The following is a 230,686-nucleotide window of genomic DNA, read 5'->3' as shown; positions in this document are numbered from 1 at the left end:
GGCGGTGCCGTGGGTCTCGTCGGCATCCACGTTGCCCCACAGATTCTCGATGCCGGGAATGCCAGCGCGCGGGTGATTCAGTGGCGTAAGCCCCGGCGGCGGTTCCTGAGCGGCGATGCTGATACCCTGCAGGTCGCCCTTGAAGCGATAGCGTTCGATCGGCTCGGCGCCGCTCGGGCGGCGGTCGCTGCCTGCTTCGCCGGACTCGGGTTTGCCGCGCTCGACTTCGATCACATAATTGGCCACCAGACCGCGCGGATTGAAGCGCACCAGACTGTTCAGGAGGCGCCGCGGCAGCGGCAACGCGCGGCTGAATTCGGCGAGGATGCCGAGGTCGACACGATCGCCGCTCACGCCGACGAGCTGCCCGTGTTGCTGCGAGGCGGTCCGGTAGCGGCCATTGAGCGTGGTGAACGCGAGTGTGCGGGTGAGCGGCGTGCCGTCGTCGAGCGGCGGCTGGCCGAGCTCGGCGTGCAGATTGGTCAGTTGCAGTCTGTAGTCGCCCTGGTCGGCTTCGAGGCGCCACGAGAAATTGGCGACCGGCACCAGCAGCTTCGGCTGGGTCGGACGCACCCGCATGGCGACGTCGGTGCCGGCGAGCTGCCCGCCCGCCGACTTCATGCGCCCGTCGGCGAAGTCGATCCAGATGGCGTTGTCGATTCGGCCGGCAAACGTCTCGATCGGGAAATTGACGTAGCGCGCGAGCGTCGGCAGATCGACCGGGCCGGTCGAGACGTACACCTGGCCGGTCCAGTTGATCGGCTTGCCGATCGCGGAGAGCCGCGCGTGTTTGAAGTGCGTGCGGAAATCGATCGGGCCGTGCAGGACCTGGCCGTCGGCGGGCGCCTGCAGTGCAAGGCGGTGATCGTAGCCGTCGTTCAGAATCGCGATGCGGATGTCGCGCAGCGCCAACTCCGGCGCGTCATGCTGCGCATCGCGCCAGCGCAGCGCGCCGCCGCGCACCACGATCGCCTGCTGACGCAGTAGCCAGGTGGACAAGGTGTCGTTGCCGCTGTGGCGAGTCGGCACCGGCACGCCCGCCACCGAAAGCACGCCGTCGCTGCTGCGCGACACCAGCACGTCCGGTTGATCGACGATCAGGCTGGACAGCGCGGGATGAAACTGCCAGAGCGATTTCCACGAGAGCGCGGCGGTGGCGTGCGGGATGGTCAGCGCGGCTTTGCCGTCGTGGTCGCGGATCACGAGATCGGTGACGTCGAGGCCCGGCTGGAAGCCGCTCCAATGCGGCGCGAGCTTGCCGATGGTGAACTGCGTGTGCAGCTTTTCGGAGATGGCGGCTTCGATGCGCGGCCGGAACGAATCGATCCGCGGCAGGACCACGTAGCGCAAGCCGAGAAACAGACCCGTCGCAATGAAGTACAGGACGAGCGCGAGCGCGAGGACCACGTGCAAGGTCCGACGCAGCACGATGTGGTCGCGTCCGCTCACAGGCCGGACCTGCGCAGTTTCGTGCGGGGCGGCGGATTCGTTTCGCTCGGACATGCTGCGGCGGGTGGGCGTATGGTAGTTTTGCGAATTAACGACGAAATGTAACACACGGGAAAGCGTAGGCGGACCTCCTGCAAACCCTGTCTGCATGCCGTCTCGCGACTTGCGCGAGGCTGCCGCGACCACCGCTACCGTGTACTACGACGAACTGAACCACGCTGATCAAGCAACGAGCGAGCCAGACCCTTGATGACTGACGCCACTCTCCTGAGTTCCAACTATTCACACTACGCGGCGCGCGCTGCGGCGGCCCGTCCGCAACTCGTGGCGCACGTGGCGGCGCTGGCGTCCGGGCCGCTCACGCGCGAGCGTATCGACGCGCGTTTCGACGCCTTGTGCGCCGAGTCGGCCGGCGCGGCCGATGCGCCATTGAGTGAAGATGCACTTAAACGGGCCTTGCGCCAACTGCGCACCGAGGTTTTTTGCGCCGTGATGGAGCGTGATCTGGCGGGTGAGGCGGATGTTGCCGAAGTCACCGGCGCGATGACGGACCTGGCGGAGACGACGATCCAGCGCGCGCTTGCGGTCCTGTCCGCCGAACTCGAAGCGCTATACGGCGAGCCGCGCAATCCGCAAGGCGAACGGCTCTCGCTTGGCGTGGTGGGGATGGGCAAGCTTGGCGGGCGCGAGCTGAACGTGTCGTCCGATATCGACTTGATCTTCATTTATGAAGAGGACGGTGAGACCGCCGGCGGCCAGCGGTCGCCGATTGCCACGCAGGACTTTTTCACGCGCCTCGGCAAGCGCCTGATCGGCGCCCTCGCCGAAGTGACCGGCGACGGCTACGTGTTCCGCGTCGATATGCGGCTGCGGCCGAACGGCGACTCGGGGCCGCTCGTGTGCAGTCTCGGCATGCTCGAAGAGTATTTCTACGTGCAAGGCCGCGAGTGGGAACGCTATGCGTGGATCAAGGGGCGTCTCGTGTCCGAAGCCGCGAGCGATGCCGCGCAACGGCTGCAGAAGCAGCTCGATGCGATCGTCACGCCGTTCGTCTATCGCCGCTATCTCGACTTCGGCGTGATCAGCGCGATTCGCGCACTGCATCTGCAGATTCGCCAGGAGGCGCAGCGGCGCGCGTCGATGCGTCCCGACAAGGCGGACGACATCAAGCTCGGGCGGGGCGGCATCCGCGAAATCGAATTCAGCGCGCAGGTGTTCCAGTTGATCCGTGGCGGCCAGGATGCGGGCTTCCGTGTGCGGCCGACGCTTGCCGTGCTGCGTCACGCGGCCACGCATGGGCTGATCGACACGTCGGTTTGCGTGAAGCTGTCGCAGGCGTATCGCTTCCTGCGCGAACTCGAGCATCGGCTGCAATACCGCAACGATGCGCAGACCCATGCGATGCCGGTCGATCGCGAGGAACGCGCGGCGCTCGCTCATGCGATGGGTTGCGACGACTACGCCGCGCTGATGGCCAAGCTCGACGCGCATCGCGAATTCGTCGAACAGCAGTTCGATCAGATTTTCGCCGACAAGGTGAGCGGCCGCGACGGCTGTGGCGCCCCCGAAGACGGCGCCGGCGTGTGGGTGTGGAGCAGCGCGCTCGCCGACGACAGCGCCGACGAAGCCCTGCAGGCGCGCCTGATCGAACTCGGCGTGGCCGAAGCGGGCGAACTGCTCGCGCGGCTGCGCGCGGTGTGGCAGTCGTCGCGTTATGCGGGGCTGGCCGAGCGCAGCCGGCAACGTTTCGACATCGTCGCGCAACGGGCGCTCGAAGCCGCGCGCACGCTGGAGCCCGCCGAGCGGCGCGGCGATACGGTGGCGCGCTTCTTCGACCTGCTTGAAGCAGTGAGCCGGCGCGGCGCGTATCTCGCGCTGCTGACCGAATACCCGCAGGCGCTGCATCGCGTGCTGTCGGTGCTCGGCGGTTCGCGCTGGGCGGCCGGCTATCTGATCCGCCATCCGCAATTGCTCGACGAATTGCTGGACGACGAAGCGATCAACAGTCCGTTCGACTGGCCCGAATTCAAGCGCACGCTGCGCCTGCGCCTTGCCGCGGCAGACGGCGTCGAGCAGCAGATGGATCTGTTGCGCCATGCCCACCAGGCCGAGGTGTTTCGCATTCTGCTAATCGATCTGGCCGGCAAGCTGAGCGTCGAACATGTGAGCGACCGGCTGTCCGAACTCGCCGATGCCGTGCTCGACGTCACGCTCGAGGCCGTCTGGAACCAGTTGCCGAAACGCCACCGCGACGTGCCGCGTTTCGCGGTGATCGCGTACGGCAAGCTGGGCGGCAAGGAACTGGGCTACGCGTCCGATCTCGACGTGATCTTCCTCTACGACGACCCCGACGACGCCGCAGCCGACGTCTACTCCACCTACACCCGCCGCCTGATCACCTGGCTCACGACGGCAACCGGCGCCGGCACCCTGTTCGACGTCGACTTGCGTCTGCGGCCGAACGGCGAATCGGGCCTGCTCGTCACCGATCTGGACGCGTTCCGCCGTTACCAGTTGCGCGAGGGCGACGCAGCGAATACGGCGTGGGTGTGGGAACACCAGGCATTGAGCCGCGCGCGTTACTGCGCGGGCGACGCTGAGATCGGCGCGAAGTTCGAAGCCATCCGCGAACAGGTGCTGACCACGCCGCGCGAAGCGGCGCCGCTGATGAAGGAAATTGTGGAGATGCGTGCGCGCGTCGAAGCGGGGCATCCGAACCATACGGCGCTGTTCGACCTGAAGCACGATAGCGGCGGGATGGTGGATATCGAATTCACCGTGCAGTACTGGGTGTTGTTGCACGCGGCGAGCGATCCCGAGTTGATCCGCAATACCGGCAACATCGCGTTGCTGCGGGAAGTGTCGCGCTTCGGCCTGATGAGCGAGGCGGAAGCGGAGACGGTCGGCGCGGCGTATCGCACGTACCGCAAGTTGCAGCACCAGTTGCGGTTGGATGGGATGGAGAAGGCGCGGGTCGAGCCGGCGCTGGTGGCTAGGGAGCGTGAAGCGGTGCTGGGGCTGTGGAAGCGTGTGTTTGGTTGAACGCGCGCGAGGGTTTCTCAAGCGGGATCTGCCTGGCGGCGCTTCGAGCGGCGGCGTGAGCGACGTCGCGGCCATCACTCTGCCAAGCGGGCGACGCGCCCAGCGATTCACCCTTAGCCGCCGTTCGTCGCCGCCAGTGCTCCGATCGCGAGTCGCGGATGGCGAGGGCATCCCCAGCCGACGAACAACTACGCCGCCAGCATTTCCTTCGCGTGCTTGCGCGTGGTCGGCGTGATCTCCAAACCGCCGAGCATGCGCGCGACTTCCTCGACGCGGCTCGCCTTGTCGAGCGAGGTCACGCTGCTGACCGTGCCGCCTTTGCCATTGCCCGCTTTCGCCACCTGGAAATGATGGTCGCCGCGCGCGGCAACTTGCGGCAAGTGCGTCACGCACAGCACCTGGCGCTGTTGGCCAAGCTGATGCAATAGCCGCCCGACCACTTCGGCGACGCCGCCGCCGATGCCCGTGTCCACTTCGTCGAAGATCAGCGTGGGTGTCGGGCTGGCGGCGCTGGCGATCACGGCGAGCGCGAGGCTGATCCGCGCCAGTTCGCCGCCTGAGGCGACCTTGGCAAGCGGCCGCAGCGGCACGCCGGCATGACCGGCGACGCGGAACTCGACCTGTTCGAGCCCATGCGCGCCGCCTTCGGGCAGCGGCACCAGCGCGACTTCGAAGTTGCCGCCTTTCATCGACAGTTCCTGCATGCCCGTGGTCACCGCCGCGCCCAGCGCCTTGCCGGCCTTGGCGCGCGCCTTCGAAAGTTTCTTCGCCTCGGTCAGGAAGTCTTCCCTGGCTTTGGCTTCGGCGGCGTGCAGGCTGGCGAGGTCGGCGGCCGCGTCGAGCGCGGCCAGTTGCGCGCGACGCGCCTCGTGTTCCTCCGGCAGCGTTTCCGGCTGCAGACGGAACTTGCGCGCGGCCGAATGCAACGCGTCGAGACGCTTCTCGACCTGCGCCAGCCGGTCCGGATCGAGTTCGAGCTTTTGCGCGTAATGACTCAGCGAATAAGCCGCTTCCTGCAGCTGGATTTCGGCCGGCTCGAGCGCGGCCAGCACGTCGTTCAAGGCCGGATCGATCTCCGCCAGATCGCGCACCTTCGAGACGATCGAGGAAAGATGCGTGATCATGGCCTCGTCCGATTCGGACAGCGCGCCGAGCGCGCCTTGCACGCCGTCGATCAGATTGGCGGAGTGCGACAGCCGCCGATGCTCGGCGTTCACTTCTTCCCACTCACCGGGTTGCGGCGCGAGCTTGTCCAGTTCGGTGAGCTGCCAGGCGAGGCGCTCGCGTTCCAGTTGCAGTTCACGGTCACGCGTTTGCGCGTGCTCGACCGCCTGAACCTTCTCGCGCCACATGCGCCATGCTCGCGTAACGGTTGCGGCAGTGTCGGACAGGCCGGCGTGTGTGTCGAACAGTTCGCGTTGCGCGTCGGGGCGCATCAGCAACTGGTGCGCATGCTGGCCATGAATATCCACCAGCATTTCGCCGACCTCGCGCAACTGCGCGAGCGTCGCCGCGGTGCCGTTGATGAAGGCCCGCGAGCGGCCGTTGGCATCCACCACGCGCCGCAGCATCACCGTGCCGTCGTGATGGCCGTCGTCGCCGGTCGTGCCGAGCGCCTGCTCGTCGAGCCATTGCTCGACCTGCGCATGCGTCTCGAACTCCGCAGTGATGTCGGCGCGGCCTTCGCCGGTGCGCACGACGTTCGCATCGGCGCGGGCGCCGAGCGCTAGCGCCAGCGCGTCGATCAGGATCGACTTGCCGGCGCCGGTTTCGCCGGAGAAAACAGTAAAGCCGCTGTCGAATTCGAGATCGAGCGCGGCGACGATGACGAAGTCGCGTATCGAGAGGTGGCGAAGCATGGAGATGGTCTGGTGAGCGTGATAGTCGGGTTTCGGCAGCGGCGGCGTTCGCGTTCCGGTGTCCTTGCCGCTCAGGGCTTGGAGTCTTCTTCGTGCGACGGGTATTCGTTCCAGTGCAGCTTCTTGCGCAGCGTGGCGAAGTAGCTGTAGCCGACGGGATGCAGCATCGGCACCGTATGACGCGAGCGGCGCACTTCGATCGTGTCGCTCAGTTCGAGCGAGGTGAACGACTGCATGTCGAAATTGACGTTCACCTCACGCCCCGAGACGATCTGGATGCTCACCTTGGAGTCGTCCGGCAGCACGATCGGCCGGTTCGAGAGCGCGTGCGGCGCGATCGGCACCAGCACGATGCCCTGCAATTGCGGATGCAGAATCGGCCCTTGCGACGACAGCGCGTAAGCGGTCGAGCCGGTGGGCGTGGCCACGATCAGGCCGTCCGAGCGCTGGTTGTACATGAAGCGGCCGTCCACCGAGACATGCAGTTCCGCCATGCCCGAGAAGCCGCTGCGGTTGACCACCACGTCGTTGAAGGCCAGCGCGTGATAGATCGGATTGCCGCCGCGCATGATGCGCGCTTCGAGCAGCACACGTTCTTCGCGCTCGAAGTTGCCCGAGAGCATTTGCGGCACGATCTCGCGCATGTCGGAGATCGGAATGTCGGTAATGAAGCCGAGCCGCCCGTGGTTGATGCCGATCAGCGGCGTGCGGTACGGCGCAAGCTGGCGGCCGATGCCGAGCATGGTGCCGTCGCCGCCTAGCACCACCGCAACGTCGGCGCGCGCGCCGATCTCGGCGGGACGCAGCGCCGGATAGTCGGTGACGCCGATCTCGGCGGCGGTGTCGGCTTCGAACACGACCTCGAAGCCGCGCTTCGCGATGCACGAGGCGAGCGTGGTCAAGGGCTCGGCGATGCCCGGCGTATTGTTGCGCCCGACGAGCGCGACGGTCTTGAACTGGCTGGTCACTTGCATGCCGGCATTACACCATAGGTAGGGCCTGAAAAGAACCGCAGACAGACCCGGTAGCCGGCCGGCACGCGCGGGCCGTCAGCGCATCTCGCGATTATCGTTAGAATGGTGAAGCCTTGATGACATGTGCGCCGGTTAAAGTGCGGCGGGTGCCGGCAGCGGGGCCGCCCAGAAGGTGGCCCGCAAGGTGGTCCGCAAAGCGTCGGGCGGAACGCCGGCTAGCAGGCCGGACCGAAGGCAATGCGCTGCGCTGGCAACAGGCGGCGCGTTCGTCAGGGATGGGCGCCCCTAGCGCTCGCGGTTGTCGTGCCATTGAGCTAAAATTTTCCGTCATGCTAGATCCTCGCGCACAAACCCTCCTCAAAACGCTGATCGAGCGCTACATCGCCGAAGGTCAGCCGGTCGGCTCGCGCACATTGTCGCGCTATTCGGGCCTCGAACTGAGTCCCGCAACGATCCGCAACGTGATGTCCGACCTCGAGGACCTGGGGCTCGTGATCAGTCCGCATACTTCGGCGGGCCGCATTCCTACGCCTCGCGGCTACCGCCTGTTTGTGGACACCATGCTGACGGTGGAGTCCGCCGCGGACGAAGAGGCCGTGACGCGTACCGTCAAGACTACGCTGCAGGCGGGCGAACCGCAGAAAATCGTTGCGGCGGCGGCCAGCGTGCTCTCCAATTTGTCGCAGTTCGCCGGCGTGGTGCTCACGCCGCGGCGCAGCCATGTGTTCAAGCAGATCGAGTTCATGCGTTTGTCCGACAAGCGCATTCTGCTGATCATCGTCACGCCGGAAGGGGACGTGCAGAACCGCATCATGGCGACCCAGCGCGATTTCTCGCCGTCGCAACTGGTCGAGGCTTCCAACTACATCAACGCGCACTTCGCGGGCCTTTCGTTCGACGACGTGCGCCGCCGCCTGCGCGAAGAAATCGACGAACTGCGCGGTGACATGACTACGCTGATGCACGCCGCCGTCACCGCCAGCACGGACGAATCCGACACGGGCGAGACCGTGCTGATTTCCGGCGAGCGCAACCTGCTCGAAGTAGCCGACCTTTCGTCGGACATGGCGCGCTTGCGCAAGCTGTTCGATGTGTTCGACCAAAAGACCAGTCTCCTTCAATTGCTCGACGTGTCGAGTCACGCGGCGGGTGTGCAGATTTTCATCGGCGGTGAGTCGAATCTCGTACCGATCGAGGAAATGAGCGTGGTCACCGCGCCGTACGAGGTGAACGGCAAGATCGTCGGCACGCTCGGCGTGATCGGGCCGACCCGCATGGCCTACAACCGCGTGATTCCGATTGTGGACATCACCGCACGCCTGCTTTCCCTGACTCTCAGCCAGCAATAAATAGCTTCGACTCCTGGCCGCGGCGGCACCTGCTGCAAATAATGCGTGACCGCGCGCGGCTTGCCAATTGGCCGAATGGCCAGGGGTGTCCGGCGGACCGGTGCATGAACCGCGCCGCTATAATGAATCCCACCTGAACCGACTCTCCGCCAAAACCGGTTACTTCTGCTGCCTATGCGCTTCGACCTCGAGCGGCCCTCACAGAACGCCACGTCACACCGTGTCGCCGTGCTGCTGATCAATCTCGGCACGCCCGACGCGCCGACGCCGCGTGCGGTCCGCCGCTATCTCGCGCAGTTTCTGTCCGATCCGCGCGTGGTCGAAATTCCGGCGCTGCTCTGGCAGATCATTCTGCGGCTGCTGATTTTGCCGGTCCGGGGCCGCGCGTCCGCCAAGAAGTACGCCGCGGTGTGGATGCCCGAAGGCTCGCCACTGCGCGTTCACACAGAGAAGCAGGTGGAGGGCTTGCGCCATCTGTTGCAATTGAACGACTACACTGTGCTGGTCGATTACGCGATGCGCTACGGCACGCCGGGCATTCCGGCCATGCTGAACCAGCTCAAGCTGGCGGGCGCCGAGCGCGTGCTGCTGATGCCCATGTATCCGCAGTATTCGTCGTCGACCACCGCCACCGCTTTCGACGACGCCTTTTCGGCGCTCAAGCGTATGCGCAATCAGCCGGAGATCCGCACGGTGCGGCAGTACGCCGACCATCCGGCGTACATTGCGGCGCTTGCCGCGCAGGTGCATCACTATTGGCATCAGCACGGCCGGCCGGACTTTGCCGCGGGCGACAAGCTGGTACTGAGTTTCCACGGCGTGCCCAAGCGCACGCTGGATCTCGGCGACCCATACCACGAGCAATGCCAGCAAACCGGCGCACTGTTGATGCAGGCGCTCGAACTGACACAGGTGGAATGCCGCATCACGTTCCAGTCGCGGTTTGGCAAGGCCGAATGGCTGCAGCCGTACACGGCGCCCACGCTGAAGGAACTGGGTGCGGCGGGTGTGCGTCGCGCCGACGTGTTCTGTCCGGGCTTTACAGCCGATTGCCTTGAAACGATCGAGGAAATCGGCATGGAAGTGCGCGACGAATTCCTCCACGCGGGCGGCAAGGATTTCCATCGGATTCCCTGCTTGAACGCCTCGCAGGCATGGATTGCCGCGCTGGGCGAGATCGTCGCGCAGAACCTCCAGGGATGGCCGGTGCAGGCGTTGCCGGTGCCGCATACGACAGGAGCTTGAACAGGCTCATGAATTACACGATTTCAACTGAAGCGGGCGCGAAGCTGCGCATCGACAAATGGCTTTGGGCGGCGCGCTTCTTCAAGACGCGTTCGCTCGCGGCCGACGCCGTCGAAAAAGGCCACGTGCGGATTGGCGGCGCCAGCGTTAAGCCGGCCAAAGACGTGCGGGTCGGCGACCTGGTGGAGATCGAGATCGAACGGATTGTGTGGCAGGTGGAAGTGCTGGGCGTGTGCGACGTGCGCGGCCCGGCGAGCGTCGCGCAAACGCTTTATGCGGAAACCGAAGCGAGCAAGGTGAAGCGGCAGGTCGAACAGGAGCGGCGCAAGACGTATCGCGAGCCGGCGGCCGCGTTGCACGGCCGGCCGACCAAACGCGACAGGCGCACTATCGACAAACTTTCAGGTGGGGGTTGAACAGTTGTTCCATGGTCGCATGCACACCGCCGTATTCGGTAGTGTGGTCGTTGACAGCCCCGGACATGCAGATGGTCGTGGTGCCCGCAATCAGAACCAATGCGACCACCGAGATTGCAAAGGTCAGTTTCACGGTACTCCCCTCGGGAAGGTTCAGGATAAAGACGGGCGAATCGGGTGGAAATTGCAATATGTCGGAAAGGTTGACGTCAGATTAGGGTTAACGCGTCTTTTCCGATGCTTAAGTGGAGCATAGGCCACTTGTCGATAGCACTCAATCTCAATCTGATTGCGCAGCAATAATCGTTGTAACCGGGCATTTCCGCCGCGCGTTCGTGGTGCGAAAAGATCCGGGAGAACCGCTTGAAATGGTTGTTCCCGGCCTCATCTGCCGTTTTGATTTGCGGTGACTCGCGCAGTTGTCTGTCGCGATTTTGCAACGCACAAACCGCGCCAGGTTTGATGCGTTGCCTGCCACCGTTGGCTTTTACCTCGCTTTCACATTTAACGACTTTCAGCGACATGGAAAACACGCAAGAGAACCCGACGAGCCAGAATCCCACGCCCGCCGACGAAACCGCGCGCCAGGCCGCCGAGGCCGCGGCACCTCAGCAGGAAGCGGCTGCCAACGCCGCGACCGACTCGCCGGTCAACGCCGAGCAAGCGGCCTTGGCCGAAGCTGAAGCGAAGATCGCCGAGTTGCAGGAAAGCTTCCTGCGGGCCAAGGCTGAGACCGAAAACGTCCGCCGCCGCGCTCAGGAAGACGTCGCCAAGGCACACAAGTTTGCAATCGAGAGCTTCGCCGAGCATCTGCTGCCGGTAATCGACAGCCTCGAGGCAGCCGTCGCCCACTCATCCGACGATCTGCAGAAGGTGCGCGAAGGCGTCGAACTCACGCTGCGCCAGCTCACCGGCGCGTTGGAGAAGGGCCGCGTCGTCGCCCTGAATCCGATTGGCGAGAAGTTCGACCCGCACCGCCATCAGGCCATTTCCATGGTGCCGGCCGAGCAGGAGCCGAACACCGTGGTGGCCGTGCTGCAAAAGGGCTTCGTGATCGCCGATCGCGTGCTGCGTCCAGCACTCGTGACCGTCGCGGCACCGAAGTAAGCGCCGGAAGGCTCGGTAAGCCGTTTCGGCCGGCAGCAGGCAGCGCCGCGGCCAGTGTTCTCGTCGGCGCCTCGGTGCTTCGCGTCTTCGCGATGCGCGAGCTCGGCGCCGAGTCATTCGGAGCAGACGATGAATTGGCGTGGTGTTTGCCAGAATCTCGACCGCTTCAACTGTGAGATCTTCAGGAAAGCCGTGCCCGTGAGCCGGGCGCGATTCACGCGCTCGGTCTCGAATGGTTTCACAGCAACGTTGGCGAGCATAGCGAACTGGGCCGGCGCTTCATGCTGCACGGCGTGGCCACGTGGTTTCACTTCCACGTCGGCAGGCAGGCGGCTCGGTTAATGGAACAAATTTGGGCAAAAGTTCGCCCGATTGAAAAAAATTAAAGACCGCATCGCAAAAGAGGTCTTGAAAACGATGCGGACGCACTTATGTTGAGTGCAGGTAGGAATTGAGAGCGGATCGCCTTACCGCCAGCTGGGCAAACAAGGCGCTTCCCGCAGCGATCAAAGTTAGGAGATTAGTAAAAATGGGCAAAATCATCGGCATCGACCTCGGCACGACCAACTCGTGCGTGGCGATCATGGAAGGCAATTCGGTCAAGGTGATCGAGAACTCGGAAGGTGCGCGCACCACGCCGTCGATCATCGCTTACATGGAAGACGGCGAGATCCTCGTCGGCGCGCCTGCGAAGCGTCAGTCGGTCACCAACCCGAAGAACACGCTGTACGCAGTCAAGCGCCTGATCGGCCGCCGCTTCGAAGAAAAAGAAGTGCAGAAAGACATCGGCCTGATGCCGTACAAGATCATGAAAGCCGATAACGGCGACGCATGGGTCGAAGTGCGCGATCAGAAGCTCGCTCCGCCGCAAATCTCCGCGGAAGTGCTGCGCAAGATGAAGAAGACCGCTGAAGACTATCTCGGCGAGCCGGTCACGGAAGCTGTGATCACGGTTCCCGCGTACTTCAACGACAGCCAGCGCCAGGCAACCAAAGATGCAGGCCGCATCGCCGGTCTGGAAGTGAAGCGGATTATCAACGAGCCGACGGCAGCCGCTCTGGCGTTCGGTCTGGACAAGGCCGAAAAGGGCGACCGCAAGATCGCGGTGTATGACCTGGGCGGCGGTACGTTCGACGTGTCGATCATCGAAATCGCGGACGTCGACGGTGAAATGCAGTTTGAAGTGCTCTCCACGAACGGCGATACGTTCCTGGGCGGTGAAGACTTCGACCAGCGCATCATCGATTACATCATTGCCGAGTTCAAGAAAGAACAGGGCGTGGATCTGTCGAAAGATGTGCTCGCGCTGCAACGCCTGAAGGAATCGGCTGAAAAGGCGAAGATCGAACTGTCGTCGAGCCAGCAAACCGAAATCAACCTGCCGTACATCACGGCCGACGCGTCGGGTCCGAAGCACTTGAACCTGAAAATTACGCGTGCGAAGCTGGAAGCGCTGGTTGAAGAGCTGATCGAACGCACCATCGAACCGTGCCGCGTGGCGATCAAGGACGCAGGCGTGAAGGTCGGCGAAATCGACGACGTGATTCTCGTCGGCGGTATGACCCGCATGCCGAAGGTGCAGGAAAAGGTCAAGGAGTTCTTCGGCAAGGATCCGCGCCGTGACGTGAACCCGGACGAAGCCGTCGCCGTGGGCGCCGCGATTCAAGGCCAGGTTCTGTCGGGCGACCGCAAGGACGTTCTGCTGCTCGACGTGACCCCGCTGTCGCTCGGCATCGAAACGCTCGGCGGCGTGATGACGAAGATGATCAACAAGAACACCACGATCCCGACCAAGCACGCCCAGGTCTATTCGACGGCCGACGACAATCAGGGCGCCGTGACGATCAAGGTGTTCCAGGGCGAACGCGAAATGGCAGCGGGCAACAAGCTGCTGGGCGAGTTCAATCTGGAAGGCATTCCGCCGGCACCGCGCGGCACGCCGCAGATCGAGGTGAGCTTCGACATCGACGCGAACGGCATTCTGCACGTCGGCGCGAAAGACAAGGCGACCGGCAAGGAAAACCGCATCACGATCAAGGCAAACTCGGGTCTGTCCGAAGCCGAAATCGAGAAGATGGTGAAGGACGCCGAAGCGAACGCGGAAGAAGATCACAAGCTGCGTGAACTGGCCGATGCGCGCAACCAGGGCGACGCGCTGGTCCACAGCACGAAGAAGGCGCTCACCGAATACGGCGACAAGCTGGAAGCTTCTGAGAAGGAAAAGATCGAAGCCGCGCTGAAGGACCTCGAAGAAACGCTGAAGAGCGGTTCGAGCGACAAGGCCGCGATCGAAGCCAAGATCGAAGTGGTGGCCACCGCCTCGCAGAAGATGGGCGAGAAGATGTACGCCGACATGCAGGCTGCGCAAGGTGCCGAAGCAGCGGCAGCGGGCGCGGCAAGCCCGGGTGCAACGGCCGGTGGCGCGAGCCACCAGCAGGACGACGTGGTCGACGCCGAGTTCAAGGAAGTCAAGAAAGACTAAAGCCAGGTCGCCTTTCGACCGTAAAGCCGCACACAGCCTTGTGTGCGGCCCGGCTGCACCGGAGACTGCGCCAGCTTTGTCGAACAGCAGGACAGCAGAAACGTGCAAGAGCGGTTATCACGCCTGGCGAGCCTTTTAGGCTCTCCGGGCACATTTGTTTTATGGAGGGCGTTGTTTTGAGCCGCATTCAGGCGGCATGAAACGACGGCCGGACGAGTCGTGAGACTCCAGCATTCAAGAGGAGCCACCGTGCGCATTGCGCGAGTGGCGTTGAACCGATATGGCGAAACGGGATTACTACGAGGTTCTGGGCGTCGCAAAGAACGCGAGCGACGACGAAATCAAGAAGGCTTATCGCAAGCTGGCGATGAAGCACCACCCCGACCGCAATCCGGGCAACAAGGATGCGGAAGAGCATTTCAAAGAGGTGAAGGAAGCCTATGAAATGCTCTCGGACTCGCAAAAGCGTGCCGCGTACGATCAGTACGGCCACGCGGGCGTCGATCCGAACATGGGCGGTGCCGGGGCGCAAGGCTTCGGCGGGTTTGCCGACGCATTCGGCGATATCTTCGGCGACATCTTCGGCCAGGCGGCCGGTGGTGCCGCACGCGGCGGCGGCCGCGCCGGCCCGCAGGTGTATCGCGGCGCCGATCTGCGCTACAGCATGGAAATCACGCTGGAACAGGCCGCACACGGCTATGACACGCAGATTCGCGTGCCGAGCTGGGTCTCGTGCGAAGTCTGTCACGGTTCGGGCGCCAAGCCCGGCACCAAGCCGGAAACCTGCCCGACCTGTAGCGGTTCGGGTTCGGTGCGTATGTCGCAAGGCTTTTTCAGCATTCAGCAAACCTGCCCGAAGTGCCACGGCACCGGCACCTACATTCCTGAACCGTGCGGCCACTGCCACGGCGCGGGCAAGGTGAAGGAAACCAAGACGCTGGAAGTGAAGATCCCGGCAGGTATCGACGACGGCATGCGTATCCGTTCCGCCGGCAATGGCGAGCCGGGTATCAACGGCGGCCCGTCGGGCGATCTGTACGTCGAGATTCACATCAAGCAGCACTCGGTTTTCGAGCGCGACGGCGACGATCTGCATTGCCAGATGCCGATTCCGTTCACCACCGCAGCGCTCGGCGGCGAAATCGAAGTGCCGACCCTCGCGGGCCGCGCCAGCTTCACCGTGCCGGAAGGCACGCAGTCGGGCAAGACGTTCCGTCTGCGTGGCAAGGGCATCAAGGGGCTGCGTTCGAGCATTGCCGGCGATCTGTACGTGCACGTGCAAGTCGAAACGCCGGTCAAGCTCACCGAGCCGCAACGCGATCTGCTCAAGCAGTTCGAGAAGGCATTGGTCGAGGGTGGCTCGCGGCATAGTCCGCAAAGCAAGAGCTGGTTCGATCGGGTGAAGAGTTTCTTCGATTAATGGCAGTTTGAAGTTGGCGGTAGGTATGACGGCAGATGAGCGCGACGCGGTGTTCGCGTTGCTCGACGATTGCGACGCGACGGCGGCGCGCCGTTCGAGTCGTCTGTACACGGGTTTTGTGCATGAACGGGTGTGTGCGGATGCCGCGCAGCTCGAAGCCGTGTGCGAGACCGTGGTCGCTGAGACGCAGCGAGGTTTGCATGCTGTCGTGCTCGCCGACTATGAGTTCGGCCGGAATCTACTCGACGGAGAAGTACACCAGTCTCTGAAAACGCAGCGTGGCGATGCCACGCTGCGTTTTTTATTGTTCGAACATTGCGAGAAGCTTGCTCGCGAAGAGGTCGACACATGGCTCATGGCGCGCGACGAAGGCACGGCCGAGCCATCAGTGGCGGGTACGGCCAACGTGCGCGCGAGCGTCGACACGGCGCAATTCAATGCGTCGATCGATGCCATTCACTCGGCCCTGCGCGCGGGGGATTCGTATCAGGTCAACTACACGTATCGGCTCGGTTTCGACGTATTCGGCTCGCCGACCGCGCTGTATCGGCGGTTGAGGGCGCGTCAGCCGGTGCCGTATGGCGCGCTGATCGCGTTGCCGGGCGGACAGTGGGTGCTGTCCTGCTCACCGGAGCTCTTCATCGAGAAGCAGGGCGCGATGTTGCGTGCGCGGCCGATGAAAGGCACGGCGCCGCGCTCGGACGACCCGGCGGCGGACCGGCGCGCTGCCGAATTCCTCGGCAACGATCCGAAAAACCGCGCCGAAAACGTGATGATCGTCGACCTGTTGCGCAATGATCTGTCGCGGGTCGCGCAAACAGGCTCGGTCAAAGTGCCGGCGTTGTTTTCGGTCGAGCCGTATGCGTCGGTGTGGCAGATGACCTCGACGGTGCATGCGACGTTGCGGCCCGGCACGTCGTTCGCCGGAATATTGCGCGCGTTGTTTCCTTGCGGCTCGATCACCGGCGCGCCGAAGCATCGCACGATGCAGTTGATCGATGAACTCGAGAGCACGCCACGCGGGCTCTATACCGGCGCGATTGGTTGGCTGGATGCGCCTTCATCGGCTGCTGATCCCACAGACACAACCACGCTCGAAGCAAACCAGACCGCCTGTGGCGACTTCTGCTTATCCGTCGCGATCCGCACGCTGACGTTGAGCCGGTCGACACAAACTGGCCAACTAGAAGGCAAGATGGGCGTCGGCGCGGGCATCGTGCTCGACAGCATCGCCACAGACGAATATGCGGAGTGCCAATTGAAGGCCAGCTTTCTGACCGGCGCCGAGCCGGGTTTCGAGCTATTCGAAACGATGTATGCGACACGCGAAGAGGGCGTGCGGCATCTATCACGCCATCTCGCACGGCTCTCGTCGAGCGCCGCGACGCTCGGCTTCAAACTTGACGACGCAAACGCCATTAGCGCAGAGATCGCGGCGAAGTGTGCGTCGCTGCCTGCGCACACGCCGCATCGCATGCGGCTTGCGTTGAGCAAAAACGGCACGATACAGATCACTGCCGCGGTATTGACGCCGCTAGCCGAATCGACAGTCGGCGTGCTGCTTGGACCCGATCACGCTTTCCCGGCAACCGACGCCGCCGACCCGCTGCTACGCCACAAAACGACGCGCCGCGCCGAATACGATCGCGGCTGGCGCGAAGCCGAAGCGAAGGGCGCATTCGATACGTTGTTCTTCAACGCGCAAGGCGAGTTGACCGAAGGCGGCCGTTCGAATGTGTTGGTGAAGTTGGGTGGGCGCTGGTGGACACCGCCGCTTGTGTCGGGCGTACTACCCGGCGTGATGCGCGGCGTTCTACTCGAGGACGTGTCGGATTTGCAGGTGGCCGAACGTGTGCTGAGCCGGACGGATTTGCAAAACGCCGAAGCGCTAATGGTGTGCAATGCGCTGCGAGGCGCGGTACCGGCGCGGATTGTGGACTGAGAGAGGCGAGAGAGCAAGCCGCTGACCGCAGTAGGCAACGCGGTGCAGGCCGGCCGCTGGAGCTTCAGCCGTGAAGAACATGCCGTAGCCGAGCCATCCAGCCGGTCAGGCGCGCATGCCAGGCGGATTCCCGCACGTCATGAGGTACGGTGGCGTGGTCGCGGATTCCCGCTACATCGATCAGGCAAAATGGGCTCATGGTGGTCTCTCCCCGGCTCGCGGCCAAGCCGCATTAACAGGAAGACGAAGACAGACAACCAGCTTTGCATACGATATCGGATCGGTCTCAAAACGGGCGCGAAGACGCCCGTTCCGCCGCATTCTCTATCGCTTGAAACTCAGAACGTGTGCTCCGGCCCAGGAAACGAACCGTCCTTCACCGCAGACACGTACGCTTCCACGGCCGCCAGAATACTCGGCTGCCCTTGCATGAAATCCTTCACAAAGCGCGGCCGTTTGCCGGGGAAAATGCCCAGCATGTCGTGCAGCACCAGCACCTGACCCGAACAATCCACGCCCGCGCCGATGCCGATCGTCGGAATGCGCAACTGTTTCGTCACGTCGCTTGCGAGCAGCGTCGGAATCGCTTCCATCACGATCAACTGCGCGCCGGCCTGCTGGACGGCGAGCGAGTCGCGCATCAACTGCGTCGCGCCCGCCTCGGTTTTGCCTTGCACCTTGAAGCCGCCGAACGCATGCACGGATTGCGGCGTCAGACCGACGTGCGCGCATACGGGAATCGAACGTTCCACCAGGAAGCGCACCGTGTCCGCGAGCCATTCGCCGCCTTCGAGCTTCACCATCTGCGCGCCGGCGCGCATCAACTCCACCGAGCTTCTGAAGGCGTCTTCCGGCGTGCCGTAGGTGCCGAACGGCAAGTCGGCCACGATTAGCGCCGCGGGCCGCGCACGCGCCACGCTAGCCGTGTGATACGCGATGTCGGCGAGCGCCACGGGCAGGGTGGTCGTCTGGCCTTGCAGCACGTTGCCGAGCGAGTCGCCGATCAACAGCACGTCGACGCCCGCGCGATCCAGCAGCGCGGCAAAGCTCGCGTCGTAGCAGGTGAGCATGGCGATTTTTTCGCCGGCATCGCGCATTGCCTGCAGTTTCGGCACGGTGATGGCGTTCCGGCTCGCTTCCTGCAAATAGGTCATGGGTCAATCCGTTGAGAAAAGAGAGGTGGCGGCGCCGCTTACAGCGACGTGCCTTTGACAAAGAACTCCTTGCGGCCGCGCATGGTTTCGATGCGTTCGGCGAGCAGCGCAAGGTCCGCGTCCGAGTCGAGCGGATTGAGGTGTTCGGCGTTGACCGTCAGCACGGGCGTGCGGTCGTAGTGATAGAAAAACTCGTTGTACGCGTCGCACAGCGCGTGCAAATACGCGTCGGAAATCTGCAGTTCCATTGGCACCGCGCGCTTCTGGATGCGCGCGAACAGCACCTCGGGACTCGCCTGCAGATAGACCACGAAGTCGGGCGCCGGCGCGTTGACGTCGATCCGCGCGGCAAGCGCGCGATACAACTGCCACTCGTCTTCCTGTAGCGTCAGACGCGCGAAGATGTCGTTCTTCTGCGTCATGAAATCGGCGATCAGCGGCGTGCCCGACAAGTGCGCCGTGCTCACGTCCTGCGCCTGCTGCGCGCGCTGCAAGGCAAAGTGCAGTTGCGTGGGCAACGCGTAACGCGCGGTGTCGCGATAAAAGCGTTCGAGGAAAGGATTGTCCTGCGGCCGTTCGAACAGTTCGTGCATCGACCAGCGCTGCGCGAGGCGGCGTGCGAGCGACGTCTTGCCGACGCCGATCGGCCCTTCGATCGCGAGATAGCCGAACGGAGGCCGCAGTTGCGGCGCCGTGACGGTGAGCGGCGTTGAATTCATTCGCAGCGGCCTTTGGGTGGCGTGCTCTCGGCGGCCAATGCATTGAGCATAGGACACTGGCAAGGCCCCTTCACCTTCTCGATGCGCTGATCGCTCACGCCGCTGAGCAGCGCTTCGGCGCGGCCATGTTGCGGGATGACCAGCGTGGGGTCGATCTCGATGAGCGGCACCAGCGCGAAAGCGCGTTCGATCAAACGTGGATGCGGCACGATCAGATCGGCTTCGTCGATCGATTGATCGCCGAACAGCAGAATGTCCAGATCGAGCGTGCGCGGGGCATTGCGAAACGGCCGCTCGCGGCCGAACTGATGCTCGATCTTGTGGCACAGCGCAAGCAGATGCCGCACGGGGAGCGTCGTATCGATCTTCACGACGCAGTTGAAATAATCGTCACCGCCCGCGTCGATCGGGGCAGTGCGATACAGGCTCGACTTGGCGAGCACGGTGATGGTGTGCTGTTGTGCGAGGCACACCACCGCGTCTTTCAGGGTCTGGCGCGCGTCCCCGAGATTCGCGCCGAGGCCGAGATAAGCAACCGTCATGGCATAACTTCCTGCAACTTTCGTTCGACGGCAACAGCGAACGCTAGGTCAGTCTTCGTGCGGGCCGTCATGGCTCGCGTCGTCGGCTGTGCGTTCGGCTGGCGTACCGCCCTCCAATCCGTCACCCGGCTTGCGGTTTCTGGCGCCACTGCTGCGCCGCCGTCGTTTTCTGGGGCTTCGGTCCTTCCCGCCTTGCGTGAGCAATGCCTCACGTGCGGCGATGTCTCCTTCAATGAACTCCGTCCACCACGCACCGACCGACTCATCGAGTTCGCCCGATTCGCAGCGCAACAGGAGGAAATCATACCCCGCTCTAAATCTTTGGTGTTCCAGCAGCTTCAGCGCACTTCTTCCGGAGCGTTTTTCGAGGCGCAACTGCAGGCCCCAGATCTCGCGCATATCCGACGAGAAGCGCTTGTGGATCGCGAGTTTCTCCGTTTGCATGTCGAGGACGTCGTCCATCGCGCGATGCAGTGCGGGTACCGGATATTCGCCGTTCGCTTCAAATTTTTGCCAGCGCTGCTGCACGTCGTGCCACAACAACGTGGCGAACAGGAAGCCCGGCGACACCGGCTTGCCGGCGCGCACGCGGGCATCTGTGTTGTTCAGGGCCAACGTGATGAACTTCTCGCCGATAGGTTGCTCGAGCACCACGTCGAGCAAGGGCAGCAGGCCATGATGCAGGCCTTCCTGGCGCAGGCGTTTCAAACACGCGAGCGCATGGCCCGACAGCATCAGCTTGAGCATCTCGTCGAAGAGACGCGCGGCGGGCACGTTGTTGATCAGATCGGCCATGTTGGCGATCGGCTCACGCGTGCTGTCCTCGATCTCGAAGTCGAGCTTCGCCGCGAAACGCACCACGCGCAGCATGCGCACCGGATCTTCGCGATACCGCGTGGCCGGATCGCCGATCATGCGCAACAGACGCGCGCGCATGTCGGCCATGCCGTTGTGATAGTCCAGCACGGTTTGCGTGGCCGGATCGTAGTACATCGCGTTGATCGTGAAGTCGCGGCGCGTGGCGTCTTCGTGCTGCTCGCCCCACACGTTGTCGCGCAACACGCGGCCGCTTGCATCCACCGCGTGCGTGCGGCGGTCGAGCTCGTCGCGTTTCAGGCGACGGGCCGGAGGCGCGTCTGCCGCGGGCGGATCGACCAGTGCGCGAAACGTCGAGGTCTCGATGATTTCCTGGCCGAACTGCACATGCACGATCTGAAACCGGCGGCCGATGATGCGCGCGCGGCGGAACAGCTTCTGCACTTGTTCGGGCGTGGCGTCGGTGGCGACGTCGAAGTCTTTCGGCTTGATGCCGAGCAGCAGATCGCGCACCGCGCCGCCGACGATGAACGCGCGGTGCCCCGCCTGTTGCAGACCTTCGGTGACGCGAATCGCGTTCCTCGAGATCAGCGCCTGGTCGATGCCGTGCACGTCGTGAGGAATGATGACCGGCACGTCCGGGTCACGCACGGTCTTGACGGGTGCGCGGGCGGGTTTGCGGCGCGCCTTGCTGGCACTTGACGATGCGCGCGCCGGTGCGTTGCCGGTTTCGTCTGCTTCGGCTTCGGCGGGCAGGCTGTCGTCAGCGGGCGCCGAGTCCTGGCCGAATAGCTTGCGGATAAGTTTTTTGATCACGAGGGTTGAAAGAGTTCGAGGATGCGCCAGCCTTTGGCCTGCGCATGGGCGCGCAATGTGTCGTCCGGATTGGTCGCGATCGGGTCCGTGACTTTTTCGAGCAGCGGAATGTCGTTGTGCGAATCGCTATAGAAATAGCTGCGCTCGAAGTCGCTCCACGTCTTGCCGAGCGAGGCGAGCCATGCTTCGGTGCGCACGATCTTGCCTTCCTTGTAGCTCGGCGTGCCGGTGGGGCGGCCGGTGTACGGCGAATGCGGCTCGCCGTCGACGGTTTCCGCTTCGCAGGCGATCAGCGTGTCGACGCCGAATGCCTGAGCGATCGGGCGGGTGATGAATTCGTTGGTGGCGGTGACCACGCAACACAGGTCGCCCGCTTCGCGGTGCTGCTTCACCAGTTCGAGAGCGACGGGGAAAATCGCCGGCTTGATGACTTCGTGCATGTACTGCGCGTGGAAGTCGGCCAGCTGCGCGCGCGTGTACTTCGAAAGCGGCGTGAGCATGGCGATCAGATAGGCGTGAATGTCGAGCCTGCCGGCTTTGTAGTCGGCGAAAAAGCGGTCGTTTTCACGGGCGAAATTTTCGGCGTCGACCATGCCGTGTTTCACCATGAAGCGGCCCCATTCGTGGTCGCTGTCGGTGGGGATGAGCGTGTGGTCGAGGTCGAAGAGTGCGAGGTTAGCCATGGGGGCCTATTTTACTTGAAGCGGCGGATGACGCGGATGAGGCCGCTGAGGTCGGCACAGCGCGCCGCTCTTCGGCGTCCGGCGAAGCCAGCATGGTACGCAACAGCGGCAGCGTGACCGCGCGTTTCTGTTCGAGCGAGAAGCGGTCGAGCGCGTCGAGCAGCGCCATCAGACTCGGCATGTCGCGGCGAAAATGCGTGAGCAGGTAGGCCGGCACGTCGTCGGCGAGCATGATGCCGCGCTCGCGCGCCGCGTGTTTCAGCACTGCGGCCTTGCCTTCGTCCGGCAGCGGCGCGAGATGGAACACGAGTCCCCAGCCGAGGCGCGTGCGCAGATCCTCGCGCACCGTCATGCCGATGGGCGGCGCGTTGCCCGCGGCGACCAGCGCGCTGGTGGGATGCGCGCGCACTTCGTTGAACAGGTTGAAGACGGCGATCTGCTGCGCGGCCGACAGGCCGTCGCAATCGTCGATTGCATAGAGCGCGACGCGCGGGTCGAAGCTGAAGGCGGCGAGACTGCTCTGCGGGCCGGCGAAACGCGCGTGCCCCGGCGACGCTTCGTGCACGAGCGCCTGCAACAGGTGCGTGCGGCCGCTGCCGGACTCACCCCAGATGTAGAACGTGCGATCGGCGACCGGCCCGGCGGCGAGCGCGTTCTCGAGCTCGCGCAAGCGCGTGACCAGCTCCGCGTTGGCACCGGCGAAGAAATTGTCGAATGTCGATGGCGGCGGGGTGCCGAGATCGAGCGTCAGTTGACGAAGCACAGTAGGTGAATGCCGAAAATGAGGCTTGGGCCGCAAATGGCCCGCAGAACGGGCCGAAATAGTCAAAGAGCAATCAGTTGTTATAAAGCGTGCTCGTCAGATAGCTTTGCCGCAACTCGCGCAGGGCGACCGACAGAATCGCGCTGACCGGCAACGCCAGCAATACGCCGAAAAAGCCGAACAACTGCCCGAACGCGAGCAACGCGAAAATCACCGCGAGCGGGTGCAGGCCGATCCGTTCACCGACCAGGCGCGGCGTGAGAAAAAAGCTTTCCAGGATCTGGCCGACACCGTAAATCACTGCCACCGCGCCGAAGCCGTACCAGTCGCCGAATTGCAGCAGCGCCGCGAGCAGCGCCAGCGCGAGGCCGGTGGCAAAACCAATGTACGGGATGAACACCGCGAGTCCCGTGAAAATACCGACCGGCAACGCGATCTCGAAGCGCGCGAGGCTCAGCGCAATCGCATAGTACGCGGCGAGCACGCCCATCACGAGCAACTGGCCGCGCAGGTATTGCGACAGCATCTGGTCCATGTCGTGCGCGAGCTGCAGCGTCTTGTCGAGCCAGCGGCGCGGCACCACGATCTGCACGCGGGCGAGCATGCGGTTCCAGTCGTACAGCAGGTAGAACAGCACGAGCGGCACCATCACCACGTTGCCGACCAGCGTCATCATTACATTGCCGCTCGTGCGGATGGAGGTCCACGCATACATCGCCACGGTCTGCGCGCTGCCTTCCAGTTGCCCCATCATGAGATCGCGGATGCTGGCGAAATCGAGTGAATCGGCGAGTCCCAGCATGGCGAGCTTGGGTTGCAGCCAGGCGTTCACGTGCGTGAATAGCACGGGGACCTGCTGCCGCAACTGCGGCCCTTCTTTCTGGATGACGGCGAGCACCAGCAGCACCAGCAGCGTCATCAGCAGCGTGAAGAGCAGCATCATCAGCAAGGCGGCGAGACCGCGCGGCACGCGCCGGCGCACCATCCACGCGACGCCCGGTTGCAGAATGTACGCGAGAATCGCGCCGAGCAGAAACGGCGTGAGGACCGGACTCAGCAGCCAGAGCAGAATGCCGACGCCCAGCGCGATAGCCAGCCAGATGAAGGCGCGCCGCTGAACCGGCGTCAGATTCGAGGAGTTCTCGTGCAAGGTTGTTTCCCAGGTGTCGTCGCGACCGGATCATTAAGGATGATGCAAATTCCAGCCAGTCGGCCGGCATCGGGTAAAATCGCATTTTACCGACCTTCGAGCTCTTCCCCATGAATCAACCGAAATCCGCCCCGAATTCAACTGATTCGGCCCAAGGTCTGTCGTATCGCGACGCCGGCGTGGACATCGACGCGGGCGACGCCCTTGTCGACGCGATCAAGCCCTTTGCCAAAAAGACGATGCGCGACGGCGTGCTGGGTGGCATCGGCGGGTTCGGCGCGCTGTTCGAAGTGCCGAAGAAGTACAAGGAGCCGGTGCTGGTGTCCGGCACGGACGGCGTCGGCACCAAGCTGCGTCTCGCTTTTCAGCTGAACAAACACGACACCGTCGGCCAGGATCTGGTCGCGATGAGCGTGAACGACATTCTCGTGCAGGGCGCCGAGCCTCTGTTCTTCCTCGACTATTTCGCCTGCGGCAAGCTGGATGTGGGCACGGCGGCAACGGTTGTCAAGGGTATTGCGCATGGCTGCGAACTGTCGGGCTGCGCGCTGATCGGCGGCGAGACGGCGGAAATGCCGGGCATGTACCCGGACGGCGAGTACGATCTGGCCGGTTTCGCGGTCGGTGCGGTGGAAAAGAGCAAGATTATCGACGGCAGCACCATCGCCCCGGGCGACATCGTGCTGGGTCTGGCTTCGAGCGGCATCCATTCGAACGGGTTTTCGCTGGTGCGCAAAATCATCGAGCGCGCGCAGCCTGATCTGAACGCGGATTTCGACGGCCGGTCGCTCGCCGACGCGCTGATGGCGCCCACGCACATTTACGTGAAGCCGCTGCTGGCGCTGATGCAGCAGATCGCTGTCAAGGGCATGGCGCACATCACCGGTGGCGGCCTCGTCGAGAATATTCCGCGCGTGCTGCGTGAAGGCCTGACGGCTGAGTTGGATCATCGCGGCTGGCCGTTGCCGCCGCTGTTCTCGTGGCTGCAAAAGCACGGCGGCGTGGCGGATGCGGAAATGCATCGGGTGTTCAACTGCGGTATCGGCATGGCCGTGATCGTGTCCGCTGCGGATGCTGAGGCGGCGATCGGTCTGCTGTCGGCTGCCGGTGAGCAAGTCTGGAAGATCGGCGTGATTCGCGAAAGCGCGGCCGGTGAAGCTCAGACGGTAGTGGTCTAAAGGCTGTTGGGACCCGCGCGGTGTGCGATAGTTGGCGCCGCGCGAGTTCAAAGCTTCACAATTTCAAAGCAACGCTTCAATCGCTTCAAGCACCCGCGCCGTCGCGTGCGGATCGCAGCAATCCACCACCAAGCGCTCTGTCATGCTGCGCAGCCATGTGAGCTGCCGCTTGCATAACTGCCGCGTTGCGAAGACGCCTTTGTCGCGCATGGTCGAATAATCGACGGCGCCATCCAGATACTCCCAGACCTGCCGGTAGCCCACGCAACGCATGGACGGCATCTCGGGCGATAAATCGCCGCGTTCGCGCAATTTCACCACTTCATCGACGAAACCGCCGGCCAGCATCGCATCGAAGCGCTTCTCGATGCGCGCATGGAGCACGCCGCGCTCGGACGGCTCCAGCGTAATCGGCACGAAGCGCCACGCGGCCGCAGCGTCGTCCTGTCGGGCGGGCTCGGCCAGCAAAGCGGACATGGCCCGTCCGGTCAGCATGAAAACTTCGAGCGCCCGCTGAATCCGCTGCGAATCGTTCGGCGCGAGGCGCGCGGCCGTCACGGGATCGACCGAGGCAAGCCGCGCGTGCAGGGCAGGCCAGCCTTCGCGTGCGGCGTCGGCATCTAGCGTGGCGCGCACGTCTGCGTCGGCGGCGGGCAAATCGTTGAGCCCTTGCGTGAGCGCCTTGTAGTACAGCATGGTGCCGCCGACCAGCAGCGGCAGACGCCCGCGCGCATGGATCTCGCCGGTCAGCCGCAAGGTGTCGGCGCGAAATTGCGCGGCGGAATAGGCGTCGGTCGGATCGACGATATCGATCAGATGATGCGGCGCCACCGCGCGTTCTTCAGCGGTCGGTTTGGCCGTGCCGATATCCATCTCGCGATAGACCAGCGCCGAATCGACACTGATGATTTCCACCGGGCGCCGCGCGGCGAGCGCCAGTGCGGCAGCGGTTTTGCCGGATGCGGTCGGGCCGAGCAGGCACGGAATAACCGTGGTTATGCGTGAAGTCATGGGCAAGCGGGCGCCCGTCGAAACAGCGTCACGTCACTGACCACGCATGAACAACCGATCGAGATCGGACAGCGTCAACTGGTACCACGTGGGACGCCCGTGATTGCATTGATCGGCGCGCTCGGTGGCTTCCATCTGACGCAGCAGCGCGTTCATTTCATCGAGCGTCAGACGCCGGTTCGCGCGCACCGCGTGATGGCAGGCGAGCGTGCCGAGCAGTTCGTGCTGACGTTCGGTCAACACGCGCGAGCCGCCGAACGCATGCAGGTCGGAGAGGACCGCGCGCGCCAGCACCTGCAGATCGGCGTCTTTCAGCAGCGCCGGCACCGCGCGGATCGCAAGCGTGGTCGGCGACAGTACGGCGAGGTCGAAGCCGAGCGCATCGAGCGTGTCGCGCTCTTCTTCCACCGTGCCGATTTCGACCGGGTCGGCCTGCATCGATTGCGGGATCAGCAGCGGTTGCACGGCAATCGTGCGATCGGCCAACGCGTTTTTGAACTGCTCGTACAGAATGCGCTCGTGTGCCGCGTGCATGTCGACGATCACCAGACCGTGCGCGTTCTGCGCCAGCACATAGATGCCGTGGATCTGGCCGAGTGCGAAGCCGAGAGGCTGTTCGTCGGCGGCATGAAAAGCGGGGGCCGGGTAGGGCGCGGACGTGTTGTACGGCGATGGCGATTCGGCGGCCGAATCGCGCGCCTCGAAGAGCGTGGCGCCTTCCGCTGTGCCGGCGTTGGTGTCTTTGCGGCCGAAGAGCGCGTCGTAAAACGCGAGCGGTTGCGCGACCGGCAGCGTACCTTGAGTCATGCGCGCCTGGCGCATCCAGGTATTGCCGGGCTGTGACGACGCTCCGAAGCTGCCGCCTGATGCACCACCAAAACCGCCGCCGATGCGGCTTGCACCGCTGCCCGCACCAAAGCTGGTACCGCCGACGCCCGCTCCACCCAGCGCACCCAGCGGCGTTGCGCCAAACGAAGCGGGCCCACCAACGGACGGCTCCAGATGCGCCGCATGCCCGCCCGCCGTCGTTTCCGGCGATGCGCCCGCATGCCGCGCCAGCGCGCGCTGCACGGCGTGGAACACGAACTGGTGGATCGAGCGCGAATCGCGGAACCGCACTTCGATCTTCGATGGATGCACGTTCACATCGACCGCTTCAGGCGGCAGATCGAGGAACAGCACGTAGGACGGATAGCGCTCGCCATGCAAGACATCTTCATACGCGGCGCGCACGGCGTGCGTGAGCAGCTTGTCGCGCACAAAGCGGCCGTTGACGAAAAAATACTGCTGATCGGCACGTCCGCGGCTCGCGGTCGGCAGGCCCGCGCAACCGTAGACGGCAAGCGGTCCGGCGGATTCGTCGAGCGGCAGATGGGCCATTGCGAACGTCTCGCCGAGAATCTTCGCAACCCGCACCGGCGGCTCGCTGGCGTTCCAGTGTTCGACCGCCTTGCCGTTATGCAGCACCGAAATCGCGACATCCGGCCGCGCCAGCGCCGCGCGGCGAATCTGTTCGAGACAATGGCCGAGTTCGGTCTGCTCGCTCTTCAGAAACTTGCGGCGCGCCGGCGTGTTGAAGTACAACTCGCGGACTTCGATCGTGGTGCCCTGAGTGCCGGCCGCGGGACTGAGCACGCCGGTTTCCGCGTCCACGCGCACCGCGTGCGCCGCGTCGGACGTGCGGCTCGTGATGGTCATCTGCGCGACCGAGGCGATCGAGGCCAGCGCCTCGCCGCGGAAACCCAGCGTAGCAACCGCTTCCAGTTCGGCAAGCGAGCGGATTTTGCTGGTGGCATGGCGCATCAGCGCCAGCACGAGTTCGTTCTCGGGGATGCCGCAGCCGTCGTCGGTGATCGAGATGCGCTTGACGCCGCCTTCGTCGAGCAGGATGCGCAGCGACTGCGCGCCCGCATCGAGTGCATTTTCCAGCAGTTCCTTGACGACCGAGGCCGGCCGCTCGACCACTTCGCCGGCGGCGATCTGGCTGATCAACTGATCGGGAAGGGGCTGGATCGCGCGTAACGGGCGTGGGGCGGGCGCGGCGGCGGAAATCGCGGCCGCGGCGTCGAGGCCGGCAGGCGTTTCGGAGAATTCGGACATGGCGAAATTATAGCGATTCGGCGCGCCAAGCCTGCAGCGCGGGCAAGCGCACCCCAACGCGGGAGTTTTTTAATTGTAGCGGGGCACTTTCTGTATCATGACGCGGTCAATTTCCGGCGGCGAGGGAGCGCTTGCCGCCATCGCTGACAGGCCTGTTGATACGGCCGTTTCCGCCACCGTCACATTCGCTTAATAAAGGATTCTCTTTGGACACGTTGCTACATTTCGTCAACCTTGTCTTGCACATCGACAAGTTCCTCGGAGATTTTATTCACGTGTACGGCGCCTGGGTCTACGCGGTGCTGTTTCTGATCGTGTTCTGCGAAACCGGGCTCGTCATTCTGCCGTTTCTGCCAGGCGATTCGCTTCTGTTCATCGGCGGTGCTTTTTGCGCGACCGGCGAGATGAATATTGGTTTGCTGATCGTGCTGCTGCTCGTGGCGGCCATCGGCGGCAATACCGTGAACTATATGATCGGGCGAGCCATCGGGCCGCGGGTGTTCAATTCGCACATTCCTTTCCTCGAACGCTTTCTCGATCGCAGCGCGCTGCAGAAGACGCACAACTTCTATGAGAAGCATGGCGGCAAAACCATCGTGCTCGCGCGTTTCATTCCGGTGGTGCGGACCTTCGCCCCGTTCGTTGCGGGTGCATCGGAAATGACGGTGAGCCGGTTTCAGTTGTTCAACTTTGCCGGCGCGTTTTTCTGGGTGTTGCTGCTGACGCTGCTCGGCTACTTCTTCGGCAACATTCCGTTTATCCGTCAGTATCTGAATGTGATCGTGCTGGTGGGTATCGGCGCGGCGATCGTGCCCGTCGTGCTTGGCGCGGTGTGGAAGATGATGCGTAAGAACGCGTCAAATCCGGGTAGCCACTGACGTTTTTATCGCACTGCTAGCCAGATGAAAAAAACGGCGTCGCGAATCTCGCGACGCCGTTTTCGTTTGGTACTTCTGAATCTCGTGGATTTAACAATCGACGACGCGAGCAATCCGCGTCGCACGACGATGCTCAGGTCACCGCACGCGGCGCCAGCGGCGTTTCCGGCGTCGGGTAGCCGGCTTCCTTGAACGTCTGGATGATCGCGCGATTGGTGTCGAAATAGACCTGCCAGTAGTGCTCATTGTGCGCGTAAGGCCGCACGCAAAGCAGGGGGCCTTCCGGCGTGAAGCTCAGCACTTCGATGTCCGGCGCGGGACTCTCTGCCACATTCGGAATCTGCGTGACGGCGGCCTTCAACCGGTTCATCGCATCCGTTGGATCGACGCCGTTGGCGATTTTCGCAGTCAGCTCGACACGCCGCACCGGGAGGATGCTGTAGTTCGAGATCGTGTCGGAAAAGATCTTGTTGTTGCCGACGATGGTCGTCACGTTGTCCGGCGTCACGATGGTCGTGCCAAACAGACCCAACTCCGAAACCGTGCCGGTGACGCCGCCCGCGGTGACGAAATCGCCGACCTTGAACGGTCGCAACACCTGCATGAATACGCCCGCCGCGAAGTGGCCAAGCAGGCCGCCCCAAGCGGTGCCGATGGCGAGGCCGAAGCCGGCGAGCAGTGCGGCGAACGACGTCGTCTGGACACCGAACACCTGCAGGATCGCGAGTATCAGCAGCAGGTTCAGCAGTGCGCCGAGAATCGAGCCGAGATAATGCGCTAGCGTGGGATCGACCCGGCCGTTACGCGCCAGCACCTTGCGCAGTAAGCCGGTGATCAGGCCGATGAGCCAACGGCCGACGATCCACAGAACGATCGCCCCGACGACCTTGGTGCCGAGGTCGATGCCTCGGGTCATGATGAAGACGCGTACGGTTTCGAGATCCAAGATGTTCCTCGTTGGGTGAGTTGCCTTCGACTGATTGAACAGCGGTGGTGCAATACAGCGGCAAGTGCCCGGCGACGGGCGCAAGCGGTAACTCGGGGTAACACTCGGTCTTCGGAAGTTATAGGCGACGGCGCGGGCATTCGCAAGGACCGTTCCCGTTGCTCATGTGGCTTGTCTGGCGGGAAAAGCAGGCGATTCGGCGGACGCGTTCGACGCGATGGCGCTTGCCGTGCCTTACATCGGCAGGTTCGATTTCGAATACGGAGACGTGTGGACGACGAGCGCCTTGCCGGCCCCGACTTTCGCGCCCCGCGCGACACGGCGCCACGTGAAAGCGGCGATGATTGCAAGCAGGTACGCGCAGCCGCGCTCGAAGAACGCAGTTGATGTGCTGAACTGGCCGTAGCGGTTTTGCGAGTCGGCGAACACCAGAAAGGTGAGCGCGGCATCGAGCAGGAGTGCAACCGATGCCAATGCGGCGAATATGTGCGAGCCGTTGAGCGAAGCGCCGGGGATGAGGCGGTTGCACAGGTGACATGCGGCCAGCACCATGGCAAGCAAAGCCAGGTTCGAGAACAGGTCGAACAGAAAATTGGTCATATCGGTGGAATGAAAGCGCAGGGGGCTGCGGCGTTGCCAAAGCGTCTGCTCACGCAGAGTCGCAGCGGGTTTCGCTGAATCGGCGGCGATCATTGCACGTCTTTATGTCTCAATAAATGTTCTGTTCGGTGTCCGTTGTTTCCTGTTTGTGCCGGTCAGATTGGACGCTGGAAAATGCTGATCGCGTTGTGTGAAATGGTGGCGAGTGTTGTGGGAAAAGTCTGCGGTCATCAAAAAAGATGTCGGCGTACGCGAAGATTTCCGCAGGAAAGCGGGCAGCCGCTGATCGGCAATTATATGCGGCTGTGATATAAATTTTCGCGGGCGTTCTTGCGCGAGTTTGGGTGCAAATGCGCGCGAGAAGGGGAAGTGCAGAAGGGAGCCGGCGTGAAAAGCCACCTCATTTGCCGGTGACGGCGGCGGCGTCACGCGCGGACGCGTCAGGCAACCCGAACCGCAAAAAGAAAAGGGCTCGCACGCAAACGCGTGCAAGCCCTTGAATCTTTTGGTAGGCCGTACGGGATTCGAACCTGTGACCAACGGATTAAAAGTCCGCTGCTCTACCAGCTGAGCTAACGACCCAAAAGAGAAGCGAAATTATAGCGATAGCCGCGGCGCGCTGTCAACCCATGACGGCCATCCGAGCTATCAGCACTTCAGATAGTGAAAAGCCCAGGCATCACTACCCGGGCTTTCCAGCGAGAGGCGCGCGTGGCTATGACGTCGGACACTGCGCGTTACTGCCAGCTACTCAACCAGTATGAACTACTTGATCTGCGACAGCTTGCTCTGGGCCGACTGCGCGACGTCCGAGCCGCCGTATTGCGCGACGATCTGCTCCAGCGTCTTCTTGGCCGCAGCCTTCTGACCTTGCTCGAGCTGATTGTTCGCAATTGCCAGCAGCGCTTCCGGCGCCCGCGGATGCTGCGGATATTTCTGCACCACACCCTGCCAGGTCGCCGTCGAACCCTTGTAGTCGCGCAGTGCATACAGCGCGTTGCCGAGCCAGTACTGCGCGGTCGGCTGGTAAGGGCTGTTCGGGAACTTGGAGATGAAGGTGCGGAACGACGCCGCCGCATTCTTGAAGTCGCCGTTGCGGAACTGCTGCGAAGCCGCGTTGAACGAATCGGTCTCACCCGGCTGCACCTCGCCCTGGACGCCGTCCACCGTCTGCTGCTGCGGCTCGAATTTCTTCAGACGCGTGTCCAGATCGGTGTAGTAGTCCTTTTGCTGCTTTTGCACCGTGGCGAGCTGGTTGGCCATGTCCTCATTCTGCCCACGCAGCGTAGCGACCTGCTGGTTCAACTGGTCGAGACGGTTGGACTGATCGAGGATCGTGCGCTGCGCGGCCGACAACTGACTCGACAGGCTATCGGTCTTCGAACGCAGATCGAGAATGGCCTGACGGGCCTGATCGTCGTCGAAGATGCCCGCATGTGCGGGCACAGCCGCGAAGGCCGTGCCTGCGACGCAGGCCGCTGCGGCAAACCGCAGCCAGGAGAAACGATGCGTCATTCGGCTCATCACCCGTTACTTACTGTTGGTACACGAGGTCGGCGCGGCGGTTCTGTGCCCACGACGATTCGTCATGACCGGTAGCTTGCGGCTTTTCCTTGCCGAGGCTCACGGCTTCCATTTGCGAGTCCGTCACGCCCATCAGCGACAGCGAACGGCGCACAGCTTCGGCACGCTTCTGGCCGAGTGCCAGGTTGTACTCGCTGGTGCCGCGTTCGTCGGTGTTGCCCTGGATCAGGACGTGGCGTTGCGGATGGCTCTTCAGGTACTGCGCGTGTTGTTGCAGCAGCGACTGATAGTCGTCCTTGACCGAGTAGCTGTCGAAGTCGAAGTAAATGCTGCGCTTGGCGAGCGGGCTGTTCGGATCGTTCAGCGGGTCGACGTTGACCTGTGCGACATCGGTCGGGTTCGGCTGCGTCGAGACTGCGCCACCCTTGTTTGCGTTTTCGTCGAGCTTGACGCCCGAGTGACATGCGGCCAGCGCACCAACCATCAATACGGCGAAAGCGAAGCGAAGTTTTGACATCATTTGAGTACTCTCCTTGTGTTATTGCATCAACGTTATTGCATAAACGGGCCCCAGGACGGCTCGCGTACGCTGCCACCCTGAACGGACAGGACCTGCCGAGTGCGACCGTCGGTCGATACTGCGGCCAACACGCCACGGCCGTTCACCTGTGTGGCGTAAAGAATGTACTGACCGTTCGCCGCGAAGCTCGGCGATTCGTCATGTGTCGTGTCCGTCAGGCCTGTGGCGGTGTTGCCCTGCAGGTCCTGGATATAAAGCTTGAACCCGCCGCCGACGCGCGAGATGTAAGCGAGCTGTTTGCCGTCCGGGCTCACGCGCGGACTGGTGTTGTAGCTGCCCGTGAACGTGACGCGCTGAGCGGCGCCGGCGCTTTCGCCCTGCGCTGACATCTTGTAAATCTGCGGCTGGCCGCCACGGTCGCTGGTGAAATAGATCGACTGGCCGTCAGGCGAGAAGCACGGTTCGGTGTCGATCGAGCTGCCTTGCGTGAGACGGCGCAGGCCGCTGCCGTCCGCATTGACGGCGAAAATCTGAGTGTTGCCGGTGCGCGAAAGCGCGACGGCCAGCGTGCGTCCATCCGGCGACCACGCCGGCGCACTGTTATTGCCCTTCTGGTCCGAAACGACCACGCGACGGCCCGTAGGCAGATCGTGGATGTAGACGATCGGCTTCTTCTTTTCGAACGAAACGTAAGCGACCTTGGTGCCGTCAGGCGACCATGCCGGCGAGATGATCGGCTCGGGGCTCGACAGCGCGATATGCGCGTCCTGGCCGTCCGAATCGGAGATCTGCAATTGATAACGGCCGCCCGTCTTGATGACGTACGACAGCCGCGTGGCGAACACGCCGCGGCCGCCCATCAGCTTCGCGTAGATGTAGTCCGCGACCTTGTGCGCGCTCATGCGCAAGCCGCTTTCCGGGCTCACCAGCACGAGGCCGCCGAGGCTTTCGCCCTTGACGGTGTCGTACAGCTTGAAGCGCACTTCGTACTGGCCGTTCGGCAGGCGGTTCACGCTGCCCGACACGAATGCGTTGGCGCCCTTGGCCTTCCAGCTGCCGAGGTCGACGGAATCGGTTTCGGAAATCGGCGTGGAGCCCGCGTCGATGTTAGTGAATTTGCCGCTGCGTTGCAGGTCCTGGCGCACGATCGTGCTGACCTGTTGCGGCGAGTTCGCTTCATTGGCGAAATTCGCCGTTGCGATCGGAAACTGGGTGGACCCGACGCCTGTCACGAGGACGTTGAGTTGTGCGTGGGCGGCGCCGCCGACGGCGATCAGGCACGACGCTACAAGTGTCCGCAGGCCTAGCTTGGTCATCAAACTCATGCTGTATGGATTCCCCAAAAACGGTTTTACTAACGCTTCAAGACAGCAGACAGACCCGAAAAGAACTGATTCGTTCCCGAGCACGCCCCGGTGGGCGGGGCGCGGCGTCTGCTGTCAACTGACTGTCAAACTACTGGACTCAACCGGCCGGGCGCAACGTAATCAGGAAGTTGGTCGGTGTCTTGCCATTGATGTCCTGTGGCATCGGATCGGTACGTTGGACGGCCCGCAGTGCGGCGTCGTCCCATGCGGGGTTGCCGCTGCTGCGCGAAATCGTTGCGCCCAGCAAGGTGCCCGTTGGTGAACAGCGCACGGAGACCACCGTCTCCAGACCGCTCGTTTCGCCGCCCCACGAGATATTCGGGCGTACCGCACGACGCACCTTGTCCGAGTACCCCGGCGATGTCGCCGTGCCACCCGAGCCGCTGCCCGTGCCGCTCTTGCCGAGACCATCGCTGGTCGTCGAGCCGGTGCCGCCGGTCGCGAGGCCCTGCATCTGCGCGAGGCGTGCGCGACGTTCCGCATCCACTTTCTTCGCCTGCGCCGCGGCGTCGGCTTGCGCCTTGGCCTTCGCCGCTTTCTGCGCATCGGCCTTCTTCTGCGCTTCAGCCTCGGCTTGCTTCTGCTGTTCCTGCTGCTGTTCCTTCAACTGCTGCTGCTTTTGCTGGTCGGCCAATTGCTGCTGCTTCAGCTTGTCGGCCTGCTGCTGTTGCTGCTGCTTCTGCTTGGCTGCCGCAGCCTTCTGCGCGGCGAGCTGCGCCGCCTGGTCGGCCGCGAGTTGCTGCTGGCGCTTCGCTTCGGCTTCCTGTTGCGCCTGCAGCTTCTGCTGACGTTGCTGTTCAGCCAACTGGGCCTGGTGAGCCGCCTCCTGTTGCTGGCGCTTCTTTTCCTGCAGCGCGATGTCGGCCTGTTCATCTCGCACCGGCGGAGGAGGGGCCACCGGCACGGGCGGCGGCGGAACGGGACGCGGGATCGCCGTATCCGGCACTTCGGTCCACAGCTCCGCTTCCGCGCCTTCGGGCGTACTGTTTTGCCACTGAATGCCGTGATACAGGAAGAACCCGAGCAGCGCGTGCATCACCAGCGCGAACACAAAGGCTCGCCCGGTGCCGCGTTCACGCGGTGGCTGGAGCGGGTATTCGGAATTCTTGCGGATCATTGCGATTTGACGAGCAATCCAACGCGTTTGACGCCGCGAGCTTTCAGTTCGGACATCACATTCATCACGACTTCGTACTTGACGGTCTTGTCGGCGGCGATCACGACGGGCTGATCAGGATGCGACTGTGCACGGTCGGCGATGAAGCCGTTCAGATCGGCTTTCGTCATGTTCTCCTGCTGCTGCGCACCCGAATCGTCCTTGTACTTGACGCTCATGTTGCCGTCCGCGCGAATGTTCACGATCACGGGCGGCGTTTGCTGCTGAGGCGCCGCGCCGCCGACGGTCGGCAGATTGACGATCGACGGGGCCACGAGCGGCGCGGTCACCATGAAGATCACGAGCAGCACGAGCATCACGTCGATATACGGCACGACGTTGATGTCGGCCATCGCGCGGCGCGAGCGGCTGCCGCGCATGCTGGAGGAGCGAGAGCCTGCCATCGTGGACTCCTTACTGTGCCTGACGCTGCAGGATATTCGAGAACTCTTCGATGAAAGTCTCGAAGCGGATTGCCAGACGGTCGATATCGTGCGCGTAGCGGTTGTAGGCAACCACGGCCGGAATCGCGGCGAACAGGCCGATCGCGGTGGCGGTCAGCGCTTCGGCGATGCCCGGCGCGACGTTGGCGAGCGTGGCCTGCTGCACGTTGGCGAGGCCGCGGAACGCATTCATGATCCCCCACACCGTGCCGAACAGACCGATATACGGGCTGACCGAGCCGACCGACGCGAGAAACGCGAGGTTGGCTTCGAGCACGTCCATTTCACGCTGGAACGCGGCACGCATGGCCCGCCGTGCGCCGTCGAGAATCGCGCCCGAATCGTTCAGGCGCTTTTCCTTGCCTTTCAGGAATTCGCGCATGCCGGACTCGAAAATCCGTTCCAGCGCGCCGATCGTGTGACGGTTGTTCGCCGCACTTTGATAAAGCGCCTGCAGGTCGCCGCCCGACCAGAAATCGCGTTCGAAACGCTCAGTTTGCGCGCGCGCCCGGCGGATCGCAAACCACTTGCGGAAGATGAAAGTCCAGGACAGCAGCGACAGCAACAGCAGCAGAGCCATGACAGCCTGCGCCAGCAAGCTCGCGTTGAGTACGAGTGAAACGATCGACAGATCTTGTGTAGTGTTCATAAAGGTTCGTTTTAACGTCCCGGAAGGGGGCGTCCGGCTGCAAGGCCGCTCGAAGCTTGCCGTGAGCAAAACGGAAGCATCGGCGATATTGCAAGCCGAACCATGCTTTGTGTTGCTTGATCGTTACGAGTTCACTGGCCCCGTAACAACGGGGTTCAGTCATTGTCCGTTGACACGCCGGGCTCGCTCATGCCTGGCCCGCGCCGCAAGGCGGCGAGAACCGGCGGAGGAATCGCGGCCGGCCGCAGCGCAATGCGGTCCACGCAGCCGACCCGGATGGACCCGGTAGCAAGCAGCGTGCCGTCCCGCCACGCTTCCTGCGCGAAATCGACTGACGCTCTGCCAAGCCGCTCGATCCGGCTGACCACGTTGACCACGTCGTCGAGCCGGGCCGGCGCCCGATAATCGACCGCGGTGCTGCGGACGATGAAAATCGCGCCCGTTTCGTCCGCGAGCCGATTCTGGTCGACGCCGCACGCGCGCAGCCATTCGGTGCGCGCCCGTTCGAAAAACTTCAGGTAGTTCGCGTAAAACACGATGCCGCCGGCGTCGGTATCTTCGTAGTACACGCGAATTGGCCACGTGTAGCCGATTTCCGCGCCGGGCTGGCTGGTCGACATATTCATGCGGCGCATTTTACCGGAACGCACACCCCCAGGTCTGTTTCAAGATGTGTGCCCCGTCCGGCGGCCCTCAGCCGCGCATTTCAGCCGCGATGAACGGACAAAGCGGAGAACGATTGAGCCACCGGCATCAGTTCGATCGTATTGATGTTGACGTGCGCCGGGCGTGTGGCGATCCAGTAGATCGAGTCGGCGATGTCTTCAGGTGTCAGCGGCTGCACGTTTTCGTACATTTTGCCGGCCTTTTCATCGTCGCCGCGAAAGCGCACGTTCGAGAACTCGGTACCGCCGCACAGGCCCGGTTCGACGTTCGTCACCCGCAGCGCGGTGCCGGCGACATCGGCGCGCAAATTCAGGCTGAACTGATGCACGAACGCTTTGGTGGCGCCGTACACGTTGCCGCCCGCGTAGGGCCAGCTGCCGGCCGCCGAGCCGAGATTGAAAATGTGGCCGCGATTGCGCTCCACCATGCCGGGCAGGAGCGCGTGGGTGACTTGAACGAGTCCGGTGCAGTTGGTCTCGATCATGGTGTTCCATTCGTCGAGACTCGCTTTTTGCGCCGGTTCGATGCCGAGTGCGAGGCCGGCATTGTTGACCAGCACGTCGACTGCGGCGAAATCGGCCGGCAGCGAGGCCGGTACGGCTTCGACGGCGGCGCGGTCGCGGACGTCGAGTTCGTACGGCAGAAGTGCGTCGCCGAGTTCGTCGGCGAGTTCTTGCAGGCGGTCCTTGCGGCGTGCGGTGGCGACGACGCGATGGCCGCCTTTGACGAAGGCGCGAGCGATGGCGGCGCCGAATCCCGCGGACGCTCCGGTGACGAACACGATCATTACAGTGGTTCCCAGGCTGGTAAGAGAGAAAGGCCCCAAGCCTACTTCCATTGCGGCGCTGCGGCAAGGATGAACCAACCGTACGAGTGGCCGTGGCAGGGACGCGCCGCGGGTTTCCGCAAGACTTTCCTCAGATGTTTGCGCGCCGCGCAAGAGGGCGCTGCGGGCCGCCCGGCGAGCGCCTGCGGCAGCGGCCGGAAGCTGGTTGCCTATTCGATCCTCTTCCAATAAACTAACGCGCTCATCCCTGCGTGACTGGCGATAGAACCGGTTCAAGCAACCGGGTTCAAGGTGGAACAACCCACCGTGAAGCGCAGGGTGCCGTTTTGCCGTTCGCCTGGGCAGCCGTGATCCGCGCGCATTGATCTGCGCTGACGGTGGCTGTCCTGCCTCGCGTGTGCGGCGACTCTCCATCCGCCACGTCAGGGCTGGCCCAGCCGCCAGCAGCGCTGCGTACCCTCTACGCAAGATTCGGCGCACTATCCGGTTAACCTGAACACATTCAACGGAATCCGTATGTTTGACAGAGCCCAAAGCACCATCGCCAACGTCGATCCTGAACTCTGGAAGGTCATCGAGCAGGAAAACCGCCGTCAGGAAGAGCATATCGAGCTGATCGCATCGGAAAACTACACGAGCCCGGCTGTCATGGCTGCGCAAGGCTCGCAACTCACGAACAAGTACGCTGAAGGGTATCCGGGCAAGCGCTACTACGGCGGCTGCGAGTACGTCGACGTCGCCGAGCAGCTGGCGATCGACCGCGTGAAGCAACTGTTCGGCGCCGAAGCCGCCAACGTGCAGCCGAACTCCGGCTCGCAAGCCAACCAGGGCGTGTTCTTCGCCATGCTCAAGCCGGGTGACACGATCATGGGCATGAGCCTCGCGCACGGTGGCCACCTCACGCACGGTTCGCCGGTCAACATGTCGGGCAAGTGGTTCAACGTGGTCAGCTACGGCCTGAACGAAGCCGAAGACATCGACTACGACGCCGCGGAGAAGCTCGCTCAGGAACACAAGCCGAAGCTGATCGTGGCGGGCGCCTCCGCGTTCGCGCTGCGTATCGATTTCGAACGCCTGTCGAAGATCGCCAAGTCGATCGGCGCGTACTTCATGGTCGACATGGCGCATTACGCCGGCCTGATCGCCGCGGGCGTCTATCCGAATCCGGTGCCGCACGCCGACTTCGTCACCACCACCACGCACAAGAGCCTGCGCGGCCCGCGCGGCGGCGTGATCCTGATGAAGGCCGAGTTCGAAAAGCAGATCAACTCTGCAATCTTCCCGGGCATTCAAGGCGGTCCGTTGATGCACGTGATCGCCGGCAAGGCTGTCGCGTTCAAGGAAGCGCTGTCGCCGGAGTTCAAGGCCTATCAGCAGCAAGTCGTCGAAAACGCGCGCGTGCTGGCTGAGACGCTGGTCAAGCGCGGTCTGCGCATCGTGTCGGGCCGCACTGAAAGCCACGTGATGCTCGTTGACCTGCGTGCGAAGAAGATCACCGGCAAGGTTGCTGAAGCCGCGCTGGGCGCCGCTCACATCACCGTCAACAAGAACGCGATCCCGAACGATCCGGAAAAGCCGTTCGTGACGAGCGGCGTGCGTCTCGGCTCGCCGGCCATGACCACGCGCGGCTTTGGCGTGAAGGAAGCGGAGCAGGTGGGTAACCTGATCGCCGACGTGCTGGATAACCCGGAAGACGCGGCCACGATCGAACGTGTGCGCGGACAAGTCGCTGAGCTGACCCAGCGCTTCCCGGTTTACCGCTAAGCCGCCATGCATTGCCCCTTCTGCCGTCACGCCGATACGCAAGTGGTCGACTCGCGCGTATCCGAAGACGGCGCGACGATTCGCCGGCGCCGCCGCTGCCCGGCCTGCGACAAACGTTTTACGACGTATGAGCGGGTCGAGCTGGCGTTGCCGTCGGTCGTCAAGAAGGATGGCAGCCGCACCGAATTCGACCGTCGCAAGATCGTCGCGAGCATGCAACTGGCGCTGCGCAAGCGCCCGGTGGCAGCGGACGCGATCGACGCGGCGGTCGCCCGCATCGAGTATCTGTTGCTCGGCAGCGGCGAGCGCGAAGTGCGCAGCGAGCGCCTCGGCGAACTCGTGATGAACGAGTTGCGTGCGCTCGATACCATTGCCTACGTTCGTTTCGCTTCCGTCTACCGGCGTTTCGAAGACGTCTCCGAATTCGAAGACGTGATCGAAGAATTTCGCCGCGCCTCTTCTCCTCCCAAGCCCCCCCGCAAACGCTGAACGTAGTCGCATCTCGCGTCGCGTTTGAGTCGCCGTTTTCTCCCGCGTTGTTTCGCGCATCTGTATCCCCCGCTGCCGTTATGGTTCGTCGCGTGCATTCTTGCGCGGGAAAGCGTCTGAGTGCCACCTGGCCATTCGGCCGATTGTTGGGCGATTTGCAAATCGCTAGATTGACTGCATTCTTCGAATCGATCAGGGATGCAGATGAATCGAAATGCAGTCCGTCCGCCGCGATACCGCGGCTTTACGCTTGTCGAAACGCTGGCCGTGGTCGCGCTGCTGGCTGTCATCGCTGTGATGGCCACGCCGTCGTTCGTAGCGTGGTACGTACGCGACCAGGTCGACGCCCGCGCAAAGGCGCTTGCATCGACGCTCGCTTATGCGCGCAGTGAGGCGTTACGCCGAGGCGCACGCGTCACCGTGTGCCGGATCGACGCCGCGCGGCATTGTCTTGCCGCGGGGCAGCCGTGCGGCAATGGCGTCGCTGACTGGTCGTGCGGCTGGGCCGTCCTGGCCGAACGAGGCGGCACGCTATCGCTATTGCGTGCGCAACCGCTGCTTGCGGCCGTGAGCATCGTCGGCACGCAGACGAATCTCACGTTCACGCCGCCGGCGGGGCAATTGATCGGCACCTTTCGCAGTTTTGATATCGCGCCGCGTGCGCCGTCCAGGGCGACGCAAGGGGACAAGTGGCGACGTTGCATTCGTATCGCGGCGGGCGGCCGCGCGCGCATTGTCGAAGGTGCATGCGGAGCGGCGTCATGAGCCGATATTCGCAGAGCCGGCACTCGCGCCGCAGCGAGTCGAAGTGTCGCGGCAGTTCATTGATCGAGGTCATGCTGGCGGTCGCGTTGATGGCAGTCACCGCACTAGGTTTGATCGCCGGTCAGTTGTGGACCGCACGCGAAGCCCGCGCGATGTCCATGCGCGAACATGCTGCCTGGATCGCGGATTCCGTCGCGGAAGCGATGAGCGCACCCTCCGCTGGCGACTCCGCAATCAGGCAATGGGACGCACGGGCCACGGTACTTTTGCCGCATGGCGAAGCCTCGGTGGGAGACAACGGTGGTGTGTCGGCTGCTCGCGTGACATGGACATCACTGCGCGACATGCCGCATTCCGACGATGTCATCGACAAGCCCGCGTCCTGCGGCGGAGCGGATCTTCCGGCGGGCTCTTCATGCGTGGCGCTGGCGTTTGCAAAATGATGCGGCGTTCGAATCCTGCTTCCGGCCACACCCTGATCGAATTCGTGATCGCTATGGCGCTGGGGCTACTGGTGACCGCGGGTGCAGTCTCGCTCTATACGACGCAGCGGAGCGCGTTCGAGCACGCGAGCGATGCGATGCGGATTCGCGAGGCCGGTCTGACAGCGCTGACGCTGATTGGCCAGCAACTGCAAATGGCAGGCTTCGTGCCCGCGGACGTCGCACGATACAACAGTCCCGCGCCGATGTTCGGATGCTCGGGCGGCCGCCCGACCGGCGCGGACGATAGCCTCGCTTGCGAGACCTTGCCCAGCCACTCGGACGGTGTCGCGGTCCGCTACGTGGGCGACAACATCTCCACATGGCCATCGACCAGCGGACAAACGACCGACTGCCTCGGCCAGGCGGTGACTGGCGGCAACGCGGCACTCGGCGACCAGGGCGTGCTGGTCGTCAACCGGTACTTCGCGAGAACAAGCGGTTCGACCGGCGAGCCGGAGCTTTACTGCGAGGGCAACGGCAAGACGGGGTCCGCTCAACCGCTGGTCGAAGGCGTCGAACGCTTGCGGATCAAGTACTGGTTGGCCGGCGGGTTGGCCGCAATCGACGCGTCGGCCGTGATGGCTGATCAATGGGCGAAGATCGTCGCCGTCGATCTCTGTGTGCTCGTGCGCGGCGCGCCGCAGGGACAACAGCGTGCGCGCTATGTCGACTGCGACGGCGTGAGCGCTCTCGCCGCCGACTCGCGGCGGCGACAGGCGTTCTCGCGGCGTGTGGCGATACGCAACCACGTGGAGGATTCGCTGTGACAAAACGACGAAGGGAAATGCAGCCGAGCTGCACGGACGGGAAGTGCGTTAGATGCCACGATGACCTGGCAATCTTGTCAGGCCCAAGCCGAACGGGTCGCAACGTGTCACGCGCTCGCGAACGCGGCATGGTGCTGCCGATCGTCCTGCTGATTTCAACAATGATGTTGGTCACTTCCGCCGCCTGGTTCGAAACCTCACTCGCAGCAGCGCGCGGCACGACCAACGTCCGCGACTACTTGCAGGCCTTTCACGCGGCGGATTCAGCGTTGACCTTATGCGCACGCAGTGTCATCGCGGCTGCAAGCGCGCAGTCCGGAGCACCGCCGCCGGTCGCAGCCGGTGAGCCGACACATTGGAAACTCGCAGCCGCATTCGATGCAGGCGCCGTTACGCCGGTGGCGCAATGGCCCGGCTCGCTGCGCGCACCGCAATGTCTGATCGAGGCCTGGCGTCTAGCCACTCGTGCCGATGCTCGGGCGTATTTATTGACTTCACGCGGCTTCGGCCGCGTCAGCGAGTCACAGGTATGGCTGCAAATGGAACTGGTGATCGACGGACAAAAAATCGAACGTCATTGGCGCCGCGTTGCCGCCAGACCTTTTTGACGGAGGCGACATGAAGCCGCATGCATCCGCGTTCACGCTGCTCGAGTTGATGATTACGCTAGCGATCGCCGCTACGCTGGCCGTCTTTGCCGTGCCTTCGTATCGCAGCCATATTGCTCGCACTCATCGAATCGACGCGGCGTCCGCGCTCTATCGCGCGGCCCAATTTGTCCAAGGAGCGGCAAGCGACAGCGCGCCGACATTGCCCCCCGGCCTCGATCAGGCGCCGCAATTCGGCACGCCTGTCTATCGCCTGCACGTACTGCCCGCGGACGATACGAACGGGGGCTATGCGATCGAGGCAACGCCAAGCGAATCCGGCCCGATGCGCGACGACACATGCGGCATTTTCACGCTCGATTCGACAGGGTTACGCGGCAACAAAAACGGGGCAAGCGGTTCGACGTCCATTAGCGACGACTGCTGGAATACACGCTAGCGAGCCAAGCCGAGGCGACACGGCCCGCAGCGTTTGCCCTCAGTAACCGCTGTCCGTGGATTCAGCCTTGTTGCCAGACGAGGCCGCCGAATCTCGCTTCATCTGCTGCCAGATCCGATAGCCTTCCCACCCGGCAAGCGCAAGACTGCCCCACTTCAAAACGGGTTTGGCGCCGGCCACGACCGTCGTACGCAGTGGCTTGGCGAGGAGGATCGAAACGATCGAGCTGATGAGCGGATACTGTTTGAGAAGGGCGCCGATGCTCCCCGCGTTGATAAAGCTCGCCTTCGAGCCCTTGCCGACGCGCATGCCACCGAAGCCCGGCAGGATAAATTTGAGCCAGCTGAAGTGCGTGACCGCCTGTCGCAACTCGATGGTCGCTTGAGCGAGTTCCATACGCTCGACATCCGCACGCACCAGCAGCAGCTCCTTGCGCAGTGCTCGCAAATGCGGTGCGCTCAGATCTTTGGCCTGGTGGCGCTTGTTACGGAATGCGGTGTCGGAATGGATCTGGCTCATGGCGTGTCGGCGGCAGTGAATGGTGGGGCGGTGGAACGGCGCTGCATTTCGCGCGAGCTTCTCAAGCAAGACGCAAGGCGCGAAGGGCACGCCGTTGCGCCTTCAAGGTCACGGTTTGCGGAACACGTCGCGGTCTTTTTCGAACTCGGCGAGGGTCGCTTCGAACACCATTGGAGCATTGCGCAAACCGCTGCGCGCTTTCAGCGCACAAGCTAGTCCCGCAATCGCATAGACCGCGGTGATGCCGGCGAGCGCCTGCCAGCGGTAGGTGTCCCAGAAGGCGATAGCGATCAGCGCGGTCAGCGCGATCAGCGCCATGGTGGCGAGCATCATGGCGGCAAGGCCGAGGAACAGCACGCCGAGCAAACGGTCCTTTTCTTCGGCGAGTTCGATGCCGACCAATTCCAGCCGCGTTTGCAGAATGGCAAACACGGAACCGATTATGCGGCGTAACGGACTATGTTCTCCGCGCTGCGATTGTGTTTCGATCGTCATGGCTGTGGGCGTTGCGCGTGAAGGCCTAACCGGCGCGCGCGCGCGCCAGAAGAAGCGGACCGGCCAGGCGTGCGCCGGTCAACTCGATTCGCTGGTGCGCCGGACGAGCTACGCCCGGCGGCATCGGCAGTGTTACTTGCGGTTGATCAACAGCCCAAGCAGCACACCGGCGCCTGCGGCGATGCCGATGGATGCCCACGGATGCTCGTGCACGTAGTCGTCGGTGGCGCGGGCTGCCTTCTTGCCTTTTTCGACCACCACGACCTGAACGTCGGCCGCCTTTTCCTTGGCTTGCTTCAGGCGCGTGAGCGCCGTTTCACGAAGTTCCGAAGCACGCTCGCCGGTGGCGCTCGCGGCCTGTTTCAGCAGATCTTCAGCGTCCGCGAGGACGGTTTTGATATCCGACATCAATCTCTCCTTGTTGATTTCCGACATTGACAGCTCCCCTTCGTCTCACGCCACGCGTGAATCGTAACCAAAGAAACGGCCGCTGGCGAGCGCAGGGCTCGGTTGGTTCCAACTTCGCACGAACCGTTCCCGGTTGAAGCATAGCCACAAACAACGCCACCGCCTGCACGACGTGCAGACAAGTTTGCCTAAGATGGAGTTGATCTGTCCCGCAAAGTTTCCACTAAATCGGTGAAAATTACAAAAACGCATAAAGTAGTGAAGCGATGTTCGTTCGTCATACACCGTCCCTCCCGTATGCTTTATCGTTGCGGAGCGCCGCGGGTAAATGGTCGCGCGGCAATGTCCAAACCCCTATAGGAGTTGCACAATGAGTCTACGTCTTGGCGATATCGCGCCGGATTTCGAACAGCAGTCGAGTGTCGGCCCGATCAAATTCCATGAATGGCTGGGCGATAGTTGGGGCGTGCTGTTTTCGCACCCCGCCGACTTCACGCCGGTCTGCACGACCGAACTCGGCTTGACCGCCAAGCTGGCCGACGAATTCGACAAGCGCAACGTGAAGACCATCGCGTTGTCGGTCGACAGTGCCGAGTCGCACAAAGAGTGGATCAAAGACATTAACGAGACTCAAGCCGCCAATGTCGGCTTCCCGATTCTCGCGGATGGCGATCGCAAGGTCGCCGAGTTGTACGACATGATCCACCCGAACGCGAACGAGACGCTCACGGTGCGCTCGCTGTTCGTGATCGACCCGAAGAAGAAGGTGCGCCTGATCATCACCTATCCGGCCAGCACCGGCCGCAACTTCGACGAAGTGCTGCGCGTGATCGATTCGCTGCAACTCACCGACAGCCACTCGGTTGCTACGCCCGGCAACTGGAAGCAGGGCGATGATGTGGTGATCGTCCCGTCGCTGAAGGACGAGGAAGTCATCAAGCAGAAATTCCCGAAGGGCTACAAGGCGCTGCGTCCGTATCTGCGCATGACGCCGCAGCCGAACAAGTAAGCGGCTGATGCGCCACGAAGCGGGCCGTTAGCGACGGCGCGCTGCGTCGAACGAAAAAAGCCGGTTCACATTGAACCGACTTTTTTTATCGAGCCGCGCGGGCTCCGACACAATCGCTATATCGCAAATGGTTGTAATCCGCGCTTCAGAAAACCTTCAGAAAAAAGCCTGAATGCCCGTTTGCGCGCGCCCGAGAATCAGCGCGTGAATGTCATGCGTGCCTTCGTAGGTGTTCACCACTTCCAGATTCACCAGATGCCGCGCGATGCCGAACTCGTCCGAGATGCCATTGCCGCCGAGCATGTCGCGTGCGAGCCGCGCAATGTCCAGCGCCTTGCCGCATGAGTTGCGCTTCATGATCGAGGTGATTTCGACGGCCGCGGTGCCTTCGTCCTTCATGCGGCCGAGGCGCAGCACGCCTTGCAGGCCGAGCGTGATCTCGGTTTGCATGTCGGCGAGCTTCTTCTGGATCAGCTGGTTCGCGGCGAGCGGCCGGCCGAACTGCTTGCGGTCCAGCACGTACTGACGCGCCGTGTGCCAGCACGCTTCGGCCGCGCCGAGCGCGCCCCAGGCGATGCCGTAGCGCGCGGAGTTCAGGCACGTGAACGGACCGCGCAAGCCGCTGACTTCCGGGAAGCGGTTCTCTTCCGGCACGAACACTTCGTCGAGCACGATCTCGCCGGTGATCGACGCGCGCAGGCCCACTTTGCTATGGATGGTCGGCGCCGACAGTCCTTTCCAGCCCTTCTCGAGAATGAAGCCGCGGATCGCGTCCTTGCCGTCTTCTTCGAGCTTCGCCCACACGACGAACACGTCGGCGATCGGCGAATTGGTGATCCACATTTTCGAGCCCGACAGCGAATAGCCGCCCTCGACCTTCTTGGCGCGCGTGACCATGCTGCCCGGATCGGAGCCGTGATTCGGTTCGGTCAGGCCGAAGCAGCCGATCCATTCGCCGGTGACGAGCTTCGGCAGGTATTTCTGCTTCTGCGCTTCCGAGCCGAATTCGTAGATCGGCACCATGACCAGCGACGACTGCACCGACATCATTGACCGGTAGCCGGAATCCACGCGCTCCACTTCACGCGCGATCAAACCGTACGCCACGTAGTTCAGACCGGGACCGCCGTATTGCTCAGGAATCGTCGGGCCGAGCAGGCCGAGTTCGCCCATCTCGCGAAAGATCTCGATGTCCGTCTTCTCGTGACGGAACGCTTCGAGCACGCGCGGCTGCAGCTTGTCCTGCGCGTAGGCCGCGGCGGCGTCGCGCACCATGCGTTCGTCTTCGGTGAGCTGCTGATCCAGCAGCAACGGGTCTTCCCAGTGAAACTGCGCGGCCTCGGCCATGGCTTATCTCCTGATTCCTTGCTTGACGGAAACGTGTTTGCGCTTGACTTAAGTTCCGCTATGCGAAACAATGTTTTGCAAACCACGTCCGAGTGTATCATCCCATGACGCCGACATCTACTCCCTCCGAACCGCTCGACGAGCGCAAATTCGTGGTCGCCCTCGCACGCGGACTGGATTTGCTGCGCGCGTTCAAGCCGGGCGAAACGATGCTCGGCAACCGCGATTTCGTCGAACGCACGGGTTTGCCGAAGGCGACCGTCAACCGTCTCGCCTACACGCTGACCGTGCTCGGCTATCTGCGGCTCGACGAAACCCTGGGTAAATACGCACTCGACGCCGGTGTGCTGTCGCTCGGTTTCGCGCTGCTCTCGGGCACGGACACGCTCGAACTCGCGCGCCCGCACATGCGCACCTTCGCGCGCGAGGTGGGCGCGGCGGTCTCGCTCGGTTGCCGCGACGGGCTCGACATGATTTATCTGGAGACGATCCGCAGCGAAACGGCGTTGACGCTTGGGCTGGCGTCGGGTTCGAAACTATCGATGCTGACAAGTTCGATGGGCCGCGCCTATCTCGCCGTGCAGCCGCTTGACGTGCGCGCCGCGTTACTGGCGGAATTGAGGAAGGCGGCGGGCAAGGACGGCGCCGAACTGGTCGCCGACGCCGAGCAGGAAATCGCCGCCTTTACCGCGCAGCGCTGCTGCTATTCGTTCCGTGCGTGGCATGACGATGTCAATGCGGTCGCGGTGCCGTTTCGCGAGCCGCGCGAAGGGCGCTGGCTGGTGCTGAGTTGCAGCGGGCCGGCATCGTCGATGGGAGAGGATGTGTTTCGTGACAACGTCGCGCCGCGGCTGAAAGCGCTTGCGCGGCGTTTGGGCGATACGGTTTGAAGCGGGTGGCGCGTGTGCAACGCGTCAATCCAACTACTCAAACCGCCCGGTCGTGATAATGCGCATTGAACAACGGGCCTTGCACGAAGCGCACGTCGTACTGCTGCAACGCCTCGAACTGCGTTTCATCCATCACGCGGTTGAAGATCAGCGGAATCCGCAAGCGGCCCGCATAACCCACTAGCGGTTTAACCGTGGCATCGCGCAAAGCGGTCCCCGCATCCATCTTGATGAAGTCGAGGCGCGCAGTCTCCGACACCGACAGAATCTGCCCGGCATTGGACAGATTGCCCGCCACCTTGAAGCCATAGTGCTGGTAGCTCTTGGTCAGATAGCCTAGAAACGTCTTGTGCGCTACCGCCGCGGCCGGCAACTCGATCACCACCCGCGACGGGTTCAATCCGAACGACAACAGCACGCTCGAAAAATGACGCCCGTGGTCGTACTTCACACTCTTGAGCAGCCGCTCGTGCACGCGCAAAAAGAGCAACCCATGCCGCTGCGCGCCGAAGAAATTGATGGCGTGCAGCGCGCGTGACATGCGGTCGAGCGCGACCAGTTCCTGATCGTCGGCGATACGGTCGAACGGATCGAACACGTCGAATGGCGCCGCCTCGACCCGGTGCGTGACGGCCTGAAAGCCGAGTTCATCGCCGAAACGGTCCACCCCCTCGACCCCCGAAGACAGTGACTGCGCCAACGCATGCACGCTGATATCGAAGATCGGCTCATAGGCGCTGGCGAGTTCGACCCCGTCGAATTGCGCCAGCGCGACGTCGTGATGCAGGCCTTGACCCATTACCAGATGCTCGCCGAGAAACGGATGATCGGCGGCGCGGGCAATGAGGTTGGGGATGGTCGGCGGAATCATGTAGACGTATGGATGGCGATAGTGAGGCGCTCGGCGCGCAGCAACGCGACTCGATTGCCGCATGCACTGATGGTAGCAGTCTGCACCGCCGTCACATGAACAAATTGCTCATAACGTTATCCGTCGAACGCTTGTGCCGACTGGCTGTCCGGGTTTCTTGGATGGTTTTTCAGGGTTTACGTTAATTTCACTAATCATAATTCATTTTACTATACGTAAATTGCAGTGCGACTGCGATGGCGGGATGACTTGTGCCGTGCGCGCGGCGCATGCGCCGCCCACTGGCGCCGTCCGGCCGTTTCAGCCGCGCCTCCACCATCGAATAATTCAGTCAGCATCAGGAGACGAACCAATGAGCGCAAAACCGGCCGCGGCCGCCGCCAATGTGATCGAAGTCGAGCGCGTGCTCGGCGAAACGCATCACCCGGCATTCCAGTTGCTGCTGCTCGCGCTATGCGGGCTGTGCCTCGTGATCGACGGGTTCGACGCGCAAGCGATGGGCTACGTCGCGCCGAGCGTGATCGGCGAATGGCATGTCTCGAAGGCGGCGCTCGGTCCGGTGTTCAGCGCCAGCCTGTTCGGCATGCTGCTCGGCGCGCTCGGGCTGTCGGTGCTGGCTGACCGCATCGGCCGCCGTCCGGTGCTGATCGGTTCGACCTTCTTCTTCGCGCTGTCGATGCTGGCCACGCCCTTCGTCACCACGATCCCCGCGTTGATCGCACTGCGCTTCATCACCGGTCTCGGCCTCGGCTGCATCATGCCGAACGCGATGGCGCTGGTCGGCGAATTCTCGACCCCCGCGCATCGCGTCAAGCGCATGATGCTGGTGTCGTGCGGCTTCACGCTGGGCGCGGCGCTCGGCGGCTTCATCAGCGCCGCGCTGATTCCGGCTTATGGCTGGCGCGCGGTATTCTGGGTGGGCGGCGCGGTGCCGCTGCTGCTCGCGCTGGCGATGCTCGCCGCATTGCCGGAGTCGCTGCAATTTTTGGTTCTCAAGGGCCGCAGCGAGCGCGCGTTGCGCTGGCTCGCGAAGTTCGACCCGGCGCTGCCGATCGACGCGAACACGCGGCTCGTTGTGCGTGAGAAGGGCAACGGCGGCGCGCCGGTCGCCGAATTGTTCCGGGCCGGCCGCGGCCCGGTAACCTTGATTCTGTGGGCGATCAGCTTCATGAACCTGATCGATCTGTACTTTCTGTCGAACTGGCTGCCTACCGTGATGCGCGACGCCGGCTATTCGCCGGGCACGGCCGTGATCGTCGGCACGGTGCTGCAAACAGGCGGCGTGGTCGGCACCTTGCTGCTAGGCTGGTTCATTGAACGGTTTGGTTTTGTGCGCGTGCTGTTCGTGTGTTTCGCGGGCGCGGCGCTGGCGGTCGGCACGATCGGCACGGTGGCGCACGCATTGCCATGGCTGTTGCTCGTGGTGTTCGCGGGCGGCTTCTGCGTGGTCGGCGGACAACCGGCGGTCAATGCACTGGCCGGTCATTTCTATCCGACCACGCTGCGCTCGACCGGGATCGGCTGGAGCCTCGGCATTGGCCGGATCGGTTCGGTGATCGGACCGCTGATCGGCGGTCAACTGATCGCGCTGAACTGGTCGAACGCCGCGCTGTTTCATGCGGCGGCCCTGCCGGTGCTGTGCTCCGCGCTGCTGGTAATCGCGCTGGCCGCCGCGACGCGCCAACGCGGCCAGCCGTCCGAGCCGCGCACCGCATGAGATGACGAGATCGAGTATCAACGGAGAACCTTGCATGGACACCCAAACACGCACGCCGAACACTGCCAGTTCGCGGCTCGAAATCGAGCCGGGCTATCAGTCGGGCTTCGCGAACGAATTCGCGACGGAGGCCTTGCCGGGCGCCTTGCCGGAAGGCCGCAATTCGCCGCAGCGCGCGGCGTATGGTCTGTACGCCGAACAACTGTCGGGCACGGCGTTCACCGCGCCGCGCGGCCACAATCGCCGCTCGTGGCTGTACCGGATCCATCCGGCGGCGGTGCACAAGCCGTTCACGCCGCTGCCTTCGGAGCGGCTCGTCGCCAACTTCGCGGAGGTGCCGCCGACGCCGCCCAACCAGTTGCGCTGGGACGCGTTGCCGATGCCGGCCGAGCCGACCGATTTCATCGACGGCTGGGTGACGATGGCGGGCAACGGCGCGGCCGAATCGATGAGCGGCTGTGCGATTCACCTGTACGCGGCAAACCGCTCGATGCAGGACCGTTTCTTCTATACCGCGGACGGCGAACTGCTGATCGTGCCGCAGGAAGGGCGCCTGCACATTGCAACCGAGCTCGGCAAGCTCGACGTCGAGCCGTTCGAGATCGCGGTGATTCCGCGCGGCGTGCGCTTCGCGGTGAGCCTGCCGGACGGCACGGCGCGCGGCTATATCTGCGAGAACTTCGGGGCGTTGCTGCGTCTGCCGGACCTCGGTCCGATCGGCTCGAACGGCCTCGCCAATCCGCGCGACTTCCTCACGCCGCACGCGGCCTATGAAGACCGTGAAGGCGACTTCGAACTCGTCGCCAAGATGAACGGCAATCTGTGGCGCGCGGATATCGGCCATTCGCCGCTCGACGTGGTGGCGTGGCACGGCAACTACGCGCCGTACAAGTACGATCTGCGCCGCTTCAACACCATCGGCTCGATCAGCTTCGATCATCCGGACCCTTCGATCTTCCTGGTGCTGCAATCGCAAAGCGACACGCCGGGCGTCGATTCGATCGACTTCGTGATCTTCCCGCCGCGCTGGCTCGCCGCCGAAGATACGTTCCGCCCGCCCTGGTTCCATCGCAACGTGGCGAGCGAGTTCATGGGCCTCGTGCACGGCGTGTATGACGCCAAGGCCGAGGGTTTCGTGCCGGGCGGCGCGAGTCTGCATAACTGCATGTCGGGTCATGGCCCGGACGCGGAAACGTTCGAGAAAGCCTCGCACGGCGATACGTCGACGCCGAAGAAAGTCGCCGACACGATGGCCTTCATGTTCGAAACGCGCACGCTGATCAAGCCCACGCGCTTCGCGCTCGAAACCGCGCAATTGCAGGCGCATTACTACGAGTGCTGGCAAGGTCTCAGGAAACACTTCAATCCGGAGCAACGATGAACGCACCGAGCGATCTTCAGGCGACGCTCGATCCGTCGCGCAAAAGCTGGGTCGAGTCGGCCAACGATTCGAGCAACGATTTTTCGATTCAGAATCTGCCGTTCGGCGTCTTTAGCGACGCTCTGAATGCGACGCGCCGCGTGGGCGTCGCGATCGGCGACAGCATCGTCGACCTGGCCGCGCTCGAAAGCGCGGGTCTGCTGACGCTGCCTACGTCGGGTGCGGGCGACAGTGTATTCGTGCGCGACGCGTTGAACGATTTCATCGCGCTCGGCCGTGACGCGTGGCGCGGCGTGCGTATTCAGTTAAGCAAGCTGCTCTCGCGTGATAACGCGACGCTGCGTGAGGACGCCGAACTGCGCAGCCGCGCGCTGATCCGTCAGGCCGACGCGCAATTGCATCTGCCGGTGCAGATTCCCGGCTACACCGATTTCTATTCGTCGAAGGAGCATGCGACGAATGTCGGCTCCATGTTCCGCGATCCGAAGAATGCGCTGCTGCCGAACTGGTCGGAGATGCCGATCGGCTATAACGGACGCGCGTCGTCGGTGTTGGTGAGCGGCACGTCCGTGCGTCGGCCTAACGGGCAGTTGAAGCTGCCGGATCAGGAGCGTCCGGTGTTCGGCGCGTGCCGCAAGCTGGATATCGAACTGGAAACGGGCTTCGTGATCGGCGCGGGCAATGCCTTGGGTGAGCCGGTTGCGTGCGCGGATGCCGAAGCGCATATCTTCGGCATGGTGCTGCTGAACGACTGGAGCGCACGCGATATTCAGCAATGGGAATACGTGCCGCTCGGACCGTTCAACGCGAAGACCTTCGCGACGACGATCTCGCCGTGGATCGTGACGCTCGACGCGCTCGAACCGTTCCGCGTCGCGCAGCCGGCGCAGGAGCCCCAACCGCTCGCATACCTGCGGCACGACGGCGAGCATGCGTTCGATATCACGTTGGAAGTGAAGCTGCGTCCGCAGCAGGCGAAGCAGGCGAGCACGATTGCGCGAACCAACTTCAGGCATATGTACTGGACGATGGCGCAGCAACTCGCCCATCACACGGTATCGGGCTGCAATACGCGCGTGGGCGACCTGATGGGCTCGGGCACGATCAGCGGCCCGACCGAAGATTCGTTCGGCAGCCTGCTGGAGTTGACGTGGAACGGCAAGAAGCCGCTGGAGTTGCAGGAAGGCGGCACACGCAGTTTCATCGAAGACGGCGACGAATTGACGCTGGCCGGCTGGTGTCAGGGTGAGGGTTATCGTGTGGGTTTCGGCGCATGCGTCGGGCAGATTTTGCCGGCGTTGAAGTAACGCTGTAATAGCGGACGAGCCGCACGCAACGTGCACGACGAAAAACGGGGACGCCATTTATCGTGGCTTCCCCGTTTTGCTATTCATGGGTCATCATCATGCAGGGCGCCGCGCCCAAGCGCCGAAACGCTTAAACCAATGTCCGGCGATCAACCAACGACTCGTACCGGCGCACGCCGTCTCTCCCACCAGACCGCCGCCAGAAACGCCAACGCCGCAACAAGCAGCACCCCGACCATCGCGTCATTCCCGACGCCCTTCATCAGCGCGCCAGCCACCAGCGGGCCGCCGAAACTCGCCGCGCTCCAGGATGCGCCCACCAGCGAACTCGCCGACACCAGCGCGACGCCGCGAAAGCGCTCGCCGCAGGCAACCAGCGACAGCGTGTAAATCGCGCCTGCCGCCGCGCCGAGCACATACAGCAGAGGCCAACAGAGCCACGGCGAAGTCATCGCCCACGGCAGCAACGGCAGCAGCGCCACGACGATCACACCGCAACCGATATGCACGCGTTCGCGTCCAAGCTGGTCAGCCAGCCAGCCGATCGGGAATTGCATCGTCGTATCGCCGAGCAGCAGCGCCGACGCGAACAGCACAGCCACCTCGCTCGTAATGCCGTGCGACATGGCGAAGAGCGGCAGCAGCGAGAGCGCGATCGTGTCGAACAACGCGAAGAAACCGGTGCCGATCACGAGCGCCGGCATCTGCGGCAAAACATGGCGCCAACTGCCGTGCGCCGCGTGCTCATCCTCGGACGCTTGCGGCGTCTTGCGGATCGTGGCGAGCATCGGCAGCGCCAGCAGAAAGATCGCCCCGCAAATCAGGAAGCGCCACTGCGTGAAGCCGGCGATCTGACTCACCAGCACAGGACCGGCCATCTGGAACAGCGTGAAGTTGGTCGCGTAAATCGCGATCACGCGGCCGCGCGTGGCGTCGTCGGCCAATTGGTTGACCCACGCTTCGCCGATCGTGAAGAGGAGCATCAGCGCCGCGCCGCATAGAACACGCAACACGGCCCACAGCCACAGGTTCGAGGTGAGTTGCATCAGCGCCGTGGCGAACGCCACTACCAGCACGGCGCTCACGATCACCTGGCGGCCACCGAAACGCGCCGCGATCCATCCCGCGAGCGGCACGATGACGAGCCCGCCCCCCGCTTGCGCGGCAGTCAGCAGGCCGACCACGTCGGTGCCGTAACCGGCTTGCGTGAGTGCGAGGGCAGTGAGGGGAAGCGTTGCGCCGCTGCCGAGTCCGACGACGGCGACGCTGAGGATCAAAGCGAGGAAATCGCGGGTGAAGATGACTTTCATCGGCCGAGATGCTACTACGGCCGCGAGTCATCCGCACCTGCGCGGGGTTTGACGCGCGCGAGCAGAAGGGCGGTTAGCCCGCCATCGCCATGCGTTGCGCGCGCCGGTCGATCGACACCGACCACAGTGTCAGCACCAGCGCGCCGATCGAGGTCGCCACGCCGACCCAGGGCAGCGTCGTGAGCGGTGCGCCCGCGCCGATCGCTATGCCACCGAGCCAGGCGCCGGTCGCATTGCCGAGGTTGAAGGCGCCCTGGTTCAAGGTCGAAGCCAGATTCGGCGCATGACTCGCGCGGTCGACGATCAGCATTTGCAGCGGCGGCACGATCGCGAAGGCCAGAATGCCCCACACGAAGATCGTGATCATCGCCGGGATCTCCGAATGCATCGTGCCGGCGAAGATGGTCAGAATCACGACGATGGCCAGCAGAAACGCCACCAGCGACGGCATCAGCCGCCAATCGGCGAGCTTGCCGCCGAGCGTGCTGCCCACCGTCAGGCCGAGGCCGAACAGCAGCAAGACGAGTGTGACCGCGTGCGGTGTGAAGCCGGTCACGTCCTCGAGAATCGGCGTGATGTACGTGAAGGTGGAAAAGAGGCTCGCCGACGCGAGCACGCTGATGCCGAGCACCATCAGCACTTGCGGGTTCTTCAGCACGCTGAATTCGTGGACGAGGCTGGCCTTCTGCATTTCGATCTTCGCGGGCAGGCACACGGCGAGCGCGGCCGCCGCGACGACGCCGATGCCCGTCACCGCCCAGAACGTGGCGCGCCAGCCCACCGCCTGGCCGAGCGCGGTGCCGAGCGGCACGCCTAGCACGTTGGCGAGCGTGAGGCCCGTGAACATCAACGCGATCGCTTGCGCGCGACGGTTCGGCGCGACGAGGCCCGCGGCGACCACCGAGCCGATGCCAAAAAAAGCGCCATGGCAGAACGCGGTCACGATGCGCGCGGCCATCAGCACCGCGTAGCCCGGCGCAACCGCGCACAGCAGATTGCCGACGATGAACACGCCGATCAGGCTCATCAGCGCCTTCTTGCGCGGCATGTTGGCGACCGCGATTGCGACGATCGGCGCGCCGATGGTGACGCCGAGCGCGTACGCCGACACCAGCATGCCGGCCGCCGGAATCGACACGGACAGGTCGCGCGCGACATCGGGTAGCAGCCCCATGATCACGAATTCGGTGGTACCGATTCCAAACGCGGCAACGGCAAGGGCAAGCAGGGGCAAAGGCATGGTGAAGGAGCGTGAATCGGCGCGACGGGAAGCGTCGCGCGGCCGGCGCGCGTTTTCGGGGCGAGAACGCGTGCGCCGTACAGGGGTAAAACAGTAGGGGATTCTACCTAAGTCAAAACGGGCTTGCTGATCGTCGACACGTATGTTGTTTTTTGCTGAAAGTCGCTGTCTAACGCGAGCCTTGCTGCGTTTCTAGCGGCTGCCACCGTCGGGGCCGAGCGTTTTGCCGTGGCGGCCGGCACCACTGGCGAAATGCGCCGCGCCGGCCACACCTTCGTCGAAAACCGCTTGATAACCGCCGGCGCCTTCACGGCGCAATGCTTCTGCGACATCGTCGAGCATGCTGTTTTCCAACACCGAACGGCGGTCGGCGAGCAACGCAGCCTGCGGAAAGGCGGCCAGTTCGGCGGCCAGCTGTTCCGCCGCGGCGCGTGCCGTGCCTTTTGGGACGACGCGATTGGCGAGACCGAAGCCGAGCGCTTCCTGCGCGCTCACCGCGCGGCCGGTCAGAATCAGGTCGAGCGCACGTGACAGGCCGATCAAGCGCGGCAAGCGGATCGTGCCGCCGTCGATCAGCGGAATCCCGACGCGCCGGCAGAACACGCCGAGCACCGCGTCGTCTTCGACGACTCTCAGGTCGCACAGGGCCGCCAGTTCCAGGCCACCCGCCACCGCATAACCGGCAATCGCGGCGACCACGGGCTTGCTGAAGCTCATGCGCGTCGGTCCCATCGGGCCGGGACCGCTGCCGTCGGCATGCAATTCGTTGCGACGGGTGTCGTCAGCGAGGGCGGTCAGGTCCGCGCCGGCGCAGAAAGTGCCGCCCGCGCCGAACAGCACCGCCGCGCGCCAGGCCGGCTCCGCTTCGAAGCGGGCGAACGCGGCGCTGAGCGCGTCAGCGACAGGACGGTCGACGGCATTTCGACGCGCAGGGCGCTCAAGGATGATCGTCGCCACGCCGATATCCTGATTAGCTTCGATGCGCACGTGGTCATTGAAATTTTGCGTGGTTATCATCGTTGTCACCGTAGAAGTCATCAGCGTCTGCCCGCTGGGTGCGGGTTGTGAGCAGTGTGCTCATGCAGAGTAATTAATACCGTGGTCTGTCATGCTTCTTACACAATCGGCTCGTAGCGTAAGCGCTCTTTTAATGCGCTGGCGTCTTTTCGCCGGCTTAACGAGCCTGCCTTTGCCCTTGTCCAATTCATCGTCAGCCGCCGCGCCGGCTTGTGCCGAGACGGTCTGGACCGTGCCTCTGCAAGAGCATCCATGGTACGACCACGTGCGCCTGAAACGCGTCTTCGTCACGGACGGCACGCGGCATCAGGTCGTCCTCGTCGACGTGCGCAAGCTGCTCGCCTGCGCCAATCGCGACAATACCGATTACGTGCTGAAGCCGGTCGCCGAATGGCATTCGGGCAAGGTGCGCGGCATTCGCGAGTTTCTCGATCCAGAGAACCCGCGCGTTCCGCAGATGCCGTACGTGACCATCTCGACGCGTCGCGCGCCGGGTCTGCTGGGCTGGTTCGGATTGGAGCGCGAAGGCGTGGTGGCGTTTCGCAACGGCCAGCATCGCGCGCGCTATCTGGCCGATGCGGGCGCGCGCTGGTTTCCGGTGGAAGTGCACGAGCGTGAGGCGACGTTGCTGCGCGAACTCTGCGGCGCCGCGGACGACGCGCGCACTGTGGTTCGCGCGACGCCGCTGAACACCGGCGGCGGCACCTAAGCGGGCGCGCGCACCACGTTGCGCGGCGTGCCGGCCTGCCACGCCACGACGTTATCGAGCGTGGTCTGGGCGATCTCGTTCATCGCCTCGCGCGTGAAGAACGCCTGATGCGCGGTGACGATCACGTTCGGGAACATCAACAGACGCGCGAGCACATCGTCCTGCAAGGGCAGGTTCGAGTGATCCTCGAAGAACAGGCCGCCTTCTTCCTCGTACACGTCGAGCCCGAGGTGGCCGAGCTGGCCATCTTTCAGGGCGCCGATCAGCGCATTGCTTTCGACGAGGCCGCCACGGCCCGTGTTGATCAGCATCGCGCCGCGCTTCATCTTGGCGAGCGCGGGGCCGTCGATCAAATGGTACGTGTCCGGCACCAGCGGACAATGCAGACTGACCACGTCGGATTCGGCGAGCAAAGTGTCGAGCGGCACGTAGCGGGCGCCGAGCGCGAGCAGATCGTGGGCGGGCTTGCCGGGATCGTACGCGAGCACCTGCATGCCGAAGCCCGCCATGATGCGGCCGAATACGCGGCCGATCATGCCCGTGCCGACCACGCCCACGGTCTTGCCATGCAGATCGAAGCCGAGCAGTCCGTGCAGCGAAAAGTCGCCTTCACGAGTACGTGCGGCGGCGCGCGGCAGGCGCCGGTTCAGCGCCAGAATCAAGCCGACCGCATGTTCGGCGACCGCGTGCGGCGAGTAAGCCGGCACCCGCGCGACCGTGATGCCGAGACGCTCGGCCGTGGCCAGATCGACATGATTGAAGCCCGCCGAGCGCAACGCGATCATGCGCGTGCCGCCGGCATGAAGCCGCTCCAATACCGCTGCGTGAACGTTGTCGTTGACGAACGGGCATACCACTTCGTAGCCCTGAGCGAGAATGGCCGTCTCGCTGTCGAGGTGCGACTCCTGGAAGTGCAGTTCATAGCGATGCGTGGCATTGGCTTCGGTGAACGTGTCGCTGTCGTATTGGCGGCTGCTGAACAGGATCATGCGCATGTCGGGCTCCGAAGAATACGTGCCGGCGCTAACGAAGCGGCCTGATGGCGCGGCAGGCGAACGGTCCAGTATAGGGTAAGCCTCACGGACCAGGTACTTGCAATCCATTCGCCTTTGCTAAAGATCATTTTTTGCGAAGACAGGCGGACGCGAGTTAAAAATAATATTGACAGCCCTGCGGAATTACAATATCAATTAAAAAAGGCAGTTCGAAAAGGCGTGTTTCACTCATGCTGTAATAATTGGCCATCAGCAGACGATATCTTTTCAAGGCGTCAGGTAACTTCGCGAGGAAAGAGTGAGAATCGAGCTATCGAATGGCTATTTCAATACCCGCCGCCGCAGTGCGGCAAATCATCCCGGGCGCAACTCGCGTCATCCCCTTACCATAAATTGAGTTTTCACTCATTCGCTATGCCGATTGAGTAATGCGTGCGTAATACTGGGGACCGAATAAATCTATTCGAGTTTCTCGAACGATTTTTCGGTTTCCTGCCAATAAACCCGTTAATCGGCGAGCCAACATGATCGGTGAATTGCTGAGGTCTCAACCGGAGATCGCGCTGTTCGCAAGCCTTGCAATCGGATATTTCATTGGTTCGTTCCGCGTCGGGCCCATTCAGCTCGGCGGCGTGTGCGGCACGTTGATCGTTGCGTTGTTGTTGGGCCAGACGGGCGCGCGCATCGCCCCCGATCTGAAGAACATCGCGTTCGCGCTGTTCATCTTCGCGCTGGGCTTTACCGGCGGGCCGCAGTTCTTCGCCAACATCGGCCGCGGCTGGCGCTACGGGTTGCTGTCAGTGGTCGAGATCGTGTCGGTGCTGGTGCTGATCGTGATCGCGGTGGCCGTCATGCGGCTCGATGCCGGTACCGCGGCCGGTCTGCTGGCCGGCGCGGCGACGGAGTCGGCCGTGATCGGCACGGCGTCCGAGGCGATTGCCAAGCTCGGCTTCGGCGACGCGGAAACAGTCCGCTTGCAGGCCAATATCGTGACCGCGTACAGCGTGAGCTACCTGTTCGGCCTGATCACCATCGTGCTCTTTACGAGCCAGTTCGCACCGCTGCTATTGCGCGTCAATCTGCGCGACGAAGCCGAGCGCGTGTGGCGCAAGCTCGGCGGCGACGGCGCATTCGGCGAGGGACAGCACGCGGCCGCGCCGGCGCTGGTGGGCCGCGCGTTTCTCGCCGGTACGGCGGCTGGCGCGACGATTCGGGCGTTCGAACAGCAGTACGGCTTCAATTTGACGGTCGAGCGCGTGCGGCGCAACGGCCTGGACGTACCGGCCGAACCGCAACTGACGCTCGCACCTGCCGATGTCATTCTCGTGGCGGGGCGACGTGAAGCCATAGTGGCGGCCGCTACCGCGCTTGGTGACGAAGTGAGCGGCACCGACTTCGGCCTCGTGATCGCCGAGAAGCTCGACGTGGTGCTGACGCGCCGCGACCTGCACGGCCGGACCATCGCGCAGGTGCGCGAACAGGCGACGCCGGAAAACGGACGCGGCGTCTACATCGCGGCGGTCACGCGGCTCGAGAGCAGAGTGCCGGCGCTGCCAGGCACCGAACTGAATCGCGGCGACGTGCTGACGCTGGTAGGCACGAAAATCGATGTGGAGCGCGGCGCGAAGCGGCTGGGCTACGCGCTCGTCGCGACGCAGAAGACCGACTTCGTCTATCTGGGTCTGGGCGTGCTGGTCGGCATGGCGATCGGCCATCTCGGCGGACGGGTGGGCGGCGTGTCGGTTGCGCTCGGTACGGGCGGCGGTTGTTTGCTGTCGGGGCTGCTATTCGGCTGGATCCGTTCGCGTTATCCGCTGGTCGGTTCGCTGCCTTCGGCGGCCGCGCAAATCCTCAAGGACTTTGGTCTTGCCACTTTCATCGCGGCAGTGGGTTTGTCGGCGGGACCGGACGCCATCAAGCTGGTGCGCGAATACGGTCTCGCGTTGCCAGTGGCCGGGATTCTGATGGTGCTCGTGCCGGGTCTGCTGTCGCTATGGATCGGCCGCATGTTCCTCAAGCTCGAGACGCCCATGCTGCTTGGCGCGATTGCCGGCCAGCAATGCAGCACTCCCGCGATCAGCGCACTGGTGGGCGTCACCGGCAACTCCACTCCCGTGATCGGCTACACGATCACTTATGCACTCTCGAACATTCTGTTGCCGCTGATGGGGCCGGTGGTTGTCGGCCTCGCCGGGAAATTCCATTAGGCGGCAGATGTGCCGGACGTGGCACGCCATGCCACGTTCGGTCGATGCGGCAGGCGGCAGGCGGCATGTGGCGCGCGACACGATTGCGCCTCGCATGCGCGGGCCGCACCCAGTACTCAGTATCGCAAACTATCCAGCGAGGGCACGATGGACTGGCTACATCACATCTTTCAGAAATCACCCGAGATCGCGCTGTTTCTGTCGCTCGCAGCCGGCTACTTCATCGGGCAGATCAACTTCGGCAAGTTCCAGTTGGGCGGTGTGGGCGGGTCGCTGCTGGCCGCGGTCGTCATCAGCCAGGCGGGCGTGACCATCGACAACGGTGTGAAGTCGGTGATGTTCGCCGTCTTCATCTACGCCGTCGGCTACGACTCCGGTCCGGGCTTCTTCAATTCGCTGAACCGCAAGACGCTGCGTGAGATTGCGATGGCCGTCTTCCTGGCGGTCACCGCGCTGATCACCGTGGTGGTGTGCGCGAAGCTGTTCCACCTGAACAAGGGCCTCGCCGCCGGGCTCGCGGGCGGCGCGCTGACGCAGTCGGCGATTATCGGCACGGCGGGCGACGCGATCGCGCGTCTCGGCCTGCCTGCCGATCAGGTCAAGTCGCTGCAATCAGACGTGGCGATTGCCTACGCGGTGACCTACGTGTTCGGCTCGCTGGGCGCGATCATCGTGTGCGTGAACATTCTGCCCAAGTTCATGGGGCAGAGTTTGCGCGACGCCTCGATCCAGGCGGAACGGGAGTTGTCCTCCGGTGCGCCGTCCATCGCGCCGGGACAGCTTTCCGCGTTGCCCGAGATGGTCGGCCGAGCGTACAAGATCGATGTCAGCGCTGGGAAAACGGTGAAGGCCGTCGAGACGCAACATCAGGACATGCTGACGATCGAGCGGATCAAGCGTGACGGGCAGCAACTCGATCCAACGCCCGATCTGGTGTTGAAGCCCGATGACGTGGTGCTGGTTGTTGGCCGCCGCGAGGCTGTGGTCGCATTCGGTGCGAGCGGCGGCGAAGTTGCCGCGGTCGAAGACATCGGCGTGGTCATGCAGACACGCGAAGCCGTGTTCACACGCAAAGGCATGAACCACACAACGATCGCCGCCGCGCGGGAAGTGCTGGATCGTGATATGCGCCACGGCGTCTACATCCAGGGCATATCGCGCGCCGGCCAGCCGCTGCCGATTCTGCCGGAGACCAAGCTGGAACACGGCGACGTGATCACCTTCTACGGTTCGCCGAAAGACACCAAGCGCGCCGTCGACGCAGCCGGCTACGAGCTGCCGTACAGCATCAAGACCGACTTCATCTATATGGGCGTCGGCATCGTGCTGGGCTTGCTGATCGGACTGATCGTCATCGACGTGGGCGGCATTCCGCTCACGCTCGGTTCGGGCGGCGGCTGTCTGCTGGCTGGGCTGCTGTTCGGCTGGATGCGCGGCAAGCACCCGATGTACGGCGTGATGCCGACGGCGGCCTCGCAGTTGCTGAAGGACTTCGGCCTCGCGGCTTTCGTCGCGGTGGTCGGGCTGAACTCCGGCTTGCAGGCCGTGGTCACCGTCAAGCAGAGCGGCATGACGATCTTCCTGCTCGGCGTGTTCGTCACGTTGTTTCCGCTGCTGCTCACCATGCTGTTCGGCCGCTACGTGCTGAAGTACAACAACGCGGCCATCCTGGCCGGCGCGCTGACCGGCTCACGCAGCGCGAATCCGGCATTCGGCGGCGTGCTCGACAAGGCGGAAAGCGCCGTGCCGACCGTGCCGTTCGCGATCACGTATGCCATCGCGAACGTCGCGTTGACGCTGCTCGGCCCGCTCGTGGTCGGGCTCGTCTAGCGCGGGCGTCTATCGATCTCTCACGCCGGCGCTTATCGGGCGATCATCCGCCACGCCGGCGTCTTTCACTTGGCTCAGGAGAACGCATCATGGCAAAAGAGAAGGGCGACAAGAAACACTCGGATATGGCACAAGCAGGTATGGCTGCGCTCAGCCCGTTCGAGCTGAAGGACGAATTGATCAAGGCCGCCGGCGGCGGCGCCGTGGAGCGGCCCGCCAACGCATCGATGCTCAACGCCGGCCGCGGCAATCCGAATTTTCTCGCGACGATTCCGCGCCACGGCTTCTGGCAACTCGGCCTCTTTGCGATGCGCGAATCGGAGCGCTCGTTCGCCTACATGCCGGAAGGCGTGGGCGGTTTTCCGCGACGCGACGGCCTCGAAGAGCGCTTCGATCTGTTCCTGCGCGAAAACAAGGGCGTGGCGGGCATCGACTTCCTGCGCGGCGCGGTGTCTTACGTGCGCGACCAGTTGGGATATTCGGCCGGCGACTTCCTGTATGAAATGTGCGAGGGCATTCTCGCTTCGAACTACCCGGTGCCCGACCGCATGCTCAAACTGTCCGAACTGATCGTCGGCCAGTATCTGCGGCGCGAGATGATCGGCGACCATCCGTTCGTCGGCGAATTCGACGTGTTCGCGGTGGAAGGCGGCACGGCGGCAATGACGTACATCTTCAACACGATGCGCGAGAACCACCTGATCAAGACCGGCGACACGATCGCGCTCGGCATGCCAATCTTCACGCCGTACATCGAGATTCCGCGCCTGAACGACTACCAGTTGAACGTCGTGAATCTCGAAGCCGACGTGGCCAACGGCTGGCAGTATTCGAAGAAGGAACTCGACAAGCTGCGCGATCCGAAGGTGAAGGCGTTCTTCCTGGTGAACCCTAGCAATCCGCCTTCGGTGAAGATCGACGACGCGAGCCTTCAGTACATTGCCGACATTGTCAAGGAACGGCCCGATCTGATCCTGCTGACCGATGACGTGTACGGCACCTTTGCCGATAACTTTGTGTCGCTGTTCGCGCTCGCGCCCAAGAACACCATTCTCGTGTACTCGTATTCGAAGTACTTCGGCGCGACCGGCTGGCGTCTCGGCACGATCGCGACGCATCGTGACAACGTGCTCGACAGGTTGATCGCCGAACTGCCGAAGGACGCGAAGAAGCAGTTGCACGAGCGCTACGAGTCGATCACGACGGAGCCGGACAAGCTCAAGTTCATCGACCGCCTGGTGGCCGACAGCCGCACCGTCGCGCTGAATCACACCGCAGGCCTGTCGACGCCGCAGCAGGTGCAGATGGTGCTGTTTTCGCTGTTCTCGCTGATGGACACGCCGGACGCGTACAAGAACGCGTTGAAGCGGCTGATTCGCAAGCGCAAGCAGGCGCTCTATGAAGAGGTCGGCATTTCGTTCGAGGACGACGATCCGAATCAGGTCGACTACTACACCATTCTCGACATCGAATTCCTCGGCGAGCGGATGTTCGGGCGCGAGTTCGTCGAGTGGCTACTGAAGAACACGCAGCCTTCCGAACTGCTGTTCCGTCTCGCGCGCGAAGCGCGGGTGGTGCTGCTGCCGGGCCGCGGCTTCGGCACTCAGCATCCGTCGGGGCGCGTCTCGCTGGCCAATCTGAACGAGTCCGACTACCGGCAGATCGGCCGCGCCCTGCGCAAGCTGATCGAAGATTATGTCGAGCGTTTCAATGCGTCCACGGGCAAGAAGCTTGATAAGACCAAGGTGAAGTGACGGGATTGTCCGCCGTGCTGTGCGGTCAAGCATAGTCAAAAAACTTGCGCAATCGCGCGGATCGGTGAATGATCGAACAGGCGGCCTCGCCAGCGTCAATGCTGGCGGGGCCGTTTGCTCCTTTGCGTCCTGACATTCACGTACCGATCATCATGCCGACTTCATCATTCACATCCGCATCTTCCGCAGTGCCCTGTCCGGTTGTCGAGTCGCTCGACGCCATTCTTCCCGAAGAGCCGCTCCTGATGATGGGCGCCGGCCCCGTGCCGATTCCCGCGGCGGTGGCCAAGGCCAACGCGATCGTGATCAATCATCTGGGTGGCACGATGGTGAAGGTGATTGGGCAAGTGAAGTCGATGGCGCGCTATGTGTTCCAGACGAATTCGAAATGGGTGCTGGGCGTGGCCGGGCCTGGATCGGCCGCGATGGAGATGGCGATCTCGAACCTCGCGTGGGAAGGCACGCGTGTGCTGTCCATCAGGAACGGTTTCTTCAGCGAACGGATGGCGGAGATGGGCCGGCGCGTCGGCGCGCGGGTGAGCACGCTCGATGTTGCCGACCGCTCGGTGGCGAGTCTCGAAGAGATTGCCGAGGCGATTCGACGCGAGCGTCCGGAGATCGTGACGGTGGTGCAGGGCGAGACGTCGAATACGGTGTGGAATTATCACCTGAAGGAGATTGCCGCGTTGGCGAAAGCCGCGGGCGCGTTGGTGATCGTCGATGCGGTTTGTACCTTGAGTACGATGCCTTTGGAGATGGATGCCTGGGGGATCGATGCCGTTATTACGGGTGGGCAGAAGGGGTTGTCGTCGATTCCCGGTGTTTCGTTGATCGCGTTTTCGGATGCGGCGTGGGAGCGCGTGAAAGGGCGCACGGCGCCGAATGCGCATTGGTGCCTGGATGCGACGCTTGCGGAGAATTTTTGGCACAACGCGGGGTATCACTATACGGCGCCGGTTTCTGGCGTTTTGGCTTTACACGAAGCTTTGCGGCTTGTTTGTGCCGAGACGCTGGAGAAACGGTTTGCGCGGCATTTGAAGTGTTCGTTGGCGCTGCAGGATGGGGTCGCGGCGATGGGGCTGCGGTTGTATACGCCTGACGCTTGTCGGTTGAATTCTGTTGTTGGCATCGAGGTGCCCGAAGGGTTCAGTCCGGCAGATGTGTGCTCGCATATTTCGCGGATGCATCAGGTGGAGATTTCGGGGTCTTTTGGATTGCCTATCGTTCGCGTGGGACAGATGGGAGAGCAGTGTCGGGAACATAACCTCTTTCGCACTGTGCACGCGCTTGGGAGGACTATGGTGGATCTGGGGGTTAAGGTTGATTTGCCGGCGGGGGTCGCGGCTTTGGAGAGGGGGTTGTCGGGGGGGAGGTAGGTTCTTCTTTGCCTGCTCGGCGCGCTCAAGCCCATCCTCGGCGCGTGCCTTCTGCGTATCCGGCGCTATCTGGACAACCTCAATCGGGTGCTTGCAGTGATCCGCCACCGAGAAAAATGCGAAGCCCCATTTCCATCTTGCGCACAAACTCGCTTGATGGGATGGGGCTTAAGTTGAGAGCATTGCCCCGCAGGGGGCAACGCTAATAGACCACCGTGAACCCAAGGAAAGGCCAAAACTCCCGTACCACAACGCATCCAGACTCAAAGCGCCGCAGGCAAATTATTCACCTTGGCATTGCGCAAATAGAGCAAAGTAGAAAGCCCCACACCTGCGGCAGCGGCAACAGCCGCAAAAAGAAACACCGACCCATACCCAAACTCGCCGGCAATATACCCAGCCAACGGCCCGGTAATCCCGAGAGAAAGATCCAGAAACACGGAATAAGCCGACAAAGCTGCCCCCCGACTGGCCGGCGGCACGAGCCCAACAGCCTCGACCCCGAGAGCCGGAAACACCAAAGCAAACCCAAATCCGGTTAAAGCTGCACCAGCCAGCGCAATATGCGGTTCAGGCGCCAACCACAACATCAACAACCCGGCACATTCAAACGAAAACGAAGCAATCGCGACCCGAAATCCACCGTAGGTCTTGATCGTATTGGCAAACAACAACCGGGCCCCGATGAACAGCGTCCCGAACACCGTCAACGACAACGCCGCATTGGGCCAATGCTTAGCCGCATAAAACAGCGTGATGAAAGTAGCAATCGACCCAAACCCGGCCGAGCCAAGCGCCAACCCGATCCCATGCGGCAGCACCCGCGTGAACACGCTGCGATACGACATGCGCTCGCCGTGCACGATCGGCACCGGCGCCATCGGACGAGCCAGATAAAAACCAAGCGCAGCCAGCAAAATGACCAGAATTCCCAACGCGGCAAACCCGACCGTATGCTCGATCGCCACGCCCAGCGGCGCGCCGACTGCCAGCGCGCCGTAAGTGGCGATGCCATTCCAAGAAATCACTCGCGCATTGTTGCTCGTGCCCACCCGGCCGATACCCCACAGAATCGCCCCCGTGCCGCACAGGCTCTCACCGAACCCCAGCACGAGACGGCTGCAGACCAGGAGGCCGAGGCTCAGCACCGGCCAGCGTCCGCACAGCACAGCCAGCAACAACAGAACCCCGCTTGCGCCACAACCCAGCAAACCGATCGACACGGTCCGCTTCGGCCCCAACGTGTCCGCAGAACGTCCGGCCAGCGGCCGCGACGCCAACGTCGCCAGGTATTGCACGCTGATCGCCGCACCCGCCAGCACGGCGCTGTAACCCAGATCGTCGTGGACGTAGCCCGGCAGTACCGCCAGCGGAATTCCGATCGTCAGATAGCAAAGAAACGTGAAAAAGACGACCGGAATGATCTGCATGGTCGTCGCAAATTCGCTGCGAGGTGTCGCTGAGTCGGTGGACATGGGGAAAACGAGACTTGAAATCGGCGGGAAGGCGTGATTTTCCCATGGAACCGATTCTCTTGCAGGACTTGCTTAATAATTCGTCTAACAAAAACCCGGTGCCGGGACCATATAGTGGTCCGTTTTAGCCTCGTCAGAGGTCACTTTTTCGGTGGGTACATCAAAACTGTCCTCCTCAAATTGGCAAATAATCAACAAAAACAGAAAAAATGCGGTCAAATAACACAACCACCATAAGCCAACCGTCCCCCAAACCCATCTCGATATCTTTTCGCGGATATGTCCCGCATGCGACCCGAGCTATGGGTTGTATTTATTGACGGTGATAGTTTTCGAACCATCACTGCTGCACGTCCCCACGGACACAGAACATTCGAGAGTAACGAGACATGACTGAGCCGATTCGCTTCTACCACCGCAACGCGATCCGCGAGATCAAGGACGCGCCCGTCACCCGCACCGTCCTGCAATATCTGCGCGAAGACGCGCATTGCACGGGCACCAAGGAAGGCTGCGCCGAAGGCGATTGCGGCGCGTGCACGGTCGTGATCGGCGAGCGCAACGAGGCGGGCGGCGTCGACTTCAAGGCGGTCAACGCCTGCATCCAGTTCGTGCCGACGCTCGACGGCAAAGCGCTCTACACCGTCGAAGACCTGCGCCAACCGGACGGCTCGCTGCATCCCGTGCAGGAAGCGATGGTGGAGTGCCACGGCTCGCAGTGCGGTTTCTGCACGCCGGGCTTCGTCATGTCGATGTGGTCGCTGTACGAAAAGCACGGCCACGAACATAGCTGCGCGAACAAGAGCGTGCCGTCGCGTGACGCGATCAGCAACGCGCTGACCGGCAATCTGTGCCGCTGCACGGGCTATCGTCCGATCATCGACGCGGCAGTGCGCATGTTCGAAGCGCCCGCGCCGAAAGCGCCGGTCAACATCGAAGCATTGTCGAAAACGCTCGCCACGCTCGAACGCAAGGACACTTTCCACTACCAGCACGCCGGCCAGCAGTTCGCTGCGCCGCGCACGGTCGAAGCGCTCGCAAAGATCAAGGAAGCCGAACCGGCCACGCGTATCCTCGCCGGCAGCACGGACATCGGCTTGTGGGTCACCAAGATGATGCGCGACCTCGGCAACATCGTGTATGTCGGGCAGATCGCCGAATTGCAGAAGCTCGAGACCAACGACGAATGGATCGAGATCGGCGCGGGCGTGAGCGTCGAAAAGGCTTACGCGGAAATCGCGAAGCAATACCCCGAACTGAACGAGATGTGGCAGCGTTTCGCGTCGCTGCCGATTCGTAACGCCGGCACGCTCGGCGGCAATATCGCCAACGGTTCGCCGATCGGCGATTCGATGCCGGGCCTGATCGCCCTCGGCGCGCGCGTGATCGTGCGCGGCGGCGAGATCGAGCGCGAAATGCCGCTCGAAGACTTGTACCTCGCGTATCAGAAGAAGGACATGGCGGAGCACGAGTTCGTCGTCGGACTGAAAGTGCCGACGCGCACCGGCGTGCGTCAGAACCTGCAGTTCCGCACTTACAAACTCTCGAAGCGCTTCGATTCGGACATCTCGGCGGTGTGCGCCGCGTTCGCCTTCATCGCCGACGGCAACCTGATCCGCGAGCCGCGCATTGCGTTCGGCGGCATGGCTGCCACGTCCAAGCGCGCGACGCATGCGGAAGCCGTGTTGCGCGACGCCGAATGGCACGAAGCCACCGCGCAGGCCGCGATGCTCGCGCTCGGCAACGACTACGCGCCGCTGTCGGACATGCGCGCCACCAGCAACTACCGCCTCGAATCGGCGAAGAACACGCTGTACCGCTTCTGGCTCGAAACGCGTCCGAACAATCCGCTGCCCAAGAGCGCGCTGGATGTGCGCGCGGTCGCCGCGGCCTGCGCGCCGGCCGCCGTCTAAGCAGAAGCCCAAAGGATACGGAGAACACAACAATGAATCAGCAAGCCGAACCGTTCCTGAAAGACCTTCAGGATCTCGACGACTTCACCCAGGTGCACATCTCGCGTCCGCACGAGTCCGCGCATCTGCACGTGAGCGGCCGCGCCACGTACACCGACGACATCCCGACGCTCGCCGGCACGCTGCACGCCGCGCTCGGCCTGTCCTCGAAAGCGCATGCGAAGATCGTCTCGATGTCGCTCGACAAGGTGCGCGCCACGCCGGGCGTGGTCGCGATCTTCACCGCCGACGATATTCCGGGCGTCAACGACGTCGGCCCGATCATCCACGGCGACGATCCGATTCTCGCCGACGGTCTCGTGCAATACATCGGCCAGCCGATCTTCATCGTGGTCGCGACGTCGCATGAAACCGCGCGTCTCGCCGCGCGCCGCGCCGAAGTCGTCTACGAGGAACTGCCGGCGATTCTGACCGCGCAGCAGGCGCGCGCCGCGAACCAGCACGTGCTGCCGCCGATGAAACTCGCGCGCGGCGAGGCGGACACCAAGATCGCCCGCGCCGCGCGTCGCGAAGCCGGCGAAATGTTGCTCGGCGGTCAGGAACAGTTCTATCTGGAAGGTCAGATTTCGTATGCGGTGCCGAAGGACGACGACGGCATGCACGTCTACTGTTCGACGCAGCATCCGACCGAAATGCAGCACATGGTCGCGCATGCATTGGGCGTGGCGTCGCACAACGTGTTGATCGAATGCCGCCGCATGGGTGGCGGTTTCGGCGGCAAGGAATCGCAATCGGGTCTGTTCGCGTGCTGCGCGGCGCTCGCCGCATGGAAGCTGCTGTGCCCGGTGAAACTGCGTCCGGACCGCGACGACGACATGATGGTCACTGGCAAGCGCCACGACTTCCACTATACGTATGAAGTCGGCTACGACGACAAGGGCGTGATCGACGGCGTGACGGTCGACATGACCTCGCGTTGCGGCTTCTCCGCCGACCTGTCCGGTCCGGTGATGACGCGCGCGCTGTGCCACTTCGACAACGCGTACTGGCTCTCCGACGTCACGATCGACGGCTTCTGCGGCAAGACCAACACGCAGTCGAATACGGCGTTCCGCGGTTTCGGCGGTCCGCAAGGCGCGTTCGCGATCGAATACATCATGGACAACGTCGCGCGCTCGGTCGGTGAAGATTCGCTCGACGTGCGCCGCCGCAATCTGTATGGCAAGACGGAGCGTAACCAGACGCCGTACGGTCAGATCGTCGAAGACAACGTGATTCACGAGTTGATCGACGAACTCGAAGCGACCAGCGAATACCGCGCGCGTCGCGCGGCGATCAACGAGTTCAACGCGAATAACGAAATACTGAAGAAGGGCATGGCGCTCACGCCGGTCAAGTTCGGCATCGCGTTCAACGTGACTCACTTCAACCAGGCCGGCGCGCTGGTTCACATCTACACCGACGGTTCGGTGCTGGTGAACCACGGTGGCACCGAAATGGGCCAGGGCTTGAACACGAAGGTCGCGCAGGTCGTCGCGCATGAACTGGGCATTGGTTTCAACCGCATTCGCGTCACGGCCACCGACACCAGCAAGATCGCCAATACGTCGGCGACGGCGGCCTCGACGGGTTCCGATCTGAACGGCAAGGCTGCGCAGGACGCCGCGCGTCAGTTGCGCGAACGTCTGTCGGCGTTTGCCGCCGAGCGTTTCGGCGCGGGGCAGGTGAGCGCGTCGGAAGTGCGCTTCGTGCATGACCGCGTGGTGGTGGGCGACGCGATTGTGCCGTTCGAAGAAGTGATCGCGAAGGCTTACGTCGCGCGTATTCAGCTCTGGTCGGACGGTTTCTACGCGACGCCGAAGCTTTACTGGGATCAATCGAAGCTGCAAGGCCGGCCGTTCTACTACTACTCGTACGGCGCGGCCGTATCGGAAGTGGTGATCGACACGCTGACCGGCGAAATGCGCGTGCTGCGCGCGGACGCGTTGCACGACGTGGGCGCTTCGTTGAATCCGGCGCTCGATGTCGGCCAGGTGGAAGGCGCGTTCATTCAGGGCATGGGCTGGCTCACGACCGAAGAACTGTGGTGGAACGCCGGCGGCAAGTTGATGACGCATGCGCCGTCCACCTACAAGATTCCGACCGTCAACGATACGCCGCCCGACTTCCGCGTGCGTCTCTTCAAAAACCGCAACGCGGAAGACAGCATCCATCGCTCGAAGGCGACCGGCGAGCCACCGCTGCTGCTGCCGTTCTCGGTGTTCTTCGCCGTGCGCGATGCAGTGTCGGCCGTGGGCGACCACAAGGTCAATCCGCCGCTGAATGCGCCCGCGACCAGCGAGGAAATCCTCAAGGCGGTCGGCGCGGTGCGGGCCGCAACCGCAACGCCGCGGCAACCAGCGTAGCAATGAGCCGGGAAAGAAGCGCGTGAACAACACACTCACTGGAATGATCGCCATGAACGATTTTTCATCCGTTCAGATCGGCCGACGCAGCGCCGTGCAGACGCCGCGTCCGGCGCCGATGCATATCGTGCTGTTCGGCGCGGGGCACGTCGGACACGCGCTCATCAAGCTGCTCGGCAGCTTGCCGTGCGTCGTCCAGTGGGTCGACGAGCGCGACGAACTGTTCCCCGACGAAACGCCCGCCAACGTGCAGATCGAAGCGACCGACACGCCGGACGCGATCGTCGATACGGCGCCGCCCGGCGCGTACTTTCTCGTGATGACGCACAATCACGCGCTCGATTTCTCGCTCGCCGCACGCATCATGCGGCGGCGCGATTTCACCTACTTCGGCATGATCGGTTCAAAGACGAAGCGCGTGAAATTCGAGCGTCGCTTGCTCGATCGTGGCGTGGATCTGGACCGGCTGGTGGAGATGACGTGTCCGATCGGCGTGGCCGGTATCGTCGATAAGGCGCCTTCGGCGATCGCCGTGGCGGTGTGCGCGGAGTTGCTGCAGATTCGTACGCGGCCGGTCGTGGCGCAGCTCGCAACGCAGCAGCTCTGCGCGAGTGTCTGATAGCTAGAAGTCGATCAAGACGAAGGCGTTCAACCGCCGCCGATCGCACTGCAAACCCAAACGTCAGCCCATCGCGGCTGACGTTTCCTTTTTGGGCGCCCGTTTCGCGCGCCGCACCTTCTGCGCGACCAGCGTATCCGACACCTCGGACATCAGCGTACGCAGCCAGCCGACATCGCTCGGCCGGTCCGGCTGCGGATGCCACAACTGATAGCACTTGATGCGCGGAAACGGAATCGGCACATCGACCACCGCGAGCGGCAGCATGTCCGCGTAGTGCATCGCAAAGCGGCGCGTGGTCGTGAAGATCAGATCGGATTGCAGCAGCGTTTGCGGGACCAGTCCGAAGTAGGGCAGCGTGGCGACGATACGGCGCTCGGCGCGCGCCCGCGCGAAACCAATGTCGATGGCGCCGCTGCTCGCGCCGCTATAGGCCGTCGGCGCCAGATGCGGCGCGGCGAGATACGCCTCGCGCGTCAACGGCATGCGCGTCAGCGGATGATCGGCGCGCATCATGCACACGACCGTGTCGGAGAACAGATCGCTGCGCTCGAAGCGCGGCTCGGGCTTCGGCCAGTTGCCGATCACCAGATCGAGTTCGCCGGCATCGAGCGCGGCCGAATGATCGAGCATCGGGCTCAACGAATCGATCTCAAGCCGCGCGTGCGGCGCCGCCTCGCGAAACTGCGCGATCACTGTCGGCATGAAGAAGTCGTTCAGATAATCCGGCGCGGCCACGCGAAACGTACGGCGCGAGCGGCCGGGATCGAAGTCGCCATGCGGTGTCGCGACGAAATCGACTTCGCGCAGCACGCGCTGCGCGGAAGCCAGCAACGATTCGCCGTATTCGGTCGGCACCATGCCCGACTTGCCGCGCACGAGGATCGGGTCGTTCAGCGTCTCGCGCAGTTTGCGCAGCGCGGTGCTGATGGCAGGCTGGGTCTGATTCAGACGCAACGCGGTCTGCGTGACGCTGCGCTCGACCAGCAGCGTGCGCAGCACGCGCACGAGCCAGATATCGAGGGAGGCGGCGGTGTCGTCCATGATTTAAGCGAGGCGGGGCAAACGGATCATTCGATAAGGCGTCGTACGGAGCCGCCCGCGAGAGTCTCGTGAGAGCGCAACGCCAACGCGCACGGCGCGAAGGTCATAACCTTAGGCCCGCTTTACGCTTACGTATCGCCTACGGTTGAATGTCCGCAAGCCCCGACGGCAGCGAACTGATCCGTTTGACTTCTCTCGATTCGAGCCAGTTCGGCGTGCGCGCGCAATACAGCACCATGGGCAACGCGTCCTCCCCCCAGAACAATTGATCGTTCAGAAAGAAGGTCGGCACGCCGTACACGCCGAGGCCGATCGCATCCGCCGTGTTGCGCTGCAATTGCGCCAGCACGGCTGCGCTTCTGATGATCTCCGGACCGTCGGGCATACCGACGCGGTCGCACAACTCGGCAAAGGCTTCGTCAGTGGACGGATCGCGGCCTTCACGCCAGATGAATCGGAAAATCTCGCGCACGAAGTTGATGTCGCCATTCGCCGCGGTGGCGAGCAGCAACGGCTTCATGGAATCGAACGGATGCGCCGGCGGCATCTTGTACGGAATGCCGAGTTGCTCCGCGCGAAACAGCGCGTGCCGGTACAGGAAGGTGCGTTTCGAGGGCACGCCGTAAGCCGGCCGCTGTCCCCAGTGACGATACAGATCATTCAGTACGACCGGCGTGAACACGAAGTCGAAGCCCGGCCATTTGTCGTGTTGCTCCAGCAACAGGTAGGTAAACGGCGAGACAAAGTCGTAGAACCACAGCGGTTGCCTGGCGTCGATGCCAACGGTCATAAATGTCTCCCGAATTGCCGGTTCCGCACGGCGCGTCTGCTGCACCGTCGGATTTGTAATGATCTTACGCGGTGCAGCCGCGGCTTGCACCCGTCAATATGGTTTCGCGTCGTGGTCGTCGCGCGTTTCGCCGATTTCAGCCGCTTCGTTCGCGGCGGGCGGCGTGGGTCCGGCGCCTGCTTCGTCCGATCCGTTCTCCGCGCCTTCCGCTTCGTTGGCGGCGTCGTCGCGCTGGGCGTCTCGGGCCTGCATGAGCCGCTGGCGCACGAAGCCGATATGCTCGCGCAGCACGTAGAACTGATCCGCATAGGCGAGCGGCATCTTCAGACCGTTGACCGACTCCTCGATCGCGTCGAGCCGCTCGATCAGCGACGCGCGCTCGGCGGGCGAATGGTCGCTGAGCGCGCTGCGTTCGATCGCGATCAGCGCGCCGTACCAGCGATAAATGCGCGATTTCACCCGCCACGCATACAGCGACGGCACCAGACGCAACGCCGGCACCAGCAACACGATCAGCGGCACCACGACCACCAGCAGGCGGTCAGCGAGACTCGCGAGCCAGAACGGCAGGATGCGGTAGAGGAAGCTCTTGCCGGACTTGTAGTAGCGCGCGGCGTCGTCGCTGACCGGGAAATCGTGGGCGAGCGGCGCGGGGAATTCGCCGGCGCGCTGCATGATGTTCGCCTTGCCGTGCACCTCGCGCGCGGCTTCGATCAGCAGGTCGGAAAGCGCGGGATGCAGCGAATCGCGCGCCACCAGCTCGGCGGTCGGCGCCACCATATGAATCGGCGCGGACGGCAGGTTCTTGCCGAGGTCGAACGCGCCCATCGGCATTTCGAGTTGCGTGAGGTAGGGAAAGCGCCGCGTGTAGGCGTCGGCCTGCGAGAAATCGTAGAACTGCACGTTCGGCGTGCGGTAGAGCTTGCCCATCACCGCGGGTTGCGCCGAATCGCCGGCGAGGAACGCCGCGTCGACCTTGCCGGAGACGAGTGCTTCGGCGGCGTCGTCGCCCGAAAGCGGCAGGAGTTTGGTTGCGCCGCCCGGCACGATGCCGTTCGCCTTGAGCAGCGCGAGCGCCAGTTCGCGCGTGCCGCTACCTTCGGCGCCGACTGCGAGCCGCTGGCCCTTGAACTCGGAGAGCCGCGTGACGGTCGGCCCGTGATAGAAGATCGCGAGCGGCACATAGGCCACGCTGCCGAGCGACATCAGCCCGTCGGCCGCCGCGCCGGGCGCGACGCCGTCCTGCACGAAGGCGACATCGACGCCGGACTTCGGATCAGACAGCCGCTTGAGATTCTGCAGCGAACCTTCCGACGACAGCACGTTCAGCGTGATGCGGTTGCGCGCCAGAATCGCTTTGTACTTTTGCGCTGCGGTCCAGAAGGTGCTGCCTTCGGGGCCGGCGCTGATGGTCAGCGTGCTGGGCGGCGCGGGCTGGATCAGCCGCACGGCGAACCAGATCGCGACGGCGGCGATCAGCAGGATCGGCCCGAACGAAACCGCGAGATCGCGCCAGGAGATCGCGACGAAACGGGCGACGAGACGGGGAGGGGTTTTGCGGCCGGAGGCTGGCTTCATCGGATGACGTGACGGGCTACGGTCGAAAGTGAACAGGAACGGCGCTCCGCCGCGCGCAAAGCGGTGCGAAGCACGCGCGGCTTGTGGCCAGGCTGCCGCGAAGGGCACGCAAGCCGCGCGGCAGCTTGCGTCGCGCCGATGGTACCTGAGATTCACCGCACGGCGGAACGCGCGGCGGCTGCCAGCGCCGACAAACCCGTAACAAATCGTGAACGTGGCGTGACAGCCCGCGCGTCTGACGCGATTCGCATCTCGAGTGTGACTAAACCCGACTAAACCCTTTGCGCTTCTGGCCCGGCTAGATTAAATTGTGCATCGCTGCCGCGAACAGATGTTTGCGCGGCGCGACCCGGCACGACACACAAGAACCGGGCGCGTCGGCGGACTTCGCGGCTTGCCGGTTTCGTACCGCACTGCATGCCCGTCATCGGTCATCGCAGGCGGCAACGGCAACCGGCCTCTCTCGCCTCTCGCACATCGTGTTACAGCCCTAGTCGGCCGTTGCTCGGCCGCGCCTTGTCGTGCGCGCCCAGCATGGCTGCCGGTAGTCGTAACGAAGCCGCTTGTATATGCGGTCCAATGTGAAGCTAAGGAGAAGAAAAGCTATGAAATCGGTCGGTTTTCTGAAAACGCTGGGCTCGGTTGTGGCAATGGTGGTGGCGTGCAATGTGTACGCTCAGGCAAGCGACGCAACGGCAACCGGCACGACCGCCGCGCCGGCTGCCAGCGCCAAGTCGACCAAGAAGGCGAACAGCCAGCTGGGCCGCAAGGTGCGTAGCGCGCTGGCCAAGACACAGGGCGTCGACGTGTCGAACATCGCCGTGCGTGCTCGTGGCGGCGCGGTGACCCTCACGGGTTCGGTGCCTGACCAAGGCCAGATCGACGCTGCCGGCCAGGCGGCCAAGGGCGTCGCCGGCGTGACGTCGGTGTCGAACAAGCTGACCGTTGTGCAGCAGTAAGCAGGCTGCGGCACCTGGCGCGGACGGCTCACGCCGTCATGCGCCATCGTGATGCAGGCGTGCACCAGGGTTCCGGCAAAAAACCGGAGCCTTTTTTTATTTATTTGGCGATTATTGAAGCGGCGATGATGGGGCTTCGCCGTTTCGAATGGGACGGCGGCGCGGCCACGGTCCGTCTGTGCGCTGTGACACACTGCTGACGCGTTGCAAAGCGTACTGTGATGCGTAAGGAACCGGAGTCAACGTCATGGACACCTCGCTTTTGCGCTATACCGATCTGCCCATCGGCGATCGGGCGGCTTTCGAACTGGTGTGCGCGCGGCACGGTTTTGCACCGGTCCATTTCGACATCAGTGCCTGCGCGGATCCGAGCGATGAAGCGCACGAGCGCCTCGTCACCGTGCGGCGCGGCGGCTGGGCGCAGTCCTATCACGATCGTCACGGTCAATGGATCCGGCAGTTCGAAGCCGATCTGACCTGCCGGTTCTTCAAGTAGCCGCTGGACGTTCGCGCCGCCGTGCGTCGATATCCTTAGGGCGTTTCAGGCCAGCACGAGGCGTACGCCGACCAGTGTGAGCGTGGCGGCGAGCAGGTTGCGCAGCAGCGCGTCCGGCGCGCGCGAGGACAGATAGCTGCCGATCGCGATGCCCGGCAGCGATCCCACCAGCAACGACAGCAGCATCGACCAGTCGATCGAGCCCAGCAGCCAATGGCCGGCGCCCGCCAGCAGGGTGAGCGGCACCGCGTGCGCGATGTCCGATCCGACAATGCGCGTGGTCGGTAAAAGCGGATACAGCAGCAACAGCACCGTCACGCCGATCGCGCCCGCCCCGACCGAAGTCAGCGACACCAGCACGCCGAGCACCGCGCCGGTCAGCATGGTCAGCGCGAGCGTGCGTCCCTGACGCGGCGTGCGCTGTTTGCGCGCGCCGAGCGCCGCGAGTTGCGGACGAAACACCAGCGCCACCGCCGTCACCAGCAACGCCGCGCCGAGCACGACCTGGATCAGCCGGCTCGCGCCCGGCGTGTCCATGCCATAACGATGCAGCAGGATCAGCGTGATCGTGGCGGCCGGCACGCTGCCGGCGGCGAGGCGCAGGGTGATCTGCCAGTCGACGGAGCCCTTCAGGCCGTGCACGAGCGTGCCGGTGGCCTTGGTGGCCGCCGCGTACAGCAGGTCGGTGCCGACCGCGGTGGCCGGGTGCACATTGAACAGCAGGACCAGGATCGGCGTCATCAGCGAGCCGCCGCCGACGCCCGTCAGTCCGACCAGAAAGCCGACGAACAGGCCGGAGACGGAGTACAGCAGATCGATGTGGGGAAGTGCCATTGAGCGGACCGCTGGCGGTCGGGTGGATTGGACGGGTTAGAGGCGGCAAGGCCGGCGCGCCGGCCTTCGACAGTCGATGGAGGGCGGCGCAAAGGCCGCCGCGGCGCGGCGAAAGCCGCTATTGTCGCAAAACTGCCGCGTTTGCGTATGAAGCGGTGCGCTGCGCGGCCTGCATACGATCGATCAGCGCGAGGACTTCGGGCCGGTTTTCGCCTTTCGCATGCACGAAGTAGTAGGTCAGCGGCGAGGCGACTTCATGGCGGCTCACGCGTACGAGGCCGCTGCGCTGCAGATAGGCGTCGGCGAGCGGCACGCGTGCCAGCGCCACGCCGAGTCCCGCTTCCGCGGCGGCCAGCACCAGCGTGTAGTCTTCGAAGCGCCGGTCCTGCGCGCGAGGTTTCAACGGCATGTCCAGCGCATCGAACCATGCGCGCCAGCCTGTCACGTCCGAGTCGTGCAGCAGCGGCATGTCGAGCAGCGCCGCGTCGCCGCGCTTATGCCGCTGCTTCGCCAGTTGCGCGGCCAGTGCGGGATGCGCCACCGGATAGAGCTTCTCCGGCAGGAACGGCTTGACCTCCAGATGACGCCAGTTGCCGCGCCCGTAGCGAATGGCCAGATCCGCGTCGCCGCTGACGATGTCCGCGTTGCGATGGTCGATGTCGAGTTGAATGCGCAGCGCCGGCGCCTCGGTTTCGAACGCCGCCTGGCGCTCGAAGAACCACAGCTTGGCGAACGCGGGCACCACGCTCAGCTTGACCAGTTGCGGGCTGCGCGGCGAACGCCACTGGTCCGCAGCGCTGTCGATAATGCCGAAAGCCTGCTCGATCCGCCCAACAAAACGCTGCCCGTCCGGTGTCAGCCGCACGCCGCGGGCATGGCGTTCGAACAATGTCATGCCGAGCCAGTTTTCTACCGCCGCGACTCGCCGGCTGATCGCGCCGTGCGTGAGTCCGGCGGCTTCCGCAGCGGCGAGGAACGAGCCTTCGCGGGCCACGTGGCAGACGGTTTCGAGGCTGGCGAGCGGCGGCCGCGCGGCCGCGGCGTGTGGCGAGGTGTGAGCCATATTCACATCACGGTGTTCATTTGTGTTCTAGCTTAGCAGCTCATACCGAGGCACGATCGCGGCATGAACACACTCACTTCGCCTCGTCCCTCGCGCTTTGCGCGTCAGCCGCTGTTGGCGGCAGGTGCGGTCGCTTTCACGATTGTGTCGTGGGCATCCGCTTTTCCATTCATTCGGATCGGATTGCAGGGCTTGCCGCCTTTGCAACTGGCGTCCGCGCGATTCGCTACTGCGGCGCTGCTGGTGCTCGCGTGGCTCGCCTACCGGCGCCCGCGTCTGCCGACATGGCCCGATGGCCTGCGCTTCGCGTTGTGCGGTTTTCTCGGCATCGCGCTCTACAACGCGCTGCTCAATACCGGTGAAAAGACCGTGGCCGCGGGCGCGGCGAGTTTCATCGTCAATACGCTGCCGATTTTTACGGCGCTGCTGGCGGCCGTCGTACTCGGCGAGCGTTTCAACCGCTGGGGATGGCTCGGGTCGCTGATAAGCCTGGCGGGTATCGCAGTGATTGCGCGCGGCCAGCCGGGCGGGCTGACGCTCGGCGCGGGCAGCACTCTGATTCTCGGCGCCGCGCTGTGTTCCGCGAGTTACTTCGTGCTGCAGCGGCGTCTGATTCCGGTCTACGGCGCGTTGACCTGCACCGCCTACACATTGCTGGCCGGCGCGCTGCTGCTGACGCCCTGGTTGCCGGGCGCGGTGCATTCACTCGACGGTGCGCCGCGCGGGACGCTGCAGGCGGTGCTGGTGCTCGGCGTGTTTCCCGCGACGCTCGGTTATGCGACGTGGACCTTCGCGCTCGGTCATTTCGGCGCGGCGCGCGCGGCCAATTTTCTCTATCTGACGCCGGCCGTGGCGACAGTCTTGTCCGCGCTGCTGACCGGAGAACGCCCGGGGCTCGCGACGCTATGCGGTGGTTTGCTGGCGATCTGCGGTGTGGTGCTCGTGGCGTTGCGCGGGCGCTCGTGAGGCAGAGGCTGAGGCCTCAGCTCAACCGTAGCCGCCGACCCAGCCGCAGCGCTAACACGTGGTGCTGTGCGCGGACACTTGCTCAAAGCGCCCGGCGAATTTCCACGACGCCGAACGCCGCCAGCGTGAACCCGACGATCCGGTCGATGGCAACGCGCAGTTTGCTGCCGATCGCATGACGCGCGAGCGACACCACCGTCACGAGGAAACACCACCACGCGATCGAGCCGCAAAACACGCCGCCTACCGTGGTCAGCGCGATGCTCGATGAAAACGCGCCGCGCGGGGCGAGCGTCGTGAACAGTGCCGCGAACATGATGACCGTTTGCGGATTGGTCAGCGTGAGCAGCAATGAACTCGCATAGGCGCGCAGCGCACCGGCGCGGCCCACTTGCGCGAGCTTGCCGTTGCCGTTGCTGTCGCCGTTCGACGCGTCGGCGGGTGCTTTCTGCAGTAGCGTGCGCACGCCCAGATACAACAGGAACAATCCGGCGAGCAGATGCAAGGGCCGGTCGTACGCAAGCATGAACTGCGAGATGCTGACGAGGCCGAGTGCCGCGATCAGACCGTAAGCGGCGTCGCCGGTTGCGATCCCGAAACCGATGGCTAGCCCGGCACGCGGACCGCCGGTCAGCGTGCGGCGGATGCACAGCATGCCCATCGGGCCGACCGGCGCGGCAATCGCGAGGCCGACGCCTGCGGCGGTGAGGAAGAGACTGGTGGTGGACATGGCTATCTCTGGTTCTGGTCGATTGTTCTGGTTCGTGCCGCGATTCGCGTGCTGCGCAGAGGCTCGCGGCCGGCAAGGCCCTCAGCATAGCCAGACCGGAAAAGCCGGGCAAGTGCGGGAATGATCGCGGGTTAAAGCGGCTCAATCAGCCCAAGCAACGCAAGCAAGCCAAGCAACCTCCGCGGTGGATACCCTGAGATGGCCTCGGCCGCCGTCATCGTCGGGCATAATTTTCCCACTTCAGACCTTGGGAGCACGCCCGCTCATGTGGCAGATCGATCAGGTGACCTTGCGCTTGTTCATTGCCGTGTGCGAGGAAGGCACGATCGCGCGCGCGGCCGAACGCGAGTTCATCGCGCCGTCGGCGGTCAGCAAGCGGCTCGCGGATCTCGAGGCGCTGGTCGATGTCGCGTTGCTCTCGCGCAGCCAGCGCGGCGTGCGCGCGACCGCCGCCGGCGAGGCGCTGCTGCGGCATGCGCGGCTCATCATGCGCGGCCACGAACGCCTGCAAGCCGAACTCAGTGAATACGCGGCCGGCGCGCGCGGCCATGTGCGGGTGCTGGCAAACGTTTCGTCGATGGTGGAGTTTCTGCCTGAGGCGCTCTCGGCGTTTCTAAAGGCGAACCCGCGAATTCGCGTGGACGTCGAAGAGCGCGTGAGCGCGGAAATCGTTCGAGGGCTGGAAGAAGGCGTCGCCGATCTCGGCATTTGCCGCGATGTCGTGCCGATGGGCAGTCTCGACGCGCTGCCCTATCGCGCCGATCATCTCGCGCTGATCGTGCCGCGCGACCATCCGCTCGCGGGCGAGGGCGCGGTCAGCTTCGAGCAGACGCTGGCGTTCGACCACCTCGGACTCTCGTCGAACGCCTCGGTGAATGCACTGATGCAGCGCATCGCGGTAGAGAAGGGCCGTGAACTCAACTATCGCACCTACGTATCGACGTTCGACGCCGCCTATCGTTTCATTCAGGCCGGCCTCGCCGTCGCGATCCTGCCGCGCGAAGCGCTGCCGCGTCACGCCGCCGACGAATACGGCATCATGGCCGTGCCCTTGAGCGAAGCCTGGGCCGAACGGCGCTTCGTGATTTGCATGCGCGACCGTCAGGCGCTCACGCTCGCGGCGTCACATCTGCTCGATCATCTGCTGAACGCGGGCTGAGTGTCTGAGCTGAAACCCGGCCGCGATCTGCCTGCTCTCCTCCCTCTGAAAAGCCCTTAAGGGTTTCCCCTTTGCGACGGCTCACGCCCGTCCGGCCTGCCTGAGCCGCCATCGCGAGCGGCGATGGAGTACGTCGCCAACGCAGACTTTGCCGCGCGTCGATGCGCGGGCACGCTGTCACTCAGTTGCTTCATTCCCCTCATTCTCCACCGCATTCAAGACCGGGATTCAAGACCATGAGTGACACCCAGGAGCGCGTCGTCGTGACCGAAGTCGGTATGCGAGACGGTCTGCAAAGCATCGCCCGCACGATGCCCACCGCGTTCAAACGGCGCTGGATCGACGCCGCGTATGCCGCTGGCGTGCGCCATATGGAAGTCGCGTCCTTCGTGCCGGCGAAGCTGCTGCCGCAGATGGCCGACGCCGACGAAGTCATCGCCCACGCGCTCACCTACGACGATCTGGTCGTCACGGCGCTGGTGCCGAATCTGAAGGGAGCGCAACGAGCGCTCGAATGCGGCGTGCATCGGATCGTCGCGCCGATTTCGGTGAGCGCCGCGCATAGCCTCGCGAACGTGCGCAAGACGCCGGTGGAAATGATCGATGCGTTCGCGGCGATGCGCGAGTTGATCGACGGCGCGGCACACGCGGGCGGGCGGCGCGTCGAACTGATCGCCGGGTTGTCGACGGTGTTCGGCTGCACGCTGCAAGGCGCGGTGCCGTACGCGGATATCTCCGCGATCGCCGGCGCCGCGGTGCAAGCAGGCGCCGATGTGATCGCACTCGGCGACACCACCGGCGAAGCGACGCCGCGCCAGGTCGGCGAGATCATCGAACTGGTGCGCAACGTCGCGGGCGGCAGGCTGCGCTCGCTGCATTTCCACGACACGCTTGGCCTCGGTCTCGCCAACACACTGGTCGCGCTGCAACACGGCATCCGCGAATTCGACGCGTCGCTGGCCGGACTCGGCGGCTGTCCGCATGCGCCGGGCGCGACCGGCAACGTCAACACCGAAGACCTCGTGTTCATGCTCGACAGCATGGGCTACACGACCGGCATCGACCTCGACCTTCTGCTCGCGTCGCGCGCCGTGCTCGCCGACGCTTTGCCCGGCGAACCGCTGTACGGCTATCTGGCGCGCGCCGGCTTGCCGAAGCAGTTCAGCGCCGCCCGTCAAACTTTCGAATCCTCCGACTCGCAGGTACTGCAATGAATCCGCTTTCCTCTACTTCCACTTCTTTGCCGCAGCCAGGCGCGCTGCCGCTCGCGGGCATTCGTGTGATCGAGTTGTCGCATATGGTGATGGGCCCGACCTGCGGGATGATTCTCGGCGATCTCGGCGCTGAAGTGATCAAGGTCGAACCGCCGCGCGGCGACGGTACGCGCCGTTTGCTCGGCACCGGCGCGGGCTTTTTCCGTACCTTCAATCGCAACAAGAAGAGCGTGGCGCTCGACCTCGATAGCGAAGCGGGATTGGCCGCGTTGCACAAGCTGGTCGAAACCGCGGACGTGTTCGTCGAGAACTTCAAACCGGGCCGCATGGCGAGCCTCGGTCTCGACTACGCGACGTTGCGCGAGCGCAATCCGAAGCTCATCTACGTCTCGCACAAGGGCTTCCTGAACGGTCCGTACGAACATCGTCTCGCGCTCGACGAAGTCGTGCAGATGATGGCCGGCCTCGCCTACATGACCGGGCCGGTGGGCCGTCCGCTGCGCGCGGGCAGTTCGGTCAACGACATCATGGGCGGCATGTTCGGCGCGATCGGCGTGCTCGCCGCCCTGCACGAACGGCATGCGAGCGGACGCGGCAAGGAAGTGCAGAGCGCGCTGTTCGAGAACTGCGTGCTGCTGTCCGCGCAGCACATGCAGCAGTTCGCCGCGACCGGCGTGCCCGCGGCGCCGATGCCCGAGCGCATCAGCGCATGGGCCGTGTACGACGTGTTCACGCTCGCCAACAACGAGCAGATGTTCATCGCCGCGACCGGCGACGGACAGTGGCGCGCGCTGTGCGCGGTTCTCGGCCGCGCGGATCTGCTGGCCGACCCGCGCCTCACCAGCAACAACGATCGCGTGCTGGCGCGCGAATGGCTGTTGAAGACACTCGGCGAAACGCTGAGCCAGTTCGAAGGCGCGGCGCTCGCGCCCCAGTTCGAGCGCGACCACATTCCGTTCGCGTCGATCACGAAACCCGAAGAGCTGTTCGACGATCCGCATCTGAACCAGAGCGGTGGTCTTGCTCGGCTCACGCTCGATGACGGCAGCGAAACCGGCATGCCTTTACTGCCGATTTCACTGGATGGCGCGCGTCTACAGCCACGTCAACCGATCGCGAAGATCGGCGAGCACACCGCACAAGTGCTGCGCGATCTGGGCTACGACGAGGCGCAGATCGTGGCGCTGGGCGGTGGGTCGAAGCAGGCGCCGCAGGAAGCCGCGTGAGGCCGTTGCATGAGCGCGGCGTTCGATGCATGGAACGCAATCAAATCAATCTCATCCGGCGCAAGACCGGACAAAGGAGACAGACGATGAAGTCGTCGAATCATGCGGTGTATGCAACAGCGGTCGGCGATGCCGGCGCGCTCGGCGGTTTGCCCTCTGGCGCGGGTGCGTCGGCGGACGGCCGCGCGGACGAAATCGCGCTCGATGGCGCGCGTATTTCCGCGCGGCTCGACCGCCTGCCGGCCACGCGTTCGATCTGGAAGCTGGTGATGCTGCTGAGCCTCGGGCTCTTCTTCGAACTGTACGACCTGATGTTCTCCGGCTACATCGCGCCGGGACTCGTGCGCAGCGGCATTCTCACCGCGACCACGCACGGTCTGTTCGGCACCAGCGGCGTGGCGAGTTTCATCGCGGCGTTGTTCGCGGGCCTGTTCATCGGCACGGCGGCGTGCGGCTTTCTCGCCGACCGTTTTGGCCGGCGCGCGATCTTCACGTGGTCGCTGCTTTGGTACACGGCGGCCAATATCATCATGGCGTTCCAGGACACGGCGCTCGGGCTCAACCTGTGGCGCTTCATTGCGGGGATCGGCATTGGCGTGGAGATCGTCACGATCGGCACGTACATTTCCGAACTCGTGCCGAAGCATGTGCGCGGACGCGCGTCGGCGTGTTCACAGGCGGTGGGATTTTGCGCGGTGCCGATCGTCGCGTTTCTCTCGTATCTGCTGGTGCCGCATCGCTACTTCGGCCTGGATGGCTGGCGTCTGGTCGTGCTGACCGGCGTGGTCGGCGCGATCGTGGTGTGGTGGATCCGTCTGCGTTTGCCGGAGAGCCCGCGCTGGCTCGCGCAGAAAGGCCGCATCGACGAAGCGGACGCGATCATGACGCGGCTCGAAGCACGCGTGGCGCGCGAATACGGACGGCCGTTGCCGGAGCCGGCCTCGCCCGAACCGGTGCGCGCACGGGCGGCGTTTCGAGATCTGCTGGTGCCGCCGTATCGCAAGCGCACGCTGATGCTGATCATCTTTCACGTGTTCCAGACAATGGGCTATTACGGCTTCGCAAACTGGATTCCGACCTTGCTGATCAAGCAGGGTATTACGGTGACGACGAGTCTGATGTATGCGAGCATCATCGCGATTGCCGCACCGCTCGGGCCATTGCTGGGATTGCTGATCGCCGACCGCTTCGAGCGCAAGACGGTGATCATCTGCATGGCGGCGGTCAACGTGGTGTGCGGGCTGGCGTTCAGCCAGGCGCGCGAGACGGTGTTGCTGGTGAGCCTGGGCGTGTGTCTCGTGCTAGCGGGAAATATTATTTCGTATAGCTACCACGCGTATCAGGCCGAGTTGTTTCCGACTAGCATTCGGGCGCGGGCCGTGGGATTCGTTTATTCGTGGAGCCGGATTTCGGCGATGTTCTCCGCGTTCGTGATCGCGGGATGTTTGAGCCGCTTCGGCGTGGACGGCGTGTTCGTGTTTATCTCCGGCGCGATGGCGGTAGTGATGCTGGCCATTGGGACGCTTGGGCCGAAGACGCGGGACGTGGCGTTGGAGGATATTTCGAAGTAGTTTGTCGACGAGGATGCCCGCCTGTATGGGGCGGGCTTGCTCGCTTTAGTGCTTCTTCTGGGTCGCTGACACGCTCGGTGCTATGCGAATCGGCGGCGCGCCTGATGGCGAAGTGGCGGGTTGGGGTTTCTTCGCCTGTTTCGGTTTCTTGACTTCGCGGTTACTGCGCATTTGACCTTTTGCCATGATGGACTCCCAAATTGGCGGTTTTTGCTCCGCAGGGGAGCAATAAGGTAGTGTGCGCCTGTTTTGTGCTTTATGTTGGGGTTTCTGGTTTTTAAGGCGCTTGCCTGGCTGTGGTCCGGGCGAAGCTCACATCAGGCCCAGCAGTTTGGCCGGGGCACAAGTCATGCAAGAAATCTGACCGGTTCTTGCCAGCGCGTGAAAGCAATCGCCAGCGCCACGAGAACATCGTGACTCGATCTCGACGCCGAACATGCCTTGCCTGTTTCGAGCGTCCAAAAAAATAACGTCAGCCGGCCCACGAGCCGGCTGACGTTTTTCATGTCCGCCGCGTACCCGAATTCGGGTCCATCAAACGCGCAACTTACATGGCGACGTATCCCACCGGCGTCGTCGCGTTGGCCTTGGCGACCGACGCATTGTTCGACACCACATACACCGGCGATTCGGTCAGGTTGAGCGTCACCACACCGTTGCTGTAATTCGCATTGGTCGCGTTGCCCATCATGTCGACCACCTTCACGGTGCCGCTCGTGCCCGGCGCATCGACGTTGAGGCTGTACGAGACGCTATAGGTCGAGCTGAAGCCCGTGCTCGCGCTCCACACGTTGTTGTTGTGCGCCCACAAAGCGGTGACCACCGCGCCGTTGCCCACCTGCTGGAACGCGTAGGCGTACACGCCGGTCGGCGTGCCGTTCACCGGACCGAGCGTCGTGGTGCCGTCGAGCGTGTGCGTCATCGCGCTGATCGCCATGGCAACCGGCTTCGGGCTGATGTTGGACGCGCCGAACGCACCTTGCGGATCGCTCAGGTCGAAGAAGGTGCCGTAGCCGACTTCATCCGGATAGTCCGCGCCGTAGAACACGTAGGTCTGATCCGCGCCTTCGCCCAGCGTGATGATGTGCATGCGCGCCGCGACCGCCGCTTGTGCGTACAGCACGTTCGCGGTCGGATAGTTCGGGCCGTACGAGCTGCCAAGGTCGTAGCTGATGCCCGCTTCCGTCGAGAACAGATGCATGCCGGTGCGATAGTCGGTGGCCATCTCCGTGCGCAGGTTGCGCATCTGGCCGCGCAACGAACCATCCGCGGTGGACGGGTCGCTGTCGTAACGCTCAGGCGGGTGCGACGGCGAGGTGCCCGCGTCGTAGTAACCGTGCGTGGCGACCGCGTCGATGTATTGGCCGAAGCCGAGCGGCGCGAGGCGTTTCAGGTGCGTCGTGGTCAGGCTCGGGAAAGCATCGGCCGGGCCCATCACCATCGCGTGCGGATCGGTTGAATGAATGCCCTGGTAGACCGCTTTGTACAACGCGACGAAGTTGGCGTCGGTATCGGTCCACATCTGGTTCGGTTCCCACGTCACCTGATAGTAGTTCGCCGACTGGGTCGGGAAGTACGCGGCGCGAATCGCGTTCGATTCCGTGCCGACACGGCTCATATAGCTCTGGTAGTACGAAATATCGGTCGGCAGCGTGGTGTCGTCCTGGAAGGCGCCGGTGCTGCTCGCCCAGGCGGGAATGCCGTCGAGGCGGATCAGGCGCATCACGTTGCCGCTCTTGTAGAACGAATCGAGATTGCTGGCCGACGGGTTGAAGGTGTTCGGTCCGTTCGGTTCCATGGTGGAGAGCTGGCGGTCGTCGATCGTCGACGAAATGCCCAGCGCGGCAAGCAGCGGACCGTTGTCGTTCGCGCCCTGCATGCCGAAGCGATGCTGTTCCTGGCGCGCGTAGGTGACGGCCGGAACGACGCCGGACAGGTTCGGCGTCACGCCGAAGCTCGCGATGCCGACCGGACGCGTGCCGGCTTGCGGCAACTGGCCGCCGTTCTTGGCGAGCGTGCCCGTCGCCGCAAAATAACCGGCGAGCGTCGAGGTGCAATTGAACGTGATGGTCTTCGCGCCGCTCGGCACGGCGGTGCTGCCGCTCGCGGCGACGCGGCCGAGCGTGTCGGTGACGGCCCAGTTCAGCGTGTCCGCGCTCGGCGCGTTGGTGTTGAAGGCGAGCTGGAAGGTGCTGCCGGCCGCGAAGATGCGCGTGCCGTCGGCGCTGGGCGTATCGGCGGAGATCGTCGCGCTGCCCGAGCCGGCCGACGTGGAGGGCGAGGCGCAGCTCATGGCCGCGGTGCCGCCCGTGGCGTTCAGCGCAGTGGTGCCGGTGCTGGGGTTGTTAGCGGCAGGCGTGCTGGCCGAACTGTTCGAACTGCTGCTGTTGCCGTTGGACTGGCTTGCCGCGGTGCCGGTGGTGCTGCCGCCGCCACCGCCGCCGCATGCGGCGAGTGCAAGGGAGAGTGTCGAGAGTGCGAGTAGGTGCGATTTCATCAATCTGTAAGCAATGCGTTAGCTGATGCTTCGTCCGTGTCCTCGCGCAAAGCGCGTCGGGAGGTGGAGCGAACATCGGGGTTCATTTGCAAGCCAGCCGATGACCGAGGCTTCGACACTGGCGTCCTGTGTGCGCGGCTTTGCGGCTGCGCGAAGGTGATGCCTTCCCGGGATGTCGGCCCCGAACGCATTTCTCTGCAGAGAAACTCATGTCATACGAAACCGAACCGCTGACAGAAGCGGATTTGGCGGAATCGGACGACCGGGGAAGGTACGACGAAAACGGCCAGCGAGTTGAGGAACAGCGCGATTCAGATCGCAGTACATGAATTCACGGCGCGAGCCGATGAATTTTTTACTGTCCTGTAAGCTAGAAAAGCTCAATTTGGGAAGAATCGACCGCAACAATACGCATTAGTGTGTTTAAAAGAAGTAACGAGTCGTTACGTATGAACATTAATGCAGTACTAATTGCTTTGATCACACTAAAAGATCCGTCAGGCGAAACCAGTATTTTTTCGCCATAACGAATTGGGGTCGCAATAATTTGAAACGGATGCCTAACTATCTGGCTCGGCTAATCGACTGAGAAATGGGCGCTAGCGCTCATTGACCCGCCGAAATGCTCTTGGGGTTGGCGTAAAAGTGCTGGGCCTTGGGTGTAACGTTTCCTCGCGACATGGACTTCGCAGCGGAACGGTCGCTGTTTTACTGAGCCATTGACGCGCTCCGCGAAAGGGAACGCGCGATACACGATGATGGATGCCGACGTTATTTGGGGTCTGCAATAACGGGGGCGGCATCCCTCCGCTGCGCAAAAAAGGCGGTTATCCAGAGAGATAAATCGTGAGGATTCTTCAACTGGTTCATGCACCGCGCTTGTCCGGAGCAGAAGTACTCGTAAAAGGATTGGCCATTCATCATCAGCGCGGTGGCCATGATGTCTGCATGACGTCGCTGCTCCCGGAGCAGGACGATTTCGCCGCCATTCACGCGGAACTTCAGGCGGCAGGCGTCACGTGTCTGTTTCCCGAGGTTCGCTACGGCAGGGTGGGGAAAGCTGTTGCACCTGTATCGCGTGGTACGGCGGTTCCGGCCCGACTTCATCGTGGCTCACGCCACGCTTGCCGCGCTGTATGTGCGCCTCCTGCCGGTCCACACGCCAATTGCGTGGGTGATGCATTCCGGCGTCAACGACTTCGAGAACGGCGCGCTCAAGCGGGCCGAACGCCTCCTCTCGCGACGGGCGAGAGCGATCATCGGCGTGTCGCAGCAGAATATCGACGACTACCTTCGTGAGATTGGCCGGCATCCGTCCATGGTCGTGATTCCGAATGGCGTGGACGCGCAATTGTTCGCGCAAGCCAACGACGCTGTCGCGCCGGATATCGGCATGCACCCGAAGCAGATCGTCCAGCTCGGCCGCTATATCGAAGGCAAGAGCCAATTGGACACGATCCGCGCGTTCGAGCGCGTGCTGCAATCGGAGCCGGAAGCGCATCTGCTGTTCTGCGGCGTTGTCGAAGATCTCGACTATCACAGGGCGGTGCTGTCGCTCGTTCGTCAGCTCGGCCTGGAAAGCAAGGTGACGGTGAGTGGGCCGCGTTCCGACGTCGCCGCGATTCTGCGCGCCTCGCGTGTCTTCGCGATGCCGTCGCGTTTCGAAGCGCAGAGCATTGGTTTTCTCGAGGCGCTTGCGTCGGGTATTCCAGTTGTGGCGAGCCGGATTCCCTCGTTCGGTTTTGCGAGCGCTTTCGCCGGCGTCAACCTGGTCGATACGACCGACCCGGAAGCCTACGGCCGCGCGCTGCTGCACGCGCTCGACACGCCGCGCGCGAACCGGCAACTGGCCGGCTACACGCTGCACGACACCGCGGATCGTTACATGACGATCGCGCGCAAGTTCGTTCAGCTACAGGTTTCGGCCTGACGTCTTTCGGACCGGCCGGTCCGCGCTACTGCGCGAGCCGGTCGATTCGCACTGTCTCCGAGAAAAGCCCCGGCAGTTTGCCGAGTCCCTGAGCTTCGCCCAGTGTCAGGCCGTTTCCGGATGGATAGCGCGTGAGCGCGGGCGCGCCGCCGGTGAAATAGAAATCGCCGAGAGTCGCGTCCGTCCGTCGAAACAGCACGAGTGCGGCACCCTGTCTGTCGCGCACGAATTGCGGAAACACATCCGACCACGTCATGCCGTGCAATATCGCCGCCTGGGCCGGCGCGCTCGCCGCGCCGCTCAGGTCGAGGGTGGCGACGTCGACCATCGCTTCTTCGCTCGACTCGTCGAGATGCGGGCTCAGCAGAATCAGCGTGTTGCTGTCGCGGCCATGCACGGCGCCCATTGTCACCTTCACGAAGTCGGGGGCGAAACTTGCCGGCAAGACGTTGCGCTCGCCGACGCTCATGCGCGAGCCTTCGTTGGTGATGGGCGTGAGTGCGAGGCGGCCGTTCGCGCCGTCGACCGCGAGCAGCGAGGCGCGCGCGCCCGCCGTTTCGCGCACCAGCAGATTGACGTTCTGCGGCAGGTTTTTGGCCTGCGCCCAGAGCGCCGGAGCCGCTCCCGTTGAGACGCCCGATCCTTGCGAAGACGCGATCCACAGATCGAGCCCGCTGTCGGGCCGCTTCTGCGCGATCAGCACGCTGGCCCGTCCCGTTCCCGTGAAGTCCGCCGCCACATATTGCTGCGTCAGTTCCGGCTTGAACGCATTGCTGGTCTGCAGCCAGAGGCGCGGCGCCTCGAACCGGTCGCCGGCACTGCGGAGCAACCAGAATGCGGTCCCGCCCTGGCGCGCCGCGACGATCATCAGATCCGCCTTGCCGTCGCCGTCGAAATCGCCGAGCAGGAAGCGCACGCTGTCGAAGCACAGTTTGTCGCCGGCACAGCTCGGTGCGGTAGCCAGAGGATCGAATGGGACGGCGCCCGCATACCAGAGCGCGGGCGGCGACGCTTTCGCGAGCGACGCGGCATACACGTCGAATCCCGGCCCGTCGTGTTGCCGCTGAACGTACACGGCGGACTGCTCGCCCGAGCCGGCGATGTCGCCGACCATCGCCGTGGCGAGCCTCAGGTCGTTCGCCTGGGTACGTTGCGTGGTGGCCCAACGGTAGCGGGTGGTGAGCGCGGTGCAGCCGCGCATGGTCAGCTTGCCATCGTTTTCGCCGAGGCAATGCCGCATCGGTGTATAGACGAGGCCGAAGTCCCACGGCGTCCAGCGCTGCGCCAGGTCCCATTGATCGCAAGTCTCGGCGACCAGATAGCCGTCGCGTTCGGCGATGCATTGCGACGTCGCGACGCTCACGAGCGCGGCGTTGCGCGTATTGCCGGGATACACGGTCAGCGGGTCCCATCGCCATTGCTGCGTGGACGAATCCGTGCACGCGGCGAGTGTCGGCGCGCGGCCCGGACCCGCGGAGGTCAGGCAGCGGCTCGCCGCCGCATTGAAGAGCTGAATCGGATGAGACACGAAATCGGGCACGCGGCGATCGGAGCGATCGGCAAACGCATAGCGGCGCGAAATCCAGTTGCCGTCCCATTGAAACTCGCCGAATACATGCGACGACTCACTGCCGTCGATCGAAAAATAGCTGGCGACGATGTCGCGCTTACGCTGCGCTTCGGCGGCGGGAAGATTGCCGGGCCAGCCGCCGGTCGGATAGGTGACGTGATAGACGATCGGCACGCCTTTGCCGAGCGTCTGCGCGACGTGGCGGGTAATGCGCGCGGAATAGATGTGATCGGGATGCTCGATAAACGGAACGGTGTCCGGATTGAGCGTGTAGATCAGCGTCGCTTGCGCGAGTATCACTTTCAACGTGGCCGACAACGCGTCGCGATCGTATTTCACGCGCACGGAGCCGTCCGCGTTCATCGGATAAGTGGAGATCGTGGCGTGCTGCTCCCACAGCAGGCCGAGCGGCACGCGGCCGCCGCGCACGGCGCCGCCGGGCAGGCGCAATTCGAGCAGGCGCACCTGCGGCCGGGCCTTCAGCACCATTTGATGCACGAGCTTGCCGGCGATCGTCACGTTGGATTCGAGCCACTCGTCAGGCACGCCTGCCATGCGCGCATAGGCGAGCCGCGAGGCCCGCTCGCGCGTTTGAACATAAGCGAAGTCCCCGCCGTTGGCGCCGCCGATCAGATGCACCGTGGTGATACACCAGCCCGCGTCGAGACGCTCGCTGATGGCTGGGTCCACGAAGAGCAGATCGTCGTCGAGGTGCGCGACCACAGTGACCAGCGTGCCGGCGCCGCAATCGGCCGCGCGCGCCGTGCCTGGCAGAAAGGTGAGGAAGAAGACCGCGAGTAAAGCAGTGAAAGAATCGCGAACGAGCCTGATTGCCGGTAATCGCATAGTGATTCGAGCTCTGACGGTGAGCTCGCATCATACTGTAGCGACCGTGGCCGGCACGTTACCGAACTCACAGTCAGCGCCAGATTGCGATGCGGCGCGGGTTCAGGCCCGCGTGACGGCTTGCTCCCGTATCAGCGGAAATAGGCCTTGGTGTTTTCGTGGACGTCCGCGCGCGCGAGCAGTTCCGAAGGCGCAAGCCACACATATTCGCTGTGCTGCTCGGGCCGTCCGAGCGGCGCGGTGCCCGTGAGCGTCAGCGAATAGGCGAGCACGATGTAATGCGTCGACACGTCCGGCTCGCCCGCGAAGTTGTCGCTGTAGTGATGTTCGAATACGCCTTCGAAGCGTGCCGTCGAGCGCGCCAGTTGCGCGATGCCCAACTCGGCGTCGGCGATGCGCGTGAACGCGGCGTCGAGTGTTTCGTCTTTATGAATGCGGCCACCGGGAACGAACCATGTGCCACGGGCAGGGCGGTTGCGGCGTCGGCCGATCAGCACGCGCCCTTGAGCATCGCTGACGATCAGATCGAATGCGACCAGGGGCGTGAGGCGGACCACGTCCAGGAAATCGATCTCGGTCAGCAGCATGTCATCTCCCCCGCTTCTCGCGCCGGTTGAGCGCCAGGTCAGCTAGTAGTCACGATGGTGATCATCGTCTCGCGTGAGCCGGCTTGAAACGCTCGTCAGAAGAAGCGCGAGCACAATCGCGCCGATCGTCGCGAAGAGAAACGCACCGATCATCGCGGCCAGTATCAGCATCATCCATGCAAGGCCGCTCATGTTTCGGCTCCGGCGTGTTGATAGGCATGCTAACGTGCCTCCGCCTGCATACTATGTGCGCCAAGGGCCACAGAACCTGTCACATCACGCCGAACTATCGTCACATCGCGCCGTTAATGCGCCATGTAACCCTCGGGCGTGGTGACTGCGTTCCTGAAGACTTCGGCATTGCCGGAGACGACATAGACCGGCGCGGGCGAGAGTTTCAGGCTAGCCATTCCGTCGCGGTACGGCACGCTCGTCGCGTTGCCCATCATGTCGAACGCCGTCACTTCGCCGGTCGTGCCGGGCGCGTCGACCCGCAGCCGGAAGTCCACGCTGCGGCTCGCGTCGAAGCCGCTTTTGGCGTTCCACTTGTCGTTGTCATGCGTCCATAACGCGGTCACGATCTTGCCGCCGCCGAGCCGGCGGAACGCGTAGGCGTAGACGCCTTGGGGCAGATCCTTGAGCGGGCCGAGCGTGTCGGTGCCGTCGATGATTCGCGTCATCGCCGCCACCGCGAGCGCCGCGGGTTTCGGGCTGATGCGGGAAGGACCGTAGGCGCCCTTTGGATGATCGAGCTCGAAGAAAATGCCGTAGCCCGGCGCGGCGTCCGGCATATCCGCCAGATAGAACACGTAGGTCATGTCGGCGCCTTCGCCGAGCAGAATCAGATGCGTGCGCGCCGTCACGGCAGCCTGTGCATACAGCACGTTCGCGCCCGGATAGTTCTTGCCATACGACTGCCCGATGTCGTAGCTGATGCCGGTTTCAGTCACGAAGAGCGGCGCGCCGGGCTTCAGGTAAAGACGCATTTCGTGGCGCAGCGCCCGCATCGCGGCGGGCAACGCGCCTGACACCGTGCCCTGATTGCCGGTATCCGCGACGCGCTCGGGCGGATGCGAAGGCGTCGTGCCGATGTCGTAGTAACCGTGAATCGTCATGCCGTCCATATAGCGGCCGATGCCAAGCGGACCGAGCTTGCGCATCCACGTGACGTTGCCTTGCACCGACGAATAGGTCAGACCCATTACCACCGCATGCGGATCCGTCTGATGGATGCCCTCCCAGACCGCCTTGTACATGGCGATGAAATTCGCGTCCGTGTCGCGCCACGGCAGACCGCCGTCGGCGTCCGGTTCCCACGTCACCTGATAGTAGTTGTCGCGCTGTCTGGGAAAGTAAGTCATGCGAACGCGATTCGACTCGGCGCCCACCTTGGCCATGTAGTCCTTCATTTGTGCGAGCGAGGTCGGCGCATAGCTGTGGGTCTCCTTGTTCGTCGGACTTGCCCACTGCGGAATGCCGTCGAGCTGGATCAGCCGCAGCAGGTCGCCGCGCCGGAAGAAGGGCGTGAGCTGTTTGCTCGCGGGGTCGAACGTGCCGGTTTTTTTCGGCTCCTCCATATACCAGTTGCGATTGTCGTTGACCCACGTGAGGCCGAGAGCGGTATAGACCGGCCGATAGCCGTCGCCGTCGCAGCAGTGCTGTCCCGGCGCGAGATAAGCGGCCCCCTGTCCGCCGAACCGATGCAGATCTTCATACGGAAAACGCACGACGGGTAGCGCAGCGGACGGATCCGGCAGCACGCCGAACGTGACGATGCCCGCGGGACGCGTGCCGCGCGATTCGAACTGCCCGTGTCCGCGTTCCAGCGATGCGGACACCGCGAAGTAGCCCGCCACGCTCGACGCGCAGCTCAACGTGGACAGCGTCGCGCCAGCTGCAACGGGAAAGCGTCCGCTGGCGCGCACGGCATTCCACGTGTCGCGTATCTGCCAGTTGAGCGTGTCGGCTTGCGCTGGGCGCGTGGCGAAAACCAGCGCGAACGGTTTGTTCATGGCGAAGAGACGCGTGCCGTCGCTGGGCGTGTCGGCTTCGAGCAGATCGCCGCTCGCGGCCGTGGGGACCTGTGACGAAGGCGCTGAGCAACGCAGCCCTTGTCCGGGTGGCGCCTTCAGGTCCGTGGGTGTGGCGGATTGCATCGCTGCATTCGGCGCCGGGTCCTGCTTCGCAATAGGCGCGGCTGCATTGCTCGCCACCGTTGGCGCCATCGCGCAGCGCTTCTCCACGCCTGGCGCCGGATCGCCGAATACGCCGTTGTTGCACTCCGCGCTATTCGAGAACGTTTTGACGACGTGCTGTTGTGCAGTGCCATACAGCACGTCGCGCGTGCCGTTGAAACGGCAGGTGCCGTATTCCGCCGCACACGGCGTCCACTTTCTGCCGTCCGCGGGGAATTCGCCATTGCCCCCACCATTTGCCTGCGGCGCAGTATCGGCCGCAGCGCATCGACCGGCCGCGAGGCCGAGCAGGACGACGGCAGCCACCGAGGCGGCAATGCCGCTCCTCAGCCCTCGACTGCCGCCGGAAAAGCCGTCGACGCGCTTTCGCGGCGCGCGCTGTTCGCGTACATTCGACATGTGTTCCCCGTGTCGTTCGCTGTCCTTCCAAAGGCAACAGACGCGTCGCCGAACTACTAGTTCACCAGGTCAAAGCCGCCTCGACCCACCTCTCGAAGCAATGTGTTGCGGAAACCGCATAGTGTATTTCCGCAAACCGCTGGCGGAAATAGCCCGGTTGCCACTCGACACATTCCGCCACTGGCCCGTCTATTGCCGTGCCGCCTAAAGTGGTCTTATTCCCGTGTTTCACGTTTGAAACATTAATCGTCACGTTTATATCCGTGAGATCCAATAACAACCAACTAAATAATTTTGTCGCACTCTCAAGTGCTTATATTGGATGTTCGTTTTACTTATTGCCATCCCCGCGGATATATCGTCAGAAGAAACCCAAGTAGACAAGGGGCGCGGCGGGCGCTGGAATAGCGAAGCAGGTTGCGCTCATTCTGGCGTCCCGATGGGAAAAAGTCACTTCAAATCGGCATGGCGATGGATTGATCAAATTGTAACTGCGCCGTTTTCGAGTAGTCGTGGTGTGTGCGGTGGCGTACGAAATGGCGCTTTTATTTGCATTAACATTCGCAGAATGCCAATTCATTCCTATGTGGAATCGGCAATTAATTCGTTGAAAAGACGGCGGTAGTGGGGGTGTTCCGAAAATCCCTGGTTGGTCACCCTGTCCATACGCCAACATGTCTGCGCTTTCGGTCATGGCGGCTAAATGCTTGAGTGGCGGTGACTATGATGCGCTGCACAGAGGCCGGCCTCTCTGCGGCCGTCCAAGGTGAAAAGTAGATCCGTTTTCTGGTGAGAGGATGACTATGACCTGCGCGAGTCTCGAGTCCGCAATGCTGCGCTGGGTGCACGCTCCAAACAAGGGTATGCGTCGCATCGCGATACTGATGTTCAACGACTGCTCGCTGCAGGGAGCCGGGGTCGTTGCCGAGGTGTTCCAGGCAGCGAACGAAATGGCTTCGTCTGGCTCGGGCGGCTGGTTATACGACGTGTCCTTCCTGTCGGCCGATGGCGGCATGGTGACTTCGTCGTCCGCGCTGCGGGTCTGGACAGACGGCCTCGACGCGCGGCATTACGGTGGTTTCGACGCGTTGTATGTGGCGGGCGGCAAAGGCGCATTCGCCGCCGCCGGCGATGAACGCCTGATCGCGTGGCTGCGCCGTGTGCGCCGCAACACCGGCATGATCCGGCCGATCGCGGAGGGCCGCGCGCTGCTCGAAGCGGCGTATGTGCCCGACAGCAAGGAAGGTGGCGACTCACAGGCGCAGCCGGTGTCGGCGCGCCAGCCGGAACAGACGGCCGATGCGGGCGATCGCCTCGAATCGATGCGAAGCGCGCTCGCCATGATCAAGCGCGATCTCGGCGGCGCGACGGCGCGTACGGTTGCCGAGCGCCTGCTGGCGGACTCGTGCTCGAATCTCGCGCCGCTGCTCGGCGAAGACGGCGGCCTGAGTCCCGGCGACAAGGTGCGCGCGGCAGCTCGCTGGCTGCAAGAGAACTGCCAGCAGGCGATTTCGATCGCCGACGCGGCGCAGTTCGCCGCGATGAGCGAGCGCAACTTTCTGCGCCGCTTCAAGATGGAAATGGGCATTACGCCCTCGAGTTTTCTGTTGCACGAACGCCTTGCGGTGACTTGCAGCCTGCTGACCGAATCGGAATTGCCGGTCGACAAGATTGCCCGCCGCACGGGTATGGGTAACGGCGACCGCCTCGCGAAAGTGTTTCGCAAGCGGATGAGAATTTCGCCGACCGAATTTCGGATTCAAAGTCGCCGACTAGTCGGCGAATAGCGCGACGGGGCCAGCCGGATCGCCGTGGCAACACGGCATCCGGTCCGTACTTCCGTTGATCTTTGGAAATTATAAGGAATGCGAATATGTCGAATCAGGGAGCTGTAGGCGCCGCGTCGGTCGCCCCGACCGGTGCGGATGGCGCGACGGCAGGCGCGCGTTGCGCGCGCATCGTCCCGGTGATCCTGGCGGGCGGTTCGGGCACGCGTCTGTGGCCGGTGTCGCGGGAAAACTATCCGAAGCAACTGATCGACGTAGTCGGTTCCGACTCGCTGCTGCAAGCCACCGCGCGGCGCATGGAAGGCTTTCCGGCCGGCTGGAGCGTGGACGCATCGCCGATCATCGTATGCGGCGAAGAACATCGCTTCGTGATCGCAGAACAACTTCATGAAAATGGCGTCGACGCTCGTCTTATTGTCGAGCCGGCGCGACGCGATACGGCGCCTGCGCTGACGCTGGCGGCGTCGCTGGCGTGCGCGGACGGTAGCGACGCGATTCTGGTCGTCATGCCCGCGGATCATTCGATCGCCGACGTGCCCGCCTTGCAGGCGGCGCTGGAACTGGCGGCACGCTATGCGGAGCAGGGCTCGATCGCGACGCTGGGCGTGCCGCCCACGCGCCCCGACACGGGCTTTGGTTATATCCGCATCGGTGCCGAGCTGGCGGGCGGCGGCCATGCGATCGACGGTTTCGTCGAAAAGCCCGCGGAAGAACTCGCGGCGAAGTACGTCGCGGCGGGCATGTACTGGTGGAACAGCGGCATCTTCATCGTCCGCGCCAGCGTGTGGCTCGATACGTTGAAGCGTCTGCAACCGGAAATGCACGCGGCTTGCGAACGCGCATTCACCGGCGGCCGTGTCGACGGTGCGTATTTCCGGCCGTTGGTCGATGCGTTCCTCAGTACGCCGGCGAATTCGATCGACTACGCGGTGATGGAGCGCCTGACCGAGACGGCCGAGCCGCAAACGACGGATGGCGCGGCCGCGAGCGCGCCGGCGACACCCGCCGGCGTGGTGGTCGGACTGAATGCCGGCTGGTCGGACCTGGGTTCCTGGGACGCCGTCTGGGCCGCGATGGAGAAGGACGCCAACGGTAACGCAGGCCGCGGCCGGGTGACGTTCGAAGGCGCGGTATCGAGCTACGCGCATTCGGAAGGGCGGCTGGTCGCCTGCGTCGGCACCACCAATGTCGTGGTGGTCGAAACCGCCGACGCGGTGCTGGTGGTCGACCGCTCGCACGTGCAGGACGTGAAGGGTCTGGTGTCGCGCATCAAGGCGCAGCACGCGCCGGAGGCCGACGCGCATCGCAAGGTGCGCCGCCCGTGGGGTTTCTACGATTCGATCGACCATGGCGAGCGTTTCCAGGTCAAGCGGATCGTCGTGACGCCGGGCGCGCAACTGTCGTTGCAATTGCATCACCACCGCGCGGAACACTGGGTCGTCGTGCGCGGCACGGCGCTCGTCACTCGCGGTGAAGAGCAGTTTCTGTTGAGTGAAAACGAATCGACTTACATTCCGCTCGGCACCCGCCACCGGCTCGAAAACCCGGGCAAGGTGCCGCTCGAAATCATTGAAATCCAGTCAGGCACCTATCTCGGTGAAGACGACATTGTGAGGTTTAACGATAACTACGGCCGCTGCTCCTAAACAGCACGCCGGACTCAACTGCGGACAAGAACGGCAAGAACGAGGTGACCAAAATGCGCAAGTTTCAGGATTTGCTCGCGCGGGTTTTCGATGTTGCATTGGTGTTGGCGGGAGCGGCGGTGGCGTCGCAAATCCGCTTTGATTACCTCGCTCAATCCGGGTTCTATTGGGCGCTCGTGATGTTTTCCGCGGCCTTCGCGCTGGCCATCTTTCCGGCGTTCGGCGTCTACGAATCATGGCGCGGCCGCTCCAAGCTGGTGCTGGCCGGCCAGGTGTCGCTCGCGTGGCTGATGGTGCAGGGCAGCGCGCTCGTGTTGATGTATTCGCTGCATCGGATCGACTTCGTGTCGCGGCTGTGGTTCTCGTACTGGACGGCGGTGACCGGCGGCCTGCTGATCGCGTACCGGCTGATGACGCACGCCGTGCTGGCGAGTGCGCGCAGCGCCGGGATGAATCTGCACCAGGTCGCCATTGTCGGCAGCGGCTCGCAGTGCGACGCGATCATTCGCCGGATCAACGCCGCGCCGACCACCGGTTTTCGCGCCACGGCCGTGTACAACGCGCGTCCGGACGTGTCGTCGGTCGCGAGCCCGGGCGTGCCGGTGTTCGATACCGTCGATGCTTTGGCCGGCTACATGCGGACCAACGACGTGCACGAACTGTGGCTGATGCTGTCGCTTTCCGAAGAGCCGTTGATCTGTTCGCTGGTCGGCGAATTCCGCGACGATCTGGTGAACATCCGTTTCATGCCGGACGTGCGCAGCCTCGCGCTCTTCGAGGGCAGCGGCGTGATCGATCTGCTCGGCGTGCCGGCGATCAATCTCGTGGCTTCGCCGCTGTCCGCCAGTTCGATGCTGAAGAAGGAAATTTTCGACCGTCTGTTCGCGTTGACCGCGCTGATCGCTCTTGCACCGGTCATGCTCGCCATTGCGATCGCGGTGAAGCTGTCGTCGCGCGGTCCGGTTCTGTTCAAGCAGAAACGCAAAGGCGCAGACGGTCACGTATTCACGATTTACAAGTTTCGCTCGATGCGTTTGCATATCGAGCCAAAAAGGCACGTCAGGCAGGCCACGCGCAACGATCCGCGCGTGACCAAAGTGGGCGCTTTCCTGCGCCGCACGAGCCTCGACGAACTGCCGCAATTCTACAACGTGTTGCGTGGCGACATGTCGGTCGTAGGACCGCGTCCCCATGCACTCGAGCACGACGACCTCTATCAGAAAGTGGTCGCGGGCTATATCAATCGCTACCGCATAAAACCGGGGATTACGGGGTGGGCACAGATCAACGGTTTTCGTGGCGAAACCGACCGCATCGAAAAGATGGAACGTCGTGTCGAACATGACCTGTATTACCTGGGCCATTGGTCGTTCGCACTCGACATGCGGATTATCGGCGCGACGATAGTCGCCGGACTGGTGCATCGAAACGCTTATTAGTTGTTAAAAACGCTACGCGCTTTCTACTTTGAGGAAAAACGCCGTGGCACAAGGAGGAAACATCATGAGCTCGCTTGGTCTACGCACGGGAAGTCTCCTGGTTTTCGCTACTGCAACGTTGATTTCCGGATGCGGCATCGCTCCGGGTCAGCGGATGGTCACGCCTGCGGCAATTCAGGACACGGGTGGTGATTACAGTACTGAAGCGGCATCGCAACAGCAGATCCCGATTACCGATATCAACCTCGCGCTGCTGCGCAAGATGAACCAGGCTCAGACGAGCTCGGCGCTGCCGCCGGCAACGGTCGCGTTGTTCGGCAAGCCGACCGTTTACAAGGTCGGCCCCGGCGACGTGCTGCAGATCGTCGTATGGGATCACCCGGAACTGGCTGCCGCACTCGGTCAGCCGGCACAGAACACGAAGACGACGGATGCCGCACCTGGCTTCCTGATCGACGAAAACGGCGATGTGCAGTTTCCGTACGCAGGCAACGTGCATGTGGCGGGCAGGGACGTCGCCTCGATCCAGAAGGACCTGGCGAAGCGTCTGAGCAAGGTGTACCAGAAGCCGGAAGTGACGGTGCGGGTGGCCTCGTTCCGCGCGCAGCAGGTTTATGTCGACGGTGAAGTGCGCACGCCTGGCTCTCAGGCTGTCAACGACATTCCGATGTCGCTGACGACGGCGATCAGCTTGAGCGGCGGCCTTAGCCCGAATGCGGACCGTAGCCGCGTGGTGTTGATCCGCAACGGCGTCCCGTATCAGCTCAACCTCGACGATCTGATCAAGCGTGGCAAAAATCCGTCGGACATCTATCTGCAACCGGGCGACATGCTGCGGGTGGCGTCGCGCGAAGACAGCGGTGTCTACGTGATGGGCGAGGTCAACAAGCCAGCGACCATCCTGCCGATGCGCAACGGCTCGTTGACGCTTTCGCAGGCGATCTCCGACAGCGGCAGCTTCGACTCGAACACGGCCGCGGCCCGGCAACTGTTCGTGATCCGCAATTCGACGAGCGAAGCGCCTGAGGTGTACCACCTCGACGCGACCTCGCCGGTGTCGATGGTGCTCGCCAATCAGTTCGAACTGCAGCCGAAGGACGTGGTGTATGTCGGTCAAGGCGGGCTGGTCCGCTTCAACCGTGTGTTGAACCTGCTGCTGCCGGCAATCAATGCGGCTGTGACGGGCGCCGTCCTCGCGAAATAGTAACCGTACAACGTGATCTTGAACCGCCGGGCTTTGTTGGGTGAAGAAAATGGCAATCAACTTTGAAAACCGTTACACCGACGTGTCCGGTCCGGACGAGCTTCACTTGTCGGACTATCTGCGGACGATCGTGCGAGGTTGGCGCACGATCGTGATGGTGACGCTGATCGCGCTCGCGCTGGGGTGCGCGTACGCTTTCCTCGCGCCGCCGACGTACCGCGCGGATGTGCTGTTTCACGTCGAGGACAAGACGGCGAATGCCAATGCGAACGGCAAGGATTCCTTGCCGCCGCTCACCGGCATGTTCGACACCAAGCCTTCGACGGCGGCCGAGATCGAGTTGCTGAAGTCGCGACTCGTCACGGAAGAAACCGTCAAGAAACTGCACCTCGATATCACGGCTACGCCGCGCTATTTTCCGCTCATCGGCGGAATGATTGCGGGCTTGGTGAACGGGCAATGGGGCTTCAAGTTGCCGCAGTTCATCAACCTGTCCGGCTATGCATGGGGTGATGAGAGCATTTCGGTGTCGCGGTTCGACACCTCGAAGGAAATGTACGACGCGACTTTCACGCTGATTTCCGGCAATGACGGGTCGTACGTGCTGCGGGACAAGAACGGTATTGCGATTCTGTCGGGGAAAGTCGGCGAAACCGTGGAAACGGATACCGCCGACGGCCCGATCACGTTGCGCGTCGACAAGCTGGTCGGCGCCGCGGGCTCGCGTTTCGAATTGCAGCGCGCGTCGACGCTGAGCACCGTGGACCGTTTGCAAAAAGCTTTGTTGGTGCAGGAAACTACGCTGCAATCCGGCGTGATCCGCGCGAGCCTTGAAGGCGGCGACGCCGGCCTGACGGCCGCGATCGTCAACAGCATGGCGCGCGAGTTCGTGCGTCAGGATGTGGAGAGCCGGTCGACCGAGGCCGAGCACATGCTGGCCTTTCTCGATCAACAACTGCCGGGCTTGCGCAAGGAACTCGACGACGCCGAGCAACGCTACAACAAGTTCCGCAACACGCACGGCACGGTCGATCTGGGTGAAGAAAGCCGCCTGCTGCTGCAACAGATCGTCGATAACAAGACCAAGCTGATGGATCTGCAGCAGCAACGCGCGGAGATGTCGCAACGCTTCACGGCGAATCACCCGGCGGTGGCCTCGCTCGACGCGCAGATCGCCGCGTTGCAAGGCGCGGCAGCCAACATGAATCGCAGCGTGGCGGTGATGCCGGATACGGAGCAAACCGCATTGCGGCTGCTACGCGACGTGCACGTCGATACGGAGCTGTACACGAATCTGCTGAATAGCGCGCAGCAACTGCGCGTGGCGAAAGCGGGACAAGTCGGCAACGTGCGCGTGGTCGACTTCGCCGAAGCACCTGATGAACCGGTGCGTCCGAAGCGCGTGATCGCGATCCTGATCGCGCTCGGAGGCGGCCTCGTGCTCGGCATTCTGCTGACCTTCTTCAAGCGCGCGATGTACGGCGGCGTGGAACGTCCGGACGAACTCGAAGGCATGCTCGGCGTGCCGGTGTTCGCGGTGGTGCCGCGCAGCCAGACCCAGTTGAAGCTGCAGGAAAACGTCATGCTGCGCCGTCGCGGGCTGCATGTGCTGGCGCAGCAGGCGCCGGAAGACATCGCCGTGGAGGGCGTGCGCAATCTGCGCACCTCGTTGCAGCTCTCGCTCGATCACGCCGAGAACAACGTGGTGATGATCACCGGCTCGCGGCCCGATTCCGGCAAGTCGTTCCTGTCGGTGAATCTGGCGGCACTGGTGGCGTCGGCGAACAAGCGTGTGCTGATCATCGACGGCGATATGCGGCGCGGCGACGTGCACTCGCATTTCGGTGTCGCGCATCAGCCGGGTCTGTCCGACGTGCTGAGCGGCGGCGATCTGAGCTCGATGATCCAGCGCGACGTGTTGCCGGGTCTCGACGTGCTCGCCAAGGGCACGCTGCCCTCGCATCCGGCCGAACTGCTGATGAGCAAGCGTTTCGAAACGATGCTCGAAGAACTGAAGTCGCACTACGACCTCGTGATCGTCGACACGCCGCCGGTTCTGGCAGTGACCGACTCGACGGTGATCGGCAAGTACGCGGGCACGACGCTGCTGGTGGTGCGCCACGGCCGCCACCCGCTCAACGAGGTCATGGAGACGGCCAAGCGGCTGCGCAATGGCGGCGTGGGGCTCAGAGGCGTGCTGCTGACCGATGTGCCGCAGGAAGGCGCGTTCCTCGGCTCGGGCTATCAGGGCGGCTACTACGGCTACGACAGCATCGCCGGCTGAGACAGCGGCCGACTGCCGGCCGCGCAGCAAAGCTTGTGGCACTCGCATTGCAAAGGTTAACGAGGAGAAGGCTCCATGAAACGTAAGGTCGCGCTGATCACCGGCATCACTGGACAGGACGGGTCGTATCTGGCGGAGCTGCTGCTCGCCAAAGACTACGACGTACACGGCATCAAACGCAGGTCATCCCTGTTCAACACAGACCGGATCGATCACCTTTACCGCGATCCTCACGATCCGGACCAGCGCCTCTTTCTGCACCACGCGGATCTGACCGACTCGACCAGCATTCTGCGCGTGATCCAGCGCGTCGAGCCGGACGAGATCTACAACCTCGCCGCGCAGAGCCACGTCGCGGTGTCGTTCGAGGAGCCGGAATACACGGCCAATGCGGACGGACTCGGCGCCTTGCGGATTCTCGAAGCGATCCGGATTCTCGGCTTGCAGGAGAAGACGCGCTTCTACCAGGCTTCGACCTCGGAACTGTACGGCCTCGTGCAACAGGTGCCGCAGTCGGAGACTACGCCGTTCTATCCGCGCAGCCCGTATGCCGTCGCCAAGCTGTTCGCGTACTGGACCACGGTCAATTATCGCGAGGCTTATGGCCTCTATGCCTGCAACGGGATTCTGTTCAACCACGAATCGCCGGTGCGCGGCGAGACCTTCGTGACGCGCAAGATTACGCGCGCCGTTGCGCGTATCGCGGTGGGCATGCAGAAGACCTTGTATCTCGGCAATCTGTCGGCGCTGCGCGATTGGGGCCATGCGCGCGACTATGTGGAAATGCAATGGCGCATGCTCCAGCAGGAACAGCCGGAGGATTACGTGATCGCCACCGGCGTGCAGTACAGCGTACGTCAGTTCGTGCAGCACGCTGCCGCTGAACTGGGCGTCACCGTGCGTTTCGAAGGCACTGGCGTGGATGAAGTCGGCATCGTCGAGAAGGTGGAAGGGCGCGAGATCAGGATGTCGCCGGGCGACGTGATCGTGCGTGTCGATCCGCGCTACTTCCGGCCCGCCGAGGTCGAGACGCTGCTCGGTGATCCGTCGAAGGCGCATGCGAAGCTCGGCTGGCGGCCGACCACCTCGTTCGAGTCGCTCGTCAAGGAAATGGTGCGCTCGGATTATCAGATTGCACGACGTGACGCGCTCGTCACACTGGCCGGATTCACGGCGCTGGAACATCACGAGTAACTTGCGATGAACAAACAAGCACGCATCTTCGTCGCGGGCCACCGTGGCATGGTCGGCTCCGCGCTGGTCAGGCGTCTCGCCGCCGAGGGGTATCAGAGCGTGATCACCCGCTCGCGCAAGGAGCTCGACCTCACGGATCAGGCGGCCGTGAATCGCTTCTTCGAAAGCGAAAAGATCGACGTGGTGCTGCTCGCGGCCGCGCGCGTGGGCGGGATTCTCGCGAACGCGACGCAGCCGGGCGAGTTCATCTATGAAAACCTGGTGATCGAAACCAACGTGATCCATGCCGCGTACCGCGCCAAAGTCGAGCGGCTGGTGTTCTTCGGTTCGTCGTGCATCTATCCGAAGCAATGTCCGCAGCCGATCCGCGAAGAGTACCTGCTGACCTCGCCGCTGGAGCCGACCAACGACGCCTATGCGATCGCGAAGATCGCCGGCCTCAAACTGTGCGAAGCGTACAACCGCGAGTACAACACGCAGTACGTCGCGTTGATGCCGACCAATCTGTACGGCCCGAACGACAACTACGATCTGAAGAGCAGTCACGTGTTGCCAGCGCTGGTGCGCAAGGCGCACGAGGCGAAGCTGAATGGCGACGCCGCTTTGACGGTGTGGGGATCGGGCACGCCGCGCCGCGAGTTCCTGCACGTCGACGATCTTGCCGCGGCCACGCTATTCGTTCTCGAACACAACGTGACGGAGGGCCTCTTCAACGCCGGAGTGGGCGAGGACCTGTCGATTCGTGAGCTCGCCGAATGCATCTGCAAGGTCGTCGGTTTTGAAGGCGAGCTCGTATTCGACGCCTCGAAACCCGACGGCACACCGCGCAAGCTGCTCGACGTCTCGCGCCTCGCGCAAATGGGCTGGCAGGCCACGATCGGTCTGGAGGACGGAATCGCATCCACGTATCGGGACTTCGTCGAATCACACGCTGGTTCGACACCGGCTGCCGCCATCGAGGCCTAAGCGCGCGGCTTTGGAGTAAAGGACCGCTTGGGACGCTGTGCATGCGCAGGACGCGCAAGGCACGCGGGTCGATTTTTCGAGGAGTGGCATAAAAATGACAGCGTCAGTCACGATCTTCCACAACGTCGTGTGGTCGCGCCACAAGGGTGTCGTGTTTTCCGCCTTGCATAACATTTCGGCTTCCGGAGCGATTCGCTATTCGATGGTGCAGATCGCGGATACGGAGCACGACCGCGTCGGCTTTTCCGACGTCGACTACTCGTTTCATCGCTATCCGATGCAAAAGCTGTTCGACGGCTGCTACGAAGACGTGCCCACCATGAAACTGATCGCACGGCTCACGTGGGAAGTCTTGCGCACCAAATCGGATTTGATCGTGCTGCCGGGCTATCACCGCCCGGAATACTGGGCGATGCTCGCGGCGTGCATCGTGACCGGCAAACGGCGTGCGGTTTTCTGCGACTCGACCGCGCGTGACCGGCCCAAAAAGCTGCTGACGTCGATTCCGAAGCGCGTGTTTTTCTCGCTGTGCGATGGTTACTTCGGCTTCGGCGAGCGCAGCCGCGAGTATCTGCTGTCGCTTGGCGCGAAGCGCGACAAGATTTTCGTGCCATGTCAGGCCGCGGCGATGCCGGGTTCGTTTTCGCCGGAACGTGCGCTGGTCGAGCGGGTCGCCGCTCGTGCGGGTAATCCGCCGGTGTTTCTGTTCGTGGGGCGTTTGTCCGAAGAGAAAGGTATCGGCACGCTGATCGAGGCGCTCGCCGGATTGCGGCGGCGTATTCCGGCGGCCAAGCTGCGCATTGTCGGCACCGGCCCGATGTGCGAAGCGTTGCATGTCAAGGTGGCTGAGCTCGAACTCGGCGACGCGGTGACGTTCGTCGGCAGTCTGCAGGACGAGCCGCTTACTCGGGAATACTACGGCGCCACCTGCATGGTGCTGCCAAGTTACAGCGAACCTTGGGGACTGGTGGTCAACGAGGCGCTCGCGCATGGTTGCCCGGCGGTGGTCAGCGAAAGTTGCGGCTGCGTGCCGGAACTGGTGATCGACGGGGTGAGCGGCTATGCGTTTACAGCGGGCGATGTCGCCGGCCTGCAACGCACCATGCTCAAGGCAATGGAGGCCTTCGCCGACGCGGGCGGCACCGCGCGCCGGTGCATGGATGTGATTCGCCGTTTCGATCCGCCTTCCGCGGCTGCCAACATCGCCCGCGGCTGTGCACTGATGTTGAGCGACTGAGTCGCTCCGCCCAGCCACGTCGCGCGCATCACGCCCTAACTTGTTCTGGCAGCCACGATGAAGATATTGATTTACGGCATCAACTATGCGCCTGAGCTGACGGGAGTGGGCAAGTACACGGCGGAAATGGCCGTGCTGCTGGCGAGCCGCGGACATGAGGTGCGCGTGGTGTGCGCGCCGCCGTACTACCCCGAGTGGCGTATTGGGGAGGGCTACGTTTCGTGGCGGTATCAGCACGAGACGCGCGACGGCGTGGCGATCTGGCGCGCGCCGCTATGGGTGCCGGCGCGTCCGAGCGGCCTGAAGCGGATGCTGCATCTCGCGACCTTTGCGGCGACCTCGCTGCCGCTGCTCGTGCGGCACGTGCTGTGGCGCCCCCACGCGGTCATGCTGATCGCACCGACCTTGATGTGCGCGCCGGGTTCGCTGATGCTCGCACGCATCACGCGCGCGCGCGCGTGGCTGCATATTCAGGACTACGAGGTCGATGCGGCATTCGATCTGGGATTGCTGAAAAGCTCGTTCGCAGCCCGCACCGCACGCTGGGTGGAAAGCGCATTGCTGCGGCGCTTCGATGCGGTGTCGTCGATCACGCGGCAGATGAGCGCGCGCGCGACGACCAAGGGCGTCGACGCGTCACGGGTTGTCTGCCTGCCCAATTGGGTGGACGTGTCGACCATCTTTCCGCTTGCGCGGCCGAGCGAATTCCGGCGTTTGCTCGGGATTCCTGCCGAGCAGAAAGTGATTCTTTATTCCGGCAACATGGGCGCGAAGCAGGGCATCGAAACGCTTGCGGATGCAGCGGTCGCGCTGGCCGCACGCACGGACCTCACCTTCGTGTTCTGCGGCAGCGGCGCCGCGAAAGAGAGTCTGGTCGAGCGCTGCTCAGGATTGACGAATTGCGTGTTCCTGCCGCTGCAACCGGTGGACCGCCTGAACGAACTGCTCAACCTCGCCGACATTCACGTGCTGCCGCAACGCGGCGACGCGGCGGATCTCGTCATGCCGTCCAAGCTTACGGGCATGTTTGCGAGCGGACGCGCGACCGTGGCGATGGCGCGTCGCGGCACGGCGCTCTACGAAGCCGTGGCGCCGCGCGGCGTGGTCGTGCCGCCGGACAACGTGAAAGCGCTGGCGGCGGCGATCACGGTGCTGGCGAGCGACGCGGAACGGCGCACGGCACTCGGCAAGGCGGCGCGCAATTATGCGGAGCGCGCGCTCTCGCCGGAGTCGACGATTCGCGCCTTCGAGGAACGGCTCGCGATGCTGTTGCTTGAGGTGGACGGTAAGCGCGGCAAAGGCGAAGCGCCGTCTTTCGGCGCGCGGCCTTCAGGTGTTGCAGCGAGGCGCCGGCGAAAACCGGCTACTGCGGAGGAAGCCGCGCCGGATTGATCCGGCGCACGGCCCCTGTCATGAAGGCGATCTCACCACGGAGAACGGTAGACACCCTGCTTGGTGGCGTAGGGGTCGGTATAGGTGGCTCTTGCGGCGCCTTCGGGCGTCAGACCGTCGGCCGCATTCGGCCGTCCCGGCTGGCCGGCTACACGGACTTGGCCGTTGGCCGCAGCCGGCGCTTTGCGCTGGCCTTTGCCCTTGCCCACCGCCGGTTGCGCAGCCTGATCACCGCCCAGCACCGTCATGCGTTGCGAGTCGAGCAGCGCGGCGCGTTGGGCGTCGTTGGTATTGCCTTGCGCGCCGTCGGTGCCGTATGGGTTCGGGGCACCGAGCAGGCCTTGCTCGCTGCTGCGGTGCGCGGCGCGCCGGTCGGCGGGAAGCTGTGCGTTCAGACCGTAGCCGTTGGCCGCCGTCGCGGCGGGAGGGCGGGCGGCCGTGGCGGGATTGGGTGCGGCGTTCTGTGCGAACGCCGGCGTCGCGCACGATGCGATCGCGAGAAACGTCCAGGTAGCGGTGTGTCGAAGCGAGGTCATCATCTCATTCCCCAGGGAAATGCTGTCGGGATAAAGCTATCGTGCGCCAACCGGTACGCGTGTAGCCGCCAAAACGCTTGCCCTCACAGCCACCGCGCGAAGTCGAGCCAGGCGCGGCAACATAATGTGAGAGGTTTGCCTGGCATGCCTGCGTATGTTTACCACTGTTCGTGGTTCGGAGAAAGCTGATGGGTAACGTAGCCGACGATCCACACGTCGGGCGCATGCCGCAAGCCGAGGGCGCGCGCGAAGACGGCCGCGTCATCGATCTGTCGCAGGCCGGAAAAGGAAACTATCAGGCCAAGCGCGGCGCGCTGATCGAGCTCATCTGGTTCGTGCTGGAAGCCTGTGTGATCAACAACAAACTGCTGCCGTTCTCAGGTGTGCGCGTTGCGTTGCTGCGGCTGTTCGGCGCAAAGATCGGTACAGGTTGCCGATTCGTGCATCCGGTGCGCGTGAAGGCGCCGTGGAATCTCGAGGTGGGCGACAACTGCTGGTTCGGCGTCGATGTGTGGATTTACAACCAGACGCTGATTCGCATCGGCTCGAACGTGTGCATTTCACAGGGCACGTTCCTCACTGCGGGCTCTCACGACATGAGTACGACGATGGATCTGCATGTCGCGCCGATCATCATCGAGGACGGCGTCTGGATCACTTCGAAGTGCGTCGTGCAAATGGGCGTGACCATCGGCCGCTCGGCGGTCGTGACACCTTTGTCGGTCGTGCATCGTTCGCTGGAAGCGGAGGGCGTGTACGGCGGAAATCCTTGCCGCTTTATCAGGAACCGGTTCGATTCCGTGACCTGAACCACAGACATAGAACCACAGCGTTTTGTACGCTGGGAGGCCGAGGTCGTTTTGCCGGAATGTCGACTGCCACAATGGGATTGCCGCGCTGCATGGTGAGCGGCGTTCGTGGCAGCACCAATGCGAGTTCCGGCCGCGACGTTTGCGTGGCCTGGTTGCCAGCTCCGCTTGGCGAACCGTGACGCGCTCAGGAAATGCGTGAAGCAGATGGGGAGTAGCGGATGTTCATCGATACGCGTACTGTTGAACAAAACACGGTCATTGAAACGACCGTCTGCATCATCGGCGGAGGCGTGGCGGGAATTACGCTCGCGCTCGAAATGTCGAGGGCGGGTATCGACGCCTGCATGCTGGAAAGCGGTGGTTTTGGTCCTGACGACGCAACCCGCGACCTCTATCGCGGCGAGAACATCGGGCTGCCCTACACGTTCGCGGACGGCTCGCGCAGCCGCTATTTCGGCGGCAGCAGCAACTGCTGGGGCGGCTGGTGCCGCCCGCTCGATCCCTGGGACTTCGAAAAGCGCGACTGGATTGCGCACAGCGGCTGGCCGTTCGGCCTCGACGAACTGGAGCCTTACTATGCGCGCACGCATGAACTGCTGAAGCTCGGTCCGCAGAATTTCGACCCTGCTTACTGGGAGCAGGAGATCGGGCGTCAGGACGTGCGCCGTCTGCCGCTCGCCACCGGCGACATGCGCGATACCGTCGCGCAGTTCAGTCCGCCGGTGCGTTTCGGCAAGGTGTATCGCGAGGAACTGTCGCGCTCGACACGGGTGCGCGTGTTCCTTCATGCGAACGTGCTCAATATCGACGCCGATGCGCAAGGCACGACGATTTCCAGAGTGAAGGTGGCCACCATCAGCGGCCGCGCGATGTCGGTGAGCGCGCGGATTTTCGTGCTGGCCACGGGCGGCATCGAAAACGCGCGCCTGCTGCTTGCGTCGAACAACGTGCAGGCTGCCGGGCTCGGCAATGCCAACGATCTGGTCGGCCGCTACTTCATGGACCATCCACGCATGATGTCGGGCAAGGTGCGCTTTCGTCCGGGCATCGCGCGCAACAAGCTGTACGACATCAAGTATCACTACCAGAATGTGGCGGTCTCCGCGCACGGCACGAAGATCTCGTCCCAGTTCGCGCCGAAGCAGGAGTGGATGGAACGCGAGAAGCTGCTCAATTCACGCGTGTGGCTCTACTCGAAATGGTACGGCGAAGGCAGTGCGGGTTCCGAGGCGTTGATCCGTTTCAAGGAAGCGCTGATGGGCAAGGACCAGCCCGGCCGCAGCGTGAAGCGCGACATCGAGACCATGATCGCGCACCCGCTGCACACTGTCGGTTTCGGTTTGACGCGGCTGTTGCAATGGCCCGCGCTGATCACCGACGTGACGCTGCAGGCCATCGTCGAAGCGGAGCCCAATCCGGATAGCCGCGTCACGTTGTCGGCCGACAAGCGCGACCACTTCGGCATGCCGCGCGTGCGGGTGGAGTGGCGACTGGGCGACCAGGTGCAGCGCACTTTCGATAAAACGTTCCAGTTGCTCGCGCAGGAATTGCAGATGGCGAACGTCGCGGACGTCACGCTCGATGCGCCGCTCGAAGGCCGGACGTGGCCGGTGAAGCTGGAAGGCACATGGCACCACATGGGCACGACGCGCATGCATGATTCACCGCGCGAGGGCGTGGTCGATCGCGATTGCAAGGTGCACGGGATCAGCAATCTGTACATTGGCGGCAGTTCGGTGTTTCCGACTGTCGGCGCCAACTTCCCGACCATCACGATTGCCGCGCTGTCGCTGCGTCTCGCCGGTCATCTGATGCGGCAGCTTGATGTGCCGGACGCCGTAGGCAGTACGCGAACCGAAGCCGCGAACAGCGCGACCATGTCGCTCCAGACGCCGCCTCAAGTCGAGACGTTGCCGATCGCAGCCTCGACTTTGACGCCGGTGATGAAAGAGCAGTGAGCGTTTGATGAAGACGAACGAAGATGGCGCGCACGAGGCGCGCCATCTTCGTTTTGAGTGTGAGGCCTTCAGGCCGTGGAATGCCGCCGGCGATCAGCGGCTTTGCTGGGTTGCTTCGCGCAGCGTGGTGAGGGTGTTGTCGTTTTCACGCACGTCGTCGTGGCCGCCCTTGGTCTCGAGCAGCGCAGTCAGCGCGCTGACCATGGTCTCGACACGGAAGCGCGCATTGAATGTGCAGGCCGCCTGCGCGCGCATCGCCTCGCGAGCCGAGTCGTCGAGTTCGAGCCAGCGCACGAGATTCTTTTCCGTACCGTCGACGGTATCCGCGGCCACCAGCCCCGCGCCGTCCGCTTCGATTTCGCGCCACACGTTGACCTTGTCGGAGATCAGCGCCGGCAGTCCGCAGCCGAGGGCCTCTGCTACCGCCACGCCGAAATTCTCCTGATGCGACGGCAGAACGAATACGTCGCTCGCATGAAAAGCGCCCCACTTGAGTTCGCCTTGCAGCATGCCCGGCAGGCTCACGCGATGCGCGATGCCGGCCGCCTGCGCCTGGGTGCGCAGCGTCGAGGCCCAGCCGGTTTCGTCTGGACCGGCGATCACGAGATGCAGCGCCGGATCGCGGCTGGCAACGCGTGCGAAGGCCTCGATCAGCAGATCGCAACCTTTCTTCGCATGCACGCGGCCGAGGAACAGCACGATGCGTTTGCCGCGCAGGCTCGGTATGGATTTGAGGAAGGTTTCGCGCAGCGGCGCGGCTTCGAGTTGCGGCACCGTCGTGCCGAACGGCACGATCCGTTCATGCGCGCGGTACAACCAGAACGACTGGCGCGCCCGCGTGCGTTCTTCCTCGGTCGTGAAGATGACGGCGCGCGCGTCGCGCAACACGCGATATTCGGCCCACGGCCAGTACAGCCACTTCTTCAGATGCTTGAGCGGATAGGCCTCTTTGAACCACGGGTCCAGCATGCCGTGCACATACACGTAATACGGCACCTCGCTCTTGTGCAGCGCTTTCCATGCCGCGAAGCCGTGGTATTGCCACAAGCCGTGGACGATCACCGCGTCGAAGCGCTTCGCGTTGGCGGCGAGCCACGGCGCGAGGCGTTCGCTGAAGCTGTAGCGGCCTTTGGTCGGGCCGAAGACGTGGAGCGGAAAGGGAAAGGCCGCAAGGTAGGCGTCGTTGGGGGCATCGCAGGTCGCCACTTCGATCTCGTGTCCGGCCTCCCGCATCGCCATGCCGCTGCGGCGGACGCCTTCAACGGGACCGCCGGCGCGTGGGTCGACGCTTGCAAGCAGGTGGAGGATTTTCATCGGGCGATATTCGGTCGGTTGGAGCGATGCCTGGGCGGCGTATGCGGGACGAGCGCGCCGAACTGGCCGGCGTCGGACGAGGTGGCGGCCGTGCGCGACACGCCGAGCGTGGACGTGAGGTCCGCGCGGCCCATGCCCGGCTGGATCCGGCCGGGCAACTCCGGCATTGCTTCCGGGCGCACGTAAGGCGGCCTGCGCAAGCGCCGCGCGCGCGCCGGCAACGCGCGCTGCAAACGCGCGTGGGTGGCGATCATCAAGCCGAGCGCGACGCCGAATATGAGGCCCGAAAAACGCGGCCCAAGCGGATTGCCGCCGATCGACGTGGCCGGCAGCGCGGCAAACAGCATGATGGCGCGCCCGAGCACCGGCAGCATGGGTGCGTCGGGCACGACGGAGCGCCAGTAGCGATACGAGAAGAAACAGATCGCCAGTGCGGCGAGCGTGGCCAACGGCATGCCGATGCCGAACAGCAGGCCGCCCGCGAAGAACTGATAGACCCAGAAGTTGTGGCCCGCGGCCCATTCGTTGATCGCGTAAAAGTCCTTCTCGCTGATCTGGCCGGCGAGGTCCGGCAGATAGACCGGCGAGTAGCGATAGTAGTGGCCGTAACCTTCGCCGAACAACAAGGTCTCCGGCTGCGCGGTGACCTGATCGTACTGGTCGCGCATTTCCGCGAGACGCGTGATCGTGGTCGGATCCTTGCCGGAGCGGGTTTCCTCGGAGAAGAAAATGCGCTGCGTCCAGTGCTCGGCGACGGTCGGGAAAGTCAGGGCCGCGACGCCGGCCATGCCGGCGAGCACGGCGCCGATGATCATGGTGCGGCTCATTGCGCGCCAGATATGCCGGATCGACGGCGCGCTCAGTCCCATGGCGATCAGGAACAGCAGCACCGTGCCGACCATCACGCTGCGGGTCACGCTCAGCAATTCGATCACGACGCTCAGCGCGAAGATCGACACGGTAAAGAGCGAAAAACGCTTTGCCACGATGAATTCGTGGAGCAATACGCCTTGCAAACCCAGCAGCGTCACGGAGAGGATACGGAAGCGCACGTCGTCGAGGCCGCCGCCCGTCGCCATGCCGTAGACCATGGTGAACACGAGGCTGATGACGTTGGCGACGAACAGGGCTTTTTCGAACTGGGCGATGCGGAATTCGCTCCACGGGCGGCACGCCACGAGGTAACCCAGCATGAAGAGAGTGAACGGCAGCAGCGTTCGTAAATAGTTGCCGGTGTCGTTATCCTGAACCAGTTGGGCGACGATGCTGCCGAACACGCACAGGATCAAGCTCCAAGTGACGACCGAGCGCAGCCGCGAGCGCTCGTGAAAACGCGGCGCGATGAGAAGAAGGGCAATCCCTGCGGCGATCGCCGGCAGGACGAAGATGAACTGCGCGAAGTGACCCGTATTCGCGTCGGTCGCCTTATAGTCGAACGCAAGCGGCAGCAGAAAAAACCATATCCAGGGCGTTGCATACTGGTGGCGCATTACCGAGTTCCTCCCCGTCACCGTCGTTTCGCCGTCGGTCTACAGTGGACGGTCTCGCATCGGGTTATTTTGAAGGAATCTGCACGCCTGTTAGTGGGCTGGACCGCATTCGTCGACCATTGCCTGGGTTCTGGCGGTCGCGGAAAGCGTAAGCTCTGCAAGACGCGCGCACACTTGCGTATGTTGTCGGTCAATGCCTTGAAGTTGGCGCGCACGCACGCTTGCCGACACCGAAGATGCAAAAAGGGACATGGAGCCCGCGAGAGACGATCGCAATCTTGCATGACCGCATTTGCATGGGACCGGAGCACAACATGAAGTTATTCGGCGGGGCGGGACCCACAAAAGCCGGACGGGCGATCGAACTCGACTTCGTCCGCGGCATCGCGATCATCATGGTGATGGGCTTTCACTTTCATGCTGTACATACCGGCAATTACCTCATCCAGATTATTGAGTACCCACTGAAGAGTTTCGGCCGTGAAGGCGTGAACCTGTTTTTCACGTTGAGCGGTTTTCTGGTGGGCGGTCTGCTGCTTCGACAGTACGCCGAAACAGGACAGGTCGATGCACGGCGCTTTATCATCCGCCGGGTTTTCCGCATCTGGCCCGCGTATTACGTGCTGATCGTCTTCCATGTGCTGGCCGGCCGCCACCCGTGGAATACCTTCCTGTTCCAGAACCTGACCCACCTGCAAAACTATCTGGGCACGTCGATTACGCAGACGTGGAGTCTGGCGGTCGAAGAACACTTTTATCTGGTACTGCCGGCGCTTCTGCTGGTGTTTGCGCGTTGGCGTCTCGGCGCGTGGACGATCGTCAGCGTGCTTACCGGCATCTGCGCGGTGGTGCTCACGGCGCGTTGCTTCGCAGTGGCGGGCGGTAATCTCGATGGGGCGTTTGCTTACACGCAATACCGTATCGACAGCTTGCTGGTGGGCGTGATTCTTTCCGCGATCTACTGGATGAAACCCGGCGTCTACCATCAGCTCGCCAAGCGCAAGTGGCTGCTGATCTTCAGCGTCGTCCTGCTCTGCGCATGGCTCGCTTTCGCCACCAAGAACCTCGCACTGGATGAAAGCATCGGCTACACGATTCAAGCGCTTGGCTTTGCTGCGCTGATCGTGCTGGTGCTCGAATACTCCGGATCGCTGCGTAAGTCGTGGATCTATCGCGGCGTGGCGTGGATCGGCCTCTATTCGTACGGTATTTACTTGTGGCATTCGCTCGCGCTCGCGCCGGGCGACATGCTGATTCGTAAAGCGACCGCGCTGGGTTTTGCGCCGAGCCTCATTTGGGTCGTCGCGCTTACGGCGCAGTTTGCGATCGCGATTGCGATCGGCTATGTGACCACGCGTGCTATCGAGTATCCGTTCCTGTTGATGCGCAATGCACTGTTCCCAGAAAAGCGCAGCAGTTCGGTGCGCGAGGAAGTGCCCGCCGCTGCTGCGGGCGGGCAGTTATCCTGAGCGTGCATGCTGCCCCCAGGCGTGGCGTTCCTGCGCACTGGCGTGTACTGACGCTACCGTCGGTCTGGCATAAGGTAACGGGGAATCGGACCCACTCGCCACTGGAATTTCTGCGCGGTAATCGTGACCGGTGTGTCGACGCCTTGCCAGTCGCGCAGAATATATTTTCCAGGCGGCAGGCTGACTGATGCAACGCGCTGCTTGCCGTCGACAGTCCAGCCGACGATAACTGGATCATCGGTTCCGTATTGATACGCCTTGAGGTTCTCCTCGTCGACGAGCGCTCTTGCCCAGTTACGCTTGCCGAGCGTGCTGCTCAATACGGACGCCGCGACGAATGCGGGTTTGGGTGTCAGGTCGTGATGCAGCAAGCCAAAATTATGTTCGATGTTGTTGAGGTCGGTGCCGTCGTCGACAAAGTCATACCAGAACATGACGCGAACTGTGCCATAGCGTCGCGATAGCAAATAGCTGCGCACCAGATTGGCCGCCTGCGTGGCCTCATCCTGCCCCGGCTCTTTAGGATTCACAGGCCAGCCGAACTCCGTTACCCAAACTTGCAGAGGTCGGCCGTCTGCTTTGACACGGTCGGCAGTGAAGTTTTTCAGGTAGGGCCACACCGTCGGAATGCTCACGGAGTCGATTGGAGCGCCTTCGGTTTTGTAACCCCTTTCTGGCGTATTCGGCGACATATAGGGGTGTACGCTAAATCCGGTCTGATCGTTCAGTCCTCCTTCCTTGAGTAAACCGACAACACAGTCGCCGCCGGGGCCGCCGCCCGAGCCGCCACCGCCGCAGGAAATGACCGATGCATCGGCGTTGACATCCTTAACGGCGCCGAACGTTTCCCATAGTAGGGAAAGGTAAGCGGCGTAGCTTATCTTGTTGAAGTCCGGCTCATTCCACACCTCCCAATGTTTAACTGTTCCGCCGTAGGGAGCAGTCACAGCATCGTCACCGTAGCGGGAGACCACCGCGTCGACGTAATCCGCGAAGCGCGCGCGAGCGTCGGCTGACAGCGGGAAATTCGACTTTGGGAAGAGTGTCGGATAGGCGCCCTCATTACCCTCGCCGAGAACGACTAACGGCGAAATGCCGAGCTGCTTACACAAGGCAAGATAGTCGTCGTAGCTCTTGGGAAATTTGAACACACCGGGTTTTTTCTCGATTGCCGCCCAATAGAGGTCATCCCGAATCCACGAGAATCCAGCCTGCTTGACGAGCGGCAACAGCACCGACGCTGGTGGTGTGACGTGTTGAGCGAAGTGCGTGCCGACCCCGAAGTCGGAAGGCCCTACCTCGTCGCGTTTCGTGACGACAGCCAGCGTGCTCGTTGTCTTGCCGAGCGTTTCCCCATGCGCCGATTCCACGGTTGCGTCGAGGCGGAATAGACCCGCACGCGGGATTTCTACGTCGATGTCGATCGCCTTACCACCCTGCATGCTGCTGATGGTTTTCTCGTACGAGGCGAGTGGAGTGGGCGCCGGCTTGCCGTCGCTGTCATAGGAATAAACGCCGACCGTTATTTTCGCCGCGCGCAGATGGTCCGGCGGCACGACTTTGAACTGGAGTGTCTTCTTTCCGTTTGTCAGCATGACTTGCGAGCCCGCCGGGTTGGCCAGTTGCAGCTTCACCTGCGCGTACGAGCCGCTTGAGAAAGCCAGCAACAGGAGAGCAGACAGCGTAGCGCGCCCGAATATGCGTGATCTGAATAGGCTGCGGCGGCGATGAATCGTCGGCATCGGATCAATCCTCGTTGAATCGCTTATGAAAATGGCTCAGTCGGTTCGATGAGCAAGAGGCAGGTGGTCTGCAGGCACCTGAAGGCAACGCGGAACTCCGCGTTCTTTAGCGGCAAGCAGAACCAAATTACGGTGCGCCGGACCACTCGTCAGTACGAAATCGAACTTTCAGAGCATTCGCCGCCGCGCTTGCGCTCGAGTATGTAGCGTCACGCCGGCGCACAGGCACTCCGCGCGACAGACAGGCGCACTCGCATTTTGTTGATTGCCCACGGCTACGGGCATCCAAAGGGGTGCTCGACGTTTCGTATGGAGAATAAATTAAATGAGTTATGAAAACTTAAACTCGTTCAAGCCAGTGACGTAATCGACTTCGAAGAAGTGCGCGCGTAAAGAGTTTCTATGGTGAACATGCGGTCGGCCCTCTAACGATCTAAGGGTCGGCCTTTTTTTGTGCCGTTAGTCTTTACCCTTATTCATCAGACAAAATAGAAGAAGGAATTACTATTTGTATGAATAAATCCGCGCGATACTTAATCTTTTATCGGGGACGGGTTGTCCGGAGACAAGCGAGAACTCGCTTGGAGCCGGGCTGAAGCACAAAAATTAAGTGCTGAAAACCCCTAATTAATAGGTAAATAATTGTTTTACTGCTGCGCGGACACAACAGTTCGTATGTGCGGCGGCGCACATATGTTCTCTTTTTAGATACGCGTAATGCGGATATTTGCTTCTTCGCATAAGTCTGGAGATAGTTCGCCTTATTGCTGCGCTTTTACATCCAGTTACAACATACGAAAAAGGCGGGCACATATACTGCGATCCCCAACCGAACTGCGTAAGTTGTACTCATGACCTTACCTACCCGACCGAAAAATCAGCAACATCTTCCACTTTCCGTCCCTTCTTTGGTTGCTGCTGAATCAGTACCTCGAAGGAAGTTCCTCGCCGGTCTCGTCGCAGGTGCCGGGTCGATTGCACTGTCCGCATGCGGCGGCGGTGGCAGCGGCGACTCACCCGCGGCGGTAGCCAACGACGCAAGTGTGGCCAACAGGGCCGGCTCAAGCGGTTTCACCGTGACGACCCCTGCGGCCAACGCGACTATCTCCGGTACCATCACAGTGACCGGCACGGCCGGCACCAACTGGCGCAACGTGGCCGTTTACGACCACGCGACCGTCGCCAAGATCGGCGCCGACACGACGCCGAGCAGCGGCAAATTTTCCATCCAGGTTGATACGACTAAATTGACCGTGGGCTCGCATCAGATCGATGTGGTCGCATTTTCCGTTGCGGCGGGACAGGCGGGCGGCACCAAGACCACGCAGACCATCACGGTCAACGTCACCCGGGCGACTTCCCCTTCGACTTCGGGCTCGCTGTTCTACGGCATGAATGGCCACCTTGCGTGGCCCGACGGTATCTACCACACCATGTCGGCAGCTGCCCAACTGGCGTTGCTCAAGGATCTCGGCGTTACGACCTATCGCGTCGACGTAGCAGACGCAGGCATGGCTCAGACGGTCGCCAACGCATTGACCGGTGCGTTTGCCGGCAGCGGCGTGTCCATCATGCCCTGTATTAATGTCTGGTCGACGGCGTATAACCAGAACGGTTCCGAATCGGCCGCATACACGTTGGGCTACAACTTGGGATCGTCCATCGCCAAGCCGCTGAAGGGCCTCGTCAAGTACATCGAGTGCGGTAACGAGCTCGACTCGAACGGCCTGATTACGAACGGTGACGGTAGCAACACGAACAACTATAGTCCCGCGATCTGGCCGGCATTCCGCGGCGTGATTCGCGGCATGATCGACGGCGTGAAGGCGATCGACCCGACGATCCAATGCGGCGTCAACGTCGGTGTCCCGCTTGCTTATCGCGCCTTGCAGATGCTGTGGAGCGGCATCACGCCCAATGGCTCGGCTAACGGCGTTTCAGGCGCAGCGCAGGTTCGCTGGGACTACACGACTTACCACTGGTACCAGAGTTCAGGCGATATCATTTGTGGCTGGCGAAACAACGCTTGCCTGAATGTACTGCAAGTTCTGAAAGACTCCTTTAACCTGCCGATCTGGTTGACGGAATGGGGCTGGCAAGGTAGCCAGGTGACCCCGGCGCAACAGGCTAGCTATGTAACCGAGGCGCTGACGGAGTATCGATCGCTCAAGGATCAATACAACATTCAATCCGTCCAGATGTACTGCCTGATCGATCCGGACTTCGGCCTCATACAGGCAAACGGCGTCACGAAGAATCCGTCTTATGCGGCCTTCAAGAATTTCGTTGCCGCCAATCCGGTCTAACCCGATCCGTCGCGCCGGCGTCCCGGCGCAGCAAGCCTTCTACCTCCGCAGCCCGCGCTTTCTATAAGCCGCGGGCTGTTTCTTTTGGTCCGTCCCTCTGTGTGGCGCGATCTTTAAGTCGTGTGCGTTACAGCACAGACGATGTCGCTGCGGCGCCGCAATCTGTCAGGCGAGACCGGACCGCTCCACCCCTGCCACCAACGACCCCTTGATCCTCACGCGAGCGTGACGGATCCCCTGATCCAATCTGATGCGCCTGTCGAAATGCGAGGCGCGTTCGGGAAGAGGGATTTCCCGGCCAGTGGTTCACTCTGGTTCTAACAAACAAGGAGTTCGTCGTATGAATTCGAGTGTTTCCCGTACTGCGCCGGTTGGGCTACGGAACAACGCCGATGCGTTTTCCGCCGGCGAACTAGCACGCCTGATTGTGGACAATGTGTGGTTGATCGTCGGCATTGTCGCGGTGGTCACGGGACTGGCCGCGCTATATGCATTCGCGGCAACTCCCGTCTATTCCGCGGATGCGTTGGTCAAAGTTGATTTCCCTCAGCCCAATGCGCTCGGTCAAGCGTCGAAGACGCCGGAGCAGGTCGTTCCGCCCACGTTGCCGACCGAAGCGGAGATTCAGATCATCCAAAGCCGGAGCGTGATTGCGCCGGTGATCACGAAATTCAAGCAGGACACCTCAATCACGCCGAACCGCGTCCCCGTTATCGGAGCGATCACCAGCCAATTTGCCACGCCGGGTGAGCCAATGCCGGCGCCCATCGGTTTGGGCTCCTTTGCATGGGGCGGAGAGGAAGCGTCGGTCGGTTCGCTGACCGTTCCGGCCTGGCTCGAAGACGAATCACTGACGTTGACCGCTCTCGCTGGCGGTCACTACCGTCTCGCCGATCCGAAAGGCCGGACCCTGCTCACGGGCGCACCCGGCGTACCCTCCCAGGCCAACGGCGTGGCGCTGACGATGGATCGGCTCGTCGCGCGCCCCGGAACCGAATTCACGCTCGTGCGCTTTAGCGACGTCAAGGCAATCGAACGTTTCCAGCATCAGTTGAAAGTCAGCGAGTCGGGTAAGGACACCGGCGTCGTGCAGATCATCTATGAAAACACCGATCCGGAACTGGCTCGCGCAATTGCCAACGGCATCGCCCAGGGCTATATCGCCTCTCATATAGCGCAGCACCGCACCGAGGCCCTCACGACCCGTGAGTTTATCGTTGGAGAACTGCCGAAGCTTCACGCCAACCTGACGCAAGCGGAGGCCGAACTGAGCCAGTACAGAACCGCATCGAGCTCGATGCAGGCGGGTACAGAAGCCGCGTCCTACCTCCAGGGCAGCATTGAGTTCGACCGCCAGATCGCGATGCTCAAGGTACAAAAAGCGGCACTGGAAAGTCACTTTGCAGCAAACTCGCGTGACGTGCAGACCGTCAATAGCCAACTCGCACTTCTGCAGAATGCCAAGAGCGCGTTCGAAGCGCGCTTCGACCAGTTGCCCGCCTCCGAGCGCCGGTCAGCCGACCTCACGCGCAACGTCAAGGTCGCCGAGGATATCTATGTTGCTATGGTTAACAAATCCAACGAACTGGCGGTGACGCAGGCTGGGACGCTTGGGAACGTACACATCATCGACACCGCGCTGTTGCCCGTGGACCCTGTGAAACCCAAGCGCCCGCTGGTGATCGGCGTGGGCGCCGCCGGCGGTCTGATCGCGGCGTTCCTGTACGTCTTTGTGCGGCGCCTATGGTCGTCGGCGCTCGAGAACTCGCTGGCGGCCGAGCGCCATCTGAACCTGCCTGTCTTTGGTCACGTGTTGTTCAGTGACGAGCAGGCCCGGTTGGACCGTGCGCAGAGTCTGAACTTGCAGCCGGCGAAGAAAGGCCTTTCGGGGAGAGCACAGCAAACAGGGGCCGAAAGGATAACCGGATCGCCGCCCAGATTGGCCTATAGCGGCTCTGCTCCGCAAGATCCCGTGTTGGCCGGCGGCCGCTTCCTGCTCGCCACCGACGGGTACGATGACATGCCGCTTGAAGCTTTGCGGGGCATACGCGCGTCGTTGCAACGGCAGATTCAGGACGCGCCGAATAACGTGCTTGTCGTGACAGGCGCGACGCCCGGCACGGGAAAGAGTTTTATCTCTTCGAATCTGGCCGTCCTCAGCGCGGAGGCCGGAAAACGGGTATTGCTGATCGACGGCGACATGCGCCGCGGGCAATTGGCCGCCATCATGAAGCAGACCGGTGCGGGTGGCCTCGCCGAAGTTCTGGCTGGCCAGGTCGACGTCAATCACGTGATTCGAAACACAGGTGTTCATGGACTTTCGTTTATCGCTGCAGGGCGGTACCCGTCCAATCCGTCCCGGCTGCTCTCGACTCCCCGCATGCAACAACTACTCGACCGTCTTGGCGAATTGTATGACGTGATCATCGTTGATACACCGCCGGTGCTCGCGGTGAGCGATGCAAACCTGATCGCCTCCCTCGGCGGATCGACGGTGCTCGTAGTACGTCCGAGCGCCCAGAGCGAACGGGAACTCGAGGACACCGCGCAAAGTCTTGATCGCGCCGGCGCGCGTCTGATCGGCATGATATTCAACGCGATGCCGCGACGGCGCAGCGAGAAACGCAGCTACGGCTATGCAGCGGCCTATGCCGCGGCGAGTGCTCCGCCACCGCAACAGCACGGCGCATCGTGATCGCCGCCGGCCGGTCGGCCGCCGGTTGTCGCGCGTTCCTGCATTGAGAAAACAATGTACTCCAGACTAGTATCCGTGCTGTTCTACATGTTTTTTACCTGCGTGATTCTCAATCCGCAGGTGAACGGGATCACCCTTTATTTCTATCTCGTGATCCCGTTCCTCGATCTGGATTTTTCCCGCTTCCTCGCCGGTACGGCGCGTCGCTGGGCCGGCCCATTGCTGATCGCGGTTATGGCAAGCGCGTTGACTTCTCCCTCCGCGGCGGTGCGGGTCCTGTCGATCGGCATCTGCATCGGCTATCTGATGTACACGACAGAGCGCCGCATCAGCTACCTTCATCCGTGGATGGTCATCAATATCCTGTTCGCAACCGTGCAATTCGCGATGTACTACGTCGATCGTGATTTCTCGCTCCTGCTCGGGCCAACGAATCTGTCGAAACTGATTTGGGGCGACTACGCGACAATGACCAACACGAACTTCTACGAGGTGTTCTACTTCACCCGGGTCTCGGGATTTTCGCGCGAAGCGGGGTTTTTCTCGTCGTTGCTGGTGGCGTCTCTTATCCTGCATCTCTTCAGCGATTCACCCAATAAAAAACTCATTGCTCTCTATCTTTTCGGCCTTTTCATCAGCTTCTCGAAGTCGTCGATGGTGCTTTTCCTTTTCGCTGCGCTGTATCCCTTCCGTTACAGATTGCGCTCCCTCCATCCAGTGGTGGTCATGGTTGGCTACTATGCGGTGGTTTCAGCGATCTCGGTGTACCTTGCGTCCAACAATTTCTTCGGCTCGGACACCTTTGCCCACCGGTTGGCCGGCTATGCGTTCGTGTTCGATGCGCGGCTGGAGGATCTCGTCAAGGGCATCAGCGCACCCGACATGATGGCGCACTACAAGTACCTTCCCTATATCCGTTTGATCCAGGACGACATGGCGCTCGGTGCGCTGTTTGGTGGTCTTCCCGGCACGATAGCGGAAATGGGGCTCTTCAGCGCATTGGTCGTTTTCGCCGTCATTGCATTTACCGCGAGCGACGGCTTCGTCATGATGATATTTCTGTTTATCAGCGCCACCGTCAGCGTCACTACCGTCACCTCTTTTATTCCGCTCGCCTATCTGATTTGCTACTGGCCTCGATTCGCGGCATACAGCGCGTACCGTTTGGAGCCTTCGCGTCAATTTCAGCCACTTCCGCGGTACTTCAAGACATGAGTTCGCCGTTTCAGTGACGAAACCGACGCCACATGTGACGAGGCGTCCATCGCAATGATGGACGCCTCGTGTTTTATTGAAGAACCTGCCGTGTAATCAAGCCATCTGCTGCAGCAAGGTCTGCTTGAATTGCCCGAGCGTATGCCGTGACAGCAGGTCTTCACGCGCGGACGGCGTGGCTTGAGGCGCATGCGGCCATGAGGTCATGGTCTCGGTGATCGCGCGGCCGATCGACGCGGAACTCAGGTCGCTCAGAATCGGCCCCAGTTCGCAACGCCGGCTGAACCAGCCGATCAAACCGTCTTCCGTCGCGATTACGGGCTTGCCGAAACGGTACGCCTGCACCAGCACGCCGCTCATGCCGTAGTGCCCCTTATAGCCGAGCCAGACGGCGTCGCACGCGGAGAACAGATCGCGTTCCATATCGTTGGAAATGAAGGCGTCGAGCACCAGCGGCGCGGGCTTGAGGCTGCGCACATGATTGCGCATGAAATGACGCGTGCCCGCATCCTGCTCGCCGGCGACGATCAGCGTGGGCGCATGCTCGAGACGCGTCAGCGCATGCACCAGTTCGTAGATGCCCTTGCGTTCCGTGATCGAGCCGTACACCAGGAGATAGCGCTGCTCGGGATCGAGTCCCAGACGCTCGCGGGCCAGTACGGGGTTTTCCGCGTGTTCATCGGGAAAAGGGTCGGCCACGTAGGCAATGGCCGCGCTGTGCTTCGATGCACTGCGCGCTGACCATTCCGGCAAGGTGGGATCGATCGTCAGCAGTGTGCGCAGGCCGGTGGTCCGGATCGCGCGCTTGAAGAGCAGCGCCTTGATCGCATTCACGACCGGACGATCCGGCGCCTTGATGCCGACCTTGTGATGATGGAACGTCGAGCGCATCGTGATGCCGATCCAAGGCGTCTTGCCGAACGGCGAGCCGAGAAACGGCAGAGAATAGAAGAAATAATCGACATAGGGCACGACCACGAGGCGGATCGACTGCATCCGGCTGATGATCGTGTGCACGCGCTTGAAATAGCGGTGGAAGCGCCAGTATTCGTTGGGATCGCGCATGAGGCCGCGCGGTTGCTCCTCGGGATCGACAAACGCGATCTGCTGGTCCGGGCGGTTGGCGGCGGTGATCTGTCTCGGGAGCCGGTGGTCTTCGTTTGCGCACTCGGTCACGAGCATGCACGGATAGCCGGCTTCAGCGCAGGCCTGCATGGTCCACTCGACATATCGCCAGCGGTGACCGGTGAGATTCGGTTCCACAATCAGGACGTAGTCTTGTTCCATCGCTTCGGTAGCCATTTGCGTTGCGAAAAAAAGTACCCGTGCGCCCGTTCCCGCATGGCGCTAGCTGAGCAACGTTAGCACCGCCGGAATCCGTGTAACCACTAATTTGTCCGGCTTTGTGGTTCAGCGTACTAGGGGGTGTCGGCTTAGGCCGAACCGGCCTAGCTGATGGCGGTTGTAGGCGATTCTCTCGCGGTATGGTCGTGCATAGAGTTCGATGAAAAAACCTCGCCAGCTTGCTGGTGCAACCTAACAAATTATGCGCTGGCGGCGTCCGCAGAGCGATGCTTGAAATCGCTCTGCGCGGCCGATTCAACGGCGCTCCGATTCGACGGAGAAATAGCTTGCGGGCGATCAGGCTTCCGGCGTTCTCGGTGGCGGGCAGCTTCGGCGCGAGTGCGGCGACGTGGGTCCTGCTACAGCAGTTCGCCGTGCGTGGACTTGTAGCGATCAAATTTCTTGCGATTGGCCGGATGCTAGGGCCGGCGGCGATCGGCAGCGTGAGCGTGGCTCTGCTCGCGGTGGCGATTGCCGAGGCGCTGTCCGATACCGGCCTCGCGCAAGCGGTCATTCAAGGCGAACATCCGCCGTCGCGCTCGCAGCTCGGCGCGGTGTGGACGACATTGACGGCGCGAGGTGTGCTCATTTCGCTGCTGCTGGTCGCGCTCGCCCCATTGCTGAGCAGCCAGTTCCATCTGGACGGCTCGCTGATCCTGATCCAACTCGCGGCGCTGCTGCCGTTGCTGCGCGGTCTGGCGTCGCCCGCTTATTACGTGGTGCAGCGCGAGCGGCGCTTCCAGCATATCGCCGGTGTGGAGGTGGCGGCGTCATTCGTCGACTGCACGGTGGGGCTCGCGCTCGCGTATTTCGGCGCCGGCGCGTCTTCGGTGCTGATCGGCCTCGTGGCCGGCGAGAGCCTGAAAAGCGCGCTCACCTGGGCGACCATGAAACCGCGTCCGCCGATCCGCGCGGTGTGGTCGGGCATCGGCCACTACGTCGGGTTCAGCCGCTGGATCTGGGCCAGCAGCGTGATCAATCTACTGCTCAATCAGTTCGACAAGGTCGTGGTCGGCAAACTGCTCGGGCCGGCACAACTGGGCAGCTATCAGATGTCGTCGCGGCTCGCGCAGATGCTGCTCGCCGACGCCGCGATCGCCATGTCGCAATACCTCTTTCCGACCTTCGCGGCGCATCATCGCCGCAGTCCGGAGTCGGCGTCGCGCATCATCAAGATTTATCTGCTGGTGATCGCGATCGGGCTCGCGGCGTTCGTCTCGCTGCTGCGGCTGATCGCCGAGCCGCTCTTCTCGCTGATTCTCGGCGCGGCATGGCTGCCGGCAGTGCCGCTCTTCAGGATCCTGGTGATCAATATGGCAATCGGCGCTTTGATCGCAGTGCTCGTGGCCTATCTGCGCGCGGTGGGCGACGCGAAGGCGACCGTGCATGCGTCGGCGATCCAGGTCGTGGTGCTGGTGTTGAGCGCGCCTCCCGCCGTGCATTATTGGGGCGTGACGGGCATTGCCTGGTCCATGACGCTCGGCCTTGGCTGCGCCGCCGGGTGGATGCTGTTCAGGACGTTGACGGCAAGGACACCATGATGCGTGTCTTTCACCTGGTCCTTGCGCCGCGTCTGTCGGGAGCTGAAGTCCTGGCCAAGGACCTCGCGCTCGATCAGTGTGCCGAGGGCATGGCGGTGTGCGTGGCTTCGCTGTTGCCGGCGCATGCCGATTTCGCGCCCTTGCAGAACGACCTCGAAAGCCACGGCGTGCAGTGCTTCTTTCCAGAGCGGCGGCATCGTGCGTTCATCAAGTTGTGCCATCTGTTCGGCGCCGTGCGGCGTTTTCATCCGGATGTGATCTTTGCGCACGCGACCATTCCGTCGTTTTACGCGCGCGCATTGCCGCTGCGCGTGCCGGTGGTCTACGTCATGCATTCGGCGACCAACGACTTCGAGCGCCCGCTGTTCAGACGCGTCGAACATGTCCTGTCGGGACGCGCCCGGATGGTGATCGGCGTGTCGGAGCAGGGGGTGACGGACTATGTGCAGGCCATCGGGCCGCATCCGTCGATGACCGTCGTGCCGAACGGCGTGGACATCGCGCGCTTCGCGTTCACCGACGGCGTGGAGCGCGACGGCCGCACGCCGCAGGTGGTGCAGATCGGCCGGTACGCGGCGGTCAAAAATCAACTGCTGACGGTGCGGGCTTTCAACGAAGTCCTCAAGCACGAGAAAGACGCACGGCTCGTGTTGTACGGCGTGATTGAAGACCCCGACTATCACCGCGCGGTCGTCGCGCTGGCGAAGACGCTGGGCATCGCGGAGCGCGTCGCGGTGGCAGGTCCGCGCACCGATGTCGCTACCGTGCTGTCGGAGTCGAACGTGTTCGTCATGCCGTCGCAATCCGAGGCGCACAGTGTGGCTTTTCTCGAAGCGCTGGCTTCCGGCGTGCCGATCGTGGCGAGCAAGATTCCGGCCTTCGCTTTCGCGAGCGGATTTCCCGGCGTCCAATTGGTCGATACCGGCAATGTGCAGTGCTATGCCGAGGCGGTGATCGTTGCGCTAGGGCAGGCGCGGGCGGAACGCTCGCTGGCCGGCTTGACGCTCAGGGATACCGCTGACCGCTATCGCGCGATCGCGCGTCAGGTGAGTCTGGCCGTGCCGGCCCGCTAGGGCGCAGCGCGCACCTGTTCCTGTTCCATTCCTGCATGACTGATCGAAGCGGCCTCTTGTGTCAATGATGGATGGCCACGTCGCGTGTGTCGGGCGGCGGCTCGGGTGCGGGTTCCGCGGGCGGCGGCATCTGCAGTTCGGTTTCGCGCTGTGCAAGCGTCACGAGACGCTGTGCTTCCTTGCTGCTCGAATCGATCTGCAGTGCCGTGCCGGCGTTGTGCGAGACGCACGTCCATCGAGCGATATATCCGCAGCCTCGCGCAAGGCTCAGTAGCGCGTCGCGCTGCTGTTCGCGTTGGCTCACTGTCGAGCGCAAGTTCAACGCGTCGCGATTATCCGGCTGCGCGGCGATGGCTGCTGCGAGGCGCACTCGGGTCGCCGAAAGATTGTTCTGCTGCAGATTGGCACGGGCAGCTCTGAGATGCCGCGACACATCCGCGCGCGGTTGATCCGGCGGGTTGCCTGACTGGCCGCCCGGATTTCGCTTCGTCTCGGGTCCAACGGATGCGACTCGGCGCGAAAGCGGTGGCGTCGCGGCCGGTGGCGGAACCGGCGGCGAACGCACGGGCGCGGACCGCGCGGCGGCGACGGTGGCCGCGGGCTTTGGTGCGACGACAGGGGGCGCGGCCGCGGGCTTCTGGGTGGCGATGGTGGCGGGTTTCTGGATGGCGACGGCTGCAGGCTTCTGGGCGACGATGGTCGCGGGTTTCGGCGGGGTGGCAGGCGCGGACCGCTGCGCGACAGCGGCCGTGGGTTTCTGCGGAATGACGACGAGCGGCGGGACGTTTTGCGTGCGCACCTTGCCGGAAACCGCGATAGGCGTGCCGACATCCGAGTCGTTGCTATGGATGAACCCCAGATACACCGCGGACGTCACCACCAGCACCGATGCGCCCAGCACGAGGGGCTGGCGCAGTCGCTGATAGGCGGACACGGCGACCACGGGCTCCTCGATGAACTCGTAGGGATTGACCAGCGCGCGCGAGGACGGGTTCCAGATCTTGCGTGTCGGCAGACGGCTGTCGACGAGCGGCTGTGGATCGTCCAATGGATTCTTCAGCGGGACTTTGAGCGAGGGAGGCGGCGCCGGACGCGCGCCGAACGAATCGACCGGCCGCCGATGGCACGAAGGACAGGGCGTGAAGCGACCGGCTAGCGGGACACCGCAGTGCCCGCATCGGAGGGGATCGTGCTGATCGGAAGTAAAGTCGCTAAGCATCGCCGTGTCGCAAAGGGGCGTCGAATGCCGGCGCCACAATCAGAAAAAAACAAGGCACCGTAACGAGGCTTGCAAGCAGGGTTACTGTGCGACGACGTAACCCCGCGCTTGCATGCACGCGCCATACGCGGCCCAATACTGTGTCATTGGCGGCTCGGGCGCCGGCAGAGGTGGCAGCTTCACACTGGATGCCGCAGCCATCTGCGCCTCGCTCGCAGCCGCGGTTTCCGAGGCGCTGTTACCCGCGCTCGTCGCCGATGCCGCCGTGGCGGCCGTGGTCGTGGTGCCCGCCGAAGTCGCGCTCGCCGCCGTAGGCGCCGAGGCACCCTTCGTCGCCGTCGCCGCCGTAGTCTCTGCGGGCGCACTCGCGCCCGGCGCGGCGGCGGCCGGCATGCTCGCGCCGATCGGCGCGGACGAGAAGGTGCTGGGCGGCAATGGCGGCCGCGACGGCACGCCGGTCGACGACGTCTTGGTGGCAGCCGGCTTGCGCGGTGGAATCTGCGGCTCGCGGACGATGTTGACCTTGGTCTGCTTGTTCGCCGTCGCGTAACACATCGCGGTATCGATGCTGCGCTGATAAGGGCTTTGACTTCGAATTGGATACGTGAGTGGCTGCCATGCGAAAGCAGCACTGCTAAACACCAATAGCGTCAGTCCGGTATATGTTTTGATTTGCATCGCAGTCGCTCCCGCAGCGATGTTTCGCCTCTCGTAGGCATTCGCGCTTCGCGGTATGTTCTATGGCTGCTGTTCTGCCGCTGAACGGCGGCTCACTGCCGCGAAGGCTGCTTTCTTGAGCGTAACACCGTGTATTGTCAACGCAATACACTGGCATAGCGCGCGAAACCGCCATCCTGCAGTCGAATCAAGACAGATCGGCGTGAAATGGCGGAAAACGTAGGGAGTATCCCTGGGCGATGCGGCCGTGCGGGGCTGATTGGACGGATGCGCCGCCGTGGACGGTAAGGAGTCGGACATGAGGAAATGGCAGTACTGCTATCGAATGCTATTGCCGGTGACGTCCGTGTTGTTGCTGTCGGTGGCATGGCCGCTGCCGGGCGTGGCGAACGAGGAAACCGCGAACGCCAATGCGCAAGCCGCGGGTGAGCGGGCTCATTTCGCCCAGGAATTCTGCGGGACCTCGCCCGAACGTATTGGCGCGTACAAGGAGCGCCTGCGCAAGGTGCTGCATGACGCCAGCAACTTCGACCTGCAATGGCAGACCGGCTGGCGCCGCGGCGAGAAGGAAGGCATTCAGATGAACGCCATGCGGTTGCACGATCCGGCGGAATTCAAATCGAGAGTCAAGGCTGACTGCGAGCGGCTCAGGTGGATGGCGCAGAACGCCCTGCGGGTCCGTCCGCAGAAGTGAGGCGGTTATTTGCCCGCGCCGGTCTCTTCGACGCAACTCAGCACGAGTGTGCTGCCCGGCTCTGCTTGAGCGCTGAGCGCGGCGGTATGGAATTCGGTGCCGGTGCAAGACCATTCGGCGCGGAAGTCCGTGCGGCAGCGCACGGATGGAGTGCCTGCGGGTGCCTTGTGCAGCACGTACCGGCAGGTCTGCAGACCGTTGCACTGGCGGGCGAGGTCTGCGGTCGCGTTGCCTCGTGACGCGCCGCAGTTCTTGCCATAGGTTCCCGACACGACTTTGATCTCGCGCGCCTCGGCGCTCGAGCTTGCCACCGCGGCGAGCAGGGCCAGGATCGCCCAGACACTGCGAATGGCGTCGGCGAAAACGGCCGATTTGTATCGACGGCGCATAGGCGACTCTCTCCATCTGCCAACAGCGTGCAAACAAATCTCAACCACAGGTGAACGGCTGATTATCCTCATCGGCTAGCCGGTTTAGTACGTTGGCGACCACCCGGTCGCAATGCGCACCACCGAATTCGAAGACGTCGCGCTCGGCGAGATCGATCTCGTGCGCCAATGATTCGCGCAGCAGGCTCTTGGCGCGGAAGTGCCGGCTGCGCACCGTCGCTTCCGGGATTGCGAGACATTGCGCGGTCTCCTCGACGCTCATTTCCTCGACTGAACGCAGCACGAACACAACGCGAAAGGCTTCCGGCAATTCGTCCAGCTTGCGCTCGAGCAATGTCCGCAACTCGGCGCGCGCGGCCGCCTTTTCTGGGGAATCGGAATCTTGCGCGATCATGGCATCGATATCGACGTGAGTGTTGGCGTCCATCATCGGAATCACGTTCTGACGGCGAGCTTCCCGGCGCAGGCGTCCATAGCATTCATTGAGCACCAGACGGGACAGCCAGGTGAGAAGCGTGGCATCGCCACGAAACCGGGCGATCGATCTGTAGGCCGATAGGTACGCCGCCTGCAGCGCGTCCTCGGCTTCCGCCGCGTCACGCAGCGTGGCGCGCGCGAGACGATACAAGCGCCGGTTGTGCCGGCGCATCAGCAGTTCGAACGCCGAGCGATCTCCCGCGACGATGCGGTGGACTGTCTCACGTTCGTCGTCCGCGGCAAAGCTTGAATGTGCTTCAGCGATGTCCGTCATGACTGCCTCGCCAGGTTGCCTCCACGCATTGTGCGTCCGTCATTGCACGATCACTGTGCCACGCATCGTGACGTGGAGGGTGCACAGATACGGATAGCTGCCGGTCTCCCGAGCCACATACGTCCACGATGCATTCGGCGCGATTTCGCGTGAATCGAACGCTTTCGACATGGCGCTCGCCGTGTGGGAAAACAGATCCTTATTGACCCACATCACACGATCTCCGCGGTGCACGGTGAGCACCGGCGGATTGAAACGCATCTGCTCGATCACGATCAGATAGGTTTTCGCCACAGCGTTGGAAACGCCGGCCAGTGACGTCACAACGATCGCAAGGAGCGCGCAGGCGCGAACGAAAGCACTCGTACGTCTCTTGTTTCGGCGCTTTCCGGCCGCGCGAACCGTCGGATTACTCACCACTCTTGCCCAGCGCAGCCTGCAAATGCCTGGCGTGCTCGAGATGCGCGACAAAGGCTGGGCGCACCTTGACGAGCAGCGCCTTCAGTTCCGCGTTCTGCGCGTCCGGAATCAACGTCTTGTCCAGCGCGTCGAGAACGTTCTCGTGATAGGTGACCTCGTGATCGATATACGCCTCGTCGAATGGCGCGGCCTTGAGCGACTTCAGATTGGCGAGGTTTGCATCGCCGCCTTGCTTGAGACTCTGGCTCGTCGGATTGTCTTCCGGCGTCACGCCCAGTTTGTGCACAAGGTCGGCGGCGATTCCCAGTTGTGGCTTGCGACGCGCGTATCTTTGGAACGCTTGCGAATAGCGATGAAGCGCGCGACGTGGCTTCGCGGCGTCGGGACGATGTCGTGCGGGAGAGAGTGCTGTGGAACAGCCGGGAAAAGGAGGCAAGCGTGCCCCCGAAGGGGCACGGAAGAATCGCTGACAGCTCTGGCGGTTTACGGAACCGGCGGGAAGTGCCGCTTGCCGGTGTCCATTCGCAAGCGCCGGAACCGCTCTTTCTTGTGCTCTTCGTCGAAGTGCGCGAGAGACGGCTTGATCAGATCGCTGCGCGACACGATGCCGATCAGTTGCAGCGTTGCGGAATCCGCAACCACCGGCAACCGTTCGAGACCATGCACCGCAAGCCGCGTTGCGACGAGCCGGCAGGTTTCACCGGGTAATGCAAAAGCGGGCGAACGGTGGCGCAATACGTCGGCAAGTCGCGAGTCGAGCGCATTTTGCGCGTCGCCATCGCGAATGGATTCGAGCACCGCGCGATCGACGACGCCCACCAGCGCGCCCTGACGCACCACCGGATAGGCGCGATGTGTCTGCGTCGCGCCGAAGTACGTTGCCAGCGCTTCGGCCACGGACATGTCGGCATCGATTGTCTTGACCGTTCGCGACATCACCTCGTCGACATGGTGACGCTCGAGTGGATCGACACCGTATTCCCGGTAAATGTGATAACCACGCCGGGCAATTTTCTCTGTCATGATGGAACGCTTCATGACGACTGTTGCGAACCCGTGCGCGATCAGCGTCGCGGCGAGCAGCGGCAGCAGTGCGTTACTGTCGTGCGTCAGGCCGAATGCGAACACGATGGCGGTCAACGGCGCGCCCAAAGTCGCGCCGAGCGTGGCCGCCATGCAGACGAGCGGCCACAGGGCGGGTTCGCCGCCTGGCAGCACATGGCCGAGCAAGACGCCGAGTCCCGCGCCCAGCATGAGCAATGGAGCAAGGACGCCGCCCGAAGTACCCGAGCCCAGCGCCACGACCCAGATGACAGCCTTCACGATGAGAATCGCCAGCGCGATCTGGATTGCAATGTGCTGATGCAACAGGTCGCCGATCACGTCGTAGCCGACGCCGAGCGCACGCGGTTCGAGAAAGCCGCCGATGCCGACGACGAGTCCGCCGAGCGCGGGCCACCACATCCAGTGGATGGGCAGCTTGCCGAACAGGTCCTCGACTTTATAAAGCGCGACCGACAAACCCGAGGCGAGCGCACCGGAGAGCAGACCCGCGATGACGCAGGAGAGCAGCGACAGCGCGCCGGGCGGCGCGGTTTCGAGCGGAAACAGCGGCCCGGTGCCGAAGAATGCCGCGCGCGCAAATCCCGCGACGGCACACGCGAGGGCGACCGGCAGAAAACTGCGCGGGCGCCATTCGAACAGCAGCAGTTCGACCGCCAGCAGGACGGCCGCCACCGGCGTGCCGAATACCGCCGTCATGCCCGCCGCCGCGCCGGCTACCAGTAGCGTCTTGCGTTCCGCGGACGTGACCTTCACGCACTGCGCGATCAGCGAGCCCAGTGCGCCGCCTGTCATGATGATCGGGCCTTCCGCGCCGAACGGGCCGCCGCTGCCGATCACGATGCCGGACGACAGCGGCTTGAGAATCGCCACCTTCGGCGACATGCGGCTTTTGCCGAACAGGATGGCCTCGATCGCTTCGGGAATGCCATGCCCGCGAATCTTCTCCGAGCCGTAACGCGCCATTAGACCGACGATCAGACCGCCGATCACAGGGATGACCACCACCCAGACACCCAACGTGTTGACGGCGGGTGAGCGGTCCGAAAACGAAAATTGCTGGAAGAAAAACAGATTGGTGAAAAGATGAATCAGGCTCAACAGCACGAACGCCGCGAGCGTGCTGAGAGCGCCGATCCCCGCGGCGAGCGCGGAAATGCCAGGAAGCCGCGCATTGATGGAAAAATCGCGCTTATGGGTATCGAGACTCATGGTGACTCAAATATCGATCTGGGGGACGTTAAACGCGCCTTTGAGCGACTTCAGCTCGGCACGGTGCATCTCGGCGAGACGGGCGAGCACCTGCTCGCCCGCCTTCAACAGATGAACCTCGACCTGGCGGCGGTCCGTCTCACTGACCTTTCTGCGGACCAGATCGAGCGCCTCGCAGCGGGACACGAGCGCGACCACGCCGTGATGCTGCGCCTGCAGCCGTTCCGCAAGCTCGCCGACGGTCGCCCAGTCGCGCTCCGGATAACCCTTGATATGCAGGAGCAGCAGATACTGCAACGGCGTGATGCCTTCGCCCTGGGCGGCCTGTTCAGAAAAACGCTCGAAGCGCCGCATCTGGTAGCGAAACTCGGACAGTTGCTCGAAGTTCGCCTTGGTCAAGCCGCGCGTGAGTGTTTTCATCGGAGTGCCGTGGAGAAAGAAGTGAAACGCGAATTATATCATGACGTGATATGTATGTCCGTGTTCGACCTCGGTGGGTATGACGGTGGCTATGCCGTGGTTCGCTGCTTGGCGTAAGCCTGGCGATACAGTCCCGCGATGAGATCGGCCTGCGTGATCATTCCGGCAAGCCGCTGTCTCGAGTCCAGAACCGGGATATGGTGATGCCCGTAGTTCGCGAACACGGGCACCAGTTCGACGATGGGCGTCGTTGCGTCGACGGTACGGACGTCGACATTCATCAGGGCGCCGACCAGCGGCGCCGGCGTGACGCTGCGCCTGAACCAGCGCTGCATGGGAGACGACAGACCGGGCGCTTTGCCGAACGCGCGTTTGTCGACGAGGTCGGCGCGGGTCACGATGCCGATCACGTGCTGCTTTTCGTCGGTGACCGGAAGTGCCTTGATCTGGCGCTGCTTCAGCAGACTCCACGCGGCGGAAGCTCGCGTGGTGGCCGACACGGCGACGAGCGACCGCGACATGATGTCCGCGCAGGTCAGTTCATTAAACGTACGGGCGTAGGCCTGCAACTGAACATCGCGCAACAGGGATTCCAGATCGTCCGTGTCGATATCGAGCAATTCGCCGCGCCGGTTCAACACTGCTTCGAGGTCCGCGCGCGTAAAACCTTCATTCGACGCCGAAGCCGATGCGCCCGCGCCTTTGACCGAACTCGCCTGGGCGACGTGCGGGTATCGATGCCCGGTAGCAGCGTGATAGATGATGGCACCGCACAGCAGCGTCACCGACTGGATCGCAATCGGCTCGGCCACGAAGCGGTAGCCCAACGCGTGCACCGCCGGACCGCCGAGGACCGCGGTCAGCGCGACCGCGCCCGACGGCGGGTGAACGCAGCGCAGCGCAAACATCGCACAGATCGCCAGCGCGACGGCCAAGGCAGCCGCGCCCACTGGATCGGCGATCCAGTTTGCACAGGCCACGCCGACTGTCGCGGAGACGATATTGCCGCCGATAATCGACCACGGTTGCGCAAGCGGACTGGCGGGAACCGCGAACAGCAGCACGGCCGAAGCGCCCATTGGCGCGACGAGAAGCGGAATGTTCGCCGCCGGTCCGAGAAGGACGTGCATGGTCCCGCCGGTGAACGCAATCCCGAGCAAGGCGCCGAGACCCGATCTCAGGCGCTCCGGCCACCGGACGGCAATGGGGTGGGGGGCGAAGCTGGCGAGCCAGCGGATGAGAGCGTAGCGGGACAAGGATCGAATAGGAATTTGAGAGGGCGATATCACATGGGGCGAGGCCACACTCCGGATTCCGCCGCGGGCCTTCGATCCGATTATATATCACTCCATGATATATGCGGTCATGCAAAGCGGCCTTTCGCCCTTACGGCGCGCTTCCTAACGTCAAGTCAGCCTCGCTGCTACCCAGCGACTGAAACAGCGCGGCCGTGTCACTTAGCCGGGCTGCCTGCGCATGCGTCTGGTCGAGAGCGGTCTGCAGCGCTTGACGTTGCGTGTCGAGCAGGCTGAACTGGCTGACGCCACCCGCTGAATACTGCGCGCGCGCAATCTCGAGGTTCGCTCGAGCCTGTCGCGCGGCGTCGTCGCGTGCATGCAACTCGTGCGCATCGTTATGTAATGCCGTCAGCGCATCTGCGACCTGTTGCAGCGCCTGAAGTACCGTTTGCTGATAGCTCGCAAACGCAGCGTCATAGGCGGCCTGGGCGGCACGTTTCTTCGCATGCAGTTCGCCGCCGTGAAAAATGGGCTGCGTCAGATTCAGGCCGACATTCCAGATGTTCAGGCCATTCACAATGTCCTGAATACTCGTGCGTTCAGAGCCGATTCCCGCCGATAGCGAAAACTGCGGATACAGATTCGCCGTTGCAACGCCCACGTTTGCGCTGGCCTGGTGCAATAGCGCTTCAGAGGCGCGGATGTCAGGACGTTGCCGTGCAAGTGTCGATGGCAGCGTGACGGGTATCTCAACCGGAAGGTGAAGCGAGTCCAGCGTGAGTTGATCGAAATCTGCTTTAGACGGCGCGTCGCCCACCAGGATCGCAAGCTGGTGATCCGCCTGCGCGAGTTGCGTAGCGAGTGGCGGCAGCGACGCACGCGTCTGCGCGAGCAACGTGCGCTGGCTGTTCACGTCGAGCTGCGACACACCACCGGCGGCAAAGCGTGCCTCCACGATACCGAGTTGCTGCGCCTGTGCATCTGCAAGACGCTGCGTCAGCAAGACCTGTTGTTGCAGCGAAGCGCGCTGCACGGCCGTCGACACGACATTGCCCGCAATGGACAAGCGCGCTGCATCCAGTTGGAACGCCTCATAGTCGACCTGCGCCAACGTGGCTTCGAGCGCCCGGCGATTGCCGCCGAAAACGTCGAATGTGTAGGACACCATCACCGACGCATTGAATAGCGAAAACGGCCCGGGGTTCTCGACATTCGGAATGCCGAAAGCCGCGAGATCGACTTGTTGACGCGTTGCCGAAATCTTCGCGTCGACGCTCGGAAATCGTGTCGCACCCGACTGGGCGTTGTAGTTTTCGCGCGCCTCGATCAGCTTTGCGCGGGCTTGCGCCAGGGTAGGGCTTTGGCTGAGCGCCTTCTCGACAAGACGGTCAAGCTGCGCCGAGTGAAACTGGCGCCACCACATCGGTAGTGGCGTGTCCGCCGCCGTGAAGGTTTGCGAGGAACCCTCTGTGCCGCCGGCCGATACCGTACGAGATGACTCGGCCTTGTGCGTGTAGGTTTGCGTGTCCGGCGCCGCGGGCGCGTGAAAGTCCGGTCCCACTGCGCAGCCGCACAGCACGAGTGAGCACAGGAAAACGAGTTGCTTCATGATCGTGTCCCCCTAGTCGAGCGTGCGCCGGTAGAAGCGCAATGCAATGGCCATGACGATTGCCGTGAAGAGCGCCATCGGCCACACCGACGGCCACAGGTCGGCCCAGCCATTGCCCTTGAGCAAAATGCCGCGAATCAGTCGGTTGAAATAGGTCAGCGGCAAGAGGTTGCCGATAAACCGCGCCCATGCCGGCATGCCCGCGAAAGGGAACATGAAACCCGAAAGGAGGATGTTCGGCAGGAAGTAGAAGACGGTGAGTTGCATCGCCTGCAACTGGTTTTGTGCGAGCGAAGAAAGCGTGATGCCCACCGTCAGATTCGCCGCGATGAAAAGCAGCGCCGAGAGATAGATGGCCAGCGCGCTGCCGACAAACGGAACGTGGAAAACGTAGCGCGTCGCGGCAAGAATGATCGACGCCTGAATCAGCCCGATGACGACATAGGGCACGATCTTGCCGGTCATCACCTCGATTGGCAGAACAGGAGTGGCGAGCAGGTTTTCCATCGTGCCGCGCTCGCGCTCGCGAGTCACGGCGAGGCCGGTCATCATGACGAGCGTCATAGTCAGGATCACGCCCATCAGTCCGGGCACGACGTTGTATTGCGTCAGGCCTTCGGGGTTGTAGAGATTGTGAACCTGCACGTCGAATGCATTTTGCGTGCCGTTCAGGTGCGCGAGCGGCCCCGTGAGATCTTTGTTCGCGACCGGCTGGACGAGTTTCGGCAGCGCGCTGACGGCGGTATTCGTTGCGGTGGGATCGGTCGCGTCGGCTTCGACCAGTAGTGACGGATGCTCGCCACGCAGCAGTTTGCGCGAGAAATCCACCGGCACGTTGAGCACGAATTGCACCTTGCCCTGAGCGAGCGCGCGGCGCCCGGCCTCTTCGTCAGGCAAGATTTCGACGATGTCGAAATAAGCGGAGTTCGTCATCGCAGCAACGAAGCTGCGGGAAAACTCGCTCTGGTCGTGGATGATGACGGCTGTCGGCAGATGCTTCGGGTCGGTATTGATCGCGAAGCCGAACAGTGCCAGCTGGATGATCGGCAACCCGACGATCATGCCGAACGTGACGCGGTCACGCCTCAGCTGAAGAAACTCCTTGAGAACGATGCTCCACCAGCGCGTCAAGGAGAAGACGGTGCGATTCCTCATGACGGCGCTCCGAAATTGTCTTTCGAATGGCTCATCAGATAGATGAACACATCCTCGAGCCCCGTGCCGATCGGTTCGATGCGCAGCGAGGTTCCGGCCACCGCTTGCCGCACCGCAGCTTCGATCGCTTCATGATCGCGCCCGCTGACGTGCAGCGCGGAACCGAACACGACAGTCTGGTCGACGCCGGGCGTCGTGCGAAGCTGCTCGGATAGCTTGCTCAGGTGTTCGCCATGGATCGACCACGTCGAAAGGCCTTGTGATTCGATCACTTCGCTCGCGGTGCCGCGCGCGAGCATCTTCCCGTAAGCGATATAAGCGAGCTTGTGACAGCGCTCGGCTTCATCCATGTAGTGAGTACTGACGAGCACTGATATGCCGGTGGCGGCGAGGCGGTGCAGTTCTTCCCAGAAGTCGCGCCGTGCGGTGGGATCCACGCCGGCGGTGGGCTCGTCGAGCAGCAGCAGTTTCGGCTCGTGCAACATGCAGGCGGCCAGCGCGAGCCGCTGCTTCCAACCGCCCGACAGCGAGCCGGTCAACTGGTTCGCGCGCGTTTGCAGGCCGAGCGATTCCAGCGAGCGATCCACCGCCTCACGCCGGTTGCGCATCTGGTAGATGCGCGCGACGAAGTCGAGATTCTCGCGGATGGTCAGATCTTCCCAATAGGAAAAGCGCTGGGTCATGTACCCGACATTGCGCTTGATCTGCTCGCTCTCGCGCACGATGTCGTAGCCGAGGCAGGTGCCGCTGCCCGAATCCGGCGTAAGCAAGCCACACATGAGACGGATGGACGTCGTCTTGCCGCTGCCGTTTGGCCCGAGAAAGCCGAAGATTTCGCCGCGGCCGACCTGCAACGAAACGTTGTTGACAACGTGCTTGTTGCCGAAGCGCTTGTTCAGGTCATGCACGTCGATCACGTACTGTTGGGTGTCGTCGTTCATTGCAGCACCACCGAGACAGGTTGGCCCGGATGAAGCTTCGTCGCGTCCGCAATCGACGGGTGGGCTTCGACCATGAACACGAGTTTGGCGCGGCTTTCGTTGCTATAGATGACGGGCGGCGTGTATTCAGCCTGATTCGACACGTAAGTGATCTTCGCTGGCACGTCAGCCGCGCAGCCGTCGCAATGCAGCGTCACGCCGCGATTGAGTGCCAACTGCCCGACGATCGTCTCCGGAACGAAGAAACGCACCTTGACGTTCTGCGGCGGCAGCATCTGAACGATCGGACTGCCGGCGGACACCCATTCACCCTGGCGATAGAGCGTGTCATAGACAAGGCCTTCTGATGGCGCGCTGACGCGTTTCTGATCGAGCTTCCATTGCGCCTGCGCAACCACGGCATCGGCAGCGGCTACTTGCGCCTCCTGTTCGACGATCTGTTGTGAACGGGCCGGCAGGCGAGCCACGTCGACCTGATGGGTGAGCTCCCGAACCTGTGCGGCGGTGGAGTCGGCATTCGCGCGCGAATCGTCGAGTTGAGCTTTTGCGATGCCGCCCGCGCGGAATTGGGCTTCGTCTCGCGTCAGCTGCAGCGCGGCCTTGCGGGCGTTGGCTACGGCCTCGGCCAGTTGCGCACGGTTGACGTCGACTTCGGGCACGCGCTTGCCGGTCCGGATGTCGGCGAGTTGAGCGCGGGCCGCCGCGAGTTGTTGCTGCGCCTGGACGAGCGCGTGGGTTTCATCGTCGGCTTCAAGGGAAAATAGCGAGGCGTTCGCCTTGACCGTTTGTCCGCGAGAGACCGACAACGCCGTGAGCTTGCCGGCTTGCGAGGAGCCGAGGTAGACGAATTCACCTTCGACGTAGCCTTGGTAAGTCGCCGTTTCGTGCCGCGAGCAGGCCGATAGCAGCGCGACGAGCAGCACGGAAAGTGCGGCGCCGGCAAATCGTTGCGCTCGCGTGGGGTTAGACAAAACGCCCACCGAGAGATTTTTATTTAATAAGTCATCCATAATTAAAACCCTGTGGTGTCCCGATCGGGACACTGGGCGGATCGACTCAACACGACGGAACGCGCGCGATGAGTTCAATCTGCGGTCTCCGCGAGGGCGATCCGGCTGCCGTGCTGACTCAGCATTTCATGTCGGCGCGTCCGTTCGCGGACCGGACGCAGATCAAGTAGAATGGATACTATGCGAATTTGAATTCAAATTCAAACTATTTCTGGAATGTAAGTCTTCGACCATGCCGACCACCCCGAAAAAGACAGCCGCGACCCAGCCTAGACGGGCCTCGCGCCCTGACGGCGCGGCGACTCGTCAGCACCTGCTCGAGACTGCAGGCCGGGTGTTCGCCGAACGTGGTTTCGCGGATGCCACCAGCAAGGAAATTTGCGAACGCGCGGGCACACCGATGGCGTCGGTGAACTATCACTTTGGAAGCAGGGAAGCGCTTTACGAAGCAGCGCTGGTCGAGGCGCACCGGCAAGTCGTGGGTCTTGACGAGCTGGCCGCGCTTGCTGCGGGCCTCGACGATCCCAAGGATCAGTTGCGCGCGGTCCTTTCGCGTTTCGTCGGTCTTTCAACGAACGCGGGCACGCCTTGGGGCTTTATGCTGATGCTGCGCGAAGTGCTGTCACCGTCGAAAGCTATCCCGGCGCTCATCGAGAAAGCGGTGCGTCCGAAGGCCGCATTCCTGCTCAAGGTGATCGGCGGCGTGCTGGGGCTGGACCCGACCACGCCCGTGGTTCAGCGGGCTTTGATGTTTTCAGTGTTGCCCTGCATCGCCATGATGATCGCGCCAAAGCAGATGCAGTCCGCTCTATTGCCCGCTATCGCCCGGGACAAGGATGCGCTTGCAGAGGATTTTGTGCGATTCGTGCTGGCGGGTCTCGATGCGATCGCACTCGCTCATCGTTCGGAAGCCAAGTGAACCACGACTATATTTCGACCCGGCTTAACCAAAGACAATGCGCGCCGCACATCCGCAAGGGTGGCCAGTAGACAGGAATGAGAGACACCCGCTTATGCGAGGTTAGCGAGGACCTCGATGGTTTTCAATGGCTCGGTGAGCATACAGTGATGGCTGGTATCAATGACGGCTGTCTGAACGCGCGGATCGGTTTTGAATTTTTCATAGAACTGTGTGAATGGACTCGCATTGCACCCCGAGCAGTACACGTATCCTACGGAAATGTCCTGGCGTAGAGGCCGGGCCTGGTTGATTGGCGAGGCGCAATCGAGCCTCAAATCATTGAACACTTGGACAAGTGCCAATATTCCTTTGTAAGCAGCGTTCAAGCATAAATAGTTACTTTGGCTCTGGTGACGGCCGTGATTACGCTGTAGAAGATGGTGTATCTGGAACAACCGGCGCTATGCGCCGCGGCCGATGAGGCCAAACAATAAGCCTACAGCTTCATACGTGGTGGTGACACTACATAATCATGTAATGCACGACATGGCTCCTCATGCTTCCGGACGACGATTCCGATGACTATAATTTCTCATCGGCACGCCCTTTGAGCAGCACATTTTCGGGCCTGCTGCAGATCGACTGTACCGAAGTTAGGAGAGGTTTTTACCTGATCGCAGAGGGGTTCTATGGAATCCGAAAACGAACTGGTCTATCTGGCTGACGACGACAGTCGGGTGCGAGAAGCACGCTCTGCACTATTGCGCACAAACGGAACGAACGTCCAGGCATTCAACTACGGTCTTGCCATAAAGGACGGGGCAGTTGATTTCCCCACAAAGCCTTTCGATTTGGTATCACCGAATACACCGTGCAAATGCATCGCGGCCACATCATGAAAAAAAATGCAGGCGGATCATTTGCGACTCTTGTCAGGCAGGCAAGCAAACTCCAACTCAAAGCCTCGTCGATAACCACGTTCGATGCCTGACGCCAACGCCAAACCTTTGTGAGACTCCATGGCCCGGAGGAAAGAAATGCTCGCGCCTCCGGTTCGAACCGTTGCCGTGATTGATGACGATCGGCGGGTTCTGACCTCTCTTGCAAACCTGTTGGCCTCAGGCGGGTATGGAACACGGCTCTACGAATCGGCACAGGATTTCTTTTCAGACGGCTATCTGGAGCTGTTATGCGTTATAACGGATTTGGGAATGCGGCCCATCGACGGCTTGCAAGTACTCCAGCGTGTGGTTCTTTCTGGCGCAGCAATGCCCGTCATCATTATTACCGGCAAACCGGGCGAGCATGCTGAAAACTACTATCAGCAGAGAGGCGCACTAGGCTTCTTCAGAAAGCCTGTCGATGGGGACGCGTTGCTGGACCTGCTCGACAGCATCGCCTGAAGGCGTCGGTGGTCGGTCCACCTCTGCCTTAGGACAAGCTCTGCCAGATTTGCTGGCTTGGCAAGTTGTTTTGAGCGGGACGTGTCGCGCCAGGCGAGTTGCGCGCTCGAAGAGAAAAAACTACTGCGCACCCCGCCTTGAGTCAGTACATTCGACGAAAATCGAGGCGGCATGCGGTAGCTGAACCGGTCTCAACAGACGATAGCCGCGGCCAGGTACGGATACCAGCAACTTACGATCCTCGCCCATCATTTTACGAATCCCGCAGATGTGCACGTGAAGATTGTTGTCCACGACTATGGTGGTCGGCCACACCTGATCTATCAGCTTCTCCTTTGTCACCAGTGCGCCGTTTGCTTCGATAAGGACGAGCAAAACATCCATCGCTCTGCAGCCAAGCTCGACAGGCGAGCCGTCGACGAATATCTCTCGCCGGTCCGGGAAGACAGTCAGATTTCCAATGCGAATCATTGCTTAAATATCCATTCGTTTGAGGCCGCTGTATTGGGACAGTAACCGGCGCAGACCGGCGACTGCGATAGCAGCGTTGAAGTCATCGAGCCGTGGTCGCTCCAGTGTTCTACCTGGTTTCGATGGTAATTGGCCGTATGTCTGACGGCTATTACATGAATCTGGAGTCAAGTCTGTTTTTGTCGACGAGGCTCTGTGGTTGAAGCGACGGAGGGCATTGGAGCAGGCGGCGGACGCATGGCGAAAGTCGCCCGGTTGCACTATCTCGCGCCCACCTCCGGTGGGGAAATCTGGACAGGCAAGACGGGGAGGACGACGCCGAAGGTCGCTCCGTAGCCCTCGTTATTGAAGGCGGTAAGCCGACCCTCATGAGCCTCGATAATGGAACGGGACACCGCAAGTCCGATGCCCATCCCCTTGCACTTGGTCGTGACGAATGCGTCGAATATGCTGTCGTCGTCGACGATGCCCGAGCCGTTATCGATGACTTCGAGCAGTATGGACCGGTCGTCAACCGGGCTTGCGGCAATTAGAATCCTGGGTGTGCGTCCCGAGTTCTCCGTGGCCTCTATGCCGTTCGTGATGAGGTTAAGAAGAACCTGCTGAATCTGTATCTGATCGACGAACACTGGAGGCAGGCCATCGGGCAAGTCGAACTCGATGTCGGCGCTACGTCTGGTTTCGTCTTCCCGTAGCAGACGGACGGCTTCGAGGACCATGTCTTTCACATTCCGTTCCCGTTTCTGGAATGTTTGCCGCTTGAACAGTGCGCGGATGCTTTGCATCGTCTCGTCCGCGGAACGGGCATCTCGAACGACGCTCTCCACGGAAACCCTGGCTTCGCCCAAATTGGGCGGAGACGCCGCGAGCCACCGTTTGCAAGCCTGCGCATTGGCGATAACGGACGTGAGAGGCTGATTGAGTTCATGTGCGATCGACGCCGAGAGTTCTGCGACCGTGGCAATCTGGGTTGCACGCGCGAGTTCAGCCTGAGTCTGTCTGAGCCGGTCCTCCGCGCGCTTGCGCTCGTCGATATCAAGACTGAGCCCATACCATTGAACAATGTTGCCGTCGGCGTCTCTCATTGCTTCGGCAGTGTTCTGGTACCAGCGATAGACGCCGTCTTTTCGGCGAAGCCGCGCAACATGGCAGTACGGTTCGCCAGTCTCGATTGAGTGTGTCCACGCCTGAAGCAGGCTGTCCAGATCGTCGGGATGGAAGGTCTTCTGATAGCCGAGGTTCTCGAGTTGTGAAATATCCAGGCCAACAAATTCGGAGGTCTTCCGATTGACGTAAGTGAGCCTGCCTTGTGGGTCATTGCACCAGAGCATGGCCGGGATGGTCTCGATAAGCTCGTGTAGTTGGTGCTCCCGCTGTTCGAGTACTGCTTCCGTTTGCTTGAGATCGTTGATGTCCGTACATACGCCGTACCAGTGCAGGATCTGTCCGCTCTCGTCGCGAAACGGTTCGCCGCGAGCGAGATACCAGCGCAGTTTCCCATCGGCGCCCGTCACCTGGTACGTGTCCTGATAGGACGCACCTTCCTGGACAGCTTGCCTCCAGCGCGAACGGACGCGAAGGCGGTCAGCTTCGGGGATGAGGTTAAGTAACATTTCTCTGTCGAATTCTTCCTCGCCCTTGCCCATGAACTTCAGCATTTGTCGATTCCACCGGTCGACATCTCCTTGCGGTGTGGCGCGCCAGATCATCACGGGCAATGCGTCCACGAGCCTTCGCAAATTAAGCTCTTCCGAGCGAAGAGCCTCCTCGGCTAACTGCCGGTCGTGGATATCCGTCGAAAGCCCATACCAATTCAAAATGTCACCGTTCGCACCCCGCATAGGTGCGCCTTTGCATTGAAACCATCGATACGTGTCGTCGGCCGCGCGGAGCCGATAGACCCAGTCAAAAGGCCTCCCGCTATCGATGGAATTCTGCCAGGCTTCAACGGTCGACGCGGAGTCATCCGGATGCACCAGGTGAAGCCAGCCGTTCGCCACCAAATCATCGAGCTGTAGCCCGGTGTAGTCTTCAGTGCGCTTGTTGGCGTATTGCAGGCGGCCATGGCAGTCCGTACGCCAGAGCAGGCCAGGAACGGTTTCCGCCAGCCAGTTCAGTTGAACCTCATTTTCGCGGATGACCTCTTTAGACCTGTAAAGATCGTCAATGTCGACAGTCACGGCATACCACTTGTAGACGCTTCCGTCCTCGTTGAAGTAAGGAACGGAGCGCGCGTGGTGCCATCGATAGTTACCGTCGCGGTCTGCCCATCGATAGGTCGTATCGTGCGCGCTCTTTTCCTGAAGAGAGCGACGATGGCCCGCCTCTATCCGGTCGCGGTCATCGCGGTGAATGAAACTCAGAAAGCCGAGATTCTGTATGCCCTCAAGCGTCGTACCCGTTTCCTCGAGAATCTGCTGACTCACGTAGTCGAACTCGTGTTCTGTCCGGGTAGCGAAGCGGCCGGGTAATCGATCGAGGAGTTCTCGGGCTTCTTTCTCACTGGCCGCCAACGCCTGTTGAGCCTTAATGGTTTCCTCCATTTCTATTCCGACGAGGTACCAGTTGATGACGTCCCCGCTCGACGAGCGTGATGGCTCGGCGAGAAGACGCTGCCAGCGGTATATGCCGTCGCGCCGCAGCATCCTCACGGCAATGTCGACCGGTTCACGCGCGGCAATGCACGCATTCCATCGCTGTCGTGCGGCGGCCAGGTCATCGGGATGAATGTAAGCCATCCATCGGTCGCCGACTATTTCCTCCATCGGTCGTCCCAACGCGGCGACGCCGACTTTATTCACGTAGACAAGCTCGCCGGTGGGTCCACCGACACATACGCATGCCGGCACACTATCGACAATGCGCCGATAGGTTTCCTCTTCGATTCGAAGCAGGGATTCGGCGGTCTTGCGGTCGTGTATGTCCCAGCTCACACCGATCCATCGCAGTAGCCGTCCACTTTCGTTTCTTATCGTTTTGACATGGCAGAGAAACCACCGGTACTCGCCGTCAGTACGTCGGAGTCGAAGCTCGAGCTCTCCCATGTCGTTTCCGGCCAGAAGCGTCCCCCAGTATCGGTCGTTTGTCTCCAGGTCGTCAGGGTGGATTGCGGCTCGGAAAGAGTCACAGTGGTGTGCTTCCTTTATGCCGGTGTATTCGCACAGGCTGGGGCTCAGGTATTCGATGTGACCAGTGGGCAGCGCGGTCCACACATGGCCGGGAAAGAGACTACTAATACTTTGAAGTGTCTGGTTCAGTTGGCGGAGTTGCTCATCGAACTGTCCATCCTTCGATCCGGCCGTTGAGTCAGGCTGCCGGGGGCGCCGGGAGGCCAGCTCGGCACAAAGCCATGCCGCTGCGATTGCGACGGCGGAATGGGCGATAGAGCCGGAGGCAAGCGGAGGGTGACCGGCGGTGAACGCCATTCCGGCTATCCCAAGCGAGGCGAACCCAGCGGCCAGACGCCCGAAGCTCCTGCCGAAAAAGTGCGCGATCAGGACAACAAAGAGGAGGCTGATGATGCCCGAAACCGGTTCTAGCAATCCTGCCATGCTCGACGCACCGGATACGGCGACGCTGAGGGCAACATCCCGAGACGAACGTGGTATCAACACGGTAAGCATGTCAACCTCCGAGTTCGTCGGCACATTGGACAGTGGTACTTTGCATGTCTCCCCCAATGGCAGGATCTTCCAGCGCAATGGTGCCTTGCGCAAATTGAGCGGGGGTGTCGTCGGATGTTTTATGTAGTACGTGCGAGGCCTAGTCGCGCGCAGTGCAGCGCGCACGAAACGGATACGAGGAGACAGCGATCCGTCACACCATAGCGAATCGCTGCTTGAATTTGGTGATCAAAGCTTTTCGAAGACGCGGTTTGGAAGAGCATAGTGGGCTGATAGCAATGACGTGTTTCCGAGTGCGCCGCATCGGGATTTCCAATCAAGCGGACAAGGCGGAACGCTCAGCCTACAATTTCATATACGGCGCTGACATTACATAATCATGTAATGCACGATGCGGCTCCCTACGCTTCCGGGCAACGATTCCCACGGCTATAATTTCTCGTCGGCACGCCCGCCTGAGAGGCACATTCTGCGCGTCTATCGCAGATCGACTGTACCGACGTTAGGGGAGGTTTGCCTGACTACAGGGGGTTCCATGGAATCCGCAAACGAACTGGTCTATGTGGTGGACGACGACAGCCGGGTGCGAGAAGCACTCTCTGCGCTGCTGCGCGCAAACGGAAGAGACGTCCAGGCATTCAGCTCCGGTAAAGAGTTTCTGGACACACCGCATCGAAATGTCGTGGCATGTCTGATCCTGGATATGAGAATGCCAGGCATGAATGGCCTGGAAGTCCAGAAGCTTCTTCGCATGGACTCTCCCATTCCGGTCATTTTCATTACCGGAATGGGAGATGTGCCGTCCGTAGTTCTTGCCATGAAAGGCGGGGCTGTCGACTTCCTCACCAAGCCTGTCGATGAAGATGCATTGATGCGCGCGGTCGACGCGGCTCTCGCGAGAGCATACGTTCTTCGCGAGGAAGCGCGGAATGCAGCGACGCTTCAAGCGCTCTATCAATCGCTGACACCTCGTGAGCAGGAGCTGTTGCCGCTACTCGCAAGCGGTTTGCTCAACAAGCAGGCGGCGGCAATCCTTGGCATCACTGAATACACCGTGCAGGTGCATCGCGGCCACATCATGAAAAAAATGCAGGCGGATTCGTTTGCCACTCTCGTCCGGCAGGCTGGCAAACTGCAACTCGAAACGTCGTCGACAACCACGTTCGATGCCTGACGCCTGATGCGTGTTAGCACCGACCCGATACGGAAATCTTGCGGCCACCAAACGCCCGAACGTCGTGGCGTCGGCGGCCCATCCTTCGGATAGGATCACAAAACGCTAGCCTGGCCGTACAGTCTCACGCGTTCGCACGTCCGCGTGGTCCGGTCTCGCGCATGAACATCGCAAGCACCATTGCGAGCACGATGCCACCGAGCAGCCACGAGCCGGCTGCGCGGAACACCGGCAGGTCCATTGCGCCGCCGCTCGCGACGTGGGCAAGCAGCTTGCCATATGCGGGCGTGAGCAAGGCGCTGAACGTGAACACCAGGAAATTGATCGCGCCGCTGGCACTGCCTTTCACGTTGTCCGGATTGACTTCCTTGATGACCGTGTAGGGCAGCATTGCCGCACCGGAGCCGATGCCGAGCAGCAGCCCGAGCACATATGGCGGCGCCACACCGGCTGGCAGATAGAAAATGCCCGCGCCCGACACAAGCATCAGGAGTGCGCCGGCAATCAACACCGGCTTGCGACGCCCCAGACGGTCAGACAGGTAACCTAACAGCGGGCAGCCGATCACCCAGCCGAGCGGCACCATGCTCGCACGATTGACAGCCTCCGCATAGCTGACGTCGAGACCGTTGTGCAGGAACGGAATACCCCAGATCATGTCGCCGATCGTCGTCGGAAGGAACAGCAAGCCGGCGCAGAAGCCGCAGAGATACGACTGCGGATTGGACAGCACTTCCTTGTATGGCGCGAACATCTTCATCCATGAGCCCTGGTTGGCTGGGCTGTCGTCATGGACTGCGGGCGTCGCGAAGAACACCAGCACGGCGATCAAGAGGATGACAAGGCCGGACAGCCACCAGAACTTCTGCCACGTGATGAGGCCGTGAATCAGCGGGGCAACGGCGAACTGCCCTGCGGAGCCGCCCAGCATGCCGAAGCATTGAGTGAATCCCACCGCCGTCGCAAGAGAACGCGGGGGAAAGCCGTGCGTGGCGAGATACACCGCGCCGATGAACCCACACGCCGAACCCGCGCCTTGCAGCAGGCGGCCGACCTGCGCCGCCTCCACGCTGCCCAGACCGAACAGCGCCGCGCCGAGGGCAACGAGGACGATGCCGGCCGGAATGACCGCCTTGCCGCCGAGCCGATCGAGCAACGCACCGCAAACGATCGAGAACAGCGCATAGGTGTAGTAGTACAGGCCGACTAACGCGCCCACGCCCAGCGCATCCCGGGCGAACGCCGCACTCAGCTCGGGTATCATCACGCCCGGCGCCGAACGCAGCATGTACTGCATGAAGTAGAAGGCGGCACAGAAAAGCCAGGCGATGACGAAACCCATGTGGATGGGCTGGCGGTCTGATGCAACATTGACGGTGCTGGCGACCTTGCTGGACATGGTTCGATTTCCGTTGAGTTTTGCGGACCGCGTTACCGGAACAGGTTGACCTTTGCGAGATCGATGAGCTGCTGGCCTCGACCGTCCATGACGGCACGAAGCATGAACAGCCCAAAGTGGTAGGCCTGATCAGTGGTGGTCGCAGGAGGCATCACGAGTTCCTGACGCGCGCTCACTACGTCGACGAGAGCCGGGCCCGGATGGGCGAATGCTTCGGCCAGGGCGCCTTCCAGCTCCGCAGGATGCTCGACGCGCACGCCTTTGATTCCTATCGCGTTGGCCATCGCGGCGAAGTTCGGATTTTTCAGGTCACATCCCGTATCGATGAACCCACTGGCCTTCATCTCCATTTCCACGAAGCCGAGTGTTCCGTTGTTGAGCACGACGACTTTGACCGGCAAACCGGTTTGAATCAGAGTCAGGAACTCGCCCATCATCATGGTGAAGCCGCCGTCACCCGACATCGAGATCACCTGTCGGTCCCTGAAAGCGGCCTGCGCGCCGATCGAGTGCAACAACGAATTGGCCATCGAACCGTGGTTGAACGAACCGACCAGTCGTCGTTTGCCGTTCATCTTCAGATATCGCGCGGTCCATGCGATGGGCGTGCCGACGTCGCAGGAGAAGATCGCATCTTCGTCCGCGAGTTCGCTGACGAGCCGCGTCACATACTGCGGATGGATCGTGCTGCTGCCCGCTTCCGGCTCCGCCAGCGCATCCAGACTCTGGCGAGCCTTGCGATAGTCGTCGAGTGCGCGATTCAGAAAGCTGCTGTCCGTTTTCTGCTGAATCTTGGGAAGAAGTTCATTGAGCGTATCCTTGACGGTTCCCAATACGCCAAGCTCTATCGGGCATCGATTGCCGAGCGCTTCCGCCCTTGTATCGACCTGCGCGATAGTCACCTTCTCCGGGTAGAACTGTCGATAAGGGAAGTCGGTGCCCAACATCAAGAGCATGTCGCAACTCTTCATCGCGGAATAACCAGAAGCGAAACCGACAAGGCCCGTCATGCCCACATCGAACGGGTTGTCGTATTCGATGTATTCCTTGCCTCGCAGCGAGTGCACGATCGGTGCTTGTAGTTTGCGGGCGAGTTCTACGACTTCCGCATGGGAATCCTTGCAGCCGGCCCCACACAGCAACGTCACTCGCGACGAACGGTTCAGCAGGCCTGCGAGTTCCGTCACATCGTCATTTGATGGGTGAATCACCGGAGCGGAAGGCGCGCTCCAGGTCGGCACAGGTTTGGTGAGAGGTCCGAGCGCCACATTTCCAGGTATGACGACAACAGCGACGCCTTTACGCGCAACCGCTGTCCGGATGGCGCGGCCCAGAATCTGCGGCAGTTGGTCCGGGCTGGTGACGAGTTCGACGTAGTGGCTACATTCCTTGAACAGGATTTCGGGGTGAGTCGCCTGAAAATAGTCGATGCCGATTTCCGTGCTTGGGACATGCGCGGCGATAGCAAGAACGGGAACGCCGCTGCGTTGGCAGTCGAACAAGCCGTTGATGAGGTGTAGATTCCCTGGACCGCAACTTCCGCAGCAGACTGCGAGCTGTCCCGTGAGATGAGCCTCGGCGCCAGCGGCGAAAGCCGCGCTTTCCTCATGCCGCATGTGAACCCATTCAATCGAACCATCCCGGCGCAGCGAGTCCGTGAAACCATTGAGCGAATCCCCCACGACACCGAACACGCGCTTCACGCCCGCGTTGACTAGTGCACCAACCATGTAGTCGGCAGCTATCGTCGCCATTTCACATCTCCATAGGTGAATGAATTACTACGAGTGCGATGCTTTCGCAGAGAGACCAAAGAGACACGTCCGCATGAGCGCGGTGCAATCACCCAGCCGTAGTGGCTGATCTGAACGGTCCGCAATGTCAGGTTCTTGATGTTAGTGAGCGTGGCGAAGCGCGGCTATTACATGAATCTGGAATCAGCCTGGACAGGCGATTGGCGCTAGACACTGATTGAGTTACGGCAGGACACCGGAACAAGATTCGGATTACGTAGATATGAAATACGTCGGCCGAGCATGACGTCATCGTTGTTGACGCAGAGCCGGATTTGACCTGTCAGACTGTTTCCTCCACGGGGGTAGCGTCCATGACGGTAGCCAGAATCATCGCTTCGACGTTTCGTGGGGCAGGTCGGCCACGCCTGGGTCGATACACGGCATCGCCTGTTGCAATGGTCTGGCCGCTCAGTGCGCAAACCCCGGCTTTCCTCGCGATGCAGCGCCGCCATGTCTGTTCGCCGTAGCAGCAGGAGGTCGCGTCGCTCCACGCAATGGTTGCCGAGATCTGTCCATTGCGCTCCAGAATCCGGATCGCGCATTTCGAAAACTTGCCTTTGCCGCACATCGGGCGGACGCGACTGGACACAATGGGCCGTTGCGTTTCGCTTTCGTTCGAGAGGCGCGCCGTCGCGGACTGCCACGTTCTGTCTTCTCCAAACGGCGTTTGCATGATGCGGTTCCTCGATTCTCATTAGACAAAAAGATGCCGTGCACAATCAATGTGACGTGCCGGATTCTCGAGCCGATTTTCGACCCCGGCTTGATGATAGTCAGCGCATTTGCGGGCCGCTACTACATGAATGTGGAGTGCGTCAGGGTTTGACCAGGAAGAGGAGCCATGGCGGCGGCATTACATATTCATGTAATGCGGAATACCTTTTTCGGCGTTATTGTGACGGCTTGGTGCGCCTGCCATCTGTCGACGGGCGGCCCACAGGCTACGATCTTGAAAGGTGCGCTGTCAGTTTCTTCAGAAGGCCTTTGGATGAAGGCGCTTTGTTGGAAATGCAAAGCAAGCGTCACATCTCCGGTGCGCACGAAGCCGTTTCCCTCACTGCCCAAAACCCGAAATCCGAGGTGAGACGCATCGGCGTATCTGCAAGGCGTAACATTGATTTCAACCATAGAGACGACTTTGAAACGACACATGCCACTAGCCAGAGGCAGATGTTCAAAGCGTGCAATCGGCGCGGCCGCGATTGCCGCGGTTCCGATGTCAGGGTGCGCAAATTCGCCATCCATTGGCGTGCTGGGCGCGTACTTTCCCGACTGGCTGTTCTGTATCGTCGCGGGCGTCGTGCTCACGGTCGTCATCTATCTGATCCTCAAGCGCTTACAGGCCGACAATCTGATGGGACCTTCCGCCGTGGTGTATCCCACGCTTGTCGCATTCCTCGCGCTCGCTGTGTGGTTGATGTTCTTCCAACATTGAATTTTTGTCGGGTGGATGAATGGCGACCCCAGCCAACAGGACATCGAAGAGAAAATGGCCGGCCATCGTGATGGTCGTGGTGACGCTGTTGCTGCTCGTCTACGTCATCCGCGTGTGGGACCGGGCGCCTCGCACCGACGACGCTTATGTCTACGCGGATACGATCGACGTCGTGCCCGAAGTCAGCGGCCGCATCGTCGAGTTGGCCGTGCGCGACAATCAGGCGGTGAAGCAGGGCGATCTGCTGTTCCGTATCGATCCGCGCCCGTACCAGGATGCGCTCGCGCGGGGCCAGGCGTCCCTCGTCGCGCTCGACCGCCAGATCGAGCTGACCCAGCGCACGGTCAATGCGCAGCAGTACAACGCGCAGTCGGTGCGTGCGGCCGTCGAGCGCGCGCGAGCCGCAGCCGGCCAGGCGTCCGACACGCTGCACCGCATGGAGCCGTTGTTGTCACACGGTTATGTGTCGGCGGAAGACGTCGACCGTGCGCGCACCGCGCAACGCTCCACCCAGGCCGAACTCAGCGCCGCGCAATTGCAGGCGCAGCAGGCGGCGGCGGCTGTGAGCGGCGTCGATGCGCTGGTCGCGCAACGCGCCGTCGTCATGGCGGAGATCGCGACGGCCGAACTGAACCTGGAGTATGCGACGGTACGAGCGCCGTTCGACGGACGCATCGTGTCATTGAAGACATCGACCGGGCAGTTTGCCACGGCGCTCAAACCGGTCTTCACCTTGATCGATACGCGCCACTGGTACGTGGTCGCGAATTTTCGCGAGACCGAACTCAAGGGCGTCAGGGCGGGGACGCCTGCCACGGTCTACCTGATGAGCGATACGGGCCAGCGTTTCCAGGGCAGCGTCGACTCGATCAGCTATGGTATCGCGCCCGATGAAGCCGGCCTTGCATTGCCCGGCGGATTGCCGCGCATTCAACGCACGCTTAACTGGGTGCATGTATCGCAGCGCTTCCCGGTGAAGATCCGCATCGACAAGCCGAACCCGGAACTGTTTCGCGTCGGTACGTCGGCGGTGGCCGTGCTGGAACCCGGGCGCGGCGACGGCGGCGAGCACCATTGAGGAACCCATGACCGCCGCCGACTATCTGCCCGTCACGCTGCGCGATGCAGGCGCTTTCCTGAGCCGCGAGCTTGCACCGTTTCCAGGGCGTCTGAACGTCATGTTGCGTTCCATGCTGACGAGCGCCATCGTGATCGTCGTGTCGATGGCGCTCGAGGTGCCCGAACTCGCATTGTCGCTACTCGTGGTGTTCTATGTCACGCAGTCGAACGTGGTGGTGACGCGGCTGGTCGGCGTGATGTTCATGGTCGGCTCGACGCTCGCCATCGGCCTGTCGATCCTGCTGTTGAAGTTTACATTCGACTATCCGTTGCTGCGCATCGTCATCGCGAGTCTGATGTTCTTTGGCAGCGTGTACCTGCTCCGGGTGCTCAAGATCGGCGTGGTGTTTTTCATCGTCGCGATCGTCGTGATCTACGTGCAAAGTTTCGTGGACCAGACCGATCAGGCCGACCTGCTGATCCGCGCGGTGTTGTGGGTGTGGATCGCCGTCAACTATCCAATCGCCCTGACGCTCGTGGTCAATACCTTGCTGCTGCCTGCCGAACCGCAATTGCAACTCAAGGCGGAAATCCATCGGCAACTCGTGACGCTGGACGCGCGCCTGACGCAGCTGATCGACGGCACCGCGAGCGCCGCGCCGATCACGCTGGCGGCCGTCCAGCAAGGCGCGCTCACGCTGCAGAAGCTGCTGCGGTTCACGACGATGCGTGATGCAAACTATCGCGAGCATCAGGCATCACAGCTTGCGTGCATTGCGACCGTGTCACGGCTTTATCGCGGAGCGAGTGAACTGCCGCTCAGTTGGCCTGGCGTGTCGGCGGCGCAACTGGCGATGTTGCGCGAGTTGCGTGCGAACGGCCGCGCGCTCGATGACTCGGTCATGACTGGCGAGCCCTATCGCTACGTGAGCACGGCGACACCTGAAGAGCGCAATGCCGCCGACGCGATTCCTGCTGCTGCCGAATCGCAGCGAGCGCTGCGCGCGTACGCCGATCTTGTTACAAGCGGTGCCGCTGCGGCCGGCAAGCCGCCCGCCAGCGAACCGATGGTCGCGCCCGACGCATGGACCAATCCTGCGTACACGCGCTTTTCGCTGAAGACGCTGCTCGCTGTTCTTGTCTGCTATGTGTTCTACAACGCCGTGGACTGGCAGGGCGTCCACACGGTCATGCTGACCTGCCTGATCGTCGCGCTGCCGAGCCTCGGCGCATCGACGCAGCGTGCGTTGCTGCGGCTCTCCGGGGCCGCCGTCGGCAGCGCGCTGGCGTTGTTCACGGTCGTGTTCATCGTTCCGCATTTCGACGACATCGTTGGCCTGCTGTTGATCGTGTTGCCTGTCGTTGCCGTAGGGGCGTGGATAACGGCGGGTTCGGAGAGGATCAGCTATGCCGGCCTCCAGGTGATGTTTACGTTCTCGCTTGCGTTGCTCGGAGAGTTCGGCCCAAGCACGAACCTCACTGAAATCCGCGACCGGATGGTCGGCATTCTGCTGGGTGTTTGCGTGGCGACTTTCGTGCAGATGTCGTTCTGGCGCGAGGGCGAGGGCGATGTGCTGCGACAGAAGCTCGCAACCCTGTTGCGCGCGATTGCAGCACAGTTGCGCCCATCGCAGGTTGGCGCCGGGAAAGGGGATGATCTGCCGTATGCACAGCGGCAGTTGCAGGCGTGGGCCGTGCTGGCCGATTGCGAGACGACGCTCTCGCGTGTTGCGCTCGAGCCCGCCTGGCAGGAAGGCGAGCAGTCGCAACTGACACTGCGCGCGCAAACGGTGCTCGCGCAGGGACGCGAGATCATGCTGGCGGGTGATGCGTTGCGCAGCGCGCTCGTGGCGCAAGCGGGATCGTCGAGCCCACACACCATCGACGCAGTGCAGGCGGCCCAGCAACAGGCCAGCGCCGAACTCAACCGGTACGCGGAGGAACTCGCGGCCAACCCACCCGATGCACGCGCGCCGCGGCGCATCGAGGTCGCTGCGCAAGCGGTCGAACCGGCTCAACTGGCCGATCGGCCGCTCATCGCCGCAGCGGACGAACTGTCGCGGCAGATCGCGGGGCTGCCGGACTGGCGCGTCGACGCACCGGTCGCGGCGTCGGCATCACCGGCGGTGCGAGCATGAACGCGCGATCGCGTTTGTGCGATTGGCGATGGCGTCGGTGCCTTCTATGCATCGCGTGGATATCGTCCGTGCTGTCGGGGTGCGCGCTGATCCATCACAACGGCACGCCCTACACCGAGATCGCGCCGGAGCAAATCAATCTCGCGGACGACATCCACCTCGCACGCGACGGCTGGCCCGCCGCGCGTTGGTGGACGCGCTATCGCGATGCCCAGCTCGACGCGCTGATCGATCAGGCGCTCGCCGATGCGCCGACCATGGTGATCGCGCGCACGCGCGTCGCGCAAGCAAAGTCGGATGTGGAGCTTGCCAGAGCGGGTTCCAACCTTCAGGTGGCGGCGCTGGCGTCGCTGGATCGCGAGCATATTTCGGCGAACGGCTTTCTCGGCCCGTTCGCAAGGAACGAACCGGCTGCGGGGTTGACGGGGCCGTGGTACACGGAAGGTGTCGTCGGGCTTGGCGCGAGCCTGGACGTGGACATCTGGGGCAAGCAACGCGCGGAGGTCGCCGCGTCGCTCGGCGTGAGCAATGCGCGGCTCGCCGAGACGTCCGCTGTCGAAATCGAAATCTCGACGGATGTCGCCCAGCTTTACTACGGCATTCAAACGACTTATCAGCTCATCGATCTGCTGAACGAATCGCATGAAATCGCGGAGTTCGCGGTGCAAGCACACGAAGGGCGAGCGGCGCGAGGCCTCGAAGCCCGTACCCAGTTCGAAGAGGCACGCGCGCAGCAACTGGCCATTGAAGGGCAGATCGTGTCGGCGCAAGGGCAGATCAAGCAGTTGCGCGAATCGCTGCGCGCGCTGGTCGGCGCGGGGCCCGCCGGACTGCCCGCCATCGAACCCGTTGCGCTGCCGCGCTCGCAGGCGGCGTTGCCGACGACGCTCTCGTACGAACTGCTGGCCCGGCGGCCCGATCTGCAGGCGATGCGATGGTATGTCGAGGCGTCATTCGACCGGATCGACGCGGCGAAGGCGGCGTTTTATCCGAGCTTCGATATCAAGGCATTTTTCGGCTTCAACGCCTTGCACCTCGCAGACCTCTTCACGCATGCAAGCCAGCAGATCAACCTGATTCCGGGCCTGACCTTGCCGATTTTCGACGGCGGCAGGCTCAACGCGAACCTGAACGGCGCACGCGAGGGCAGCAACCTGTTGATCGAGCAGTACAACCAGGCCGTTCTCAACGCCGTACGCGATGTCGCCCAGACGGGCAGCCGTCTGCAGTCCCTCGACGCGGAGACTGCGTTGCAGAAACAACGGATCGAATCAGTCGCGTTCACGAGGGACAGTGTCGAAGCCTACTATCAACGCGGGCTGACGAGCCGGCTCGCGGCGCTCGAAGCGCGCCAGCCCGTGGTCGCGGAACAGGTCGCCCTGCTCACGCTCAAGGGTCAAGTGCTCAGTCAGGAGATTGTGTTGACGAAGGCGCTCGGCGGCGGCTATCTCGCCGATCCGCCTGTCGAACTGAAGCCGCGTTGAACGGCGCACGTATTCTGTTCAGAACTGCTGCGCGCGCAGCGATTCGAATTCCGCGCGGCACACGTCGCCGAACTTGCCGAGAATGTCGATCGAGCCAGCCGCGAGCATCTCGCGAATCTCGATGAAGGACTTGTCTGGCGCGAGATAAGTGTCCACGATCTTGCGTCCGATCACGTCGGCTTCGTCCGCGACTTCGCGCGACGACTGGACGCGCATGCGGCTGATCTTCGCGTAGAGGTTGCCGAGCCCGGCGAGATCGGGCTGGTTGTGTTGCAGCGCGTCGACATAGCACTTCGTCGCTTCCTCGATGAACGCCTTGTACAGATCCTGCCGCCAGGTGAGGTCATGCGCTAGCCACTCCGCGCGAACCTGGGTGCGTTGGGTCAGCCAGGAGGCAAGAACCGAAGTCATGCCGCCGATGGCGGCGCCGACTAGTGCAGCCAGGGCAGAGATAACCGATGCATTCATAGACTACTCTCACGTTGTCATTCAGCTATCCATATTAACTCGGAGCGCGCAATTCTGGATTTGGAGATTTGGGCTCGGAGTGCAGGGGAGGCGCAAGCGGAAGTGATGTCTGAGGCTGCGCTAACGAAGGTCAGCATGCGTGGGCGGATGCCTCTTTGTGCTGGGTTAGTGGCGATCACCCACTGCACTGGTACTGCTGGTCTGTGGTTCGGCTTTGGTCACACGGGCTTACATAACGGAGGTAGCGTCTGCGGATTCGCAGCCGTTGGAGGCGAGTCGCCGCGTGAATGGCCGTTTGACTTTGCAACCGGCTGCAGCAATGCTGGGCCTCTCAGCGCTGAGCGATGACCACGTGCGCCTGGATCTTTCCGTCCACCGGTCCCGTGCCGAATCGCTCGGCGATCGCAGTGGCGCACGCGGAGGTAGCGTCGTCCACACCGCCGCCAGAACGGGCCTCGATCTCACTGCGCAGAGGCGTTCCCTGGCAAAGGCCGACGGCTGGCGCGCGGGCCGATGTCGCGCGGCTACGCGCCGCAATCGTCTCGAAGTGCGGCGCCGCGCTGAAGCCCGCATCCGCGAGGTCGCGTGAGATCAGTTCCGTGTCGAAATAGCCGTGCGGCGTGCGCCTCATGAAAAGTGGAGGATCCGCGGGGAAGAGACCGGCAAGCGTTGCCGTGACGGTATTGGCAAAGTCGTTCTCCTCGATGCGATCCCAGACGTTGAACAACAGCACGCCGCCGTTCCGAAGTACGCGCCGAGCTTCGGAAAACGCACGCGCTTTATCCGGAAAGAACATGACCCCGAATTGGCAGACGACGACGTCGAAACTCGCGTCGTCGAACGGCAGCCGGGTCGCGTCTGCCTGTTGCCACTTGATCGGCCTTAGGGTGCCGATGGCCGCCGCACGATCCAGCATCGGCTGATTCAGGTCGGTCGCAACCAGATCGACATTCAGGGGTAATGCATGCGCCATCGCGCGGGTCACTGCGCCAGTGCCGGCGGCGGTCTCAAGCACGCGTGACGGATGACGCCCGGCAACCCTGTTCGCGAGATCTGCGGCGTAAGGTTCGAAGAGCAGCGGAACAAGGTGGCTCTCATAGAGCTCGGGGATCGAGCCCGTAAAGCGAGTATCGGTACCGAAGCTGTCCATACGCCTCCCTACTGCTATTACCGTAATGGTAGGCGCAGCCGGACATATTGAACAGTCGTGATGCATCGCCTTCGCATCGCTCGCCTGTGTGTCCGCTCATACCCGGTCTGTTCCTGTACTTTCCTGGCAATCGCCATATTCCCGCAGGGCTGCGGGCATTGATCGCTTTGTTGAAGGAGTCGACGGGAGGCACTTCCAAGGAGAAGCCTGCAATCGGATTACGCTAACAAATCGGCTAATCAGCTCGGTCGGGAGATCACATGAAAGCGCGAAATCTGACAGCGTAAGTGCAGACCAAAGGAAGCTGGGATAATGAAGGCCTCACAGCGCAACTTTCGGGGCTAGTCTCCAAGATGTCGGCGGCGAACCGGAGGTGAGTCATGCCCGAAGAAGTCCAATACAGTCACTCAGCCGACATCCCCGGTTTGATCCTCAGCACGGCTCGGTTTGCCGAGTTTCGCTTTGAGCCGCACTATCATCTTGACAGCCATATCGCACTCGTTGCCAGCGGCGTGCAACGTCAATCGTTCCGTGGGGAATCGCTGTTGCTCACGCGTGGCACCATTCAGCTCATGCCTCCGGGCGAGGTTCACGACGGAGTCGCCGATGCGGACGAGTCGTACACGCTTCAGACATTTCGACTATCGCCTGCGCTGCTGAATGGCTTCGGCGAGGAAATCACGGGCAAGCACTATTTCCCCTCGCAGGCCGCAGTGGTGCTGCAAGATGGCCGCCTCGCAGACCAGTTGCTCAAGATGCATTCAACCCTTCGGCACGGGATAAACGATCCGATCATGAACGAGACCTACGTTCTGGAATTGCTGGAGTCGCTGTTCGCCCGTTTGAAGCAACCGTCCCCCCAAACTATCGCCGGTGCTCTGTCGTCTGAACAACTGCGACTTGTTCGGGAATTTGTCGAGGCGCATCTTGCCGACAAAATCGTTCTGGAAGATCTGTCTCTTCTTGTTGGCCTCGCTCGATTCCGGTTCTTGAAACTGTTTAAACGCACTGTCGGCATGACGCCCCACGCCTGGTTACTGCGCATGCGGCTGGAAAAGGCGATGGCGTTGATCAACGCGAATAGGAACATGCCAATCACCGAAATCGCGCACGCCGTTGGTTTCTTTGATCAAAGCCATTTCACGCGGGCGTTTCGCGAGGCGTACGGCGTGACTCCCGCTCGCTTCTGACGGCGGGGCAGCAATTTTTTACAAGGCGTTTCGCTGACGGATCGGTAGTCTTCGGTTTTTGGCCTCGCGCCCATCCTGGGCGGCCTCCATCCAAGGCAGAAACACCGAATGAATACTTTCAGCTTTCTTGACGACTACAGCGAAGGCGCACATCCCGACATTCTCCGTGCCCTGACTGACTCCAACTACATCCAACAGGCACCTTACGGGGAAGACTCGTACTCTGCCGAGGCGACGACCCGGATCAGGGCTCGCCTGGGGGACACGTTCGACGGAGCGATCCACTACGTCGCGAGCGGCACCATGGCCAACATCGTTTCGATATCCAGCTGCCTGCGTCCGCACGAAGCCGTCATTGCAGTGAGCTCGGGACATATCGTAGTCAGGGAGGCCGGTGCCATTGAGGCAACTGGCCACAAGCTCATCGTCGTTCCCGCTATAGACGGGAAGCTCACGCCCGCCAATATCGAGGCCGCGCTTGCCAGCAATGCTCATTTTCCGCACATGGCAAAGCCTCGACTTATCTATCTGTCGAATGCAACCGAAACAGGCACCGTCTACTCCCTCGAGGAACTGCGGCAGATCTCGGCGCTAGCAAAGCAGCGAGGCCTCATTCTATTTCTCGATGGCGCGCGCTTGGGCGCGGCGTTGGCGTCAAGCAAGAGCGACGCGACTTTGGCCGATATTGCTTCGCTCGTCGACATTTTCTGGATCGGTGGAACCAAGGTAGGGGCGCTTTTGGGTGAAGCCATTGTTGTTTGCAATCCGGCGTTGACGGAGGATTTTGCTTTCCACCTCAAGCAGCGCGGCGGCATGTTAGCCAAAGGGCGGCTATTAGGTATCCAGTTTCAGGAGTTATTTGGCGTCAAGAATCTCTTCTTCGAAAATGCAAAACACGCCAATGCCATGGCGGCCAAGCTCGCCTCCGGGATCGTGTCCGGCGGTTACGCGCTCGAGGCGGAAACGGCTACGAATCAAGTGTTTGCAATCTTGCCCGATTCTGTCATTTCGGCTTTGACGCAGCACTTTGCTTTCTACGTTTGGAGAAAGTCGGATAACGATCATTCGGTGATTCGCCTGGTAACGTCCTGGGCCACGCAAGAACACCAGATCGACGCCTTTTTGGCTCGGCTCGCCCAGCATTGAAGGCACACTCAGCCTGCGTCACTCAGTGAGGTAGGTATCTACCAGAGCGATGGGTTTCATCTAGAAATATAGGCTATTCAGATTGGAGGTCAGAGCCTATCGTGCGGGTTTCCGGCATACGCATCGTCTGCCACTTCGGAGATATCGCATGAAACTGCTACACGTAGACTCCAGCATCCTCGGGCAAGGCTCGGTCAGTCGTGATCTGTCGGCGGAGGTTGCCGCAACTTTCCGGGCCCGCCATGCCGACCTTGCTGTCACTCATCTCGACCTGGCCGTCACACCGATCGGCCATCTGACGGCCGCACACCTCGCGGCCGCGCAAGGCGCCCCGGTCGACGACGCATTGAAGTCCGACGTCGCCGCGGGCCAGCTCGCGCTCGAGGAGTTCCTGGCCGCCGACATCGTGGTCATCGGCGCACCGATGTACAACCTTGGCGTGCCTTCTCAACTGAAGGCCTGGATCGATCGCATCTCTGTCGCCGGGAAGACGTTCAGCTACGGGGAGCACGGCCCGGTCGGACTATGCGGCGGCAAGAAGCTGATCATCGCCTCGTCGCGCGGCGGCGTTTACAGCGAAGGCTCGCCTGCAGCCTTCTTCGATCACCAGGAAACCTATCTGAAGGCGGCCTTCGGTTTTCTGGGCATCACGGATATCATTTTCATTCGCGCGGAAGGCGTGGCGATGGGTGAGGAGGCACGCAATGGGGCCATTGCCTCGGCGAAGAAAGATACCGCCGCACTCGCTGCATGACGTAGCACCGCCATGTCCGTTCCACACTTGCGTACCTGCTTCCTGGGTCACGGCGCGGGTTCGTGGTCGTACATGGCGGACGCGTTGCGCCAGCAGTTTGCGATGCTCAGCAAGCGTTGATCGATACCGGAAGGGAACCGGTCATGCCGTTGCCTTCTGGTGGTATCGGCATGGCCGGCATCCGCTTGCAGTTGTTTGACCAAGGCTAAGGAGCCTCTGCATGACCCATTCCATCCACGGCAATAAACGCTGGCTAGCGCTGAACGTTCTGTGCCTCGGCGTGCTCATGATCGTGCTCGATACGACGATCGTGAACGTTGCATTGCCGTCGATCGCCGCGGACCTCGGCTTTACCGAAACCTCGCTGGTGTGGGTGGTCAACGCGTACATGCTGACCTTCGGCGGCTGCCTGCTGCTTGGCGGACGGCTGGGCGATCTTTACGGCCACCGCAAGCTGTTCCTCGGCGGCATTACGCTGTTCACGCTGGCGTCGCTCGCATGCGGCATGGCTAATTCGCAACTCCTGCTGGTATGCGCGCGTGCCGTGCAGGGGTTGGGCGGCGCGGTCGTCTCCGCTGTTTCGCTGTCGCTGATCATGAATCTGTTCACTGAACCCGGCGAGCGTGCTAAAGCGATGGGCGTGTATGGCTTTGTTTGCGCGGGAGGCGGCAGCATCGGCGTACTGCTCGGCGGTCTGTTGACCAACCTGCTGAGCTGGCACTGGATCTTTCTCGTCAACTTGCCCATTGGCATCGCCGTTTATGCACTGTGCGTCGCGCTCTTGCCCGCGGCACGCGGTCATGCGCATGGCGAACGGCTAGACGTGGCCGGCGCGGTGACGGTAACTGCTTCGCTGATGCTCGCCGTGTACGCAGTCGTGAACGGTAATGAAGCGGGTTGGACCTCGGCGCAGACGCTGGGCCTGCTATTTGCCGCGCTGGCGCTGTTTGCCGTGTTTCTCGTTATCGAGGCGCGCGTGCAGCATCCGTTGATGCCGCTCGGCCTGTTCCGGTTGCGCAATCTCGCGACTGCCAATGTGGTCGGCGTACTCTGGGCGGCTGCGATGTTCGCGTGGTTCTTCATCTCCGCCTTGTATCTGCAGCGCGTGCTTGGCTACCGGCCCATGCAGGTCGGGCTCGCGTTTTTGCCGGCCAGTCTGATCATGGCGTTCTTTTCGCTGGGGCTGTCGGCGCGCGTGGTGATGCGCTTCGGTCTGCGCCTTCCGCTTGCCGTTGGGCTGCTCGTCGCGGCGTGTGGCCTCGCGCTGTTCGCACGGGCACCGATGACCGGCAGCTTCGTGCTCGACGTGTTGCCCGGCATGATCCTGTTCGGCTTCGGTGCGGGCATCGCGTTCAATGCCGTGCTGCTGGCGGCCATGAGCGACGTCGATCCGAGCGATTCGGGCCTCGCGTCCGGTATCGTCAATACATCGTTGATGATGGGGGGCGCACTCGGCCTCGCGGTGCTCGCAAGTCTCGCCGCCGCGCGCAGCGACGCGATGCAGTCTTCCGAAAGCGCCACGGCGGCGCTCAACAGCGGCTATCACGTGGCGTTTCTGGTCGGTGCGATCTTCGCGGCGGCGGCCGGTGTGCTGGGCGGTTTGTTGTTGCGTCCTGGGCAGCCGGGCGGCGCCGGCGCGCGACCGGTTGCTGACAGTCACGGCGTAACGACAGCGGGCCCCGCACCCACAACCGGCAACGCGGCAGCGACAGAGCACTACTGATCGAACACGAGCCGTGTCGGCAGTCGATCACGCCGGATCGCGAAACCGCAGGCGCGATCGAAGGCGCCGGATCGCGGCTGGCGATGCATGGCTTCATGCAGGCGTCACTACCCGGACGTCTATATCGCTAGTCCCAAACCGTTTGTCTGAAGCAAGTCGACTGATGAGATACTGGTCAGCCTCGAACGGTTTTGTGTGCGGGTCCGGAATGCTACGATCACAGGCGGTCCGAACGCGTCGCACCTGTTCATCGATCTCATCGATGCCGCGCGTTGAACGCACGGACTTGCTCGAATAATTGACAATCGTGCCGACCGATTCGCTCTAGCCGCAGACCGATGAAAGAATCGAGGGGTTCCGGAATCATTCTCCGATGTGCTGCCCTTGCAGCCAAGGATGCCGACCAATGATCATGGCCGAATTCAATCAGCCGCCTGCCTCGTCGCCAGCGTCGGCCGTCGTCGACCCGTTGCAGGATCCGGCCCTGCTGCGCCGCCTGCTACGCGCCAAAGACCGAATGGATGCCGCCTCGCACGAGGCCTGGCCCGTCGAACGCCTGGCCGCGGTCAGTGGCGTCTCCGAGGCCCATTTCGCTCGCTCCTTCAAGCGGGCCTTCGGCATCCCGCCGCATCGCTACCTGCTGACGCGGCGCATCGAGCAGGCCAATACCCTGCTGCGCGACACTGGGCTCAGCATCACGGAAATAGCGTTCGCCACCGGTTGGGAGAGCCTGGGTACCTTTGGCCGCATCTTCCGCGACATCACGGGGCGAAGCCCCAGTGCCATGCGCCGTGAGGCGCAGGCCGCCATGCAGCAGCTCGACCGCGTGCCCGCCTGCGTTCTGAAGGCCGCGCAGCGTCCCGATCTCACCATCGCAGTTTTGGAGAAGCGCCGCCGTGTGGCCAAAGGTACATTCCGGCCATCAACCAAGGAGGTGTCATGAACCAGGGTATTAGTGTGGTCGGCTTGTACGTCGACGATCAGGACGAAGCGCTCAAGTTCTACGTCGACAAACTCGGATTCCGCGTGCATACGGACGTGGTCAACGGTCCCTACCGGTGGCTCACAGTCCAGCATCCGGACCAACCCTCGTTCCAGCTCGGACTGTTCAAACCCGGTCCGCCCATTCACGACGATGCCACCGCGCAGACCCTGCGCGCGATGGTCGCGAAGGGGGCCATGCCGCCGCTCGTCCTCGTGGTGTCCGATTGCCGCGCCAGCTACGCCCGGCTAAAGGCAAGTGGCGTGGAATTCACCCAGGAGCCGGTCGATCGTTTCGGCAGCGTCGACGCCGGTTTCCGCGACCCCGCCGGCAACGGCTGGAAGATGATTCAGGAGCCGCGAAGCACGACGTGAGTAGTCACTCAAATGTCGTTACGGCGCGGATAGCGGTCATCCGCCTCATTGGTCAACGGCACTGGTTTCCCGGTGAGCGGTTGGAGTGATATTGCGCTCCGCCTCGATATTTTCGAGGGCTTTTTGCGCCGCCAGTACGGCGTTGTACACGGAGAGGCAGCGTGCGTATAGCCGCTCGCCCGCGGGCGTGACATCGACGCGCCGGCTCGTTCTCGTGAGAAGTGATGCTCGAAGCGCATTCACCCGTGCCGCCGACTCGTTCGAGATGCCACTCGCCACGGTGAGCAAACTCGTGCGTTCACTGGAGCAGCATCTCGGCGTCAAACTGCTTCAACGAACGACGCGACGCGTCACCGTCACGGCCGAGGGTGCCGCGTACTACGAGCGCACCTCGCGCGTGTTGAAGGAACTCGAGGACATCGACTCGGGTTTCGCCAGCGCACATCAGCGTCCGCGCGGACGGTTGCGCATCGACATCGGCTCGGCGAACGCAAGCGGCGTGTTGATCCCGGCACTGCCCGACTTTATTGCGCGATATCCCGACATTCATGTCGATCTCGGCGTGAGCGACCGGCAGATCGATCTCATTGGCGAGAACGTAGATTGTGTCGTCCGCGGCGGCAGCGTAGACGAGCCCTCACTAGTCGCACGTCCGCTTGGCCGTGCATCGTGGGTGACATGCGCGACGCCCGATTATCTGAAGCAGCACGGCAGGCCGATGCATCCCGACCAGCTTAAAAGCGGCCATCGGATCGTGAGCTACGTTTCTGCACGGACGGGACGCGTGTTGCCGATGCGTTTTCAGAAGGGCCGCGAGCGAATCGAAATCGGCAGCTTACAAGGCATGGGGGTGAACGAGAGCAACGCCCATGTCGCGGCTGCGCTGGCCGGTCTCGGCGTGATTCAAACCTTCTCGTTTGCCGCGAGGGACGCGATCGCGCGTGGCGAACTCCTGCCTGTTCTGTCGACGTGGCAACCGGATCCATACCCCTTCTTCCTCGTGTATCCGCCAGACAGGCATATGAGCCAGCGGTTGCGCGTCTTTATCGAATGGGCAACGGAGCGGTTTGCACACAAGTTCGATCGGGCAACGTAGCCGTCGTCGCGAACGCGGCCGGCCAGGTGTGGGCTAAGCGAACTTCTGTGCTAATCGGCCGGCATGAACTCGCTTGACAATGGTCTTATATGCCCATAATATTTTCTCCAAGATCTTAACGTTTGATCCAACATGACTGCGTCTCGGCTGGCAATCAATCCTGGTGTATGTAACAACACCGCTCTGCGTAAAGCCGCGCGGCGCTTGACCCGCTTCTATGATGCCTGCATGGCGCAAACCGGTTTGCGGGCCACGCAATACACGATCTTGAGTCTCCTTGCCAGCCGCGGGCCGACGACAATGGCCGCGCTTGCCGACGTGTTGTCGATGGATCGGGCAACGATGGGACACAACGTTCGCCCGCTCGAGCGCGACGGGCTGATCACGATTCAGGTCGGGCGCGAAGATCGCCGGGAGCGAGAACTAGTGTTGTCTACCTTGGGCGCCAAGATTGAGGCGCAAAGCAAACCGTCGTGGCAGAAGGCGCAAGCACGCTTCGAAAAGGAATTTGGAACGGAGGACGCGTTGGCGATGCGGCGATTCATGGCTCGAATCGTGCAACTGGACCTGACCATGGATCAAGAGACTTTCTGAGGTCAAGGGCGCCACATCTGCATTGAGATCCCCGCGACATGCGGCGAGAGTATCCCGTTCTCTCGCCGCAAAAAAATTCCATATACGGGCATATGAGACTATGTATCGTGGATATTCGATCGTTGGGTGTGCGCCGCAACCTCCTCTTTGCACTTTCCTTTTCGTTGATGACTGCCGTGAGTTCCGCGCACGCTGCCGAAGTTACCGCACGCGATACGCAGGAGATTCATGACTTGTTCCTGCGTCAGGCCGCCGCCGAAACGGCCCATGACATCGACACGCTCGACGGCACGCTGGCGCATGCCGTTCCAGGCCAGCCAGACCCTGTCTCGTTCGTGGCTCGCGCGTACCGGTTCTGGGGCAGGGATGCCGTCATGGAGCACTTCCGCAAGGCTTTCACGGGTACGTGGCGCGTTGAACCGGATCAGAGCGCTATAAGCATCATTCCGTTGAACGGCGACACGGTGCAGATCTATGCACCGACTCGCGTCACACTCGGAGCAGCCGGCCAACCCGCCAGAACTGCGACATTTCTGATCAACGAGTTTGCGATCCGGACGCCATCCGGTTGGAAGATCTCGGCGGTAATTCCCGTTCCTGCCGAGTGAATGGGAGATGCACATGCGCATACAGAAAACACTCGCTTCATTCCTCGCGGTTGTGGTCCTTGCGGCCGCTAATGCGACTGCATACGCCGCCGCCACGCATCGTTTCACGGAGAAAGACAGGCAAGAGGTCAAAGACGTCTTTCTCCGACAGGCAGCGGCTGCTACGGCGCATGACATTGCCGCGTTTGAGCGCGTACTGGCATCCGCGCCAGCTGGCCAACCCGACCCGATCGCATTCGTGGCTCGCGCCTACCAGTTCTGGGGGAAGCCCGCGCTCATCGAGCATTTCAAGGAAACCTTCAAAGGGGTGTGGAAGTTCGAGCCGAACGTCGAGAGCATCAAGATTGTTCCCCTGACCGCAGACGTCGCCCAGTTGTACGCCCCCACGCAGATTACCCTTGGCGCTTCGGAAGCGTCAGCGAGGAGCGCTCCGTTCCTCGTCTATGAAGTCGCTGTCCGAACCCCGGAAGGTTGGCGGATTGCATCGATCGTGCCTGTGCCGGCGCCTGCGCAGTAGATCCGATTTTCTCTGTCAACGAGAGCAAGAGAAACGGAAGCCGTCGTCTGCTCTCGGAATAGAGGACCGCAGATCTTTCGTTATGAAGATGTCGCCGGCGCGGTCTGCGGGGCTGACGAAGTCCTGATACGCGTCGATACGATCTCAATCGAGGGCGTGATCCCGTCAATCGCAAAATCGGCCCGCTTGCCCGCGTACGGATTCTCCATTACGAACTCACGAGCCAATCAGGACTTTTGACGATTCGGCCATCAAGCCGTTGCTCGACGATGCTGTCGCGAACGGCGCTGTTCACGGCATTGCGGCAATGGTGTTTGACCGCAGCGGCGCGCTGTTCCATCGCGCCGCCGGCGAGGCAGGTCAACACACGATGTTCCGCAATGCCTCGAATCTATCGCGGCTTGGAATCAGCGGAACGAATTAGAACTGACCGGCTTCGATGAGAACCATCATCTCGACGGCCGCGATCCTCGCGCACGATGCAATTTCTTCCTCGCTTGCGCTCTTCACGCCAAACAGCGCCTCGTCGAAAAGCGTGGCCTTAAGGAGTGCCGCGAAGGTTGCCGCGGCACCATACTTGTCTTTGACTTTCCAGCCTGTGACAGGTAACCATCGGTCAAGATAGCTCGCGAATAGCGCGTGGCGTGCACCCGCAACCTGTTCGCGATAGCGGCGCGCGAGTTCGGGGAAGCGAGGGGCATCGCGGGTCACGACGCGATACAACGCCAACTGTTCTTCCGAAAGCGCGTGCCGAAGATATTCGCCCCCCCGCGATCGGCAACGCGGCGGGCGGCGGTTCGCTAAACCAATCAGGCTCGCCAAGCTCGGCGACTCCCTCTGCCGAACCGGACTGCGTGCCGGTCGTCGAGCAGGCCGCTTCCATCACCGCACTGAACAGATCGTCCTTGCTCTCGAAGTGCCGGTAGAGCGTCTTGATCGATACGCCGGCTTCCGCGGCGATCCGGTTCACCGAGCTTTCCGCATAGCCATTCTCAAGGAACGCCCGCAGCGCATGACGCCGGCGACATTCGGCAGCATGCTGCGGATGGATCTGTCGATTCAAAGTGTTTCGCAGCAGGAAATGGCACTTCAGGATGTTGCGCTCAATCTGGGCTTTGACTCGCCTGGGACTTCACGCGCTTGTTTGCTCGTCAGCAAGGGGTGACACCGAGCCAATACAGACACAACGTACAATTTGTCTCTGGGGCAGGGCGGTGATAGCCGCGCGTTTGCCCGAACGTCACTGACGATTGCACTCGGGGGCGGGGTTTTCCCTGGATTTAGCATGAGCCACCCGGACGCGCGGACAGATGCGGTCAGAAAAAGCCGCGCGGTCGCACTGCGCTCGCGGCATTGTGGAACAGCTGGTTTAACAATAACCCGTTGTTTCAAAATGATATTTCCTTTCATGATCGCGGCCGGGCGCCGCTCGGGCGCTCAGACTTAAGTGAACAAAGTCCAAAGTTGAGTGAATCTCACCCAACAGCAGCATCCCTTCTTGAATTTGTCACCACCCGTCCATATAATTAGCACTCGCTGCACGAGAGTGCTAACAACATCGCCGGTTGGCTCAGCCAGCCGGGTTTTCTCAGCGTTCTTCAGTCTCAATCAAGAGAGGAGTATGTATGAACCTTCGTCCTTTGCATGATCGCGTGATCGTCAAACGTCTGGATCAAGAAACCAAGACTGCGTCGGGCATCGTGATCCCCGAAGCCGCAGCAGAAAAGCCGGATCAAGGCGAAATTCTGGCAGTCGGCCCGGGCAAGCGTGACGACAAGGGCGCTCAAATCGCGCTCGACGTGAAGGTTGGTGACCGCGTCCTGTTCGGCAAGTACGCAGGCCAGACCGTTAAGGTCGACGGCAACGAACTGCTCGTGATGCGCGAAGAAGACATCATGGCCGTGGTGCAAAAGTAAGCGCTGGTCGCTACTTTTCCCGGTCATATCTTAAAGAATTCAAGGAGTTAGAAGATGGCAGCTAAAGACGTCGTATTCGGTGATTCCGCCCGTGCCAAGATGGTTGAAGGCGTGAACATCCTCGCGAACGCTGTGAAGGTCACGCTGGGCCCGAAGGGTCGCAACGTTGTCCTGGAACGCAGCTTCGGCGGCCCGACGGTCACGAAGGACGGTGTGTCGGTCGCGAAAGAGATCGAACTGAAAGACAAGCTCCAGAACATGGGCGCGCAAATGGTCAAGGAAGTTGCTTCCAAGACCAGCGACAACGCAGGTGACGGCACCACGACCGCAACGGTTCTGGCTCAGTCGATCGTCCGCGAAGGCATGAAGTACGTCGCGTCGGGCATGAACCCGATGGACCTGAAGCGCGGTATCGACAAGGCTGTGTTCGCAGCGATCGAAGAACTGCGCAAGATCAGCAAGCCGTGCACGACCAATAAGGAAATCGCCCAAGTCGGCGCGATTTCGGCAAACAGCGACTCGTCGATCGGCGATCGTATCGCTGAAGCCATGGACAAGGTCGGCAAGGAAGGCGTCATCACCGTTGAAGATGGCAAGTCGCTGCAAGACGAGCTGGACGTGGTCGAAGGTATGCAATTCGACCGCGGCTACCTGTCGCCGTACTTCATCAACAACCCGGACAAGCAAGTTGCCGTGTTGGACAACCCGTTCGTGCTGCTGCACGACAAGAAGGTGTCGAACATCCGTGATCTGCTGCCGGTACTGGAGCAAGTCGCCAAGGCTGGCCGTCCGCTGCTGATCATCGCAGAAGACGTCGAAGGCGAAGCACTGGCAACGCTGGTGGTGAACAACATCCGCGGCATCCTGAAGACCGTTGCTGTCAAGGCTCCGGGCTTCGGCGATCGTCGTAAGGCCATGCTGGAAGACATCGCGATCCTGACCGGCGGTCAAGTCATCGCTGAAGAAACCGGCCTGACGCTCGAAAAGGCAACGCTGGCTGAACTGGGTCAAGCGAAGCGCATCGAAGTGGGCAAGGAAAACACGACGATCATCGACGGCGCTGGCGAAGGTGCGAACATCGAAGCACGTGTGAAGCAAGTTCGCACGCAAATCGAAGAAGCAACGTCGGACTACGACCGTGAAAAGCTGCAAGAACGCGTTGCCAAGCTGGCAGGCGGCGTTGCAGTGATCAAGGTCGGCGCTGCGACCGAAGTCGAAATGAAGGAAAAGAAGGCACGTGTCGAAGACGCACTGCACGCAACGCGCGCAGCTGTGGAAGAAGGCATCGTTGCTGGCGGCGGCGTCGCGCTGATCCGCGCACGTACGGCAATCGCCGGCCTGAAGGGCTTGAACGCCGATCAGGACGCAGGTATCAAGATCGTGCTGCGCGCGATGGAAGAGCCGCTGCGCCAGATCGTCACGAACGGTGGCGAAGAAGCCAGCGTCGTGGTGGCAGCTGTTGCTGCTGGCAAGGGCAACTACGGCTACAACGCAGCAACCGGCGAGTACGTCGACCTGGTTGACGCAGGTGTCGTGGATCCGACGAAGGTGACGCGCACGGCGCTGCAAAACGCAGCTTCGGTTGCGGGTCTCCTGCTGACGACCGATGCAGCTGTCTGCGAACTGCCGAAGGAAGATGCTCCGATGGGCGGCGGTATGCCCGGCGGCATGGGCGGCATGGGCATGGACATGTAATTTCAGTTGGGCCTCGTTACGAGGTCCAGTTGGAAGCACATGGGGGAGTGCGCCGCGAGGCGTGCTTCCCAAAAGAAAAAACCCGCAGAAATGCGGGTTTTTTTATGGGCGCTTGCTGCGGGCTGAAGCGCCGGGAAAGCGGCCGGCGCTTCGCGCCAGCTATCAGTGCCGCGCTTCGCCCGGCGCCGCATCCTTGCCGGCTGTCGGCGGCGTATCGTCGTCGCTGCTGCGCGCCCAGAAGAACCGGTCCGGCATATACGCGCCCATGCCCGGCCGGAAAGCGTTGCGCAGGGCCTGGTACAAATATTCCTGCGCCTCGCGCACCGCTTCAGCGGGCTCCTGACCGTTGGCCAGCAACGCGGCGATCGCCGAGCCCAACGTATCCGTCAAGCCCATGATCCGATGGCTGCCGCGGTCCCACATGTCCTGACGCAACTGGCCGTCTTCGCTGAACAGCGTGTTGACGTGCCGGTGTGTGCCGGTTTCCGTCGACAGAATGTATTCGCAGCCTTGCGACAGCAGATGCGAGATGGCGGCGTCGAGGCTCGGCGCTTCGGCGTCGCCGTCCGGTTGCGCGAGCGCGAGCAGCGTGGCGGAATCGGCGACCAGCAACGTGGTTTGCGGCGCGAGCAGATCGGCGATCGCTTCGCGCAGTTCGTCGGCGGACAGCACGTGCTCGTCGTCGAGCGTGAAATCGGGGGCGAGAATCAGTGGAATGTCGTCGTAATCGGCGACGACTTCGGCAATCGCGCTCACTACTTCCGCGCGGGTGCAGGCGCCGACCTTGAACGCGGCGATCGGCATGTCTTCGAGCAGCATCCGCGCCTGGGTCGCGACCACTTCAGGGTCGAGCCCGGTGACTTCGTCGCAGCTCGCCGAGTCGCGCACGGTGTAGCCCGTGAGCACGGAGACGCCATGACAGCCCATGCTGGCAAGGGTCATCAGGTCGGCTTGCAGGCCTGAGCCGCCAGTGGGATCGGAAAGGCCGAAGGTGAGGACGATCGGAGGCGTGTCGCTGGGCATGAAGATTGACAGAAAGGAGCTAAATTTAGGCGCAGAGAGTGCGCAATCGACTCAATTATGCGGCCTAAACCGTCGCGAGGGCGTTTTTTCGCATCTCGCGATGCATTGCAGCAAGCCAGCCGCGGCCGGCGCGCGGCATGGCGCCGCAACCACCGTGCCGGCCGACGCAAACTGCATAGCCAAAGGCCGTAGCACGCTACGATTGCGCGTTTCTGATTGCTAGGCATTGGGGCGGCAACACGGTACCATCATGGCTCCCGTTTCCACGGACTCTACGACGCGACACAAGAATGGAATATCAAAGCTGGATGTGCCTGATTTGCGGCTGGATTTACGACGAAGAAGCCGGTTTGCCGGACGAAGGCATTGCGCCGGGCACCCGCTGGGAAGACGTCCCCATTAACTGGACCTGCCCGGAGTGCGGCGCGCGTAAGGAAGACTTCGAGATGGTCCAGATCTGAAGTCCGGGAGCAGCCGGCATGCCGGCTGCGGGCCGTGCCGCATGCCTGCGGCGCGGCATTGGCATGGTGTTTCGCAGCCGGCGTGGCGCGCCGGATCGAACGCACCCGGTGCGCTCTGAAGTTTGCCCCAACGCGTCGACGCGGAACGTCCTCGGCCGTGCCGTGTCGCAACGTTAGTCTGTCATTGTCCTGTCGCCGGTTCGCGCGTTAGCCGATCAGTCTGCGTGCGGCGCGAGGCGACGGCCCGTCAGCTTCGTGTCGCCTGCCCATGACTCTTCGATCCGCTGCACCCGTTTCCTTCGATGCCTTGCCGAACCCGCGCGGCGGCGCCGTGCGTCCGGCCGAACTGGCGCTGGCCGAGGCGCTGCTGGCATTCGAGCAGCACAGCGAGAGCACCTCGGCGTTGCTGCGTGCGTCGCACGCTTTGCGCGGAGCCGGTTGGCTGAGCGCGCAGCGCTTTGCTGACGCGCTGGTGCGGCTGTCGCCGCTCCTGGAGGGCGACCCGGCCGACGCGGTCAACGCGCGGCCTGTGTTCGGCGCGGCCTTGCGCGACTTCCGCGCCGCGCTCGAACGCCACAATCTGCGCGAGCTGTCCTGCTCGCCCGTGCTGTTCAGTCATTACCGGGCGCTCTGCACGCATCTGTCGGAGCACACGCCCGGTTCCACCGTCGCGTTCGAAGATCTCGCGTTGACCGCGCGGCCGGTGCCACCGGTCTCGCTACACGCGCAGTCCGCCGATCAATTGGCTCATCTGCGAGCCCGCTATGAGCGCGCGCTGCTGCCGGTGCTGCGCTCGCAGGCCGATTCCGGCAGTGCGGCGGCGCTGGCCGTGACCAATGCGGCGCTCGACGAACTGGACGCCGTTTTCAGTGAACTCGCCGGCCCGGACCCCTACGATTTCTGGCGCCTCGCCAAGGCCTGCGCCAAGGCTCTGCGGGTCAGCGGCCGGGCCACCGGGGAAACCGACGCGCGGCGTTTCTACGCCCGTTGTAACCTCGCGCTCGCCGATCATGCGCGCGGCATCGAACTTGCGCCGCGCTCCCTCGTGCGCGCGACGCTTGCGCTGCTGTGGCGCGACTACGCGTTGTTCGGCGCCGCAGCGGAAGACGCCGACCAGGTGGAAGTGCTGCACGACTACGGCTTGACCGTCGACTGGCACGTCGCGGGCACCCAGGCATCCGAAATGCTCTGGGAAGCGGGCGCAGTGCAGGCGCAGGCGATCAGCGCCACGCGCAGTGCATTGACGCGCGAGTTGGGCGTGCTGGCGGTTAACGCCAACGCGTACGAAGATTTTCTGCAAACCGCGGACGCCTCGATTTCCGCATTGACCGAGCACGCCCGCGCCGCAGACCAGCCGGAGAAAGCCGATCCGAGCGAAGCGCTGCAAGCGGGCGATGCCGCCTACCGGCTCGGCTCCGCCGCGTGCGCGCTGGGCCTCGGCCACGTGGCGCTGCTGGCCGATGCGCTGGGGCTCGCGTGGCGCCGTCGCGCGCATGCCGGCGTGTCGACGCCCGCGGTGCGTGCGCATGTGATTGTCGGCGCGCCGGCGGCGAGCACGCTCGAAGAGGCCGCCGAGGCCTTGCGTGCCACGTTGCACAAGGTTGCAGCGGGCGTCGCGCCGCCCGGCGGCAACACCGCGCTTGCCGCCTTGACGCGCTCGATCGAGCAGGGCGGCGCGTGAACAGTACGCGTGGCGGATTCGGCCCGCCGGACCCTCTGTCGGCCGGACGCAACGGGCCGCAATGACATATCCCGGCGGCACGCAATACGCGTGCCGCGAAACCCTGCGAACCTGCACCGTGGCGCGCGCCCGCGTGCGTGATAGAGTGCAACTTGAATGGCCGTCGATGGCTCGCGGCACGCTCCATGGCACACATCGCGGTTCCACGCTCAAAGCCCGCCATCCTGCATCGTCTTTGCTAAAATCCGAACTATGTCCAAGAGTACCGATCGCATCAATCTGACCAACCAGTTCCTGATCGCCATGCCGAACATGGCGGATCCGACGTTTTCAGGAACGGTGGTCTACCTTTGCGATCACAGTGAGCGCGGTGCGCTCGGCCTCGTGATCAACCGGCCGACCGATATCGACCTGCAAGCGCTCTTCAGTCGCATCGATCTCAAGCTCGAGATCGAACCCCTTCTCCATGTGCCCGTTTATTTCGGCGGCCCGGTGCAAACCGAGCGCGGCTTCGTGCTGCACGATCCGAAAGACGGCAACGCGTACACCTCGTCCATGTCGGTGCCGGGCGGTCTCGAGATGACCACCTCGAAAGACGTGCTCGAAGCGGTGGCGAGCGGCACGGGTCCCGAGCGTTTCCTGCTCACGCTCGGCCATGCCGGCTGGGGCGCGGGCCAGCTCGAAGAAGAGATTTCGAAGAATGGCTGGCTGACGGTCGAAGCCGACCCGAAAATCGTCTTCGACGTACCCGCCGAAGAGCGTCTCGAAGCCGCGCTGGCCTTGCTCGGCATCAACCTGTCCATGCTGTCGGGCGAGGCGGGTCACGCATGAGCCTGCCGGGCGGATGTGAGGCGACGCTGCTTGCGTTCGACTACGGCGAAAAACGCATCGGCGTGGCGGTCGGCAATTCGCTGACGCGTCGCGCGCGGGCGCTCGTGATCGTGCAGAACCGCAGCCGCGAATACCGTTTCGAGGCGGTCGGCAAACTGATCGCCGAATGGAAGCCGGACGCGCTCGTGGTCGGCTTGCCGATGCATCCGGACGGCACGCCGCACGAAATGACGCAGCTCGCGAAGCGCTTCGGCAATCAGCTGAACGGCCGCTTCAATCTGCCGGTCACGTGGATCGACGAACGCTATTCGTCGGTCGAGGCGAAGGCGGAAATCCGCGCCGGCAACGGCCGCGCCGACATGCTCGACGCCGAAGCCGCCAGCATCATCCTCCAGCAATATCTAGACGGACTATCCGACGATCATGAGTTCCATTGACGCCGAAGCGCTTTATCGCGCGTTGCTCGACCAGATTCGCGCGGTGTATGGCGACCAGCTCGGCGCCGGGCAAGACGGCGCCGAGGGCGCAGTGCTGGCCGGCATATACAGCGGCGGCGCGTGGCTTGCCGAACGGCTTGCGCTCGACCTGAACCTGCCGAGCTTCGGCGTGGTGAACGTCGCGCTGCATCGCGACGACTACGCAAAAAAAGGTTTGCACTCGCAGGCGAGCCCGACCTCGCTGCCGTTTTCGGTCGACGGCCGCCGCATCGTGCTGGTCGATGACGTTCTCTACACCGGCCGCACGATTCGCGCGGCGCTGAACGAACTGTACGACTATGGCCGGCCCGCATCGGTCGAACTGGCGGTTCTCGCCGATCGCGGCGGGCGTGAGTTGCCGGTGGCGGCGCGGTTTGTCGGCGGTGTGGTGGATACTCCCGCCGACGCCACGCTCGTGCTGGCCCGCACGCAAAGTGGTGCAACGAGCGGTGCACCCGGTCAGCCGCGTTTCACTTTTCACACGGAAGCACGCGTCGATTGAACGCAGCTTTGCTCGTTGCGCAACACCGTATCCGGCGCGTCATGTTTCGCGCGAAGGGTCTGCGTTGGCCAAAACGATCGCACGCAGGCCGCATCGACACCGATTATGTTGAAGCTTGTATTTGAAGCAGGTACACCGTCAATCACCCCGGCCCAAGGCCGAGGCTTGTGGGGTAGTAATTCGCAAGTCTGAGGTTGACCAGACCATCCGTCGCAAGACGCGCCGTTGTGCAGGAGACAGCAGACCCACCGCCAGATGCTTCCTGAGTCTGGCGCTCTGGAAGTCGCAGCAGCAGACAAGCCCCGGGTAGGCACGAAACGGGCTGCGACCGGCGGGTTTTCTCGCCCCCTGCCGCACAACATGGTCGAGGGGAGCGGCGCCGCAAGGCGCCCGTCACCAGGTCCGTAAGGGCAACGCGCCGGACGTTTTCCGGTTGAACACCAGGAGCTGCAGTTGGCGGTATTCGTTCTAGACAGGTCGGGCAAAGCGTTGATGCCGTGCAGCGAGAAGCGCGCGAGGTTGTTGCTCGCGCGCGGGCGTGCGCGCGTTCATCGCCTCATGCCCTTCGCTATCCGGCTCGTCGACCGCGAGCTTCGCAGCAGTGCAGCACAACCCCTGCGCATCAAGCTGGACCCGGGCAGCGAGACGACTGGGCTGGCACTGGTCCGCGACATTGAACAGCTCGACGCCTCGACGGGAGAAATCCGTCGCGGAGCCGTTGTACTCAACCTGTTCGAACTGGTCCATCGCGGCCGGCAAATCAGCGAGGCGCTCACCGCGCGGCGCGCCATGCGTCGCCGTCGGCGCGGCACCCTGCGCTACCGCGCACCGCGCTTTCTGAACCGTACCCGGCCTGCAGGATGGCTCGCGCCATCTCCGCAACATCGAGTGGATACGACGCTCGCCTGGGTCAAGCGGCTCCAGCGTTGGGCTCCGATAACGGCGGCGAGCACTGAACTCGTGCGCTTCGACATGCAGGCGCTCGATAATCCAGAAGTCACCGGTGTCGAGTACCAGCAGGGAATCCTGCTCGGGTATGAGCTGCGTGAATACCTGCTGGAGAAGTGGATGCGCATGTGCTGCTACTGTGATGTGCAAAACGTGCCGCTCAACATCGAGCACCTGGTGCCGCGTGCGCGGGGCGGCTCGAACCGGGTTTCGAACCTGGTGATTGCTTGCGTACCCTGCAACATCCGCAAGGCCGCGCAGCCGCTCGACGTCTTCGTGAAGGACAAGGCACGCCTCGCGCGCATCACGGCCCAAGCACGGCGCCCGCTCAAGGATGCCTCGGCCGTCAATGCGACCCGCTGGGCGCTGGTCAATGCCTTGCGCGCCACCGGTCTTCCGGTCGAAACCGCTTCAGGCGGACGAACGAAATACAACCGTAGCCAGCTCGGCATCCCGAAGACGCATGCGCTGGATGCGGTGTGCGTGGGCGAGGTTTCGGCCGTCTTGGCGTGGCGCAAGCCGACCCTGCAGGTCAAGTGCACCGGGCGCGGCAGCTATCAGCGCACGCGACAGGACAGGTACGGTTTTCCGCGAGGCTATCTGATGCGCGCCAAGCGCGTGCACGGGTTCGGCACGGGAGACCATGTGCAGGCCGACGTGCCCTCGGGCAGAAAAGCGGGCACGCACCGTGGCCGTGTGGCCGTGCGTGCCACCGGCAGTTTCAACATTCAAACTCACGGTCAGGTCGTACAGGGCGTTGCTCACCGCTATTGCCGAGTGCTGCAGCGCGCGGACGGCTACGGCTACTCAAGGATGGCAACTGAAAAAGGAGAAGCGGGAGCAGGGGCTGCTGCGCAGCCTGTGCCATCCCTCCCCGGCCTAAAGGCCGAGGTTTCCCGCGCAGAAGGATGAACACCGCTACCCAGGCTCACAAGGATTCCGCCGATAGCGCCACCGAGCGCTTCCGTTACGGCTTCCTCAAGGGCAACCCGCAGCTCACGAAAAACGGCGAGCTCAAACATCTATTGTCGATCGAGGGCTTGCCGAAGGCGATCGTCAATCACGTTCTCGACACCGCCGACCAGTTCGTCAGCGTGACCGATCGCGAAGTGAAGAAGGTGCCGCTGTTGCGCGGCAAGTCGGTGTTCAACCTGTTCTTCGAGAACTCGACGCGCACCCGCACCACCTTCGAGATCGCCGCGACGCGTCTGTCGGCGGACGTGCTGAATCTGAACATCAATGCGTCGTCGACCAGCAAGGGCGAGTCGCTGCTCGACACGATCAACAACCTCTCGGCGATGCATGCCGACATGTTCGTCGTGCGCCATGCATCGAGCGGCGCGCCTTATCTGATCGCCCAGCATTGCGCGCCGCATGTGCACGTGATCAATGCCGGCGACGGCCGTCATGCACACCCCACGCAGGGGCTGCTCGACATGTACACGATCCGCCACTACAAGAAGGACTTCACGAAGCTGCGCGTGGCGATCGTCGGCGACATTCTGCATTCGCGGGTCGCCCGCTCGGACATTCATGCGCTGACCACGCTCGGTGTGCCGGAAGTGCGCGCGATCGGTCCGCGCACGCTGTTGCCGGGCGGCCTCGAACAGATGGGCGTGCGCGTGTTTCACAACCTCGACGAAGGTCTGAAGGACGTCGACGTGATCATCATGCTGCGTCTGCAGAACGAGCGGATGAGCGGCGCATTGCTGCCGTCGGCGCAGGAGTATTTCAAGAGTTGGGGCTTGACGCCGGAGCGTCTCGCGCTCGCCGCGCCCGACGCGATCGTGATGCACCCGGGCCCGATGAACCGCGGCGTCGAAATCGATTCGCAAGTGGCCGATGGCCCGCAATCGGTGATTCTGAACCAGGTGACCTTCGGGATCGCGGTGCGCATGGCGGTGATGGGGATCGTCGCGGGCAACCACGATTAATCTTGCAGACGTCGAGCGCCACGGCGCCACGTCACTCACGCACACGAACCCGCGACACACGACGCGGAACCTAGCTGAACTCAGCTGAACATAAGGCAGCGCATGAAGATTCATATTCAAGGCGGCACGCTGATCGATCCGGCAGCGGGCACCGAACAGCAGCAGGATATTTTTATCGAAGCGGGCAAGATCGTCGCCATCGGCAACGCGCCCGCGGAGTTCAACGCGGCGAAGACGATCGACGCCAAAGGCCTGTGTGTCGTGCCGGGTCTGGTCGATCTCTCGGCGCGTTTGCGCGAGCCGGGCTACGAACACAAGGCGACGCTCGAATCCGAAATGGCCGCGGCGCTCGCGGGTGGCGTGACGAGCCTCGTGTGTCCGCCGGACACCGATCCGACGCTCGATGAACCGGGCCTCGTCGAGATGCTCAAGTTCCGCGCGCGCAATCTGGATCAGGCGCACGTGTATCCGCTCGGTGCGCTGACGGTCGGCCTCAAGGGGCAGGTCATCACCGAGATGGTCGAGTTGACCGAAGCGGGCTGCATCGGCTTTTCGCAGGCCGACGTGCCGGTGGTCGACACTCAGGTGCTGATGCGCGCGCTGCAATACGCGAAGACCTACGGTTACACCGTGTGGCTGCGTCCCGTGGACGCTTATCTCGGCAAGGGCGGCGTGGCCGCGAGCGGCGCGCTGGCGTCGCGGTTGGGGCTCTCGGGCGTGCCGGTGTCAGCGGAAACCATCGCGCTGCACACCATCTTCGAACTGGTGCGCGTGACCGGTGCACGGGTGCATCTGTCGCACGTGTCGTCGGCGGCGGGCATTGCGCTGATGCGCGCGGCGAAGGCCGAGGGCCTGCCGGTGTCGTGCGACGTCACCGTGAATCACGTGCATCTGATCGACCTCGACATCGGCTACTTCGACGCGCAGTTCCGGCTCGACCCGCCGTTGCGTCAACAGCGCGATCGCGAAGCGATTCGCGCCGGTCTGGTCGACGGCACGATCGACGCGATCTGCTCCGACCACACGCCCGTCGACGACGACGAAAAGCTGCTGCCGTTCGCCGAGGCCACGCCCGGTGCGACCGGGCTGGAGCTGTTCCTGTCGCTGACGGTAAAGTGGGCCGACGAAGCAGGCGTGCCGCTCGCCAAGGCGCTGAACCGAATTACCACGGCGCCGGCCGATGTGCTCAATCTGGACGCGGCCGGTCGTATCGCCGTGGGCGGCGTGGCCGATCTTTGCGTGTTCGACCGAAATGCTTACTGGCGCGTCGAGCCGCGCGCGTTGAAGAGCCAGGGGCACAATACGCCGTTCCTCGGCTACGAATTGCCGGCGCGCGTGCGTGCGACCATCGTGTCCGGGCGCGTCGCGTTCGAACAGCGTTGATCGCCGCAGTGTTGCTACTCTCGTCGTCCCGCTCATAAGCCAGTTCGTGGCCCAATCAGGAACGCTCCGACCATGAAGCTCGCGTTACGCAAGGCCCGTCTCGTCGCCCATCTGCTGCACGGCATGTGGATCGTGGCGACGCGCTTTCCCAAAGCCAGCGCCCATGTGCGTCACACGCTCAATCGCGAATGGTCGCTGAAGATGTTGCGCCTGTGCGGCATGCGGCTCGTCGTGCATAACGACAGCGCACGGCTCGATCGCGGTGCGCTGGTGGTCGCCAACCACATCTCGTGGATCGACATCTACGTGATCAATGCGTGGCGGCCCACGCCGTTCGTCTCGAAGGCCGAGATCCGGCAATGGCCGGTGGTCGGCTGGCTCGCGCAGCAACTGGACACAGTGTTCATTCAGCGCGAAAAGCGCAGCGACGCGAAGCGGATCATGCATGAACTGTCCGACCGCCTGGGCGCGGGCGACTTGATGTGCGTGTTTCCCGAGGGCACCACATCCAACGGTCTCGCGCTGCTGCCGTTTCACGCGAACATGTTTCAGGCGGCCGTGTCGGCGTCGGCGGCGGTGCAGCCGCTGTGCATCATGTATGAGGACGCGCAGGGCCGGCAATCCACCGCGCCTGCCTATATCGACGATCTGTCGCTCGCGGATTCTCTGAATCTGCTGCTGAGCGGCGGACCGCTCACCGCGCATATCTATGTCTGCGCACCGCTCGCGCCAGGCGCGGACCGGCGCACGCTGGCGGCAGAAGCGGAAGGTGTGATTGCGGCCGCATTGCAGGCGATGCAAAGCGGCACCGCGACAACCGGCGCGGTGATGGCTGAGCGGGCCGCCACATCCGCCGCCGTGGCAACGCTGATCGAAGAACCAGTCGATCAGGTCGACCAGTCAGGGCGTTCGGCCTGACATTTGGGCTGACCTCGGGCCTTTCATCCGGCCGCGTCACCGCGGCGAGTTAGTTGCCGCCGCCCGGCGCGCGGCAGTTTTCGCAATCGACCTGCGTCAGCGTGCGTTCCGCGGGCTTTTGCGCGAGACGCACGGCGGACAGTTGTTCGCCCCACACGCAGCCTGAGTCGAGACCGATCAGGTTGTCACGCAAAATCAGGCCGAGCGCGGCCCAATGACCGAACACCACCGTCACATCGGAGGTCTTGCGCGACGGGACATCGAACCACGGCATGCAACCCGGCGGCGCCGCGTTCAGGCCGCCGCTGCTGCTGAAATCCATCACGCCTTCGGCGTTGCAAAAGCGGATGCGCGTCAAACGCGCTGCACGTCAAACGCAGCCGCTCGATGCCCTTCAGTCCCGGTTTCCAGCGGTTCGGCTCGTTGCCGTACAAACCGGCGAGCGTCTCTTTCCAGTTCGGCGCACGCAGGGCGCGCTGCAATTCGTCGGCGAGTTCGAGCGTCAGATTCACATCCCACTGCGGCAGCACGCCCGCATGGACCATCAGCATGCCGTTGTCGAAGTGCGCGATCGGACGGTGGCGGATCCATTCGAGCAGGTCGGCGGCATCCGGCGCGGCGAGAATCTCGTCGATCGTGTCGCCTTTCTTCGACTTGCGAATCCCCGCCGACACCGACAGCAGATGCAGATCGTGATTGCCCAGCACCGGCACCGCCTGCTTGCCGAGCGCGATGACATCGCGCAACGTGGCCAGCGACTCGGTGCCGCGGTTGATCAGGTCGCCCGCGAACCACAGCGGCGTACCGGTCGGCGGCGCGGCCTTGGCCAGCAGCTGCTGGAACGGCGTGCGGCAACCTTGCAGATCGCCGAAAGCGAGCGGGAGTGGGGACGGATCGGAAACAGCGGAAGACGTGGTGGACGGTGTCATCAAGGAAATGGGTGCGGTTTGATACACGCTGTTACGCACGAGGCGTGCCGCGTTGGGCAATGCAACATATTAGCGTGACATAATAGCCCGTTTGAAGGATTGATATCGCGTCAGGCGCGGCTGGCAAGCGGCCTGGGGCAGGACCCCGCGATATTGCGACACAACAGGATGACTTTCATGAACGGAGAAAGCATGTCGTCTTTTCATGCAGAGCAACCTATCCGTACGCTCGTCACCGGGGCGAGCGGCTTTACTGGCCGCTATCTGGTCGATAACCTGCTCGGTCGTGGCCACACGGTGATCGAAACGGTCGCCGGGCGCGACGAGCCAGAAACGCCGACGCGCCTGAGGCTCGACATCACGTCGCCGGATGCCTGCCGGCGCGTGATCGAAACCGCGCGCCCCGACTACATTGTCCATCTGGCCGCGATCAGCTTCGTAGGCCATAACGATCCGCTCGACTTTTACCGCGTCAACGTGATCGGCACGCTGAATCTGCTGGAGGCGTGCGCCGCAGTCGGCCATACGCCCCGCAAGCTGCTGATCGCGAGCAGCGCGAACGTCTACGGCAACGTGACGAGCGACGCCATCGACGAGAGCTTTCCGGTCACGCCGGTCAATCACTATGCGGCCAGCAAGGCGGCGATGGAAACCATGGTGCGGACCTGGTTCGACCGCCTGCCGATCCTGATCGTGCGGCCGTTCAACTATACCGGCCGCGGCCAGGCGTCCAACTTCCTCGTGCCGAAGATCGTCGAGCACTTCGCGCGCCGCGAACCGTCGATCGAACTCGGCAATATCGACGTTGCGCGCGATTTCTCCGACGTGCGCTACGTGGCGAACGCCTATGAAGCGTTGCTCGACTCCGAGGCCGCTTCGGAAACGGTCAATGTCTGCACCGGCACGCCTTTCACGTTGCGCGAAATTCTCTCGGCGGCGAGCGATCTGACGGGGCATGAGCTCGAGATTCAGATCAATCCCGCCTTCGTGCGACAAACAGATGTGAAGATGCTGGCCGGTTCGCCCGCCAAGCTGCGCACGCTCGTGCCGAAAGTCGAGGCCATTCCGTTCATGGATACGCTGCGCTGGATGCTGGCGGCATAATCGGCCGCACCTGCGCGGCAATCCGCCATCTTTTTGGGTCATGGTGACGCGCGACTTTCGATCGCGTATAAACAATCATAATGCTTCGCATTGCACGCTGATTTGGTCAGATGTGTGCGGCGTTTGCCTCCCGTTTTGGCGGTGCGTCGCGTTGAATAAGGCCGCTAGCCGTTCCATCGGCGCGGCGCTCCATCATGCCTGCGGCCGTTCACAGCGACATTTATCGTGAAAGTGACGGCCGGATTAAGTGATGGAAACCAGACTTGTCAAGCTGTTTCAAGTTGTTAGGGTTCTAGTTTTTGCCTTAGGCGGCTTTATAATCGGGGCTTCATAAGATTGGCGTTTGAGCGCCCGCCCGCAGTGCCAGGGGCGGCGGCGGGCGTCGACAAGATTCCGACACCACAACGCGTGGGAGCAGGTCAGTCAGCCTAATTCGACCTGCTACCAAACATCTAGAAGGGAATTTCATGATTCTGGTAACGGGCGGCGCCGGTTTTATCGGCGCCAATTTCGTGCTCGACTGGCTCAATGCGTCGGACGAAGCGGTACTGAACGTGGACAAGCTGACGTACGCCGGCAATCTGGGTACGCTCAAGTCGCAACAAAACAATCCGAAGCACATTTTCGTGCGCGCGGATATCTGCGATCGCGCCGCGCTCGACGCGCTCTTTGCCGAGCATAAGCCGCGTGCCGTGCTGCATTTTGCCGCCGAGAGCCATGTGGATCGCTCGATCCATGGCCCGGCTGATTTCGTGCAAACGAACGTGGTCGGCACCTTCACGCTGCTCGAGGCGGCCCGCAATTACTGGAATGCGCTCGGCGAGGCCGACAAGGCCGCGTTCCGCTTCCTGCACGTGTCGACCGACGAAGTGTTCGGCTCGCTCTCCGCTACCGATCCGCAATTCTCCGAGACCACGCCGTACGCGCCGAATAGCCCTTACTCGGCCACCAAGGCGGGTTCCGACCATCTGGTGCGCGCCTACCATCATACGTATGGCCTGCCGGTGCTCACCACGAACTGCTCGAACAACTACGGCCCGTACCAGTTCCCCGAGAAACTGATTCCGCTGATGATCGCCAATGCGCTCGGCGGCAAGCCGCTGCCGGTCTATGGCGACGGTCAGAACGTGCGCGACTGGCTGTATGTCGGCGACCATTGCAGCGCGATCCGCGAAGTGCTCGCGCGCGGCACGCCGGGCGAGACATACAACGTCGGCGGCTGGAACGAGAAGAAGAATCTCGAGGTCGTGCATACGCTGTGCGACCTGCTCGATCAGTTGCGTCCGAAGGCGGGCGCGTCGTACCGCGATCAGATCAGCTATGTGAAGGATCGTCCGGGCCACGACCGCCGTTATGCGATCGACGCGCGCAAGCTCGAACGCGAACTCGGCTGGAAGCCTGCGGAAACGTTCGAAACGGGCCTCGCGAAGACGGTGCAGTGGTATCTGGACAATCAGGAGTGGTCGGACGAAGTCGCCTCCGGCGACTATCGCAAGTGGGTTGAGACCAACTACGCGCAGCGCGCGTAAAGGCACGGCAATGGCGCGCAAAGGCATTATTCTCGCGGGCGGCTCGGGCACACGCCTGTATCCGATCACGCATGTGGTCTCCAAGCAGTTGCTGCCCGTGTACGACAAGCCGATGATCTACTATCCGCTCTCCACGCTGATGGTGGCGGGCATTCGCGACGTGCTGATCATTTCGACGCCGCAGGACACGCCGCGCTTCGAAGCGATGCTGGGCGACGGCAGCCAGTGGGGCATGAACATCCAGTACGCGGTTCAGCCGTCGCCGGATGGGCTCGCGCAGGCGTTCATCATCGGCCGGGATTTTGTGGGTAACGATCCGTCGGCGCTGATTCTTGGCGACAACATTTTCTATGGTCACGATCTCGCGAAACAGCTCGAGCGCGCCAACGAGAAAACGGAAGGTGCCACGGTCTTTGCGTACCACGTGCACGATCCTGAACGTTACGGCGTGGTCGAATTCGACAAGCAGTTCCGCGCGCTGTCGATCGAAGAGAAGCCGGCCAAGCCGCGTTCGAACTACGCGGTCACGGGTCTGTACTTCTACGACAAGCAGGTATGCGACATCGCCGCGGACATCAAGCCGTCGCCGCGTGGCGAACTTGAAATCACCGACGTCAACTCGCGTTATCTCGCCAACGCCGCACTCGAAGTGGAAATCATGGGTCGTGGTTACGCGTGGCTCGATACCGGCACGCATGATTCGCTGATCGAAGCGGCCACGTTCATTGCTACGCTGCAGAAGCGTCAGGGCCTCGTGGTCGCGTGTCCGGAAGAGATCGCTTACCGGCAACAGTGGATCGACGGCGAGCAGTTGCAGGCACTCGCCAAACCGCTCGCCAAAAACGCCTACGGGCAATATCTGCAAAACATTCTTACGGATCAAGTGGCATGGCCATCCAAGTAACCGCTACCGCGTTGCCTGAAGTCAAGATCATCGAGCCGAAGGTGTTCGGCGATGCGAGAGGTTTTTTCTTCGAGAGCTTCAACGCGAAGGAGTTCGCCGAGCAGGTCGAGCCGGGCGTCGAGTTCGTGCAGGACAACCATTCGCGCTCCGCGAAGGGCGTGCTGCGCGGATTGCATTACCAGGTCCAGAATGCGCAGGGCAAGCTCGTGCGCGTCGTCGAAGGTGAAGTGTTCGACGTCGCTGTCGACATCCGCAAGAGTTCGCCGAATTTCGGCAAATGGGCCGGCGTGGTTTTGTCGGTCGATAACCACCGGCAGTTGTGGGTGCCGCCCGGTTTCGCGCATGGGTTCGTGGTGCTGTCCGAATCCGCGCAGTTCCTCTACAAGACCACCGACTACTGGTATCCCGAGCACGAGCGCAGCATCGTCTGGAACGATCCGGAGATCGGCATCGAATGGCCGATCGACGCCGAGCCGCTGCTGGCTGCGAAAGACGCGGCGGCCAAGCGCCTTGCCGATGCTGACGTGTTCGAGTAAGGGGCTGGAGCATGAGCGCACATGATGCCAAGCGAACGATCCTCGTCACCGGCGTAAATGGCCAGGTGGGCTTCGAGCTCGCGCGTACGCTGCAAGGGCTCGGCACGGTGGTCGCGGTGGACCGCGCCGCGATGGATCTGTCCGATCCGGATCAGGTGCGTGCCGTGGTGCGCAACATCCGGCCGACGCTGATCGTCAATCCCGCAGCTTATACCGCGGTCGACAAGGCGGAAGAGGAACTCGATCTCGCCATGCGCATCAACGGCGAAGTGCCCGGCGTCCTCGCTGAAGAAGCGAAGAAGCTGGGCGCGGCGCTGGTCCATTATTCGACCGACTACGTGTTCAATGGCGAGAAAGACGGCGCCTACGTCGAAGACGATCCCACCGATCCGCAAAACGCGTATGGACGCACCAAGCTGGCCGGCGAGCAGGCCATCGCCGCGAGCGGTTGCGCGCACCTCATTTTCCGCACGAGCTGGGTGTACGGCACGCGCGGCAAGAACTTCCTGTTGACGATGCTGCGCCTCGGCGCGGACCGTGACGAGCTGAGCGTGGTCGCCGACCAGGTCGGCGCGCCGACCTGGTCGAAAACGATTGCGGCGCTCACTGCGAACGTACTCGCGCAGGCAGCGGCGCCGGGCCAGAGCGACTGGTGGCAGCAGCATTCGGGCGTTTATCACCTGACCGCGACGGGTTCGGCATCGTGGCACGGTTTTGCCGAGGCCATTTTCGAACTGTCGGGTCTGGCGAAAACGCCGACCGTCAAACCGATCCCGGCTGCTTCCTATCCGACGCCGGCGAAGCGGCCCGCAAACTCGCGCATGTCGAATGACAAGCTTGCACGGACGTTCGGCGTGCAGGCGCCGGACTGGCGCGACGCCTTGCAACTTTGCCTGGCCGAGCGTTGAGCAGCACGCCGCTGACATCGCGTACGGGGGCCGTCGTTGTTTTCTACAACCCCGATGCGGCCTGTATCGAGCGGGCCAACCGGCTCGCCGCAAGGATGCACTGCGTGGTGGTCGACAACACGCCGGACGTGCGCCCAGCGAGCGAGCTGGGACTAGCCGGCGCGATCGAGTACCTGCCCAACGGTGAGAATGCGGGCATCGCGACAGCGATCAATCAGGGCGTCGAAGCGCTGATGCGCGGTGGCTTCGAAATGGCGATCATCTTCGATCAGGACAGCGAGCCGCCCGCGTCGCTGTTCACGGAGTTGCCGAAGGTCATCGACGCGGCCAACGCTTCAGGAGAGCGTGTCGCGCTGGCGGGTCCGGCCTACGAAGATGCGCGCCTGCGTGGCCTCGCGCCGTTCGTGCGCTTCAAGTGGGGCACGCTGGAGCGGATCGTACCGCAGGGCGATCAGCCCATCGAGGTCGATTTCCTGATTTCGTCGGGGTCGTGCATCAATTTGCGCTGGTGGTCGAGCATCGGTCCGATGGACGACGCGCTTTTCATCGATTTTGTCGACCTGGAATGGTGTGTGCGTGCCAAGCAGAAGGGCTATCGGGTGCTGGGCGTGCCATGGGTGCACATGAGCCATGAACTCGGCGGCGAGCCGGTCCGCGTACTGGGCCGCGCGTATCCCATGCATAGCCCGTTGCGCCACTACTACCTGTTCCGCAATGCCGTTGTGCTGATTGGCCGTTCCTATGTGCCCTGGACGTGGAAGTCGTCCGAACTGGTCAAATTTCCCGTGCGGCTCGTCATCTATTCATTGATGCCTTCGCAGCGGATGGCCCATTTGAAAATGGCGTTGCTTGGAATGTGGGACGGCATTCGCGGGCGGTTGGGCAGGCTTTAGAACGCGGTGCGGCGGTAGTCAGTGCCATTGGTCAGGAAACCGACGAGCAGCAGTCAGCTCGTCGGATGAGCAGGAAGGAAATGCATGAACACAAAATTTGGTGAGCATCAGCAGGATGTAGTCAGTCAGGACGTCTCCCAAGATGAGCCGTTGTCGCATGGCGCGGAGGATATGCGCCATCTTCAGGGGCGTGTGGCACTGCTCGAAAAACTGCTTGATGATGCGCTGCACGATGGCGAGTCGATCGCGAAGCTGAACAATCGGATTCTGAAACTGGAAGTTGAGAATGCCGCTTTAATCAATTCGACCTCGTGGCGGGTGACGGCGCCGCTGCGCTCGCTTGCCCGCGTCGTGAAGGCGGTGCGTCTCGCGTTCAGCACCATTAGCCGCCAGGCCGAGGTCAGGGGCGGGCTGGGTAGCGCGTTGGGCTACTACGCGTCGACGATCCGGCGCGAAGGTCTGCCGGGCGTCGTGGCGCGCGTGCGCCGGCTCAAAAGCGGCCGCGGGTTCGCCGACGGTCCGCCGCGTGACGAGGTTTATCACGAGTGGATCGGCCTGTACGACACGGTCACGCCGACCAGGAAACTCGAAATCGAAGCGGATATCGGCCGGCTGACGCGCAAGCCGCTGATCTCCGTCGTCGTGCCGACGTTCAATAGCGACGAACGTCTGCTGCGCGAAATGGTTGCCTCGGTTCAGGCGCAAATCTATCCGCATTGGGAGTTGTGCATCGCGGACGATGCGTCGACCCAGCCGCACGTCAAGGTCGTCCTGCAGGAACTGGCCGCTGCCGACAGCCGCATCAAGGTCGTCTTCCGCGAGACGAACGGCCACATTTCCGAAGCGAGCAATAGTGCGCTCGCGCTCGCGACCGGCGAATACGTCGCCTTGCTGGATCACGACGACCTGCTGCCGCCGCACGCGCTGTACATGGTGGCGCGCTACATCAATCAGCATCCGCAAGGCCGGATGTTCTATAGCGACGAAGACAAGCTCACCACCGAGGGCAAGCGCACCACGCCTTACTTCAAATGCGACTGGAACCCTCAAATGTTTCTGACGCAGAACATGTTTTCCCATCTGGGCGTGTTCGAGACGAAGCTGGTTCGGGAAGCGGGCGGCTTCATGAAGGGCTTCGAAGGCAGCCAGGACTACGACCTGGCGTTGCGCTGCGTGGAGCTTGCCGGCGACGACAGCGTGATCCACATTCCACATGTGCTGTATCACTGGCGCATCGTGCCCGGCAGCACGGCGGGCAGCGGCAGCGAGAAGCCTTATGCGTTGATCGCCGCGATTCGCGCGTTGGAAGATCATCTGAAGCGGGCCAACATCAGCGCAACGGTCGAGCACCCGATCGAAACACTCGGCGTGCTGCGCGTGCGTTATACGTTGCCGAGTCCGCAGCCCAAAGTGTCGATCATCATTCCGACACGGGATGGCCTTGACCTGCTCAAGCAATGTCTCGACAGTATTTTCGCGCGCACGCTTTATCAGAATTTCGAAATCATCATCGTCGACAACGGCAGCGTGAAGCCGGAAACGCTGAGATATTTCGACGAAGTGTCGCAGCGTCCCAATGTGCGTGTTTTGCGCGATGAATCGCCGTTCAATTTCTCGGCGCTGAATAATCACGCGGCGCGCGTGGCGACCGGCGAATTCCTGTGTCTGTTGAATAACGATATCGAAGTGATCTCGCCGGACTGGTTGAATGAAATGGTCAGTCTGGCCAATCTGCCGCGCGCCGGCGCGGTGGGCGCCTGTCTGTGGTATCCGACTGATGCATTGCAGCACGGCGGCGTGGTGCTCGGTCTCGGCGGCATTGCCGGCCACATGCATCACATGATGAAGCGTGGGCATTACGGGTACTTCGGCCGCGCGGTGGCGACGCAGAATCTGTCGGCGGTGACCGCCGCCTGCCTCGTCGTCAGGAAGTCGGTCTACGACGAAGTGGGCGGCCTGGAAGAAGAACTGGCGGTCGCCTTCAACGACGTGGACTTCTGCATGAAACTGCTGAAGGCGGGCTACCGCAATATCTGGACGCCGTATGCCGAGTTGTACCACCACGAATCGGCCACCCGCGGCTCGGACCATGATCCGGTGAAGTACGAGCGCTTCGTCAGCGAGATTCGCCGCATGGAGGCACGTTGGGAGGGCTGGTTCGAACGGGACCCGGCATACAACCCCAATCTGTCGCTCAACTGCGAGGTTCTGCCGTTTACGCTGGCGTCGCCGCCGCGCATCGGTCAATTCGAATAGCGGCGCGGCTCAGGCGGCCTGACGCCTGCACGAAGGGTCCTGCGGCGCGCAGGGCCTGATTTGACTGGGTTCCGTCCGCTACGGCAGAATGCCGGGTTAAGATGGCGGCGGCTGTATCCAGAAATATTCATTACGTTCCGGCGCGCCTGTCAAGTAAGCATTCGACCTGCACCGTCGCGGATTACTTTGACGCGCGAGAGGATCGGCTGCTAGCGAACGGGATCGATGTGTGAGGCGGCGGGGAGCAATGGAGCGACGTTCCAGGCGGCAGCCCCGATTGAGAAGTGGCTCACCGACATTACGGAGTTCCAGATCCCGGCTGGCAAGGTATATCTGCGGCCCGTCATCGACTGCTTCGATGGGCTGGTCATCAACTGGTCGATCGGCACGCGTCCGGGCGCCGAGCTTGTGAATACCATGACGGATGTAGCTATTGAGAAGGTGGCCAACTACAACGACCGGCCGGTCGTCCATTCTGATCGCGGTGCCCACTATCGCTGGCCGTGTTGGCTCTCACGTATAAGCGATGCGAAGCTGATTCGCTCGATGTCGCGTAAAGGATGCTCGCCCGACAATGCGGCCTGCTACGGCTTCTTCGGGCGGCTGAAAATGGAGCTGTTCTATCCTCGGGACCGGCAGGCAACAACCATTGACCAATTCATTGAGGCAGTTGATTGCTACATCCGCTGGTATAACGAAAGCGGATCAAAATCTCGCTTGGCTCACTCAGTTCCCTCGAATACCGGGAGAGCCTTGCGCTTGCAGTATAAACATAAACAAGTCCAGGATTTCTGCCACACCCCCGGTGGGTCAATTCTGGGTGGACATCAACAGTGGTCCTTCAGATGGCTGTGTTTCCGGCTGAGGCAACCGAGGCAGGGACCGCTCAGGCCAAGGCGTGGGTGGAGTTTCTCGGGCGTTGAACGCTGTCGATCTCACCTAGGTGACGCCGACGTGGCCGTCTGCCCCATCTGTTTAAGGGCTTGTTCCAGGTTGTCGGATGGCGGGATTAGTATGGCTCGCTCAACGTATTCATCGATTACGATGTCCGGCTTCAGTTGATCGACCATGCGCGCGAACAGGAAGTCGTCTCGACTGCCCCTGACATAAGTCACCTCGCGGAACTGCGACGAGATATATGGCTCCATAGCGCTCATGAACGAATCATGAAATATTAGAACGGTACCGTGACCAGTGGCGCAATGGGTAGTCGCAAACTTTTGCAACTTGCTCGAATCGACGGCCTGTGGTGCGACGGCCGGTGATTCTTTCACGCAGCTTTCATCTGCGGGGAGGTTAGACGCTACTTCGTCCATATCGATGGTCGGTATGCGTGCCATGCGTGATAGGTCAGACTCGCCGAGCGGCCTAGACGTAAATGACTGTGCTTGTAAAGGCTTATGTCGCATGTCATCGCCCAGCGAGCTTATGATTTGCTTGTAGCCAACGTAGGCGCCGAGGTGGGTCCAATGTGTGTCGGTGTGGAGGTAAAGGCGGTCAGCGTATATCGTCCTGGCATTGAGCAGCGGACCGCGGCCATCGATCAGATATGGTTTGGGGCCAAGCTTTGACAACAAACCGTCAAAGCGAGACGGGCCAGAGGCCGCTACGCCCGTCGGCAAAAGATCGGCGTATATCGAGTGCTTATCCGGCGCAAAATACACGCGATAGACAATCCCTTTTGCTTTCAGCCATCTCGCCCGAGACTCGGTACTTCGTCTCCACAGATCAGCGAGGTCTGGCGGCATCAGATCGATTCTCTGTATGTCTTCAACTGAGCGCTCGGCTGCGTAGAACATCCACTTCTGCTTACCGATCATCACTTTCGGTGATGCCGATTTCCCGAACACATGGTAGGCGATCCGGCTTTGCAGGTTAAGCAGGGCGTCGCGGGCTCCAAACCGGTCGGTCGCATAAGCGGTGAGATCTACTGGCAGTCTGCTCATGCCATTCCAAGAGAGGTCATCGATCGGAAACTGCGCCAACGTTCTCATTTCAGCTAGGTCGCTAGATTTTACCCACAGCCCTGCAAAGGGGATGAATATAGCCCCCACAAATGTCGCGGTAAGCACGATGTCGAAAAGGCGGGATAGTCTGGCTTGGTCTGCCATCAAAATCGGAAGTAGATGAATGGGTTATAGGTTGTTGCAGATAGCGCTGCAGCGCTCAGAACCAGCGTGCAAACGACCATGCAAAAGCGCACGAACAAGAACGCGAGGCTATTGCCATCAAAGCTCAGCCCCGCTGGGGCGGCCATAATCGGCTCGGCGGTGCCCATAGGAAAACGACGATTCCGCCAATCTCGGGATAGGGACGTCGCAACTGGCGTCACCAATGCAATGGCGACCAGCAACGTTGCATAGAGCTGGTTATCGAGAAGCATAAACATTTGAGGGGTAGCACCCGTCGCGGGAGAAGCTCCAAGCATGCATTTAAAGTACGACATGGCATGGGATAAATCCGACGCACGAAAGAGCACCCAACCGAACACAACAGAAGTCATCGTGTAGAGGCTTCCTATGGGTTGACCCGCACGATCAAGCCATCGTCCAAATGGACCACGTTCAGCCGCCAGCAGCGCTCCGTGGAACAAGCCCCACACAGCAAAATTCCAACTGGCACCATGCCATAACCCGCACAAGAGGAAGACAATGAATAGGTTCATCGTGACACGGAGGGAAGAGACTCGGTTGCCTCCGAGTGGGATGTATAGATAGTCTCGAAACCAGGTTGACAGGGAGATGTGCCATCTTCGCCAGAACTCTCGGATTGAACGTGAAATGTACGGGTAGTTGAAATTTTCGGTCAGCTCGAATCCAAACATTCTGGCTAGCCCTATAGCCATGTCTGAGTATCCAGAGAAGTCGAAGTAAATCTGCAGTGTGTAGCAGACGATTCCGAGCCATGCATTTGATGCGGAAAGCTGTAAAGCTGGTGTAGAGAATGCTTGATCGGCTACTATGCCAAGAGTGTTTGCGATCAGGACCTTCTTTCCCATCCCGAATACGAATCGCTCAATCCCGGAGCTGAAGCGCTCCAGCGAGTTAGAGCGGTGAAGGATTTGCGCTGCGACGTCGTGGTAGCGAATGATCGGCCCCGCGATCAGCTGCGGGAATAGAGATATGTAGACGCCCATGTTCAGCGGACTACGCAACGCGTCAGCTTCTCGTCGATAAATATCAACGATGTATGAGATCGCGTGAAAAGTGAAGAATGAGATTCCCAGAGGCAGCGCCACGCGTGGCACGGATACTTGTCGACCAAACAACGGGTGTAACAGGTCATTAAGGTTTGACACTGCGAACGCCGCATATTTGAAGTAGGCGAGTAGGAGTATGTCTGTAGCTACGCCGAGCGACAGGACCCAAATGCCCACCCGCATATCGCGTGTGCGATCCACAGCTAGCCCGACGATCCAATTGAAGATAATCGATGCCATCATCAACAGGACATACACCGGTTCGCCCCACGCATAGAAAATAAGGCTTGCAAGCAATAACAGAACGTTCCGGAGCCGGCGCGCCGAAACGTAATAAAGAGCCAGCACTGTTGGAAGGAATGCGTATAGGAAAATCGCCGAACTGAAAACCACTTTGTGCCTCGGGATCGGGCCCACGGTTCCGTAGGCGGGTCTGGATGTTTGCCTGCATTATACGGAACCGGGCAGCGGGTCATAGTCAGAAACGATACGTCGCCTTCACTACGTGCGCGCCGGTCGCGAGGCTGGGCGAACCATTCTTGGCCCAGCCCAGCTTGATCTGATAGGTGGGTTCCCGGTGAACATCGGCGCAAAACTGTACTTCAACGATAGCTGGTTTCGCAGTCGCTGAGCCTCCGAAACCAGTTTGCGCTGCAAAATCATCCATTCGTAAAATGCGTCTCACACCGATTTGGCCCGACGCTGTCGAAGCTCCCGGCGTTCTTTGGCAATCAGCACTGCGGCGTCGCGCTCGATGTCATAATGCGTAGCGAAGCACGGCAGCGCCCGTCCTACGATCTGGCTGCTGCGATTGGCGTGCGGATCGAAGAAGTTGCTCGCGTGCGCTCCATATCCAATTTCAGTAATGCCTTGCTGATATGCGGCCTTGTACCTGCTGTAATCGTCGCATACCAGGTTACCTTGGCAGTCAGCGGGGAAGACGCGGGCATGTCCGCCTGCACGCCTGCCGATGAAATCGTAGACCACGGCGCGCAACTCACCGAACTGCGTGAGCGTATATGCCCACAGGGACGCCCGAGGCGTTTTGCCTTTACCAAGACCGAGCATCTGCACGGGCGCTTCACCCGCGTGCAGCACACGCTACAGCAGGATTTCCTGATGGAGTGGGGCAAGCAGCGGGCGCAACTGCTCGCCGCACGCGCGATCCAAGCCACCAGTATTGATCGCGGTATTGCCAGACCCACGCGCGCAAAGATCGACTCCTGCCGATACAGCGGCAAAATGGTCGGCGTATTTGGGAACTACAGAGGCGAGTAGTCCTGTAGTCGGGATACCCTAATTGATGACGTGTGCGGGCTGGGGCGCTTGAAGCAGCGTTTCGCAGCTCCGACCCACCCGCTTGCCACGGACGTGGCTCTCTACGTGAACAAACTTGGCGTATAGTCCAGCTTCTCGCTGACGTCCTCGCCGATGCGCATACGCTCGCAGCCACACTCGCACACAGTACTGTCCGTCTCGTGATCGATCTTCGCGCGCGGCGGATGTGCTGACAACAATTTGCGTTACGCTGCGCGCGCGACTGGTCGGCAGGGGTTTGTGTTCGACGGTGCTCGAGTTCCAGTTTGATAGCGGCGAAATCCGCATCGATCGCTTCGTCCAGCAGGCTCATCTGCACGGCTGAGCTGTTCGCTGCGCCGGCCGAACTGTTTGCGCCTGAGTATCGAGATTTCGTGAGTCAATTTGTCGAATGGGTCTGCCGGTAAAGCAGTTCCCGTTCCTTCTCGCCGACCTCTCGGGTCTTTTCCCGTTAAACTCCGGTCTTTGTCCTCGACCTTGGGGCAAACAGTTGCATGGTGAGCGTACGCAACTGTTCCGGGCTGAGGAGGCCTGACCGCCACCTGTTGGATCGAGTGCGATTCAACTTGCCGATGCCGATCCTGTTTTCTATCAGATGGTCATACGATGAGGCCGTGTTTCAAGCGCCGTTAGCTCGGCTTCGCTTGGCGCCCGTTCATCTTCGGAGTCTAATCAATAGTCGTCGCGATTTCACTGCTTGCGTAGCCAGATGTTTCCACCTGGTCGACTGGCGCATACGGGTAGATGGGCTGCAAGAAATTCCTTATGCATCTTCACCAAATAGTCGCTGAAAGCAACGATCTCGAAGTTGGGATTGTACTGAAGGAAGGCACGCAGAAGATACAATTCGTTCCAAGCGCGCCTTTCCTCGACCCATACCCGGGGGTATTCGAATGGGTAAAAGATGTCATGGATATGAATGTAGACTCCATGTTTGAGGGCAGGCAGGATTTCGAAGAAGAGGTAGTTGACGTCGCTCCCGATTCTGCTGACGTGGGTTGAGTCGATGAAAAGCACGTCGTTCTTATCCAGCTTCTGGAAGATCGACAGATCAACATCCTGTAGGCGCGTGGGATACACCGTAATACGTGCACGGTCTTCATCGCTGATGAGCCGGTTCAGGAGCGCCGGGTACGGTTCAATGAAGGTGCAGTCGATGGAATTTTCAAGCCAGCGCTCGTTCGTATCGAGGAGCATGCATGACGAATACCCAGAGCCCACCTCGACCACGCGCTTCGGCCTGGCATATCGAAGTATGCCGTTCAGGAAGACGCCATCCGAATAGTTGAAAGCGTCATTGTTGTAATAGTAGCGAAAGCCTTCCTGTTTGTCCGCTGGGAATGACAGATCTTTGTAGTACTGGCTGATATCGCGGACAAGCTGAAGCTGGCCCTCCACGTTCAGATCAACACCCGGAATCTCTGAAGGCGGCGCGGCGAACAACTTTTCCTGGTCGCGGTGGATTTCTGCCATCGAAGGAATCGGCGAATAGAAGTGGCCATTTGGTACAAATGGTACTTCTCCGAACCAAGCAACTTCCGCCCTTGATGCATCTAACGCGACCTGCATCTGCTCAGCTTGAACACGTTGCGCATCTATCTCACTGTGGAGGCGGTTCGTCTCTTCCAGCAGTCCTCTGATTTGTGCAAGGAGATCGGCGCGCTCGTTGATCAAACCGTCGCGTTGATCGACAAGCCGCTTGATCGGTGCAGCCTTTTTAATTTGCGTTTTCAACAGTGAGATCGGAGATTCCATGATCGAGCATCTGCCTTTGGTTGGAGCGCGCCGGCCGAGAATATGGCATCAACGCCGTTGATATAATCGTTGCCGCCGTAGAGGCAGCATTTCTGCCCAGTGCCGGACTATGCAGTGGTTTGCTTTCCCCGAAAGAAGGCCGATTTTTTAAGTCTCAGCGCCCTCTTTTCGATCAGGTACCAAGACGCATACCCGGCAATGAGCGACAGAATAGAGGCCAGCAGTAGAAATTCCCATATCGAAATGGATGGCAGCCAGTGCATGATCGATTGCTGGATCATGAAGGCGTAGATGTACACCCCATATGATGGGTCCCCGAATCGACCAGCGAGGTGTACGTAAGGCAGCGGGTGAAGCGCGAAGGATAGGGCGCCATAGGGAATCAGGAAAAGGAGCGCCCAGAATTGGATCTCGGTATGGTGCGACAGGACGAGGAACGCACCGATCGGTATCCATGCCCAACTGACGAGAATGCGGCGGTCGCTAAGCGCATGGATGATCATCCCGCTGACGAAGCAAAACGCGCTGCGCATCAGCGCACTGGTGTCCATCGTCAAGAATGAGCCTTCCGGGCTATGCAGCAGGATTGCATAGATGCAGGCGAGTAGCGTCACCAGAACGGGTAGTACGAGGTTGCGCCTCAGTAGTGCGGCCCCTCCCAGAATGCCCACGCCAATGTACATGGCAAACTCCATGGCCAGCGTATAGATCGCGCTATTCACGTCGCTCTTGAACGGGTTGTCGGTGAACACGCCCGGTAGCGCGAAGCTCATTGGGTACAGCAGGACGGTGCGCAGGTAGGCTGGAATCATCGGGCTGCTGAAATACGCTGAGAGCGACGCCGTTGTCGCGAGCGGCCCGACGATGAAGGCGCCGACTAGCGTCACAACGATGAGCGCTGGAAAAATCCTCAGGATGCGCTTCATGATGAAGCTGATCAAGTTCGGTTCTCGGTCCCAACTCGCGAAGACAAGATAGCCGCTGATTGAAAAGAACGTATATACGGCTGCGGCGCCAAGATCACCCAGCGGGTAAGTGTGATCATGTAGCGGCCAATTATGACTGACGATTACGGACCATGCGGCCAGCATACGCAGGAAATCGAAGTTATTCTTGCCGTGATCCATGTCTTTTTAAACCATCTAGTTACCAGGCCTCCAACAGAACGGGCCGAGAAGATTATTCGAGCATTCTACGACAGTCGCGCGAAGCCAGAGATTTCTGGCTTAGACGAGCACTTCCAGCCGCCTCTGAGCGAGTCTTGAATTTCTCGGAGTATCTAGATGAATGAAGGAGAGCCGCTCCGGATCTCGCAGCAAAAGGTCACGTATCTTACAACCGACGACAAGTGTGGGAAGAACATGGTCAACCAGATCGCGGCCGTGAATCTCGAGCTGAGCGACCAGGATGTTGTCATCGACAGCGCCGCGAGCGCGGTGAAGCAGATCGCGGAAGACACGAAGGCGAGCGTAACGCGTGGAACGTCGGTTTTGCCGCAAGACGGTTCTTCTGTCGGCTTGCCGAGGCGTGGAAGCTTATGCTGAAGCAGGACTTTACTGTCATTCGGTCTACCAGGGCTGTCGCTGTAAGGCGTGATGCTGACGCAGGGCGGTGCCGCGGTCAACAGGTTGCAGTCGCTCAAAATTCGTGTGCGGCCCGCAACGGCGGTCGGCGCCGTCCAGTCCATCGTCTGGTCCTGACACGCCTTTGCGGCGGCTCGTCAACCGCTGATAAGCCATCGCTAGACTTGCTCAGGTGCAGGGCCGCACGGGCATTGCCAAGCTGAACTCCACGCAGGCTTTTTGCCGGCATGCCATCCGCAAAAAGCTCCCTCTCACGTCGCAACTTTTTGTGCAATCTTCGATCCATGCAAGGAAGTGCGCGACCCGATTGCACAACTCGAAAAGTGGTCTGTGACGCAATGGTTCGCCATTGATGGCGTTGTTGCTGGTGCGGTAAAGAGTGAAGGGGACGCGGGCATTCTGGAAACTATCTAGTCGGACCTGCATAATCTGCAGAGCACTTCTACAGTGCTGCTTTGAGTCCGAAATGGTGTTGTGGGAATTGCAGGAACCTGGCACATTAACGCGAGAATCCTGCAATTCCTGGTGAGTGCAGATGGGTCCGAAGACGCCTGTAACTGAGCGAGATTTCTTCCGGCAACCGCTGCGCAAGCAGATCAACCTGAAGCATCCTCTGGTGCGACTGGCAGACCTGGTTAACTGGGATCGGTTGGGCGTGTCGATGAGCGAGAGCTTCGCTTCGGATAAGGGGCGACCGGCAACGTCACCGCGCCTGGTTGCCGGGCTGCTGTATTTGCAGCACGCGTTCGACCTGTCGGACGAAGAGGTCGTCTGGCAATGGGTGGAGAACCCGTATTGGCAAGTGTTCACGGGCGAAAGCTATTTGCAGACCGAGCCGCCAATCGACCCATCGAGCCTGACACGCTGGCGCAAGCGGCTGGGCGAAGCCGGTGTTGAAGAGTTGCTGGCCGAGACGATCGAAGCAGCCAAACGTGCCGGCGTGATCAAGGCCTCGAGCGTGAAGCGTGTGATTGTAGACACGACGGTCATCGCGAAGGCGATTGCCCATCCAACCGATTCGCGATTGCTGGAGCGGTGTCGCGAACATCTGGTGAAGGCGGCGGCCCGCAACGGCCTGAAGCTGCGGCAGAACTACAACCGCGAGGCACCGCGTCTGGGGCTGCAGATTGGCCGGTACACTCATGCGAAGCAGTACAAGCGCATGAGGAAGGCACTGCGCACCCTGCGCTCGTGGGTCGGGCGGGTCATGCGCGATGTGGAGCGACAGGTTGCCCAGGTGGCAGACTCAGGCCGTGCTACGCTGCTGGAGCTGGTCGCCAGCGCGAAGCGGATCCTGTCGCAAAAGCCGAAGGACAGGAACAAGCTCTATGCGCTACACGTGCCGAAAGTCGAGTGTCTGGCCAAAGGCAAGGCGCGCATGCCGTACGAATTCGGTGTGAAAGTGTCGATCACAACGACGCACAAGGAAGGACTGGTAGTTGGCATGCGCTTGATGCCGGGCAATCCGTACGATGGTCACACGCTGGCCGAAGCACTGGAGCAAGCGGCGATTCTGAGCGACGTGACGCCGGAAGTCGCCGTCGTGGATCGCGGCTACAAGGGTGTTGCCATCCACGGCGTGAAGACCGACCACCCGGGTTTGCGGCGCGGCATTACACGGACTACGCGCAATGATCAGGCGGCGAAGTGCAATCGCGCCAGCCATCGGTCACATGAAAACAGATGGGAAGCTCGATCGAAATTGGCTCAAAGGCGCGCTCGGTGACGCAATGCACGCGGTGCTGTGCGGCGCCGGCCACAACCAGCGGATGATCCTCCGGAAGCTGCGGCTTCTTTGCGTCTTCGTTCTCGCTGCCTTGCTCAACCGCAGCGTTGCCGCGGCCCCCTCGTCGTAACACCGGTGGTCGGTAAAATGCATTGTTCAGGACGGACTATCTACCCTTTCTGGCAACGCAGATTCTCGCGATGCAATGCGGCCATGATGTCTATCAGCCGATCGTCATTGAGTTTCTATTGTTGGCCTCGATCTGGCCGATCGTTGCTGGCTATTCATCGTGGTGTTTGATCGAGAAGAGGGTCTCCGCCTCAAGAAGTCTCACCACCTCAAAGTCCAACTAGTGCGATCACGTGAGGCGACCAATAAACAAAGCACTATATTGTTTCCAGATACCGCCAACTTCACGAACGAGCGATTCTACGCTTGGTTACGCGCTATAGCTCTTGGACCTTCTGGAAGTTCAGGGCGCGATCTGCCACCGACCGGCGGGTGGTTAACCCGCTTGCTCGCGCGACCCGTCTTGATGTCCAATCTTCGCCAACCACGCGCACGTCCCCGATTGCTAAAGCTCTTCCAACGCAAACGGCACGCCGCATGCCGCGTACGAATCACGAGGGAAACTTAACTGCACCGTCAAGTTCGCATCGCCGACGAGCGTGATCGGTCTGGTACACTACTATCGAAGACAATCGGCGCCCCTCCGTTCTCAGGTGTGGGGCTGTCCGCTTTTGCCAGTTGCCTAAATTCACCCGTTCAGGAATCTCTGAGGATTAATTTGAGTACGCCGCCGATACACATTCAATGCGTCTACGGAAGCTCGCATGTCAAGCATTTAATGGAATGCTTTATACCAGCATTGAAACGGAGCACTGAGCGGCCAGTCCGGCTTTTTACAATCAATTTTGACCCGGCTAATGCTTTACGGCTAGAAAGATCGATTGTAGACGAAGTCGAGATTGTTGATGTTGACAATACTGCAACTCAAAAAACCGGGTTTGCAGAAAATCACAACCTTCTCTTCGCGACCAGCAAGCCCCCTGAACATTTCGTCATTATCAACCCGGACTGCATTCCTCAGCCCGGTTCAATTGACGCCTTGATTCGGAGGAAGCAGGTTAGCGGCGATCGTGTCGGCATCGTCGAAGGACGCCAATGGCCGTTCGAACACCCGAAAGAATTTGACCCACTGTCGCTAGAGACGCCTTGGGCAAGCGGTGCGTTCTCCCTTATTGATTCTTCGTTTTATGATCGTGTGAAAGGGATGGCGGAACTATATTTCCTATATCTCGAGGATGTCGATCTCTCTTGGCAGGCTTGGCTGAATGGATATTCGGTACTTTACGAGCCGTCCGCTACAGTGACGCATTTTAGCGGCGGACGGTTTTATCGCGGCGACCTTGTTTCCGCGGAACAATATCTCGGCCTCAGGAATTTCCTGATCATTTCAAAGAGATTTTTCGGAAGCGACGGCGAGCGGCAGGCCATCGAGATGCTACGTGCATTTCCGGACCGGAATCTCGCCGAAGTCGCGATTGGAGAGTATTTTGATACCTACAAGGATCGCGTGCCCACAGACTATGTGGGGCGCAGCCACAAACAGGTGAAAATCCTCGGCCTGAACCGTTTCCACGCATTGAGGAAGGAATGATTCACGTAGTCGCACGATCAGAAAAGCACGGTCAAGCATTTCTCGAAAGCCATTCAGGTCTCCGCTCGCGGATCGTTGTCAAAACAGGGCAGCGCTCGTATTTCCGCCTTCTTCAGGAGCTGATCGACACGTGCCCGGAAGACTACGTTTGCGTAGTCCACGACGACGTGTTCCTTTGCGGTGATTTTGGTGTTCGACTCGATGAGCTGATTGCACAACTCAACGCCAACTGGCCCAACTGGGGACTCGTTGGTAACGCTGCAGTATTGTCCGTGAAGGTCGGTTATGCAGGGACAAACGTAGTTCGCTACCTGAGCGATCCGCATGGCGGACCGAATTTAGCATCGGAGATCCTGCCAGCACAGTCCGTCGACGGAAACGTCATGCTGCTAAACCTGAAAGCTATGCGCACGCGCCAGCTGCGCTTGCCGACCTTCGACGGCTTTCAGCTCTATGACATTATTCTCAGCATCGAAACTGTGAGTGCTGGCTTGGGCGTATATGTTGCACCGCAGCTTGCTTGCTGGCATGGAAGCCGAGGCAACCAAGGCGAATTCGATCGCGCGAAGGACTCTGAAGCGTTCAAATACTACCTCGCAAATGCAGTACAGAATCGGAGTATACAGACGCTCAATGGCACGACCGAAGCATGCTTTGATCTTGCAAGCCGAAGAATACGTGGACGTGTAGAACTTGAAATGGACAGTCTTAGGCAGGCCGTCACCGGGCGCCCGGTGAAGACCGTTGCCGTCGTCACACGGACGCAATTTTCTCGACCGGAACTCCTCGGTCGCACGCTCGACACTGTAGGCTCCTTCATTGCATCGGCAGGCACTTCAACCCGCTTCCGAAGCTACATTATCACGGATCGTAAAGACGCGGCGCCCGAGGACATCAAGCGCCGCGCGTTAGTTCTGGAAGCAGACCTGCCGCACGACACCGATACGCGCTACCAGCTGGTGCGATTCGCGGCAGAGAACATCGACGCCGATTATTTTTGGTTTGTCGACGATGACGACTGGGTTTTTCCGAACGAAGCGGAGCGCCTCGGCCTTGCTATCAATGCGGCGCCACGCGGCGCGATCGTGTTTCTCGACTGTCAGCATTTCGACGAAAGGCCTGTCGCGCCAGGCTCGGACAATGATGTCCATTTGTATCGATCGGTCGAAGGGCATTTTTTCTCTTCGCAACGTTTCCTTTCGTCGTTGTCTGGGCAGAATCATTCACCGTTCTGCGGGGTGATTTTTGAGCGGGGAGCTTTGCTTGCCATTCCACCGCGCGTGTACGAGACCGTCACTTATTACGAAGACTTCATGACGATCCTCAACACGTTGCTTTCGCTCAAATGCTTCCCCATAGTTGTTGATAAGCTCTACGTCGGTATCTCGCTGCGCAATTCGGGTAACACCGTAACAGAAACGGATCGCACTAAATGGGATCGCTCGATGAGTGAGATGGTTTCACATCTGTTGAACTCACCCGGCACTTCGCAGATGTTATCACTGCCATCTCATGCCATAAGCATCGCACCCCAGCACCAGCAACTCTTATCCGAGAAACTGCATCTCGAACAGGAGTTAGCTCAGGTCCGGCATGAGCTTTCGGAGCGCGCAAAACTAATCGACCGCATCGCCAGCTCGAAATCATGGCAGCTTACACGGCCCCTACGAGTAGCGGCGCGTCTGTTTCGTGGACAAGTGACACTCCGCGCCATCCTGAACCGGCTGCGGTAATGGGCGGACAGCTTTCGCTCTCGCGGCACCGACGAGCACAGCAGCTTTCGCTTCACGGAGAACGAGTAGTTTGAAGATACTTTTTTACGTCGATCCCATTGTCGAAGGAGCCCTACCTGATTGGAAGGCCGGTTGGCTGTGGTCAGTGCGCAGCATGATGCTCGCCATAATTGAATCTCAGGGTGGCCTCAGTGATGACCTCCAATTTGTTTGCATCTGTTCCGATATTGTTGAACCGATTGCCGTCAGCTTACTTCCCAATTGCACGATCCACGCAATAAACGCCGCGAAACTGGTGCCGGCACTCGCGTCGAGTAGCCTTGAACTTGCGATGGCATGGAGCGCGAAAGCGTGTGACATCGAGCGGTCGCAAAAGATGGCTAACGTGATCGAGCACGCGTGCGGAGACTTTGTCCCGGACGCCTGTATTACATTTTCGCCGGCCCCATTTCTCCGCGTAGCATTCCCCGAAAGCGCGCTTTTACATCGTGAAAACGGAATGTTTTCCATCCCGCCGTTTGCTAGCACGATCTATCTCGACTCTGCGGGCATGCAGACCAATAGCACGGTCTATGCGCGCTCGGAGGAGATTCTGAGCTATCAGCCGACGGACATGGAACACAAGTTCCTCGCGACACTTCGCGACCATTATGCGCAGCGTCTCTTCGGCGATGCAAATCCGCTTAAGCATTGGGCTCAACGAAGATTACGCGATTACCCAAGAGCAGTATTGTTAGCTTTGCAAGCAGAGGGCTTCTACAGCTACGCCGCGTACGCGAGTTTTCCCAGCCAGTTCGATTTATTGGTGCACCTACTTGATTCGGTGCCGACGAACGTGGCGGTGATCTGCACAGAGCATCCGCGCTTTCCAGCGGTGCCCGAGTCGGCCATCCGTTCGTTGCAAAGCAAGTATCCCAATCTGCTTTGGGATCCGGTTCTGCGCAATGTCGATGGCGCCTCACAATATCTGATGGAGTATGTCGACACGGTGATTACCGTCAGTTCCTCCATCGGGTTTCAAGCTCTTTTGTGGCACAAGCAACTCATTGTCGCCGGATCAAGCCAGCTTGATTTCGTCGCTTCCAGCCATGACGTGCGAGATGCCGCGCACAAAGGGAAGATCGAAAATATGACTGCAGATCGCGTTCTCTCGTGGCTACTAACCCGATATTTCCTGCCCACGACCCTTCTCGACGATGGGTCGTTTCTGATGGCGCGTCTCGCACACGAGATAGCAATTAGTAAGTTACCGGCAGGTCAGCGGACCGAACCACCGGTGCCAGAACTCTCAGTGTTAACGTCCGCGTACTTGATACAGGACGTCAAAAACGAGGAAAGCTATCTCGGCGAACCAGGAGCGTCTGCACCGACGCAAATCGCCGTGTTCACCGCCGAAGAAGAAGAGGAATTTAGCGACTCAACCTGTTTCACATATCGCGCATCGATCCTTCAACAACCGCAACTCTTGCGATTGGTGTTTCCAGTTCAGGGGCGAAGAATCAGTCGGCTTCGCATTGATCCGTCCACACTGGCTGAAGTGTTCGAAACGCGCGAGATATCTGTCATTGGCGACGACAGCGAGATGCTCTGGACGTGGAGAACGGGGCAAGCCTTCCCCACGGAAGTTTCTGGTCTCATCGTCACACAACTTAAGACGAGCACGTTGTTGGTCTGCACAGACAACGATCCTCACTTCAGCATCGACTGGAACGCGTCGCGGTCACCGCGGCGGACTATTTCTGTCGAAATAGACATCAGTCGGCCCGACTCGGTCCGTCGTCTTGCCGAGAGCGAGGCGGCGACAGTCGCTTTGACGCAGGAACTTTCTCACAAAGAAAGCGAACTGCGCAGGCAGGAGCGACTTTTGGAGCGCGAGATCGGTCTAGCTCAAGCACATCTTCTGGACTTCGCGCGCGAGCGCGCTAACGTCGCCGCACACGAACAACAGTTGCAGGCCGACCTCGCGGCGCTGCGCAGCAAGCTCCACACCGCACAGCTCGAGTCCGCCGTCTTGCGTAATAGCCTAAGTTGGCGAGTCACTGCGCCGCTGAGGCAAATTCGACGGCTGTTGAGCTGAAATACCGGTAAGCGTCCGGTCATCCCGTCTTGAGTTGGGCTGAGGGTCTTGGGAGCATCGTATCCACTTAAAATAGGTGGACACGTGAACACTATCGAAGAAGCGCCAATTGGAAGGCGGCGGCGTCGCCGCTACAGCGTGGAGTTTAAGGCTCAGGTTGTTGCGGCTTGTCAGGGCCCGGGAGTGTCGCTCGCGGCCATCGCCCTGCACCACAAGTTGAACGCAAATCTGCTCCGACGTTGGGTGGAACAGGCCGAAGGGAGCGCCCGGGTGGCGGTCGCGTCCAGCGAAGTGGCTGTGCAGTCCGCAGAGGCGCCGGCATTCGTGCCGGTACCGCTCGACACGATGAACGTTCGCCCGGCCGAGATCCGCGTCGAGGTGCGTCGCGCGCACCAGTCGATTACGGTTAGCTGGCCGACATCAGAGGCAGCGCAATGCGCCGCCTGGCTGCGTGAGTGGCTCGCGTGATCCGCATTGATCAGGTGTGGCTGGCGGTCGAGCCGCTGGACATGCGGGCCGGCTTTGATACGGCACTGGGCCGGGTGATAACCGTATTCGGCGCCGCGCATCCACATCATGCTTATCTGTTCGCCAACCGGCGGGCCAACCCTCTGAAGGTGCTGGTTCACGACGGGATTGGAATCTGGCTGGCAGCGCGACGGCTGAACGAGGGACAGTTTGTCTGGCCTTACCCTGGTAGCGAGCCGAAGCATCACGCGCTGACGCAGGAGCAACTCGCCGGTCTGGTGGTGGGTTTGCCGTGGCAACGCATCGGTCCTGACGGCGTGATCCGTGTCGTATGACGCCCACAATGACGTAAACGGTTGCGCTTTCGCGCTCTCCGAGGTTCTGGCAGACTCGTCCGCATGGACCTGCCCGCCGATCTCAACGCCCTCAGCCCGGAACAGTTGCGCGCGCTCGCCGCGCAGCTGATTGCCCAGGTCGAGGACAGAGACCGGGAGATTGATGAGAAGACCCGGGAAGGCGGCGAGAAGGAACGGGAACTGCGTTACCGGCAGACCCGTATCGACCAGTTGACCCACGAGATATCGATCCTCAGGCGCCAGCAGTTCGGCCGACGCAGCGAACAGCTCAGCAGCGATCAAATGAACCTGCTGGATGAAGCGATCGACACGGATCTGGCCGCCATTGAAGTGGAGCTCGAGCAGCTTCAACCACAAGCCACAGTCGAGCTGTCACCCCAGCAACCGAAGCGCGCAGCGCTGCCGGCGCAACTGCTGCGCACAGAGATCCACCACGAGCCGGACTGCACCGTGTGTCAGTGTGGCTGCGAGCGCGTGCGCATCGGCGAGGACATCAGCGAGAAGCTGGACTACACACCAGGCGTGTTCACGGTAGAGCGGCATATCCGTGGCAAGTGGGTGTGCAGAAACTGCGAAACACTGATTCAGGCGGCGGTGCCCGCGCACGTCATCGACAAGGGTATCCCGACCACGGGACTGCTGGCGTCGGTGCTGGTTGCCAAATACGCTGACCACCTTCCCCTGTATCGTCAGGAACAGATCTTTGCGCGGGCGGGTCTGGCGATACCGCGATCGACATTGGGTGCGTGGGTCGGTACGTGCGGCGTGCAACTACAGCCGCTGGTCGACGCACTGCATCAGGAAATCCTGCAGCAGAGTGTGCTGCATGCGGATGAGACGCCGGTACAGATGCTCAGCCCCGGCAAAGGCAAAACACATCGCGCGTACCTGTGGGCGTATACGCCCACGTACTACAGTGAGTTGCGCGCTGTGGTCTACGACTTCGCCGACAGCCGTGCAGGCGAACATGCCCGCGCGTTCCTCGCTGGCTGGCAGGGCAAACTGGTGTGCGACGACTACAGTGGGTACAAGGCCGGTTTCCAGCAGGGCATCACTGAAATCGGATGTGCGGCGCACGCGAGACGCAAGTTCTTCGATCTGCATGTCAACCACAGCAGCCAGATCGCCGTACAGGCGCTGCCGTTCTTCGCTGCGCTTTACGACATTGAGCGCGACGCTGCAGTGCTGGATGCCCGAAGAGCGACGTAAGCTTCGACAGAACCGGGCCAAACCGGTCTGCGACGCACTTCACGAATGGATGGTGGCGCGTATCCGTCAGCGCATCCCGTCTTGAACGCGCGTAAGCACGGTGCGAAGGTGATGGCATCGTAACGACGGAGCAAGGCAATGGACGACGCAACGGGCGAGGCCGTCCCGACGGGCGCACGGCGCCCCCGGCAAGGCGAAGCATTCTGGCGCGAGATGGTCATGGCATGGACCACAAGCGGACTGGGCCTTCGACGTTTCTGTCGTGAGCAGGGGCTCGCCGTCAGTACCTTCGGCCTGTGGCGCAAGAAGCTCTCTGGCGAGGCACGAGCAGGCGTGCGCCCGCTCGCGGTCACCCCGGACGCTGCATTTATCGTTTCCCATCCGGACACCGCACCAGCCACTCCTGCGCCACCGTCGACGGCGGACGCTTTGTCATCTTCGCGTGATCGGGTGACGTTGTCGCTCGCCGGTGTTCGCATAGAGCTGACCGGTGTTCATGCCGAGCGCATCGTGCGTTTCGTGCTCGGACAGCTCGGAGGTAGCCGGTGCTGATCGCAGCCGATGTTCGTGCGTATATCTGCCGTGAGCCGGTCGACATGCGCAAATCGATCGACGGCCTGTCGTATCTGGTCGAGCCACTGCTTGCCCAGAACCCTGTCTCCGGCAATCTGTTCGTGTTCGTCGGGCGCGACCGCTCGAAAGTCAAATGCCTTTACTGGGATCGCACCGGCTTCGCGCTCTGGTACAAGCGCCTTGAACGGGGCCGCTTTCCATCACCGTTAGCGCTCGCGCAACGCGGCTTCACGCTCGCCGAACTCAACGCCTGGCTGGAAGGTATTGAGATCCCGGCACGCGAGCCACATCGCGCCGTCGCGGTGACGCGCGTGAGCTGAACTCGCTGTCGCCTGCGCAGATACAACGCTCCCCCGATCTTGTAAACGTAGCGCGAGTTGGGCATCATGATAGCCATGCCGCCCACCGCCATCACTGTCGCGGAATTGCCGGTCGAGCCCGACGCGCTGCAAGCCTTCGCGCTCGAACAGAACCGGCTGGCATGCGTGCTGTGGGAGCAACTGGAAGCGCTGCAGCACCAGATTGCCCAGGCGAACCGTGCGCGTTTCGGCGTCAGTTCCGAGCGGCTGGCGGGTCAGGCGGAACTGTTCGACGCCGCCACGGAGTTGCCCATTCCTCCTGAGCCGGCGCAGGTTCCGGTCGCGGGCCACACCCGCAAGGGCCGTCCGGCGCTGCCGAAGGACCTGCCGCGCGAGCGCGTTGAATACGATTTGAAGGACGAACAGAAAGCCGCATTCGATTCGCTCGAGCGTATCGGCGAGGAGCGCAGCGAGACGCTGCACTACGAGCCGTCGAGGCTCACCGTCATTGAACATATCCGCTTCAAGTACGCGGCGAAGAAGGATGGCGAGTCGACCATCGTGACCGCAAGTGCCCAGCCTTCGCCGCTGCCGAAGAGCAATGCGAGCGCGAGCCTGCTGGCTAACATCCTGGTCAACACCTACGTCGATCACCTGCCTTTGAACCGGCAGGAGATGCGCTATGCACGACGTGGTGTGCACCTGCCCCGGGCAACGCTGTGCGAATGGAAGCTGGCGGCAGCCGAACTGCTCGAAGTGCTGCTGCCACCGCTACGGGCTCACCAGTTGCAGGCACCCCGCATGCACGTCGACGACACGACGCTGCCATTACTCGAGAAGGGTCGCACGGCGACGCGCACAGCACGATTATGGGGATACCTGGGCGCGGGCCAGCGCGAGGAGAACGGCGTCTGGGTTGACCACCCGCCAGCGGTCGTGTTCGAGTTCGCCGAATCGCGCTCCGGTTCGCATCCGCTGCGGTACCTGCAGAAGTACAAAGGTTATCTGCAGGCGGACGCGTACAGTGGACATGGCGCACTCTACGAAACCGGAGACATTGTCGAGGTCGGATGTTGGGCGCATTGCCGTCGACGCTTCTTCGAAATCGCGAAGGCGCAGAGCAAACCGGGACTTGCGGCGCAGGCGCTGCAGTGGATTGCCAGCCTGTATGCGATCGAGTCGCGGATCCGGGACCAAACACCTGATCTCAAATATGCGGCGCGGCAAATCGATGCGCTGCCGGTGCTCGCACAGTTCCGGCAATGGCTGGAAGGCAACGTCATCGGTTTGCCGGCTCAGGCGCCGCTCGCGAAAGCCTTCGGCTATGCGCTACGCCATTGGCCGGCGCTCGTTCGTTACACCGAGAGCGGTATCCTGCTGCCTGATAACAATGCTCTCGAGCGTCAAATTCGCCCTATCGCCCTGGGGAGAGCCAATTGGACATTCGCGGGCTCGCCGCGTGGCGCCAGGGCCGCCGCCACGATGTACTCGCTGCTCGGCACGGCTCGGCTGAACGCATTCGAGCCCTATGCATGGCTCAAGGACACACTTCAGAAGTTGCCGTCGTATCCTGTCAATCGCGTGCACGAACTGTTGCCGCTCGCCCGTTAAACGCCTAGACATCCATGGACATTCTCGACTCGCTTCGGCAGGCGCCCAGCGCCGAGTTGTATCGCCTCTATCTCGCCATCGGCAAAATGCTGGACGACCCGCGACGTATTCTCGAAGTACGTCAACACTTGCACCTGGGAATGGAGGTCAGTTATATCGGGGGCGATCCGCTCGCACCACCTTCGCACGGAACGGTGGTGGAGCTGCGGCAAACCCAGGCGGTAATTCAGGACAACCAGAGCCGTCAGCGTTGGTCGGTGCTCTACGCGGCGGTTATCCCTGACACTGTGAGCGGCCCAACCCACGCGCCTGCGTCGCCGCCACCGCGAGCTCAGCGAGAGGAATTCTTCATCGGCGACACCGTCGGCTTCACCGACAAACATCTGAGCGAGCGGGTCGGTATCATCGTCCGCCTCAACGCAAAAACCGCGTCCATCGCTGTTAATGATTCGGAAGGTCATTGGCGGGTCTCTTACGCTCTGTTGCGGAAGATCGTCGACATCTAACCGCGCGACACCGTCAACACGGGTTCCGCTGACGGATACACTTCACGAATGGATGGTGGCGCAGCGCAAGCTGGTTTCGGAAGGTTCTGCGATTGCGAAAGCGCTGGAATACAGTCTTAAACGCTGGGAAGCGCTTACGCGCTATCTCGATGACGGCCACGTGCCCATAGACAACAACTGGGTCGAAAACCAGATACGGCCATGGGCTATCGGCAGGTCCAACGGGTTGTTTGCCGGTTCGCTGCGAGCAGGCCAACGCGCTGCCGCCATCATGAGCCTGTTGCGTTCAGCGCAACTCAATGGCCACGAACCGCACGCCTATCTGAAGGACGTTCTCACCCGACTGCCGACCCATAGGGCCAGCGACATTGCAACATTGCTGCCTCACCGCTGGCAGCCGACGGTTGCGCTCGGTTAGTTCAATCCCTCAAGACGGGTTGGCTGGCCGCGTACAAATACCGTGCCTGGGGCTCCCGACGCACGCTAGGAATGGGGCAACGGCGCGAATTGGCCCCGTAGAGTTCTTCCGTAGTTGGCCGTTCGCGCCGAATTGATCCCGCAATATTCGGCGCTAGACATTAACGCGCGGCATACACGCTACGAACCTGGTCAGATTTTTGTCGTAGCTTCATAGGCCGCAACCACCTCTTCCACGTCGCCAAACGCACGGACTCGGCCGTGGTCCATCCAGAGTGCCTTGTTGCAAACGCGGCGAATTTCGGAGTTTGCATGCATCGCGAGCACCACAATCTCGGCCCTACTGTGCAGATCTTGGAGGCGCTCCTTCGCTTTGTGCATGAACGCTGCATCGCCAACACCCATCACTTCGTCAAGCAGTAGGATGTCGGCGTCAACGGCTGTGGAGACTGCGAATGCTAGACGCACGCGCATCCCGCTCGAGTAAGTACGGAGCGGCAAGTCGAGGTAATCTCCTAGTTCGCAAAACTCTGCAATCGCCCGCTGTTTAGCCTTGATCTCCGCATCGCTCATGCCAAGGAGCAGACCTCGCAGCCGGATGTTCTGCATGCCCGTCGAGTTGTCGTCCATGCCGAGGCTGATATCAAGCAAGGGAACCGTCTTTCCGCTGGTGGTCACTATGCCTTGGGTCGGCGAGTAGATCCCAGCCATCGTACGCAGTAGTGTGGACTTCCCAGCTCCGTTATGGCCGATCAGCCCGACGCGGTCGCCCGCTTCGAAGCGAAGCGTCACGTTGTCCAGCGCGCGAACAACAATCACGCCGTCGTTGTCTTCTGCGATGGCGTTCCGACGGCCCATCCGCAGGACCTTCTTTTTCAAGGAACGTCCCTGAACGTCGTAGATAGGTAAGTCGAGCGTTGTGTCTTTCAATTCTATAAAGGTCATGCTTATCTCTTAGATCCAGTACGGAATGCGTTTCAGGTAACGACCGGTGAGCACAAGGGCCAACGTCCACCCGGCGAGTCCCATTCCGATGCAAACCCCCCAGGTCAGGGCGCTAGGCATCTGACCAATCAACGGCTCGCGCACCAGTTCGATCAGGTATGCGAACGGATTGAAATCTACGATGAACGAGAAGCGGCTCATTGCCTTAGGCCGATAGATGATTGGCGTCACATAAAAAGCGATCTGCATGAGTGCGGCGATGATCTGTGGCAAGTCACGGAATCGCGCAGACAAAAGCCCTGCGACCATGGCGATCCAAAGCGCATTCAGCATGTAAATAAGGAATGCCGGCACAAAGAGAGGTAATGTGGCCCAATCCTTTACGCCAAATGCGATCAAGAGAATCAGCACGATGACAAAGTTGTGCGCAAGGATGACCAGATTGCGCCAAATGACTTGCAGAACAAAGATCAGCTTCGGAGTAGAGGCTTGTCGGATATATTGACCGCTGCTGATATAAGCTGTGCTACCTTCGACGACGGTCTGCGAAAATGTGCCCCACATCACGAGACTGACCGCAATAAACGGCAGATACTCCTCCATACTTTGGCCGAAAAGCGTCCCGTAGACGATCCCGATGGAGGCAATCATCACGCCCATGCTGATCGTAAGCCAGAAGGGACCAACCCGCGAGCGGGCGTAACGCTGCCTGACCTCGAGCCAACCCAAGAGTGTCCACAGCCTCCAAGATCGGAGGCTAGAAATTAAATCTGTAAGTATCGGTGTCAGCATTGATATGTCTGTTTATCCGCAATTGATGAATGAAAAGTTGCATATGGTAAGCGTGTGATTCGATAGGCATTTCTATGCCCGGCGCTAAATGCACGCTTGCTACATTGCCTTAGGCCAAGCCAGAGACCAAGCCGGATCGACCGCGATGGCGCCATCGTCGTCCAAGCCAAGGATAACCGCTGGCGCGTGATGGGCGCTGAGCTGCCGAACCGGAGATCACAGGAACCATATTTGTCGGGTTGGCCCGTCAAAGATGAGCAACTGAGACGCTGCCACGGTCTATAGGTGCGGTGGTGAATGTGCGAACAACGATCACCCGCCGCAGGCCGATCGCCCCGTCGAGTCGCTTACAACGGAGTGCGCCGCAGCCCCGAAGCGCCTGGTACCGCGCTCAAGAGGCCGCCTGCCAGAACCAAAAAAGCGCATTAGGCCGACCGTCGATCGAATGATGGGCAGCGCGCGGGGTAGGGTGTATTGTACTTCATCACCTCTTATAACCCGATCTGGCTGACTTCATGCAACGCAATGCTTCACGTTTCCTGCGAATCGTCTAATTTCCTGCGCATGTTTGAAGAAAGGAGCATTGTTTATGTTTTTAAGCCTGTTCGGAACCATCCGACCTTTGCAGTTCACTGTGCCTAAAACGCTCATACCGCCTTTGCAGGCAACGTCACCGGCCCGGCATCCGCAGGCCGACAATTATGTGATGAAAAAGTGCCACCCTGCAAAGATGAAGCTCCTCCCATGCGTCTTTCCGTGTTCTCTGAGCGAACATTGTCGGCGTCTTCGTCGCTCGCGAACACTTGGGAGGCTCTCGACTTGACGGCCTACCGCGCGAGCACGAGACGTACTTGGAGACTTGGTTTACTTTTGTTTCCAGTTTCGGCTGATAAGATAGCGATCTTCCGGATTTACCCTCTTTTTCGTATGCGCCCTGAAAAAAATAACGACATCCAATGCCTTAGAGCCGTGGCGATACTTTTGGTCCTTATTCAACATTACCGCAATCGCCTCCCCACGCTGCCCGGCTACGGAAGACTTTTTGATCATTTCGCCTTTTGGCCTGGGGTGGACATTTTTTTTGCCATCTCTGGACTTCTGATCTGCCATTCATTCTTGCGGGACAAGCGGTTAGCAACCTCACGGCGAGAAGCTTTGGCAACGTTTTGGACGCGACGCTGGGGGCGTCTCTTTCCAACCGTCTTATTCTGGAGTATCGCGTCGGTCTGCATCTCTTTCTTCATCGTATCAAGCCCTGACGTCGAACCCACCAAGATTGCTGTCGGTGCTGCGACTGCAGTTGCCGGAGTTTCAAACGCGTACTGGGTGTATTGTGCACAACACCTCGGCGCGAATTGCGGAAATGCCGACTTTAATAGCGTGACATGGTCACTGTCACTTGAATGGCAACTTTATGCCGTGTTGACTGCTCTCATTTGCATGGTGGGTCGACGATGGGCCGTAGCAGCCATGTTGATCTTTGCCGCTATCATGTCGACATTCTCGGCTGCAAGCTTTTCGACGATGTGGGCATTTCGCATGCAGGCGTTCTCGCTAGGTGCGCTGACATTTCTACTGCTCCAAAAAAATGGGGCGTTACCTGTAATATCAATGCCGCGTGCGCTTGCCATCGCGCTGTTGCTCGCCGGAATATTTGTCTGCATATCAGCTCCAATCCATGTTCCGCAACCGTTCGTACTTCCCACGATCGCTGTCGGTGCAATTATGTGCCTGCTTTCCTCGCTAACTGGGACAGCGTTCTCTCAATGGTCACTAGGAGCGCCGATAATCTGGCTTGGACAACGGTCTTATTCCGTTTATCTCTGCCACCTACCAATGATTATTGTTACCAAGGAAATCGTGGCGCATACAATCGGACCTGCCCTAAACGCTCAAAACGTCATTATTGCTGCAACTATCGCCGGATGTCTCGTTTTTGTCTCCGCAGAATTATCTTATCGATTTATCGAGCTGCCCTTTCAACGGATCGTTGGAAAAAAAATTGTCAATAGCCGTTTTAAGCGACAACGCGATACTGGGACACCGCCAACGTGACCAGCAGTTCGTTCCAGGCGACTGTTCGTCATTCACAACGTAAGCGGCAAATCGACGGAGGTCTTTTCCAGCATACTTCCGCTTTGATGAGACGACCTCTAATCGTGTGACTTCGTTGCGGCGTGCCAACCTCGATAATGGGTGCATACGCGCCGCGCATGGCAAGTTGACAAGGTGATCGAATATCTGGCGACGCCAACTTGCTCCCTCGTTCAACATATCTTTTTGCCGACGAGATTTGACGGCTTGGATTCGCTCGGCATTGGAGCGGTGATGGCCTAATCTTGCAATGCCGGCCTGATCAGGACTGCGGCGACGCCTGAACGTAACCGTACGACCCTGCTTGCAATTACCCACTTTGGAGCGGCCCCCTGAATCGCCGGACACAGTCTCCCACTTAAAATAGCGGGTAGGCATACGACTGGGTTTTGACTAACAACAAGCAAGAAATGATGGAAGTGACGGGGCCGGAGCGCCGGCGGCGGTGGTCAGCGGAAGAGAAGCTGGCGATGGTGCGGGAGAGTTTTGAGCCGGGCAAGTCGGTCTCGATGGTTGCACGCAAGCACGGCGTGAATCCGAATCAGCTGTTTCACTGGCGCAAGCTGCATCAGGATGGCGGCCTGTCGGCGGTCAGTGCCGGCGAAGAAGTCGTGCCAGCTTCCGAACTGAGCGATGCACTCAAGCAAATCAGGGAGCTTCAGCGATTGCTCGGGAAAAAGACCATGGAGAACGAGATTCTTCGTGAGGCGGTGGAGGTAGCGAAGTCGCGAAAATGGATTGCGCGCTCACCCTCATTGCCAGGGGACGACCAGTGAAGCGGGTCTGTGACGTTCTCGGTGTAGCGCGCTCGAATGTGGCGGACAAGCTGGCGCGGCCGGCTGACTGGCGGGACGGGCGTACGGCTCGAAAGACTGACGACGCCGGTCTGGTGGAAGAGATTCGAGTGGCCGTGGCTGATTTGCCTAGCTATGGCTACCGTCGTGTGTGGGGCCTGTTGCGTCGGCAGCGAGAGAACCATCGCGCGGCGACCGTCAATGCCAAACGGGTGTACCGGGTGATGCGCGTCCACGGTTTGCTGCTGGAGCGCCGCCCGGCACCGCCGCGCCCCCAGCGCCCACACGATGGCAAGGTCGCGGTGGCGAAGAGCAATCAGCGTTGGTGTTCAGATGGCTTTGAATTTCGATGCGACAACGGCGAACCGCTGCGTGTCACGTTTGCTCTGGATTGCTGCGACCGCGAAGCGATGAGCTGGGCGGCGACGACCGGTGGCCACAGTGGCGACGTGGTGCGCGACGTCATGCTGGCTGCCGTTGAAAACCGGTTCGGTGATGTCCTGAAGGCGCCGTCGGAAATTGAATGGCTGACGGACAATGGCTCGGGCTACACGGCGGAGAAAACAAGGGCCTTTGCTTCTGACATCGGTCTGAAGCCATTGACCACACCGGTATGCAGCCCGCAAAGTAACGGTATGGCGGAAAGCTTCGTGAAGACGATGAAGCGCGACTATGTTGCCTTCATGCCGAAACCAGATGCAGCAACTGCAGCGCGCAATCTCGCCGTCGCGTTCGAGCATTACAACGAGCAGCACCCTCATAGCGCGCTGAAGTACCGCTCGCCACGCGAGTTTAGGCGCAGGTCCGATTCGTCAACTCAAGTGTGAGGCGGTGTCCGGAAGTACAGGGGCAAATCCACACTTCGGTTCAGCGCGAGTTCGTATCCCAGTTGAATGTCGGTGAGACGCTGCATGCCACGCCACATGACGGTGTTGCCGGGAGGTGCATCGCTGGCTCGGGCAAGGTAGCCACCAAGTCGTGCGACCTTGATTAGATTTCGCAAGAGCGGCGGTGCTTGCGCCGCAGCCGGCAAGTCCGGGACCAGGCGCTCGAGCAGATCCATTTCGGTTGCGTGAAGGCTGCCTCGGCCGGAGCTTGTGGCGCGCATCGGCTAATCATCGTCAGCCAAAATATTCGCCAACTCAGGATGCACAATACGGAGATAAGGTTCGCAAGTCGATCGGCGGTGCGCAGCTTCGAGTCCTCGGCCTTACATCCGGATTTGAGGATCTTGTGGAAAGTTTCGATCTTCCAACGCATGGCATACCAGTCGAGCTTCTCGATTGCTTCTGCACGCGATTGGACCGGGAGATTGGTCAGCAGCTTCCACTCGATGCCGGGACGCCCGGGCGGCACATTGCGCTCTTGCGCATGGATCACCGTCAGTTGCGGAGCCAGGTAACGGCTTTGCTTGCCAATGGGCGGCAACACTGTCATGCGCTGGTAACGAAGCTCAAGGGTTACAGTCATCGGATGTCCCTTCGCGTCGCGGACCTCGACACGGTGTAGCCCTTTAACTTTAACCTGTTCCATTTCGTCTGCGATGGTGTGCTGGCCATCTCCGGCGAGCCGGTCAACGCAGGTCCGCACAAGAAAGAAGGTGCTCAGGTCGTGCGCCGTGCAAAACAGTTCATAAATGTCGCTTTTCCGATCGCCGACGTGAATGCAACGGACTGGGTCGCCGAGCAGTGTATCTGTTTGGCGCATGTTCTCGCGCCAGCGATAACTTTCCTTTTCCTCAATTGGTACGCTCGTCGGATTGACGTGGCGCTTGAGCGCCGTAGTACCCTTGAACCTACTTCGGGTCCAGAACTTCACTGCGGACAGACCCAACGGCAACCCTTCGGCAGTAACAACCAGACTCGAATGCATCAGAATGCCGCATTGTGTTAGCGGCTTTAGCGAACCATTCTTTTGACACTTGATGATCATCTTGCCTGTATAGCCGATCAGCTCTGGGCGCTCCCGCTGATACGAGAATGTCGTCGTATCCTGGAGGATCAGAATGGGCCCTCGCGTCGACCGGAAGCGATCCGCACTCGCCTGGAAATGACCGCTCAGAATATCCTGCTCGCTGACCCGATCATTGGACAGAAATCGGTAAGCCGCCTTCGTCGAAGCCCAATCCTGACATGCAAAAGGAATCGTTTCGCCCATGCCTGACCACAATCGCTCCAGCACCACGCCAAAGCGCTTGCGCAATCTGACATCCTGAAATTTGCTCGCCTCGATCTCCTTCTCAATCCAGGCTCGCTCGTCCGCTCGCTTTTTTTCAGCCATCTCGCTCGCGCAATGACTATATAACGCGTGCCAGGTTACCAGATTTCGCGGCTGAAATGTGGGTAATCACAAGGCTGGCGCCACGCTTACGTCCGTTCGTAAAGGGCGACAACAATGATTTTGTCGACGCGGAAGCGATCTGTGAGGCCGCGTCACGTCCTTCGATGCGCTTCATCACGCCGAAGACCGAATCGCAACAAACACTGTCAGCCTTGCATCGTGTGCGCGAGTCGTTGACTCGTAATCGCACGATGACCATCAATCAGATTCACGGCTTTCTGTTCGAATTCGGTCAGCTTGCCGATCGGTCTAACAGGCATCGCGCACCTGCCGGCCGTGCTTGCAGCACACTCCCTGCCCCCCGTCTGGTTTCTATCCTTGAACGCTTACACGTTCATTCCAAATACTTCAGCAAACAGATTGTCGAAATCGACAAGGATATAAAGATGCAGCTTGCCGACGACGACCTCGGCCAACGTCTGCTGAGCATTCCTAGCGTAGGGCCTATCACAGCTAGCGTGCTCGCCTCCGAGATACGTCGTATTGAGCGTGTCGCTAGTGATTCTCTATCCGCGCTTCGGCGCCGTGCCAGTCTGGTTCGCGACTGTGTTCGGCGCGCTTATCCTCGGTTACGCGATGAATAAGCTGGTCGAAGTTCCTTCGCAGAATGGCGCGCGAGCTTTGCGCCGTAAGTTCTCGCCGAAAACGGCAGCTTATTCGGTGAATGGCGTAAATGTGCGTCCGTGAGCCAGCAGGGCGCTGATCAGCCGCGGAACGGCAGATGCATCCGCGTGCTGAATTAGCAAGCTCCCAGCATGCAATAACACGCCGTTAATGACTGACAGCTTGCGGCGCTGTCGTTCAATGCTGGGCGCGAAAGACCCACCACTTCGCGAATGCGAAGTTGACGAACATGCCGACGATCGAGCCCACCCCCAGCGCGATGAGCGGCGCAACGGTCACCTTGGGCAGGAACAGCAGCATGACCACATAGGTCCCGTAGTTGCATGCGCCTCCCACCGACATGGCGGCCAGATAACGCACCCATTCGGTCCAGAGCGACTCCGTCCGCTTCACCACGAAGGTCATGCGGCGGTTGATCTGCCACGTTGCGAAAGCTGCGCAGAGAAAGGAGACGACGCGGCCGAGATATGGCCCGAGGCCGATTGCCAGCGCCACATACAGCACGCCGGCATCCACCAGAAAGCCGATGGCGCCGGCAATGGCGAACCTGAAAAACTGGGTGCGCATTTACTGGCTTTGCTCCTGCTTGCGCGACGCAGGGATGGCGAGGTACACCAGCCGCTTGACCTCGATCCGGCCGCGCGTCACGGTATCCAGAACGATGCCGCAGATCAGCAGAATCGCGCCGAGCAGCATCAGCGCGGTACTGAGCAACGCGGTGGGCAGGCGCGGCACGAGCCCGGTCTCGACGTAGGTTTCGAAGACCGGAATTGCCAGCAGAATGGACAGCAGCGCGCAGATCGCGAAGCCGACCGTGAAGAACGCGAAAGGCTTCTCGCTTTTGACCAGTTTGAAAATGGTCATCAGGATACGGAAGCCGTCGCGATAGGTGTTCAGCTTGCTCTCGGAGCCTTCCGGGCGCGAGATGTAGCGCGTGGGCAGTTCGGCCACGGGCATGCGCATGCCGAGCGCGTGCACCGTCAATTCCGTTTCGGTTTCGAAGCCCGATGCATGGGCCGGGAACGACTTCGCATAGCGGCGCGAAAAGATCCGGTAACCCGACAGCATGTCCTTGAACGTGCGGCCGAAAATCGATGCCACGCATTGCGTCAGCATGATATTGCCGAAGCGGTGGCCCAATCGGTAAGCGGCCTGTTCGTCGGTGACGCGGGAGCCGACCACCATGTCCAGCCGCTCCTCGGTCAGCTTGCTGATCAGTGCAGGCGCAACGGATGCGTCGTACGTCGCGTCGCCATCCACCATCACGTACACGTCGGCTTCGACGTCCGCGAACATGCGGCGCACGACATTGCCCTTGCCCTGCAGCGGAACCTTGATGACGTCCGCGCCCGCTTCGCGAGCGACACGTGCGGTGTCGTCCGTCGAGTTGTTGTCGAAAGCGATGATGGAAGCCTCGGGGAGCGCGCGTCGAAAATCGCGAATCACCGTGGCGATCGTAGCTGCCTCGTTGTAGCAGGGAATCACGACGGCGACGGTGCCTGGGTTGAAGTCTTGCATTGGCGATTGTGTTCTGGGTTTGACGGTCTAAAGTGCGGCGAGCTGCTTTTGCGCTGGCTGCGGAGCATGTTATGCAGGCCAGACCCAAATTCGGCGAGTGGCGTAATGGTAGCGCATACGAAAGCCGGCTCTTTCCGGTTGGTCTGTCAGACGGGCATGGCGGCGCGTCTCGATGTGGTTGACATGCCGAGTTCCACCAGCATCATCAGCAGGCCGATTGCGAAAGCAACGAACGCCCATTCGATATGCGGAGGCCGGAATACGAATTGAACCTTGGATGTGCCCGCGGGGACGTCGATTTGCTGGAAAATTTCGTCAACCTGACGAAGCGCGGTTTCCTGTCCGTTGACGAAGGCTCGCCAGCCCGGCATGTAGAGCTCCAGACGCGTGAGCGTCGTGCGTCGCGTACAGTTGGCGCGAAGTTCGCCGCGCGTTGCCGCTGCCAGCGAGCACGCCGGTGCGTCGAAGTATGGACGCGGGTTGTTCAGTTCGTAGATGCGCATGTTGGTGTCGGCGGCGACTTGCTTGATGCCGATCGCTTTTGTTTGTTCCGGCAGCGGGGCATTGATGCTGGTCAATACGTATCGCGTGCCGATGGAAAGATAGTTCGGCAAATTCTTCAGCAAGCTGTCTTGCGAGGACGGGCCGGCCGCATCCACGCGCGACGAACCCGTGAATAGAATAGGCGGAGCATTGGCGTCTAGCTTGCTGGTGACGAAGTCCGTCCAGATGCGGGGAATCGGCAAATCGTTATGGTTGATCGACGCGATTCCGAAGTAGGAACCGTAATTCGGTTGCACCGGACCGAGCGTGACGAAGCGCTGCATGCCGAGATTGGCCTGCAGGAATCGCACGCCCGCCAGATCGACTTTGCCATGCGACGGATTGCTCATGACCGGCGCGATGAAATACAGCGCGCTTTCGACGGCGAGAAGCATCGACAGCGTGAGCGCGAAGCGCTGCGAACCGGCGTTGCGACGTCCGGCGAAAACGACGAGAGCAAGCGCGGCCAGCAGCAGTCCAGTAAAGATCACCGCTCCCAGTACATATCGTCCATGTGGCCTGAGGCCCGCACCATGGGCAATCGCGCATCCCGCGACGAGCAGGACGAGTACCGCGACGTAGGCATATTTGAGCTGTCGTTGCAGAAGCCCGCTCGCGGCGTCGTTGAGCGCGAGCGCCGCGAGGACGCACAGACTGAATTCCCAGGAAGGCGGCAGATACCGGAAGAACGCCGCCAGTTTGAGGCCGGGGATGATCCACACCAGCGCGCTCGCGCCGGGCAAACCGTACGACATTGACACGGTCACGACGACCCACAGGGCGAGCATGACCCGCAGGCCACGGTATCGCTGACCGACGATGCCGCACAGCGCGAGCATCACGAGGACAATGCCTGCGTATCCGCCAACGCTTCCCCAGAAACCGCCCGCGGCGGGATCCTGAAAGATGCCGCCAAAAATGTACGGAACGAGCGTGGCGATCAACACCGACGCGGGCAAGTGCATGGATGCAAAACCATCGCCCTCGTGGCCGCCAGTAAAGCTCAACGGCAGATAGTCGAAAAATGCGATCAGGATGGGCGCCGACAGCATTAGCGCGACCACGCCACCAAAACAGACGCGCCGTAGAAAACGCAGGCGCAGCGCCGAAGGCAGCGCTGCCGTTCGCACCAGCGTCCAGCAAAGAATAAGCAGTCCGTCGAGATAGGCCATCTCCGGGAAGCCGGCATACAACGCTGCGACGAGCCCGATCGTGATCCAGAAGGCGCCGCCGCGACGGCCATTGGCGACGCGCTCGATGGCGATTTCGACGCCAATCAGCGTGAGCGGCAGGAACGCAATCGGATTGATGACCGCGTTGGCGAGCCACGCAAACGTCCCGTTGAACTGGAAGGCGAGCGCGGCGGCGACCGAGCCGACTTGCGCGATCCGCATTCTGCGCAACAGCACGTAAGTCGACACGCCGGCGATGATCTGTAGCGCAAGGTGCATGTACAGCTGGCCATTCTCGAAGTACAGCAGCCATGTCAGTGGGAACAGCGCCGCGGACTGCATTTCGCCGGCAAGCGGCGTGCCGACGCCTTCGTAGTAGTTCCACCATGGCCACTGCCCATGCAAGATGTCCAGAATCGCGCGATGTCCCAGCGTGTGACTGGTGAACGCGATGTTGGGGTCGATGGTGGGGTAAGGCGGGAAGCCGCCGAATGGACCGTGCTGCAAGCCTTGTTGCAGACCCGCGTAGAGCAAGGTCGGATCAGCGTTCAGCAGGCCGAGTAATAGCGGCGCTTTGACTAGCAGCGGAGCAAGGCATAACAGAATGACAGCGGTGATGGCAATGCGGTGCGTTGAATCGCCCGCATCTTTTATGTCTGGCATATCGCGGCATCTCATTATGGTTCTGGCGTGCGAACCGTGTCGTTCATCGTCACGATGAAGGTGTCGTGGACTTCGGAAAAGGCGACATTCTACAGGGCGGTGTATTCCGAGCCTGAGGGCGGATCGTGCGAGCACGGCCTTCACGAAGCGAATATCGGACCGGTCCTGTCCCATTTTTTTGGGTAAGCGGCCGGCGGCCGGTTTGCGCGCAGCACGCACGATGCCGCAGGGGACCGAGAGTCGGCCCGGCCAGACGAATCCAGCATAAAATAGCGCCGGTTCACGGCTAGCGGCCGGTTGTGCAGTGAGGGCTGCGCCGCCGAGTCCCGCGGGGCGGCAGCGCCGCGCGAATAGTCCCCTTTTTCAGGCTCGACGGTAACCGTAGCCGGCGAGCCGTAACAAAAGGAAAAGCCAGTTGCCGAAGGCGGCGGATTTGCGCAAACTGCGGCCTTGTTGCGGCCATACAACGAATTGTCGTTCCCAAGTGTCGTCCATAAGGCACGCAGTCCAACTTACATGAATGCTACTAGCGCGCCGCGTCCTGAACTTGAGGGCTTGTCTGTTTCCGTGGTCGTCTATCGGCCGGATCAGGCACAACTGGCCACCACGTTCGCCAGCCTCGGTCATGCCTGCGCGGCACTTCGCGCCACGCGGCCGGGCCTGCCGGTTCACCTTTATCTCGTCGACAACGGCGGCCTGCCGGACGAACGTGCCGCGTTGGACGCATTGAGCGCCCAAGGCGTCACCAGCACGATCCTCAGCGGTCACGGCAATGTCGGCTACGGTCGTGGCCACAATCTGGCCTTCGAGCGCGCCGTCGGCCGTTACCACCTCGTGCTCAATCCGGATATCGACCTGGACCGCCACGCGCTACTGCGCGCGCTCGAATTTTTCGAGGCCAATCCGGCCGCGGGCTTGTTGACGCCGTGGATCGGCGACGAAGCAGGGCATCAGCAGTTCCTCTGCCGCCGCTATCCGACGTTGCTGGACCTGTTCGTGCGCGGCTTTCTGCCGGCAGGATTGCGACGGCTGTTCCAGCGCCGCATTGCCCGCTACGAGATGCGCGACGTGATCAACGACCGGGACATCTGCTGGGATCCGCCCATTGTCAGCGGTTGTTTCATGCTGTTTCGAACGAACGTGCTGGAAAAGCTTCGAGGCTTCGACACACGCTATTTTCTGTACTTCGAGGACTACGATTTGAGCTTGCGCGCACATGACGTTACCCGTGTCGCCTACGCGCCCGCGGTGCGCGTGCTGCATCACGGCGGCGGTGCCGCGCGCAAAGGCTCCGCGCACGTCCGGATGTTCCTGGCGTCTGCGTACAAGTTCTTCAACCGCTTCGGCTGGAAGTGGCTATGAGCCGCGTGCTGGTGACGGGCGCCAATGGGTTCGTCGGCGAGGCGTTGTGCCGCGTCTTGATGCAGTCCGGCCATACGGTCTGCGGACTCGTGCGTCAGGCCGGGCAGCTCGAGCGGGGCGTAAGCGAGTGGGTCGAGGTTCAGGCGGATTTTGCCGGCGTCGACGCCGGCTGGCCCGCCGCGTTTCAGGTCGATTGTGTCGTGCATCTGGCGGCACGCGTGCATGTGATGCATGATACCGCGGCCGATCCCGACGCCGCGTTTCACGCCACCAATGTCGAGGCCGCCTTGCGCGTCGCGAAGGCGGCGTGGCGTTATGGCGCGCGGCGTTTCGTCTTCGCCAGCAGCGTCAAGGCGCTGGCCGAGGGGGACGCGGGTCGTCCGTTGCGGGAAGATGACCCGCCGGCGCCGCAGGACGCCTACGGGCGCTCGAAGCTCGCGGCCGAACAGGCGCTGGTGCGCTACGGCGAGGAAACCGGCCTGGAGGTGGTGATCGTGCGTTTGCCGCTCGTCTATGGCCCGCGAGTGCGCGCCAATTTCTTGCGGCTGATGGACGCGATCTGGAAAGGCGTACCGCTGCCGCTCGGCGCGATTGACGCGCGCCGCAGCCTCGTCTACGTCGACAACCTAGCGGACGCGCTGATGCATTGCGCGACCGACCCGCGCGCCGCGGGTCAAACGTTCCATGTCGCCGACAGCGATGCGCTCACCGTGGCGGAGCTCGCACGTTCGCTCGGGCGGCATCTGCACAAGCGCGCCCGCTTGCTGCCGGTGCCCGCGAGCTGGCTGAGGCTGGCGGGCCGCTTGACGGGGCGCACAGCGGCCGTCGACCGGCTGGTGGGATCCTTGCAGCTGGATACAGGCCGGATCCGCACGGTGCTGGGCTGGCGGGCGCCGCATTCCACCGATGAAGGGCTGGCCGCGACAGCCCGTTGGTACCGATCCACGCATTGAGGCGCGCATGCTGATGTCCCATTCCACGTTGCCGGGCTGGACGAGCGTGATTCTGATCGCGCTCGGCTGCGCTTGCGCTTGCGCGGCGATTCTGTGGGCGCTGCTCAGAACCGGCCTCGCCTGGCGTCTGGCCACCGACATTCCGAACGACCGCTCGCTGCACACACGGCCCCACGCCGCGCGTGGGCGGCTGGGGCATCGTTCCGGTGGTGGTCGTGGCGACGCTGATCGTCGCGCCACACCTATGGCTTGCCGCGCTGTGCGCTGCCGTGCTGGCGGCGGTCTCGCAGATCGACGACCGGCGCGGACTGCCCGCGCGGGTCAGGTTCGCGGCGCACCTGGCCGCGGTGGCGATCTTCGTCTGGGCACATCCGGCGCCGGTGCCGGTCTGGCTGCTGGCGGCCCTGTCGTTTTTACTGCTCTGGCTGGTCAATCTTTACAATTTTATGGACGGCGCGGACGGTCTGGCAGGTGGCATGACGCTGTTCGGCTTCGCAGGCTACGCCGTTGGGGCCGCGCTCACCGCGCATCCATCACCAGAGCTCAGCTTGGCTTCGGCCGCCGTGGCAGGCGCTGCCGCGGGTTTTCTGCTCTTTAACTTCCACCCCGCGAAAATCTTCCTCGGCGACGCCGGATCGATTCCGCTCGGCTTTCTGGCGGGCGCTTTCGGCTATTGGGGCTGGAGCGACGGCGTCTGGCCGATCTGGTTTCCTGCACTGGTTTTTTCGCCGTTCATCGGCGACGCTTCGGTCACGCTGCTGCGACGGTTGTTGCGCGGCGAGAAAATCTGGCAGGCGCATCGCGAGCACTACTATCAACGCATGGTCCAGTACGGACTTGGGCATTCGAAGACGGCCATCCTATGGTATGCAGTAATGGCGGCTGGTATAGTACTTGCTGTCGTGTTGCTTGGCTGGTCTTCGGCCCTTCAATGGTGTAGCGTGGGCGCATGGGTGATCGTGCTGGTATTGCTTGGTATCGGAGTCGATTCACGCTGGCGTCGATTCCGGATAGCAGATTCCGAACAACCTGAGGTGTGACGCCGATGTTTCGACACAAAGCCTCATGGCTATCATTTAGCGCTTTCGCCTTCGACCTATGCGCAGTCGCAGGCGCCTGGCTCGCGGCATACCTGATTCGCTTCAATGGCTACGTTCCAGTCGAGTTCTGGTCCGGCGCCGTCCGAACCCTGCTCTGGGCCCTCCCTGTCTACGGTGTGATGTTCCGCATCTTCGGCCTGTACCGGGGCATGTGGGTGTTTGCGAGCCTGCCGGACCTGATGCGCATCGCGAAAGCGGTGCTGGCCGGCGCATTCCTGATGATGATGGTGGCCGTCATGGCGCAGCCGCATCCCATCATTCCGCGCTCCGTCCTCGCTGTTTCTCCACTTCTGCTGTTCCTCGCCATGGGTGGCTCGCGCGCGCTCTATCGCGCTTCCAAGGAGTTCTATCTATACGGCGGCCTCGTCGGACAGGGCAAGCCGGTGGTGGTGCTCGGCGCGGGCAATGCGGGGGCGAGCCTGGCGCGCGAACTGTCGCGTTCGAGCGAATGGCGGCTGGTGGGCCTGCTCGACGACGATCCGGCCAAGCAGGGCCGCGAAATCTACGGCTACAAGGTGTGGGGGCCGATCAGCGACCTGCAGCACTGGGCTTCGGACATGAAGGTCGAGCACGCGATCATCGCGATTCCGTCGGCGTCGGTGGATGCGCAGCGGCGCGTGGCAACGCTGTGCGTGCGCGCCGGCGTGCGGGCCATGGTGCTGCCCGCGTTGACCACGCTCACGCAAGGCGAAGCGTTCCTGTCGCGCGTGCGCCAGATCGATCTCGAAGACCTGCTCGGGCGCGAACCGGTACGTATCGACATGCCGCACGTCGAAGCGCTGTTGAGCGGCCGCGTGGTGATGGTGACGGGCGCGGGCGGCTCGATCGGCTCGGAACTGTGCCGCCAGATTCTGCGCTTCGAACCCGCGCAGTTGATTGCGTTCGATCTGTCCGAATACGCGATGTACCGTCTCACGGAAGAACTGCATGACCGCTTTCCGAAGCTCTCAGTGGTGCCGGTGATTGGCGACGCCAAAGATTCCCTGCTGCTCGATCAGGTGCTGTCGCGCTACACGCCGCACATTCTTTTTCACGCCGCGGCCTACAAGCATGTGCCGCTGATGGAGGAGTTGAACGCATGGCAGGCGGTGCGCAACAACGTGCTGGGTACATACCGTGTCGCACGCGCGGCGATTCGTCACGACGTGAAGCATTTCGTGCTGATCTCCACCGACAAGGCAGTGAACCCGACCAACGTGATGGGTGCGAGCAAGCGCCTCGCGGAAATGGCTTGCCAGGCGTTGCAGCAGACCAGCACGCGCACGCAGTTCGAGACGGTGCGCTTTGGCAATGTGCTCGGCAGCGCGGGCAGCGTCATTCCCAAGTTTCAGCAACAGATCGCAAAGGGTGGGCCGGTCACGGTCACGCACCCGGAGATCACGCGTTTTTTCATGACGATCCCCGAGGCGTCACAACTCGTGCTGCAAGCGTCCAGCATGGGGCACGGCGGCGAGATCTTCATTCTCGACATGGGCGAGCCGGTCAAGATCGTCGATCTGGCGCGCGACCTGATTCGCCTGTACGGCTTCAGCGAGGAGCACATCCGTATCGTCTTCACGGGCCTGCGGCCCGGCGAGAAGCTCTACGAGGAGCTGCTGGCCGACGACGAAGCGACCACGCGCACGCCGCATCCGAAACTCCGCATCGCGCAGGCGCGTGAAGCGCCCGACAATCTGCTCGACGAATTGCTGCCCTGGTTGATGCAGCATCGTGTGCCGAGCGACCAGGAAGTCCGGCGCGATCTGCGGCGCTGGGTGCCGGAATATCAGCCAGCGACCACGCCTGCATTGCACAGCGTGCCGCCGGCAACACGGGCTTTGTGAATGATAAAGAAAAAAATTGTGGTGTTTGCTGGCACCAGGCCGGAAGCAATCAAGGTTATTTCAGTCGTGCGGGCGTTGCGCGCGGCGCACAAACACTTTGACGTTTGCCTGTGTTCGGTCGGGCAACATCGTGAGATGTTGATGCAGGCCTTCGCAGACTTTGGCGTGACGCCGGACGCGAGCCTCGACGTGATGTCGCAGAATCAGACGCTGGCGGGTTTAAGTGCCAGGCTGTTCACCGCGATCGACGAGTTTCTCGCTACGCAGTCCCCGGATATCGTTCTCGTCCAGGGCGACACGATGACGGTTCAGGTCGCAGCCTTGGCGGCGTTCTACCGACGCATTCGCGTTGGGCACATCGAGGCCGGACTGCGCAGCCATGACATGGCCGCACCCTTCCCGGAGGAGCTGAATCGACGTGTGGCCTGGCTTGTAACCGATGTGCACTTCGCCGCCCACGGAATTGTCCAAAAGCAATCTGCTCGCCGAGCAGGTGCCCGCGGAGCGTATTTTCGTCACTGGCAATACGGTCGTCGACGCGCTGTACCTGATGCTCGAACGCCTGAAACGGGAACATGTCGCGCTGCCGGACCGGGTCGAAGCAGCGCTCGCGGAAGGTCGGCGAATCGTGCTGGTGACCGGGCATCGCCGCGAGAGCTTCGGGCCGGGCTTTGAGAACATCTGCACCGCGCTGCGGAAAATCGCCGAGACGCATCCGGATGCGCGCATCATTTATCCGGTGCACATGAATCCCAAGGTTCGGGAAGTGGTGAACCGCGTGTTGAGCAATCAGGCGAGCATTTATCTGGAGGAGCCGCTGACCTACAAGCCGTTTCTCCGGCTCATGGCGGCAAGTCACATCATCCTGACCGACCCGGGTGGTATTCAGGAAGAAGGGCCGGCGCTGGGCAAGCCGGTTCTGGTGATGCGTGACGTGACCGAACGGCCGGAAGGTGTCATGTCGGGCGTCAATAAGCTTGTCGGGACGGATGTCAATGCGATCGTCGGCGAGACCACGCGTCTGCTCAATGACAAGGGCGCCTATCAGGCCATGTCGGCGGGAAAAAATCCTTTCGGCGACGGGACGGCGGGCGAACAGATCGTTGGCATCCTGAAGTGCATGTTTGGGCTGGACCGAAACGCGCCAGCGAAAACGCGGCCCGCGGCCGCCATTCGGCCGCTTAGATACTATGAGGGCAGTAGAAGCGAAGCCTGAGGAGTAAAACGGAATATGCAAACCGTTTTCTTCATGGGAGCACGCAAATGGACACGCCCGGCATGACCCGTAGTGGGCAGGATGTAAAGGTGGTCGGCTCGTTGTATGTCGCTTTCGAGTTGGGCGACAGGAGCTGGAAGCTTTGTCTTGGCGATGGCATTCGCTCGCCGAGCCGGTGTACGGTGGCTGCCGGCGATACCGCGGCAGTCCTGAAGGCGATTGCGAGAGCGAAGGTGCGTTGCCGCCTGCCCGACGACGCTCCGGTTCGCAGCTGCTACGAAGCCGGACGTGATGGTTTCTGGCTGCACCGCTGGGCGAGCGCGCAGCGGATCTCCAACCTGGTAGTGGACCCTGCCAGCATCGAGGTAAGCCGGCGGGCACGCCGCGCGAAGACCGACCGGCTCGACGCCGACCGACTGCTCTCGATGCTGATGCGCTACCACGCAGGCGAGCGGCGGCTATGGGCGATCGCACGTATCCCGAGCCCTGAGCAGGAAGATCAACGGCGTGTGCATCGGGAACTCGGCCGCCTTCGGCAGGAGCGCACGGCGCACAGCAACCGTGTCCGCTCGCTGCTGGTGCTGCACAACCTGCGCACTGAACACATCGGTGGGCGCACCTGGGGACGCTGGTGGGCGGAACACGCTGCGCAGCTCCTGCCGGACCTGCGTGCCGAGATTGACCGTGAGCTCGAGCGGCTCGCTCTTGTCGCCCGGCAGATCAGGACGCTTGAGACAATGCAGGCTCATCAGGTGCGCAACGGCGAGCAACCGGCCATTGCCGGGCTGGCACGGCTGGCGGGCATTGGCACCGGCAGTGCATGGACACTCGTGAAGGAACTGTTCGGATGGCGGCGGTTTGGTAATCGCCGCGAGCTCGCCGGCTGTCTGGGCCTGGCGCCAACGCCATATGCAAGCGGCACCAGTGAAGTCGAACAGGGCATCAGCAAGGCGGGCAACAAGCGGGTGCGATGGCTGATGGTGGAG

The 230,686-nt window shown here is 61.9% G+C and carries 198 protein-coding genes, 1 tRNA gene, 11 pseudogenes and 1 riboswitch (2 of these 211 cut by a window edge); of the genes and pseudogenes, 119 read left to right on the top strand and 91 right to left on the bottom strand.

The window, feature by feature from the left end:
- Window positions 1-1,503: the 5' end (the start) of a YhdP family protein gene (locus B0G74_RS16935; RefSeq protein ID WP_132376002.1), read on the bottom strand. It extends 2,682 nt beyond the left edge of the window; only the first 1,503 of its 4,185 coding nucleotides appear in the window; its start codon is at window positions 1,501-1,503; its stop codon lies beyond the left edge, outside the window.
- Between the two features lie 195 nt (window positions 1,504-1,698).
- On the opposite strand from B0G74_RS16935, the gene glnE reads away from it, so the two are divergent.
- On the top strand, window positions 1,699-4,491 hold the full coding sequence (glnE, locus tag B0G74_RS16930; protein ID WP_132376001.1) for a bifunctional [glutamate--ammonia ligase]-adenylyl-L-tyrosine phosphorylase/[glutamate--ammonia-ligase] adenylyltransferase: 2,793 nt from the start codon (window positions 1,699-1,701) through the stop codon (window positions 4,489-4,491).
- Window positions 4,492-4,679: 188 nt separating this feature from the next.
- On the opposite strand, the gene recN is transcribed toward glnE, so the two are convergent.
- Complete coding sequence (gene recN / locus B0G74_RS16925; RefSeq protein ID WP_132376000.1) at window positions 4,680-6,350, bottom strand: DNA repair protein RecN; 1,671 nt, start codon at window positions 6,348-6,350, stop codon at window positions 4,680-4,682.
- A 71-nt stretch (window positions 6,351-6,421) separates the two neighbouring features.
- Window positions 6,422-7,324, bottom strand: coding sequence for an NAD kinase (locus B0G74_RS16920; protein ID WP_132375999.1), 903 nt, complete (start codon window positions 7,322-7,324; stop codon window positions 6,422-6,424).
- A 329-nt stretch (window positions 7,325-7,653) separates the two neighbouring features.
- On the opposite strand from B0G74_RS16920, the gene hrcA reads away from it, so the two are divergent.
- The 3 genes from hrcA (at window position 7,654) to B0G74_RS16905 (ending at window position 10,334) form a co-directional block, all read left to right on the top strand.
- On the top strand, window positions 7,654-8,673 hold the full coding sequence (gene hrcA / locus B0G74_RS16915; RefSeq protein ID WP_106284494.1) for a heat-inducible transcriptional repressor HrcA: 1,020 nt from the start codon (window positions 7,654-7,656) through the stop codon (window positions 8,671-8,673).
- Window positions 8,674-8,847: 174 nt separating this feature from the next.
- Window positions 8,848-9,918: a ferrochelatase gene (gene hemH / locus B0G74_RS16910; protein WP_132375998.1), complete on the top strand. Its 1,071-nt coding sequence runs from the start codon at window positions 8,848-8,850 to the stop codon at window positions 9,916-9,918.
- Between the two features lie 8 nt (window positions 9,919-9,926).
- Window positions 9,927-10,334: an RNA-binding S4 domain-containing protein gene (locus B0G74_RS16905; RefSeq protein WP_132375997.1), complete on the top strand. Its 408-nt coding sequence runs from the start codon at window positions 9,927-9,929 to the stop codon at window positions 10,332-10,334.
- Here the strand turns inward: B0G74_RS16905 and B0G74_RS45800 are convergent.
- Window positions 10,306-10,467 (bottom strand): hypothetical protein, encoded by a 162-nt coding sequence (locus B0G74_RS45800; protein ID WP_012431795.1) that lies wholly within the window; start codon window positions 10,465-10,467, stop codon window positions 10,306-10,308. The genes B0G74_RS16905 and B0G74_RS45800 overlap by 29 nt on opposite strands.
- A gap of 76 nt (window positions 10,468-10,543) precedes the next feature.
- The gene (locus B0G74_RS16900) at window positions 10,544-10,858 is read right to left on the bottom strand and encodes a hypothetical protein (RefSeq protein WP_132375996.1); all 315 of its coding nucleotides are present in this window, start codon (window positions 10,856-10,858) and stop codon (window positions 10,544-10,546) included.
- Between B0G74_RS16900 and grpE the strand changes: the two genes are divergently transcribed.
- From grpE to pabB, 5 genes and pseudogenes are all read left to right on the top strand, one after another.
- On the top strand, window positions 10,857-11,441 hold the full coding sequence (gene grpE, locus B0G74_RS16895) for a nucleotide exchange factor GrpE (RefSeq protein WP_132375995.1): 585 nt from the start codon (window positions 10,857-10,859) through the stop codon (window positions 11,439-11,441). The genes B0G74_RS16900 and grpE overlap by 2 nt on opposite strands.
- A 92-nt stretch (window positions 11,442-11,533) precedes the next feature.
- Window positions 11,534-11,770 (top strand): annotated as a pseudogene (locus B0G74_RS46675) (thioredoxin); the annotation flags it as partial.
- A 200-nt stretch (window positions 11,771-11,970) separates the two neighbouring features.
- The gene (gene dnaK / locus B0G74_RS16885) at window positions 11,971-13,923 is read left to right on the top strand and encodes a molecular chaperone DnaK (protein ID WP_132375994.1); all 1,953 of its coding nucleotides are present in this window, start codon (window positions 11,971-11,973) and stop codon (window positions 13,921-13,923) included.
- Between the two features lie 280 nt (window positions 13,924-14,203).
- Window positions 14,204-15,343, top strand: coding sequence for a molecular chaperone DnaJ (gene dnaJ / locus B0G74_RS16880; RefSeq protein ID WP_132375993.1), 1,140 nt, complete (start codon window positions 14,204-14,206; stop codon window positions 15,341-15,343).
- 25 nt (window positions 15,344-15,368) lie between these two features.
- The gene (pabB, locus tag B0G74_RS16875; RefSeq protein ID WP_132375992.1) at window positions 15,369-17,285 is read left to right on the top strand and encodes an aminodeoxychorismate synthase component I; all 1,917 of its coding nucleotides are present in this window, start codon (window positions 15,369-15,371) and stop codon (window positions 17,283-17,285) included.
- Between the two features lie 338 nt (window positions 17,286-17,623).
- Here pabB and panB read toward each other — a convergent pair whose 3' ends face one another.
- The 7 genes from panB to B0G74_RS16840 all read right to left on the bottom strand — a co-directional run bounded on the left by panB (window position 17,624) and on the right by B0G74_RS16840 (window position 23,928).
- Window positions 17,624-18,439 (bottom strand): 3-methyl-2-oxobutanoate hydroxymethyltransferase, encoded by an 816-nt coding sequence (panB, locus tag B0G74_RS16870; protein WP_132375991.1) that lies wholly within the window; start codon window positions 18,437-18,439, stop codon window positions 17,624-17,626.
- 38 nt (window positions 18,440-18,477) lie between these two features.
- Window positions 18,478-19,158, bottom strand: coding sequence for a deoxynucleoside kinase (locus tag B0G74_RS16865; RefSeq protein ID WP_132375990.1), 681 nt, complete (start codon window positions 19,156-19,158; stop codon window positions 18,478-18,480).
- Window positions 19,155-19,700 carry a 2-amino-4-hydroxy-6-hydroxymethyldihydropteridine diphosphokinase gene (gene folK, locus B0G74_RS16860; protein WP_132375989.1) on the bottom strand — a complete coding sequence of 182 codons (546 nt, stop codon included), beginning with the start codon at window positions 19,698-19,700 and terminating at the stop codon, window positions 19,155-19,157. Before folK ends, B0G74_RS16865 begins: the two co-directional genes overlap by 4 nt.
- A 48-nt stretch (window positions 19,701-19,748) precedes the next feature.
- Window positions 19,749-21,332 (bottom strand): polynucleotide adenylyltransferase PcnB, encoded by a 1,584-nt coding sequence (pcnB, locus tag B0G74_RS16855; RefSeq protein WP_132375988.1) that lies wholly within the window; start codon window positions 21,330-21,332, stop codon window positions 19,749-19,751.
- Window positions 21,329-22,015, bottom strand: coding sequence for an HAD family hydrolase (locus tag B0G74_RS16850; RefSeq protein ID WP_132375987.1), 687 nt, complete (start codon window positions 22,013-22,015; stop codon window positions 21,329-21,331). The genes pcnB and B0G74_RS16850 overlap by 4 nt, the downstream gene beginning before the upstream one ends.
- Window positions 22,008-22,778: a DnaA regulatory inactivator Hda gene (hda, locus tag B0G74_RS16845; protein WP_132375986.1), complete on the bottom strand. Its 771-nt coding sequence runs from the start codon at window positions 22,776-22,778 to the stop codon at window positions 22,008-22,010. Before hda ends, B0G74_RS16850 begins: the two co-directional genes overlap by 8 nt.
- 73 nt (window positions 22,779-22,851) lie before the next feature.
- Complete coding sequence (locus B0G74_RS16840; protein WP_132375985.1) at window positions 22,852-23,928, bottom strand: AI-2E family transporter; 1,077 nt, start codon at window positions 23,926-23,928, stop codon at window positions 22,852-22,854.
- Window positions 23,929-24,038: 110 nt separating this feature from the next.
- Here B0G74_RS16840 and purM point away from each other — a divergent pair, with 110 nt between their 5' ends.
- Window positions 24,039-25,106, top strand: coding sequence for a phosphoribosylformylglycinamidine cyclo-ligase (gene purM, locus B0G74_RS16835; protein ID WP_132375984.1), 1,068 nt, complete (start codon window positions 24,039-24,041; stop codon window positions 25,104-25,106).
- A gap of 63 nt (window positions 25,107-25,169) precedes the next feature.
- Here the strand turns inward: purM and miaA are convergent, their stop codons facing one another.
- Window positions 25,170-26,117 carry a tRNA (adenosine(37)-N6)-dimethylallyltransferase MiaA gene (gene miaA, locus B0G74_RS16830; protein WP_132375983.1) on the bottom strand — a complete coding sequence of 316 codons (948 nt, stop codon included), beginning with the start codon at window positions 26,115-26,117 and terminating at the stop codon, window positions 25,170-25,172.
- Window positions 26,118-26,150: 33 nt separating this feature from the next.
- Window positions 26,151-28,217 (bottom strand): DNA mismatch repair endonuclease MutL, encoded by a 2,067-nt coding sequence (mutL, locus tag B0G74_RS16825; RefSeq protein WP_132375982.1) that lies wholly within the window; start codon window positions 28,215-28,217, stop codon window positions 26,151-26,153.
- Window positions 28,218-28,423: 206 nt separating this feature from the next.
- On the opposite strand from mutL, the gene B0G74_RS16820 reads away from it, so the two are divergent.
- Entirely contained in the window at window positions 28,424-29,095 is a 672-nt protein-coding gene (locus B0G74_RS16820) for a DedA family protein (protein ID WP_132375981.1), read from the top strand.
- Window positions 29,096-29,228: 133 nt separating this feature from the next.
- Here the strand turns inward: B0G74_RS16820 and B0G74_RS16815 are convergent, their stop codons facing one another.
- From B0G74_RS16815 to ydfG, 11 genes are all read right to left on the bottom strand, one after another.
- Window positions 29,229-30,041, bottom strand: coding sequence for a mechanosensitive ion channel family protein (locus B0G74_RS16815; protein ID WP_132375980.1), 813 nt, complete (start codon window positions 30,039-30,041; stop codon window positions 29,229-29,231).
- 234 nt (window positions 30,042-30,275) lie between these two features.
- On the bottom strand, window positions 30,276-30,734 hold the full coding sequence (locus tag B0G74_RS16810; protein ID WP_342960130.1) for a hypothetical protein: 459 nt from the start codon (window positions 30,732-30,734) through the stop codon (window positions 30,276-30,278).
- Window positions 30,735-31,147: 413 nt separating this feature from the next.
- Window positions 31,148-31,223 (bottom strand) — tRNA-Lys (locus B0G74_RS16805).
- Between the two features lie 183 nt (window positions 31,224-31,406).
- On the bottom strand, window positions 31,407-32,156 hold the full coding sequence (gene ybgF / locus B0G74_RS16800) for a tol-pal system protein YbgF (RefSeq protein WP_132375979.1): 750 nt from the start codon (window positions 32,154-32,156) through the stop codon (window positions 31,407-31,409).
- Window positions 32,157-32,175: 19 nt separating this feature from the next.
- The gene (gene pal, locus B0G74_RS16795) at window positions 32,176-32,685 is read right to left on the bottom strand and encodes a peptidoglycan-associated lipoprotein Pal (protein ID WP_035552920.1); all 510 of its coding nucleotides are present in this window, start codon (window positions 32,683-32,685) and stop codon (window positions 32,176-32,178) included.
- 32 nt (window positions 32,686-32,717) lie between these two features.
- Window positions 32,718-34,010 (bottom strand): Tol-Pal system beta propeller repeat protein TolB, encoded by a 1,293-nt coding sequence (gene tolB, locus B0G74_RS16790; RefSeq protein WP_132375978.1) that lies wholly within the window; start codon window positions 34,008-34,010, stop codon window positions 32,718-32,720.
- Window positions 34,011-34,149: 139 nt separating this feature from the next.
- Window positions 34,150-35,169, bottom strand: a complete 1,020-nt coding sequence (tolA, locus tag B0G74_RS16785; protein ID WP_132375977.1) for a cell envelope integrity protein TolA — start codon at window positions 35,167-35,169, stop codon at window positions 34,150-34,152.
- Complete coding sequence (tolR, locus tag B0G74_RS16780; protein ID WP_012431820.1) at window positions 35,166-35,612, bottom strand: protein TolR; 447 nt, start codon at window positions 35,610-35,612, stop codon at window positions 35,166-35,168. Before tolR ends, tolA begins: the two co-directional genes overlap by 4 nt.
- 10 nt (window positions 35,613-35,622) lie before the next feature.
- Window positions 35,623-36,300 (bottom strand): protein TolQ, encoded by a 678-nt coding sequence (gene tolQ, locus B0G74_RS16775; RefSeq protein ID WP_012431821.1) that lies wholly within the window; start codon window positions 36,298-36,300, stop codon window positions 35,623-35,625.
- A 155-nt stretch (window positions 36,301-36,455) separates the two neighbouring features.
- On the bottom strand, window positions 36,456-36,935 hold the full coding sequence (ybgC, locus tag B0G74_RS16770) for a tol-pal system-associated acyl-CoA thioesterase (protein ID WP_132375976.1): 480 nt from the start codon (window positions 36,933-36,935) through the stop codon (window positions 36,456-36,458).
- Between the two features lie 71 nt (window positions 36,936-37,006).
- On the bottom strand, window positions 37,007-37,753 hold the full coding sequence (ydfG, locus tag B0G74_RS16765) for a bifunctional NADP-dependent 3-hydroxy acid dehydrogenase/3-hydroxypropionate dehydrogenase YdfG (RefSeq protein ID WP_132375975.1): 747 nt from the start codon (window positions 37,751-37,753) through the stop codon (window positions 37,007-37,009).
- A gap of 241 nt (window positions 37,754-37,994) precedes the next feature.
- Window positions 37,995-38,103, top strand: a riboswitch (ZMP/ZTP riboswitch).
- Window positions 38,104-38,269: 166 nt separating this feature from the next.
- On the opposite strand from ydfG, the gene glyA reads away from it, so the two are divergent.
- From glyA to B0G74_RS16725, 7 genes are all read left to right on the top strand, one after another.
- Window positions 38,270-39,517 carry a serine hydroxymethyltransferase gene (gene glyA, locus B0G74_RS16755; protein ID WP_132375974.1) on the top strand — a complete coding sequence of 416 codons (1,248 nt, stop codon included), beginning with the start codon at window positions 38,270-38,272 and terminating at the stop codon, window positions 39,515-39,517.
- Between the two features lie 6 nt (window positions 39,518-39,523).
- The gene (gene nrdR, locus B0G74_RS16750) at window positions 39,524-40,006 is read left to right on the top strand and encodes a transcriptional regulator NrdR (protein WP_132375973.1); all 483 of its coding nucleotides are present in this window, start codon (window positions 39,524-39,526) and stop codon (window positions 40,004-40,006) included.
- Window positions 40,007-40,210: 204 nt separating this feature from the next.
- A complete protein-coding gene (locus tag B0G74_RS16745) occupies window positions 40,211-40,771 on the top strand; it encodes a GspH/FimT family pseudopilin (protein WP_243658212.1) in 561 nt (186 codons plus the stop codon).
- Window positions 40,768-41,214, top strand: coding sequence for a prepilin-type N-terminal cleavage/methylation domain-containing protein (locus tag B0G74_RS16740; protein WP_132375971.1), 447 nt, complete (start codon window positions 40,768-40,770; stop codon window positions 41,212-41,214). The genes B0G74_RS16745 and B0G74_RS16740 overlap by 4 nt, the downstream gene beginning before the upstream one ends.
- A complete protein-coding gene (locus tag B0G74_RS16735) occupies window positions 41,211-42,023 on the top strand; it encodes a PilW family protein (protein WP_207915655.1) in 813 nt (270 codons plus the stop codon). Before B0G74_RS16740 ends, B0G74_RS16735 begins: the two co-directional genes overlap by 4 nt.
- Before the next feature lie 128 nt (window positions 42,024-42,151).
- Window positions 42,152-42,631 carry a PilX N-terminal domain-containing pilus assembly protein gene (locus B0G74_RS16730; protein ID WP_243658268.1) on the top strand — a complete coding sequence of 160 codons (480 nt, stop codon included), beginning with the start codon at window positions 42,152-42,154 and terminating at the stop codon, window positions 42,629-42,631.
- 10 nt (window positions 42,632-42,641) lie between these two features.
- Window positions 42,642-43,070, top strand: a complete 429-nt coding sequence (locus B0G74_RS16725) for a type IV pilin protein (RefSeq protein ID WP_132375970.1) — start codon at window positions 42,642-42,644, stop codon at window positions 43,068-43,070.
- Between the two features lie 39 nt (window positions 43,071-43,109).
- Here the strand turns inward: B0G74_RS16725 and B0G74_RS16720 are convergent, their stop codons facing one another.
- The 3 genes from B0G74_RS16720 to B0G74_RS16710 all read right to left on the bottom strand — a co-directional run bounded on the left by B0G74_RS16720 (window position 43,110) and on the right by B0G74_RS16710 (window position 44,519).
- A complete protein-coding gene (locus B0G74_RS16720; RefSeq protein ID WP_132375969.1) occupies window positions 43,110-43,589 on the bottom strand; it encodes a DUF3318 domain-containing protein in 480 nt (159 codons plus the stop codon).
- A 108-nt stretch (window positions 43,590-43,697) separates the two neighbouring features.
- Window positions 43,698-44,084: a phage holin family protein gene (locus B0G74_RS16715; protein ID WP_132375968.1), complete on the bottom strand. Its 387-nt coding sequence runs from the start codon at window positions 44,082-44,084 to the stop codon at window positions 43,698-43,700.
- A 132-nt stretch (window positions 44,085-44,216) separates the two neighbouring features.
- Window positions 44,217-44,519 carry a DUF883 family protein gene (locus tag B0G74_RS16710; protein WP_007179108.1) on the bottom strand — a complete coding sequence of 101 codons (303 nt, stop codon included), beginning with the start codon at window positions 44,517-44,519 and terminating at the stop codon, window positions 44,217-44,219.
- A gap of 343 nt (window positions 44,520-44,862) precedes the next feature.
- Between B0G74_RS16710 and B0G74_RS16705 the strand changes: the two genes are divergently transcribed.
- On the top strand, window positions 44,863-45,501 hold the full coding sequence (locus tag B0G74_RS16705; RefSeq protein ID WP_116119029.1) for a peroxiredoxin: 639 nt from the start codon (window positions 44,863-44,865) through the stop codon (window positions 45,499-45,501).
- 156 nt (window positions 45,502-45,657) lie between these two features.
- Here B0G74_RS16705 and B0G74_RS16700 read toward each other — a convergent pair whose 3' ends face one another.
- Complete coding sequence (locus B0G74_RS16700) at window positions 45,658-46,848, bottom strand: acyl-CoA dehydrogenase (protein WP_132375967.1); 1,191 nt, start codon at window positions 46,846-46,848, stop codon at window positions 45,658-45,660.
- A 104-nt stretch (window positions 46,849-46,952) separates the two neighbouring features.
- On the opposite strand from B0G74_RS16700, the gene B0G74_RS16695 reads away from it, so the two are divergent.
- Window positions 46,953-47,738: an IclR family transcriptional regulator gene (locus B0G74_RS16695; protein WP_132375966.1), complete on the top strand. Its 786-nt coding sequence runs from the start codon at window positions 46,953-46,955 to the stop codon at window positions 47,736-47,738.
- A 37-nt stretch (window positions 47,739-47,775) separates the two neighbouring features.
- Here the strand turns inward: B0G74_RS16695 and B0G74_RS16690 are convergent, their stop codons facing one another.
- Complete coding sequence (locus B0G74_RS16690; RefSeq protein WP_132375965.1) at window positions 47,776-48,609, bottom strand: EAL domain-containing protein; 834 nt, start codon at window positions 48,607-48,609, stop codon at window positions 47,776-47,778.
- Window positions 48,610-48,961: 352 nt separating this feature from the next.
- Between B0G74_RS16690 and B0G74_RS16685 the strand changes: the two genes are divergently transcribed.
- The 3 genes from B0G74_RS16685 to fahA are packed head-to-tail and all read left to right on the top strand — an operon-like array spanning window position 48,962 to window position 53,014.
- Window positions 48,962-50,326 (top strand): MFS transporter, encoded by a 1,365-nt coding sequence (locus B0G74_RS16685; RefSeq protein ID WP_132375964.1) that lies wholly within the window; start codon window positions 48,962-48,964, stop codon window positions 50,324-50,326.
- A gap of 34 nt (window positions 50,327-50,360) precedes the next feature.
- Window positions 50,361-51,707, top strand: coding sequence for a homogentisate 1,2-dioxygenase (hmgA, locus tag B0G74_RS16680; RefSeq protein ID WP_132375963.1), 1,347 nt, complete (start codon window positions 50,361-50,363; stop codon window positions 51,705-51,707).
- Window positions 51,704-53,014, top strand: coding sequence for a fumarylacetoacetase (gene fahA / locus B0G74_RS16675; RefSeq protein WP_132375962.1), 1,311 nt, complete (start codon window positions 51,704-51,706; stop codon window positions 53,012-53,014). The genes hmgA and fahA overlap by 4 nt, the downstream gene beginning before the upstream one ends.
- A gap of 149 nt (window positions 53,015-53,163) precedes the next feature.
- Here fahA and B0G74_RS16670 read toward each other — a convergent pair whose 3' ends face one another.
- The 3 genes from B0G74_RS16670 to B0G74_RS16660 form a co-directional block, all read right to left on the bottom strand.
- Window positions 53,164-54,324 carry an MFS transporter gene (locus B0G74_RS16670; protein ID WP_132375961.1) on the bottom strand — a complete coding sequence of 387 codons (1,161 nt, stop codon included), beginning with the start codon at window positions 54,322-54,324 and terminating at the stop codon, window positions 53,164-53,166.
- Between the two features lie 73 nt (window positions 54,325-54,397).
- On the bottom strand, window positions 54,398-55,564 hold the full coding sequence (locus B0G74_RS16665; RefSeq protein ID WP_132375960.1) for an MFS transporter: 1,167 nt from the start codon (window positions 55,562-55,564) through the stop codon (window positions 54,398-54,400).
- Window positions 55,565-55,756: 192 nt separating this feature from the next.
- Window positions 55,757-56,581, bottom strand: a complete 825-nt coding sequence (locus B0G74_RS16660; RefSeq protein WP_132375959.1) for a crotonase/enoyl-CoA hydratase family protein — start codon at window positions 56,579-56,581, stop codon at window positions 55,757-55,759.
- A gap of 91 nt (window positions 56,582-56,672) precedes the next feature.
- Between B0G74_RS16660 and B0G74_RS16655 the strand changes: the two genes are divergently transcribed.
- Window positions 56,673-57,290, top strand: a complete 618-nt coding sequence (locus tag B0G74_RS16655) for a hypothetical protein (RefSeq protein ID WP_132375958.1) — start codon at window positions 56,673-56,675, stop codon at window positions 57,288-57,290.
- Here B0G74_RS16655 and B0G74_RS16650 read toward each other — a convergent pair.
- Complete coding sequence (locus tag B0G74_RS16650) at window positions 57,287-58,285, bottom strand: 2-hydroxyacid dehydrogenase (RefSeq protein ID WP_132375957.1); 999 nt, start codon at window positions 58,283-58,285, stop codon at window positions 57,287-57,289. The two genes, B0G74_RS16655 and B0G74_RS16650, sit on opposite strands and share 4 nt — an antisense overlap.
- Window positions 58,286-58,809: 524 nt before the next feature.
- On the opposite strand from B0G74_RS16650, the gene aspT (B0G74_RS16645) reads away from it, so the two are divergent.
- The 4 genes from aspT (B0G74_RS16645) (at window position 58,810) to B0G74_RS16630 (ending at window position 65,452) form a co-directional block, all read left to right on the top strand.
- Window positions 58,810-60,492, top strand: coding sequence for an aspartate-alanine antiporter (gene aspT / locus B0G74_RS16645; RefSeq protein WP_132375956.1), 1,683 nt, complete (start codon window positions 58,810-58,812; stop codon window positions 60,490-60,492).
- A 147-nt stretch (window positions 60,493-60,639) separates the two neighbouring features.
- Window positions 60,640-62,322, top strand: a complete 1,683-nt coding sequence (gene aspT / locus B0G74_RS16640) for an aspartate-alanine antiporter (RefSeq protein WP_132375955.1) — start codon at window positions 60,640-60,642, stop codon at window positions 62,320-62,322.
- A gap of 89 nt (window positions 62,323-62,411) precedes the next feature.
- Entirely contained in the window at window positions 62,412-64,076 is a 1,665-nt protein-coding gene (locus B0G74_RS16635) for a bifunctional aspartate transaminase/aspartate 4-decarboxylase (protein ID WP_132375954.1), read from the top strand.
- A gap of 152 nt (window positions 64,077-64,228) precedes the next feature.
- Window positions 64,229-65,452 (top strand): alanine--glyoxylate aminotransferase family protein, encoded by a 1,224-nt coding sequence (locus tag B0G74_RS16630; RefSeq protein ID WP_132376977.1) that lies wholly within the window; start codon window positions 64,229-64,231, stop codon window positions 65,450-65,452.
- A 263-nt stretch (window positions 65,453-65,715) separates the two neighbouring features.
- Here the strand turns inward: B0G74_RS16630 and B0G74_RS16625 are convergent, their stop codons facing one another.
- Complete coding sequence (locus tag B0G74_RS16625; protein WP_132375953.1) at window positions 65,716-66,927, bottom strand: MFS transporter; 1,212 nt, start codon at window positions 66,925-66,927, stop codon at window positions 65,716-65,718.
- Window positions 66,928-67,316: 389 nt separating this feature from the next.
- Here B0G74_RS16625 and xdhA point away from each other — a divergent pair, with 389 nt between their 5' ends.
- The 3 genes from xdhA to xdhC are packed head-to-tail and all read left to right on the top strand — an operon-like array spanning window position 67,317 to window position 71,864.
- Window positions 67,317-68,840: a xanthine dehydrogenase small subunit gene (gene xdhA, locus B0G74_RS16620; RefSeq protein WP_132375952.1), complete on the top strand. Its 1,524-nt coding sequence runs from the start codon at window positions 67,317-67,319 to the stop codon at window positions 68,838-68,840.
- A gap of 32 nt (window positions 68,841-68,872) precedes the next feature.
- Window positions 68,873-71,245 (top strand): xanthine dehydrogenase molybdopterin binding subunit, encoded by a 2,373-nt coding sequence (xdhB, locus tag B0G74_RS16615; protein WP_132375951.1) that lies wholly within the window; start codon window positions 68,873-68,875, stop codon window positions 71,243-71,245.
- Window positions 71,246-71,297: 52 nt separating this feature from the next.
- Window positions 71,298-71,864: a xanthine dehydrogenase accessory protein XdhC gene (gene xdhC, locus B0G74_RS16610; protein WP_132375950.1), complete on the top strand. Its 567-nt coding sequence runs from the start codon at window positions 71,298-71,300 to the stop codon at window positions 71,862-71,864.
- 63 nt (window positions 71,865-71,927) lie between these two features.
- On the opposite strand, the gene B0G74_RS16605 is transcribed toward xdhC, so the two are convergent.
- The 3 genes from B0G74_RS16605 to B0G74_RS16595 all read right to left on the bottom strand — a co-directional run bounded on the left by B0G74_RS16605 (window position 71,928) and on the right by B0G74_RS16595 (window position 75,276).
- The gene (locus tag B0G74_RS16605; protein ID WP_132375949.1) at window positions 71,928-72,908 is read right to left on the bottom strand and encodes a LysR substrate-binding domain-containing protein; all 981 of its coding nucleotides are present in this window, start codon (window positions 72,906-72,908) and stop codon (window positions 71,928-71,930) included.
- A 139-nt stretch (window positions 72,909-73,047) separates the two neighbouring features.
- The gene (locus B0G74_RS16600; protein ID WP_132375948.1) at window positions 73,048-73,698 is read right to left on the bottom strand and encodes a 2-hydroxychromene-2-carboxylate isomerase; all 651 of its coding nucleotides are present in this window, start codon (window positions 73,696-73,698) and stop codon (window positions 73,048-73,050) included.
- A gap of 93 nt (window positions 73,699-73,791) precedes the next feature.
- Complete coding sequence (locus tag B0G74_RS16595) at window positions 73,792-75,276, bottom strand: TAXI family TRAP transporter solute-binding subunit (protein WP_132375947.1); 1,485 nt, start codon at window positions 75,274-75,276, stop codon at window positions 73,792-73,794.
- A 605-nt stretch (window positions 75,277-75,881) separates the two neighbouring features.
- Here B0G74_RS16595 and B0G74_RS16590 point away from each other — a divergent pair.
- From B0G74_RS16590 to B0G74_RS16585, 3 genes are read left to right on the top strand one after another with little or no spacing between them, the layout of a single operon-like run.
- Entirely contained in the window at window positions 75,882-76,235 is a 354-nt protein-coding gene (locus tag B0G74_RS16590; RefSeq protein WP_132375946.1) for a BON domain-containing protein, read from the top strand.
- Window positions 76,236-76,273: 38 nt separating this feature from the next.
- Window positions 76,274-76,435: a hypothetical protein gene (locus tag B0G74_RS45795; RefSeq protein WP_165923872.1), complete on the top strand. Its 162-nt coding sequence runs from the start codon at window positions 76,274-76,276 to the stop codon at window positions 76,433-76,435.
- Between the two features lie 47 nt (window positions 76,436-76,482).
- Complete coding sequence (locus B0G74_RS16585; RefSeq protein ID WP_132375945.1) at window positions 76,483-76,731, top strand: hypothetical protein; 249 nt, start codon at window positions 76,483-76,485, stop codon at window positions 76,729-76,731.
- A gap of 45 nt (window positions 76,732-76,776) precedes the next feature.
- On the opposite strand, the gene B0G74_RS16580 is transcribed toward B0G74_RS16585, so the two are convergent.
- Window positions 76,777-77,565, bottom strand: coding sequence for a sulfite exporter TauE/SafE family protein (locus B0G74_RS16580; RefSeq protein WP_132375944.1), 789 nt, complete (start codon window positions 77,563-77,565; stop codon window positions 76,777-76,779).
- Between the two features lie 118 nt (window positions 77,566-77,683).
- Window positions 77,684-78,628, bottom strand: a complete 945-nt coding sequence (locus B0G74_RS16575) for a LysR substrate-binding domain-containing protein (protein WP_132375943.1) — start codon at window positions 78,626-78,628, stop codon at window positions 77,684-77,686.
- 63 nt (window positions 78,629-78,691) lie between these two features.
- On the opposite strand from B0G74_RS16575, the gene B0G74_RS16570 reads away from it, so the two are divergent.
- A complete protein-coding gene (locus tag B0G74_RS16570; protein WP_132375942.1) occupies window positions 78,692-79,594 on the top strand; it encodes an EamA family transporter in 903 nt (300 codons plus the stop codon).
- An 82-nt stretch (window positions 79,595-79,676) separates the two neighbouring features.
- On the opposite strand, the gene B0G74_RS16565 is transcribed toward B0G74_RS16570, so the two are convergent.
- Window positions 79,677-80,324, bottom strand: a complete 648-nt coding sequence (locus B0G74_RS16565) for a LysE family transporter (RefSeq protein WP_132375941.1) — start codon at window positions 80,322-80,324, stop codon at window positions 79,677-79,679.
- A gap of 265 nt (window positions 80,325-80,589) precedes the next feature.
- Between B0G74_RS16565 and B0G74_RS16560 the strand changes: the two genes are divergently transcribed.
- The 4 genes from B0G74_RS16560 to B0G74_RS16545 all read left to right on the top strand — a co-directional run bounded on the left by B0G74_RS16560 (window position 80,590) and on the right by B0G74_RS16545 (window position 85,494).
- Entirely contained in the window at window positions 80,590-81,483 is an 894-nt protein-coding gene (locus B0G74_RS16560) for a LysR family transcriptional regulator (RefSeq protein WP_132375940.1), read from the top strand.
- 236 nt (window positions 81,484-81,719) lie between these two features.
- Window positions 81,720-82,697, top strand: coding sequence for a hydroxymethylglutaryl-CoA lyase (locus B0G74_RS16555; RefSeq protein ID WP_132375939.1), 978 nt, complete (start codon window positions 81,720-81,722; stop codon window positions 82,695-82,697).
- Window positions 82,694-83,923 carry a CaiB/BaiF CoA-transferase family protein gene (locus B0G74_RS16550; protein WP_132375938.1) on the top strand — a complete coding sequence of 410 codons (1,230 nt, stop codon included), beginning with the start codon at window positions 82,694-82,696 and terminating at the stop codon, window positions 83,921-83,923. Before B0G74_RS16555 ends, B0G74_RS16550 begins: the two co-directional genes overlap by 4 nt.
- An 86-nt stretch (window positions 83,924-84,009) precedes the next feature.
- Window positions 84,010-85,494 (top strand): MFS transporter, encoded by a 1,485-nt coding sequence (locus tag B0G74_RS16545; RefSeq protein WP_132375937.1) that lies wholly within the window; start codon window positions 84,010-84,012, stop codon window positions 85,492-85,494.
- 347 nt (window positions 85,495-85,841) lie between these two features.
- On the opposite strand, the gene B0G74_RS45790 is transcribed toward B0G74_RS16545, so the two are convergent.
- The gene (locus B0G74_RS45790; protein WP_165923871.1) at window positions 85,842-86,000 is read right to left on the bottom strand and encodes a hypothetical protein; all 159 of its coding nucleotides are present in this window, start codon (window positions 85,998-86,000) and stop codon (window positions 85,842-85,844) included.
- Between the two features lie 41 nt (window positions 86,001-86,041).
- Window positions 86,042-87,583 carry a hypothetical protein gene (locus B0G74_RS16540; RefSeq protein WP_243658211.1) on the bottom strand — a complete coding sequence of 514 codons (1,542 nt, stop codon included), beginning with the start codon at window positions 87,581-87,583 and terminating at the stop codon, window positions 86,042-86,044.
- Between B0G74_RS16540 and B0G74_RS46670 the strand changes: the two genes are divergently transcribed.
- Window positions 87,552-88,001 (top strand): hypothetical protein, encoded by a 450-nt coding sequence (locus B0G74_RS46670; RefSeq protein WP_243658210.1) that lies wholly within the window; start codon window positions 87,552-87,554, stop codon window positions 87,999-88,001. The genes B0G74_RS16540 and B0G74_RS46670 overlap by 32 nt on opposite strands.
- Window positions 88,002-88,762: 761 nt before the next feature.
- On the opposite strand, the gene B0G74_RS46665 is transcribed toward B0G74_RS46670, so the two are convergent.
- Window positions 88,763-88,984: a hypothetical protein gene (locus tag B0G74_RS46665; protein WP_243658276.1), complete on the bottom strand. Its 222-nt coding sequence runs from the start codon at window positions 88,982-88,984 to the stop codon at window positions 88,763-88,765.
- Between B0G74_RS46665 and B0G74_RS16535 the strand changes: the two are divergent.
- Window positions 88,940-89,921: pseudogene (locus B0G74_RS16535) on the top strand (glycosyltransferase family 4 protein). The gene B0G74_RS46665 and the pseudogene B0G74_RS16535 overlap by 45 nt on opposite strands.
- A 25-nt stretch (window positions 89,922-89,946) precedes the next feature.
- Here the strand turns inward: B0G74_RS16535 and B0G74_RS16530 are convergent.
- From B0G74_RS16530 to B0G74_RS16520, 4 genes are all read right to left on the bottom strand, one after another.
- Window positions 89,947-92,337 carry a PIG-L family deacetylase gene (locus B0G74_RS16530; RefSeq protein ID WP_132375935.1) on the bottom strand — a complete coding sequence of 797 codons (2,391 nt, stop codon included), beginning with the start codon at window positions 92,335-92,337 and terminating at the stop codon, window positions 89,947-89,949.
- Between the two features lie 131 nt (window positions 92,338-92,468).
- On the bottom strand, window positions 92,469-92,921 hold the full coding sequence (locus B0G74_RS16525; protein ID WP_132376976.1) for a GDP-mannose mannosyl hydrolase: 453 nt from the start codon (window positions 92,919-92,921) through the stop codon (window positions 92,469-92,471).
- A 45-nt stretch (window positions 92,922-92,966) separates the two neighbouring features.
- Window positions 92,967-93,116 (bottom strand): hypothetical protein, encoded by a 150-nt coding sequence (locus B0G74_RS45785; RefSeq protein WP_165923870.1) that lies wholly within the window; start codon window positions 93,114-93,116, stop codon window positions 92,967-92,969.
- A gap of 113 nt (window positions 93,117-93,229) precedes the next feature.
- Window positions 93,230-95,518 carry a hypothetical protein gene (locus tag B0G74_RS16520; RefSeq protein WP_132375934.1) on the bottom strand — a complete coding sequence of 763 codons (2,289 nt, stop codon included), beginning with the start codon at window positions 95,516-95,518 and terminating at the stop codon, window positions 93,230-93,232.
- Window positions 95,519-96,321: 803 nt separating this feature from the next.
- On the opposite strand from B0G74_RS16520, the gene B0G74_RS16515 reads away from it, so the two are divergent.
- The 9 genes from B0G74_RS16515 (at window position 96,322) to B0G74_RS16475 (ending at window position 108,667) form a co-directional block, all read left to right on the top strand.
- The gene (locus B0G74_RS16515) at window positions 96,322-97,305 is read left to right on the top strand and encodes a helix-turn-helix domain-containing protein (RefSeq protein WP_132376975.1); all 984 of its coding nucleotides are present in this window, start codon (window positions 96,322-96,324) and stop codon (window positions 97,303-97,305) included.
- 86 nt (window positions 97,306-97,391) lie between these two features.
- Window positions 97,392-98,951 (top strand): mannose-1-phosphate guanylyltransferase/mannose-6-phosphate isomerase, encoded by a 1,560-nt coding sequence (locus B0G74_RS16510; RefSeq protein WP_132375933.1) that lies wholly within the window; start codon window positions 97,392-97,394, stop codon window positions 98,949-98,951.
- 53 nt (window positions 98,952-99,004) lie between these two features.
- Window positions 99,005-100,390 (top strand): undecaprenyl-phosphate glucose phosphotransferase, encoded by a 1,386-nt coding sequence (locus B0G74_RS16505; protein WP_132375932.1) that lies wholly within the window; start codon window positions 99,005-99,007, stop codon window positions 100,388-100,390.
- Window positions 100,391-100,454: 64 nt separating this feature from the next.
- Window positions 100,455-101,594: a polysaccharide biosynthesis/export family protein gene (locus B0G74_RS16500; RefSeq protein ID WP_132375931.1), complete on the top strand. Its 1,140-nt coding sequence runs from the start codon at window positions 100,455-100,457 to the stop codon at window positions 101,592-101,594.
- 49 nt (window positions 101,595-101,643) lie between these two features.
- Window positions 101,644-103,878, top strand: a complete 2,235-nt coding sequence (locus B0G74_RS16495; protein ID WP_132375930.1) for a polysaccharide biosynthesis tyrosine autokinase — start codon at window positions 101,644-101,646, stop codon at window positions 103,876-103,878.
- 75 nt (window positions 103,879-103,953) lie between these two features.
- The gene (gene gmd, locus B0G74_RS16490) at window positions 103,954-105,072 is read left to right on the top strand and encodes a GDP-mannose 4,6-dehydratase (RefSeq protein WP_132375929.1); all 1,119 of its coding nucleotides are present in this window, start codon (window positions 103,954-103,956) and stop codon (window positions 105,070-105,072) included.
- A 6-nt stretch (window positions 105,073-105,078) separates the two neighbouring features.
- Window positions 105,079-106,038, top strand: coding sequence for a GDP-L-fucose synthase (locus B0G74_RS16485; protein ID WP_132375928.1), 960 nt, complete (start codon window positions 105,079-105,081; stop codon window positions 106,036-106,038).
- Window positions 106,039-106,132: 94 nt separating this feature from the next.
- A complete protein-coding gene (locus B0G74_RS16480) occupies window positions 106,133-107,275 on the top strand; it encodes a glycosyltransferase family 4 protein (protein ID WP_132375927.1) in 1,143 nt (380 codons plus the stop codon).
- 57 nt (window positions 107,276-107,332) lie between these two features.
- Complete coding sequence (locus B0G74_RS16475; protein WP_132375926.1) at window positions 107,333-108,667, top strand: glycosyltransferase WbuB; 1,335 nt, start codon at window positions 107,333-107,335, stop codon at window positions 108,665-108,667.
- Between the two features lie 32 nt (window positions 108,668-108,699).
- Here the strand turns inward: B0G74_RS16475 and B0G74_RS16470 are convergent, their stop codons facing one another.
- Entirely contained in the window at window positions 108,700-109,206 is a 507-nt protein-coding gene (locus B0G74_RS16470; RefSeq protein WP_132375925.1) for a hypothetical protein, read from the bottom strand.
- A 185-nt stretch (window positions 109,207-109,391) separates the two neighbouring features.
- On the opposite strand from B0G74_RS16470, the gene B0G74_RS16465 reads away from it, so the two are divergent.
- Window positions 109,392-110,012 carry a DapH/DapD/GlmU-related protein gene (locus tag B0G74_RS16465; RefSeq protein WP_132375924.1) on the top strand — a complete coding sequence of 207 codons (621 nt, stop codon included), beginning with the start codon at window positions 109,392-109,394 and terminating at the stop codon, window positions 110,010-110,012.
- Between the two features lie 221 nt (window positions 110,013-110,233).
- Window positions 110,234-111,973 (top strand): GMC family oxidoreductase, encoded by a 1,740-nt coding sequence (locus B0G74_RS16460; protein ID WP_132375923.1) that lies wholly within the window; start codon window positions 110,234-110,236, stop codon window positions 111,971-111,973.
- 93 nt (window positions 111,974-112,066) lie between these two features.
- On the opposite strand, the gene B0G74_RS16455 is transcribed toward B0G74_RS16460, so the two are convergent.
- Together B0G74_RS16455 and B0G74_RS16450 are read right to left on the bottom strand one after the other, a co-directional pair.
- Window positions 112,067-113,287: a glycosyltransferase gene (locus tag B0G74_RS16455; RefSeq protein ID WP_132375922.1), complete on the bottom strand. Its 1,221-nt coding sequence runs from the start codon at window positions 113,285-113,287 to the stop codon at window positions 112,067-112,069.
- Complete coding sequence (locus B0G74_RS16450; RefSeq protein ID WP_132375921.1) at window positions 113,284-114,777, bottom strand: hypothetical protein; 1,494 nt, start codon at window positions 114,775-114,777, stop codon at window positions 113,284-113,286. Before B0G74_RS16450 ends, B0G74_RS16455 begins: the two co-directional genes overlap by 4 nt.
- Before the next feature lie 314 nt (window positions 114,778-115,091).
- Here B0G74_RS16450 and B0G74_RS16445 point away from each other — a divergent pair, with 314 nt between their 5' ends.
- Complete coding sequence (locus tag B0G74_RS16445; RefSeq protein ID WP_132375920.1) at window positions 115,092-116,246, top strand: acyltransferase; 1,155 nt, start codon at window positions 115,092-115,094, stop codon at window positions 116,244-116,246.
- Window positions 116,247-116,299: 53 nt separating this feature from the next.
- On the opposite strand, the gene B0G74_RS16440 is transcribed toward B0G74_RS16445, so the two are convergent.
- Entirely contained in the window at window positions 116,300-117,988 is a 1,689-nt protein-coding gene (locus B0G74_RS16440) for a beta-glucosidase (protein WP_132375919.1), read from the bottom strand.
- A gap of 1,076 nt (window positions 117,989-119,064) precedes the next feature.
- Between B0G74_RS16440 and B0G74_RS16435 the strand changes: the two genes are divergently transcribed.
- The 3 genes from B0G74_RS16435 (at window position 119,065) to B0G74_RS16425 (ending at window position 124,204) form a co-directional block, all read left to right on the top strand.
- Complete coding sequence (locus B0G74_RS16435) at window positions 119,065-120,294, top strand: glycosyl hydrolase (protein WP_243658209.1); 1,230 nt, start codon at window positions 119,065-119,067, stop codon at window positions 120,292-120,294.
- Window positions 120,295-120,634: 340 nt separating this feature from the next.
- The gene (locus tag B0G74_RS16430; protein WP_132375917.1) at window positions 120,635-122,989 is read left to right on the top strand and encodes a polysaccharide biosynthesis tyrosine autokinase; all 2,355 of its coding nucleotides are present in this window, start codon (window positions 120,635-120,637) and stop codon (window positions 122,987-122,989) included.
- Between the two features lie 87 nt (window positions 122,990-123,076).
- On the top strand, window positions 123,077-124,204 hold the full coding sequence (locus B0G74_RS16425) for a hypothetical protein (protein WP_243658208.1): 1,128 nt from the start codon (window positions 123,077-123,079) through the stop codon (window positions 124,202-124,204).
- Between the two features lie 96 nt (window positions 124,205-124,300).
- On the opposite strand, the gene B0G74_RS16420 is transcribed toward B0G74_RS16425, so the two are convergent.
- Window positions 124,301-125,506 carry a glycosyltransferase gene (locus B0G74_RS16420; RefSeq protein WP_132375915.1) on the bottom strand — a complete coding sequence of 402 codons (1,206 nt, stop codon included), beginning with the start codon at window positions 125,504-125,506 and terminating at the stop codon, window positions 124,301-124,303.
- Window positions 125,507-125,835: 329 nt separating this feature from the next.
- On the opposite strand from B0G74_RS16420, the gene B0G74_RS16415 reads away from it, so the two are divergent.
- Window positions 125,836-127,089: an oligosaccharide flippase family protein gene (locus tag B0G74_RS16415; RefSeq protein WP_132375914.1), complete on the top strand. Its 1,254-nt coding sequence runs from the start codon at window positions 125,836-125,838 to the stop codon at window positions 127,087-127,089.
- Window positions 127,089-128,162 (top strand): glycosyltransferase, encoded by a 1,074-nt coding sequence (locus B0G74_RS16410; RefSeq protein WP_132375913.1) that lies wholly within the window; start codon window positions 127,089-127,091, stop codon window positions 128,160-128,162. The genes B0G74_RS16415 and B0G74_RS16410 overlap by 1 nt, the downstream gene beginning before the upstream one ends.
- A 61-nt stretch (window positions 128,163-128,223) precedes the next feature.
- Here the strand turns inward: B0G74_RS16410 and B0G74_RS16405 are convergent, their stop codons facing one another.
- Together B0G74_RS16405 and B0G74_RS46660 are read right to left on the bottom strand one after the other, a co-directional pair.
- Window positions 128,224-129,210 carry a hypothetical protein gene (locus B0G74_RS16405; protein WP_243658207.1) on the bottom strand — a complete coding sequence of 329 codons (987 nt, stop codon included), beginning with the start codon at window positions 129,208-129,210 and terminating at the stop codon, window positions 128,224-128,226.
- 252 nt (window positions 129,211-129,462) lie between these two features.
- The gene (locus B0G74_RS46660) at window positions 129,463-130,059 is read right to left on the bottom strand and encodes a hypothetical protein (RefSeq protein ID WP_132375911.1); all 597 of its coding nucleotides are present in this window, start codon (window positions 130,057-130,059) and stop codon (window positions 129,463-129,465) included.
- 298 nt (window positions 130,060-130,357) lie between these two features.
- Here B0G74_RS46660 and B0G74_RS16395 point away from each other — a divergent pair, with 298 nt between their 5' ends.
- Window positions 130,358-130,753, top strand: a complete 396-nt coding sequence (locus B0G74_RS16395; RefSeq protein ID WP_132375910.1) for a hypothetical protein — start codon at window positions 130,358-130,360, stop codon at window positions 130,751-130,753.
- 5 nt (window positions 130,754-130,758) lie between these two features.
- Here the strand turns inward: B0G74_RS16395 and B0G74_RS16390 are convergent, their stop codons facing one another.
- The 11 genes and pseudogenes from B0G74_RS16390 to B0G74_RS16340 form a co-directional block, all read right to left on the bottom strand.
- Window positions 130,759-131,142, bottom strand: a complete 384-nt coding sequence (locus B0G74_RS16390) for a hypothetical protein (protein WP_243658206.1) — start codon at window positions 131,140-131,142, stop codon at window positions 130,759-130,761.
- Between the two features lie 40 nt (window positions 131,143-131,182).
- On the bottom strand, window positions 131,183-131,893 hold the full coding sequence (locus B0G74_RS16385; protein ID WP_132375909.1) for an RNA polymerase sigma factor: 711 nt from the start codon (window positions 131,891-131,893) through the stop codon (window positions 131,183-131,185).
- A gap of 39 nt (window positions 131,894-131,932) precedes the next feature.
- Entirely contained in the window at window positions 131,933-132,310 is a 378-nt protein-coding gene (locus B0G74_RS16380) for a cupredoxin family copper-binding protein (RefSeq protein WP_342960125.1), read from the bottom strand.
- Window positions 132,303-132,611: pseudogene (locus B0G74_RS16375) on the bottom strand (DUF4142 domain-containing protein); the annotation flags it as partial. The gene B0G74_RS16380 and the pseudogene B0G74_RS16375, both read right to left, overlap by 8 nt.
- 185 nt (window positions 132,612-132,796) lie before the next feature.
- Window positions 132,797-134,587, bottom strand: a complete 1,791-nt coding sequence (locus B0G74_RS16370; RefSeq protein WP_132375908.1) for a chloride channel protein — start codon at window positions 134,585-134,587, stop codon at window positions 132,797-132,799.
- A 6-nt stretch (window positions 134,588-134,593) separates the two neighbouring features.
- Window positions 134,594-135,007 (bottom strand): helix-turn-helix domain-containing protein, encoded by a 414-nt coding sequence (locus B0G74_RS16365; RefSeq protein ID WP_012431895.1) that lies wholly within the window; start codon window positions 135,005-135,007, stop codon window positions 134,594-134,596.
- Window positions 135,008-135,096: 89 nt separating this feature from the next.
- Window positions 135,097-136,263, bottom strand: coding sequence for an HPP family protein (locus B0G74_RS16360; protein WP_132375907.1), 1,167 nt, complete (start codon window positions 136,261-136,263; stop codon window positions 135,097-135,099).
- Window positions 136,264-136,393: 130 nt separating this feature from the next.
- Entirely contained in the window at window positions 136,394-137,854 is a 1,461-nt protein-coding gene (locus tag B0G74_RS16355) for an efflux transporter outer membrane subunit (protein WP_132375906.1), read from the bottom strand.
- A gap of 12 nt (window positions 137,855-137,866) precedes the next feature.
- A complete protein-coding gene (locus tag B0G74_RS16350) occupies window positions 137,867-139,009 on the bottom strand; it encodes an ABC transporter permease (RefSeq protein WP_132375905.1) in 1,143 nt (380 codons plus the stop codon).
- Window positions 139,006-139,950 (bottom strand): ABC transporter ATP-binding protein, encoded by a 945-nt coding sequence (locus B0G74_RS16345; protein ID WP_132375904.1) that lies wholly within the window; start codon window positions 139,948-139,950, stop codon window positions 139,006-139,008. Before B0G74_RS16345 ends, B0G74_RS16350 begins: the two co-directional genes overlap by 4 nt.
- A complete protein-coding gene (locus tag B0G74_RS16340) occupies window positions 139,947-140,921 on the bottom strand; it encodes an HlyD family efflux transporter periplasmic adaptor subunit (protein WP_279388584.1) in 975 nt (324 codons plus the stop codon). Before B0G74_RS16340 ends, B0G74_RS16345 begins: the two co-directional genes overlap by 4 nt.
- A gap of 271 nt (window positions 140,922-141,192) precedes the next feature.
- On the opposite strand from B0G74_RS16340, the gene B0G74_RS16335 reads away from it, so the two are divergent.
- Both B0G74_RS16335 and B0G74_RS16325 read left to right on the top strand, forming a co-directional pair.
- Window positions 141,193-141,879 (top strand): CerR family C-terminal domain-containing protein, encoded by a 687-nt coding sequence (locus B0G74_RS16335; protein ID WP_132375902.1) that lies wholly within the window; start codon window positions 141,193-141,195, stop codon window positions 141,877-141,879.
- Between the two features lie 1,019 nt (window positions 141,880-142,898).
- Complete coding sequence (locus B0G74_RS16325) at window positions 142,899-143,264, top strand: response regulator (RefSeq protein ID WP_132375901.1); 366 nt, start codon at window positions 142,899-142,901, stop codon at window positions 143,262-143,264.
- Window positions 143,265-143,384: 120 nt separating this feature from the next.
- On the opposite strand, the gene B0G74_RS16320 is transcribed toward B0G74_RS16325, so the two are convergent.
- Window positions 143,385-143,735 carry a winged helix-turn-helix domain-containing protein gene (locus B0G74_RS16320; RefSeq protein ID WP_132375900.1) on the bottom strand — a complete coding sequence of 117 codons (351 nt, stop codon included), beginning with the start codon at window positions 143,733-143,735 and terminating at the stop codon, window positions 143,385-143,387.
- A 260-nt stretch (window positions 143,736-143,995) separates the two neighbouring features.
- Window positions 143,996-147,358, bottom strand: a complete 3,363-nt coding sequence (locus B0G74_RS16315; protein ID WP_132375899.1) for a PAS domain-containing protein — start codon at window positions 147,356-147,358, stop codon at window positions 143,996-143,998.
- Window positions 147,359-147,893: 535 nt separating this feature from the next.
- On the opposite strand from B0G74_RS16315, the gene B0G74_RS16310 reads away from it, so the two are divergent.
- A complete protein-coding gene (locus B0G74_RS16310; RefSeq protein ID WP_132375898.1) occupies window positions 147,894-148,532 on the top strand; it encodes a response regulator in 639 nt (212 codons plus the stop codon).
- A 124-nt stretch (window positions 148,533-148,656) separates the two neighbouring features.
- On the opposite strand, the gene B0G74_RS16305 is transcribed toward B0G74_RS16310, so the two are convergent.
- From B0G74_RS16305 to B0G74_RS16290, 4 genes are all read right to left on the bottom strand, one after another.
- Window positions 148,657-149,931 carry an MFS transporter gene (locus B0G74_RS16305; protein WP_132375897.1) on the bottom strand — a complete coding sequence of 425 codons (1,275 nt, stop codon included), beginning with the start codon at window positions 149,929-149,931 and terminating at the stop codon, window positions 148,657-148,659.
- Window positions 149,932-149,963: 32 nt separating this feature from the next.
- Window positions 149,964-151,685 carry a ubiquinone-dependent pyruvate dehydrogenase gene (gene poxB / locus B0G74_RS16300; protein WP_132375896.1) on the bottom strand — a complete coding sequence of 574 codons (1,722 nt, stop codon included), beginning with the start codon at window positions 151,683-151,685 and terminating at the stop codon, window positions 149,964-149,966.
- A 322-nt stretch (window positions 151,686-152,007) separates the two neighbouring features.
- Window positions 152,008-152,400 carry a DUF3331 domain-containing protein gene (locus B0G74_RS16295; protein ID WP_132375895.1) on the bottom strand — a complete coding sequence of 131 codons (393 nt, stop codon included), beginning with the start codon at window positions 152,398-152,400 and terminating at the stop codon, window positions 152,008-152,010.
- Between the two features lie 188 nt (window positions 152,401-152,588).
- On the bottom strand, window positions 152,589-152,972 hold the full coding sequence (locus tag B0G74_RS16290; protein WP_165923797.1) for a hypothetical protein: 384 nt from the start codon (window positions 152,970-152,972) through the stop codon (window positions 152,589-152,591).
- A 4-nt stretch (window positions 152,973-152,976) separates the two neighbouring features.
- On the opposite strand from B0G74_RS16290, the gene B0G74_RS16285 reads away from it, so the two are divergent.
- The 4 genes from B0G74_RS16285 to B0G74_RS16270 are packed head-to-tail and all read left to right on the top strand — an operon-like array spanning window position 152,977 to window position 157,843.
- Window positions 152,977-153,162, top strand: a complete 186-nt coding sequence (locus B0G74_RS16285; RefSeq protein WP_243658205.1) for a YtcA family lipoprotein — start codon at window positions 152,977-152,979, stop codon at window positions 153,160-153,162.
- Between the two features lie 19 nt (window positions 153,163-153,181).
- Window positions 153,182-154,240 (top strand): multidrug transporter subunit MdtN, encoded by a 1,059-nt coding sequence (mdtN, locus tag B0G74_RS16280; RefSeq protein ID WP_132375892.1) that lies wholly within the window; start codon window positions 153,182-153,184, stop codon window positions 154,238-154,240.
- 7 nt (window positions 154,241-154,247) lie between these two features.
- Window positions 154,248-156,359 carry an FUSC family protein gene (locus tag B0G74_RS16275; RefSeq protein WP_132375891.1) on the top strand — a complete coding sequence of 704 codons (2,112 nt, stop codon included), beginning with the start codon at window positions 154,248-154,250 and terminating at the stop codon, window positions 156,357-156,359.
- Window positions 156,356-157,843, top strand: coding sequence for an MdtP family multidrug efflux transporter outer membrane subunit (locus B0G74_RS16270; protein ID WP_132375890.1), 1,488 nt, complete (start codon window positions 156,356-156,358; stop codon window positions 157,841-157,843). Before B0G74_RS16275 ends, B0G74_RS16270 begins: the two co-directional genes overlap by 4 nt.
- 18 nt (window positions 157,844-157,861) lie before the next feature.
- Here the strand turns inward: B0G74_RS16270 and B0G74_RS16265 are convergent, their stop codons facing one another.
- Together B0G74_RS16265 and B0G74_RS16260 are read right to left on the bottom strand one after the other, a co-directional pair.
- Window positions 157,862-158,311 carry a hypothetical protein gene (locus tag B0G74_RS16265; RefSeq protein WP_132375889.1) on the bottom strand — a complete coding sequence of 150 codons (450 nt, stop codon included), beginning with the start codon at window positions 158,309-158,311 and terminating at the stop codon, window positions 157,862-157,864.
- Between the two features lie 331 nt (window positions 158,312-158,642).
- A complete protein-coding gene (locus tag B0G74_RS16260) occupies window positions 158,643-159,461 on the bottom strand; it encodes a class I SAM-dependent methyltransferase (protein WP_132375888.1) in 819 nt (272 codons plus the stop codon).
- Between the two features lie 380 nt (window positions 159,462-159,841).
- Here B0G74_RS16260 and B0G74_RS16250 point away from each other — a divergent pair, with 380 nt between their 5' ends.
- The 10 genes from B0G74_RS16250 to B0G74_RS16200 all read left to right on the top strand — a co-directional run bounded on the left by B0G74_RS16250 (window position 159,842) and on the right by B0G74_RS16200 (window position 168,445).
- The gene (locus B0G74_RS16250; RefSeq protein ID WP_132375886.1) at window positions 159,842-160,651 is read left to right on the top strand and encodes an AraC family transcriptional regulator; all 810 of its coding nucleotides are present in this window, start codon (window positions 159,842-159,844) and stop codon (window positions 160,649-160,651) included.
- 108 nt (window positions 160,652-160,759) lie between these two features.
- Window positions 160,760-161,797 carry an aminotransferase class I/II-fold pyridoxal phosphate-dependent enzyme gene (locus B0G74_RS16245; RefSeq protein ID WP_132375885.1) on the top strand — a complete coding sequence of 346 codons (1,038 nt, stop codon included), beginning with the start codon at window positions 160,760-160,762 and terminating at the stop codon, window positions 161,795-161,797.
- 148 nt (window positions 161,798-161,945) lie between these two features.
- Window positions 161,946-162,551, top strand: a complete 606-nt coding sequence (locus B0G74_RS16240; RefSeq protein WP_132375884.1) for an NAD(P)H-dependent oxidoreductase — start codon at window positions 161,946-161,948, stop codon at window positions 162,549-162,551.
- A gap of 220 nt (window positions 162,552-162,771) precedes the next feature.
- Window positions 162,772-164,274 (top strand): DHA2 family efflux MFS transporter permease subunit, encoded by a 1,503-nt coding sequence (locus B0G74_RS16235; protein WP_132375883.1) that lies wholly within the window; start codon window positions 162,772-162,774, stop codon window positions 164,272-164,274.
- Between the two features lie 412 nt (window positions 164,275-164,686).
- Window positions 164,687-165,217, top strand: coding sequence for an AraC family transcriptional regulator (locus tag B0G74_RS16225; RefSeq protein WP_132376972.1), 531 nt, complete (start codon window positions 164,687-164,689; stop codon window positions 165,215-165,217).
- Complete coding sequence (locus B0G74_RS16220) at window positions 165,214-165,630, top strand: VOC family protein (RefSeq protein WP_132375882.1); 417 nt, start codon at window positions 165,214-165,216, stop codon at window positions 165,628-165,630. Before B0G74_RS16225 ends, B0G74_RS16220 begins: the two co-directional genes overlap by 4 nt.
- Window positions 165,631-165,817: 187 nt before the next feature.
- On the top strand, window positions 165,818-166,726 hold the full coding sequence (locus B0G74_RS16215) for a LysR family transcriptional regulator (RefSeq protein ID WP_279388583.1): 909 nt from the start codon (window positions 165,818-165,820) through the stop codon (window positions 166,724-166,726).
- Window positions 166,727-166,954: 228 nt separating this feature from the next.
- Window positions 166,955-167,320 (top strand): MarR family transcriptional regulator, encoded by a 366-nt coding sequence (locus B0G74_RS16210; RefSeq protein ID WP_165923868.1) that lies wholly within the window; start codon window positions 166,955-166,957, stop codon window positions 167,318-167,320.
- Between the two features lie 128 nt (window positions 167,321-167,448).
- On the top strand, window positions 167,449-167,928 hold the full coding sequence (locus tag B0G74_RS16205; RefSeq protein ID WP_243658204.1) for a nuclear transport factor 2 family protein: 480 nt from the start codon (window positions 167,449-167,451) through the stop codon (window positions 167,926-167,928).
- A 13-nt stretch (window positions 167,929-167,941) separates the two neighbouring features.
- The gene (locus B0G74_RS16200; protein ID WP_132375879.1) at window positions 167,942-168,445 is read left to right on the top strand and encodes a nuclear transport factor 2 family protein; all 504 of its coding nucleotides are present in this window, start codon (window positions 167,942-167,944) and stop codon (window positions 168,443-168,445) included.
- A gap of 208 nt (window positions 168,446-168,653) precedes the next feature.
- On the opposite strand, the gene B0G74_RS47460 is transcribed toward B0G74_RS16200, so the two are convergent.
- Together B0G74_RS47460 and B0G74_RS16195 are read right to left on the bottom strand one after the other, a co-directional pair.
- The gene (locus tag B0G74_RS47460) at window positions 168,654-168,785 is read right to left on the bottom strand and encodes a hypothetical protein (RefSeq protein WP_279388582.1); all 132 of its coding nucleotides are present in this window, start codon (window positions 168,783-168,785) and stop codon (window positions 168,654-168,656) included.
- 80 nt (window positions 168,786-168,865) lie between these two features.
- The gene (locus B0G74_RS16195; RefSeq protein WP_132375878.1) at window positions 168,866-169,267 is read right to left on the bottom strand and encodes a TetR/AcrR family transcriptional regulator C-terminal domain-containing protein; all 402 of its coding nucleotides are present in this window, start codon (window positions 169,265-169,267) and stop codon (window positions 168,866-168,868) included.
- Between the two features lie 94 nt (window positions 169,268-169,361).
- Here B0G74_RS16195 and B0G74_RS46650 point away from each other — a divergent pair, with 94 nt between their 5' ends.
- The 3 genes from B0G74_RS46650 (at window position 169,362) to groL (ending at window position 172,056) form a co-directional block, all read left to right on the top strand.
- Window positions 169,362-169,610, top strand: coding sequence for a hypothetical protein (locus tag B0G74_RS46650; RefSeq protein ID WP_243658203.1), 249 nt, complete (start codon window positions 169,362-169,364; stop codon window positions 169,608-169,610).
- A 460-nt stretch (window positions 169,611-170,070) separates the two neighbouring features.
- Entirely contained in the window at window positions 170,071-170,361 is a 291-nt protein-coding gene (gene groES, locus B0G74_RS16185) for a co-chaperone GroES (protein WP_007178996.1), read from the top strand.
- Between the two features lie 54 nt (window positions 170,362-170,415).
- Window positions 170,416-172,056: a chaperonin GroEL gene (gene groL / locus B0G74_RS16180; RefSeq protein ID WP_132375877.1), complete on the top strand. Its 1,641-nt coding sequence runs from the start codon at window positions 170,416-170,418 to the stop codon at window positions 172,054-172,056.
- Between the two features lie 162 nt (window positions 172,057-172,218).
- Here groL and B0G74_RS16175 read toward each other — a convergent pair whose 3' ends face one another.
- The gene (locus tag B0G74_RS16175; RefSeq protein ID WP_132375876.1) at window positions 172,219-173,079 is read right to left on the bottom strand and encodes a hydroxymethylpyrimidine/phosphomethylpyrimidine kinase; all 861 of its coding nucleotides are present in this window, start codon (window positions 173,077-173,079) and stop codon (window positions 172,219-172,221) included.
- Window positions 173,080-173,369: 290 nt separating this feature from the next.
- Between B0G74_RS16175 and B0G74_RS16170 the strand changes: the two genes are divergently transcribed.
- The 9 genes from B0G74_RS16170 to B0G74_RS16130 all read left to right on the top strand — a co-directional run bounded on the left by B0G74_RS16170 (window position 173,370) and on the right by B0G74_RS16130 (window position 182,213).
- On the top strand, window positions 173,370-173,540 hold the full coding sequence (locus B0G74_RS16170) for a rubredoxin (RefSeq protein ID WP_006047743.1): 171 nt from the start codon (window positions 173,370-173,372) through the stop codon (window positions 173,538-173,540).
- Between the two features lie 268 nt (window positions 173,541-173,808).
- The gene (locus B0G74_RS16165; RefSeq protein ID WP_132375875.1) at window positions 173,809-175,221 is read left to right on the top strand and encodes a hypothetical protein; all 1,413 of its coding nucleotides are present in this window, start codon (window positions 173,809-173,811) and stop codon (window positions 175,219-175,221) included.
- A gap of 252 nt (window positions 175,222-175,473) precedes the next feature.
- The gene (locus B0G74_RS16160) at window positions 175,474-176,052 is read left to right on the top strand and encodes a YqgE/AlgH family protein (RefSeq protein ID WP_007178990.1); all 579 of its coding nucleotides are present in this window, start codon (window positions 175,474-175,476) and stop codon (window positions 176,050-176,052) included.
- On the top strand, window positions 176,049-176,489 hold the full coding sequence (ruvX, locus tag B0G74_RS16155; protein ID WP_132375874.1) for a Holliday junction resolvase RuvX: 441 nt from the start codon (window positions 176,049-176,051) through the stop codon (window positions 176,487-176,489). Before B0G74_RS16160 ends, ruvX begins: the two co-directional genes overlap by 4 nt.
- Window positions 176,476-177,030 (top strand): bifunctional pyr operon transcriptional regulator/uracil phosphoribosyltransferase PyrR, encoded by a 555-nt coding sequence (pyrR, locus tag B0G74_RS16150; RefSeq protein WP_132375873.1) that lies wholly within the window; start codon window positions 176,476-176,478, stop codon window positions 177,028-177,030. Before ruvX ends, pyrR begins: the two co-directional genes overlap by 14 nt.
- Before the next feature lie 453 nt (window positions 177,031-177,483).
- The gene (gene iscB, locus B0G74_RS16145) at window positions 177,484-178,890 is read left to right on the top strand and encodes an RNA-guided endonuclease IscB (RefSeq protein WP_132375872.1); all 1,407 of its coding nucleotides are present in this window, start codon (window positions 177,484-177,486) and stop codon (window positions 178,888-178,890) included.
- Window positions 178,887-179,912: an aspartate carbamoyltransferase catalytic subunit gene (locus B0G74_RS16140; protein WP_132375871.1), complete on the top strand. Its 1,026-nt coding sequence runs from the start codon at window positions 178,887-178,889 to the stop codon at window positions 179,910-179,912. Before iscB ends, B0G74_RS16140 begins: the two co-directional genes overlap by 4 nt.
- A gap of 102 nt (window positions 179,913-180,014) precedes the next feature.
- Window positions 180,015-181,295, top strand: a complete 1,281-nt coding sequence (locus tag B0G74_RS16135; RefSeq protein ID WP_132375870.1) for a dihydroorotase — start codon at window positions 180,015-180,017, stop codon at window positions 181,293-181,295.
- A gap of 72 nt (window positions 181,296-181,367) precedes the next feature.
- Window positions 181,368-182,213, top strand: a complete 846-nt coding sequence (locus B0G74_RS16130) for a lysophospholipid acyltransferase family protein (protein WP_132375869.1) — start codon at window positions 181,368-181,370, stop codon at window positions 182,211-182,213.
- 49 nt (window positions 182,214-182,262) lie between these two features.
- On the opposite strand, the gene B0G74_RS46645 is transcribed toward B0G74_RS16130, so the two are convergent.
- The gene (locus B0G74_RS46645) at window positions 182,263-182,439 is read right to left on the bottom strand and encodes a hypothetical protein (RefSeq protein WP_243658202.1); all 177 of its coding nucleotides are present in this window, start codon (window positions 182,437-182,439) and stop codon (window positions 182,263-182,265) included.
- Window positions 182,399-183,142, bottom strand: coding sequence for a symmetrical bis(5'-nucleosyl)-tetraphosphatase (locus tag B0G74_RS16125; protein WP_243658201.1), 744 nt, complete (start codon window positions 183,140-183,142; stop codon window positions 182,399-182,401). Before B0G74_RS16125 ends, B0G74_RS46645 begins: the two co-directional genes overlap by 41 nt.
- 192 nt (window positions 183,143-183,334) lie before the next feature.
- Between B0G74_RS16125 and B0G74_RS16120 the strand changes: the two genes are divergently transcribed.
- The 8 genes and pseudogenes from B0G74_RS16120 to B0G74_RS16085 form a co-directional block, all read left to right on the top strand.
- Window positions 183,335-184,246, top strand: a complete 912-nt coding sequence (locus B0G74_RS16120; protein ID WP_132375868.1) for a GDP-mannose 4,6-dehydratase — start codon at window positions 183,335-183,337, stop codon at window positions 184,244-184,246.
- 467 nt (window positions 184,247-184,713) lie between these two features.
- Entirely contained in the window at window positions 184,714-185,775 is a 1,062-nt protein-coding gene (rfbB, locus tag B0G74_RS16115; RefSeq protein ID WP_132375867.1) for a dTDP-glucose 4,6-dehydratase, read from the top strand.
- Between the two features lie 10 nt (window positions 185,776-185,785).
- Window positions 185,786-186,679 carry a glucose-1-phosphate thymidylyltransferase RfbA gene (gene rfbA / locus B0G74_RS16110; protein WP_132375866.1) on the top strand — a complete coding sequence of 298 codons (894 nt, stop codon included), beginning with the start codon at window positions 185,786-185,788 and terminating at the stop codon, window positions 186,677-186,679.
- Entirely contained in the window at window positions 186,664-187,215 is a 552-nt protein-coding gene (gene rfbC / locus B0G74_RS16105; RefSeq protein WP_132375865.1) for a dTDP-4-dehydrorhamnose 3,5-epimerase, read from the top strand. Before rfbA ends, rfbC begins: the two co-directional genes overlap by 16 nt.
- Window positions 187,216-187,226: 11 nt before the next feature.
- The gene (gene rfbD / locus B0G74_RS16100) at window positions 187,227-188,123 is read left to right on the top strand and encodes a dTDP-4-dehydrorhamnose reductase (RefSeq protein ID WP_132375864.1); all 897 of its coding nucleotides are present in this window, start codon (window positions 187,227-187,229) and stop codon (window positions 188,121-188,123) included.
- Window positions 188,120-189,016 carry a glycosyltransferase family 2 protein gene (locus B0G74_RS16095; RefSeq protein ID WP_243658200.1) on the top strand — a complete coding sequence of 299 codons (897 nt, stop codon included), beginning with the start codon at window positions 188,120-188,122 and terminating at the stop codon, window positions 189,014-189,016. The genes rfbD and B0G74_RS16095 overlap by 4 nt, the downstream gene beginning before the upstream one ends.
- Before the next feature lie 84 nt (window positions 189,017-189,100).
- On the top strand, window positions 189,101-191,272 hold the full coding sequence (locus tag B0G74_RS16090; RefSeq protein WP_243658199.1) for a glycosyltransferase family 2 protein: 2,172 nt from the start codon (window positions 189,101-189,103) through the stop codon (window positions 191,270-191,272).
- Between the two features lie 264 nt (window positions 191,273-191,536).
- Window positions 191,537-192,042: pseudogene (locus B0G74_RS16085) on the top strand (IS3 family transposase); the annotation flags it as partial.
- Between the two features lie 165 nt (window positions 192,043-192,207).
- On the opposite strand, the gene B0G74_RS16080 reads toward B0G74_RS16085, so the two are convergent.
- The 6 genes and pseudogenes from B0G74_RS16080 to B0G74_RS16050 form a co-directional block, all read right to left on the bottom strand.
- Entirely contained in the window at window positions 192,208-193,383 is a 1,176-nt protein-coding gene (locus tag B0G74_RS16080; protein WP_132375862.1) for a hypothetical protein, read from the bottom strand.
- The gene (locus B0G74_RS16075) at window positions 193,383-194,864 is read right to left on the bottom strand and encodes an MBOAT family protein (RefSeq protein ID WP_132375861.1); all 1,482 of its coding nucleotides are present in this window, start codon (window positions 194,862-194,864) and stop codon (window positions 193,383-193,385) included. The genes B0G74_RS16080 and B0G74_RS16075 overlap by 1 nt, the downstream gene beginning before the upstream one ends.
- Before the next feature lie 85 nt (window positions 194,865-194,949).
- Window positions 194,950-195,138, bottom strand: coding sequence for a hypothetical protein (locus B0G74_RS16070; RefSeq protein WP_132375860.1), 189 nt, complete (start codon window positions 195,136-195,138; stop codon window positions 194,950-194,952).
- 17 nt (window positions 195,139-195,155) lie between these two features.
- Window positions 195,156-196,284 (bottom strand): annotated as a pseudogene (locus tag B0G74_RS46640) (IS66 family transposase); the annotation flags it as partial.
- Between the two features lie 194 nt (window positions 196,285-196,478).
- Window positions 196,479-197,543, bottom strand: a complete 1,065-nt coding sequence (locus B0G74_RS16055) for a class I SAM-dependent methyltransferase (protein ID WP_243658198.1) — start codon at window positions 197,541-197,543, stop codon at window positions 196,479-196,481.
- A 107-nt stretch (window positions 197,544-197,650) separates the two neighbouring features.
- Window positions 197,651-198,670 (bottom strand): acyltransferase, encoded by a 1,020-nt coding sequence (locus tag B0G74_RS16050; protein ID WP_132375859.1) that lies wholly within the window; start codon window positions 198,668-198,670, stop codon window positions 197,651-197,653.
- A 156-nt stretch (window positions 198,671-198,826) separates the two neighbouring features.
- Between B0G74_RS16050 and B0G74_RS16045 the strand changes: the two genes are divergently transcribed.
- From B0G74_RS16045 to B0G74_RS15985, 13 genes and pseudogenes are all read left to right on the top strand, one after another.
- Complete coding sequence (locus tag B0G74_RS16045) at window positions 198,827-199,087, top strand: hypothetical protein (protein ID WP_132375858.1); 261 nt, start codon at window positions 198,827-198,829, stop codon at window positions 199,085-199,087.
- 574 nt (window positions 199,088-199,661) lie between these two features.
- Window positions 199,662-200,982 (top strand): annotated as a pseudogene (locus B0G74_RS16040) (IS5 family transposase).
- 657 nt (window positions 200,983-201,639) lie between these two features.
- Window positions 201,640-202,512 (top strand): hypothetical protein, encoded by an 873-nt coding sequence (locus B0G74_RS16035; protein ID WP_132375857.1) that lies wholly within the window; start codon window positions 201,640-201,642, stop codon window positions 202,510-202,512.
- Window positions 202,509-204,245: a glycosyltransferase family A protein gene (locus B0G74_RS16030; protein ID WP_132375856.1), complete on the top strand. Its 1,737-nt coding sequence runs from the start codon at window positions 202,509-202,511 to the stop codon at window positions 204,243-204,245. Before B0G74_RS16035 ends, B0G74_RS16030 begins: the two co-directional genes overlap by 4 nt.
- A gap of 70 nt (window positions 204,246-204,315) precedes the next feature.
- The gene (locus B0G74_RS16025; protein WP_132375855.1) at window positions 204,316-206,322 is read left to right on the top strand and encodes a hypothetical protein; all 2,007 of its coding nucleotides are present in this window, start codon (window positions 204,316-204,318) and stop codon (window positions 206,320-206,322) included.
- Between the two features lie 84 nt (window positions 206,323-206,406).
- A complete protein-coding gene (locus B0G74_RS16020; RefSeq protein ID WP_035943298.1) occupies window positions 206,407-206,790 on the top strand; it encodes a transposase in 384 nt (127 codons plus the stop codon).
- A complete protein-coding gene (gene tnpB, locus B0G74_RS16015) occupies window positions 206,787-207,125 on the top strand; it encodes an IS66 family insertion sequence element accessory protein TnpB (protein WP_132375853.1) in 339 nt (112 codons plus the stop codon). The genes B0G74_RS16020 and tnpB (B0G74_RS16015) overlap by 4 nt, the downstream gene beginning before the upstream one ends.
- A gap of 63 nt (window positions 207,126-207,188) precedes the next feature.
- Window positions 207,189-208,416 (top strand): annotated as a pseudogene (locus tag B0G74_RS16010) (IS66 family transposase); the annotation flags it as partial.
- A gap of 77 nt (window positions 208,417-208,493) precedes the next feature.
- Window positions 208,494-208,907, top strand: a complete 414-nt coding sequence (locus B0G74_RS16005; RefSeq protein ID WP_132375852.1) for a hypothetical protein — start codon at window positions 208,494-208,496, stop codon at window positions 208,905-208,907.
- Window positions 208,901-209,248 carry an IS66 family insertion sequence element accessory protein TnpB gene (gene tnpB / locus B0G74_RS16000; RefSeq protein WP_179707317.1) on the top strand — a complete coding sequence of 116 codons (348 nt, stop codon included), beginning with the start codon at window positions 208,901-208,903 and terminating at the stop codon, window positions 209,246-209,248. Before B0G74_RS16005 ends, tnpB (B0G74_RS16000) begins: the two co-directional genes overlap by 7 nt.
- Before the next feature lie 75 nt (window positions 209,249-209,323).
- On the top strand, window positions 209,324-210,838 hold the full coding sequence (locus tag B0G74_RS15995; protein ID WP_207915653.1) for an IS66 family transposase: 1,515 nt from the start codon (window positions 209,324-209,326) through the stop codon (window positions 210,836-210,838).
- 14 nt (window positions 210,839-210,852) lie between these two features.
- Window positions 210,853-211,344: a hypothetical protein gene (locus B0G74_RS15990; protein WP_132375851.1), complete on the top strand. Its 492-nt coding sequence runs from the start codon at window positions 210,853-210,855 to the stop codon at window positions 211,342-211,344.
- Between the two features lie 22 nt (window positions 211,345-211,366).
- Window positions 211,367-211,762, top strand: a pseudogene (locus B0G74_RS15985) (transposase); the annotation flags it as partial.
- Between the two features lie 191 nt (window positions 211,763-211,953).
- Here the strand turns inward: B0G74_RS15985 and B0G74_RS15980 are convergent.
- Both B0G74_RS15980 and B0G74_RS15975 read right to left on the bottom strand, forming a co-directional pair.
- Window positions 211,954-212,706, bottom strand: coding sequence for an ABC transporter ATP-binding protein (locus tag B0G74_RS15980; protein ID WP_132375850.1), 753 nt, complete (start codon window positions 212,704-212,706; stop codon window positions 211,954-211,956).
- A gap of 9 nt (window positions 212,707-212,715) precedes the next feature.
- Window positions 212,716-213,498, bottom strand: a complete 783-nt coding sequence (locus tag B0G74_RS15975; protein ID WP_132375849.1) for an ABC transporter permease — start codon at window positions 213,496-213,498, stop codon at window positions 212,716-212,718.
- 819 nt (window positions 213,499-214,317) lie between these two features.
- On the opposite strand from B0G74_RS15975, the gene B0G74_RS15970 reads away from it, so the two are divergent.
- Both B0G74_RS15970 and B0G74_RS15965 read left to right on the top strand, forming a co-directional pair.
- Window positions 214,318-215,553 (top strand): acyltransferase, encoded by a 1,236-nt coding sequence (locus B0G74_RS15970; RefSeq protein ID WP_165923863.1) that lies wholly within the window; start codon window positions 214,318-214,320, stop codon window positions 215,551-215,553.
- Between the two features lie 449 nt (window positions 215,554-216,002).
- Window positions 216,003-217,213, top strand: a protein-coding gene (locus tag B0G74_RS15965) for an IS3 family transposase (protein ID WP_132376965.1) whose coding sequence is annotated in 2 segments (ribosomal slippage) — window positions 216,003-216,327 and window positions 216,327-217,213 — 1,212 coding nt in all. Because the reading frame shifts where the segments join, the coding sequence is not laid out codon by codon here.
- Window positions 217,214-217,376: 163 nt separating this feature from the next.
- On the opposite strand, the gene B0G74_RS15960 is transcribed toward B0G74_RS15965, so the two are convergent.
- Window positions 217,377-218,666, bottom strand: a complete 1,290-nt coding sequence (locus B0G74_RS15960; protein ID WP_207915652.1) for an IS4 family transposase — start codon at window positions 218,664-218,666, stop codon at window positions 217,377-217,379.
- Window positions 218,667-218,740: 74 nt separating this feature from the next.
- On the opposite strand from B0G74_RS15960, the pseudogene B0G74_RS15955 reads away from it, so the two are divergent.
- A pseudogene (locus B0G74_RS15955) lies at window positions 218,741-219,202 on the top strand (transposase); the annotation flags it as partial.
- Between the two features lie 325 nt (window positions 219,203-219,527).
- On the opposite strand, the gene B0G74_RS15950 reads toward B0G74_RS15955, so the two are convergent.
- The 3 genes from B0G74_RS15950 to B0G74_RS15940 form a co-directional block, all read right to left on the bottom strand.
- Complete coding sequence (locus B0G74_RS15950) at window positions 219,528-219,917, bottom strand: GtrA family protein (RefSeq protein WP_132375847.1); 390 nt, start codon at window positions 219,915-219,917, stop codon at window positions 219,528-219,530.
- On the bottom strand, window positions 219,918-220,868 hold the full coding sequence (locus B0G74_RS15945) for a glycosyltransferase family 2 protein (RefSeq protein ID WP_132375846.1): 951 nt from the start codon (window positions 220,866-220,868) through the stop codon (window positions 219,918-219,920).
- 146 nt (window positions 220,869-221,014) lie between these two features.
- Window positions 221,015-223,246 (bottom strand): hypothetical protein, encoded by a 2,232-nt coding sequence (locus B0G74_RS15940; RefSeq protein WP_132375845.1) that lies wholly within the window; start codon window positions 223,244-223,246, stop codon window positions 221,015-221,017.
- A gap of 516 nt (window positions 223,247-223,762) precedes the next feature.
- On the opposite strand from B0G74_RS15940, the gene B0G74_RS15935 reads away from it, so the two are divergent.
- The 7 genes and pseudogenes from B0G74_RS15935 to B0G74_RS15910 form a co-directional block, all read left to right on the top strand.
- Window positions 223,763-224,608 (top strand): glycosyltransferase family 2 protein, encoded by an 846-nt coding sequence (locus B0G74_RS15935; RefSeq protein WP_132375844.1) that lies wholly within the window; start codon window positions 223,763-223,765, stop codon window positions 224,606-224,608.
- On the top strand, window positions 224,605-225,561 hold the full coding sequence (locus B0G74_RS15930; RefSeq protein ID WP_132375843.1) for an SDR family oxidoreductase: 957 nt from the start codon (window positions 224,605-224,607) through the stop codon (window positions 225,559-225,561). Before B0G74_RS15935 ends, B0G74_RS15930 begins: the two co-directional genes overlap by 4 nt.
- Before the next feature lie 7 nt (window positions 225,562-225,568).
- Window positions 225,569-226,601: pseudogene (locus B0G74_RS15925) on the top strand (glycosyltransferase family 4 protein).
- A gap of 5 nt (window positions 226,602-226,606) precedes the next feature.
- The gene (locus B0G74_RS15920; protein ID WP_132375842.1) at window positions 226,607-228,484 is read left to right on the top strand and encodes a nucleoside-diphosphate sugar epimerase/dehydratase; all 1,878 of its coding nucleotides are present in this window, start codon (window positions 226,607-226,609) and stop codon (window positions 228,482-228,484) included.
- A pseudogene (locus B0G74_RS47655) lies at window positions 228,485-228,883 on the top strand (UDP-N-acetylglucosamine 2-epimerase); the annotation flags it as partial.
- A 94-nt stretch (window positions 228,884-228,977) separates the two neighbouring features.
- Window positions 228,978-229,700, top strand: a complete 723-nt coding sequence (gene wecB / locus B0G74_RS47450) for a UDP-N-acetylglucosamine 2-epimerase (non-hydrolyzing) (RefSeq protein WP_279388581.1) — start codon at window positions 228,978-228,980, stop codon at window positions 229,698-229,700.
- Between the two features lie 47 nt (window positions 229,701-229,747).
- On the top strand, window positions 229,748-230,686 hold the 5' portion of the coding sequence (locus tag B0G74_RS15910; RefSeq protein WP_132374014.1) for an IS110 family transposase. 207 nt of this gene lie beyond the right edge of the window; only the first 939 of its 1,146 coding nucleotides appear in the window; it begins with the start codon at window positions 229,748-229,750; its stop codon lies beyond the right edge, outside the window.

This window comes from Paraburkholderia sp. BL9I2N2, from assembly GCF_004339745.1.
Lineage (GTDB): Bacteria > Pseudomonadota > Gammaproteobacteria > Burkholderiales > Burkholderiaceae > Paraburkholderia.
This window is presented reverse-complemented; position numbering and strand designations above follow the sequence as displayed.

Bases quoted from the DNA above. Each gene is read 5' to 3' on its own strand.
- B0G74_RS16905 (WP_132375997.1), top strand. From the start codon at position 9,927: ATGAATTACACGATTTCAACTGAAGCGGGCGCGAAGCTGCGCATCGAC.
- B0G74_RS16050 (WP_132375859.1), bottom strand. From the start codon at position 198,670: ATGGATCACGGCAAGAATAACTTCGATTTCCTGCGTATGCTGGCCGCA.
- B0G74_RS16665 (WP_132375960.1), bottom strand. From the start codon at position 55,564: ATGCCTTTGCCCCTGCTTGCCCTTGCCGTTGCCGCGTTTGGAATCGGT.
- B0G74_RS16030 (WP_132375856.1), top strand. From the start codon at position 202,509: ATGATTCACGTAGTCGCACGATCAGAAAAGCACGGTCAAGCATTTCTC.
- B0G74_RS16445 (WP_132375920.1), top strand. From the start codon at position 115,092: ATGAAGTTATTCGGCGGGGCGGGACCCACAAAAGCCGGACGGGCGATC.
- B0G74_RS16430 (WP_132375917.1), top strand. From the start codon at position 120,635: ATGAATTCGAGTGTTTCCCGTACTGCGCCGGTTGGGCTACGGAACAAC.
- dnaJ (WP_132375993.1), top strand. From the start codon at position 14,204: ATGGCGAAACGGGATTACTACGAGGTTCTGGGCGTCGCAAAGAACGCG.
- rfbA (WP_132375866.1), top strand. From the start codon at position 185,786: ATGGCGCGCAAAGGCATTATTCTCGCGGGCGGCTCGGGCACACGCCTG.
- B0G74_RS16140 (WP_132375871.1), top strand. From the start codon at position 178,887: ATGAACACCGCTACCCAGGCTCACAAGGATTCCGCCGATAGCGCCACC.
- folK (WP_132375989.1), bottom strand. From the start codon at position 19,700: ATGACGGTTGCTTATCTCGGCCTCGGCGCGAATCTCGGGGACGCGCGC.
- tolR (WP_012431820.1), bottom strand. From the start codon at position 35,612: ATGGCAGGCTCTCGCTCCTCCAGCATGCGCGGCAGCCGCTCGCGCCGC.
- B0G74_RS16090 (WP_243658199.1), top strand. From the start codon at position 189,101: ATGAACACAAAATTTGGTGAGCATCAGCAGGATGTAGTCAGTCAGGAC.
- B0G74_RS16720 (WP_132375969.1), bottom strand. From the start codon at position 43,589: ATGAGCCAGATCCATTCCGACACCGCATTCCGTAACAAGCGCCACCAG.
- B0G74_RS16125 (WP_243658201.1), bottom strand. From the start codon at position 183,142: ATGACACCGTCCACCACGTCTTCCGCTGTTTCCGATCCGTCCCCACTC.
- xdhA (WP_132375952.1), top strand. From the start codon at position 67,317: ATGACTGAGCCGATTCGCTTCTACCACCGCAACGCGATCCGCGAGATC.
- B0G74_RS16410 (WP_132375913.1), top strand. From the start codon at position 127,089: ATGCGTGTCTTTCACCTGGTCCTTGCGCCGCGTCTGTCGGGAGCTGAA.
- B0G74_RS16920 (WP_132375999.1), bottom strand. From the start codon at position 7,324: ATGCAAGTGACCAGCCAGTTCAAGACCGTCGCGCTCGTCGGGCGCAAC.
- B0G74_RS16240 (WP_132375884.1), top strand. From the start codon at position 161,946: ATGAAACTGCTACACGTAGACTCCAGCATCCTCGGGCAAGGCTCGGTC.
- B0G74_RS15940 (WP_132375845.1), bottom strand. From the start codon at position 223,246: ATGCCAGACATAAAAGATGCGGGCGATTCAACGCACCGCATTGCCATC.
- B0G74_RS16370 (WP_132375908.1), bottom strand. From the start codon at position 134,587: ATGAGTCTCGATACCCATAAGCGCGATTTTTCCATCAATGCGCGGCTT.
- B0G74_RS16220 (WP_132375882.1), top strand. From the start codon at position 165,214: ATGAACCAGGGTATTAGTGTGGTCGGCTTGTACGTCGACGATCAGGAC.
- B0G74_RS16470 (WP_132375925.1), bottom strand. From the start codon at position 109,206: ATGATGACCTCGCTTCGACACACCGCTACCTGGACGTTTCTCGCGATC.
- B0G74_RS16850 (WP_132375987.1), bottom strand. From the start codon at position 22,015: ATGGCTAACCTCGCACTCTTCGACCTCGACCACACGCTCATCCCCACC.
- aspT (WP_132375956.1), top strand. From the start codon at position 58,810: ATGATCGGTGAATTGCTGAGGTCTCAACCGGAGATCGCGCTGTTCGCA.
- miaA (WP_132375983.1), bottom strand. From the start codon at position 26,117: ATGACTTCACGCATAACCACGGTTATTCCGTGCCTGCTCGGCCCGACC.
- B0G74_RS16210 (WP_165923868.1), top strand. From the start codon at position 166,955: ATGGCGCAAACCGGTTTGCGGGCCACGCAATACACGATCTTGAGTCTC.
- B0G74_RS15950 (WP_132375847.1), bottom strand. From the start codon at position 219,917: ATGCGCACCCAGTTTTTCAGGTTCGCCATTGCCGGCGCCATCGGCTTT.
- grpE (WP_132375995.1), top strand. From the start codon at position 10,857: ATGGAAAACACGCAAGAGAACCCGACGAGCCAGAATCCCACGCCCGCC.
- dnaK (WP_132375994.1), top strand. From the start codon at position 11,971: ATGGGCAAAATCATCGGCATCGACCTCGGCACGACCAACTCGTGCGTG.
- pyrR (WP_132375873.1), top strand. From the start codon at position 176,476: ATGAGTTCCATTGACGCCGAAGCGCTTTATCGCGCGTTGCTCGACCAG.
- B0G74_RS16170 (WP_006047743.1), top strand. From the start codon at position 173,370: ATGGAATATCAAAGCTGGATGTGCCTGATTTGCGGCTGGATTTACGAC.
- tolB (WP_132375978.1), bottom strand. From the start codon at position 34,010: ATGAGTTTGATGACCAAGCTAGGCCTGCGGACACTTGTAGCGTCGTGC.
- B0G74_RS45795 (WP_165923872.1), top strand. From the start codon at position 76,274: ATGCGCCATCGTGATGCAGGCGTGCACCAGGGTTCCGGCAAAAAACCG.
- B0G74_RS16590 (WP_132375946.1), top strand. From the start codon at position 75,882: ATGAAATCGGTCGGTTTTCTGAAAACGCTGGGCTCGGTTGTGGCAATG.
- aspT (WP_132375955.1), top strand. From the start codon at position 60,640: ATGGACTGGCTACATCACATCTTTCAGAAATCACCCGAGATCGCGCTG.
- B0G74_RS15935 (WP_132375844.1), top strand. From the start codon at position 223,763: ATGAATGCTACTAGCGCGCCGCGTCCTGAACTTGAGGGCTTGTCTGTT.
- B0G74_RS16295 (WP_132375895.1), bottom strand. From the start codon at position 152,400: ATGCAAACGCCGTTTGGAGAAGACAGAACGTGGCAGTCCGCGACGGCG.
- B0G74_RS16290 (WP_165923797.1), bottom strand. From the start codon at position 152,972: ATGGATGGCGAATTTGCGCACCCTGACATCGGAACCGCGGCAATCGCG.
- B0G74_RS16740 (WP_132375971.1), top strand. From the start codon at position 40,768: ATGAGCCGATATTCGCAGAGCCGGCACTCGCGCCGCAGCGAGTCGAAG.
- B0G74_RS16045 (WP_132375858.1), top strand. From the start codon at position 198,827: ATGAATGAAGGAGAGCCGCTCCGGATCTCGCAGCAAAAGGTCACGTAT.
- B0G74_RS16235 (WP_132375883.1), top strand. From the start codon at position 162,772: ATGACCCATTCCATCCACGGCAATAAACGCTGGCTAGCGCTGAACGTT.
- B0G74_RS16070 (WP_132375860.1), bottom strand. From the start codon at position 195,138: ATGGATGATTTTGCAGCGCAAACTGGTTTCGGAGGCTCAGCGACTGCG.
- B0G74_RS16460 (WP_132375923.1), top strand. From the start codon at position 110,234: ATGTTCATCGATACGCGTACTGTTGAACAAAACACGGTCATTGAAACG.
- B0G74_RS16305 (WP_132375897.1), bottom strand. From the start codon at position 149,931: ATGTCCAGCAAGGTCGCCAGCACCGTCAATGTTGCATCAGACCGCCAG.
- B0G74_RS16545 (WP_132375937.1), top strand. From the start codon at position 84,010: ATGAAGTCGTCGAATCATGCGGTGTATGCAACAGCGGTCGGCGATGCC.
- B0G74_RS16420 (WP_132375915.1), bottom strand. From the start codon at position 125,506: ATGGCTACCGAAGCGATGGAACAAGACTACGTCCTGATTGTGGAACCG.
- B0G74_RS16580 (WP_132375944.1), bottom strand. From the start codon at position 77,565: ATGGCACTTCCCCACATCGATCTGCTGTACTCCGTCTCCGGCCTGTTC.
- B0G74_RS16585 (WP_132375945.1), top strand. From the start codon at position 76,483: ATGGACACCTCGCTTTTGCGCTATACCGATCTGCCCATCGGCGATCGG.
- panB (WP_132375991.1), bottom strand. From the start codon at position 18,439: ATGACCTATTTGCAGGAAGCGAGCCGGAACGCCATCACCGTGCCGAAA.
- B0G74_RS16715 (WP_132375968.1), bottom strand. From the start codon at position 44,084: ATGACGATCGAAACACAATCGCAGCGCGGAGAACATAGTCCGTTACGC.
- B0G74_RS16650 (WP_132375957.1), bottom strand. From the start codon at position 58,285: ATGCGCATGATCCTGTTCAGCAGCCGCCAATACGACAGCGACACGTTC.
- B0G74_RS16465 (WP_132375924.1), top strand. From the start codon at position 109,392: ATGGGTAACGTAGCCGACGATCCACACGTCGGGCGCATGCCGCAAGCC.
- gmd (WP_132375929.1), top strand. From the start codon at position 103,954: ATGAAACGTAAGGTCGCGCTGATCACCGGCATCACTGGACAGGACGGG.
- B0G74_RS16260 (WP_132375888.1), bottom strand. From the start codon at position 159,461: ATGGACAGCTTCGGTACCGATACTCGCTTTACGGGCTCGATCCCCGAG.
- mutL (WP_132375982.1), bottom strand. From the start codon at position 28,217: ATGTCCGAATTCTCCGAAACGCCTGCCGGCCTCGACGCCGCGGCCGCG.
- B0G74_RS16735 (WP_207915655.1), top strand. From the start codon at position 41,211: ATGATGCGGCGTTCGAATCCTGCTTCCGGCCACACCCTGATCGAATTC.
- B0G74_RS16365 (WP_012431895.1), bottom strand. From the start codon at position 135,007: ATGAAAACACTCACGCGCGGCTTGACCAAGGCGAACTTCGAGCAACTG.
- rfbD (WP_132375864.1), top strand. From the start codon at position 187,227: ATGAGCGCACATGATGCCAAGCGAACGATCCTCGTCACCGGCGTAAAT.
- B0G74_RS16250 (WP_132375886.1), top strand. From the start codon at position 159,842: ATGCCCGAAGAAGTCCAATACAGTCACTCAGCCGACATCCCCGGTTTG.
- B0G74_RS16690 (WP_132375965.1), bottom strand. From the start codon at position 48,609: ATGATTCCGCCGACCATCCCCAACCTCATTGCCCGCGCCGCCGATCAT.
- B0G74_RS16655 (WP_132375958.1), top strand. From the start codon at position 56,673: ATGCTTCTTACACAATCGGCTCGTAGCGTAAGCGCTCTTTTAATGCGC.
- B0G74_RS15990 (WP_132375851.1), top strand. From the start codon at position 210,853: ATGGACATTCTCGACTCGCTTCGGCAGGCGCCCAGCGCCGAGTTGTAT.
- B0G74_RS16500 (WP_132375931.1), top strand. From the start codon at position 100,455: ATGAGCTCGCTTGGTCTACGCACGGGAAGTCTCCTGGTTTTCGCTACT.
- hemH (WP_132375998.1), top strand. From the start codon at position 8,848: ATGCGCTTCGACCTCGAGCGGCCCTCACAGAACGCCACGTCACACCGT.
- B0G74_RS16810 (WP_342960130.1), bottom strand. From the start codon at position 30,734: ATGATCGCCGCCGATTCAGCGAAACCCGCTGCGACTCTGCGTGAGCAG.
- B0G74_RS15945 (WP_132375846.1), bottom strand. From the start codon at position 220,868: ATGCAAGACTTCAACCCAGGCACCGTCGCCGTCGTGATTCCCTGCTAC.
- B0G74_RS16865 (WP_132375990.1), bottom strand. From the start codon at position 19,158: ATGAATTCAACGCCGCTCACCGTCACGGCGCCGCAACTGCGGCCTCCG.
- groL (WP_132375877.1), top strand. From the start codon at position 170,416: ATGGCAGCTAAAGACGTCGTATTCGGTGATTCCGCCCGTGCCAAGATG.
- B0G74_RS16725 (WP_132375970.1), top strand. From the start codon at position 42,642: ATGAAGCCGCATGCATCCGCGTTCACGCTGCTCGAGTTGATGATTACG.
- recN (WP_132376000.1), bottom strand. From the start codon at position 6,350: ATGCTTCGCCACCTCTCGATACGCGACTTCGTCATCGTCGCCGCGCTC.
- nrdR (WP_132375973.1), top strand. From the start codon at position 39,524: ATGCATTGCCCCTTCTGCCGTCACGCCGATACGCAAGTGGTCGACTCG.
- B0G74_RS16425 (WP_243658208.1), top strand. From the start codon at position 123,077: ATGTTTTTTACCTGCGTGATTCTCAATCCGCAGGTGAACGGGATCACC.
- B0G74_RS16450 (WP_132375921.1), bottom strand. From the start codon at position 114,777: ATGCGCCACCAGTATGCAACGCCCTGGATATGGTTTTTTCTGCTGCCG.
- B0G74_RS15975 (WP_132375849.1), bottom strand. From the start codon at position 213,498: ATGCTGACACCGATACTTACAGATTTAATTTCTAGCCTCCGATCTTGG.
- B0G74_RS16320 (WP_132375900.1), bottom strand. From the start codon at position 143,735: ATGATTCGCATTGGAAATCTGACTGTCTTCCCGGACCGGCGAGAGATA.
- xdhC (WP_132375950.1), top strand. From the start codon at position 71,298: ATGAACGATTTTTCATCCGTTCAGATCGGCCGACGCAGCGCCGTGCAG.
- B0G74_RS16310 (WP_132375898.1), top strand. From the start codon at position 147,894: ATGGAATCCGCAAACGAACTGGTCTATGTGGTGGACGACGACAGCCGG.
- B0G74_RS16455 (WP_132375922.1), bottom strand. From the start codon at position 113,287: ATGAAAATCCTCCACCTGCTTGCAAGCGTCGACCCACGCGCCGGCGGT.
- mdtN (WP_132375892.1), top strand. From the start codon at position 153,182: ATGGCGACCCCAGCCAACAGGACATCGAAGAGAAAATGGCCGGCCATC.
- B0G74_RS15960 (WP_207915652.1), bottom strand. From the start codon at position 218,666: ATGGCTGAAAAAAAGCGAGCGGACGAGCGAGCCTGGATTGAGAAGGAG.
- ruvX (WP_132375874.1), top strand. From the start codon at position 176,049: ATGAGCCTGCCGGGCGGATGTGAGGCGACGCTGCTTGCGTTCGACTAC.
- B0G74_RS16395 (WP_132375910.1), top strand. From the start codon at position 130,358: ATGAGGAAATGGCAGTACTGCTATCGAATGCTATTGCCGGTGACGTCC.
- B0G74_RS16695 (WP_132375966.1), top strand. From the start codon at position 46,953: ATGACGCCGACATCTACTCCCTCCGAACCGCTCGACGAGCGCAAATTC.
- B0G74_RS16510 (WP_132375933.1), top strand. From the start codon at position 97,392: ATGTCGAATCAGGGAGCTGTAGGCGCCGCGTCGGTCGCCCCGACCGGT.
- B0G74_RS16520 (WP_132375934.1), bottom strand. From the start codon at position 95,518: ATGTCGAATGTACGCGAACAGCGCGCGCCGCGAAAGCGCGTCGACGGC.
- pal (WP_035552920.1), bottom strand. From the start codon at position 32,685: ATGATGTCAAAACTTCGCTTCGCTTTCGCCGTATTGATGGTTGGTGCG.
- glyA (WP_132375974.1), top strand. From the start codon at position 38,270: ATGTTTGACAGAGCCCAAAGCACCATCGCCAACGTCGATCCTGAACTC.
- groES (WP_007178996.1), top strand. From the start codon at position 170,071: ATGAACCTTCGTCCTTTGCATGATCGCGTGATCGTCAAACGTCTGGAT.
- B0G74_RS16200 (WP_132375879.1), top strand. From the start codon at position 167,942: ATGCGCATACAGAAAACACTCGCTTCATTCCTCGCGGTTGTGGTCCTT.
- B0G74_RS16385 (WP_132375909.1), bottom strand. From the start codon at position 131,893: ATGACGGACATCGCTGAAGCACATTCAAGCTTTGCCGCGGACGACGAA.
- B0G74_RS16175 (WP_132375876.1), bottom strand. From the start codon at position 173,079: ATGCCCAGCGACACGCCTCCGATCGTCCTCACCTTCGGCCTTTCCGAT.
- B0G74_RS16480 (WP_132375927.1), top strand. From the start codon at position 106,133: ATGACAGCGTCAGTCACGATCTTCCACAACGTCGTGTGGTCGCGCCAC.
- B0G74_RS45785 (WP_165923870.1), bottom strand. From the start codon at position 93,116: ATGAGCGGCCTTGCATGGATGATGCTGATACTGGCCGCGATGATCGGT.
- tolA (WP_132375977.1), bottom strand. From the start codon at position 35,169: ATGATCCGCAAGAATTCCGAATACCCGCTCCAGCCACCGCGTGAACGC.
- B0G74_RS16625 (WP_132375953.1), bottom strand. From the start codon at position 66,927: ATGTCCACCGACTCAGCGACACCTCGCAGCGAATTTGCGACGACCATG.
- tolQ (WP_012431821.1), bottom strand. From the start codon at position 36,300: ATGAACACTACACAAGATCTGTCGATCGTTTCACTCGTACTCAACGCG.
- ybgC (WP_132375976.1), bottom strand. From the start codon at position 36,935: ATGCGCCGCATGAATATGTCGACCAGCCAGCCCGGCGCGGAAATCGGC.
- B0G74_RS16530 (WP_132375935.1), bottom strand. From the start codon at position 92,337: ATGCGATTACCGGCAATCAGGCTCGTTCGCGATTCTTTCACTGCTTTA.
- B0G74_RS16055 (WP_243658198.1), bottom strand. From the start codon at position 197,543: ATGGAATCTCCGATCTCACTGTTGAAAACGCAAATTAAAAAGGCTGCA.
- B0G74_RS16605 (WP_132375949.1), bottom strand. From the start codon at position 72,908: ATGGACGACACCGCCGCCTCCCTCGATATCTGGCTCGTGCGCGTGCTG.
- B0G74_RS16130 (WP_132375869.1), top strand. From the start codon at position 181,368: ATGAAGCTCGCGTTACGCAAGGCCCGTCTCGTCGCCCATCTGCTGCAC.
- B0G74_RS16565 (WP_132375941.1), bottom strand. From the start codon at position 80,324: ATGTCCACCACCAGTCTCTTCCTCACCGCCGCAGGCGTCGGCCTCGCG.
- B0G74_RS16160 (WP_007178990.1), top strand. From the start codon at position 175,474: ATGTCCAAGAGTACCGATCGCATCAATCTGACCAACCAGTTCCTGATC.
- B0G74_RS16495 (WP_132375930.1), top strand. From the start codon at position 101,644: ATGGCAATCAACTTTGAAAACCGTTACACCGACGTGTCCGGTCCGGAC.
- B0G74_RS16265 (WP_132375889.1), bottom strand. From the start codon at position 158,311: ATGAATGCATCGGTTATCTCTGCCCTGGCTGCACTAGTCGGCGCCGCC.
- B0G74_RS16475 (WP_132375926.1), top strand. From the start codon at position 107,333: ATGAAGATATTGATTTACGGCATCAACTATGCGCCTGAGCTGACGGGA.
- B0G74_RS16080 (WP_132375862.1), bottom strand. From the start codon at position 193,383: ATGGCAGACCAAGCCAGACTATCCCGCCTTTTCGACATCGTGCTTACC.
- xdhB (WP_132375951.1), top strand. From the start codon at position 68,873: ATGAATCAGCAAGCCGAACCGTTCCTGAAAGACCTTCAGGATCTCGAC.
- ybgF (WP_132375979.1), bottom strand. From the start codon at position 32,156: ATGACGCATCGTTTCTCCTGGCTGCGGTTTGCCGCAGCGGCCTGCGTC.
- rfbB (WP_132375867.1), top strand. From the start codon at position 184,714: ATGATTCTGGTAACGGGCGGCGCCGGTTTTATCGGCGCCAATTTCGTG.
- B0G74_RS15995 (WP_207915653.1), top strand. From the start codon at position 209,324: ATGCCGCCCACCGCCATCACTGTCGCGGAATTGCCGGTCGAGCCCGAC.
- purM (WP_132375984.1), top strand. From the start codon at position 24,039: ATGAATCAACCGAAATCCGCCCCGAATTCAACTGATTCGGCCCAAGGT.
- B0G74_RS47460 (WP_279388582.1), bottom strand. From the start codon at position 168,785: ATGGAACAGCGCGCCGCTGCGGTCAAACACCATTGCCGCAATGCCGTG.
- B0G74_RS16635 (WP_132375954.1), top strand. From the start codon at position 62,412: ATGGCAAAAGAGAAGGGCGACAAGAAACACTCGGATATGGCACAAGCA.
- B0G74_RS16600 (WP_132375948.1), bottom strand. From the start codon at position 73,698: ATGACCGTTGGCATCGACGCCAGGCAACCGCTGTGGTTCTACGACTTT.
- B0G74_RS16745 (WP_243658212.1), top strand. From the start codon at position 40,211: ATGAATCGAAATGCAGTCCGTCCGCCGCGATACCGCGGCTTTACGCTT.
- B0G74_RS15980 (WP_132375850.1), bottom strand. From the start codon at position 212,706: ATGACCTTTATAGAATTGAAAGACACAACGCTCGACTTACCTATCTAC.
- B0G74_RS16135 (WP_132375870.1), top strand. From the start codon at position 180,015: ATGAAGATTCATATTCAAGGCGGCACGCTGATCGATCCGGCAGCGGGC.
- B0G74_RS16485 (WP_132375928.1), top strand. From the start codon at position 105,079: ATGAACAAACAAGCACGCATCTTCGTCGCGGGCCACCGTGGCATGGTC.
- B0G74_RS16315 (WP_132375899.1), bottom strand. From the start codon at position 147,358: ATGCTTACCGTGTTGATACCACGTTCGTCTCGGGATGTTGCCCTCAGC.
- glnE (WP_132376001.1), top strand. From the start codon at position 1,699: ATGACTGACGCCACTCTCCTGAGTTCCAACTATTCACACTACGCGGCG.
- poxB (WP_132375896.1), bottom strand. From the start codon at position 151,685: ATGGCGACGATAGCTGCCGACTACATGGTTGGTGCACTAGTCAACGCG.
- B0G74_RS16670 (WP_132375961.1), bottom strand. From the start codon at position 54,324: ATGAAAGTCATCTTCACCCGCGATTTCCTCGCTTTGATCCTCAGCGTC.
- B0G74_RS16705 (WP_116119029.1), top strand. From the start codon at position 44,863: ATGAGTCTACGTCTTGGCGATATCGCGCCGGATTTCGAACAGCAGTCG.
- B0G74_RS45790 (WP_165923871.1), bottom strand. From the start codon at position 86,000: ATGAAAAACGTCAGCCGGCTCGTGGGCCGGCTGACGTTATTTTTTTGG.
- ydfG (WP_132375975.1), bottom strand. From the start codon at position 37,753: ATGATCGTGTTCGTCACCGGAGCGTCCGCGGGATTCGGCGCCGCCATC.
- B0G74_RS16710 (WP_007179108.1), bottom strand. From the start codon at position 44,519: ATGTCGGAAATCAACAAGGAGAGATTGATGTCGGATATCAAAACCGTC.
- B0G74_RS15930 (WP_132375843.1), top strand. From the start codon at position 224,605: ATGAGCCGCGTGCTGGTGACGGGCGCCAATGGGTTCGTCGGCGAGGCG.
- B0G74_RS16120 (WP_132375868.1), top strand. From the start codon at position 183,335: ATGTCGTCTTTTCATGCAGAGCAACCTATCCGTACGCTCGTCACCGGG.
- B0G74_RS16570 (WP_132375942.1), top strand. From the start codon at position 78,692: ATGAACACACTCACTTCGCCTCGTCCCTCGCGCTTTGCGCGTCAGCCG.
- rfbC (WP_132375865.1), top strand. From the start codon at position 186,664: ATGGCCATCCAAGTAACCGCTACCGCGTTGCCTGAAGTCAAGATCATC.
- B0G74_RS16270 (WP_132375890.1), top strand. From the start codon at position 156,356: ATGAACGCGCGATCGCGTTTGTGCGATTGGCGATGGCGTCGGTGCCTT.
- B0G74_RS16595 (WP_132375947.1), bottom strand. From the start codon at position 75,276: ATGAAGCCAGCCTCCGGCCGCAAAACCCCTCCCCGTCTCGTCGCCCGT.
- B0G74_RS15920 (WP_132375842.1), top strand. From the start codon at position 226,607: ATGTTTCGACACAAAGCCTCATGGCTATCATTTAGCGCTTTCGCCTTC.
- B0G74_RS46660 (WP_132375911.1), bottom strand. From the start codon at position 130,059: ATGCAAATCAAAACATATACCGGACTGACGCTATTGGTGTTTAGCAGT.
- fahA (WP_132375962.1), top strand. From the start codon at position 51,704: ATGAACGCACCGAGCGATCTTCAGGCGACGCTCGATCCGTCGCGCAAA.
- B0G74_RS16390 (WP_243658206.1), bottom strand. From the start codon at position 131,142: ATGCGCCGTCGATACAAATCGGCCGTTTTCGCCGACGCCATTCGCAGT.
- B0G74_RS16660 (WP_132375959.1), bottom strand. From the start codon at position 56,581: ATGATAACCACGCAAAATTTCAATGACCACGTGCGCATCGAAGCTAAT.
- hmgA (WP_132375963.1), top strand. From the start codon at position 50,361: ATGGACACCCAAACACGCACGCCGAACACTGCCAGTTCGCGGCTCGAA.
- B0G74_RS16560 (WP_132375940.1), top strand. From the start codon at position 80,590: ATGTGGCAGATCGATCAGGTGACCTTGCGCTTGTTCATTGCCGTGTGC.
- B0G74_RS16700 (WP_132375967.1), bottom strand. From the start codon at position 46,848: ATGGCCGAGGCCGCGCAGTTTCACTGGGAAGACCCGTTGCTGCTGGAT.
- B0G74_RS16550 (WP_132375938.1), top strand. From the start codon at position 82,694: ATGAATCCGCTTTCCTCTACTTCCACTTCTTTGCCGCAGCCAGGCGCG.
- B0G74_RS16005 (WP_132375852.1), top strand. From the start codon at position 208,494: ATGGACGACGCAACGGGCGAGGCCGTCCCGACGGGCGCACGGCGCCCC.
- B0G74_RS16575 (WP_132375943.1), bottom strand. From the start codon at position 78,628: ATGGCTCACACCTCGCCACACGCCGCGGCCGCGCGGCCGCCGCTCGCC.
- B0G74_RS16225 (WP_132376972.1), top strand. From the start codon at position 164,687: ATGGCCGAATTCAATCAGCCGCCTGCCTCGTCGCCAGCGTCGGCCGTC.
- B0G74_RS16515 (WP_132376975.1), top strand. From the start codon at position 96,322: ATGACCTGCGCGAGTCTCGAGTCCGCAATGCTGCGCTGGGTGCACGCT.
- B0G74_RS16350 (WP_132375905.1), bottom strand. From the start codon at position 139,009: ATGAGGAATCGCACCGTCTTCTCCTTGACGCGCTGGTGGAGCATCGTT.
- B0G74_RS16165 (WP_132375875.1), top strand. From the start codon at position 173,809: ATGACTCTTCGATCCGCTGCACCCGTTTCCTTCGATGCCTTGCCGAAC.
- B0G74_RS16325 (WP_132375901.1), top strand. From the start codon at position 142,899: ATGCTCGCGCCTCCGGTTCGAACCGTTGCCGTGATTGATGACGATCGG.
- B0G74_RS16335 (WP_132375902.1), top strand. From the start codon at position 141,193: ATGCCGACCACCCCGAAAAAGACAGCCGCGACCCAGCCTAGACGGGCC.
- B0G74_RS16730 (WP_243658268.1), top strand. From the start codon at position 42,152: ATGGTGCTGCCGATCGTCCTGCTGATTTCAACAATGATGTTGGTCACT.
- pabB (WP_132375992.1), top strand. From the start codon at position 15,369: ATGACGGCAGATGAGCGCGACGCGGTGTTCGCGTTGCTCGACGATTGC.
- B0G74_RS16900 (WP_132375996.1), bottom strand. From the start codon at position 10,858: ATGTCGCTGAAAGTCGTTAAATGTGAAAGCGAGGTAAAAGCCAACGGT.
- B0G74_RS16440 (WP_132375919.1), bottom strand. From the start codon at position 117,988: ATGCCGACGATTCATCGCCGCCGCAGCCTATTCAGATCACGCATATTC.
- B0G74_RS16630 (WP_132376977.1), top strand. From the start codon at position 64,229: ATGCCGACTTCATCATTCACATCCGCATCTTCCGCAGTGCCCTGTCCG.
- B0G74_RS16505 (WP_132375932.1), top strand. From the start codon at position 99,005: ATGCGCAAGTTTCAGGATTTGCTCGCGCGGGTTTTCGATGTTGCATTG.
- B0G74_RS16685 (WP_132375964.1), top strand. From the start codon at position 48,962: ATGAGCGCAAAACCGGCCGCGGCCGCCGCCAATGTGATCGAAGTCGAG.
- B0G74_RS16555 (WP_132375939.1), top strand. From the start codon at position 81,720: ATGAGTGACACCCAGGAGCGCGTCGTCGTGACCGAAGTCGGTATGCGA.
- B0G74_RS16345 (WP_132375904.1), bottom strand. From the start codon at position 139,950: ATGAACGACGACACCCAACAGTACGTGATCGACGTGCATGACCTGAAC.
- B0G74_RS16355 (WP_132375906.1), bottom strand. From the start codon at position 137,854: ATGAAGCAACTCGTTTTCCTGTGCTCACTCGTGCTGTGCGGCTGCGCA.
- hrcA (WP_106284494.1), top strand. From the start codon at position 7,654: ATGCTAGATCCTCGCGCACAAACCCTCCTCAAAACGCTGATCGAGCGC.
- B0G74_RS16275 (WP_132375891.1), top strand. From the start codon at position 154,248: ATGACCGCCGCCGACTATCTGCCCGTCACGCTGCGCGATGCAGGCGCT.
- B0G74_RS16245 (WP_132375885.1), top strand. From the start codon at position 160,760: ATGAATACTTTCAGCTTTCTTGACGACTACAGCGAAGGCGCACATCCC.